The organism is Vibrio sp. TRT 17S01, from assembly GCF_050113695.1.
Taxonomy (GTDB): domain Bacteria; phylum Pseudomonadota; class Gammaproteobacteria; order Enterobacterales; family Vibrionaceae; genus Vibrio.
Genome location: NZ_JBNJOG010000007.1, coordinates 57,672 through 271,169, shown reverse-complemented (window position 1 = coordinate 271,169; position 213,498 = coordinate 57,672). Strand labels below are relative to the sequence as shown.

The following is a 213,498-nucleotide window of genomic DNA, read 5'->3' as shown; positions in this document are numbered from 1 at the left end:
GGAGCGACACACGAGGTTCGAACTCGTGACCTCAACCTTGGCAAGGTTGCGCTCTACCAACTGAGCTAGTGTCGCATCAACAACGTTTCCGTCGTTTAGGGCTGCGAATTATAAGAGCATTTTTTTGTGATGCAAGTCCTTCTAGCAAAAAAAATCTATTTTTTCTCTGATTGATGAAAAAGCACACAAAACCGTATATTTCCTAATCAACAAGACTTTACATCCTTTAAAGACATCGATTAATACCATTATGAACACGGTGATCTTACACCCAAAAATCTTTCTTTCTCATCAACTAAATGCGAGCAAAACGCACAAATCGCCGATCGCTCTGAGCTAGATTCTGGCTCACAGCGGCTCTTTTACGTTATAACAACCGTAGCATCATATTTTTTGACGTAATGAATAGGACATCTAAACAGCTATCATGGATCGATTTTTTAGCGCAATGACCCACTATTCTTTTTTGCTACTCACCTGCCTTGCCTTTTTGCTTAGCGGGTGTTCCTCTATTCCAAAACCGGTAAGAAACCTTGGTAAGAGTGATATCGACTTTGTCATGGATGTCCATGCAAAACAACAAAAAGAAATGATGGAGACCCTCACTCGAAAACTCTATGTTCGTAACCCCAATCAGCTAAAAAAGTCACCAGGAAAAACCATCGATGATCGCCTGTTACAAATTTTTGGCCCTGCCGAAGAACTTACTCTTCCTAAGCTGGTTTTCGATGAATTGAATGGTAAAACGGGTGTCGATGCCATTCTATTAGGATTTGATGAAACGTTTGAAGGCGATAGAGTGTTTGCCGTGATTGTAGGCTTAACCGAAATGTTGCGTCGCTCCTACAACCACCAGCAAGAGTTTTTTATTCTCGACTCACTCGATGAACAAGCCTTGTATAACAGCGCCAGAAACATCGAAATTTTTGTTTGGCGACTCTATAAACGCCGAGATAGCAATGGTGAGCTTTTTTTACTCAGTAACCGAATGAGCGAAACTGAATACGACACCAGCTTTGATCGCTTGTTTGCAAAAATGGTGATGGTGCAAGATATGATGGCATTGATCGTGGCAGACAGCACCAATCGAAGTATCACGAAAGTGGTCCATGGCGTGGCTCAGTTCGCCTTTTTACCCGTCCCATAACGAAAAAAGCCAGCACCGAATGGGCTAGCTTCAATCAACGTTAATACGCTTAAATCGAGAATATTGTCTGACGATAGTACTTCAGCTCGGCAATAGACTCTCGGATGTCATCTAATGCAAGGTGGCTCCCTTGCTTAGAGAACCCATCTAACACTTCTGGCTTCCAACGACGCGTCAACTCTTTAAGGGTACTGACATCAATGTAACGGTAATGGAAGTATTGCTCGAGTTCCGGCATGTGTTTGTATAGGAAGCGGCGATCTTGACCTACACTATTGCCACAGATTGGCGACTTTCCTTCAGGCACCCATTTCTTAAGGAATTCAATGGTCTCAGTGACAGCTTGCGCTTCTGTCACCTGACTTGCTCTCACACGTTCCACTAATCCACTGCCAGTATGAGTCGTCGTACACCACTCGTCCATTTTTGCCAGTTCTTCTTCTGGTTGATGGATAGCAAGTACTGGTCCCTCTGCAAGCACGTTCAGTTCGCTGTCTGTCACTATGGTCGCAATTTCAATTACTTTGTGGGTTTCCGGGTCCAACCCTGTCATCTCCAGATCAATCCAAATTAAGTTCTGATCACTAAAGGACATAAATCGTTGCCTATTTGTTTACTCATAAAAAAGGTACTATACCCAAATTCGAATACCCAAGATAGTTTTGCTGATGCGTAACGACTCGCACCATCACATCAGTGCAAACTATTGATTAGCGATAACTGCAAAGTAGAGAATTGTGGCAAAGAAGAAAAAGTTGACCAAAGGTCAAGTGCGACGTGTGCGCAGTAACCAAAAACGTAAACTCAAGCAAGAAGAGACCGTCCAATGGGATGAGTCCATGCTGGGTGGCAGCAAATCTGGCCTAGTCATCACACGTTTTGGTCAACACGCCGATATCGAAGATAGCGAAACCCAAGAAATTCATCGCTGTAACTTACGTCGAGGTATCGAGACGCTGGTTTCTGGTGATAAAGTCCTGTGGCGTCCTGGCCTTGAGTCTATGGCAGGGATCTCTGGCGTGGTTGAGGCGGTAGAGCCACGAACTTCCATATTAACGCGCCCCGATTACTATGACGGCTTAAAACCCGTCGCTGCAAACGTTGATCAAATGGTGATTGTTTCTTCCGTGCTTCCAGAGCTCTCTCTAAATATCATTGATCGCTATTTGGTTGCATCCGAAGTGCTTGGTATTGCACCGTTGATTGTTCTCAATAAAATCGACTTATTGGATCAAGAGCAGTTAGAGATGTATCAAGACTGGCTTAGCGATTATGAAGCGATCGGATACAAAGTGTTGTTGGTGAGTAAACAAACAGGCGAAGGCATTCCAGAGCTAGAAGCACAGCTGACCGACCGCATTAATATCTTTGTGGGTCAATCGGGGGTTGGAAAATCAAGCCTCGTCAATGCGCTGCTGCCTGAGCTGAACGTTGAAGAAGGTGAAGTATCGGAAAACTCCGGTTTAGGTCAGCACACAACAACAGCTTCACGTTTGTACCACATCCCTAGTGGTGGCGATCTTATCGATTCACCAGGCGTTCGAGAGTTTGGCTTGTGGCACCTTGAAGCAGAAGAAGTCACCAAGGCATTTGTTGAGTTCAAACCTTATTTAGGCGGCTGTAAGTTTAGAGACTGTAAACACTTAGATGATCCAGGCTGCGTATTGCGAGAAGCGGTAGAGAACGGTGAAATCAGTGAAATTCGTTTTGAAAACTACCACCGAATTTTAGAGAGCATGGTCGAAGTGAAAGCCAATCGCCAATACTCACGCAATAAGAAAGCAGATCTTTAAGTCTTAAGTAAAAGCTCTACGGTAAGTACTGACTTTTGCACAAAAGTTGAGTAGTATCTCGCGCCCAAAAGTAAGCATAACGTTAACATTGGAATTGTAACCATGGATAAGTTTAAAGTTGGACTGCAATATTGGCTCCCACAACACGGGCTAACCCGACTAGTGGGTAAATTGGCTTCTGCAAAAGCAGGCAGTCTGACCACCGCCATCATTCGCTGGTTCATCAAACAATACAACGTCAACATGGAAGAGGCCCAACATTCAGATCCGGCTTACTTCAAGACGTTCAACGAATTTTTCGTTCGCGAACTCAAAGACGGGGCGCGTCCTATCGCTGAAGGCGAGCAACTCATTACTCACCCAGCCGACGCATGTGTAAGCCAATTTGGCCCTATCCAAGACGGTAAGTTGATCCAAGCTAAAGGTCACGATTACACAGCGCTTGAGCTACTTGGTGGCGACAATAAACTTGCAGAAGAATTTGCAGATGGTGAATTTGCGACGCTTTATCTGTCGCCTCGTGATTACCACCGTGTACACATGCCTTGTGATGGTGTGCTACGTCAAATGATTTACATCCCGGGTGATCTGTTCTCTGTAAACCCACTGACGGCAGAAAATGTCCCAAATCTTTTTGCTCGCAATGAACGCGTCGTCTGTATTTTTGACACCAAATTTGGCCCTATGGCGCAAGTTTTGGTAGGTGCAACGATTGTAGGCAGTATCGAGCTTATTTGGGCAGGAACCGTAACGCCACCACGTGGTAATACGGTTTACCGTTGGGATTACCCAACTGATGGCAACAACGCAGTGGTGTTGAAGAAGGGTGAAGAAATGGGCCGCTTTAAACTCGGTTCAACCGTCATCAACCTATTTGCGAAAGGCAGTGTATGTTTCGACGACAGCATGCAGCTCAATCAAGCCACGGTGATGGGAACACCTTACGCCCACCAAACTGTCGAGCAACAAGACACCAGCACCGAACAAGCAGAATAACACGTAGACTGAACTTTAAAGGCCTTGCTAAGCAAGGCCTTTTTTATTGACGAAAAACAAACCATTAACAACAAATTTTATTATTTTTCAAAACTCTAACTCTCGTCGAGGAAGGCAAAATCCATCTCGATTAATCTAGCAATTATCTTCTCTTGTTCGGTGTTGCTTATGCCCAAAATCGATGCTGCCATACTGTTCAAACTCGCAATCTGCTTCGGGTTGCCTTTGCTGCTTCTCATGCTGCCCATCGATGCCATCCCTATCGACGATCTCACTTTAATTCAGCACCGATTGTTAGCGATTTTTCTTCTTGCAGCCTTGTTATGGGTACTTGAACCTGTCCCAGTTTTTGCTACATCTATCCTGATCATCGCACTGGAATTGGTGATGATTTCAGATAAAGGGTTGCATTGGTTTCGCACGCCACCCACAGGTCACGATTTAGGCGAGTTAATCAAATACACCGATATTTTTAGCGCCTTCTCCTCTCCCATCATTATCTTATTCATGGGTGGGTTTGCACTGGCTATAGCCGCTTCCAAATACCAACTCGACAACAACCTTGCTCGCGTATTACTGAAACCCTTTGGAACCCAACCCAAGTTCATCATGCTTGGATTAATGCTAATTACCGCCGTATTTTCTATGTTTATGTCCAATACAGCCACCACGGTCATGATGCTTGCACTACTCGGCCCGATTGTGGCTTCCGCGCCTAAAGGGGATTTAGGCATCAAAGCATTAGTGTTGTGTATCCCCATCGCAGCGAACACTGGCGGGATCGCAACCCCAATCGGTACGCCACCTAACGCGATTGCATTGCAATACCTTACTGGTGAAAACAGCATTGATTTCCTGAGCTGGATGATGATGGGCCTACCCTTTGTCACGGTACAGTTGGCCATAGCTTGGTTGCTGTTGCAGAAGCTGTTTCCATCCCAACAGCAACACATGGAGCTTAAACTGGACGGAAAGTTTCAGCGTAATTGGCGGGCTATCGTGGTTTATGCCACCTTTGCAGCCACGATTTTGCTTTGGATGACCACGAAACTACATGGAATGAATACTTATGTGGTTTCCATTATTCCGTTGGCCGTGTTCACGTTAACAGGCATTATGGGCAAGACAGAATTAAAGCAGATCAATTGGGATGTGCTCTGGTTAGTTGCGGGGGGGATTGCGATAGGGATTGCACTCGACAAAACGGGGCTTGCGGTCGCGCTTGCACATGCCATTGACTATGAATCACTTTCACCGGCAGCCGTCATTATCACGTTATCTATTGTATGTTGGTTAATGGCGAATTTTATGTCCAACACCGCGACCGCAAACTTGCTAATGCCCATTGCTGCCGCCATTGGTGCATCCATGCCTAGTCTCGTCGAGTTTGGTGGCTTACAGAGCTTGTTGGTGGTTGTCGCCTTCTCCGCGTCTCTCGGCATGATCTTACCCGTATCAACCCCACCGAATTCACTGGCCTACTCGACGGGTCTTATCGAAAGCAAAGACATGGCAAAAACCGGCATCATAATCGGTGTTATTGGGCTGCTGCTTGTTTACTTAGCCATATTTTTACTCCATTAACCGCACTTGATACCCTACCCAAAATTTGGGTAGGGCGTCACACTCCCATAATAAATATTAATAATCACCACCTTCCTAGACCAGTCAATTCGTTGAATGGATAAGCAGATCAAATAATTCCATAGTTTATTTTTATAGCATCCAGATAACCGTCGACTCAGGCGTATCATAACCACGCTTTTATATTGAGCACAGTTATACATCTAGTCTAATCAACTAGTAAAAAGTGCTTTTATAAACTGTATAGAACCAAGATAATAGAGGGATAAAGTCAAGATAATAGTGGATTGGCTAGGGATTAAGTGGGAGTCATAGGGAGTAAATGGGAGATAAATTGGGATTGGTATCCTAAATATTTTAACCATCAAAATTGATAAGCACCCTCACAAATGGTTGCCAGGGTGTCTCAAAACTAGAAGCCTAATCTGCAAGCTTTTTCTTCAAAAGTTGTAACTCGCTTTGGAGTTTCTTGACTTTCTCTACTTCTTTAAAATATTTCTCAGCCATTTTGTTCACCTTGCTTTCTCCATCTTTGAAAACAGGAATAAAACTTGCGGCCTGTTGAGCGATCGGAGCAGTTATTTTCAAATAGCTCCTTACGTCTATTTCCTTAACTTCAGTCAGGAATGCATCGGTGGTGTTATTTTCGAAGCCATCATTCACATCCCTCAACGCATCAGCAGTATCCAATAGCTTATCAGTAAGTGGAATATTGAGTTCAGTAAAAACGGTCATGTTCTCGCAAAGTTTTGCTAAGTCACTAAAGCCGATGGCCATTTCAAAAGCACCACCATCTTGGAAATCGAAACCAGTCGCCCAACCAACCTTACCTGCGGTATACGAAGGTATAGTTGGTTTCTCATCAAGTAAAAGAGCATCTGCCGTTACCCCTTCCGAAGAGTAGTTCTCTACTATTCTTTTCAAAACATCGATTGATGGCGTTAGCTCCCCTCTTTCATACCTACTCAGAGTGTCTTTACTTACACCAATTTGTTCTGCCATTTGTGATTGGTTGAGATTAAGTCTCGTACGGACGGACTTAAGTCTCGGCCCAAAAATAGATGCATTCGCCTTTTTATCTATTGACATGTAGATTCATCCGTCTATTATTTATGACTAGTTAGTCGGATTAGTCTAATTCAAACCGAAGGAGGTTTAAAGTGGAAAATGTAAAAACACCTTTATCCGTAGAACAATTTAACGCCATCAAAAGCGGATTTGTTAAGCAAGGAACATCTTTTAGTCGATGGTGCCAAGAGCATGGCTTGAATAGAGCGAATACTAAATCGGCGATTCTAGGAAGTTGGAATGGCCCCAAGGCTTGTGAACTTAGGACTAAAGCAGCAAAAGCATCTGGGTTATACGAAGAATTAAAGTGAGACAGATATGAGTACCCCAATAAAAACAGTAAAAGAGCGAAAAGCTTTCGAACAGGTAGTGAAAACTTTGTCATCGTTGAACATATATCAGGCCAAAAATGTATTGGACTTAGTATACAGGTCAATATCGTCAGGGAAGCTAGAGCTTGCGCCGAACCCAACTCGGTTCAAGAGCAAAATAGAGTTAGATCGAGAACTGCATGACTTTATTTTGAGTATGGACTTAGAGTTCATGACTCAAAAAGATGTTCGCGTAGCTTGTCTAAACAAGTTTGGGAAAGAAAGAACACCATCAAGAACGGCGTTGAATCGGGCGTGGTCTAAACTCCTCCACAAAAAAGAAATGGTGATTATCAATGAGTAAATATAAACACTCAGTCGCTGGCGGTCACCTAAAGCCTACACGACTAGCACTAGAGATTCTGGAAATACTTATTGATAACGGTGTCGAAGGGATGAGCCTCAATAGACTATCCGAACTTATGGAGATTCCCAGAACTAGTCTTCATCGATATCTGCAAATGTTGGTTGAAAGCGGGTGGGTAGAAACTGTGGGTGAGAAAAAAACCATGATGTGGAAGCCATCTAATCACTTTATAAAACTTGCGTTCAACTACCGAGATGCTGTTCGTGCTCAAATTCAAACCATTGAATCTGAGTTCAAGGATTTGACTGGAGAGGAGCTGTAATATGTCAAACGAACTAAAGACACTAGAAACTGCTCAGCAAGCGTTAAGTGACGCTAAGGAAATAAATGCGGCTGAAGCCCTAACTATCTCGCAATCAGAGGGGCAAAGGCTTGGTGAGGCGGTAGATTTTGGTGCGCTACTTGGGCGTGCTCAAATGGCCGATAAACTGTCAAAAATTACCGACGCCGTAAGTTTAAGTGCACTGAAGGAAATCAAAGAGTCTAAGAAATACAAGGCGTTGAAAGGGATTACCTTTGCAAAAAGCTCGACAGTCGGCAGTAATATGGTCGTACTTAAAGGGACATGGGAAGAGTTCTGTGAAATCTATGGTAGCTCAAAATCGACAATAGATGAACGCTTAAAAAATCTGGATGTTTTTGGTGAGCAGGCATTGGAATCAATGAGTGCTATCGGCATGACCACAAGAGATTTTCGTCGCTTACGCAAACTCCCTCAAGAAGACTTAACAGCCATCGTAGAGGGTGAAACCGTAAAGGTTCAAGACCGTGATGAAGCTCTTGAAATCATCGAAGAGTTATCGGCAAAGCACCGTCAAGAGAAACAAGCCCTTCAACAAGAAGTGAATAGCCTGACGCAAGAAAAGCAATCTCATGAGCGCTTACTTGCTGACAAAGACAAGAAAATTAATAGCTTATCGAAAAAGCTCGATACGCCGCTTTCACCAGCTCAAGCTCGTCAAAAGGAAGAGCAGTTGAATAGCCAGTTGCTAGAGCAACTGAATATAGCAGCCCTCGCGGTAGACAGCGGTATGGCTCGACTCTTTGATGCCATTCAAACGATTCAAGAGAATCAACACCCTACGGACATTGACCAAGCGTGTGAGGATACCTTGTTCCGTGTACTGGAGCGTTTCTTAAGCCTGTCTGGTGATATGGGGATAGCCGCTCACGTTATCGAACATCTAGAGCAATGGCATTCAGAAAGTGCGTTGCTAATGGATAGTGAGGGTTAAGTCTGTATGAATGCACTTGAGCTAGAACGCGCACAATACTTAAAGCACTTGATGGCGGAGCTAGATAGTGCAGGCCGTGGAGATAAAGGTTCGATTATTCAACGAGCTACTGATTATCTGTGCATTTCGAAGAACAAACTGTATCAAGAACTCGCGGCGTTGGGGTGGGATTCTGGGCGTAAGAAACGCAATGACTGTGGCGAGTTAGCAATCACTCGTACCGAAGCGGAACTGTTGGCTAACTTATTGCGTCAGAGTGAACGCGACAGCGGAAAACGGTTGATGACCATCCGTGATGCGATTGATGTTGCATTGGCAAACGGACAGCTTTCACAAGACGTTTCTGAGTCTACGGTATTAAGGGCTTTTAGGCGTTTTCGCGTACACCCAAATCAGTTGAACACGATGGAAACGACGACAAGTCAACGCTCACTTTACCCAAACCACGCTTGGCAATTCGACGTGTCTATCTGCGTACTGTATTACCTTAAGGGGGGTAAAGGGTTGCAAGTCATGGCAGAAGATGAGTTCTACAAGAACAAGCCGAAAAACCTTGACCGTATCGTCAATGAGCGCGTGTTACGTTACCTTGCAACCGACCATTACAGTGGTGCTTTCTTCTTGCGCTACTACGTGGCTCCTGGTGAGAACACCGAGACCATTACCAAGTTTTTGTTTGAGGCTTTTTGTGAGCGTAATACAGGGGAGCTTATGTATGGCGTCCCTCAGTTGCTGATATGGGACGCAGGCTCAGCCAACATTGCGCACCAAACTCGCCATATGCTGGACATGTTGGAAGTGAAGCATATCGCGCACACACCAGGCCGTCCTTGGGCCAAAGGTCAGGTAGAGTCCACACACAATATCGTTGAACGCCGTTTTGAGAGTCGTTTAGCGTTTATGGCAATCAGCTCAATTGAAGAATTGAATCAGTGTGCTGTGAAATGGTCGATAGGTTTTCAAGCGCTCAAGGCTCACTCTCGCCATAAAACAAGTCGCTTTGGCCTGTGGCAGACCATACGAACTGAGCAGCTTCGATTGATAAAAGACGTCGAGCTGGTGAAGAGCATGATGCAGCAAACGAAGCCAGAGGTCAGAAAGGTACGACCTAACGAACTCAGCATTAGCTTTGCGCCTAAAGGGTATACCTCACTCGATTATTCACTGGCTCATATTCCGCACATCATTGCGGGTGATGAAGTAAAGGTCTTCGTTAACCCTTACAAGGCTCCTGCTATTCGAGTGATGAGTGTGGATGACATGGGGCAAGAGCACACACATGAAGCGTTACCTATTGAGCGTGATGCCGCAGGTTTCAACCTACAAGCTCCTATCATCGGCGAGCAACACAAAGCGATACGTGAAACACAAACGGACATCAGCCGTAAGCGTCTCGATACCGCAGCGTGGGGGACAGATAACCCACGAGAGATTAAGAAGATTCGCAAAGGGCGTGTACCTGCTTTCAATGGTGACATTAATCCAATGGCAGATATTGAGCAGCAATCTGTCCCATTGTTCATGCCGCGACGTGGTACAGAAATGAGCGTGGAAGGCCAGCCATTAACAGAGCAGAAAATGACAATCATAGGTGCTTCAAACCGCTTTAAAAAGGCATTTAACCCTCATAAAAATGAGCTTTCAGCCTTTAAGAAATCATTAAAGGCTCAATACCCAGAAGGCATTTCGGAAACGGAACTCAACCTATTTATCGAACAATGGGAGCAAGGCGAACATGATTACGCTCAGAGCGCAGTTAGATAACGCAGGACTGACGGTACAAGCGCTAGCTGACTATCTAGAAATGAACTACAGCACAGTGCATCGAGCGGTAAGGTTAAATGAACCACCCAAACGAAGAGCACAAGAATTTACAGATAAAGTAGAGGCATTTTTTGCTTCTAACGGGCTAGAGGGAGTAAGCGGTTGGTCAAAGGCTGCCACCAATGACCAACCAGAACCCCAGCTAGACGAAATCAATCAGGACATCGAACTGGAGAATCAAATGTTAACACAAGCAGCAATGAAACACTTCAAGCTATTCAGAAACCCTTTCATTAACGACATTCGTGGTGTACGCGACATCTACTTAAATGAGGATAGTCGTTACGTCCTGGCGGCGATGAAAGACGTAGCACGCAATCAAGGTATTCTGGCAGTGGTTGGTGATTCTGGGGCGGGTAAAAGTGTGCTTCGTCGTCTACTCCTTGACGAGTTGCACAATGACGGTGACATCTCAGTCATTCAACCGAAAATCATCGATAAGACACGAGCAACGGCGGCTGGCATTTGCGATGCCATTATCAATGACATTAGCAGTGAAACACCAAAGCGCAGCATGGAGGCAAAAGCACGACAAGTTGAGCGCTTACTTATGACAGCGTTCAAAGGTGGTCAACGTCACGTTCTCATCATCGAAGAAGCGCATGACCTAACCATCCCAGTGATGAAGTACCTTAAGCGCTTTTGGGAGTTGGAAGACGGTTTCTCAAAGCTGCTTGGGATCTTGCTGGTTGGTCAGACAGAGCTATTTCACCGTCTTGATGAGCGTCGTCATTATGAACTGCGTGAGTTTATTCGTCGTTGCATGATTGTTGAGGTTCCGCCTTTAGATAACGACATTGAGTCATATTTGAAGCATAAATTTGAACGAGCGGGTTGTGACTACAACAAGATCATGGATCACACAGCAGTATCCGCCTTAAAAGAGCGTCTCCAAACACGCCGTAATCAATCGGGCAGTTTAGTCTATCCCCAGGTCATCAATAACTTGATCTCTCATGCGATGAACCTATGCGCTTCACTCGACGAACCCAAAATCACTGACGAAATCATTAAGGAGCTGTAATCATGAAAAACAAGAACTATGCATTAGCAAAAATTCAAATCGGCCAACTGGTTGACGCTGCTCCCCAAAATGCTTCTGACTTCGATACTGATAGCTATATCCCAAGCATTCAATTCCAAGGTAGACTCCATGAACGCTTGGGTAATGCAATGTCGAATATGAATAGTCTAGCCTCGCTTTATAATCGTTGGCAGTTGGGAGAAATGAAATGCAATTGGTCGGTTGTTAGTGAGCTGACCATGGTTTCTCGTTTAGTATCTAGAGAGCTAAAAACTATTTCAGAGATGTGTCAGCAAGATCGAAAAGGGATGCTTTACAACCCAATGCCAAACAGCTGTGGACGTAACTTAACATCAGGATTAACTTCATTAGAAGCGGATGAATTGAATACGTTGCTGAATGAACTGACACCAAGCGAGCTATTACAATTGTTGAGACATCGAAATGGAGTCTTGTCATGAATAACCTGTCTTTAACAGCATCAGAAAGTCACGAACTGGCTACTCGTGTTTCTGCATTGGGAGCCAAACAAGTACTAGTTCTACTTCGTCAACTACAGAATCAATCGTTAGCCTTGTCGCTAGAGAATAAAGAGAGTATCCATGAACGAACACTACGCCAGCAAACTGAAACAAGCGCAAAAAACAAAGCGAGCATTACCGTATTTAACTATTATGTTAGGCCCAACCATTGAGCCTTGCCCTGTTCATACCAAAAACAAAGGGCTAGTTTTGCCAGTTGATCATCCCTATTGGACAGACTACCCCATGAGGGAGACGGATGAATGTAAATGCAGTATTCGCCAAATCTCAGAGTACGAGTATGCAAAGATAAAAGTAAATGGGATTTTGGATCCGCTAGCACCACCAATACTTGATGAAAACGGTAAAAGAACAGGTCATAGGCAGAAAGTACTAATTCCTATAGCTGAAGAGCCTGTAAAGTAACGCCTACCTACTAGCGATAATGCCTTTTCCAACGAAAAGGCATTTTCTTTTCTAAAACGCCCTCAGCGCCGTTCTAAGCGTTTATTCGAACATTTCCTCTCTCAAAAAAGTTTAAACAAATCTGGTGCGATTTAAACAGGGTTTAAACATGGTTTCGCTGTGAAGTTTCGATGGATTAGCCATATACGGCATTTGGGTTAATCACAGTCAGGTTTTTCTAGTCGAGTCGTTAGTTACCAGTGCAATTCTCCAAACCACCATAAACACGGTTAATGTTATTGCGAGTGACAGGGAACAGCGGGAGTGGTTACCCGCAACAGGCCGCAAGTTTATTCCTCTTTATAACTTTGCAGCCGTCTACTGAGAGTGGCCCTGCTATGAAAAAGGGCCACTCCTCAGTTTTCCTTCAATGAATTAATAGCCAGCAAGTGAGTATGGTGAGGAGACAAATAAATGCATTTAAGTGTTGAGGAAAAAGAGCAGTTTTATCCTCTTCTAAGTCCGACTTCACAAACCTTGTTAAAGCTTTTTGAAGAAGCATTTGCACAAAAAGAACTCTGTCCCTGGGAGTTACTCATGAAAGTTTCGGGTGAGTTAGGCGGAACGTATGTCTACTTACCTCAGGAGCAAAAGATGAAGCGCAGGTTACGAGACATCAATATTAAGAAAAGTTTTGAGTCTGGTGTGACCGCCAACCAATTAGCCAAAGATCATCACTTAAGCATTCAGAAAATTTATCGAGTGCTTAACACACAACCCTCATCAGGAGATGAATAACCATGTCATTAATCGATTTGAAATCGGCGCTAGCGTCAGCAAAAAGCGCTTACCAGACTCTAGAGCAAGACATCCGTAATTATGGTCAAGAAAAGCTCACTCAGGAAGCGCGCCTACGCACTCTTAAAGTCAAAGTAGCAGCCAAGCAAAAAGAGCTGGGGCAAGCTCTAACGCAAGAAAGTTCAGAGTCCTTGACTGTTGAGCTGAATGAACTTAAGTCACAACAGCAAGCGTGTGAAACGTTGATCCAAAACATTTCCAATTACCTCAAAGATAAAGCCAGTAATGACAAAACGAAAGCATCTCGTCTCGTCGAAGGCGCGCAGAAAAATCTATTACTTTTTGTCCACCAAGAAATCAAAACCCAGTTGGACATTCTCACCGATGAACAAAAAGAGCTGTTAAAAGACTTCGTTGTCATCAACAAGATGATTTCGGGCGATCTCCCTGATTCGACTCGCTCAACCTATCACCTTGGTTGCGCTTTTGATTCGATCTATGGGGAGTTGAAGGGGAACGCCTTCACTGAGCATCAAAGCAAAATGTTGAAGAAATATACAGCGTAACCCATCAGTAACCGACATTAATACGTAAGGACATTATTGTGAGTACAACCCCTGAAACCATTTTGACAGCGTTAATGGCTGAGCTTAAATCCAGTTTTACTAAAGGCTTGAACGCTGCAAGCCCTCAATGGCAAGAGATCGCGACCAAGGTTCCTTCCTCTGGGGCTGCGAACTACTACGGTTGGATAAAGGACTTGCCAGGCATAAAAGAGTGGCTGGGTGAACGCCAGTTAGTGATTTTAGGCCGTTATGGTTATTCCATTGAAAACAAAACGTGGGAAAGTTCGATTTCCATCAAACGCGATGACGTGGAAGATGATCAGATTGGTCAATACAGCATCATTGCACAAAACTATGGTGATCAAGTCGCATTATTCCCCGACAGCCTGTGTTACCCCCTTCTAGTCGCAGGGTTTAATACCCCTTGTTTCGATGGGCAAAACTATTTCGATACTGACCATCCTCTCGATACTACCCCTGCGAGTGTCTATTCGAATGTGGTCGGTGATCCTACGGTGGATATTGATGAGCCGTGGTTCCTGATTGACGATACGAAGATCTTAAAGCCGATTGTATTCCAAGAACGTCGCCCTTTTGATTTTAAAGGGATGAACGAAACCGAAGAGTACACTTGGTTCAACAATCAGTTCGCCGCAGGCGTTGATGGGCGTTGTAACGTAGGATTCTCATTCCCGCAAATTGCCATTGGTTCAAAAGGGCCTTTAAGCGAAGCTACTTATGAAGAGGCCCGTACACGTTTAAAAACCATGAAAAAAGCCGATGGCACACCAATCAACACTCGCGCAACTAAGTTAGTTGTTGGGCCAGGTAATGAAGCAATCGCGAAAAAGCTCATTAATCGCCAGCTTGTCGATAATGGCACGGACAACATCTACTACAACGATGTGAAGATTGTGGTCAGCTCCTACATCGGGTTGTGAGGTGTGTCATGAACCATATATTTCAACTAGTTGATGGGGTTGTATTAAATGGCGAGCTACAAAAGCGAGTCACTGTTCAGCCTCTAGATGGTGAACAATACGCCATTATTGAAAAGCTTGTTAACGCGCAACTTTCTCAGTTAGAAGCACAGCCCAACTTTCATCTCGTTAACGAGAGTCACCGACTCGGATTAAAAGGTTACATGATGCTTCATGAGTGCGCTGCAACGTCGATCTCCCATATAGGGGATGTTGATGTTGACATGGTGTTTCACGATTGGTGTCAACTTAATGTAAGCGCTCAAGATTGGAGCATCATTCTCAGTGCAAACCTAGCCGTCTCTGAATTCTATGGTGACACCGAAGCAGGCTCGATGAGCGCGTAAATAAATCTGGAGGTTCTAGTGAATAATCCAAAAGAGAAGGAAGCCATTTTCGGTGTAGAAAACCCTTCAAAAGAGGATGTGAATTCTTTGACTGACGCTCAAGAGTTGGAGCGTTGGCCTGAAGCAGTTCGACAGATATATGACTTATTCAAGTTCGAGTTGAATAAAGCGGGGGTCGATGAGGCGCTTGCCATTACCCTCGTTTCTTCATTGTGCCATAGCTTTGGTGGGATGCAGTTTTATCTTGGGCGGGGTAAAGCACTAGAACGTCTCTTACGGGACATTAAAATCTGGAACGATTTCGATGGGAAAAACGTTCCGCATCTTATTGAAAAGTACAATGTGAGCTACTCGCAGGTCTATCGAGTGATTAGTCGAATGAGAGCACGAGCGGCAGAAAAGAAAGCGAATAATGCCCACTAAACTCATCCCCTTTCAAGATATAAGGAACATGAAAAATGGCTGTGCTGACATTTGAATTGAAGGATGGACTCAAAATTGGTGAGTCTGTTTATACCGAGGTCGGTTTAAGAGAACTAGACCCTGAAGACGTGTTCGAGGCACAACTGGCGGCTGAAAAAATCGGCATGATTAACAATCGTCCTTATGCCTACACTTCTGATGTTGTTATGGGAATGGAGCTATTGCGCCGTCAAGTTGAGTTTATCGGCAAAATTGGCGGGCCAGTAAGTATCAAAGAACTATTTATGCTGTCTCAAAAAGATTTTGCTCTCGTCCAGCAAAAGGCAAGTGAGTTAGATCAGACTTTGTTTGCTGATGACACGATGGAGGCAGTAGAAACTCGGGGGCGAGATTAAATCACTTGCAAGGGAGTTGGAGCTAATGCTAATGAACGTTGGCTCTCGCTATCCTGTAAGTGATTTTCGCAAGCAACCCATACGCCGCTTAATAAGAATGGTAAGCAGACTTCATAAGCAACAGGAAATGCCAAATGGCCAATAAACTCGAAACTGATATTACTCTTAATCTCAAAGGGGATCTGGTTCAAAAAGCTAACAGATACGGACGTGAGATGACCAAACTTGGCTCTCGTTCTGAGGCAGCCTTTAGCATGATTAGTAGTTCAGCCGCGGCAGCGAGTCGAGGTATAGACCGTTTTGGCAATCGGCTTATGGTATCTGCTGGCGTTGCTGCGGTAGCGTTCGAACGTACATTTATAAAAACAGCGGCAGAGTTTGAAAGATACCAGGTAATGCTGAATAAACTGCAAGGCTCTGAAGCTGAAGGTGCTAAGGCGTTAGAATGGATCGAGGAATTTACTCAGAATACGCCATTTGCGGTCAATGAAGTTACTCAATCATTCATTCGATTAAAAACGTATGGTCTCGATCCAATGGACGGAACTATGCAGGCCATTGTTGATAGTGCGGCAATGATGGGTGGAACAGCCGAAACAGTCGATGGATTGTCAACGGCGATTGGTCAAGCCATGTCAAAGGGAAAGTTGCAAGCTGAAGAAATGAACCAACTGCTTGAGCGTGGTATCCCTGTGTATGATTACCTGCAAAAAATCTCTAAAGACTTAGGTCATAACAACGGATTGGGTAAAACAGTCGAACAGATAAAAGCAGATGCCGAGGCTGGAATGCTAGGCAAGGAAACTATTGAACTCCTCATCAAGGAAATGGGTAGACAAGCTCAAGGTGCAGCAAAAGCTCAAATGGACACCTGGAACGGTATGATCTCCAACATGGGTGATCATTGGAAGCTGTTCCAAAAGGATGTCATGCAAAGTGGTACATTTGATCTCCTCAAAGATGAACTAGGCGAGTTTCTCGATATGCTCGATGAAATGAAGGAGTCGGGTGAATACGATGAATTTGTTGAGAAAGTTGGTAAAGACTTAGTTGATGGGTTCAAGGCTGCTGCTGAAGCTGCTCGTGAAATTAAGGCTGCGGGACAAGAGATTATCCCCGTGGTTAAAGAAATTGGATCGATGGCTAGCGCAATGGTAGATGTTGTGGGCGGTTACGGTAACTTGGCCAAAATCATGGCTTCGATTTATGCCATCAATAAAATGATTCGAGTCAGCTCTCCAATTCTGCAAGCAGGTCAAGCAGCAGGTGGTTTTGTTTTAGATAAATTGGCAAAAGGCGACAAAGGCGGCGCAATCGGTCAAGCCGCTTCTTCATTAGGTGCACAACGAGTTTTTGTCGTCAATATGCCTGCAAATGGTTTTGGAGGTGTTGACGTTGGGCCTGATGGAAAAACCAAGAGCAAAACAACGCCAAAAGGACGATGGTGGACTGGCGCAGCTCTTGCGGCAAACTCCGCTTTTGACCTTGCTTCACCTTATCTTAAAGCGGCGGGGCCAGCGGCCGCTCTGACGTTGCTTGGTAGTGCTAAAGATTATGATGCCAGTAACCCAATGTTTACGCCGATGGCATTTCCTGAACTACCAAAAGCTAAAAAAGCCCTTGATGAACAAATGAAAGCCTCTATGCATCAATTTAACCAAGCTCAAGCTCGTCCAAATACAACATGGGGAATGGCTGGACAACAAGGAAATATCAAGCTTCAAATCGATGTATCAGATGAACGAGTCAAAGTTACCCCTAAGTATGTCCCACCAGGTTTCTCAATCGACCCCGACACTGGAGCAAACTAATATGTCTAGACATCCGATGGTTATGGATATCGAATCGAGAGAAAGTGAGCTTTGTGACTACCCTAAAGTAATGCACGATATTTATGCTGCTTTAAAAGAAGCTTTAGGTGATTGCTCTAACCGTTCTACGATAGCTTTAGAGCAGTTGGAGCGCATATGCTCGATGTTTGGCGGAATACAAATTTATGTATCGTCTGATGCGACGACATTTAGAAACGTGAAAATCTGTGCACACTTTGATGGGCGTAATGTTTCTGAATTAGCACGCCAGTACCGAATCAGTACACAATCTGTCTATTCGATTTTAAAGAAGAGTCGATATAAGCTCCCCAAACTTGGAGTTTTATGTTCTGGTTCGGCAAACGATGTTGACATTTTTGAACAAAATCGCTCTTTCTTTCATTCTACGACTGTTGAGATTTATGATGTACTCACAGGAATTACAGATCCACATGGACTAGATCGACAAGTTGCCTACTCCCAGTTGATGAACATCATTGAGAAGTATGGTGGCAAGCAAATTTACGTACCTACGGGGCGATTGCTTCAGTCTAGGATGAAGAAGTTTGAAATATGGGACGACTACAATGGCAGTAATATAAAGGAACTGTCTGACAAGTATGGCATTAGTATGAACCATGTTTGGAGAGTCATTGCAGACATGCGAAAGACAATTGGGCTTTCAACATAAAAAGAGCTTCTCAATACCTCTCACTATGTGAGAGGTTTATTTCATTATACGGGATGGCGCGAAATCTGTTTATCTTGAAAAAAGCCGTGAATTATCTCGGCGCGCTACAATAAACGTTCTCTGTTGTTGTCTGTATGTAAAGGGAAGGCCATGAGAAGTACCATCAAATTTAAGATACAAATTGCTATCGCTATCATTATTGCCATTGTAAGCGGCGTTCAAGCATGGATTTCAGTTAGTCAATTAAAGCAAGAAACCACCTCCGCCTTAAGCGGTGAAGTCTCCAATGTCAGTCAAGCAACCACACGTTACATTAGTGACTGGTTAGCCATCCGTAGCCAGATGATGCTGAGCAATGAAGATATTATTCTCAATGCTGACAATGCCGATCGCGAGATGCTTTTGACCAAACGTTCTGGCCAGTTTCTTTCGGTGTATGCAGGCTTTTCCGACGGTTCCATCGCTTATGGTGATAAAACGGAAGACTGGCCTGCAGATTACGATCCTCGCACTCGTCCTTGGTACCAAGATGCGATGGAAAAACCTGGACTCATCATTACTGAGCCGTATCAAGATTTTGATGGCAGTATCGTAGTGAGCTTTGCTAAAGCATTCTCTGGTAACAAACAAGGGGTGTTGGCAGCAGACCTTCCCGTCACGAATATCATCAAAGAAGTGTTAAATGTCAGCCTTGATAATGATGGATTTGCTTTGTTGGTGGACGGTAACAATAATATCGTCGCTTATCAGGATGAGGCCGCCAGCCAAAAACCGCTAACATCAATCAACCAAGCATTGACACCTGAGCGAATGAAAGCGCTACAAAATCAACGCGACTTAGCAACCGTGACTTGGCCAGAGCAAGGCGACAAGCTTGTTTACGTTGCAAACGTGCCAGATACCGATTGGTCGCTGGCAATTGTGGTAGACAAAGAGTTGGCGTTTGCTTCTGTCTCAGAGCAAATCCAGTTCACTGCAATTGCGTCACTCATCCTCTATTTAGTGATTGCATCAGCCAGCACTTGGGTGATCACTCGCTTGTTACTTCCTCTTCAAACTCTGTCTGATGCATTGCGCACTTTATCCCAAGGTGAGGGGGATCTGACTCAACGCATCAAGATTGAACGGATGGATGAAATCGGCGAGCTCGCCAAGCACGTCAACCAATTCTTATCACAGATGCAAAGCATGCTCAAAAGCATCATAGAACACAGTAATCATCTCGCATCACAAGCCGAAAGCGCCAACCAACTCTCTGCACAAGCGTCACAAAAAGTAGAGGAGCAGCAGAACGACGTCAATCAGATCGCAACCGCTATCCATGAAATGTCGGCAACAGCAGCGGAAGTGGCTAGCCACGCAGAGCTAACGGCAAGCGCCTCACAAAGCTCCGCTTCTGCATGTGAAAATGGTCAAAGTGTTATTCAGGAAAACCGCTCCGCCATCGTCAAATTAGCAGAACAAGTTACCAATGCATCGAGCATCATTACAGAGCTAGAGAGCAACACACAAAGCATCAATCAAATCTTATCCACCATTCAAGAAATCGCAGAGCAAACTAACCTGTTGGCACTCAATGCTGCGATCGAGGCTGCTCGTGCGGGAGAACAAGGACGAGGGTTCGCCGTTGTGGCAGATGAAGTTCGCGTGTTAAGTCAGCGTACCCACGGCTCGACAGAAGAGATCCGCACCATGATAGAAACGCTGCAGAATAATACCAAGCAAGCCGTTTCAAGCATGCAGACCAGTACCCACCTTGCGGACAACAGTGTGGAATACGCTCAGCAAGCCTTTGAAAGCCTAGGAGAGATTACAAGTGCTATTAATGAAATCAATGATATGGCTTTACAAATCGCCAGCGCCGCAGAGGAGCAGCGCGCAGTAAGTGAAGACATCAGCCGCAATACACAAGGCATTAAAGATGCCTCTGATACCCTCGCGCTACAAGCTACCCAAAGCAGCAGCAGTGCGCAAGAGATGTATGACTCAGCGCATTCAATGCGCGAAGAAGTCGGCCGATTTAAGGTTTAGCGCTTTTTTTTACTAACTTAACGGGCCATAACGGCCCGTTATTTATTGGTATCTCTACTATTTTCAGGCATATTGATAGCTAGAATCATTTCGCTTTATCAAGGATGAACACATCATGGGTTATGAATGGCTTGCATTAGGCGCCGCCTTTCTTTGGGCCGTTGCAAGTTTACTTTCCGTCGTCCCAGCTCAGCACCTAGGTACCTTTGCATATAGCCGATGGCGCATGGGATGCACCTCAATTATTTTATCATTGATGGCACTGTATACCGGTGGCTGGAGCAATATTGAAGTCAGTGCAATTTCAGCCATGATGCTCTCTGGATTTATCGGGATCTTTGTCGGTGATACCGCACTCTTTGCTTGCCTTAACCGCATGGGGCCACGCCAAGCGGGGCTGCTATTTTCATGCCACGCTGTATTTTCCGCTGTTTTGGGTTACTTTCTGTTTAGTGAAAGCATGACTTCGATGGAACTACTTGGAGCCGCACTAGTCTTTTCTGGCGTTCTTACTGCAATCTTTTTTGGCCGAAAAGGACAAACAGAAAATAAACTGGAAACAATTAAAGGCCATGTATGGGTCGGTATTTCGTTAGGGCTGATCGCCGCCCTCTGCCAAGCCCTTGGTGGCATTATCGCTAAACCTGTAATGCAAACAGCCATTGACCCCGTGGCAGCATCCGCAATGCGTATGATCACCGCTTTTGCTGCACACTGCTTATTCTTATTCACAGGGGCGCGTCTCGCTAGAGCGACCCGACCAATGAATGTACGTATTTTTACCATTACGGCGATTAATGGCTTCCTTGCTATGGCAGTGGGGATGACATTAATCCTATACGCCTTACAACAAGGCAATGTGGGTATGGTGGCGTTACTGTCCTCCACTACCCCCATCATGTTGTTACCGATTCTCTGGATCTACACCAAAAAACGGCCAAATCGTTACGCTTGGCTCGGCGCAGTCGTTGCGGTGACTGGAACCGCGATTTTGGTTAGTTAGAGCAATTAATTTAATAGTTAATTCCGACTTTCATTGTGTTGTCACTTTGATAAGAATGAAGTTAACAAAGCAAATCATTGTCGGTAATGGCGCTAAACTAGGATTTATTGGCGTTTCAATATGAAAGATTGCAACAATAAATCGCAAACAATATTTGATCTTAACCTACAGTTTTGGTTAAAAAGTGTAGTAAAATTACGCTAGTTTTGTTTCAAGGTCGCTCAGACCGACAGTTACTTAAAAATTTGACGAGGTTATTACTATGTCAGCTAAGAAGCCTATGGCTCTAGTTATTCTTGACGGTTACGGTCACCGTGAAGATACAGCAAGCAACGCAATCGCGAACGCAAAAACTCCATTCCTTGATAGCCTGTTTGCTAACAAACCAAACACTCTAATCTCTGCTTCTGGCATGGATGTTGGCCTACCTGACGGTCAAATGGGTAACTCTGAAGTTGGCCATACAAACATCGGCGCTGGCCGTGTTGTATACCAAGACCTAACTCGTATCACTAAATCTATCGCTGACGGTGAGTTTGTAGAAACTCCAGCGCTAGTAGAAGCAATCGACGCTGCAGTGAAAGCAGAAAAAGCGGTACACATCATGGGTCTTATGTCTCCAGGTGGCGTACACTCTCACGAAGACCACATCTATGCAGCCGTTGAAATGGCGGCAGCTCGTGGTGCAGAGAAGATATACCTACACTGCTTCCTAGATGGCCGTGACACACCACCACGCAGCGCAGAGAACTCGCTAAAACGCTTCGACGAGCTATTCGCTAAACTAGGCAAAGGTCGTGTGGCTTCTCTAGTTGGCCGTTACTACGCAATGGACCGTGATAACAACTGGGATCGCGTTCAAGTTGCTTACGATCTTCTAACTCAAGCTAAAGCAGAATTCACATTCGACTCAGCAGTAGCAGGTCTAGAAGCAGCTTACGCTCGTGATGAAAACGATGAGTTTGTTAAAGCGACAGCAATTAAAGCTGAAGGTCAAGAAGATGCAGTCATCGCAGACGGCGATGCAGTGATCTTCATGAACTACCGTGCTGACCGTGCTCGTCAAATCACACGTACTTTCGTACCTGCATTCGACGGCTTCGAGCGCGCTGTATTCCCAGCAATCAACTTCGTGATGCTAACGCAATACGCGGCTGACATCCCACTAGCAATCGCATTCCCACCAGCATCGCTAGAGAACACATACGGTGAGTGGCTATCTAAGCAAGGCCAAACTCAGCTACGTATCTCTGAAACTGAGAAATACGCGCACGTAACTTTCTTCTTCAACGGTGGTGTTGAGAACGAATTTGAAGGCGAAGAGCGTCAACTTGTTGCTTCTCCAAAAGTAGCAACTTACGACCTACAGCCAGAGATGAGCTCTGAAGAGCTAACTGAGAAGATGGTTGCAGCGATCAAGTCAGGTAAGTACGACACGATCATCTGTAACTACCCTAACCCAGATATGGTTGGTCACACTGGCGTTTACGAAGCAGCAGAGCAAGCTATCGAAGCAATCGACGGCTGTGTAGCTAAAATCGTTGCGGCAATCGAAGAAGTGGGTGGTCAAATGCTGATCACGGCTGACCACGGTAACGCAGAGATGATGGTAGACCCAGAAACAGGCGGCACTCACACTGCGCACACTAACCTACCAGTACCGCTAATCTACGTTGGTGATAAAGACGTTGAGTTCAAAGAAGGCGGTAAACTGTCTGATCTAGCACCAACTATGCTGTCTCTAACTGGTCTAGAGATCCCAGCAGAAATGACAGGTGAAGTACTAGTTAAGTAATCGATTTATCGATTTATCGATTTATCGATTTTAAAACGCCCAAGCAGATGCTTGGGCGTTTTTGTTTCTCTCAAGCCTCAAGTTTTTACAATACTCTTTCTTCCACCGATTTTCTTTGGGTATACTGGCTGTCTCTCAATTAGTTAGGATAGATTTCCCACAATGGCACACCACAGAACCCCGCAGCGCTTAAAACGGCTTGTTACTACTTTTATTCTGCTTAGCGCCTGTTCTGTCATTCCATATAGCCATGCGGCCTCCCCAAATGAACTTAAAGGAGTGAAAGGTGAAATCTCTCGTCAAACTCAGTCACTCGGCACACAGCAAAAGAAGCTAGATGAGTTACAAAAGTCTCTACGTAAACATGAACTGAATATCAATGGAATTGAGAAAGACATTCGCGAGACTAAGGCCGATCTTGCCCGTACCAATGCCAACATCAACAAACTTTCTGGCAAGGTGCGTCAATTAGAAGAGCAGAAACAAACACAAAGTGACAACTTAGCCGAGCTATTAAAAACCTATTACGTCACCAAACGAGCGAAAGCACCGACACAGATGCTGAACAACGGCGTCGAAGATGATCGTATTAGCCAGTATTTTCAGCATCTTGCTAAGCAGCGTGCACAAGCTATTGATGAACTAGAAAATACCGTTAGAGAACTGGATAACAGCCGCAACCAACTGGAATTAGAGAAAGCACAAATCGATAAGCTGCTAACCCAGCAGACCACCAAACGTGATCAATTGGCCAAAACCCAGTCCCAGCGAAAACAAACCGTAGGTAAGATCAAGAAAAGCATCTCCAACGATAAAGTGTATCTGTCGGAGCTGCGCCGCAACGAAACGCGCCTAAAAGCTGAAATTGCTAAAGCTGCAAAAGCCGCAGCGGCAAAGCGCAATGCGGTACCGATGAATGGATTAGCACGCCACAAAGGCAAACTGCCTTGGCCAGTGAAAGGCCGTATTTTACATAGCTATGGCACACGTCAAACAGGTCAAATTAACTGGAAAGGTATCGTCATTAACGCCAACTACGGGCAGCCAATCAAGGCGGTCTATTCCGGGAAAGTGGTTTTTGCTGACTACCTCCGTGGTTATGGACTTGTTGTATTGCTGGATCACGGTAAAGGGGATATGACGCTGTATGGCTTTAACCAAAGCTTAACCAAAAAAGAAGGGGATAAAGTTGTCGCAGGCGAAACGATCGCTTTTGCTGGAGACACCGGTGGTCAAGCTCGACCTTCTTTGTATTTTGAAATCCGCCGCAATAGCCGGACTCAAAACCCTAAACAGTGGTTAACCCGCTAATTGAACACAACAAAAAAGGAGCCATGGGGCTCCTTTTTTAATACTTAAACTGCTTGTTATGCATATTATCCTGCTCTGGCACCGTTAGGCATTTCTGTTTCTGGACAAGCGAGACATGGCTGCAATTTATCTTCATAACCAATATCGAATAACATGCCTTGAGACACTTCACCCGCCATTTTTCTTTCGGGCAAATTGACTACAAACAAAGCTTGCTTGCCTTCAATTTCTTTGGGGTTTTCACGCTCTTGTTTTATACCAGCTAAAATAGAGCGCTGATGATCACCAAAGTCTACTGTCAGCTTCATAAGCTTGTCTGATTTTGCTACTTCAGAAACTTCAACGATTAGACCGACACGAATATCAACTTTTGAGAAATCATCAAACGTGATTTCCTCTTTGATTGGGGCATATTTCATACTTCTATCCTCAAATCGACCCAAAGCGCATAACGGTTTTATAAAGCACGTTGACGAACAGCTTCAAACAAGCAGATGCCAGAAGCAACCGACACATTTAAACTTGATACAGTACCAGCCATTGGGATCTTGATTAAATCATCGCAAGTTTCACGGGTTAAACGACGCATACCATCACCTTCTGCCCCCATCACAACCGCTAGCGGCCCTGTCAGTTTCGCTTGGTAAATGTCATGAGTTGCTTCACCAGCGGTTCCGACAAACCAAATGCCCTGCTCTTGCAATGCGCGCATCGTACGCGCTAGGTTGGTCACACGAACCAATGGTACAGTTTCCGCTGCACCGCACGCTACCTTACTCACGGTTGCATTCATCGCCGCCGATTTATCTTTCGGTACAATCACTGCCGCCACACCCGCTGCATCGGCATTACGTAAACAAGCACCAAGGTTATGCGGGTCAGTCACACCATCCAGCACCAGCAGTAGTGGTGTTTCATGTTGCGCTAGAATGTCATCCAGATCATTCTCATTCAGCTGTTTTGCTGGTTTCACACGTGCAATCACACCTTGATGATTGGCTCCGCGAGCTTTGTCATCCAGCGCCTTACGGCCCATCTGTTGGATTGAAACATCCACCATTTGCAGTTCATTCAGGATCGGCATCAAACGATCATCTTGACGGCCTTTCAATACAAACGCTTCAATAAAACGTTCTGGCTCTTTAGCCAAAACAGCTTTTACAGCATGGATGCCGTAAATAAATTCGTTACTCATGGTTATTCCACTTTATCGCTTTAGGCTTTCTTAGCGCGCGCTTTGCTTTTATTGCGTGGCTTTTTCTTTCGAGCCTTGTCTGATTTGTTCTTTTTACTGGCGCTAGGGTCACTTGAACCATCCGGTCGTTTGGTTGGCTCTACCATTGGCTTCGCCTTACCTTCCGAACGGCGCCCTTTTTCTGCCGTGCGCTTTTTCAATTTGGCTTTCTTCATTGCTTCAGCCGCGCGTTTCTTAGCAGTTTTTCCTTTGCCGCGTAGCTTACGACTTGTTTCGACTAATTCAAAGTCAATTTGCTTGTCGTTTAAGTTCACCGACAGCACTTTTACTTTGACCGCATCACCTAAGCGATAAATTGCGCCGAAGCTTTCACCGATAAGTCTTTGACCTATCGGATCAAATTGGTAATAGTCATTCGCAAGTGTTGAAATATGTACCAAACCATCAATATGCAGCTCACTTAAGCGGACGAAGAAGCCAAAGCTGGTGACATTGGCAATCACGCCATCAAGTACTTCACCAACGTGATCTTGCATGTATTCGCACTTGAGCCAATCCGCCACTTCGCGTGTTGCATCATCGGCACGACGCTCTGTCATCGAACATTGTTCACCATAAAAGTCCATATCATCAAACGAGTAATGATAGCCACCAGTCGGTGTCCAACGATCTTGATTGCGCCCTTCTTCTTTCGCAATTAAGTATTTAATCGCACGGTGCAACAGTAAGTCTGGGTAGCGACGGATCGGAGACGTAAAGTGTGCATAACGCTTTAGTGCTAGGCCAAAGTGGCCACAATTGTCTGCGTTATATACCGCTTGCTTCATCGAGCGCAGCAGCATTGTCTGAATTAGCTCTTTATCCTGACGCTCGGCAATTTGTTTTACTAAGTCGGCATAGTCGGTTGGTGAAGGCTCCAACCCGCCTTTTAGATCTAGGCCTAACTCGCCTAAAAAGTCACGGAAGCCCATTAAGCGCTCTTCACCCGGAGATTCGTGAATACGATATAACGCTGGCTCTTTGGCTTTTTCGACCAAGGATGCAGACGCAATGTTCGCCAGAATCATACATTCTTCAATGATCTTGTGTGCATCATTGCGGATCACAGGCTCAATACGGTCAATCTTACGCTCCGCATTGAAAATGAACTTCGTTTCAACGGTCTCAAACTCGATCGCTCCACGGTGATCGCGAGCGTGTTTGAGCACCTTGTACATGTTGTGCAGTTCTTCCAAGTGAGGGATTAACGGCTCATAACGATCACGTAGCTCTGCATCCCCTTCTAAAATCGCATTGACCTTGTTGTAGGTCAGGCGCGCATGAGAATTCATGACCGCTTCGTAGTGTTTATACCCTGAAAGCTTACCGCTATCAGAAATGGTCATTTCACATACCATACACAAGCGATCCACTTGTGGGTTGAGTGAACACAAACCATTGGAGAGCACTTCCGGTAGCATTGGAACGACTTGAGATGGGAAGTACACCGAGTTACCACGGTTAATGGCTTCTTTGTCTAACGCTGAATCAGGGCGTACATAGTAACTGACATCGGCGATCGCAACCCATAAACGCCAGCCGCCACTCTTCTTCGCTTCACAATAAACCGCGTCATCAAAATCTCGCGCATCTTCACCATCAATCGTCACCAAAGGTAACGCTCGCAGATCCACTCGGCCAACTTTCGCCTCTTCCGGAACCTCTTCACCCAGCCCGGAGATTTGTTGTTCAACCTCTTCAGGCCATTCGTGTGGGATCTGATGCGTGCGGATAGCAATTTGCGTTTCCATGCCCGGCGCCATGTTTTCACCGAGCACTTCAACCACTTTCCCCATCATGCCGCGCGAACGAGAACCACGATCAGTGATCTCTATAACAACAACGTTACCCATGCGAGCACCGGCACGCAGATCATTTGGGATCAAAATATCGTGTGCAATACGTGAGTCATCCGCAACCACGTACGAATAACCATATTCCATAAAGAACCGACCAACGATTTGAGTTTGACGTTCCTCCAATACGCGAACCAGACGCCCTTCCTTACGGCCACGTTTGGAGTTATCCGTTGGTTGAACCAAAACAAAATCACCATGAATGATGTTCTTCATTTGGTGGTGTGGTAGCACGATGTCATTATCTTTGCCGACACTTCCTTCAGGACGAACCCAGCCATGCCCATCTTTGTGACCAATCACATAGCCTTTGACCATCTCAAGTTTTTCAGGCAACGCGTAGCACTGACGACGAGTAAACACCAACTGACCATCACGCTCCATAGCTCTTAAGCGACGGCGTAATCCTTCATATTGATCTTCTCCCTTAAGCTGCAGCGCTTCAAACAAATCATTACGATTCATCGGCACACCCGCATGCTCCAAAAACTCAAGGATAAACTCCCGGCTTGGAATTGGGTTTTCGTAGTTCTGAGATTCGCGATCCGCAAATGGATCATTCGAGATATTGTCTGACATAGGCATGCCTACTTAGCAAAGAAGGGTTTAAAGCAAGTATATCCGACTCCCCTAAGAAGCTACAGCATCACAAGAGGAAATTCGCCATTTTGCTTTTTATTTTTCATAACTTAGCAAACGAAAGAGACTCTGTGTTGGATTAGGTAGAGATCACAATCTCAAACGAATGAGTTGGCAAACGTTTGCAAATTAACGTGCGATGCATAAGATTCGCCTTGATAAATCCTTTCCTGTTCTAAGGGTATTTTTATGAATACAAAACGTTCACTGCTTGCCTGTCTGCTTGCGGGTATCAGCGTATTTTCCTACGCAAGTCATGCTGCTAAACCTGTTGACCTCATCATTACTGATGCCACCATCCTAACCATGGACGCCAACAAAACCGTTTATGAGAGTGGGACAGTTGTGGTGAAAGGGAATAAAATCATCGCCGTCGGTGATGATTCTCTCACAACACAATATCGCGCAGATAAAGTTCTGGATGTTGATGGTGACATCGTGATGCCAGGACTTATTAATACACATACTCACGTTTCTATGACGGTATTTCGCTCTTTAGGCGATGATGTGCCAGACCGGCTTCATCGTTATATTTTCCCATTAGAATCAAAGCTCGTTTCCCGTGATATGGTGCGCATCGGTGCCAACCTTGGCAATGTTGAGATGGTTAAAGGGGGCGTCACCACTTATGCAGACATGTATTATTTTGAGGATGAAGTAGCAAAGACGGTCGATGAAATCGGTATGCGGGCCATATTAGGCGAAACGGTGATTAAATTCCCAGTAGCCGATGCTGCCAATGCTGACGAAGGTATCCAGTATGCACTGAAATTTATCGAGCAATATAAAGATCATCCACGTATTACCCCTGCTTTTGCTCCACATGCACCTTACACCAACACCACAGAAACATTGCAGAAAATCGCTAAGCTTTCGCAAGAGAAAGAAGTGCCCGTGATGATCCACCTTGCTGAATCAAAACGTGAGCAAGACAAAATTGCTGAGCGTTCAAATGGGTTATCCCCCGTTCAATACATGCATAGCATTGGAGCGCTGAATAAAAACTTACTGGGTGCCCATATGATCTTGGTCGATGATCAAGATATTGAATTGGTGAAAAAAGCGGATATGGGCGTCGCACATAATATGAGTGCGAACATTAAATCCGCTAAAGGGGTGTCACCTGCACTAAAAATGTATGACGAAAACGTACGCATCGGCTTAGGGACCGACGGCCCGATGTCAGGCAACACACTCAGCACCATCGATGAGTTTAACCAAGTGGCGAAAGTGCACAAACTGGTGAATCACGATCGCGCCGCCATGCCACCGTTAAAGGTCATCGATATGGCTACGATGGGCGCGGCAAAAGCACTGCATATGGAAGATAAGATTGGTTCTCTTGAAGCAGGGAAACTGGCGGATATTATTGTTATCGACACTAAAGCGCCTAACATGATCCCAGTCTATAACCCTTATTCTGCATTGGTTTATTCCGCAAACTCTGCCAACATACGCCACACCATTGTTGATGGAAAGATCTTAATGGAAGATCGCAACATGCTGACGATTAATGAAGAAAAAGTGCGCCAAGAAGCGCTAGCCTTTACTGACTTGGTAAGAAAAACCGTTCTCGAATCTGGAGAGAAGATTCAATAATCATAAAAAGCCCGGTCAAACCGGGCTTTTTTGTGTGAAAGAGTACTGTTTGTTGCTACCAGAATGTGTCGCGCTTTTTCGCTCTGGCGATGATGTTTTGTGGCATTCTACGCTCTAAACCTTGCCGTAGAATATTAATTCGTTTGTGAGTACGTTGATCGGCCGTCACTGAGTTATATAACCATCGATACGCATCTTCATAGTCTAATGGACTACCATGATCCCGCAGTAATAATTCCGCGAGGTGAATGCGAGCATTGAGGTTTCCCATCGCGGCAGCTTCACGCAAGTATGGAATCGCGCGCTCTTTATCTTGTTGTACTAAGGTACCTCGGGAGTAATAACGCCCAAGCTGCTCCAAAGCGGCAGGGAGACCTTGATGAGCCGCATTTTCCATGTAGTACAAGCCTAACTCGACGTCTTGCTCAACGCAGACGCCCCATGCCAGCATATCTCCATAGAGAAATTCATATGACGGCAGGCTAATGCGCGTTGCACGCGCAACGATATCTTCAACCAACTGACAGCTGTCGGCTTTGACTCGTTCTAAATGTTTGTTCTGATTAATTAATTTAATTAGCTCAGCTTCTGTATAGATGGGCACAGGCTCGCCAATTTCTGCCGCTTGGGCTTTGATAAATGGCGAGCTCAATACCAGACACAAAGAAGCGGCTATCGTCCTTAGCTTCATATCGGCACTCTTTCACATCGATAGCCCTAACAGTATAGCCACCATTGTGGCAATGGGCTTGATACCTATATCGGCAAACAGTGATAACACTTTAATCAAATTTGCCGCTTTATGGCAAAGACTTGCCACCTTCCCTGTGCATCAGATACAAAAAAACCGGCGATAAGCGCCGGTTTTCAAAATCTTACACGATCACATTAAGAGTTAAATGGATGAACCTTAATGATAGTCTCGTTACGATCTGGGCCTGTTGAGATGATATCAACTGGCACACCCGTTAGCTCTTCGATACGCTTGATGTAATCTAGAGCCGCTTGTGGCAGATCATCGATTGATTTCGCGCCGAATGTATTTTCAGACCAACCAGGCATTGTTTCATAGATAGGCGTTGCTTTCTCGAATGCTTCAGCAGCCATTGGCGAAACTTCTAGCGTAGAGCCATCTTCCATCTTGTAACCAGTACAGATTTTTAGCTCTTTTAGACCGTCTAGAACGTCTAGTTTAGTTAGACAGAAACCAGATACAGAGTTGATTTGGATAGCGCGGCGCATCGCCACTGCATCAAACCAACCTGTACGACGTAGACGACCTGTTGTCGCGCCAAACTCGTGACCAACTTCACCTAGGTGCTTACCGATTGGATCTTGCTTGTCTAGACCGTCGTATAGCTCTGTCGGGAATGGACCAGCACCAACACGAGTACAGTAAGCTTTCGCGATACCAAGGATGTAACCGATGTGACGAGGACCAAAACCAGAACCAGCAGCAACACCACCAGCCGTCGTGTTAGAAGACGTTACGTACGGGTAAGTACCGTGGTCGATATCAAGTAGCGTACCTTGTGCACCTTCGAACATGATCTTGTCGCCGCGCTTACGTGCTGCGTCTAGTTCATCAGTAACATCGATAACCATTGAAGTAAGTAGCTCAGCATAGCCTTTTGCTTGCTCAAGTACTTCTTCATAGCTTACAGGCTCAGCTTTGTAGAAGTGAACTAGTTGGAAGTTATGGAATTCCATCACTTCTTTTAGTTTCTCTGCAAAAGTTGCCATATCGAATAGGTCACCAACGCGTAGACCGCGACGAGCCACTTTATCTTCGTATGCTGGACCAATACCACGACCTGTTGTACCGATAGCTTTTTTACCGCGAGCGATTTCGCGAGCTTGGTCCATTGCAACGTGGTAAGGAAGAATTAGAGGACATGCTTCAGAAATGAAAAGACGTTCGCGTACTGGAATACCGCGCTCTTCAAGAGGCTTCATTTCTTTTAATAGAGCTTCAGGTGATAGAACTACACCGTTACCGATAACGCATTTTACGTTATCGCGAAGGATACCTGATGGAATTAAGTGAAGAACGGTTTTTTCACCGTCAATGACTAGAGTGTGGCCTGCATTGTGACCGCCTTGGTAGCGAACCACGTATTTTGCATCTTCAGTTAAAAGGTCTACGATTTTACCTTTACCTTCGTCACCCCATTGGGTGCCCAGAACGACTACGTTATTACCCATCTTTCCAAGTCTGATTGCTGATTAAAAATGGATTCTAGCACTGAATCACATTTCTTGCAGTCATTTTTTAAGCATAGAAATATAATACAGAAGTAACTCACTGAAGATGCTTTATAAAAAAACAAATATCTTATCGATTACTCATCAGCATAGATTTTTACGCTGAAATTTCCCAAATGATCCATGCCCGCACGGTACATACCCGAGCTATTCATAGCAAAATGGATCGTGCCCTTAGCATCCACAGCAATCAGTCCACCTTCACCGCCCATTTGTTTCAATTCGCCTTGAATGACGGTCTCACACGCAGTTTGAATGTCTTCATTGAGGTATCGCATTCGTGCGGCCACATCACCAGCAACCATTTTTCGGATGAAGAACTCCCCCATGCCAGTCGTCGAAACCGCCACGTTACCGTTTTCAGCAACCGTACCTGCACCAATCAACGCGGAGTCGCCAACACGACCGTATTTTTTATTTGTAACCCCACCAGTACTGGTGGCAGCCGCTAGATTGCCGTGTTGATCTAATGCTACCGCGCCGACAGTGCCATGTTTACGATCATCAGGATATTTGGCTTCTGACAGGGCGAATAGGCCTTTCTCTTTCATCGATTGTAGCTGTTCGTAGCGACGCTCGGTAAAGAAGTAATCTTGTTCGGTGTATTCATGCCCATGTTCGAAAGCAAACTCTTCTGCTCCTTCACCAATTAGCAAAACATGGTTACTGTTAAGCATCACATCTCGGGCCAGTGTTATCGGATTACGAATATGACGAACGCCAGCCACCGCGCCTGCATTCATGCCGTTGCCATGCATGACCGAAGCATCCATTTCAACCATTTCGCGGTTTGTCAGCACTGAGCCTTTACCTGCGTTGAAGTGGGGCGAGTCTTCCATCACTTTCACTGCCGCGACAACCGCATCAAGCGCATCCCCGCCTTGTGTTAAGACCTGGTGCCCCGCCTCAACAGAGCGAGTAAGATCATTAACAATGGCCTGTTTAAGTTCTTCACTCATTTGCTCACGTAAAATGGTGCCAGCACCACCATGAATAGCAATAGAAAATGGCTGAGACATATCGACTCCTGTGGACGCTCAGATAGTCATTGGAGTTTGCCAGCACCTACCCAAGAGTCAATCAAATTCCAGTTACAAAAAAGCGCTGAACAATGACTTGTTCAGCGCTTTGAGAGATTGTTGACTGACCTCAGTCAGTGTAAGCCGTTTTAGTGAGAGCCGCAGCTACCGCCACCGCAGCAACCGTCTTTTTTCTCTTCACCGTGATCATGACCTTCGCCACCACAGCAGCCGCCTTCATGATCGTGGTCGTGACCACAACCACCCGCTTGGTGCACATGACCGTGTTCGATCTCTTCTGCAGTCGCTTCACGAACTGCAACCACTTCCACATCGAAAGACAATGTCTGACCAGCAAGCATGTGGTTACCATCAACCACAACTTCGTCGCCATCAACTTCTGTTACTTCAACAGGAATCGGACCTTGGTCAGTATCAGCAAGGAAACGCATGCCGACTTCAATTTGATCAACACCTTGGAATACGTTCGCTGGTACACGTTGTACCAAAGCATCGTTGTGCTCACCGTATGCTTCTTCTGGAGCCACTGTTACAGAGAATTTGTCGCCAGCAACTTTACCTTCCAATTCTTTTTCAAGACCTGTGATCAGGTTGTTGTTACCGTGCAGGTAATCTAGAGGGGCATCCGCTGTTGATTGATCAACAACAACGCCGTCTTCCATTTTTACCTGGTACGCAAGACTAACGACTACGTTCTTTTCGATTTTCATAAGTGCTCCAAGGCGGTTTTAGCCCAGGTGACATACCTGAGGACAAACTAATTACCTAGGTATTATGGGGATCAATCTCGGAAACTCAATCAATCGGGTTTAAAAATTCCGATCATGTCTTGCTGAGCATGCCCTGTTTTCTCAACCGATTGGGGCTTACGTTGCTCGGCATAATCACACTCAACACACTCTACTAACTCAATATTATTCTCTATCCACCAGCGTAATGTGTCTTGGTGTTGACACTTAGGACAGCTGGCGCCTGCGATAAATCTTTTTTTCATTTCACGTCTCAGTCTAGCTTTGTCTTCCCAAGCAAATGCTAGGGTGATTCATTCCAAAAGTTTTTCGATTGTTGGTCACTTTCCATTTCACGACCAAAAATTTCTTCCAGCTCTTTACGAGCCTCTTTGGCTCTCAAGGCCAATTGTTTATCTTCAATATGTTGTGGCAACAGCTCTTTCAGCATCGCATTATCCAATTTACGGAAATGCGCTTCTGCTCGCTTGGCTTGATAAGGATGCATACCGAGTTCAACCAAGGCTTGACGGCCTAAATCTAACGCGCCGAGGAAGGTTTCACGTGAATAGCTTTCAACCCCATGACTTAGCAGCTGATAGGCTTCAACGCGGCTGCGCGCACGAGCCAATACTTTCATTTTAGGGAAGTGATGTTTACACAAGTCTACGATTTTCATGATCTCATCGGGTGAGTCGGTACAAAGCACTATCGCTTCCGCTTTTGCAGCCCCAGCGGCCCGTAATAGATCTAATTGAGTTGCATCACCATAAAAAACTTTATAGCCATACTTGCGCAATAACTGAATTTGGCTGGCATCGCTCTCTAATACGGTCACTTTCATTTTGTTGGCATACATTAAGCGTCCAACAATTTGTCCAAAACGCCCAAAACCCGCAATGATCACCCGTGGGCTTTTATCAACCACATCTGTTTTAATTGTGGTGCCTTCATCGAAATTCAGCTTTTTAGCAAACCACTGTTTTTGCAACATCAGCAACAAAGGCGTTGTCACCATCGAAAGGCTCACCACCACCAATAAGAATGCGGTTTGCTGCTGATCAAGTAACCCTTCTGCACTAGCAGCGGTAAAAATGACAAACGCAAATTCACCGCCTTGGCTTAAAATTGCGGCCATCTTGCTACGTGCTTTTGCTCGTGTCCCGGCGAGTTTAGCCAGAAAGTATAAAATCAGCCCTTTGATGACGATAAGACCAATTACTGCCCCTAAAACTTGCAGTGGTTGCAGTGCCAGTAGGCCCAAGTTCACAGCCATGCCCACCGCAATGAAGAACAATCCCAGCAATAGACCTTTAAACGGTTCAATGGCGATTTCCAGCTCATGGCGGTACTCACTCTCCGCCAGCAGAACACCCGCCAAAAATGTGCCCAATGCCATTGAGAGTCCGAGTTTTTTCATCAGCAGAGCAATACCAATAACCAACAGCAAAGCCGCTACGGTAAAGAGCTCACGAACACCACTGAGTACGATATAGCGAAATAATGGACGAAGTAAGAAATGCCCACCCACCATCAAGCCAGTGATCCCTGCTAACATCCAGATTGCATCCCACCAATTACCCGCGGTATTACCCGCTAACATGGGAAGGAAGGCCAGCATTGGGATCACGGCGATATCTTGAAACAGCAATACCGCAAAGCCTGACTGCCCCGTTTCAGAGCCACCCAAACCTTGCTCTTCAATGACTTTTAGCGCAATCGCTGTAGATGACAGCGCTAGCCCCATCCCAATCACTAAGCTAGTTTGCCAACCAATCCCAGCAAAGTGTGCAATCAGAGATAAAGCTAAAGTGGTCAATACTACTTGTGCCCCACCCAGCCCTAATATTGGGCCTTTCATCTGGAACAGTTTTTTCGGATTCAGTTCAAGACCAATCAGAAACAGCAGCAATACAACACCAAATTCAGCAAAGTGCAGAATGGCTTCAACATCGCTAATTAAACCCAGCCCCCATGGACCGATTGCTACGCCAGCCAGCAAATACCCCAAAACAGAGCCCAAACCTGCGCGCTGAGCTAAAGGAACAGCAATCACCGCTGCGGTAAGAAAAATAAAGCTGCTTTGCAGAAAATCAGATTCCATCGCCATCGCAGCCTCCTACAATCGAAAGTGGGTCTTGTAACCAGCGGCGGTATTGCTCGGCATGTTGGTAACGTTCGATATCGGTCACGTTACGTGACCAATACAGCACCAGTGGTTCGATCCAATGCATCTGACACAGCGCTGCCGTCAGCTCAAAAGGTTGTAAAATATCGGCCAGCGGGTACTTGTTATATCCCTTTTCACCAAAGGCTTCTTGCTTGCCTCCTGTGGTGATCACGCTACGCCAGTATTTTCCTTGCAGTGCGCTACCCGCCCCAAAGGCAAACCCCTTGCCTAGGACGCGGTCAATCCACTCTTTCAATAATGCTGGGCAGGAATACATAAATAGTGGATGTTGGAAAACGATAATGTCATGTTCAAGCAGTAACTGATGCTCCGCCGCGACATCAATAAAAAAGTCTGGGTAACAACCGTACAGATCGTGAAGTGTGACATGTTCCAGAGACTCAATTTTCTTAGTCATCACCTGATTGGCAATGGAGGCATTGGGCTCTGGGTGTGCAAAAATCACTAAAATTTTTGGCAGAGTTTGGCTAGTAGTCATCCTTTGGGCAGCATTCCTTTGTAACATTATGCAATCTTTTCGTTATCAGATCGTTATACGTGGTTGGCGCGCATAACGCAATGATCGACTTTTTATCCTAATCCCCCTACTATTCACCGCGACACGATTACAGACAAAGCGACAGACTATGATTACCTTTTCAGACATTCAGCTCCTACGTGGCGGCAAGCCATTATTGGATCAAACTTCCGCAACTATCCATCCCGGAGACAAGATTGGTCTGGTGGGTAAAAATGGCTGCGGTAAATCAACCCTGTTTGCTCTGATCAAAGACGAATTGTCTGTCGATGCTGGTAATTTTAGCAAACCTGCGCATTGGGAGATGGCTTGGGTTGCTCAGGAGACGCCTGCCCTTGAGCGTAGTGCGCTGGAATATGTGATCGACGGGGATCGTGAATACCGCTCTCTCGAGCAGAAACTGGCACAAGCAGAGCAAGCAGATAACGGCACTTTAGTAGCCGAAATCCACGGCCAAATCGAAACCATTGGCGGTTACAGCATCCGAGCGCGTGCCGCTGAATTACTTGATGGTCTGGGTTTTAGTCAAGCGCAGATGAGCTGGAGTCTGACCCAGTTTTCGGGGGGCTGGCGTATGCGCCTCAACCTTGCTCAAGCACTGCTGTGTCGCTCTGATTTACTTTTGCTCGATGAGCCAACCAACCACTTAGATTTGGATGCAGTCATGTGGTTAGAGCGCTGGTTACAGAATTACCCGGGGACGCTGGTTCTTATCTCACACGACCGCGATTTTCTTGACCCTATCGTAGGTCGCATCATCCACATCGAAAATCAAAGCCTCAACGAGTACACCGGCAACTACTCGTCATTTGAAGAGCAACGAGCGCAAAAACTGGTGTTGCAACAAGCGATGTTTGAAAAGCAACAAAAGCAGATGTCGCACATGCAGTCCTACATCGATCGCTTCCGTTATAAAGCCTCCAAAGCCCGTCAAGCGCAGAGCCGAATTAAAGCTCTGGAGCGCATGGAAAAAGTACTGCCTGCGCAGTTTGATAACCCATTCAGTTTCCAGTTCCGCGATCCGGATGCGCTACCAAACCCAATCATTATGATGGATGATGTCTCCGCCGGGTACGGTGACAACCTGATTCTGGAAAAAATCCGCCTTAACCTCGTTCCAGGCAGCCGCATTGGCCTACTTGGTCGCAATGGTGCCGGTAAATCGACTCTGATTAAACTGCTGTCAGGGGAGCTCAATACCCAGGGTGGCGAACTCACCTATTCTCAAGGTGTGAAAATTGGCTATTTCGCCCAGCATCAATTGGAAACACTGCATCCAGAAGAAACACCATTGCAGCACATGATGCAAATCGCACCACAAAAGACAGAATTAGAACTGCGTAACTATCTCGGTAGCTTTGGCTTCCAAGGCGACAAAGCGTTAGAAAAGGTTGCCCCTTTCTCTGGTGGTGAAAAAGCGCGCTTAGTTTTAGCTTTGATCGTCTGGCAGAAACCAAACCTATTGCTACTCGATGAGCCGACCAACCACCTTGATTTGGATATGCGTCAAGCGTTAACGCTGGCACTGCAGACCTTTGAAGGGGCAATGGTGATCGTCTCGCACGACCGTTATTTACTTCGTGCAACCACCGATGACTTGTATTTAGTCCATGATCGCCAAGTTGCACCTTTTGATGGTGATTTGAATGACTACTATAAGTGGCTAACGGATCAGCAAAAAGAACAACGTCGTGAAGCGCAAGCATCACAACCAGAGAAAAGCAGCACCAACAGTGCAGCAGCGAAGAAAGAGCAGAAACGCCGTGAAGCCGAGTTCCGTAAACAAACGGCCCCATTGCGTAAAACGCTCACCAAACTTGAAGAAAAGATGGACAAATTAGGCGCTGCGCTTGCTGAAGCCGAAGCGCAGTTAGCAGATAACAGCCTGTACGAAGCCGAAAACAAAGCCAAACTGAATCAGGTTCTTACTTTGCAGGCTGACAGCAAAGGCGAGTTAGAAGAAGTCGAGATGGAATGGATGTCATTGCAAGAAGAGCTTGAGCAGATGGAACAAGACTTCAACCAAGCCTAACGACAAAGAGCCACATTCGTGGCTCTTTTGCTTTCTCCCAACAGCAATTCGCACTGGGCTGACATTGTCATGTAGGAAACTAGCTACATTCTTTTACATAATACCAATCAGTCATATTGCACACTTTTCAAGCAATTCGCTGTAAGATAGGCCGAACAACGCTAAACTGGACCTTATCTATCCTAATCATCTACAACGGATAGCGGCCCAGAAATAACGTGAGCCAAAGCTGTGGGAGTTCAATGCTAATGAGTCAAGAGCAGGTACGTATATCACTAACACTGGAACGTTTATGGCAATTTAGCTTGCAGTATTACAGCATGCGAGAAGTTAAAGAAGCGTGCTTGAACTTGCAAAATAACTATGGTGGGAACGTCAACCTGTTGCTGTTGCTCAAATGGCTTGATGAACAAGCGGTGAGCTTCAATGAGCAAGACTGGCATTTAATTGAAGCGTGTTTAGGGCGCTCGGAAACACTATTACACAGCTATCGTGAACTAAGACGCAAACTCAAACTCCAGTTGCCGGATACCTTGTATCGTGAGGCATTACAATTTGAACTTCAACTGGAAAAGCAGCAACAAGCGGACTTGGTTGATTGCGTCAACCACCTAGCATTAAAGAATAATCAAGGGGACGCATTAACCTTAAAATATTGCCGTCAGCTCGGAGGCGAACACCTCGCCACTATTTTTGCTAAACCTGCCGAACCTCATCAACACTAGGCACACAAACCCATGACTCACTTCACCGCTGCTACAGGATTAACCAACCCTCACCTACAGACTCTGGCTCCAAGGTTTATTCGCAAGAAAGCCCTGTTTGAGCCTGTATGGCAAACACTCGATACACCGGATGGTGATTTTTTGGATCTCGCGTGGAGTGAAGATTGGCGTGCGCCGTCAGTCAGCAAGAAACCTCTATTTATCTTATTTCACGGGCTGGAAGGTTGCTTTTATAGCCCTTATGCCAATGGATTAATGGACGCATTTTCGAAGCAAGGTTGGCTCGCGGTAATGATGCATTTTCGCGGTTGCAGCGGCAAACCGAACAAACGAGCACGTGCTTACCATTCTGGAGAAACAGAAGACGCACGCCAATTTCTGCAGCATGTTCAACAACAGTTCCCTGACAATCCTAAAGTCGCGGTGGGCATTTCTCTCGGCGGAAATATGTTGGCGAATTACCTTGCCACATATGCCGACGAACCATTACTTAATGCCGCCACCATCGTTTCAGCACCCTTGGATCTGTCCGCCTGTTCTACTCGCATTGAGCAAGGCTTTTCCAAAGTATATCGACGCTACTTACTCGGCTCATTAAAGCGCAATGCACTACGCAAACACCACTTGCTCAAAGGTGAATTGGGTATCTCCTATCAACATATCCATCGGGTCACCCGTCTTTATGACTTTGATGATTTGATCACCGCACCACTACACGGTTTTAAAGATGCCGATGACTACTATCAACGCTGCTCTGGTATCCATCGCCTGAAAGAAATCCGCTTACCAACCCAAATCATTCATGCCAAGGACGACCCATTTATGACCGATGCCGTCATACCCAAGTTTGTCCTGCCAGAAAACATCGATTATCAATTGTATGACCAAGGCGGCCATGTCGGGTTTGTCAGCGGCTCGGTGCTTAAACCGAGATTTTGGCTTGAAGAGATGCTCCCCGCTTACTATGAAAGCCTGAAAACGGCATAATGACGCCTTCACACGAAGATCATAAACGAGTGAGGTATTTATGATTGTTCCTTGGCAACAAATCTCTGAAGATGCGCTGGACAACCTGATTAAAGAATTTGTCCTTCGTGAAGGGACTGACTACGGCACAGAAGAGGTTTCTCTTCAAGACAAAATTGACCAAGTTAAGGCCCAGCTCAAAACGGGTGAAGCCGTCGTTGTTTTCTCTGAATTACACGAAACGGTGGATATTCAATTACGCCAAAAGTTTTAATGATACCGTACAGCAGACGATGACAGCGCTATAATCCATGCTATAGTGGCAAACGATTCATCGTCCCGAGTGTACGATGAAATCCAACAGGTAAGTTAGTTAACGACAAGGGTTGTCATGTCAGCAAAACATCCGATTATCGCTGTAACAGGCTCATCCGGTGCAGGAACCACCACAACTTCGGAAGCTTTTCGTAAGATGTTCAATATGATGGACATTAAAGCTGCATGGGTAGAAGGTGATAGCTTTCACCGTTTCACTCGTCCTGAAATGGACGTCGAAATTCGTAAAGCTCGTGAGCAAGGCCGTCACATCAGTTATTTTGGTCCTCAGGCCAACGACTTTCCCGCCCTCGCCGAATTCTTCCGTAAATATGGCCATGAAGGTGCTGGCCAAGTACGCCGTTACCTACATACGTTTGATGAAGCCGTCCCTTATAACCAGATGCCCGGAACATTCACACCTTGGCAAGATCTGCCTGAAGGCAGTGATGTTTTGTTTTACGAAGGTTTACATGGTGGAGTCGTAGATGGTGACGTCAACGTGGCACAACATGTTGACCTTTTGATTGGCATGGTCCCGATTGTAAACTTAGAGTGGATCCAAAAATTTGTCCGCGATACGCGCGATCGCGGACACTCACGTGAAGCCGTGATGGACTCCATTGTCCGCTCGATGGACGACTACCTGAATTACATTACCCCGCAATTTTCCCGAACACACATTAACTTTCAACGCGTCCCAACGGTCGATACATCCAACCCTTTGAACGCAAAAGGCATACCAAGCTTGGATGAAAGTTTCGTTGTGATTCGTTTGCGTGGCATTAAAAATGTTGACTACCCTTACCTACTTGCCATGATTGATGGATCGTTTATGTCTCGACACAACACCATCGTTGTACCTGGTGGCAAGATGAGCTTTGCAATGGAGCTCATAGTAAGGCCGATACTACAACAGTTAATCGAAACAGGAAAAATTGGATAAAAAGTGCTAGTCGATTGCGATTACTTTTCATACCGTGATCATGTGCACATTTTTGCGTAAATTATCCGAGCTTCGACACGATTAAAATCAAGAAATCGTTTTCGAAAAAGGATACTATTTGTAGCCGAAACACAAGATAGCTTGCAGCACTGGTGAAGTGCTCTTATCCTAGTAAGCCTGATTCAAGGCTTCGCTAAAACATGGAAAGCGACAAGCGTACCCTGCAGAGGAAGTGAGATATTATGGTTCTAGGTAAACCTCAAACCGACCCAACACTAGAGTGGTTTCTTTCACATTGTCATATTCACAAGTACCCTTCTAAGAGCACGCTGATCCACGCGGGCGAGAAAGCGGAAACCTTGTACTACATCGTCAAAGGTTCTGTAGCGGTACTAATCAAGGATGAAGAAGGTAAGGAAATGATCCTTTCTTACCTAAACCAAGGTGACTTTATCGGTGAGCTTGGTCTGTTCGAAGAAGACCAAGAGCGTACTGCTTGGGTTCGTGCAAAATCTCCTTGTGAAGTTGCAGAAATCTCATTCAAGAAATTCCGTCAGCTTATCCAAGTAAACCCAGACATTCTAATGCGCCTGTCTGCTCAAATGGCTCGTCGCCTACAAGTGACTAGCCAGAAAGTAGGTGACCTAGCGTTCCTAGACGTAACTGGCCGTATTGCACAAACGCTACTAAACCTAGCGAAGCAACCAGATGCGATGACGCACCCAGACGGCATGCAAATCAAGATCACTCGTCAAGAGATTGGCCAAATCGTTGGTTGTTCTCGTGAAACAGTGGGTCGTATCCTGAAAATGCTTGAAGAGCAGAACCTAATTTCTGCACACGGTAAAACTATCGTGGTCTACGGTACTCGTTAAGCAAACGCTTGAAACGTTCTCAAAAACCCGGCTTCTTGCCGGGTTTTTTTATTGCTTTCCCCTGTGGCAGGGCTCAAACATTCACTTAAAGGTAAAGTTTCATCTCGGTGGAAGCTGTGAATAGAGACTGAACTTTTTTACTCTTCATACAACTCTTCATATTAAGTATGCCATTCGGTGTTAATTTGTAGCACGGACAATATGAAAAGGAAGTTCTATGAAGCGATTAAACATCTCGTCTATTCTCATCGCAAGTGGCCTTGCGACCAGTGCCATGGCCAACACGCCCTACACCTATAATGCGCTACAAACTGATACCCCTCCCGTCATTGATGGCGTGTTGGACGATGCGAGTTGGCACAATGCAAAAGCCACTTCGTTGTTTGTTTTGCATAATAATGGGCAATACATCGCGCTTTCTGATACATGGGCCAAAGTCACCTATGATGCAGACAATTTGTATATCGCGTATTGGGCGCAAGACCGCCACCTTTCTGCCAGCTACCAAAACCACGATGATCCGACCTACCAGAACGATGATACGGTTGAAGTATTTTTGGACCCCGATGGTGATGGGAAAAACTATTATGAACTGGGCATCTCACTCAATACGGCTTATGACGTGGTGATCCACCAACCGTCACCTTGGTCTGACGATTTAGCATGGAACATTGAAGGATTGGAGCATGCTGTTACTGTGCAAGGCACAGTGAATGATGACAGTGATGTGGATGAAGGCTACCGCGTCGAAGTTAAAATCCCACTAAAATCTCTCAACTATCTTGGTAATGGTAATGAAGAGTATCAGCACAAGCTATGGCGCTTTAATTTATTTAGAGCCAATTACAAAAGCTATGCCCCTGACTGGGAAGCTTATGCTTGGCTCTCTTGGAGTCCTGTTGGTTCTTTTGGCTTTCACCAACCTGACACATTTGCATTCTTAAATTTCTCGGATGTGCCACAGTGGCAAGCCAAAGCATATCAAGCAGGAGAGCAAGTGGCTTATCAGGGAGACATTTATCAAGCTGAGCACTACAGTGCGACCGCGGCTCCGGGCGAATCGACACTGGACAACTGGCGCATACTCAGTGACATCCCAACCCCTTACAATGCCAATCTGTATTACTTAGCGGGCGATCAGGTCAGTATGGATGATGTCATTTATCAGGCAAACTGGAAAACCAAAGGCCAGCACCCTGCGCACAGCGTTGATTGGACACGCCTCCCCTAATAAAAAAGCCGCACAATGCGGCTTTTTTGCTTTAAACGGCAACTTACTGGTTGGTACTTTCAAAGATTTTGTCTGCTGACGCCGCAACAAATCCAGGATACAGCTCCCCAGAATCCATAGGATAGCGCTTAGCAAATTCATAAAATCCGCCCGGGATCATCTCTGGCCCTTCAGAAAACTCCACCAAAACACGATCAGCCATGGTAGAGGATTGTTCCAACAGAACGTCCGGAGATCCTTTGACTTCACCACCAAACTCATTGATTGAGAAGCCAGCTTTACGCAAATGATCATTCACCTGTTTAACTTCTTCCATCGCATTGAGTTGATTCACGCTAACCGTAAAGTGGTTTGCGCCATAACCATGTGCGGCTAGCCAAGAAGCATACTCGCTCTCTTTTGCCAGCAACTCAAAATCACTGAGGCTCAAATTCCATAGACGTCCGCTATAGAGGAACGCTGGATCATTGAGTTTCGTTGCATCTACTTGCGCTACCAGCTTGTGGATGATCTGCTGCATCTCTAATGAGCATTCTTCCACTTTCAGTTCACTAATAAACACTTTAGGCTGCTTTGGATCAGGGTGTTCAAAATGTTTCGCAGCTAATTTTTTTGCCTCAAACTGGTATTCCCCTTTAGGTTGATAGCCTAAATCTAAAAATGGTTTAGCTAAGGTATCAATCCCTAACGGGGAAACATTAAACGTGCGCAGCGCAATGTGGTCATTAATCAGAGGTTCACCCTCTTCCAATAGGTAATGAACTTTTTCAGCAGAGGGACACAAGCGATGAATATAGTCATTCCATAACAACTGGAACAATGTATCTGGCGTCATAACGCCTCCTTGTTAAGGTGTTTTCGGTTATTGGAAATAATCGGCTACCCAAATAGATTGAGATAGCCTTCAACCTGTGACGTAGATATTAGAGTTATTTTTTGTTGTGATCCCTTTTGCAGCGACCACTTAACTGCGCAAAAGGAGATGGGCTGCAAGCAGCCCATTTTTTATAACGTGATTCCGGGACTGAGTGTTTCAGGAAGTAGCGTTGTTTCACCTTCCATCGATGCCATTGGATAAGCACAATAGTCCGCGGCATAATAAGCACTTGGCCTTAAGTTACCCGAGGCACCCGGTCCACCAAACGGCGCATCACCACTTGCCCCGGTCAGTTGTCGGTTACGATTGACGATGCCAGCGCGGATGTGGTCAACAAAGTAATCCCATTCACTGTCATCGGTAGAAACTAAACCTGCCGACAGACCAAAACGGGTGTCATTGGCCAACGCCACAGCCTGTTCAAGTCCCTGATATCGTACGACCTGCAAGAGTGGCCCAAAATACTCTTCATCCGGTAGATCCGCGATAGCAGTGACATCAATAATGCCCGGAGTGACAAAAGCAGCTTCGCCACCTTTAGCTTCGAGTAAACTCAGCCCACCAAGCTGTTGCAAGTTCGCTTGTGCCTGAAGAATAAACTGCGCCGCCGTTTTGGAAATTTGAGGCCCCATAAACGGTGCTGGTTGCGCGAATGGTTCATCAACGCGGATCTGCTGAGTCGCTTCCACTAAGCGGCTTACTAAGCGATCACCCTTTTCTCCCACTGGCACATACAAACGACGAGCACAGGTGCAGCGCTGACCCGCACTGATAAATGCCGATTGAATAATGGTATATACCGTCGCGTCTAACTCGCCATACTGCTCTGAAATAACCATCGGGTTGTTACCCCCCATTTCAAGAGCCAGCATTTTCTCAGGCTGACCCGCAAATTGACGGTGCAGTACATGGCCAGTGTTCGCACTCCCCGTAAACAGCACACCATCGATGCCCTTGGCATCCGCCAGTGCAATGCCAGTTTCTTTTGCCCCTTGGACAAGATTGATCACACCCGCAGGTAAGCCCGCTTTCTCCCACAGCTTCATCGCAAGTTCACCCGTCAGAGGGGTTTGTTCTGACGGTTTGAACACCACAGTGTTCCCAGCGAGCAAGGCCGGAACGATGTGTCCATTGGGCAAATGCCCGGGGAAATTGTAAGGCCCAAAGACCGCCATCACACCGAGTGGTCGATGACGCAGGACGATCTGATTGCCAGCCGCTTCACGTGTGGTTTCACCTGTACGGCTGTGATAGGCACGGATAGAAATCGCGATTTTACCCGCCATCGCCGCCGCTTCAGTGCGCGTTTCCCATAGCGGCTTTCCTGTTTCTTTAGCAATAGTTTCAGCAATCTCTTCTGCGTGGAGCTTCACAATCTCAGCGAACTTCACGACGACCGCTTCACGCGCTTCAAAGCTCAGTTTTTTCCAACTAAGAAATGCCTCGCGAGCCGCCTTAACCGCAGCTTCAACTTGAGCAGGCGTTGCACTATCACCTTGCCAAATCACTTCATTGTTGTAGGGTGCTAACGATGTCATCGCTTCACCTTGCCCAGCGACCCATTCGCCTGCAATCCAATGTGTCATAACCGTTTCCTTTTTACTGAGCCAACATACGAACGTAATCACCTTCTTGCACTTGCAGTGCTTGAGCGACCTCTGGTGATAAGATGGCGGTTTCGGTTGCCTGATCGTATCCCGCTTTCGCAGCCGCAGCGCGGAAGTGCTCAAATGAGGTATTGCACATCAGGTAATCTTGCGAACTGGTATGCTCTGCAATCGAGACTTTGGCTCGGAACGAGTGGCGCACCGACTCGATATTGCGCAAATCACATTCTACTGTCGGGCCTGCATCAAAAATATCGACATAGTTACGGCAGGTAAAACCTTCTTTCTCCAGCAGTCTTAACGCCGGTTTGGTGTTTTCATGCACCTTACCAACCACAGCCTGTGCTTCCTTGCTGAGCAAGTTAATGTAGATTGGCAGCTTCGGCATCAGATCCGCAATAAAGCCTTTTTTACCAATCCCAGTAAGATAATCAGCCATGGTGAAATCGATGGAGAAAAAATGCTCTTGCAACCATTGCCAGAATGGCGAGTTGCCTTCTTCATCTGAGACACCACGCATCTCTGCAAAAATGGTTTCAGAGAAACGATGTGGGTGCTCTGCCATCATCAAAAAACGGCATTTCGACATCAAACGTCCATTCAATCCACCACGAAAAGTGGGGCGTAAGAACAGCGTACAAATCTCACTGCACCCGGTGTAGTTATTACCAAAGGTCAGCAGCTTCACCACATTATTCACACCTAGTTTGGGCGATGAATGAACAATAGTACTGATGTGATATGAGTAAAACGGTACGTCCCAACCAATGGAAGCTTCAATACCCGTACAACCTGCAACCTCACCAGTTTCGCTATCAAAACCCACCATGAGGTAGCCCTCATCACCCGCTTGGGTAACGTCCGGTTTGGTAAAACTGTACTCTGAATGTTTAATACGATTGGTTAACAATTCTTCATTAACCGGTAATGATGTGAACCCGTGACCCGACTCGACCGCACATGTGTGCAGTGCTTCGTAATCCGACATTGCGATAGGGCGAACAACCAGCATCGATACTCCCTCCTGATGCTAAGAAGGGCCCGGGACGGGCCCTATGCTGTCTTAAACGAGTGAAGCGATAGCTTTATCCAGTTTCGCTAATCCTTCCTCGATTTCTTGTTGTGAAATGACCAGTGACGGTGTGAAACGTACCACGTTTGCTCCCGCAACCAGTATCATGAGTCCCTGCTGGCCAGCAGCCACCAAGACATCACGGGCACGGCCTTGCCATTCTTCATTCAATGCCGCTCCCAGTAGTAGACCTTTCCCGCGAACTTCGCTGAAGATCTGGTATTTATCATTAATTTTAGTCAAGCCTTCACGGAAAAGCGCTTCACGTGCTTTCACCCCTTCAAGGGTTTCTGGCTGGCTGACCAGATCCACCACCGCTTCTGCAACCGCACATGCCAATGGATTACCACCGTAAGTTGAACCATGAGTTCCAACTTTAAGGTGCTCTGCCAATTTTGCTGTGGTTAGCATTGCGCCAATTGGGAAGCCACCGCCAAGTGATTTAGCGGTGCTTAAAATATCTGGAGTGATCCCCAAGCCTTGATAGGCATAAAACTCACCAGTACGACCATTACCGGTTTGCACTTCATCAAAGATAAGTAGCGCATTGTGCTTGTCACACAACTCACGAACGGCTTGAACAAACTCAGCGGTTGGCGAAATAATGCCACCTTCACCTTGTAGCGGTTCCATCATGATTGCACAGGTTCGATCTGAGATATGCGCTTTGAGTGCTTCAACATCGTTGTAAGGCAGGTGGGTCACATCGCCTGGTTTCGGGCCAAAGCCATCAGAATATGCAGCTTGTCCCCCCACCGTCACGGTGAAGAAAGTGCGTCCATGGAATCCTTGTTTAAAGGCGATAATTTCTGATTTTTCCGGACCATGCACATCAGCTGCATAACGGCGTGCTAGCTTCAATGCCGCTTCATTGGCCTCCGCACCCGAGTTAGCAAAGAACACTTTTTCTGCAAAGCTGATTTCCGTTAGCTTTTTCGCAAGGCGCAATGCTGGCTCGTTGGTCATCACGTTACTTAAATGCCAAAGCTTATTACCTTGCTCTGTTAATGCGCTCACCATGGCTGGATGACAGTGCCCCAAGCAACTCACAGCAATACCACCAGCAAAGTCGATGTATTCATTGCCATCTTGATCCCAGACTCGTGAGCCTTCACCTTTTACCGGGATCATTTCCATTGGGTTATAACAAGGCACCATCACCTCATCGAATAAACCGCGCTCTACTTTATTTTCCACTGTCATTGCACATTCCCTCTTGATACCGCATGCATAACTGACGTTACGCAAACCAAACAAAATGATTTTGTCTGGCATTTACGCCAATGCGGCATTGTATTTACATTTAATTAACCTTTTCAATAGTGATTTATTCTTTTTAAACGTCACGAAACCGTGCGCTATACATCACCTATGATTATTTATGCACCAAGCTACTGCTTTTATGAAGCAATATTTACTTATGCCAAGTATAAGCAGAGATGAAGTGAGTCATCAAAAGGGGTCAATAGCAATGAGGAGAAGCAATCGAGAATAAACTTGCATGGAATTATGCAGAGTTAACAGCTGATAGAAATGTTAAAAAAAGTGATCAATGTCAGGTTAATTAGCTCACTAGCGACGTAAAAAGTTCGCCAAAAGCTGGTGTCCCTGCTCTGTTTTAATCGACTCAGGGTGAAACTGAACGGCATCAATCGGCAGAGTCTTGTGCTGATAACCCATAATTTCATCCATACTGCCATCAGCAAATTCTGTCCAAGCAGTGAGCTCAAAGCAATCTGGTAGGGAATCATTTTTCACGACTAATGAATGATAGCGAGTCACGGTTAAGGGGTTATTCAAATCTCGAAAAACACTTCGACCATTATGACGGATCGGAGAGGTCTTCCCATGCATAACCTGACGTGCACGCACGACTTCCCCACCAAATACTTGTGCAATGGCTTGGTGACCTAAGCAAACCCCTAAGATGGGTAGCTTACCAGCAAAATGTTGTATTGCTGCAAGCGAAATCCCTGCCTCATTGGGGGTACAAGGTCCGGGAGAGATAACAAGGTGAGAAGGGTTTAACGACTCGATGCCTGTAATATCGATCTCATCATTACGTACAACTCGAACCTCAGTGCCCAGCTCGCAAAAATACTGGTATAGGTTGTAAGTAAATGAATCGTAATTGTCGATGATTAACAGCATGGCTTACCCAAAACATCCTTATCAATACAGCTAGAGGCGGTATTGTGCAGTACCCAATGAGAAAGGCAAGTGGAAAGTCATGGCGATAGAAAATTGTAACTAAGATCAAAAAATGTCTAACCGATCAAAAGATATTAAATAAAAATAGTTCTTAGCTTAGTAATTGGCTTATTCGTTGATAGTTTACATAATGAAACTAACAACGAGCAGTAAATTAACAATGAAACTAAAATTATTACTCGCCCTTACCGCAGTGGCATTATCTGGTTGTCAAACAACTAGTGTTCATGAGTTACAAACAAACGCCTCTCCCCAAGTGATACGAGACGCACAGGAAATGCTCAATCCATACAAGCATCTAAATGTGACAGATAATGGTGTGATTGAATATGAAGAAGCAGTACCAAGCGGGTATGAATGGTCTCATGTACACATCAAAGAAATCAGTTATCGTTTAGCTTGTGAAGATTTAGCTGATTTTCTTAAACAAGGAATGATAGTTCGTATGAGCTTTAAAGGTCGTGGCGGTATGATCAACGATTATGATCAAACTCGTTGCGAGAATGAAGAAAGCCCAACTAAGCTCTATAAATCATAATACGAGTAGTCAGTATAAAAAGGCCAGCAAATGCTGGCCTTCGTTTATAGTCATTAAGCTTCGTTTTTCTCAATCATATGCAGATGCACATCTTGTTGAGGGAATGGAATAGAAATGCCTTCACGGTCAAAGCGCAGTTTCACTTCTTTAGTCACATCCCAGTAGACGTCCCAGTAATCATCAGTCTTTACCCAAGGGCGAACAATAAAGTCCACCGACGACGTATTTAATGTATGGACTTTGATCATTGGTTCTGGTGAACGTAAAACCGCTGGGTGCGTCGTCACAATGTCGTGCAGCACATTTTCTGCTTTCAATAGGTCATCACCGTAACCAATACCAAATACCATATCGACACGACGAATGCGTTCATGAGTAACGTTCTTAATCACATCACCCCAAATTTTGCTGTTTGGCACAATAATGATTTGGTTATCAAACGTGCGAATTGTGGTGTTTACAAGACTCATATGGCTTACCTTGCCATCAACGCCACCTGCGTAAACAAAATCACCCACATCAAACGGACGATAGATCAGTAGCATCATACCCGCAGCAAAGTTAGATAAGGTATCTTGCAATGCAAAACCGACAATCACACCAGCAATACCGAAACCAGTTAAGATAGGCGCAAGGTTCAGGCCGATTTGCGACAGACCAATCAAGATCCCCAGACACATCACCATCTTGCCAGACATCGAGATGAAGAAATCTTGCATCAGCACAGAAAACTTCAGGTTTTTCGAGGTAACCGTTTTTTTAACCACACTGCGTACTACATTAGCCAACGCACGAGCAACAAGTAAAATGGCAATAAAGATAAACAATTTGAAAACATGTTGCGGTGCATTGTCAGTAAACCATGCGATCGCTTTATCAGACCAGTCTGTAAGAATCGCAAAAATAACATGCGTATTCAGTAAGTCACTAGTGACACTACCTGTAACCTCAAAGATTAAGCGTTTGTATTCCGCTGTCGTCAGCCCCATGTCGTCAGCCGTTGACAATAAATCACCTAAGCTTTCTGTGGCAATATCAAGGCGCTTTTTCAGGATCAATTGGTTTAACTGCAAACCTGGCTTTTCTGACTCTGGAGCACTCAATATTTGAGTCGTGAGTAGTTCTTGTTGCTGACCAAAATACTCAATCGACGCCGAGAGTAATCGCAAACGTTTCGTCATACGATCTCGAAAAATTTCTTCCGTTTTCTTACTCTCTTTACCCAGATCGTTTAACCATTCTATATCTTGCCACATTGAGGTGTAAGCAAGCCCTAGGTAATGCTGCAACTCTTGAAATTTGTTGAGGATAACCAGCTTTTCTTCCGTTTTTGCATCATCGAGTTCAGTACTCAGTTTCTCCAACTTTCGCTCAATGTATACACGAGCATGTTCACTGTATTTCTGTTGCAAACGTACCTGCTCAACCAGCAACGTATTCGTTACCCCATCAGCACCAACCGCTTTTGCGATCTCTTCCCTTAGCTCTTCATTCTTTTGAAATAGCTGCAGCTGAATAGCATCTTTATCAACACCTTTTGCCGCGTTAAGGCTTTCCACCAGTTCACGTAGATCTTGGTTTACCTGTTCAATTCGTTGTTCGGCTGTCAACGGAATTTCAGGCTCCTCTTGTTTTTCCGCCCACGACGGCAAAGAAAACAAACAGATAAAAGTCAATAAGACGGGCAAGAACATAGCTCGCCCAGAAAAAAAGTGGCGACCAACCAACGCGTTCATAAAACCTCACAAGGGACATTATCGGAAACTAGGCTTGAATCTCTTTTCAGGCAACCTGATAGAGGCTTCAAGATATGGCGGCACATTCTACAACATGCAAAGTCATAGAAATAAGAAGCTGAGGTCAATAATTCAGCGAAAGGACAATTTATTAATGTTAAGGATAAAAGAAAGGCCTGCAATTGCAGACCTTTCTTTTCCGTTTAATCAGTAGAATTTTCTCTAGTAAACCAAGGCGATCGAGCATCTGTCATCCCGTACAAGCTGTAACGACGATTGAGCATCTGACCACCATCACGTTGCAATGGCAACCAAGACACACCAACTCGATTGGTGCTCGGTTTTACAGTCAATAAATCAATAGGAATCGAGATGTAGAAGCCTTTCGAGTAACTTCCTTCACCAAACTCTTCTGCTGACAGATCCGTCTTAGTCACAAAGGCACCGGCAATCACGCCACTATCAAATTGTTTAGAAAAGTCGATAGTCACACCCACATCTTCGGTCAAATAACGCCCTGCACTGACTTTTAACAAGGTATTATCTAGCATCGACCAGAATTGAGGCTGCCAATACATCGTCGCATGACCAGTCACGGCTCCGGTTTGAACCCGATAATCACGTTCGGTCTGTGGATCGTAATGCAGTTCTTGTTGATACAAGCCCAATATGGAGTCAGGATCGCGCTGTTTCACATAATTCACATCCAGCCCGAGCGCCCAGTTTGATGCCAATGGGCGATAAAGCAATTCAGTCCCCGCCCCGGCAAACATAGTTTCCAAGTACCCGGCATACGCTTGGGTATACCAACCCGAAGCCAACGCATCAAAGTACGTCAGCTGCAAATGGTCGATACGTACGGGATCTTCGTAATACTGACGATTCAAGGTACGAACGCGTTTGAGATCAGTACCATCAGGTGGCACCGTATAATTAAACTTGTCGTAGTTGTCGGTGATATTCGCATAGAGACTTCCCGAAGCCAGCCAATGGCGTCCTAGACGGTAACTAGCATTAGCACTAACACCGATGGCATAGAGATAGAAGTCTTCCGCACCACCAAAAGACTGCTGCAATACCGGAGCCACCCCGAAATCCCATGCGCTGCGGCTCTCTACACGCTTCTCTCCAGTCGGTGGTAAAGGGTCATGCTCACTACGCGCATCCTCGATTGACGCGCCGGGGTATTGATGTTGGGCCACTTTAGCAAATGCGGCTGAGTCAATTTGAGTTTCCGTTAACGCTTGGAATTGCGCTGTCTCGACAATCCGATACTGGCTGGCTTTCAATCCACTATTCGCAAGAAGAGTCACCGCACGTTTTTCTGCTTCTTTTCGGTCACGATATTTGGTTTGTTCTCCTTCGATATAAACCACACCATCACGATAATAAACGGCATTTTCTTCATAACCTGCGATCTGATTAAGATCTTGGCTCAGCTTGCGCCACTCTTCATCACTCAGATCCGTTCTCAAGGTTTTCGGTTTATAGGCTGGAGCTGGCGTATCCACCCATGTAGGTGCCATTTCGCCGATGTTGGTGCCCAACGTGAGTCCTGCGGTAAAGGTATTACCGCGCTCATAACTCAGGCGCAGATCGGCCCAATCGGCCAGTGCATATACAACACCGACGTTCCAAGGCGTTGATACTGGCATACTCACTTTGCCTTTCAGTACCGGTCTGTCACTTAAATAATCATTGGCATCGTATTCGAGTTTAAGGCGCAGCGGCTCAAACGGCGTTTGATACTCTACCCCACCAAATACGGAGCTACACCCTGTAAACATACGGCCGACTTCAATCACGCCACCATCATATGAACTATCTCGACCACAGTCATACGAGTTCGACTTATCTCCGGATAAGTTGCCACGGTTGGCTAAATATCCCCAGCCTATACCAAGGCTGAAATCTAATGGCCCGTACCGTTTGCTGGCAACGAGGTATTCGCCGTCAAATAAGCCAGTGCCACCGATATCGCGAAAACCGAGCGAGACTTGTGGTAACCAGTAGCTTTCTTGCCATAACCTTACCTTGGCATCGATGGATTTATCGGTGTATTTGGTATCGCCACTGAAGTCTTCATTGTTGTTGTACAACACATCTTGAACCTGCGTATAACGAATGGTGGTTTCCAGCCAAGGAAATAACTGCAAGGCGGCAGTGTAGTGAAGATATTCGTCAGTATAACTGGCGCTAAAATCGAGTTGGCCTTCTTCCATCATCCGCGCCGATGGCATTTGCATTAACCCAACGCCACCGAAATCAGATTGAGAATGCTTGAGCTGTGGCTGACTAAATTCATCTGCATGCGAAACGAAAGAGCTTAGTAAACTGCTAGCGATCAGCACGGCCAAGCAGTGACGCTTTGGTCGTGACGGGTTATGTCGTAGTGTATTCATAGAGGAAGTCGATTTCTCAAAAGTTCAACAATGGCAAGGGTGAGATCTTGGTTTAACGTCGGATTTGACGACTTAACTGCACGAGTTTTGATTGGCACATAAATCATGGCCCCTGGCGCGACTTCTTTAAATTGCTGATTCCAATAAGCAATGGCATGTTGCTCTGCATGGCCATCCGGCTGAATAACCCAGACATAGGAATGAGCATGACGTAGATTGTCTTCACCAATATACGCCAATGCACTATGGCGCTCTTGCCATGTCACAGGACCTGCATGTGCTACATCCCCAAGGATGGTGACTGTTGACGGCTGTCGGTTGAGCTGCAAACGGAGCTCGCCAGCAAGTACTGGGTTATCCTTTAGATATAAGCGCGTGGTATCGGGATCCAATGGTGTGAAAATCCGTTGAGCAAACTGATACGTTTTCAGACTGACCAATAGCTGCTGCCATGTTGCCTGATCAGCATCATTTGATTGGCGTTGTTGTTCAATCATGGCAAAAACGTGTTGCGGCAAGTCATAGGGTGCTTGCACGTCAAACAGCGCCGAATTGTGCCAGTCAATTTGAGCCATGTTTAGCTGTAAATGCTGTAGTGCAGCTTGCACCAATAGATCCGCGCGAGGTGCTTGTGAGAAAGTCAGCGTGGTTTGATGTTGCTGCTCAAATTTTGCAGTAAGTGTATTCACAACTTCAGCATGAGCGAACAAGGAAGCGCTGCCCAGCAAACCCAGCAAGCAACCGTGCTTTATCCATTTACGTTTCATGACTGACTCCCATAAGGCTTTGCGACACTCAGCGCTATCGGGGTGATACCCGGAGCAGGTGTTTGCACCGAGGCCACAACTTTGCCGTTGCTGGCATCTAACCAGTATTGGTTTTGCCAGTGCTGGTCAATTGCAGCAATACGAACTTCTTCCGTGACGTACAATAAAGCGCGTTCACCATTCGGTAGCACCTTATTTTGAATGCCATGCACATTGAACTGCGATTGAACTTGGTAGCCAAAATGGTACCCAGGTTGCCAGCTTAACGTATACGTCCACGCTTTCGGCGTGCTCGCCAAGTGCAACCCCAGCTTAAGTGGATCAGGAGACGTCGCCTGAACAGAGATCAAGTTGCTGTTTGGCAAGTTAACGGTTTTTGTAATTCGCCCCGCTTGAGTAACCAACATCTCTTCACTGGCCGAAAGCCACTTCAATGCCTGAGCCTGTTCTGGAAGCCCTGGCTCCGCCCACGCTAATACCAATAGCGCCAACGGACTTTCATCACCTTGGCGTGCGTAGATACTGGCATACGGCGATTGGTTCACCATCTCAGTGGTAATGGAATGATCCCCAACGCCAAACATGGCCAGCTCAAAAGAATCTGACAGATCACGCATGTTTTGCGTGCAGCCACTAAGAAGTACACTTGTTGCCACAAGTGTCGGATAGATAAAACGCATCATTGAAACTTAAATCCGCTGAAAATGAGCAAGGCAACCTGAGAGGTTGCCTTGATTTGAAAGGTTACTTAGCGGTCGTTACCGTTGTTGTCGTGCTTGAGTCTGAGTTACTCGCAACCACGACAACACCAGCTGCAGCCAATGCACCGATACCCACTGCTGTGTTAGATACCGTGCCGACAGCTGCCGTTGCAGCCGCTTTGTCACCTGCAGCAGCACCAAGGTGCTCACCGTCTGATGCTAAAGCCGCACCGCTAAACAACATAGTCGCAACAAGCGCGAGTGCTGTTTTTTTCATATTTACCTCCAATAGCAAATATAGCTGTTTCTATCTGTATCGATGCTTAAAAAGCATCGATACCCCCCGAAACCAGATATCTCACTCTATTGAATTTCGATTGGATCAAAACCCTTAATGAGATCATCTAGTTTTTTCACCTGAGATAAAAACATCTCAAGTTTCTCTAATGGAAACGCAGATGGACCATCACATTTTGCTTGTGTCGGTTCTGGATGCGCCTCCATGAAGAGTCCTGCGATGCCAGTCGCCATGCCTGACATTGCTAGTTCTACAGTCTGCTCACGACGACCACCCGAAGCCGCCCCCATTGCATCTCGACATTGCAGTGAATGGGTTACATCAAAGATGATTGGACTGCCTTGTGACGCTTTCTTCATCACCCCAAAACCAAGCATGTCCACCACTAAGTTGTCGTAACCGTGTACTGCGCCACGCTCACACAAGATCACTTGGTCGTTACCGCACTCAGCAAACTTCTCAACGATATTGCCAACCTGACTTGGGCTCATAAACTGAGGCTTCTTCACATTGATCACAGCACCTGTTTTGGCCATTGCTTCGACCAAATCAGTCTGGCGCGCGAGAAAAGCAGGTAACTGGATCACATCAACCACTTCTGCAACTGGCTTAGCCTGCGCTTCAGTGTGCACATCGGTAATGATGCTCACACCAAATGTCTGTTTTAGCTCTTGGAAGATCTTCATCCCTTCCTCAAGACCCGGGCCACGATAGGAATGCACTGAAGAACGGTTTGCCTTATCAAAAGACGCCTTAAACACATAAGGAATGCCCAGTTTGTCTGTGACCGTGACATAGTGTTCACAGATACGCATTGCCAAATCGCGTGACTCTAAAACGTTCATACCGCCAAACAACGTAAAGGGCTTATCGTTAGCGACATCAATCTCGCCAACACGAACAATTTTCTGTTTCATGGAATACCTTAGTGATTATGTTGAGATAAGTAGTGGCGAACACGCTCAAGATCATCCAGCGTATCAATGCCATGTTGAGGAGCCTGACAAGCCACATCAACCACAATGTCGATGCCGTGAGCCAATGGTCTTAACTGCTCAAGTTTTTCTGCGGCCTCTAGTGGATGCTCTGGTAACTGAGTAATGGTTTGCAGCGTACTCACGCGGTACGCATACAGGCCAAGGTGGCGATAAAACTCCCCTTGTGGCAGCTCAGTCATCGTGGCTTGGTATTCATCACGAGGGAATGGGATCGGCGCTCGACTAAAGTACACAGCACGTTTGTCCGCACCTGCAGCCACTTTTACCACGTTAGGGTTGAACCAATCTTCAACCGCGTGGATTGGCTGCATTAGTGTCGCCATACCAGCCTTAGGATGCTGCTCAAGTAACTGTGCTACCTGACTGAGCAACGCCGTTGGCATCAGAGGTTCATCCCCCTGCAAATTGACCACGATGTCTTGCTCGGCAAAACCCAACGTTTGCGCCGCTTCGGCTAAGCGATCGGTTCCCGAGTTGTGTGTATCAGAGGTCATTACCGCTTTTGCCCCTAGGGTTTCAACCAATTCAAAAATGGCTTGATGATCGGTAGCAACAAAGACGGAGTCTGTTATTTTAAGGGCCAGTTTCACCACATGGGCGATCACGGGTTCACCAGCGAGATCCAACATCAATTTGCCCGGCAGGCGGCTTGAGTTGAATCTGGCTGGGATAACGATATGAGTTTTTGACATACAGCTTCCATTAAAGAGGCTGAATGTCATTAAGAGAAGTTTATTTCTCTGCCCATTCAGCCAAGATTTGAGGTAATTCGGTAAGGTGATTCACGATGAAATCAGGGGCGTTTTCTGCCGTAGGTGTCACGTCAGGTTGACGTACCCAGACACTGGTAATCCCCATTTGGTTAGCCCCCACAATATCGCTACTGAGTGAGTCACCAACGTGAATCGCCTGCATGGCTTCACAGCCTGCAAGGGCGAGCGCTTTATTAAAAATACTTGCCGCTGGTTTTTCTTCGGGTTCTTCACCACCCACGATGATGTGGTCGACCCATTGCTCCATCGCTACAGCTGCCAACTTCGGGTGCTGTGAAAAGACCGGACCGTTGGTGATCACCACTAAGGTGTAGTGTTGGCGCAGTTCAGCCAGCAACGTTTTCACACCCGGATAGAAATCAAATGCCGCCATGCGTGCTTGGTCAAAGTAGTGCTGCACCTGTTGCGCTTGCGCTAACTCAACCACAATATCTTGCTCTGCCAGCAAGGTTTGAATTAGGCGACAACGAAACGCATGCTCATCGGGCAACAATGCAACCAACTCTGGGAACTCTGCATTGAGGTTTTTATACACACCTTGAAGATAACGCTCGGTAAATAACGCAACATCAAGACTTGGGTATTGCTCACCTAGCCACTGCTGCAACTTATCTCTGGCGACCACATCCGCTTGAGATGTCGCACACAAGGTTTCATCCATATCGAGGAAAATGGCTTTTTTCACACTGGGTATCCTTTTTGATGTTCATCTGCCAAGCAGATTACGCTTTACCCAGCGTTTTGTCCTCTTCAATGCCAATAATAATTGCAGTTTTTTGTCGCTAATTTGCTGACCACCATTTTTAAGCAAAGCCAAACGGCTCACCGCTTGTTCCACTGTACATGGCTGACGCGTCAACGGGTCAACATAGGTCGGGTAAGCAATTAACGCTTCATACACTAAACTTTCAAGGCTTAAACGATTGGTGCGACGTGGGCAATTCACTGTGTCATGTGTTAACCCCCAACCGGCATAAAATGGCAGACCATAAGTCACCACTTTTTTGCCGCGTAGTAACGCCTCAAAACCCGCCAATGAAGTCATGGTGTGCACTTCATCAACACAATATAGCAAGGAGGACATACTGGTCTGCTGCACAACACAATCAGCATATTGAAGAAATTCGCCTTGCCACTGACCATCGTCGCGTTGACCCGCCAATACATCAGGATGAGGTTTATAAACGATGTACGCATCCGGATGATTCAAACGCACTCGTTTTAACAGCTCAGCATTGCTTTTGACTTCTGGAGAACCAAACTCAATGGAAGCATCCCCTTCAACCTGACCAGGCACTAAAATAATAGTGGCGTTATCGGGCAGAGAAAGTGTGGTGTCGTCACCCACGTTATATTTGGTGAGGTGAGCAGCATTAAGCTTTTGAATCAGTCGTCGAGCACGTTGCAGCTGCCACGATGAATGTGATGCACCATTTAGAGCCAGCTCTAAATCACTGGGCTTGGTGGCATCAAAATAGATACCGCTGCCATCACGCACTAAAGAGATTGGGCGCTGGAAGTGCACACCAAGCCCAACAGAGCGCAAAAAACCGTCTTCAACACAAATGGTGCCTTCAGCTAACCCTTTTCGCCCCCAAGCCAGTGGAGTCGCATTTGTTCTGCGCCGCAAGTCAAAATGCCAAACTTTTAGAAAGTCCTTTAGCCAACACCGCTTCCACATGGTAATGCCTTGGTATTGCACCGCGATCTTAGGCCGAGACAAACGACGGCTTTCATCGATACAATAATTCATCACATTTTCAAGCTCACAGCGCTCGCCTAAGATAGGATCCACATAGCGGGCATAGCCAATGTAAGCGGCATGGAAAACTTGTCTTAGATTACGAGGCTGATTGCGTCGTTCACAATCCAAGTGATCGTGTGTCAGCCCCCAACCCGCATAAAATGGCAACCCAAAGCAGTGGACAGTACAACCTGCCAACAGGGCTTCAAACCCCATCAGGCTAGACACGGTGTAAACATGTTCAGCACTGTCTAAAAAGGCCCACGGATTGACGCTCTGGCTATACAACTTCAGCCGTGGATGTTCAAACGGCAACGGATAGAGAAAGCCTCGCTTTTTCCCAGCCACAACATCAGGATGCACTTTGACCCAAATCGCCTCTTCAGGATGAGCATCTAAGGCTTGCTTAAGCATCTCCACGAAACTGGTTTTGTCTGCCAAAGCACCGGAAACCGACGCATCGCCTAGGGTTTGATCAAGCACCACCACTTTAGGCAACGCTTTGGTCAGCTTTGGCTCGCAGGTTAACTGGTTATATTTTGACAGTCGATACTGGCGAAACGCATCAATACAACGCTGGCTACGCGCAAGTTGCTCGTTTGACAGTGCCTCGCTGGCGGCAATCAACTGCTCCAGTTTCGAAGGCTGGTGAGCATCGTAATAAATACCCACCTCATCCACGACTAAGCTAAGCGGCGGTACACCGGAAACACCCAGTCCAACAGAGCGAAGAAAACCATCTTCAAGTGCAATATAAGGCAGTTGATGTTTTGCTGCATAATTACGCGCTCTGCGGGCAGTGGGCTTGAATCCCCAACCAAGCACTTGTGTATTGTCAGAATCGTCTTCGGCAATAAATAAAGGCAAGTTGGGGATTTTTTTTATCCCTGATGAAAAAACAACAAAATTCGTTGAATTAAGAAGCACGTTTTACAAAGATCCGACGAATATTCACCGGAACTTTTTTGCGCCAGTGCTCTGGAATGGTCTTCACAAGATCATTGATCACCGTCTTCTTCGGCTGCGCTGGATTCTGCGTCGCACCAACCGTCGTCGCTGGTTGAGCAACAACAGCAACCGAAGTTGGCTTACTCTTCTGATCTTCTCGACGTTTTTTCTCTAAATCAATGATCTCCGAGAAATCCTGTCTGTCCATATCAAAGAAAGCGCGGATACCGCGGTGAGCAAGAACCTGCTCTTTATCCATCGTTCTAATTTCATCTAAGTTGATTTGAATTGATTTAAGCGCACTGACCAACTTTGATTTTTTCTCTTGTGAGCAGTAAAGCTTGTCACTGAGTAAGTCGCGTAACTCACTGTGGTCAAACTTTTCTGCGATCCCTTTGTTATCCAGAATGCTGTCACCACAGTAATAGATATTGCAATCATACTCTAACGCTTGTAACAACACGGTACTGTTAATGGCAATAACGCTCTTTGCCTTTTCAAGCAAGTCAGTGATGTTGTCTGTCACAACAGTCACATTTTTATATTCTTCAATATCAAAACCAAGTGGTGCTTTATCTAATGGATGAAGCTTGAGCAATACTCGCTCATTTTCATCAATTTGTCCTAACACATATTTGATGAACGAATCGCGACTCTTAAAGCGATTAGAGTTCACGATCAAGTTAGTATCGTTCTCTAATTGGGTCGCAACCAAGTGGTATTTACCACGCAGTTTTTTCGCTCTCTGGTTCACACTCTCTACTTCAGCTTCTTTCACCAGCTCACTAAAACTTAATTTGGCTAGCTGAGACTGCCCATTCACACCATCTTGATCGAAGTAAACATGGTTGTATTGAGGGAACCAACCCAATTCACTGTATATCACCGGAATACCAAGATTTTTGATCCGTTCCATGACCGACTTGTATACAGGGTGAGCACCGTTATGGAACAAAATAACGTTAGGCTTGTAACTTAAGATCTGAGTGATCAAACGCTCTGGGTTTTTAACCCAATCAAACACACAGTAGTATTTTTGGTTAAATTTCGGCTCTTGTTTTTTAAACACAGAATGGAAACCAACTGGTCGGCGAGAAACATAACGGTATTCGCAACCGAGCGCATCCACGATAGGCGCCCATAATTCTTCAACATGTTCATTGGAATAAGCAATCCCCATCACACGTTTCGGTTTATAACGTTCATCAAGCTGAACCACATCCGTACGTCGCACCGATGACAGGTTTTCAGCAGAATGATCAATCCCTTTATAGACTGGTGTTATTGAAGGTTGTTTGAAGAAGGACAATACGGAAACAATCCCTTCTTTGAAGTCACCATTTACCCCTTCAAGAGCGTCGATGAAATCGCTTCTAACAAATTTTTCTTGGCGCGCCATTGACACGATATTGTCCACAATTTCACTGATATCACCTTTCGTTACTGGGCGAACTACACCCTTATGTGGAATTTCTGCATTACCGCCAACATTCCAACATACAACAGGTGTACCAACTGACATTGCCTCTAAAATCACCATACTGCAGTTTTCAAATCGGCTTAATTGCATCAATACTTTCGAGTCGGCGATAAGTTTGAATTTCTCATCAGAAACGATCTGCTGACGAATATCCACTTTGCATTTGTAGTTCTTGCCAAGTTTTACTCGATGCGAGTTGTTACCAAACACCAGCACATTAAAGTCTTTAGGCAGTCTTTCTACGATTTTTCGGATGTAGTCGTACCCTTTTAAGTGCTGCATTCTTCCCATAAATACTAAATCGTACTTCTTGGTATTTACCGGCTTAATTAAATCAGGTCTCAATGTGATAGGGTTTTTATAAACAAAGACACGATCCGTATCGATCTCACTTTTTAGCTCTTCCAGCAACCCGTAAGATGGTGACGAGACCAACTTGGATTTATTGATCACACGAAGTTCATTGGAATATTCCACTTGGTTAACTACCTGTGAATCATACTTTTGTGCAATCGATAGTGGGCAATGAAGTCGAATATGAACATTGTATTCTTTTGGCAATAATAAGGTTGACGCTTTTGCCTCTGGAGCCTCAATAATCACATCGTTAAAACCGTATTTGGTTGTCACATGTTCGTAGATAAACTCTCGGAATTTCTGCGGATTGAGCTTCTTGGTGTTTGAAACCACCTCGAAGTCAATATCTAGTTCAGAAAGAACATTTCCAAGAAAATGAGTGTATGAGCTAATACCGCTCGCATTACCCAAAGGATCAATAATTAAATACTTCACTACGAAACCTCGCCAAAAACAGTGGATGCAATTTGTCTATATTTTTTAGGTGTAAAGTGATGAATATCGTTGGCGATAGTCAAATCGTGGCGGTAAACGCCAATAGGGTCGATCACACAGATACCCGGAATACTCAGTACTCGCTTATACATTTCAAGCGCTCTGTTTCGTAGAAACTCATTACTATTGAGGTTCACCGGGAAGTTGATAAACACCACTTCAGAAATAGGGTTGTGCTTTTTAAAGTCTTTGATCAGTATTTCTAAGCTCTCGACATACTTATCTATGGCAAGAAATTCATTTTCAAAAACAAAATTGTCATCGAAGTACTCAAAGTACTCTTTGTTGAGGAATAACTTCTGGTTATCTATTTGATTTTTATATACTTTAAAGTAGATATCCGGAAAGTTATCAATCAATAGTAGATCTATTTTTCCACTTTCAATGGCATCCCTGTGGTTTACCAAATCTGCATTGGCTAACTTTCCTGGCAACGAGCGACCAAATTTCATGTCAATAATTTGGTTCTCCACTAAGCCAGTATCTTTGTACTGCTCCTTGTACTGGAAGTGAAATTCATATGACTTAATTGGGTCTAGAATCTGCTTTATGTAAGTGTCTACATACACATCTGTTCGAACATGTTGTGTCGATGAAACACGTTTAAAGTTGAAACGCTCGACTAAACTATCTGCCACCTTGATCGACAAGCAGCTCCCATGAGTAACAATATTTTTTTTCATATACAGCCTAATGCAATTATTCCTGTGAGAGTTACACCCAACCAACGTGTTCTTTAACAATGCCAATACCAAGCAAACCGATAGCCCAAGCGATTAAGCAAGTAAAAAATACCGTTGCAATTTTCTTCATTCGATATGGCTCCGTTGCCTCATCAGGCAATGCCGGCGCAACAAATGTGGCTAAATAACGGTGCTTGCGAGCCGCTTCCACACGTGCAGCTTCCAGTGAAGCCAGTGCGGAGGTATAGGCTTTTTCGGCAAAAGTACGCTCAACAATCAGTGGTTCGTATTCCGCAAACATCCCTGCCAATGCAGGTTGTGTGCTGCTATCACCCGAGATGTTCTTTTTCTCGTTATGAATTTGGTTGGTTAAGGCATTAACCTGACGCTGAAGGTTTTGTACTGCTGGTGCATTTCGATCCATATAGCTGCGTAGCGCATTTAACTCAGCTTGTGCCTTGGCTAACTGCGCTTCAAGTTCACCAATGAGCATCATTTTGGCGCTAGCCGTTTGCGTTGGATCGAGATCTTGTGACTCATTGCGAAAATCATTCATTGCCAAACGAGCTTTTGTTACGCGTTCTTCCGCACGTGTAACTTCTGCAAGGGCAAACTCCAAATCATCATTCCGAGCACGTTCAGATAAGTCATTCACTAAAACTTCACTGCGATGCAAAATAGCTTCAGCCAATGCTTTCGCGTCATCAGCACTAAATGCACGTGTTTTTAATGTTGAAATTGTCGTCGTTGGGTCATAAGAAATACTGACGCGCTCACGCCAGTAATCGAGTAGCTTTTGTTGCGTTTGATCATGACCTAGAGCAGAGAACCAATCCGCATTCTGGCGATTAAAAATGGCATCTAAATCGATATCTTGACTTAGCGTTCTCAAGATTTCTGCCGAAGATATGTAATCTTGAAGAATATAAGAATCTGCAGCACTCCCCCCTTGTGCGGGAATTCCAGCTAGACCACTCAGCAGATCAACTTGCTGTAACTCATTGCCTTTGACTGAAAAACGACTTTCGACCACGTATAAGCCCGATGCAATAAAGGCGTAATATAGCGAAGCGATTAAAGTAGGCAGCAAAACCATAACGATAAAAGAGCGTTGTTTGGGTTTGCGGTTTTTCCAAAATTTATTCAGGAAAATCTTATGTTGTCTTTTTAATTTCATTTCGAGAGATTCATGTAAGTTTCTATAGCTTGATCAATGTCTTCGTAAAACTTGAGTTCACCATCAGAGAGGACGGCCCCCATATCACAGTGTTCTTTCAAGGTAGGCATGCTGTGCGACACCATGATTAGATTGGATTTTTCACTGCGCTCTTTGAATGCATCACGACATTTTTCTTGAAAACGGCGGTCACCAACACCAGTAATCTCATCCACCAAGTAACACTCAAAATCAATTGCCATTGAGAGGCTGAAAGCCAAGCGAGATTTCATTCCCGAGCTGTAACTGCGAATTGGCATGTCCAGATAATCCCCAAGTTCAGAGAAATCCTTTACGAAGTCAGTTACTTGTTTAATATCACAACCGTAAATCCGACTGACAAAACGCAAGTTCTCTGCCCCAGTTAAACTGCCGTTGAAGCCACCAGAAAAACCCAGAGGCCAAGACATTTTCACTTGTCGTTTAATTGACCCAGTAGTCGGTGATTCTGAACCCGCGATCATACGTAACAAGGTGGATTTCCCTGCCCCATTCACCCCTAACAAACCGATATTCCGACCGATAGGAAAATTCATAGAACAAGGCTTAAGAATATGTTTATGGCCTTTCGGTGTTTTGTATTTCTTAGATACGTTGATTAGCTCTATCATAAATTGCGCGCTTTATGCTTCGACATCTGAATCATGGCGAGTCCAAGGGCCAACACACTAAATGCCGCAGTAACAGCAAAACCCGACCAGATATAAGTATTTTGATAACTTGAGAAAAAGCCGGCACGAATCCATTCAACATATTGAAATATTGGATTCCACTGGAGCCACTCTCGGACTTCATGAGGCAAACTTGCAGCGGTAAAGAAAATGCCAGACACAAAATAAAGAGGTCGGTTTAGTGCCGAAAACACCTTGTCCCAACTATCAAAATAAATCCGAATCGCCGAGTTAATCAGCCCAACCCCCACACCGAATAAAATCAGTAATAACAACCCTACCAACACATTGAATAGGTCATAAATTGCCATGGCTTTTCCCATCAGTTGTAATGAGATCACTAAGACAACAAAAACGACCAGCATAGTGATGCCTTCCAACAAGGCTCGACCTAACAGTACATCCATTGGTGTCACATGTGGGTATGCCATCAGCGCTTGATTCGCTCCAAGAGCACCTGAGATTCGGTTGGCTAGATTGTTATAAATCATCCACGGGATGATCCCTGTAACAAAAAATACCGATAGATCACCACCGACCGGTGACTGACGGCCAAATGCCGTAAAGATCGAAATCAAAACCAGTGCTTGAAGTACTGGCTCTAACAGCGCCCACAAGTAACCAATCTTACTCTTGCCGTATTTTCCGAGTGCTTCGCGTAAAATCAGCGCATACAACACTCGTCCCTGAACTCGCAGGGCTTGACGTACTTCACTCATCAGGTATTAAAAATACGAATTAAACCAACAACTTTGTCTTCGTCGTTCAACACCACGAGTGTCGAAATCGCGTAACGGCGCATCTTCTGCTCCGCATCAGACAACATGTCAGACTGATAACAAGATTTAGGACGGAATGTCATTACATCCTTGGCTTTAATCTCACTAAACATCGCCATGTTGGTTAAGGTACGACGCAAGTCGCCATCGGTGATGATGCCAACTAAGTGGTCATTTTCAGTGACAATCGCTACCCCTTGGCGCCCTTCATTCATGCGCAGAACGACATCAGCCATCGGTGTGTCCACATCAACCAACGGAAGGTTCTTTTTCACCATCACGTTTTCGACTTTGGTTAACAGACGACGCCCTAAAGAGCCTCCCGGGTGGAAACGGGCGAAATCATTCGGTTCAAATTTACGCACTTGCATCAGTGCCACCGCTAACGCATCTCCTAAAGCAATGGTCAGCGTGGTCGATGTGGTTGGAGCAAGGTTATTTGGGCAAGACTCTTTCGCACTCACTAAAATTAGTGATGCATCAGAATTTTGACTTAACGTCGAAGTTTCATCCCCAGTAATGGAAATGACCTTATTGCCGAACGACTTGAGAGACGGGATAAGCTTCAAAACTTCATCCGTTTCACCGCTGTTGGAAATTAAGATCAGTACATCATCACGAGTGATCATACCGAGGTCACCATGAAACGCTTCGCTTGGGTGCAAGAAGAAACTCGGTGTTCCCGTCGACGCTAACGTTGCTGAGATTTTCTTACCCACATGACCAGATTTCCCCATACCACATACAATTACATGTCCTTTACATTTAAGCATGTAACCAATCGCACGTTGGTACTGCTCTGTATCCGCTTCTTTGGCCATCTTAGCCAACGCCTGAGACTGGTGAGTAAATGTCGTCATGATGGAGTCAATCGGTGAGATATCTCCTTCCGTTTGGGTGTAATACTTCTGAATGTCTAAGGTATTCATAGCGGTAAAGCCTTATTGTCGTGCGAACTAACGTCTTGAGAGAAAACAGGTGGATGCAAGAGCACATCCAATCTTTCCTGTAACACATGTTGGTCAAAAGAAAATCCAGCGCCAGAAACTAAGTAATGGTGCTTTAAGAAGGCGAGAAAGTGTTGACGGTTCGCGGTATCGGTACTGGCAGACATCGCATTCACTTCAGCATGAAGTTGAGATAGCGTGACTTTTTTCGCCACGCCGGGGTGAGCGTAAATAGACTCTCCCAACAAAAATAAAGGGGTATCCGTTTCAATCACACTGGTTGCGGCACTGGAGTTAACGGTAATCACAAACTGCGCAGGTTTGATCAGTTGGTTCAACTTGCCATCAACCCAGTAACTCTGTTCTCCAAGCTGATAGCTAGTCTCATCTAACGGATGACGTTTGATCGCCAAACGTATACCAAGCTTGTTCATTTCAGCTTCAACGTCGGCAATCAGGCGTTGATTGTTGGCAACCTCACTGTGCACCAAAATTTGTGAATCATTTTCTAACTGCAATAGCAGTAGTGCATCACCTTGGCAGGTCTCTAGTGCCGAGTGTCTAAAATCTCTAAGCAGTTTACTGGCAAGCTTTTTGGTGTATTTACCCAATCCGTAATCATTATGTAAATAACGGGCAATGGTTTTATTAAACAGAAGACGTTCGACAGAAAAGCCAAGTAGAAACACAGAAAAGTACAACATTGATAACACGCCATCGTGTTTAGTAAACGCGCTTCCTTTAGGTTTTCTGCGTTGTATTTGAACGTCTCTCTGGGGGTGATAAAACAGGCTACCATTCGCGTTAACACCCCGATTATCAATCACAGTGGTGTACGGACGAATCAAGCCTAGCTCTGTCACCAAGTATTGAATATTGAGCTCTTTGCACAACAAGATGGCAATGGCGTGGTACCACAAGGTATCGTTGTGGATCAGCAGTAAGTTAATCCCACGTTCAACAATGAACTGCTTTAACCCAAGATAGTAACGCGCCATATAATCAAGCTCATCGTCACTCATCGCCCGCTGCAACTTCTTACCCACGTAAGCATGGTAATAACTGTGGCTCGTACGGATCGTATCGAGTAACTCTGGATCGATAGTCACATCTTGCTGGGCTAGAACCAACTTAGAGACCAACGAACATTGAAAAGTAGGTAAGTAAATCCACTTTGACATGCAAGACGTCACGGCATACTTTTCTTTCGCTAATAGCTCCGCCATGTGTTCGTGAAGTAACGAATACATCGGGTCAAGCGAGAGTACCGTGAACGTCTTGTGCATGTGTTAGTTCACCGCCACATTCGCTGCAACAGCGATTTGGTACATGATTTGGGTGATGTCTTTCACCGCTTGCATGATCTTGGTGTCGACTTTCGGTAACACTAAGATCTGATCGCCTTTTTGGATCTTCGCACCATGAGCAAATTCAACCAGTCCATTAGCACGAACAATGGCAATGCGGCTGTCTTCCGCGCGATCGGTAAAGCCACCTGCCCAAGCAACGTAATCATCAATAGTTGCATCCGGGTTATACACCACAGCTTGCGGCATCAAGACTTCACCGTTCACTTGTACTAAATCCGTTTTATACGGAATGATGATTTTATCACCCTGTTCCAACAGTATGTTGGCGGTGTTCGCTCGGTCTGACACGATCACTTTACCCAGTGGCTGAACTTTGCGTGCGCGCTCGGTAAATTGCAGCACCATTTCGGCCTCTTTCGCTCGAATAGCGGCTTCACCATCTGATGAGGCGGGAGCGGTAAATACACTTCTTTCCAAACGATTCAGTGACTCTTCCAGCATCTCTTTTTGCTTTTCAGCCACACTCTTGCGCAAGATATAAATCGATTTGAAATCTGCCAGCTTAGGATCGACAGGGATATGCTCTAACAGTTCATGCAGACGTGTACTCTTATTTACTGCGAAATACGAGGGGCCAAGGTAACTACCCGACACTTGAATATCCATCACCTGTGCATGAAGATCGTCGTTAAAGATGACCTTATCACCATCTTGGAGATCAAATTGCTTAAACTCCGCATAAGGCATGTACTGAGAAAATGGCCCACTCGCACGATTGCCCATCACTGCCACGTGGCTCACTTTCGCTAATGGCCGTGCATATGCCATTAATTGATCGCCAAGTGTCTTCGCGTCCTTCATTTCAAAACGGAATGGATTACGCACAGCGCCCGATACCGTCACTGCTGATTTCTGCGGTTTGACCAACAAAACATCGCCATCTTTAAAACTGATCGATGGCATATGGCCACTGCGGATAAACTCATACAAGTCAATGGTTGCGATCACTTGCTGATTACGTAAGACATCGATTTCACGATAGCTGCCACGCTCAGGGTCAATCCCACCAGCACGTTTTAAGAAGTAAAGCACGCTGTCAGATGCCATACCGGCATATTGACCAGGACGGATCACGGGACCAGAGAGAAACACACTGATGGGCGTTGATGTCATCAGATTGACGTAAACATTCACGTTGTGCACATAGACCTGACGCACTTTCTCACTGACGTAATCATTGACTCGGCTCGCTCGAACGCCTTTAACAGAGATAGGACCGATGTCAGGAATAAAGATATTGCCCTGATTATCAACCGTTGCCACATTGGAATAGTTCACCGCGCCCCAAAGCCAGATATTGATCTTATCGCCCGCGGCAATCAGGTAGTTATCGTGTAATCCATCGGTTCTTTCACTCTCATAACCACCAGCAAACAAGTTGGCACCGTACGGCGGTGGCAAGGAGGCATCTTCACTGCTCGGCAAGAGATTTCTGACATCCGTTTCTCCTGGTAACAATAGCCCCTGACGTGCTGACTTTTTATATTGCTCCGTCTGTTCAACCTGAGGCACTTTTGAATGCTGCATCGCAGACAAGGTCGTCGCTGAAGCCGGATTCAATTGCAGAGAAGAAATATCGTGATTGTTGGCAAAGGCATGTCCGGACAAACTAAACAGCAACGAACATGGAAGAAGTAACTTTCGAGTCATAACCTGCTCTCTCATCGATAATTAAAGCTCTATCGATGCTTTTTCATTAATAACGTTATTCACCAGATACCAAGGACGACGCTTGTTTGGCTCGGAATGAGTTCGTGGTGCCGAACAGGCAACACGTGTTGTTGTCATGGTTTCAGAAGTGATCTTGACGTTTCGGCAGTAATTACCCAAGGCAGAGATGTACAACGGTGACGTTTCAATTTGATACAAATTGTGCGTTAGCTGAACTGTAGAAGGTTGGCTTAGTGCATCCCAATATTTCTCACTGATCAACTTCCCCGGAACGGTTAAAGAAGGTTGTACCAGTGGTGTCTCTGCGGTCACTTCTCTTGGCTGTGAAGAACAACCTGATAATGCTATGACTGACACGACGCCAATAAGGGCTCCGTATTTTTTAAATAATCTTTTCATTTAGGTACGCTACCGCCACACAGTATTTGCGTAATCTGTCACACGCATAAATTAATAATAAAAATCAGTGACACATATTAGTGAAACAAATACATCGCACTGATAAAACTTTTGTAAGGAAGAAATCGATTTATAGATAAATTGATAACTTTAAATATTGCTATTTTTAAATTATCACTTTTGAAATTAACGAGGAGATTAATTGCATATGCAACTCAAACATAAGACTAGAGAGGCAGAAATGAGAAAGAGAGATGAGTTAGTTTTGAGTCAAAAATAAATAACTTTAAAAATCAAAAAGATATGAACATTAAAGTATCTAACGAGTGAATAAGAAGAAAAATACCCAAACCATTTCATTAGTTATAGAATGAGGTATTGTTTATATAATTGTAGTTTCAAGATTATATTTTAAAGCATCCAAACATAATTTATCTTAAGGAAGCATCATCACAAGCTTAATATTGGTATAATTACAAAAATATCAAAATAAATAATACCAATAACAAATAATAACGTGAGAATATATATTTATTATTAGAAAGTTTAATCATGTAGGAAAAAGCAACCAGAAAATTCCGACAGGTTTAAATAAAAAGCCTGAGATTCAATTCATGATTCAGATATAGATAAAAGAGTCGGAGTTCCCTCTCCTTCTCTTTACGACAGATTATTGGGGTAGTCCTGTCATGTAGGGCGATAGCTTCGTACCAGCATGTGGAGCATAACCAGCACTCCCGATGAAGCTATCTAGGGGAGATTTAGTCTTTCAGTACTTTTACGGTGTAGCTGCCATCCTTCTGGCGGTAGAGACCATGAATATCGGTTTCAAAACCTGGATAGTGCGCGCCGATATCACACAACATTTGCAAGAAATCGAGTACTGGGCGCGAGCTGTCGGTAATCATCTCACCAGGTAGAACCAAAGGCACACCTGGAGGATATGGCAAGATCATATTCGCACTAACGCGGCCAACCATGTCATTAAGTTGGATCTCTTCCGTATTACCACGCAACTCTTGCTGCCACGCTGCATGAGGCGTCACTTTCATTTCAGGAAGCACATCAAACGCTTTGTACATCAGTTCTGGCAGTTGGTATTTCTTCGTCAGATCGTGAATTCCCTGAGCCAACTCTTGAATGCGCATACCTTCATAGAAGTGTGGATCTTCTTGGTACAGTGAAGGCAGCATATTGCGAATCGTTAAGTTCAAGTCGTAGCCACGTTTAAACTCTGTCAAACCACGTAACAACTGCATTGCTTTTGATTTATCAATACCAATTGAGAATAAGAACAACAGGTTGTAAGGGCCCGTTTTCTCTACCACAATACCGCGCTCATCAAGGTACTTCGCTACCAGTGATGCAGGAATACCTGATGTTTCCAACTCACCATCTTTACTCATCCCCGGCGTTAGCAAGGTGATTTTGATTGGGTCAAGGTACATGTGATCGTCATCCATGTTCTTGAAACCATGCCAGTTATCATTTGGCTCCAGTTTCCAACATTCAGTGGTATCGATGTTCTCAGGCTGCCAGACATCAAAGAACCAACCGTCACTTTCACCTTGCAGGCGTTTGATCTCTTTACGGAAACGAATTGCTCGATCAATGGAATCTTGCATCAACTTACGACCAGTATTACCACGCATCATTGCTGCTGCCGTTTCTGTTGATGCCACAATACCGTACTGAGGAGAAGTCGAGGTATGCATCATAAAGGCTTCATTGAATGACTCTTTATCAAAATCACCTTTAATATGGATCATTGAAGCTTGTGAGAACGCGGCCAACAGTTTGTGGGTTGACTGGGTTTCATAAAACACTTTACCCGGCATCGCGTCACCACTCATACCACACTTGCCTTCATAGATTTTGTTGAAGTTAGTGTAAGGCACCCAAGCACTATCAAAATGGATATGCTTACAATCGAGTGACTCTTTGATGTATTGCGTATTGTAGAGCAAACCATCGTAAGTCGAGTTCGTCACCACAGCGTAGCTTGGCGCCGTTGCACCCGGTGTTGTTGCGACTTTGTCGGCAATCACTTCACGACTAAATTCACTTTGTGGAATACCACCTAAAATGCCGTAGGCGTTACGTGTTGGACGGAAGTAAATTGGTGTCACATCGCTCATCATCATCAGGTGAGTCAGTGATTTATGACAGTTACGGTCAATTAGCACAGTGCTACCTGCGGGTGCAGAGAACATGCCGACAATTTTATTTGAGGTCGAAGTACCGTTGGTCACAATGTAAGAGCTATCTGCATTAAACGTGTGCGCAATGTATTCTTCCGCTTGCTTGTGCGGGCCAGAGTGATCAAGCAACGAACCTAATTCAGGCATGGAAATAGACACATCCGCTTTGAAGGTGTTCGGGCCGTAGAAATCATAGAAGATGCTACCCGCTGGGCTCTTCTGAAAAGCGGTGCCTCCCATATGCCCTGGTGTACAGAAGGTGTATTTACCTTCTTCAACATATTTGAACAACGCTTTAGTAAATGGAGGCATGATGGCATCTTTGTAAGCCTCTGTCGCTTGGTTGATCTTGATAGCAATATCATCGGCCATACCAAGTGCGTACTCAAAGAAGTTCACATTTAAGCGTAGATCCGTCAGTGAAATGTCCAGCGTGGATTGCTCGTTCGCAAAAGCATACACCGGCAATTTTTCATTAATGGTGCTGATACGCTCACACAGCTCTAACGAGTATTTATCCCAGTCAAATAGCACACCACAAATGCGTGGATTCATCTCAATCATCTTGATCAGATCTTTATCATCAACCGGGTAAACCACGTCATAACCAGCTTTCTCAAGTGCTGCATGTAACTGACGAACTGGTTCTTCTTTAAAGAACACACCCATGTGGTTCAAGATAGCGAAAATATTCATTTGGACATCTCCAAGGCGAAAAAAGGCGCTCTTCACCTGAGTCAGGTAATGAGTAAGACGAGCGCCGAGAGGTAAATCAGGGGCTGGCGCGCTATACGCCAGCGAGAATTGAGTAAGTGATTGGCTTAAGCCGTTGTTTCACTCTGTTGACGTTCCATGTACTGGGCTAGGCCAGCTTTTTTGCTGTAGAACATCAAAATAACCAGTGACATGATGAAGGTCGCTGTCAGTGTGGTGCCTTCCGCACCAGCGAGAGCGATCATGCAGAATAGGCAAGCGATACCAGAGAACAACATGACAAAGCCGTTACGAGTGGTCATCCCTTCAAAACGGATCAAGTTAATGCTTGAGTAGAAGTAAGGCAGCATAGTAAGTAGAACTGCATCAGTAGTTAGCTGGTTAAACAGATCGGCTGCGTGGGCAGTTTTAGAGCTGAACATCATCATCACACACATTAACGCTGTCATTTTGATTGAAGCCAGAACCAAGCCCTTCTTAGGCACACCATTTTTATCAGTTTCACCGTAGACTTTAGGGAAGTTGCCATCACTTGCTGCACGTTTACCTGCTTCGCCCACTAACATCATCCAAGAGCCCAGTGATGTGAAACACGCTAGCGCAGTGAATGCAGCAACGAATGGTGCAGTCCAACTGCCGAAGATTTCAGTGGTAGCCAAAGCAAATGGCGCACCGGATGCCGCCACTTCAGACGCAGGGAACATGCCGCTGATCATTTGAGTAGAAATAACATAGATAATGCCCGCTAAACCGGTACCTAACATTGTTGCCAGTGGTACTGTGCGTTTAGGATTCTCAACCATACCCGAAGAAACCGCTGCCGATTCCACACCGACGAATGACCATAGGCAAATTAGGACGGCGGTGATCACTGCATGGCTGTCACTACCTGCAGACACATTCCAGTTTTGTGAGTAGATTTCAGGGCTAAAGTGAGTCCAACCTACAAATGCGGTACCTAGTACTGGAACCAAGATAAGAACGAGACCAAGCGTACATAAACGGCTGACCCAGCTACCACCTAATAGGTTCACAAAAGTGAAAATCCAAACCGATGCAATCGTCGCGATACCTGCTGGAATTGGGTTGTTCAGGATTGGGAAAAACACCGATAGGTAAGAAACACCAGTAATGGCAATCGCAAGGTTACCAATCCAGTTCGCGTGGTAGTACAGCACGCCCGTTTGGAAACCAAACACCGGAGACACTTCACCTGCATAAGCGATAGGGCCACCTTCTTGTGGGTTTTTGGTTGCCAGACGAGCGAACACAAACGCCAAGCTTAGAGCGCCGATAATACAGATCAGCCAACTGTATAGAGAAATAGAGCCGACGGTTGCCAAGCTCGAAGGTAATAAGGCAATACCACTGCCCATCATGTTACCGGCGACCACACCTGTACAGGCAATCACACCGATTTTTTTTGTATTAGATGACATAACATCTCCAAATCAATTCTAAGCGAGCGAATCCGCTCAAGCTCAATTTGTTAGCGAAGATGTTGTGCCTCATCAGCGTTAACCCCTCGCTACATTTCGAAAGGCAGACTACGCCGAAAAGTCAGAAAAAAAATAAACTTACCGTTATCAATAAAATGATTAGCTAATCATCACCTTCTTGATATAAACATGATAAACAAAAGACAATAACCCCTTTAGTTTCAATGTAATAGATAAAAACCTAAAAACTCATCCACCTCGACATAAAAACATCAACCTAGCGCTAAACCACACTCAAGGTTGTCCTTTCATCTTAAGTTGATATCAACCAAGCGGGTTTACCTCCAAGAAAAGCGCCCTCTCCCTTCCTAACCCCTGCACGAATAGCGGTGAAACATAAAAAAAGCCAGCAGATGCTGGCTTTTAAATAAAATGATTTTCGCTGTTACTTACGACGTCGCCAAGCCGCAATGCCAAACAATGACATCAGTGCTGCAAAGCCAAATGAACCACCCATCTTCAGCTCTAACACCGCTGGGTCATGATCAGAAGAGCGGAAATGGTCGTTGTATTTCGGCATGTCTCCTTTGAACTCATCGTTGTAGTCAAACAAGGTCGACTCACCACCATTAATATGCCAGTCAGTCGCATCCACAACTTTGCCTTTTAAGCTCTTACTTACAAGTAAGTGGTCTAGTGCCCCCACTTCGTCATTGAATGAGTAGCTCCAGCTCGTTGGGTGTTTCATTGCCACTGCGTTGATGTAACCATAGTTATGGTTGATCACTGCACCTTCATCACCATATTGCTCCACACCATTGACGAAGGTATTACGTGCTGCCTTGATCGTTTTGCCGTATTTCTCTTGGGAGTAATCCGTCAGAACCAGCATCGGGTCTTCCATGCCGTACGAGTTCATGTCACCCAAAATCACTTTATGACCTTTGATTTGCTCCAGAGCATCACCCAATGCAACAGCGGCTGCAACACGGAAGTTTTCACAAGAACCTTGTTTATCCGCATCTTGCATGCCTTGGCCACCTTGTTCAACAGGAGCGGCATCTTCCCAACATTTCGAGCCTTTCGACTTAAAGTGGTTAATGGCAACGGTCAGTGGATCTTTCGCATGTTTTATCTTGAAGGTTGGTGCCAATGAATCACGCTGGTAGTTCTTACCGCTCTCAATCACCTTACCATTGTCATCAACCACTTCTGGCGCTTGCTGGCTTGGCATTGGAATAACACGGGATTGCTTCAGTTTCGCAACTTTCTTACGGTAAATAACTCCCGTAGTGATCACGTCAGTCCCGATAGAGTCCATTTCATCTGTGCGGCCATCATCATTCGAGTCGATAGCAACAAAAGTATAATGTTTCTTATGCGCGACTTTGTGAGCGTACATTTCGTCAATTCGATCATTCAGTGCGGTCACTAGCTGATTAATCGCTGAACCATCACCAAAACCGTTGTTTTCGATCTCCATTAAGCCAACAATGTCCGCATCCAAACGCACGATAGCATCCACAATTTTCGCTTGTTGAACCGCAAACTCTTCTGCGTTATCAGCGCCACGGTTACATTTCTCTAGGCTTTGATTACCACAATGCAGGTTTGCATCACCGCCGTATGGTGAATTGAAATAGTTCAGTACATTGAATGTAGCGATACGTAAGTCGCCTTCTTTTAACTCTGGCGCTGCAGTGCGAGGATCGTTGTGGACAAAGTTATCTGCCGTCAGCTGATTCGTCACTGTCAGACGGTAGTCGCCGTAGCTGTAGTGCAACACACCTTCAAGGCCAACAACCGTGTCATCAATGCGGATGTAATCTTCCGTTGAGCCATCTTGGTCAACATCAGTGCGACCAAACTCAGGGTAGTAAGGGATCTGACCATCCGATGCTTTTTGATCAGACTCTACGTACAAACGGCGCTGCGCATTTTCTTGCGTTAGCTGCTGCGCTTGTTCCGATCCAGCAGCAAACATTTGGTTTGGCTGCATGTTGATACGACCTTGAGCCAACACCATGTTGTTGCGACGTGCTGGGTAGTCGTAACCGAAGGTACGGGTAACACGCATATCCAGCGCTTCTGTGGTTTTCACCAGCATGCCTTCATAACGCTCAAGTGTGCGATCGAAGTTGTCATCTGTGGCTAAAATTTCAATCTCAGATGCTTCTGGTGCTGCTTGTTCTGATTGCTTCACCCAATTGTTGTTGTCAGCTTTCAGCTGCGTATGGCTGTAAAACTCTTGCACTTTACCCTTCACACACACCACATCGCCCGGCTTCAATTCAGAGCTGGATTGGTTGGTATGAACAAATAAGCCTTCCGAAGTATTTGGGTTGTAGTCATTTTCAAGTGCTTGTAAGAAGAAACCTTTAGTGAGTCCCGTAGTCACTGCACTCACGACCCCACGTACAAAGAACTCTTCATCAGTGATGTAAGGGTAACCATCAATAAATGGTGAAGTGTCGCCTTCACCTTGGATCGCTTGAATTGAGGTGAAATTAGGTTCACTGCCATTGTCGGTACACGCAAATGGCTGTGGTAGCTCACCCGCATCTAATGAACCCAACCCCTCAATGTTATCTTTTTCCAGCGCGCTCCACTGACTCGGTTGATAAGCTGCAGATGGTGTTAAGTCAGCACGTACTAACGTGGTGTCCTTACCCCAGTAGTCACTGCTCATGTGACCAATAACATCAACAGCCTCACCATCTTTACGTAGAGCGATAGGATCGTTGCCATTAAAACTGGTGATCGAGTTTTCAACAATGTCGCTCAATGCTTTGATTTCATCGCTTGCACGATTATTGGCAACTACAAGGACTTCTTTAGCTTGCAGCACTTTGCCATCGAGTGACAGTGGTGCCCCCCAATTGCCTCCATTTGCAGACTTCACTAGGTCGTAGCCATCTAAAGACACGGCTTTATCACCTGTGTTCGCAATCTCGATTGCCTTATTGTAGCTACCGCCTTCGACATATTGAGAGATCACTACATCAGCCATCGCAGGTGCAGCTAAGGTTGCGCCGATTGCTAGCGCAAGAACATTGCGAGTAAGTTTGGTATCCATTTCCCACCTCTTATCGCCCTTTCTGATATGTCGCTCATCCATCAGAAAAGGCACTCATCATCACGTTAATAGAATTTACCTTTGAATTTTGCGCGTACAGTGTTGGACTTTTCACTGCAAACTCAAACCATTCACACTTCATATCGAGAACAAAGTCTCATTAATAGAGTAAATACTTGAAGCCAGCGCAAGGTTTCAACACTCAAAGTAACAAACCGCTAGGCATTCGATATTACAAATTGATTTGTATGGGAATTTTCTAAAATTTAAGACAAAAAAGCCCCGCACAGTTTCCTGTGCGGGGCTTTTTATTAAGAGAGGAAATTATGGGCGAGCAACAAAACCGACGGCTTCGTACACCTTTTTCAATGTTTCCGCTGCACGAGCCGACGCTTTTTCAGCACCTTGCTTCATCACTTCATTCATGAATGTGCGATCTTCACGGATACGGCGGTATTCCGTTTGAATTGGCTCAAGCATCGCCACCAAAGCTTCACCCACATCTTTCTTGAATGGGCCGTACATTTCAACGCCTTGGTATTTCGCTTCAATTTCTTCAAAGCTCATTCCTGTCGCTGCAGAGTAAAGGCCCATTAGGTTTGAAATGCCTGCTTTGCTATCCCAATCGTGAGCGATACGCGGTGGTGTTTCTGTGTCAGTCTGCGCCTTGTTGATCTTCTTAATGATCGACTTCGGCTCTTCAAGCAAGGTGATCACGTTCTTACGGTTATCATCTGACTTCGACATCTTCTTCGTTGCGTCTTGAAGGCTCATTACGCGCGCGTTTACCGTTGGAATGTATGGCTCAGGCACTTGGAAGATTGGCTGCTCTGGCGAGTAGATGTTGTTAAAGCGATTTGCAATATCACGTGCTAGCTCTAGGTGTTGCTTCTGGTCGCTACCCACTGGCACTTGGTGTGCACCGTAAAGCAGGATGTCTGCGGCCATTAGCACTGGGTAGTCAAACAGACCCACGTTTACATCACCAAACTGGCTTGAGCTGTCATTTGAGTAACGTGCTGATTTGTCTTTAAACTGAGTCATACGACCCAATTCACCCATCTGGGTATAACAGTTAAGAAGCCAACCAAGTTGAGCATGTTCTGGTACATGTGACTGAACAAATAGCGTGCTCTTCTTTGGATCAACACCAACTGCGAGACAAATTGCCAGTGCGTCTAGCGTCGCTTCATGTAACGCTTTTGGATCTTGACGAACCGTAATTGCGTGAAGGTCTACCACACAGTATTGGCAATCATAGTCGTCTTGCATCTGTTGCCATTGACGTAGAGCACCCAGGTAGTTACCGATACTTAGTTCACCTGACGGTTGAACACCACTCAATACAATGGGTTTGCTCATGAGAATGATTCCTTTGACTTCTTAATCTAAAAATGAAAAAAACCGCACGCCTAATTGTGCGGTTTACTCAGTGTACTTATTAGCAACTATTTTGCTAGATGTAGCGATGAAGTTTTCACTGCTTTACGCAGAAACGAGCACCACATCGAGCAATTGTCCAATATTATCTGCGACAAAATCCGGTGAAGCAGCGGAGATCGGTTCACCGTGGTTGTAGCCGTAAGTCAAACCAAACGAGTGGCAGCCTGCGTTTTTCGCTGCTTTGATGTCGTTACTTGAATCACCAACCATCAACATCTCTTGTGGCTGGCAACCGTGTTTTTCTAACAGCCAATTCAAAGCCATCGGGTTTGGCTTCTTTTCAGGGAAGGTATCGCCGCCAATCACATCAACAAAATACTTATCAATGCCATGCTTGGCTAAAACTTCAGGGACAAACTTCGATGGCTTGTTAGTCACAAGCGCCATAGTAAAGCCAGCTCTATTGAGTTCAGCCAAGGTCTCTTTTACCGCAGGATAAAGATGGCTGAGCTTATGGCCACTCTTTTCGTAGTAGTCATCAAAAAGCTCTCGTGCTTTGGCATGTAACTCAGGGTCAAGATCGGGTGAGACTGTCAGGCTACCACTCAAAGCGCGGCCAATTAAAATATCAGCACCATTACCAACGTAATCACGCACTTGCTCTTCTGTGACGGCAGGATAACCCAAAGCTTGCACCGCTTGATCTGCCGCAACCGCCAAATCAGGTACGCTGTCTAAGAGCGTACCGTCTAAATCAAATGCGATTAGTTTAATTGTGCTCATCGAATTACTTAACCTTTGCTAGCTCAGCGCGCATTTGGTCAATCACTTCTTTGTAGTCTGGTTGATTAAAGATGGCAGAACCGGCGACAAACATATCTGCACCCGCTTCCGCGATCTCTTTAATGTTATCAACCTTTACCCCACCATCGATCTCTAAGCGGATATCACGGCCAGATTCATCAATCATCTTGCGTACCGCACGCAGCTTATCAAGCGTCTTAGGAATAAACGACTGACCACCGAAGCCTGGATTCACTGACATCAGTAGGATCAGGTCAACTTTATCCATGATGTACTCTAGGTGAGAGAGTGGCGTTGCTGGGTTGAGTACCACGCCCGCTTTACAGCCGTGCTCTTTGATCAGTTGCAGTGTACGGTCAACGTGCTCAGAAGCTTCAATATGGAATGTGATCATCGATGCACCCGCTTTTGCAAAATCAGGAACAATGCGATCAACAGGTTTCACCATTAGATGAACATCAATGGGTGCCGTAATGCCGTAGTCACGTAGCGCCTGACAGATTGGCGCACCAAAGGTTAGGTTGGGTACGTAATGGTTGTCCATTACGTCGAAATGAACCACATCAGCACCTGCTGCGAGTACTTTTTCTACGTCTTCGCCTAAGCGAGCCATATCTGCAGACAGAATCGATGGAGCGATAAGGAAATCTTTCATACCTGACCTCTAGGTTTAGTTGGGCATCATTGCACACTGAAGAAACTCTGCGCGCAATTCTACCTAAGCCTTAGGTCAGATCATAGAATTTGTATAAGAAATGTTATTCTGTCGGTTTGAATAGCGCGAGCAATTCATCGACTTTATTGCGTCCAGCCCCATTGCGGCTGATGGTACGCTTCACCTTCACCACATTCAGCTCTGCCCCATGGTATAAGCGTCGCGTTAGCGTTGTATCATGGTTAGAAATCAGTACGGGAATACCACGCTCATTCGCCGCTTTTTCAGCAACATCGGCGAGAGCCGCTTGATCATCCAGTGTAAAACCATTCCCCGCGTATGAGGTGAAGTTTGCTGTCGTGGAAAGCGGGGCATACGGCGGATCACAATAAACCACACTCCCTTTGCGCGCGCGCTTGAACGTTTCAGGATAGCCTTCGCAGACAAAAGTGGCTTTTTTAGCTTTCTCTGCAAAAAACTCCAGTTCAGCTTCTGGAAAGTATGGTTTTTTGTAAGAACCAAACGGCACATTAAAGCCGCCTTTCTTGTTGTAACGGCATAGACCATTAAAGCCAAAGCGGTTCATGTAGAGGAAAGCCACCGAACGATACATTACATCATCAGGTGTCGCGTTAAACTGGGCGCGAATATCTAAGTAGGCTTCTTTGCGGTTGTTTTCTGGGCAGAACCAACGCTTTGCTTCAGCAATGTATGCTTCCGGGCGTTCTTTGAGCAAGTTGTACAGGTTAATCAAGTCTGGATTGATGTCTGCCAACAGGTAGTGGTCGTAATCCGTATTAAGGAATACCGAACCAGCGCCAACGAACGGTTCCACCAGCTTACGTCCCTCAGGTAAGTAACGCTGGATATCTTCAACAAGTCCGTATTTTCCACCTGCCCATTTCAGGAAGGCACGCTGCTTCTTCATCAACTGCTCTATCTATCAACCACAAGTTAAGGGAGCGGAATGTAACATATTTTGCAACGAAGCTCAGCGTTATTTCGCACGATCAATCTCTCGATGAACCTGATTCATTGATTTCGCCCACGGATCCAGTTGTTGTAGTGATTTTGGTAGTGTTTCTACCGCATCCCTAGCGAGCTGAATCGTTGGGTAATTTTGATAGGTAACGATAAACCACTCCACCCCATTTCGAATGGTCGGGTACACATACACTTTATCTTTTAACTCATAGCGGTTAATAAAGGTTTGCACCTCGGCTAAGGTATTCACCGCTGCCAGCTGCAATGTGTAGCTACGTGCTGAAAATGCCTTCAATTCTTCACGGGCAAATGAAAACTCAATGGCGGTGTTGGCAATGGGAGGCGTTGCTTCTGCGGGCTGCTCATCAACAGAAGTATTTTGCTCCGCAGCTTCTTGAACAGTCGTCACCGCTTCTGTTTCCGGTACTTTTGATTGTTCAACGACGTCATCAATAGCACTCGTATCAACACTTTCTGGCTTGTCTTCCAACAACGCATCCACCACTTCAGAAGTGATCACAACACGTTGATTATCATCGCTGTCAGAACCCACACTCGCCGTTTCAGAGGTAACATCAGGTGGTAGTGCCGCTGAGTCATCTTCTGCATCAGCCAATAGCGGGTCAGTAACATCACTAGATTCAGCTGATTGAGGGTTTGAAGCATTCTGGCTTTCTGTTTCTGCCAATGTAGGAATCACTGTCTGCTCAACAGTTTGATTGATTTGTTCTGCTTTCTCATCTGGCGTAGGTTGGTTCATCAGCCACCAGTACCCTCCCCCGATGAGTAGTAGCAGTACTAGAATAACTAGCAGAATATTCATTGGAGAGCCGACAATAGAACGAATGATGATACGTTTTTCTGGCTTATGTTCACTCAGTGCCATGATCTCTCCTGGTAATCGGTTTACTTTACGATAAGCATGTCGAATACACTTTTCCATGTCATCTTCAATGTAACGCATGACCAATTGCTCGAAAAAACGGTCAGCTTCTTCTTTTGATAACGCATCAATTTCCAAATCAATGGGTTTATGCTCTTGGCCATAACCTAAGCGAGTGAGTAAAGGCCCCAAGCTGCTGGCCTGAGCAAATAACACAACGTTAATACTCCAAGCAGGGTTGGTTTGTGCTTCAAGCACCAACATCCATAGCTCAGAAATAAATGTTTCACTCAATAAGTGGCCATCATCCACCACAATAGCAATATCACACGACACGCCATCAAACAGGCGGCTAAAACTGTCCACTAAACTATCGGCAGGATTAAACAGAGGATCAGAGACGAGTTGGGTAAGGATGGTTGAGCGGCGCTGATCATCATCTTGGTTAGGGTGACACATCAACAACGATTGGTTTTTATCTTCCGCCCATACTTCAAGGTAACGTTGCGCTAACCACGACTTTCCAGCTCCATTTGCACCACCTACGGTGATCAAATTTGAACCGAAATTAGTCAAGAGCTGCAAGCGTTCAAGCAGCTCTGTTTGAGATTCCAGATCCAACACATGAGATGCATGCGTTAAACTCATTACGCCGTCCTACAGACAGTTAACTGTCAACAAAGATTGGATAACTAGTTATACCCAAGTAATCTCAAGGTGTAATGCGAAATGATTAAAAATGGGATCACTTGGGAATATTACGACAGAAATCAATCGCCTGTTCAATCACTGAGTCAGGCACACCTTTCACAACTTCTGCACTGCCAATACTGGTAGGAAGCACCAGTCTCAGCTCACCCGCCAACACTTTTTTGTCACGCATCATATGACGCATAAAGTCATCGAATGACATACTCTCTGGTGTGTGGACTGGCAATTTAGCTCTTTTGAGTATAGAAATAATTTGCTCAACCTGCTGCTCAGAAATCAGCCCTTGCAGCTGAGCCGTCTTTGCAGCCATAACCGTACCCGCAGAAACCGCTTCACCATGGAGCCAATTACCATAACCAAGCTCTGCTTCTATCGCATGACCAAAAGTATGACCCAAGTTTAGCAACGCACGAATACCAGCTTCTTTCTCATCTTGTGCAACGACTTCAGCCTTGATCTCACAGCAGCGAGCAATGGCATACGTCAGTGCCGCCTCATCTAGGGCATACAGCTTATCCAAATTAGCCTCAAGCCAATTATAGAATGGCGCATCATAAATGATGCCATATTTGATCACTTCAGCCATGCCAGCTGCAAACTCTCGCTCAGGGAGCGAAGCTAAGCAATCTATATCAATAATCACAGATTTAGGCTGATAGAATGCCCCTATCATGTTCTTGCCTAGCTTATGGTTTACCGCCGTTTTACCACCAACCGATGAATCGACTTGAGACAACAAGGTGGTTGGTATCTGAATAAAATCAACACCACGTTGATAGCAAGCTGCCGCAAAACCGACCAAATCACCAATAACACCGCCACCTAGCGCAATGATCACAACATCCCGACTGTAGTTTTTCTCCAGAAGGTAACTCATGATCGTATTGAAGGTATCGAGCGATTTATATTGCTCACCGTCTGGCAACGCTAATAAGTCACTTTCACAACCAATCTGAGCGAGCAGATCTAAGATCTTATCGCCATACAATGGGGCAACAGTGACATTAGAGATAACCAGAACTTTTTGTTTTGCAGATAGAGAAGAAAGGAGGGCCGGATCGTTAAACAATCCGGCACCAATTGAGATTGGATAGCTACGTTCACCTAAACTGACCGTTATCCGTTCCATGGGAGACTCCAAATACTAGAAATTAAAAACGCCTTAACGTTCTTCTAGCATTTTTACGATCTCGTTGGCTACCACTTTTGCACTTTGATCGTCAGTTCGTACGGTGTAGTCTGCAATTTCTTGATACAGAGGATTACGTTCTTCCGCTAGTGATTCCAATACATCACGTGGGTTATCAGTCTGAAGCAGAGGACGTTTTTTATCGCGGTTAGTACGTGCCAACTGTTTTTCGATGGTCGTTTCTAGATAAACAACAATACCGCGAGCAGAAAGTCGATTACGGTTATCTTTACTCTTAATTGAGCCGCCACCTGTCGCAAGTACGATACCTTGCTCTTCAGTCAGGTCGTTGATCACCTTTTCCTCACGGACGCGGAAACCTTCTTCACCTTCGACATCAAATACCCAAGCGATATCTGCGCCAGTGCGCTCTTCAATAACGGTATCGGAATCAACAAACTCCATATGAAGCTGTTGAGCCAGGTGTCTACCGATTGTGCTTTTGCCGGCTCCCATTGGGCCAACAAGGAAAATATTGCGTTTCTCAGCCATGTTTAGCAGTAATTTACAACGTTAATTCAATGACATCGCCACAAGACGTGCTGGTTTTCTACCAGCTCAGAAAATGCTTGTGGCACCTATTCCTCACAGATAATTCGTGATAAGACCCGAAATTATCTAGATATGGTGCCACTAATGCAAATTTATTTTTAACTCATTGCCGATATTACTGCACAACCACCTTCGGTGTGACAAAAATCAAGAGTTCACTTTTACCCATTTGCTGGTAACTACGACGGAATAATGCGCCTAATAGCGGCAGATCGCCCAATAGCGGCACTTTATCGACCGTATCCGTTATGCTGTGCTGGAAGATACCACCAAGCACAACCGTTTCACCATTGTTGACCAAGACTTGCGTCCCAATCCGCTGAGTATTGATGGCAACCGCTTCTCCGGTACCGGTTTTCACCACATCACCAGGCCTATCCTGAGTGACACTCAAATCAAGGACTAAACGGTTATCTGGCGTTATTTGTGGCGTTACTTTCAAACTTAGTACTGCTTTCTTGAAGCTTACACTGGTTGCTCCACTCGAAGAGGATTCTAAGTAAGGGATTTCGGTACCTTGTTCAATGTAAGCGGGCTTTTTATTAGTTGTGATCAGCCGCGGGCTGGAAATCACTTCCGCTTTCGACTCACGTTGCAACGCCGAGAGTTCCAGATCCAATAAGGTATCGGAACCAAGCTTAGCCACTTGGAAGGCGATAGAAGAAGCATTGGCCGCCGTCGCTGCTAGGTTCACGTTAAGGAAATCATCAATGGGTAGCGCACCATCACCTGACTCACCATCGCCACCATAAAGTCCAGCTTGCCACAGATTACCTTCAATGGAGCCCGCTACCGAATTGCTCCCATTGGTAGACATCACGCCCCAGCGAACGCCAAGTTCATCTAAGTCACCTTCATTGACGCTAACAATACGAGCCTCAATCTGCACCTGTTTAACCGGAATATCGAGTGAATCCACAATTTCACGGATCACATCAATATTTTCTTTTAAATCTCGGATTAACAATGAATTAGTGCGCTCATCGATGCTGATTGAACCTCGTTCAGACAACATGTTGACTGTGCCTTCCCCTCCAATCATTTCAGCAATTTCAGAGGCACTCGCGAACTTCACTTTGATGATTTCAGAGGTGAGATCGCCCAACTCTTCTTCCATACGCGCTTGCTCTAGTTTCTGTTTCTCACGTAAATCAAGTTCAGCTTTAGGCGCAACCAGCACCACATTACCATCAACACGCTTATCTAACCCTTTGACCTGCAGAATAATATCCAACACTTGTTGCCATGGCACACCATCCAAACGTAACGTCAAGTTGCCAGTTACCGAGTCTGAAACCACAAGGTTAAAATCGTTATAGTCCGCAATGAGCTGTAAGACATTTCGCACTGGAATATCTTGGAAGTTAATCGAGATTTTTTTCCCTTCTTTTTCCAAAATACTCTTTTGTTTAGGTACCGCATCGGCTTCAACTTTAGAAACGACAACCTCTAAGAACTTACCATTCAGTGTGTAATTGTAGGTGTAGTCACCTTTAACACTGGCAATCAGTAAAGCACTTGGTTCTTTGCGGAATACTTCAATGGACTCCACATGCGTCGCAAAATCCTTCACATCAAGTAGATAGAGTTTATCGTCCGGAACATGCGTGTTCAGTAACTCAATACTCAACCCTTCCTGCGCTTTTTGTAAGTCAACCGCTAAACGAGGACTTTCTAACTCAATAATAATTTTTGAGTTTTGCTTTCCATCTACTCTGAAATCAATATTTTTCAGGGTATTGGAAGGGTTATCTTCCGCTGCAACACTAACCGCTGACATCAGCATTGCTCCAACTAACCACATCATGCGACTGCGGTAAACTAGCCGATCTTTTAATCCTTTTACCATTTTTTCATCTCATCAATGACATCTATTTAAGCGCTAACTTGACGTTGCGTTTATTCCAACACCCTAACCCATCGGGTAAAGTTTCATTAATCTGTAAATATTGATTGGTGACGCGTGTGATTTTGCCGTTATTCAAACCGACATAATGACCTGCATTCACTTTGACAACGTTACCTCTTGGCGTCTGCACTAAGGCCGAGACTCGACCATTGCTACTCATCACACCTTTTAAACGCAATTTGCTTAGAGGAAAACGCTCTAGCTGTCCTGTTTTGCGTCGTGGTGCAGGCTGCCAACAGTCTTTTTTTACATTCGGCTGATTGAGCACCAATGCAGCTTGCGGCAAAACAAACGGTTCACGCATAGCGTGTTGTGAATACTCGGCGACTTTAAACTCTTTCAACGGCGTTAATGCCGACACATCTTTGCGTGCTTTCTGCTCAGTTTGACTGACAAAGTCACTAAGAGAATCTTGATTGGCTTTACATCCAGACAACAACATCAGTACACAAGGAAGAACCAATGACAGCTTAACCTTCATCTTTTACCTCCGGCTTAAACTGATAGGTATAAGCACGGACACGGAAGTGAAGCGTGCTGCTCTCTTGACTCACTCGCTGCCAATACACATCGTCAAAATGGATGATCCGTGGTAGCTCAGCAATCGCCTGAGAAAAATCACCAATATTGTGATAATCCCCCGTCAACTCGATGTTCAACGGCAAGCGATACAGGAATTCCTGATTCTGTTTTTCACCCCAATCAATTCGTGTAAACGTAAGTGAGTTTTTCAGTCCAAGTTCATTCACAGATGCCAACATGCTGGCTAATTCTTTCTGAACCGGAAGCTGACGTGAAAGAAAATCATATCGCTCCGAGAGTTCATCCAATTGCGCCTGTAACTTCGGTAGTGTGGCGACTTTATTGGCTTTGATGGTAAGCGTCGTCTTTAATGTTTGTTCTTTTTGAATTAACGATTCGAGCTGCTCTGCTTGAGGCTTGAGATAGAACCAATAACCAAACCCTTGCAGGATAATAACCAACACCGTAATGACGATAACCTGTGGCACTAAAGGCCATTCCGCGATTTCTTCAATATCAAGATCTTGATAACTAGCCATTACGTTTACCTCCATTCTCTGGAGTTTGCGGCAGCTCATCAGTCAGGAAATTAAATGAGACTTTGAAGGTTTGAAATTTCTTACCGAAACGAACCTTACCATGCACAATCGAGTGCATTTCGACCTCATTCAACTTACTCGATTTCTCAAGGTTATCGAGCATCGTAGCTAAGCGTGAAGTGGTATCACTGATCCCAGCAATCTCGATTTCATTACCACCCATTTTGATCTTATCGACATAGACACCTTCCGGGATCAAGCCTGGCATCAAGTTCATAAAGTCCGTGGTTTTATTGCGTTGTTTTTGTAGCTTCTCGACCACCGCTAGCCGAGTAAGCAATGCCGCATGATCTTGCTCAACTTGTTTAAGTGCAGCAATGCGGCGGTCAAGTTCAGCAATATAACTATTGAGATAAGACAAACGAGATTGCTGCTTTTCTGTCTCGTTGCTGATATACAACCCAATTCCCCATTGAATACCTATCCCCACTAGGATCCCGAGGATAAGTAACGATAAGAAACGCTTTTTATGACGCTCACGTAACTCTTCACGCCAAGGAAGTAAGTTAATACTATGCAGCATGAGATTGCTCCATCCAGTCAATGCCTCTTAATGCCAGCCCAACAGCGGTACTGAAGGCAAAACCATTTTCCATTTCTGCCGTATGTTTACTGCGTTTGCCTTTAAATAGGTGCAGGGGATTCAATACTTCGCATTCCACTTCTAATCGGCGCTGAATCTCTTCCACTAACATCGGGGTTGCTGCCCCTCCCCCTGTCAGCCAAATGCCTTTAATGGGCGTGCCGTGGACAGAGCCAAGGATCTGAATGTTGCGTTGTAGTTTTTCAATCAAGCCAAAAATGAAACGTTCGGTACTGCTGTGCATGAGATGCTCATACTCCCCTTTTGCATCAATTACTTGTGTACCTAATGCCAGCTCTTTATGAAAAGGGGCTTTATCTGCAAAATCGATGCACATCAAAGTCTGACTTAATCCAATATCAACCAATAACCAGTCTGACTTATTTTCTTGCTGTGACACTTTTTGCCACACATGAGTAAGGCTGTGTGCTTGCATCTCCATTAAAAAAGGCTGAAATCCCGCTTTTTCAGCCGCATTAACTCGACTTTCCACCAGATCTTTCTTTGTGGCATAGACTTGATAGCTTACCGTGGTCTGGCTAACCGATTTTTTCGGTAGTTCGATGTAATCCAAATGCAGTTCTTCAATTGGAAATGGGGATTGATGAGAAAAATTCTGAAAAATAGCGAACTCTCTTTCTCTATCATCGAGCTCACTATCTATTTGTAATACTTTGCTTATTACGGTGTTGTCTGGTACCGAAAGCGCGACTCTGCTGCTAAATAATGGTAAACCCTTCCTTAGCGCTTTGAGTTTCTTTACAATTTTCTGATAATTTAACATGTGGTTATCAGAGAAAATGTCTGCTTCAATTGGCAACTCTTTGTAACCAGCAAGTGTGAATGTGCCTTTAACTGGCTTTAACACCACTGCTTTTATACTGTGGTGACCAATGTCAATGCCAGTGACTAGTGATTTACCCATACAACTCAGCTCCGTGACTACTGCTTAGCTCTTATGCTTTAATTGGTGGTTTAACGAGCATACAAATGAAATCGAGCTAAATTTTTAGCTTAGAGTACAAGGGTTTGTATCTTTCAGGCCTTAACTAATCAGGGATTCTCCGGTGAAGTTCATAAAGCGATTGTTCATTTTTGCATTGATTTGCATGATTCTTGGAGTCGGTACAATTTTCGGCTTCTATTTGTACGTCAAGCCAGACCTACCCGATGTAGCAACTTTGCGTGACGTCAAACTGCAAACTCCAATGCAGGTCTTTAGTAAGGATGGGAAGTTAATTTCTCAATTCGGTGAAAAGCGCCGTATTCCAGTCCGTTACGATGAGATCCCTCAGCATCTAATTGATGCTCTGATCGCGACAGAAGACAGCCGCTTCTATGATCACCCAGGCATAGACCCAATCGGCATCACTCGTGCGGCCGTTGTTGTTGCCCTTTCTGGCTCAGCAAAGCAAGGGGCAAGTACCATTACTCAGCAGCTAGCACGTAACTTCTTCCTCTCCAATGAGAAGAAATTGATGCGTAAAGTGAAAGAGGTATTTATTGCGATTCACATTGAGCAGTTGTTAAGTAAACAAGAGATCATGGAGTTGTATGTTAACAAGATCTTCCTTGGCTACCGCTCATACGGTTTTGGTGCTGCGGCCCGTGTTTACTTCGGTAAAAATCTGAAAGACCTAACCTTAAGTGAAATTGCGACACTTGCCGGTATGCCAAAAGCACCTTCAACCATGAACCCAATCTATTCGGTTGAACGTGCAACACATCGACGTAATGTGGTCTTGATGCGTATGCTCGACGAAAAATACATCACGCAAGCAGAATACGATCAAGCCCGCTCTGAAGAGATTGTCTCTTATTACCATGGCGCTGAAATCGAATTGAGTGCTCCTTATGTAGCAGAGTTGGCGCGCGCATGGATGGTTAAACGCTATGGCGAAGATGCTTATACTTCAGGTATGAACGTCTACACCACCATTGATTCAAAGTTACAAAACGCAGCAAATAAGTCTGCCATCAACAATCTGCTCTCTTACGACGAGCGCCACGGTTATCGCGGTGCGGAAAAAGTTTTGTGGAAAGCAGAACAAACGCCGCTGAATCGTGATCAAATCGATGAGATTTTAGATGATGTCCCAACTTATGGCTCTCTTATTCCAGCCGTTGTTACACAAGTCAATGCTAAGTCAGCCGTTGTTGAAGTTAAGAATCAGGGTGAACAAACCATTGAATGGAACGGTATGAGTTGGGCACGTAAGTTCCGTACAGACAACCGTCAAGGTCCCGCACCAAGATCGGCTAAAGATATCCTGATCGCCGGAGAGCAAATTTGGGTCCGTCAGATCACCGGTGAACAACAAGATAAACAATCCACAAGTTGGGCTTTAAGTCAGGTACCAAATGCGAACACAGCGTTTGTGGCAATGGATCCAGAAAATGGCTCTATTTTGTCATTGGTTGGTGGTTTTAACTTCATTCACAACAAATTTAACCGAGCAACACAGTCCGTTCGCCAAGTAGGTTCAAGTATCAAACCATTTATCTATTCGGCAGCAATTGATAAAGGGATGACATTGGCGAGCTTGATTAACGATGCTCCTATTAATAAGTGGGATCGTGGTCAAGGTACGGCATGGCGTCCGAAGAACTCACCCCCAACCTATTCTGGTCCAACTCGTTTACGTATTGGCTTAGCACAATCGAAAAACGTAATGGCCGTTCGCGTGTTGCGCGAAGTTGGTCTCGATGAAACCCGTCAATACCTAACTCGTTTTGGTTTTGATATCGACCAACTGCCACGCTCTGAAACAATCGCCCTTGGTGCAGGTAGCTTAACACCGGTCAAAATGGCACAAGGATTCTCTGTTTTCGCAAACGGTGGCTACTACGTTGAGCCGTTCTACATCGAAAAACTTGAAGGACCATATGGTGATATTGAATTTGAAGCCACACCAAAAACCATTTGCGATCAAAATTGTCAGCCAACACTTATCAGCGATAACAAGTTTAATGAGCAAGATGTGACAACTACTGAGGAACAGCAATACGCACCAAAAGTAATCTCTGAGCAGACTGCGTTCCTCGTTCGAGAGATGATGTATAGCAACATTTGGGGTGGTGGTAACTGGCGCGATGGTACGGGCTGGAATGGCACGGGTTGGCGTGGTCAGAAGTTAGAACGTCGTGACATTGGCGGCAAGACCGGTACTACAAACGATTCTAAAGATGCGTGGTACAACGGTTACGGTCCAGGTATTGTCGCTGTCGCTTGGGTTGGTTTTGATAACCATAACCGCGCACTCGGTAAAACCACACCAAACGCGAATTTAGGCAATGGTCAGATCTCTGGTGCTGAAGCGGGTGCCAAAACTGCACAACCAGCTTGGGTTGACTTCATGCGAGCTGCGCTTGCTGACAAACCAGAGCACCAAAAACAGATCCCAGAGGGCGTGGTTCGCGTTCGTATCGACCGCGATACCGGCTTACTCACCAACAAGAACGATGGCAGTTCGATGTTTGAATACTTTACTGAAGGTACAGAACCAACCGAATATGCGGTGGATGAAATTACCGACAGTATCTATACCACATCAGAAAGTGAAGAATTGTTCTAATGCAAAAAAGGTTGACCTAATGGTCAACCTTTTTTTCAACTATCGAGCAGTCAATTGCTCAGAAATAGTCGAGGCCAGTTGCTCGAAACGCGCTCTTAACGGAGACCCCGGACGATACACCAGAACGATACTGCGTGATGGTTCAGGGTTAACGGCTCGAATATAACAAACGCCGTCTTTTTGCTTTTCTTTGGGTAAGGAAAGCTCAGGTAATAACGTAATGCCTGCACCTGCGGCGACCATATTACGCAAGGTTTCTAAGCTGGTTGCTTTAAAGCGTTCATCATCTTTTGCCCCAGCGGCAAAGCAAAAGCCCAACGCCTGATCACGTAAGCAGTGACCATCCCCTAAAGCCAGCACCGTCTTACCATTCAACTCAAGCATATCAATACTGTCTAGCGTCGCCCATTCATGATCGCACGGTACCGCAACGCTCAGAGGCTCACTGTATACCTCAATTTCTTTAAAAGATGACGTCTCTGCAACTGACGCTAACACCAAACAATCGAGCTTACCATCTTCTAATTGACGCACCAGTTGCTGCGTTTGCGCTTCATGCAAAAACAATTCAAGTTCAGGGAATTGTTCTTTTAAAGCAGGGACGATGCGAGGAAGGATATAAGGCCCAACGGTTGGAATAAAGCCAATGTGCATTGGACCAGACATCGCACCACTTTGGCCGCTTGCCATGTCTTTAAATGTTTTCACTTCATTCAGAATGCATCGAGCTTGATCAACAAGTTGTAACCCCGCATCCGTAAACAAAACCCGACGGCTGCTTCGCTCTAACAAAGCCGTGCCAAGCTCGTCTTCTAACTTACGGATCTGACCACTTAACGTTGGTTGGCTAACAAAACACGCTTCCGCGGCTTTGCGAAAGTGTTTGTGTTCAGCCAAAGCCACCAAGTATTCAAAATCGCGGATATTCATTTTTTACCTCGATAGAAAAAACCTATCGAAACCATAGCATCAAACGATTAGAGCTATCAAAGATTTTTTTCAATAATGAGTTCAACAAAACGAAACCGAGCCAGCAAAAAGATTAAGCTCTAAACGAATTTAAAATCAGAAGGAAAACACTATGTTCGCATCGAAAGAAGGTCAAAATGTTCCACATGTTACTTTCCCGACTCGCCAAGGTGATGCTTGGGTTAACGTAACAAGCGACGACCTATTCAAAAACAAAACGGTCATTGTCTTTAGCTTGCCGGGTGCATTTACACCAACTTGTTCTTCAAGCCACTTACCTCGTTATAACGAATTGTTCCCTGTATTCAAAGAGCACGGTGTCGACGAAATCCTTTGTGTTTCAGTTAACGATACATTTGTAATGAACGCTTGGAAAGCCGATCAGGAAGCTGAAAATATCACCTTTATCCCTGATGGTAACGGCGAGTTTACTGATGGCATGGGAATGCTGGTTGAGAAAAAAGATCTTGGTTTTGGTGATCGCTCATGGCGCTACAGCATGTTGGTAAAAGATGGTGTCGTTGAGAAAATGTTCATCGAACCAAACGAGCCGGGCGACCCGTTCAAAGTTTCAGATGCAGACACTATGTTGTCGTACATCGCACCAAACTTTAAAACACAGGAATCCATCACAGTATTTACAAAACCTGGCTGTCCTTTCTGTGCTAAGGCGAAACAAAATCTGATTGATCACGGTCTTCAGTATGAAGAAGTGATTCTGGGTAAAGATGCAACGACTGTTAGCCTACGTGCAGTCACTGGTCGCGCCACGGTACCTCAAGTGTTCATCGGTGGTAGACACATCGGTGGTAGTGAAGAGCTTGAAACTTACCTAGGCTAAATCTTTAAAGCGAAAACGCTCAGTCTCCCGATGCCTTCGTAGCTCGGGGGACACCTTAATCACATCTCTCCTAGTCTAGATAAGTCGTCGTCTCAGTGCAGTCCGACTACTTATCTAGATTAAACATTCAAATAAAATTCATGACCCCCAGTCAACGCCCCTAGCATGACATGGGAATAAAAAAGCGAGAATCCATGATGAAACAGTTAAATGTCGATGTTGCCGTTATTGGTGGTGGTACAGCAGGTTTAGGCGCCTATCGTGCGGCAAAAGCACATACTGATAGTGTTGTAATGATTGAAGGTGGCCCTTACGGCACAACTTGTGCTCGCGTTGGCTGTATGCCTTCAAAGCTATTGATTGCTGCAGCAGAAAGTGTCCATCAAATTGAAAAAGCGCCTGGCTTTGGTGTTCATCCTCAAGGTGAAATCGTCATTAACGGCCGAGAAGTAATGGACCGCGTGAAGCGTGAACGAGATCGTTTCGTCGGTTTCGTTTTAGAAGGTGTGGATGAGATCCCTGCAGAAGACAAAGTGGCAGGCTATGCAAAATTCATCGACAACACCACATTAATGGTTGACGATCATACGCAGATCACTGCAAAGCGCATTGTGATCGCAACGGGTTCTCGCCCAGCTTACCCTGCCGTATGGAATGAATTGGGTGATCGCCTGATCATTAATGATGACGTATTTAACTGGGATGATCTCCCTGAATCAGTGGCAGTATTCGGTCCTGGTGTTATCGGCCTTGAACTTGGACAAGCACTGCACCGCCTTGGTGTGAAAGTAAAACTCTTTGGCCTTGGCGGTCAAGTAGGGCCACTAACAGATCCAGAAGTTATGGCATACGCTGACCAAGCATTTAAACAAGAATTCTATCTCGACGCCGATGTAAAAGTTGAAAGTATGAAGCGCATCGAGGGGACAGATAAAGTCGAGATTCTGTTTATCAACCATGATGGCGAATTAGAAAGCTTTATTGTCGACTACGTGCTTGCGGCAACAGGGCGTCGTCCAAATGTGGACAACTTAAACTTAGAGAACACCACTCTTGAACTTGATGAACGCGGCGTGCCAACAGCAGAGCATTACACACTGCAAACGTCAGTAGAAAATATCTTCATCGCTGGTGATGCGAGTAATCAAATTCCGTTACTGCATGAAGCTGCGGATCAAGCACGTATTGCAGGTGACAATGCAGGCCGATTCCCAGATATTCGTGCTGGTCTGCGCCGTTCTCCAATTTCGGCAGTATTCTCAGATCCACAAATTGCGATGGTCGGAGAAACCTACAAACAATTATCAACGCGTTTGGGCAATTGTGGTTGCTTTGCAACTGGTGAAGTTTCATTTGAAAACCAAGGCCGCTCTCGCGTAATGTTGCGAAATAAAGGCATCTTGCATGTTTATGGTGAGCAAGGAACAGGTCGATTCCTCGGCGCCGAAATGATGGGTCCAAATGCAGAGCATCTCGCGCATCTACTTGCATGGGCACACCAAAACAAGATGACCGTATCAGAAATGCTCGATATGCCTTTCTATCACCCAGTGATTGAAGAAGGCGTGCGAACAGCATTACGAGACTTGAACGCAAAACTGCATCTTGGTCCTGAAATGATCAAACATTGTCTCGATTGCGGACCGGGTTGCTAAGCATCATATTGCTTGCCCTATAAACAACAAAAGCCTCGTCATCAACGAGGCTTTTACTTTACACCTTAATCGGTATCACATTGTCGTTATCATTGCATAGTGGCTGACCAAACCGATGGCCGTTGCACCAACAACGAAAAAAGTACCAGCGATCCCAAGAGCAAACTTAAGTTCTGTTGTCATTATTATATTCCTTTTGAGCCAAGCGCCACCATACAGCAATTACGTGCTACAAAATCAAGATGACGTTAAGTTTTCATTTTTACCATCAAAACATAATCTGCATGCTCTGCACGCAATGAAGATACGACGTGATTGCCCCACTGAACAGCACTTGAGTATAATTAAAGCGAACAAAATAATGGAGTAGATGACATGACATGTGAGACTTGTCGTGATCACTGGTTTTGGAAAAAGATTGGCCGATGCAAACGCTGCATGGATCAATTGACGGTATTATCGGTACTTTGCTGGATCATATGGTGGTGGTTATTTCGCAATACACCTGAGTCGATCGAGTCGATCGCCTTGCTCTTTGCTGGTTTCGCCTTCAATGGCTTATTGTTTCTTCATTTATGGATGCACTTTGTCATTTTGCCTTGGCGCAAGCGTAAAGAGAAAAGAGCTCAAAAACCTTAATCAAACATGGCTGGGGGTGGCGTGCAGATACAAAAAAGCCCCAAAACCAATATCTCGGTCTGGGGCCCTCTTAGATTCTTCTAAGAAAAAGCAGTGGTACTTTAATAGACCCTACTTTTCCAACTTTGTTCCCAAACAAATCGATCTTTTTTGATCTTTTTATCCTTAATTTTAAAACACTTTTCTTTTCAGAACGTTATGCGACATTTACTTTTGCAATCACCTGTTCTGCTAGATTTACTTCCAGCGCGACTTCATCGCATGCATGCTGACGAGGACATTGATCGCAATCCTTCAACACCTTTTCTGGTAATAGTGACTTCGACGTCGGTAAGAAATCCTGCTTCATAAAAAATTCTGGGGTACGAGTCAAAACAAAGACTTTCTTAATTGCCATTTGGCGGGCTTTATCAACCAGGTATTTTACGATAGCAGAACCTTGTCCTTGCCCTTGCCAACCTGCTTCAATCCCCAAAGAACGAATTTCAGCTAAACCTGAATCATAGACATACAGTGATGCACACCCTGTGACTTCGCCATGATGCTCTGCAATGGCAAATGAGCCGATATCACGGACTAGCTCATTACGTGAACGTGGTAAATTCTCACCCATGTTTGCCCAATAAGTCACCATGCCTTCCAATGCTTCAATGTCCGTCAAACGTGCTGGGCGAACTTTGACCGTGGATGTGTCACGTTGTGCCAAACGTTGATCTGCTTGTTCAACAGCGTACGCGACTTGTTGAGGCGACACCCCACCCAATGCACTTCGTTTCTCTAGGCACGATTCAATCGTCAGAATGTCATACACATCGTCTTCAATAACAGGTGAGAACTCTTTCAATTCCGCGATACTAAGCTCTTCTAATGCACAACTTTTCGCAATCGCGCCAACAACGGCTACGCCGACAATATGGTGCGCTTCACGGAAAGGAATCCCTTTAGCAACCAAATAATCCGCAAGCTCAGTTGCATTGGCATAGCCTTGTTTCGCCGCTTCAAGGGTACGCTCACCGTTGACTTTGATACCATCAAAGCAGAGCGCAGCCATTTCCATGCAATCATTCCACGTGTCCAGCGCGTCAAATAACCCTTCTTTGTCTTCTTGCATGTCTTTATTGTAAGCAAGAGGCAGTGCTTTCACAGTCATCATCATGCCAGCCAATGAGCCATAAACCCGACCGGTTTTACCCCGGATTAACTCCAAAGCGTCAGGGTTTTTCTTTTGTGGCATTAATGAAGAACCGGAAGTCACCGTATCAGCTAACTCAATAAAGTTAGACTCACCAGAATTGTAGAAGATCATATCTTCAGCAAGACGAGATAGGTGCAGCATAGAAATCGATGCAATCGACATGAGCTCCATTACATGGTCGCGATCGGACACTGAATCGAGTGAGTTTCTTGTTGCACGACGAAAGCCTAGATTGTGGGCCAGCTCTTCGCGATCAATAGGGTATGCTGTCCCTGCTAAGGCACCAGAGCCTAACGGACAGGTATCCAGTCTTTTAATTGCATCATTTAAACGCGAGTAGTCACGCTCAAACATCTCAACATAAGCTAGGCACCAGTGAGCGAAAGTAACAGGCTGCGCACGTTGTAAATGGGTGTATCCAGGTAATACGGTGGCTTGGTGCGCTTTGGCAACATCAACCATTTGTGACTGTAAACGATCTAAAGCCATCAGCAATTGCTGACCTTGTTGACGACACCAAAGTTTAAGGTCGGTTGCCACTTGATCATTCCGCGAGCGACCAGTGTGCAGCTTCTTACCTAGATCCCCTACTTTACCAATCAGTTGCTGCTCCACCCAAGAGTGGATATCTTCAGCGTCAGAGCGCAGTATTTGATGCGGATCTTCCATCACTTCAAGCTTGAGCTCATTCAGTGCTAATTCGAGCTTTTGCTGCTCTTCTTCCGTCAACACATCAACGGACAATAACGCTTTTGACCAAGCAATAGAGCCCACGATATCTTGTTCAGCCAATCGGTAATCAAAGCGAAGTGAATCATTGAAATCTTTGAACCTTGTGTCTGCCGCTTGGGTAAATCTTCCGCCCCATAATGCCATCGCGTCTCTCCTAATTGCTCGATATCACTGCTTGTGTTTTGACTGAATTCAGCGTCTTTTTTGATATGCTTCAACGTTACGGTAATTCCATTTAAAAATAAAGTAAAAATTCACTTATTTCACATAATTATTCAAGAATTTTATATAAATATATTTCCCGCCAGTTAATAAAAAAGCCCGCTGTCTATCCAGCGGGCTTTCAGTAACAATGAATGAGTGTTTATTGATTTTTCTTAGCTGCGTTGAGTGCTCGAATCCGGCTCGCCAGTGAGTATAAACGGATGAAACCACCAGCATGACTCTGGTCATACACTTCATCTTCACCAAATGTTGCAAACTCTTCAGAATACAAGCTGTTATCAGAACGTTTTTGAGTCACCGTCGCTTGGCCTTTGTATAGCTTCACGACCACTTCACCATTCACGTCTTGTGCAAGCTCTTCAGCTGCAACCATTATTGAGCTACATAACGGTGTAAACCAGCGGCCGTCGTACACCAAGTGAGAAGCTTTCACGCCTAGCTCTTCACGGAACTCAAATGAACTCTTATCCAATACCAATTGTTCAACAGCACGTAGTGCTTCCATCATGATAGTGCCCCCTGGCGTTTCATAACAACCACGAGACTTCATGCCAACCAAACGGTTTTCAACGATATCAATACGACCAACACCGTGCTTTGCGCCTTTTTCATTGAGATAAACCAACGCATTGTATGGTGTCATTTGCTCACCATCGACACCAACAACGGCACCTTTCTCTACTTTTAGCGTCACATATTCCGCTTCATTTGGTGCTTGTTCAGGATCCGCTGTCCATACCCAACAATCGTCATTTGGTGCATTCCAAGTATCTTCCAATACCCCACCTTCTGTGGAAATGTGCCATGCATTCGCATCACGCGAGTAGATCTTTGTGAGGGAAGCACTACATGGGATATTCCGTTCAGCCAAGTAATCAAGGCATTGCTCACGGCTGACTAAGTCCCATTCACGCCAAGGTGCGATAACGTGAAGATCTGGTGCAAGCGCAGCAAATGCACCTTCAAAACGCACCTGATCATTGCCTTTTCCGGTACAGCCGTGACATAGCGCATCGGCACCAACTTTACGAGCCACTTCTACTTGTGCTTTGGCGATAATCGGACGCGCCATCGAAGTACCTAACAGATATTTACCTTCATAATAAGCACCTGTTTTTAACGTTGGATAAATGTAATCGGCTACCATTTCTTCTTTTAGGTCAGCCACATAACACTCTGATGCTCCTGAAGCTTTGGCTTTTTCTTCAATACCTTCCAGTTCTTCAGCACCTTGGCCTACATCAGCAACAAACGCCACTACTTCACAATCGTAGTTTTCTTTTAACCAAGGGATGATCACCGAGGTATCTAGACCGCCAGAGTATGCGACAACCACTTTATTTACTTGTACTTTGCTCATTTTACTTCTCCATGATCCTGGCTCTGCGCTTGGCGGTCAGTGCTCAGGTTTCCATTCTTTTTAACTAAAATTCTGAATAATTATTGCGGTACAAATTGAGTACCAATGCTGTTGCCGGCAAACAGCTGTGCAAGTTTTTCTGGGTAGCGCCATGTGGCAACCTCAATCGGTCTGCCTAAGTCATTTGCCGCTTGCAATGCTGCTTTCACTTTGACGATCATACCGTCGGTGATCACTTTGCCTTCGATCAGCTTGTTGGCTTGAGCCGCATCTAAGCTGGTGAGCAAGTGTCCTTTTCCGTCAAGCACACCACTGACGTCCGATAGCAATACCAACTCGGCGTCTAATGCACCAGCAACAGCCACCGCGGCTTGGTCCGCATTGACGTTCATCATCTGGCCTTCTGCCGTTAAGCCAATTGAGCTAATGATCGGCAGCGCACCTTGTTCCAAAATAGCTTGCAGCACTTGAGATTGACCCGGAATTGCTTTCCCTACCGCTCCTAGCTCCGGATCCAATTCTTCCACTTGGCACAAACCACCATCAGCTAGGCTTAACCCCACAGCATTTAATCCATCTTTGATCGCTTGCCCCTGAAGCTGTTTATTGGCTGTACCAGCCAATGCACCAGCAATCAGCGGGATTTGGTCATAAGGCGTCACACGCAACCCTTCTTTTTTCACTGTTGGAAGTTGCAGTTTCGCCATAAGATCGTCCACCAGATAACCACCACCGTGAACGATCACGATTCGTCGCTGAGCTTGCTTTTGATAATCTGCAATGGCCGTAAAAACTTGGCTTAACGTATCGGTGCTTGAAAGTGCTGCACCGCCTAACTTGATCACCAATGGCATTTGTTTGTTATCTGTCATAACGTTTCCTTCCAGACCGCTTATAGCAGTGCCGTTAACTCAGAAAATCCGTAGTGGAGGTTTAAACATTGCATCGCTTGACTCGATGCGCCTTTTAATAAATTGTCGATCGCTGAGACCACGATGATGTGCTCTCCTTGAACCTTCCAGCCAATGTCACAAAAAGGGGTAAATTGAACATTTTGTAAGGTTGGAAAAGCGCCTTTAACTAAACGAACTGCGGGCTTGTTGGCATAAGCGTGCTCAAATACCTGTTCGATCTGCTCAGCAGAAACTCCTTCAGCCAACTTCATCGTTATCGTGGCTAAGATGCCACGTTTAAAGTTACCAAGGTGTGGCGTGAAAATGACATCGCAACCTAGGTGTGTCGCTATCTCCGGCTGATGACGATGATTAAATACACCGTATGGGTGTAAGCTCACTTCACAAAAACTATTGGCCATGCTCGCTTTACGCCCTGCACCGGAAACACCGCTGGTTGCATTAATCACTGGCCATTGCGATACATCCAACAAACCTGGCTCAAGCAATGGTTTGATAGCAAGTTGAGAAGCTGTTGGATAACAACCAGGCACCGCGACTAATTGGCTATTTTTTACCGCCTCACTATTCCATTCAGCCAAGCCATAAGCAGCTTTATCGAGCAAATCTTCATAGTTATGCGTGAAACCATAAAATTCATCGTAAAAGCCTTGGCTTTTAACCCGAAAGGCACCCGAGAGATCGAACACCTGACATCCTTGTTCAAGAAAGCGCTGTGCTAAGTCATGGCTGACTTCATGAGCCGTTGCTAAGAACACCACATCACACTGCTGTGCCGCTTTTGTCACATCAACCAAAGGTTGTATCGCCACATCAATGACGCCCGCTAACTTGCCATGCAGCGTAGAAATAGGTTTGCCCGCATCAGCACTGTTGGCGGAAACATATAAACCTGCTAGCGTGAGCTCTGGATGTTTATGCACCATCAAGGCAAGTTCTGCTCCGGTATATCCGCTCGCTCCAATAATGGTGGTTTTCAGCATTTCAAGACATCCATTTCAAAGAAAAACAACATAGCCACGATGACTATAAATTTACAAAATTAAGCTTTAATCGATTTTTTATTCATAAAAAATGATTTAATATGTGTTTTACCTTTTTGAAACTTTCATGTCAACAGGCAAAGCGAAGATAATATGCAGTTACCGAGTTTCCTCGAGGTCTATCAAGGCCTTATTTCAACCTCTTCCATAAGCTCTACCGATCCGAGCTGGGACGAGGGCAACGCAAACGTAATAGAAAAGTTGGCAACTTGGCTTAAAGATGTCGGCTTTGAAGTAGAAATAACCCAAGTTGAGCCCGGCAAGCACAACCTGATCGCCAAAAAAGGCCAAGGAGAAGGCGGTTTATTGTTGGCGGGTCACAGCGACACCGTGCCTTATGACGAGGGGCAATGGAACTTCAACCCTCATGCTTTAACGGAACACAACAACCGCTTTTATGGTTTAGGAACGGCAGACATGAAAGGGTTCTTTGCTTTTATCATTGAAGCGGTCAAGAACATGGATTGGAGTAAGCAAGCCAAGCCATTGTATATTCTTGCCACCTGTGATGAAGAAACGACCATGCTGGGTGCTCGTCATTTTACTGATAATGCGCCAATCAAACCCGATTATTGCATTATCGGAGAACCCACCAGTTTAGTGCCGATTCGAGGCCATAAGGGACACGTCGCTAATGCAGTGCGCGTTACCGGAAAATCGGGACACTCCTCCGATCCTGCACTGGGTGTCAACGCGATAGAAATCATGCATGAGGTACTTTTCGCGTTGATGCAGCTACGTGACAAGCTGATCAAAGAATATCACCACCCCGGCTTTGCGATTCCAAGTCCAACCTTAAACCTTGGCCACATTCATGGTGGGGATAGTGCCAACCGTATTTGTGGCTGTTGTGAACTTCACTATGATGTTCGCCCTCTTCCAGGGATCAGTTTGGACGGACTCGATAACATGCTGAGAAATGCGCTTAAAGAAGTGGAAGCAAAATGGCCGGACAGGATCAGCATTACCCCATTGCATGAACCCATTCCAGGTTATGAGTGTCAACATGATCACCCTTTTATCGCTGGTGTTGAAACCATCTGTGAAACTTCATCACAAACGGTCAATTACTGTACCGAAGCCCCATTTTTACAAACACTGTGTCCAACTTTAGTACTTGGTCCTGGCTCTATTGACCAAGCGCATCAACCCGATGAGTTCCTCGCATTTGATTTCATCGATCCTACGATCCAAATTCTGCAAAAATCGATTCGTCAGTATTGCTTCTAATATCACAAGGTGGCATCACCACCTTGTTTTACTTTTCATTGAAATTCTGTAATAAATTTTCAACATTTACGGTGAAAATGGGCATCTTATATTCGTTACATCTCTTTGCACAATATTTGCAAACTTAGCCTGCACCATTTGACTCGGGGCAATATTTTTCGCTAGATTGTTTACCTATTCAGGAACAATGGATGTAATTTTTTTACAAGGCAGGATGACAATGAACGAGAAATACTCTGCACTGAGAAGCAATGTAAGTATGCTGGGCCACTTGCTCGGTAACACCATTCGTGATGCGCATGGTGATGCGATTCTCGATAAAGTAGAAACTATTCGTAAACTCTCCAAATCCGCCCGAGCAGGCAATCAGGTAGATCGAGATAATCTGATCGAAGAAATTAAAAACCTGCCTAACGAGCAGCTTACCCCCGTTGCACGTGCATTTAACCAATTTCTCAACCTCACCAATATGGCAGAGCAATACCACACCATCTCACGTCATTGTGAGTCACATGTGTGTGAGCCGGATGCGATCAATACGCTGTTTTCTAAGCTCAGCCAAAGCAATGTCAGCAAACTCGATACAGCACAAGCCATTCGAGACTTAAACATTGAGCTGGTACTGACTGCACACCCGACAGAAATTACTCGCCGCACCATGATCAACAAATTGGTGAAGATCAATGAATGCCTATCAAAACTTGAGTTAAGTGATCTATCACCTAAAGAGCGCCATAAGACTGAGCGTCGTTTAGAACAATTGATCGCCCAAAGCTGGCACTCTGATGTTATTCGTCAACAGCGTCCAACGCCTCTAGATGAAGCGAAATGGGGCTTTGCTGTGGTTGAAAACTCACTTTGGCAAGCCGTTCCTGAATTCCTACGTGAAATGGATGAGCGCTTAGAAAACTACCTTGGTGAAGGTCTTCCGATTGATGCGCGACCTGTTCACTTTTCTTCGTGGATGGGTGGTGACCGAGATGGCAACCCATTTGTCACTCATACCGTCACTCGTGAAGTGTTACTGCTTTCACGCTGGAAAGCCGCTGATCTGTACCTGAACGACATCAATGAGTTGATCAGTGAACTGTCGATGACTAAGTGCAACGATGCGGTTCGAGAGCTTGCTGGTGATGATCAACATGAACCTTATCGTGGCATTTTAAAGCAACTACGTGCGCTACTTAACGACACGAAAGAGATCCTTGATGCAAAAATCAATGGTCAAAAACTGGCAGTGAAAGCGCCGTTACAGCAGGTTGAACAACTTTGGCAGCCGCTCTACGCTTGCTACCAGTCTCTGCATGAGTGCGGCATGGGTGTCATTGCTGATGGCTCACTACTGGATACACTACGTCGCGTTAAAGCGTTTGGTGTCCACCTTGTTCGTCTCGACATCCGTCAAGAAAGTACACGTCACTCAGATGTACTGTCTGAGCTGACTCGTTACCTGGGGATCGGCGACTACGATCAATGGAGCGAGCAAGATAAAGTCGCTTTCCTAACTAATGAACTAAGTTCGAAGCGTCCACTGCTTCCTCTCGACTGGGAACCATCAGAACCGGTTAAAGAAGTTTTAGATACCTGTAAGATCATTGCTAACCAATCACGTGAAGCCTTTGGAGCGTATGTGATTTCAATGGCCCGTACCGCCTCTGATGTTTTGGCTGTCCATTTGCTACTGCAAGAAGCAGGTTGCCCTTACCGTATGGATGTATGCCCTCTGTTTGAAACCCTTGATGACCTGAATAACGCAGAAGCGGTGATCAAACAGCTGATGAGCATCGACCTATATCGTGGCTTCATTCAGAATCATCAGATGGTCATGATCGGCTACTCGGATTCAGCGAAAGATGCCGGCGTTATGGCAGCTGGCTGGGCCCAATATCATGCGATGGAGTCATTGGTGAAAGTCGCAGAAGAGGAAGGGGTTGAACTCACCTTATTCCACGGCCGTGGCGGCACTGTTGGCCGAGGTGGTGCTCCAGCACATGCAGCATTATTATCTCAACCACCAAAAAGCTTGAAAGGCGGCTTACGCGTTACTGAGCAAGGGGAAATGATCCGCTTTAAGCTCGGTCTACCGGATGTTGCTGTTAATAGCTTTAACCTGTACGCCAGTGCGATTCTTGAAGCAAACTTATTGCCACCACCAGAACCAAAACAAGACTGGCGCGATCTTATGAACGTACTGTCTGAAGTCAGCTGTGAAGCTTACCGAAGCGTGGTTCGTGGTGAAGCGGATTTTGTTCCTTACTTCCGTCAAGCAACCCCTGAGCTTGAACTTGGCAAACTGCCATTGGGCTCACGCCCTGCTAAACGCAACCCAAATGGTGGTGTAGAAAGTTTGCGTGCGATCCCTTGGATTTTCTCTTGGAGTCAAAACCGCTTGGTTCTACCTGCATGGCTTGGCGCAGGTGAAGCGATCCAGTATTCGATTGATAAAGGCCACCAAGCACTACTGGAAGAAATGTGTCGTGAATGGCCATTCTTCTCAACTCGCCTTGGCATGCTAGAGATGGTGTACTCGAAGTGTAACATTGAGATCTCTCGCTACTATGACCAACGTCTCGCACAACCAGAACTGCTTCCATTAGGTGATCGCCTGCGTGAACAGTTGCAAAAAGACATTAAAGTTGTACTGAATGTAGAAAACAACGAGAACTTAATGCAAAGCGACCCATGGGGTAAAGAATCTATCCGTCTACGCAATATCTATGTTGAGCCACTCAACATGCTACAAGCAGAATTGTTATACCGGACACGTCAAACTGAAGAGCCTTCACCAGAGCTTGAAGAAGCCCTCATGGTGACAATCGCAGGTATCGCAGCAGGTATGCGCAATACCGGATAATCTGCTAGTAAATCAAAAAGGCTGGTGTTGTCACCAGCCTTTTTTCTATCCTGTAGCACATATCATCATAGCAGTATGCCATTCAATGGCTTATACATGTCAGAATATAATCCTACAAACGGTACAGACTAAACCACCCCTAAAAAACAAAATACCAAAAGTATTACTTACTGAGCTTTTTGTTAGTTTTTTGATTTATTCTGTTTTTCTATTCTACTTTGTGCTTATTATTTAGATATACTAATCCACTTCTGCGGAACATTATAAAATCAACAATCCGCATATCCTCGATAACGTCTAGATCGAGATTAGGTGATAAACGGCTTTAAGGTGACATGACCAACTTTGTTGGTATGCCCAGTGATAACTGATGATTAGTGCCTTTAGAAGCACAACAGACACTCAGGCAGTTGTTAAAGTTTATTGACCTTTTGGATTGAAGACATGTCATTACCACACGTTATTCTTACAGTTCTGAGCACACGCGATGCAACTGGATACGACATCACTAAAGAGTTTTCCGCAACAATCGGATACTTCTGGAAAGCAAGCCACCAGCAAGTTTACCGTGAATTGAATAAAATGGCTCAAAATAGCTTGGTCACTTGCGTTTTAGAGCCTCAAGAAGGAAAGCCGGATCGTAAAGTTTATTCCATCACCGACGCAGGCCGCATTGCCCTAGGTGAATGGTTTGATCAACCTACAGCGCACCCAACTATACGCGATGAGTTTTCAGCAAAGCTGATGGCTTGTTCGGTTCAAGATTCTGGACCATACCGCCTACAACTCGCAGACCTTGTTGAAGAGTCCCGTAAACTCGTTAATCACTATAAAGATATTGAACTAGCGTACTACTCAACACCTGCAACACTCGACAAGCAGCAACGCTTGGAGCGTTTGACCCTTCGCCGCAATCTCCTTGCACGCCAAGCATGGATTGCATGGGCAGAAGAAGTTCTTGAAGAGCTAGAAGCATTGTCTTAATAACAGGTGCCGCTCTGCCAAGATGCAGCAGACACAACAACAAGTTTAAACCGATACATTAGTATCGGTTTTTTTATTTTTAGCGCATACAAAAACGCCAATCACAAAGGTAATTGGCGTTCGTTTATTGATTTTTTGGTGTAAATCTATATTCCATCGCCACCAATAAAGCTCTGAGAGCGACCATTGAATTGCTGGTCCATATCCAAAGAAGGCTTATCTGTTTTCGGCCTTCCGACAATCTTAGCTGGGACACCCGCCACAGTAGTATGAGGAGGGACTGGCTGAAGTACGACCGAGCAAGAACCAATCTTTGCACCCTCTCCAACTTCGATATTGCCTAAGATTTTAGCGCCAGCTCCAATCATCACCCCTTCACGGATCTTAGGATGTCGATCGCCACACTCTTTACCTGTACCACCTAGGGTCACATCTTGCAGAATTGATACATCATTTTCGACAACAGCCGTTTCACCAATCACAATCCCAGTAGCATGGTCGAGCATGATCGCGCGCCCAATACGGGCAGCTGGATGGATGTCTACCTGACAGGCGACTGAGATCTGGTTTTGCAGGTAGGTAGCCAAGGCCATACGTCCCTGCTTCCACAGCCAGTTTGCAACCCGATAGCCCTGTAGCGCATGGTAGCCCTTTAGGTAAAGTAATGGCATTGAATACATCGCAACCGCCGGGTCTCGATTCACTGTGGCACAGATATCACAAGCCGCAGCTTCGGTAATAGAGGGGTCAGAGTTAAAGGCCTCTTCCACTACTTCACGTACTGCCATCGCTGGCATTGAGGCGGTATTCAGCTTGTTAGCAAGTATGTAGCTCAAGGCCGCGGCTAGGCTGTCATGCTTAATAATGGTGGCATGATAGAAGCTCGCTAGCATCGGCTCTTGCTCAGAAAGCTCACGAGCCTCCTTCACAATCGCTTGCCAGACTTTCTGTTTCTCACAATTATTCATGTGCAATTCCCTGGATACCTAGCGATTCACCTCGACACAGGCAACCGCTAAGCCGGTTAATTATCCTTCTGCTTTCTTATCACGGGCGAGCAAATCTTGCGCTGCCATGCGAGCATCTTTTCCTTGATACAATACTTGATAGATTTGATCAACTATTGGCATCTCTACACCCATACGTTCTGCCAGCAACCATACTTCTTTGGTATTGCGATAGCCTTCGACCACCTGACCAATTTCGTCTTGAGCCGTATCGACATCTTTCCCTTGCCCTAGAGCAAGGCCAAAGCGGCGGTTACGTGATTGATTATCGGTACATGTCAGCACTAAGTCACCTAAACCAGCCATACCCATAAAGGTTTCTGGTTGAGCGCCAAGAGCGCCGCCAAGGCGGCACATTTCAGCCAAACCGCGCGTGATAAGTGCTGTACGAGCATTTGCGCCAAAACCAATGCCATCAGACATCCCGGCTCCAATTGCAATCACGTTTTTCACTGCACCGCCCAATTGCATACCGGTAAAGTCACTATTGGCGTAAACGCGGAATGTTTTGCTGCAGTGGATTTTTTCTTGCAGATCTTTCACAAACTTATCGTCTGGCGAAGCGACGGAAATCGCCGTCGGCATACCAACTGCTAGTTCTTTTGCAAACGTTGGGCCTGACAATACGGCCAGTGAATAAGCATCTCCAATAATATCGTGTGCGACGTCTTTTAACAGGCGTCCCGTTTCCGGCTCTAATCCTTTTGTCGCCCAGCAAATTCGAGTGTCTTCACGCAGGTAAGGCTTGAGGTTATTCAGCACAATACCAAAAACGTGGCTAGGCACTACAACAAGCAGATCACGGCTTGCTTGAACTGCTTTCTCAAGGTCTGATTCAACAATCAGCGTTTCTGGGAAATCAATGCCCGGCAAAAATTCATGGTTAGCACGATCCGCTTGCAAACGCGCCATATGATCAGCTTCATGGCCCCAAATAACCACATTGGCACCATTACGAGCTAACGAGATCGCCAAAGACGTGCCGTATGAGCCCGCCCCGATCACTGTCATCGCAATCTCTTTTCCATAGGCATTATTGGTTTGAGAATCTGTCATAGTTCCGCCCGAATTTAATCATTGTTCTTGTATTGAACTCGTTAATAAAGCTCTGAGTTCTGCATCTTGAAATCACATGGGTATATAGCTAAAGCACCTACGCAAGATGAAGTAACTTAGCTATATATTAAACAAAAAATGCACAACGCATCGGTTATTGAAGATGCTTTGTGCATTTTTATCATTGTTTACCTAACCTCAATAAACTGAAGTCAGACCCACCTTCAGCTTACGCTTCAGGTTGGCTTTCACCTTGCTCAGCTTGTTGCTGTAGGTAGTTCATGAATAGCGCGTCAAAGTTAACTGGTGCTAGGTTTAGTTGTGGGAATGTACCCTTAACCACTAGGCTAGAAATCGTTTCACGTGCATATGGGAACAGGATGTTTGGACAGAATGCACCTAGGCAATGCGCTAGCTGACCCGCTTCCATTTTCTCTGCAGTAAAGATACCGCCTTGTTGAACTTCACATAGGAATGCAGTTTCTTCTGCATTTTTCACTGTCACTGTCAGGCGTAGGATCACTTCGTAAACACCGTCACCAAGCTCACGGCTTTGAGTGTCTAGATCCAGTTTCACATCTGGATTCCACTCTTTTTGGAACATTACTGGTGAGTTAGGAGCTTCGAAAGAAACGTCTTTCAGGAAGATGCGTTGAATTGCAAATTGTTGTGCTTCTTGTTGTGGTGCTGCTTCAGCCATTTTTGAATCCTTTATTCCGTAAAATACAGTCTGATGTGAGACTAACTGAGAGAGGCGGTGGAAACGAATAGTTCACTAATTTTCGTGCTCAGTTTCACAACTCATTGGACTTAAGCGCTGCTTTTTTACTCAGCGCCTAATCTCTCGCCTCATCAATGGTTATTTCTTACCACGAACAAGTGGCAGGTTCGCTTCGTTCCAAGCGATTAGACCATTTTTCAACAGGTTCACTTTTTCAAAACCCGCTTTTGCTAGCAGGTTAGCGCTTTCTTGAGCTGTTTGACCTGTTTTGCATACCACAATGATTGGGTCAGATTTACGGTTTTCAAGGGCACCAAAGCTACCTGCTTTGATATCCGAAGGTAAAATGTGAACTGCATCGGTAATATGTCCTTTGCGGAACTCATCTTTAGCGCGGATATCCACAACAACACCATTTTCACGGTTCATCAACTGAGTGGTTTCGGAAGCACCGATTTCTTTGTAAGCGGCAGTCGACGATTTGAAAATATTCATGATAAGGGCAACAAGTAGGCCAACCCATACCAAAGATAAAATCATGTTTTGTTGGAAAAACTCAATGTATTCTTGCATATCCTGTGCTCTTGCAGTGTTTGTCGTTAAAAATCGGACGATAAAATCAGTCAGGAAGTATAACGGGGATAGGCGGCAGAGGCTATAGCGTCAATGATAACTAGATGTAAATCTCGTGACCTAAGTAGCGTCTCGCTTCAGTTAATGCATTGATAGCCGTGACTTGTTTCGCTCTATGAGGCCAAACTAGCGATAAAACGCATCTAAGGTTGCAATAAAGGTACTCTTTTCAGATTGAGGTAACGCGTTGATCCCAGCAGCCGCTTTACGTCCTCCACCCGTTGCAAATTGGCTGCACACTTCATCGGCTCCAATGCGGTTATTTAACGGAGCACGAACACTCACGGTATAGTCAGCTTGACTTGGGTTTAGCGTCATCACTGCATGCGCCTGAGATGGCGATTGGTTAGCAAGTTCATTGCCATAAACACCACTGATGCGGCGTGCCCATGCTTCACACGGCAGCTCATAAACAGTTGCAGCCTGAGATTGATGAATGGGTTTTAACGCTGCCACTTGTTGGTAATCGTCTTGGTAGCCACGCTGAAGTTGATAAAACGGCGACTGTTGATCAGAGCGCAGAGCAAATGGGTCTGGGTAGTTCAATAGCTGAAGAAACAGCTCTGCAGGCGCAATGTGCAGATCATCCAGTGTGGCCCCATAACCATTGTAGTTAATCAATACACCTAGCTGCTGTAAAAACGCCGTATCAGCCTCACTTAGATGATGCTTTTGTGCCAATGTCTCTGCCACACGATTTAGGTTATCACCAAAAGCCGCGGCAATGGCCCAGTGGACATATTGGCTATTCAGTTTCTCGTTAATCAAGAGACTCGTACACACTTCTGCATCGAGGTTGATCAATGCTTCAAGCGAGTTAGAACTCGGCAGCTCACCACTACGGTGATGATCACAATAAAAAACAGGAACCGAGCCAGCAAGTAGCGTATCCAACGCCTCTCGGTTCTTTTCCATCGAAATATCAAGCACCGTCACTGAGGAGGCATCGCCCGCATCAACAACGTACTCAAGCAACTTAATATCACGCTTTACACCCGTGATCAGTTGACTCTCTCTCGGCTGTGCCAAGCGCAGTTGTAATAGCGCGATGATGCCATCAGCGTCTCCATTGAATACATCGTAATGCATGCTTATCCCTTGTTTTATGTTCCTATCGGTCACAATCCCTTGCCGATTGCATTACGCATCATATCGTTAAACCAAGTCACGAATTAGATCCCTATGGCATAAGCCATGGTAAAAAGATGTAACCCATGACAGACAACGCCTTTACTGATTTTTAACTAACAAATCATGCTCTTGGAAATGGAAACGCCGTGACTTGATCAATATGTTCACAACCTAATGCCAACATAATTAAACGATCAATACCTAGTGCGACGCCTGCACACTCAGGCAGCCCCGCCTCCAGAGCTGAAATTAAATGATGGTCAATCGGCTGAGGTTTTAAACCCATTTCGAGACGCTTGCTATTGTCTTGTTCAAAACGCATGAGCTGTTCTTGCGGATTGTCTAACTCATGGAAACCGTTAGCCAGTTCAATGCCTTTGAAATACACCTCAAAACGATCCGCTACGCGATGATCGTGCGGGTTGATTTTCGCGAGTGCCGCTTGTGATGCTGGAAAATCATAAACAAATGCCGGCACCTGCTGGCCTATCTTGCTTTCAACCCCCATGCTAAATAGCAACTGCAACAAGGTATCACGATCTTCTTCGGGCTCAGCGATATCACTCAGCCCGAGCTTGTCAGCAACAGATTTTAGCTCTTGCATTGACCCTTCTAACGGACACACACCGAGTACATCAATAAAAGCTTGTTGGTAAGTCATGCGCTGCGCTGCGCCACATTGCAGCACCAATTGCAGCAGTTCATCCATCTCATCCATCAATTTATGGTGGTCAAAACCCACTCGATACCACTCAAGCATGGTGAATTCCGGATTATGGTGACGACCATTCTCTTCATTGCGAAAAGCTTTGTTGATTTGGTAGATGCAACCACTGCCTGCGGCAAGCAAGCGCTTCATATGAAATTCAGGACTGGTCATTAAAAATAGCTTACTGCCACCAGCATAACCTGGGCCAACAAATTCCGTCTGAAAGGTATGCAGATGAATATCCGTCACGGTTGCATGGCTCATCGCTGGTGTGTCCACTTCCAACACATCACGCTCATGGAAAAATTGACGAATGGCGCGAAGTAAACCTGCGCGCTGTTTTAGCTGCTCAGTCGTTGCGGTCGGCTTCCAGTTCATATCAGGCATTTTGTTGCATCTTTATCATAGAGAAGAAGCGCACATTGTAGCGCTAGAAAAGGGAGAAACAATCCCAGCTCAAAAACACCAACTGGGTTGTTGAATTGTTACGCTTGATAAATCCAATGAGTGGTCATGACGCAAGCTATTGATTCGTTAAATTCCCTATAGATTCAGAGGGTAGACAACAGAATCATCTATTGTCGCAATGCCGTGACTGCAATCACATAACCTAGAAAATCTATGCTCTCGTTTGCATTTCCGCTGCAAAAACCTAAATACATCAATTTTTCCTAGAAGCAGCTCTTCTACACTAGTTCTACCACTTTTGGGGAGACTCCCCGACTAACTATAACAAGCGGATAATTCCGCACACTCACTGGAGGATAACTGTGCAAACTATCACCACAGATATCGCAGTCATCGGCGCAGGCGGCGCTGGTCTTCGTACTGCTATTGCAGCGGCTGAAGCAAACCCGGACTTAGAAGTAGCGCTTATTTCTAAAGTTTATCCAATGCGTTCTCACACGGTCGCAGCGGAAGGTGGCTCAGCAGCAGTTATCAAGGATGAAGATAGCTTAGACAATCACTTCAACGATACCGTTGGCGGTGGTGACTGGCTATGTGAACAGGATGTTGTTGAATATTTCGTTGAGAATGCAACTCGCGAAATGATCCAGATGGAACAATGGGGCTGCCCATGGAGCCGTAAAGAAAACGGTGAAGTCAACGTACGTCGCTTCGGCGGTATGAAAGTTGAGCGTACTTGGTTCGCTGCTGATAAAACTGGTTTCCACATGCTTCATACGTTGTTCCAAACTTCAATGAAGTACGACAACATCAAACGCTTTGATGAATATTTTGTGGTCGATCTGTTGGTTGATGAAGGCGAAGTTCAAGGCCTTATCGCTATCCATATGTCTGAAGGTGAGCTGGTAACCATCAAAGCGAAATCGGTTGTGCTAGCAACAGGTGGCGCAGGTCGTGTTTACCACTGTAACACCAACGGCGGTATCGTCACGGGCGACGGCATGGCGATGGCGTACCGTCACGGCGTTCCTCTACGTGATATGGAATTCGTTCAGTACCACCCAACGGGTCTTCCAGGTACAGGCATTCTGATGACCGAAGGTTGTCGTGGTGAAGGCGGTATCATCGTCAACAAAAATGGCTACCGTTACCTACAAGATTACGGTATGGGCCCTGAGACTCCAGTGGGTCAACCTAAGAACAAATACATGGAACTGGGTCCTCGTGACAAAGTTTCTCAAGCTTTCTGGCACGAGCAACAGAAAGGCAACACCATCAAACACCCTCTTGGTGACGTGGTGCATCTAGACCTTCGCCACCTAGGTGAAGAGTACCTACAAGAGCGTCTACCGTTCATCTGTGAGCTTGCGAAAGCATACGTGAACGTTGACCCAGCAAAAGAGCCAATTCCAATTCGTCCAACTGTTCACTACACCATGGGTGGTATTGAAACTAACGGCGAATGTGAAACTCGCATTAAAGGTCTGTTCGCAGTGGGCGAATGTGCCTCTGTTGGTCTTCACGGTGCAAACCGTCTTGGTTCTAACTCACTGGCTGAGTTCGTAGTATTCGGTCGCGTTGCCGGTGAACAAGCGGTGAAGCGCGCAGCAGAATTCAAAGGTTGGAACGAAGAGTCTATCGCGACTCAAGTGAAAGCCGTTGAAGAGCGCATTGCTGCTCTGATGAACCAAGAAGGTGAAGAAAACTGGGCTGATATCCGTACTGAAATGGGTCACACCATGGAAGCGGGTTGTGGTATCTACCGCCAGGAAGACTTGATGCAAGCAACCATCGAGAAAATCACTGAGCTGAAAGAGCGTTACAAGAAAATCAGCATCAAAGATAAAGGCAAAGTATTCAACACTGACCTTTTGTACGCGATCGAAGTCGGTTACGGCCTAGAAGTGGCAGAAGCAATGGTTCACTCTGCAATTCTACGTAAAGAATCTCGTGGTGCACACCAGCGTCTAGACGATGGTTGTACCGAACGTGACGACGTGAACTTCCTCAAACACTCTCTTGCTTTCTACCAGCCAGAAGCAGCGCCAAGCATTGACTACAGCGGTGTAACCATCACTAAGTCACAGCCAAAAGCACGTCTATATGGTGAAGCGGCAGAAAAAGCAGCAGCTGAAGAAGCGGCTAAAGCGGCGCAAGAGAATAACGCAGAGGAGCAAGCATAATGTCAGCAAACCGCATTCAGAAAGTGGAGATTCTGCGTTACGACCCAGAGCAAGACGCAGAACCACATTTTCAAACCTTTGAAGTACCGTTTGATGAAACCATGTCGACACTCGATGCGTTAGGCTACATCAAAGATAACCTTGATAAAGATCTGTCTTACCGCTGGTCTTGTCGTATGGCGATCTGTGGTTCTTGCGGCATTATGGTAAACGGCGTGCCTAAGCTTGCTTGTAAAAGCTTCCTACGTGATTACCCAAATGGTGTGAAGATCGAACCGTTAGCAAACTTCCCAATTGAGAAAGATTTGATTGTTGACATGACGCCATTCATTGAGCGCTTAGAAGCGATCAAGCCTTACATCATTGGTAATGACCGTAAACCAGAAGACGGCACCAACCTGCAAACGCCTGAGCAAATGGCGAAATACAAGCAGTTTGCTGGCTGTATCAACTGTGGCCTGTGCTACGCAGCATGTCCTCAGTTTGGTCTAAACCCAGAGTTCATCGGTCCTGCTGCGCTAACACTAGCACATCGTTACAACCTTGATAGCCGTGACAACGGTAAAGCTGAGCGTATGAACCTGATCAACGGTGAAAACGGCGCTTGGGGTTGTACCTTTGTGGGTTACTGCTCTGAAGTCTGTCCGAAAAACGTGGACCCTGCGGCTGCAGTTAACCAAGGCAAGATTGAGTCTTCAATGGACTTTGTTATCGCCATGCTTAAACCTGACGGCACACCAGCAAAAGAGGAGGCATAAGGATGAGTAACCGTAAACCTTACGTTCGTGAAGTAAAACGTACTTGGTGGAAAGATCATCCATTCTACCGCTTTTACATGCTGCGTGAAGCAACCGTGCTTCCATTGATCCTATTCACTATTTTCCTGACTTTCGGTTTAGGCTCGTTAGTGAAAGGTCCTGAAGCGTGGCAAGGTTGGTTAGACTTCATGGCTAACCCTATCGTGATCGCAATTAACATCGTCGCGTTAGCGGGCAGTTTGTTCCATGCTCAAACATTCTTCAGCATGATGCCTCAGGTAATGCCAATGCGCCTGAAAGGTAAACCAGTAGATAAGAAGCTTATCGTACTTGCTCAATGGGCAGCGGTTGCTTTTATTTCTCTGATTGTTCTTGTTGTTGTGTAAGGAGTTCGAACGATGAATACGAATTACAAAGTAGACCGAGCTCCTAAACGCTCTGATGAACCGGTATGGTGGGGTCTGTTTGGGGCTGGCGGTAGCTGGTTCGCTATGATCACACCAGTCACTATTTTGGTGCTTGGTATCTTAGTACCTATGGGTGTGATTGATGCTGAGGCGTTGAGCTACGAACGCGTCACTGATTTTGCTACGAGCATTATTGGCGCACTGTTTATCATTGGTACGCTCGCGCTACCAATGTGGCATGCGATGCACCGTGTACACCATGGCATGCACGATCTTAAGTTCCACACTGGTATTGCAGGTAAAATTGCGTGCTACGCATTTGCCGGCCTTATCTCTGCACTGGCTGTGATCTTTATCTTTATGATCTAAGCTCAAGTGCCACGCATAAAAAAAGTCCTCCCAATTGGGAGGACTTTTTTGTTCACGCCTACAATAAATTCTGTTTCTTTGCCATCTGATGAGCAACCTTAGGTGCCATCCACAATGACGGTAAAATAATGAAAGACGCAGGCACTGCCGTGATCACAATAAACGATTGAAGAGCAGAAATCCCACCCTCTCCCATCGAAATCAACACAATGGCAACCGCTCCCATTACAATTCCCCAGAATGAGCGAATCAGTGCATTTGGTCGGCTAGTACCGGTCATTACTACGCTGATGGTGTACGTCATCGAGTCACCAGTGGTGACAATAAAGGTCGTGGTTAAAATCAGAAATAGGATCGAAATCAACAGTGAAAATGGCAATTGCTGGGTAATAGCCAGTAACGCCCCTGGCAAGTTAAAACCTTCAAAACCAGCTTTAATGCTACCCGGGTTAGCTAACTCAAATGCTAGCCCACTGCCCCCAACAATGCTGAACCAAAAACAAGTGATCAATGGAGCTGCAATACTAATGGCTAAAATTAACTGTCGAATGGTTCGGCCTCGTGAAATTCTTGCAATAAAAATCGCCATCATCGGTGCATAACCAATGAACCATCCCCAGAAGAAAACAGTCCACCAGCCAAGCCATTCCGTATCACCACGATATAAAGACATCGGAACGAAATTATCAATCATACGCCCAACGCCTTGAATATAACCATCAACAATGAAATTAGTCGGTCCGGCTATCAGCATAAAGATCACCAAAGCCAATGACAGCATGATGTTATAGCGACTGACAATCTGGATGCCTTTACTCAAACCACTCAGCGCAGACAAGGTATAGATTGCCATTGCAAACAACACCACCACGATTTGGGTCGTTAGCTCATCCGGGATCCCGAACAACGCATTCAGAGCGTAGCTGATTTGTAAGCCAAGAAAGCCGATTGGTCCGATGGTTCCGGCAGCCACTGCGATAATGCTTAACGCATCCACCGCATTGCCGAGCCAACCATGCAGCGCACGTTGGCCAAATACAGGGTACAGTAAAGTTCGTGGCTTCAGAGGTAAGCCTTTCTCGTAATGAAGGTACATCAAGACGATGGAAGAAAGTGAGCCAAGGACCGCCCAAGCAAGAAATCCCCAATGCATAAACGACTGAGACAATGCATTAATCGCCATCTCACGAGGCGTATCATTACCATAAATTGGTGGTGCAGAGACATAGTGGGCGATCGGCTCAGCTGCTGCCCAAAAAACACCGCCTCCAGCCAGAAGCGTACAAAGCAGGATAGACAGCCACTTAAAGGTTTCCACCTCGGGAGTATCAAGCCCCCCAAGGCGCACGTAGCCCGTCTGCCCTAAAGCAATACATAATCCAAGAACAAAATTAACCAGCAGCAAGATCTGCCAGTAACCACCGAAATATTGAGTCGCATAGCCAAAGCCGCTATTCACGAGTGATGTCAGCAGCTCTGCATCAAACAGGGCAAGTAAAACAAAAAGAGAAAGAAAGCTACCACTGAGCCACAATACCGGATTAGAGAGCTCTAATTGCGAGCGGATATTTTTTTTCGTGGAAGGATCACAAGGAGTTGTCGAATTATCGACATCAGAAACGCAGGAAGTCCCTGCCGCCAAACTGGCTCTAGACATTAGAGTCTCGCTTTTCATGGCCCGAAAATCGGGTTAGGCGTATTTACCTCTCAAACCTATCAAGAATGTGAGGACGATCATAAAAGCGAGCCATCATACAGAGAAAAATGCTACTTGCACACAGCATTATCGATGTTTTTATATACAGATAGTTCTGATATAAGACAAAAAACCATTCACTCCTGCTCTAGCAAAACAAAATAAAAATAGTAAAAACAGCGTGTTATATCACAGCAATAAAAAAGCCCGCTCGATTGAGCGGGCTTTAAAAATTACATTGAACTCTAAAGAATAAAGCGGCTTAAATCTTCATCTTCAATCGTGTCACCAAGTTTCGCTTTCACGTACTCAGCATCAATCGTTAGCTTAGAACCCGCTTTATCCGTCGCTTCAAATGAGATCTCATCCATTAAGCGCTCCATCACCGTATGCAGACGACGCGCACCGATGTTTTCTGTCGTTTCATTAACGGTCCATGCAGCTTCCGCGATCTGAGTGATACCTTCTTCAGTAAATTCGATATCCACTTCTTCCGTCTTCATTAACGCAACATATTGCTCAGTCAGAGAGGCTTTTGGTTCAGTCAGAATGCGTTTAAAGTCATTGCTTGATAGCGCTTCAAGTTCAACACGAATTGGCAGGCGACCTTGCAGCTCAGGGATCAAGTCAGACGGTTTCGCCACTTGGAATGCACCAGATGCAACAAATAGGATGTGATCCGTTTTCACCATACCGTGCTTCGTTGATACCGTGCTGCCTTCAATTAACGGCAGTAAGTCACGTTGAACACCTTCACGAGAAACATCAGGACCCGAGCTTTCACCGCGCTTACAGATCTTATCGATTTCATCGATAAAGACGATACCGTTGTTTTCCACATTGAAAATCGCTTGCTCTTTCAGCTCTTCCTGATTCACTAGCTTCGCCGCTTCTTCCTCAGTCAAAGCCTTAAAGGCTTCTTTGATTTTCATTTTGCGCTTTTTCTTGGTATCGCCTGCAAGATTTTGGAACATACCTTGAAGCTGGTTGGTCATTTCTTCCATACCAGGAGGTGCCATGATCTCTACGCCCATTTGCGGCGCAGCAACATCGATTTCAATCTCTTTGTCGTCTAGCTTACCTTCACGTAGCTTCTTACGGAAAACCTGACGCGTGTTTGATGAGCTTTCATCTTGCTGTTCATTCTGACCCCAAGCATCGCGCGCTGGCGGCAGCAGTGCATCAAGAATGCGCTCTTCGGCTTGCTCTTCAGCGCGGAACTTCACTTTTTCCATCGCTTGTTGGTGCGTCATTTTAATAGCGACATCAGTTAGATCGCGGATGATGGTTTCTACTTCCTTACCCACATAACCGACTTCTGTAAACTTGGTCGCTTCCACTTTGATAAACGGAGCATTCGCCAGTTTAGCCAAACGACGAGCAATTTCTGTTTTACCCACACCCGTTGGACCAATCATTAGAATATTCTTTGGCGTAACTTCGACACGCAAGCTCTCTTCAAGCTGCATACGACGCCAGCGGTTACGCAGCGCGATCGCTACAGAACGCTTTGCATTTTCTTGACCAATGATATGGCGGTTAAGCTCGTGAACAATTTCGCGAGGAGTCATTTCAGACATAATTCAATTCCTTAAATTCTGTTAGCACTATCTTTGCTTTTTAGCCGTTACTTACTCTGCTTGAGCAGCCGGGATTTCTAGTTCTTCGATAGTGTGGTGATGGTTGGTGAATACACAGATATCACCCGCAATGGTCAGTGATTTCTCGGCGATCTCACGAGCGTCTAATTCTGTATTTTCAAGCAATGCAGTTGCTGCCGCTTGAGCGAAGTTGCCTCCTGAGCCGATTGCAATCAAATCATTTTCAGGCTGAACCACATCGCCATTACCAGTAATGATCAAAGATGCCGTTTCATCCGCTACAGCCAGTAGTGCTTCCAATTTACGCAGCGCACGATCACTACGCCAATCTTTGGCCAGTTCAACCGCCGCTTTAGTTAGGTGGCCTTGATGCATTTGTAGCTTGCTTTCAAACTTCTCAAACAGTGTGAAAGCGTCGGCGGTACCACCAGCAAAACCCGCTAGAACTTTATTGTTGTACAAGCGACGCACTTTACGCGCATTACCTTTCATCACCGTATTACCCAGCGATACTTGTCCATCACCTGCGATGACAACTTTGTTATTTCGACGTACAGATACAATAGTAGTCACGAGTCGACCTCTTAATTTGTTTTCACTTTGGAGTTAAAAACTATATGAGGATGACAGCGCAAAAAATCAAGGGGGAAGGATACGCAGCCTCTAGAGGAGTCATCTGGCATCGCGCAATAAGATGAATAAAAAAACGGACTCCGAAGAGTCCGTTTTGAATAGGAGATTACTGATCTTTCCAAATGGCACAAGGCTCAATCTTAGCGCGCTGAAGCTTGTGCTTATCTCGCTCGGCATCACGCTTAAATTTATATGGCCCAAGCACCACACGGTACCAGCTGCTGTCTTCTTTTTTACGAATGTGGCTCTTGATCCCTTGGAAGGCAATCAATGCTTTTCGCTCTTCAGCTTGCTGCTTATTCTTATAAGCACCACACTGCATGATATATGGGATATCTGAAACCACTTGCTCTTTCGCCTTCACCTCAACCTGACGATTTGGCAAGGTGTCGACGTAATCCCACTTCTCTTCTGGTGGAGGTGGGATCACTTTTTCTGGCTTCGGTTTCGGTTTTGAAACAGGCTCGGTTTCAGCAACAGGTGCTGGCGGCTCAGGATCCTGACTTAAGGTGTATAAACCATAACCAAACACACCGACCAAAGAGATCGCTAACAGACCGCTACGCCAAGGTTTGCGACGTGGGGCTTGTTTCTTTTTCTTCGCAGGCGGCTTGCTGTTACCGCGACCGCGCCTTACATAATCTTTATTTGCCACTAGTTTACGTCTGAGTAAAAAACACTGCTACACATGTTAATGCAGATTGCTCAGGGATTACAGAGCTGATATGGAAGCGGCGCATCAAAATGCGCCGCTGAATCTTTTTTGATTAAATCACACGAGGAGGTGCTGCACTTTCGCGCACCACTAAACTGGTTTCGAGCAAACGAGAGCCAGCACGAACGTCATGACCACGTAAAAGCTCCAACATCATCAGCATCGCCTGACGGCCAATTTCATAACGAGGTTGGGAAATAGTGGTTAGCGGTGGATCGCAATATTGCGCAAAATGAATATCATCAAAGCCAACCACTGAAAGATCTTGAGGCACGCGCAATCCTAACTTCTTCGCTTCTTGAATCGCACCAATGGCCATCGCGTCATTGTGACAGAAAATAGCCGTTGGCGGCTCTGGTAAAGCTAACAAGTGACGCACCGCTTTGGCACCGTCTTCAAAAGAGAAGTTACCGTAAGTGCAGTACGTTGGATTCATGGTAATACCAGCGCGGCGTAGCGCCTGCTGATAACCCTGATGACGGAATTGACATAGTACCGCTGACTCAGGGCCTGAAAGCTGAGCCACACGTTTATGGCCCAATTGAGTTAAGTAATTAACCGCTTCAAATGCTGATGTGAGATTATCAATATGGACGGTAGGCAGCTCCAGTTCAGGGGCAAATTCACATGCCATCACCATTGGTGGCAGGTTCTTTTGCTCTGGTTTGCTGACATCAAAAGGCAGATCAGTTCCCAGCAGCAGCATGCCATCAGCTTGTTTGGTAAAGACGAGGTTCACAAATGAACTTTCTCGTTTTTTTTGCTGACCGCTATCACCAAGTAACACAATGTAGCCGTGTTCCATGGCAGCATCTTCAATACCGCGAATAATTTCCGTGTAATAAGGATCACAAATATCAGGAATGATAGCGATGATCGTTTTTGATTCATTCCGGCGCAAGTTACGCGCCAAAGAGTTTGGTGAATAGCCAGCTTCTAACACAGCATCTTCTACTCGCTTTCTGGTAGCAGAAGAGACTTTTTCCGGATTCATCAGCGCTCTAGATACTGTCGCTGTTGAGACTCCTGCGAGCTGGGCAACATCCTTCATTGTCGCCATAAAAAAATAACCCTCTTAATTTCCCAATACGGCAGCACCTGCCACCCAAACTAATCAATGAAAAGTGATGAGTTCAAACCCACTCTAATTGTGTTCGATCACTAATAAGCAATCGTTTACTTTATCGAGATACCGTACATGTTTTGTACTAGCGCCCCTAGTTTATTCATTTCGAAACATAAAGTTACGGGGAGATTAACAAAAATTGCGTCGCAAGTGAGATATCAATCACAAATAAATGAAAAATGCCCGAAATCGAACCCTAGCGACTTTCATCACTTCATTAGCTCAAATCTTGCGGTTCAATATCTAATGACCAACGCACTTTCTTTGCATCCGGTAGCATCTGGATAACAGGCCTCGCACTGGTCAGTAATTTTTGCATCAACGAACGGTTTTGCGTTTGCAATAACAACTGCCAGCGGAATTTGCCTGCCCGTTTAGCGAGTGGTGCTGGCGTGGGCCCGAGTACCATACAGGCATCATCAAACAAAGGATGGGACTCTAAGGTATGGCGGACTTGACGTAGGAACGCTTCCACCAATGGCGACTGGTTCGCCTCGGCACGAAATAGCGTTAAGAAAGTATAAGGAGGTAACATGGCCAGTTGACGCTCTTGCAACGCCGTTTCAGCAAATGAACGGTAGCTTTTATTCAGCAATGCCTGCAATAAACTATGTTCTGGGTGATGCGTCTGCAATACCACTTCTCCCGGCTTACTGGCACGACCTGCTCGCCCCGCAACCTGAATAAACAATTGCGCTAACCGCTCCGATGCCCTGAAGTCACTGCTGTATAAGGAGCCATCTACATCCAACAGAACCACTAGCGTCACATTAGGGAAGTGATGCCCTTTTGCCAGCATCTGAGTGCCGATCAAAATTTGATACTCCCCTTTGCGTATCGCACTCAATGCACTTTCGAGGCTGCCTTTTCTACGGGTACTGTCACGATCGATTCGCACCGTTTTGTATTCTGGGAACAAGCTCTCTAGCTGATTCTCCAACTGTTCGGTTCCCACCCCAACCGTCACTAAATTGGTAGAACCACATCCCTGACACTGGTGAATAATGGGTTGCTGGGAACCACAATGATGGCAGCGGATTTCATTCGAGTATTGATGGTAGGTGTAATAAGCATCACAGCGTTTACATTCTGCAATCCAGCCACATTCATGACACATTAAAGCCGGAGAAAAGCCACGACGATTCAAAAACAGCATCACTTGATTGCCCGCACTCAAGTGGCGACGCATTTCTGCAATCAACGGCGCTGATAAGCCGCTTTCGAGATACATGCCTTTAACGTCTAAAACTTTATTCGTGGTTGGTACCGCGACACCGGCGCGCTGGGTTAAGTGCAGATGATGGTATTTGCCGCTCAAAGCATTGTGCAACGTTTCTAACGCAGGCGTGGCAGAGCCCAATACAATTGGGATTTGCTCTTTGTTTGCCCGCATCACGGCCACATCTCTGGCGTGATAGCGCAGACTGTCTTGCTGTTTATAAGAGGCATCATGCTCTTCATCAACAATGATAATACCTAAATCAGCAAAAGGGGTGAGCAAAGCAGAACGGGTACCAATCACGATGCCAGCTTGCCCATCACGAGCACATAACCAAGCATTCAAACGCTCGGTATCATTCAACCCGGAATGAATCACTTCCACGGGAACAGAAAAGCGGCTTCGAAAGCGGTTGATGGTTTGGGGCGTTAAGCCAATCTCTGGTACCAAAATAAGCGCTTGTCGCCCTTTCTCCAAAACTGGTTTGATTAAGTTGAGGTAGACTTCGGTTTTGCCCGATCCCGTCACCCCTTCCAACAAGTAACAACCAAAGCCATCTTGGCTATTTACACTGGCAATGGCGACTGCTTGTTCTTGGTTCAGCTTAGGCTTATCAACGTCAGCTTCCACTTGAGCAGACCAGCGTTGGCGAGTAGGCTTCTTGTCTACCGACTCGATCCAACCTTTTTCTTGCAAGGTTTTCAGTACACTTGTAGTAATTTCTTCATCAATAAAAGTTTGATGCGCGACAGGCCCATGTTCGAGAAGGTGCATCACTTTCGCTTGCTTTACCGCACGACCAAACCCTTGCATTAATTGATCGCGTCCCGTCGTCGTCAATTGCCACTCAACCAAGGTGGCAAAATCCGCAGGTTTCCCTTTCCGTAATGCTGCTGGCATCGCATTGCACAGCGTTTCCCCGAGTGGGTATTGGTAAAACAGACTGCACCATTGCAATAAACTGTATAGCTTGTCAGGCCAAAGTGGCGCATTATCCAGTACATGTTTGATTGGTTTAAGCTGTTCAACAGGAAAATCTGACTGATGAACCAGCGATACAACGATCCCAACTAAAGTCTGGCGACCAAAAGGCACTGATACACGTCCACCAATAATAGGAAATTGGGATGGCGGGATCAGGTAGTCGAATTGCTTATCTAAAGGGACAGGCAAGGCAACGCGAGCTATGGTTGGTCGCATAAGAATCGCTTAACTCATTACTATATTTACGAAAACACAGTCTAATGGATTGATGGCGCCGTGTGAAAATAAAATTTGGTGAAAAAAGTGGCGAAATAATTAGCAAATTGGTTGATCGAATCACCATGATTCATTACTATATCGCGCCTTAGTGATATGGCTTGCTGTTTTTTAAACCAGAAAGCGGTATCACGATGCTATTTTTTATTAACTACGTGTGGTGTCCGGCTGAGATTCGGATAGCGACACGGCCTGAATTTGAGGTTTTCCCATGAAAGTAGGTATTCACCCAGAATACAAAGCGGTTAACGCAACTTGTTCTTGCGGTAACTCTTTTGAGTTCAAATCAACTCTAGCTAAAGAGTCTATCCACCTAGACGTATGTGACAAATGTCACCCATTCTACACTGGTAAGCAACGTATCGTTGATACAGGCGGCCGTGTTGATCGCTTCAACAAGCGTTTCGGTGCTCTATCAAGCAAGAAATAATTTCTGCTTTATAGCTAAAATTGAAAAGGACGCTACGGCGTCCTTTTTTGATCCCTATATCACTCATTTCTTTCTCACTTTCCCCTCGCCCATCATCCAATCGCAATAAATCTGGTCTAATCTGTAGAGAGTCTGCGCATTTTGCTGATATGAGTCGCATTCTTACCTTTGCAGCTTGACTGGCTTCTACTAGAATGAACTCCCTTGTTAATCATAAAGTCAAACGAGTACCCACATCTATGTCCGATGACAACCACCAAGAACTGAGCCCAGAAGAACAATTCCGCCAACAGGCTCTGGATTACCATGCTTACCCAACCGCGGGTAAGATTGCCGTTGAACTGACCAAGCCTGCTGAAACAGCGAATGATCTGGCATTGGCGTACAGCCCAGGCGTTGCTGAGCCAGTGCGTGAAATCGCACAAAATGCAGATAACGTCTATAAGTACACGGCGAAAGGTAACATGGTAGCAGTGATCTCAAATGGTACTGCGATTCTTGGTCTCGGCAACCTTGGACCACTGGCATCAAAACCAGTGATGGAAGGCAAATCGCTATTATTTAAGCGCTTTGCAGGTCTAGACTCGATTGACATTGAAGTTAAGCACCGCACTATCGATGAGTTCGTCGATACCGTCGCTAACATTGCAGACACGTTTGGTGGCATTAACCTCGAAGACATCAAAGCACCAGATTGTTTTGAAATTGAAAAGCGTTTGATTGAACGCTGCGATGTCCCTGTTTTCCATGACGACCAGCACGGTACAGCGATCGTTACGGCAGCAGGTATGCTTAATGCAATTGAGCTTCAGGGTAAAAAGCTTGAAGAAGCAACGATCGTCTGTTTAGGTGCTGGTGCGGCAGCCGTGGCATGTATGGAGCTACTGATAAAATGTGGTGCAATGCGTGAAAAAATCTACATGCTTGACCGTAAAGGTGTTATCCACACTCGCCGCGATGACTTGAACGAATACAAGCAACTATTTGCGAACAACACAGACAAACGCACACTGGAAGATGTCATTGAAGGTGCCGATCTGTTCTTAGGCGTATCTGGTCCAAATCTGCTTCCAGCCGAAGCTTTGAAGCTGATGGCAGACAAACCAGTCGTCTTCGCCTGCTCAAACCCAGATCCAGAGATCAAACCAGAACTGGCACACGAAGTACGTGATGACTTGATTATGGGAACAGGCCGCTCAGACTATCCAAACCAAGTGAATAATGTATTGTGCTTCCCATTCATCTTCCGCGGTGCATTGGATGTTCGTGCCAGTGAAATTAATGATGAAATGAAACTCGCTGCAGTTGATGCGATCCGTGAGCTAGCGAAAGAAGCCGTTCCTGCTGATGTACTCAAAGCTGCTGGGGTTGATAAACTGGAATTTGGTCCGGGTTACATCATTCCAAAACCAATGGACCCACGCTTACTGCCACGTGTGGCTAAAGCCGTCGCACAAGCCGCGGTTGATTCAGGTGTGGCTCGAATTGAGATGCCAGAAAACTACATGGCATGAATTATCTCAATAAAAAACCGCTGATAGTCTCAGCGGTTTTTTATTGTTCTTATCGATAGACAAGACATCGGCTTCCAGCGAAAAACGGTGCGTATTGTTAGTTATTCTTCATCGAACGCTTCAAACTCAATGCCCATCTCGGTCATCAGTTTCTTCACTTCTGCCGGAATATCGTCTGGACGATCTTTACGTAAATCTTCATCCGTTGGCAGTGGCTGACCCGTGTAGGCATGTAAAAACGCTTCACATAACAACTCGCTGTTTGTCGCGTGGCGCAAATTATTGATCTGACGGCGAGTACGCTCATCAGTTAGCACCTTCAGCACTTTCAAAGGAATAGAAACAGTAATTTTTTTCACCTGTTCACTTTTCTTACCATGCTCCGCGTATGGGCTTATATATTCCCCATTCCAATCAGCCATTGCGCACCTTCATTATCATCAGTTATATAAAAATCACAAACCGAGATTTTAGCGGGATCTAAGGCTATAAGCAAAGACATATAGACGTCTAGAAGTGTTGACGTCTTCATTTTTGAGAAGTAAAGTTGTGAGATAAGGATTAAGAATACGTGATTTGCTGTTAACAGGTATAACCAAATTCAGCAAAGTTGCAATGTATTACTGTTTAAAAATCACCACAGTTCGAAAGGAAACATCTATGAGCACCCGCAAACCAGCCACTATCGCGGTACGTACTGGTATCGAGTCCGACACTCAACATCATGCCGTTGTGCCACCTATTTACCTCTCGACAAATTATGGATTTCCCGCCTTTGGTGAAGTGCCGACATACGATTACACCCGCTCGGGTAACCCCAATCGTGGCCTGTTAGAAACCGCTTTGTTTGAGCTGGAGTCAGGTAAAGGCGCCGTGGTAACCAATTGTGGAACCTCTGCCTTAAACTTGTGGGTCTCCGCCTTTCTTGGCCCTGACGATCTGATCGTCGCGCCTCACGACTGCTACGGTGGCACATACCGCCTGTTCAATACACGCTCACAAAAAGGTGACTTTAAGGTCTTGTTTGTTGATCAATCAGATGAACAAGCATTCGAAGCTGCTATCGCTCTTAAGCCTAAATTGATTTTACTTGAAACGCCTTCTAACCCTTTGGTGCGCGTTGTCGATATCGCGAAAGTATGCGAGCAAGCCAAACAAGTTGGCGCATTGGTTGCGGTCGATAATACCTTTTTGACTCCTGTATTCCAAAAGCCCCTCGAGCTAGGTGCTGATTTTGTTATTCATTCAACAACCAAGTACATCAATGGTCATTCCGATGTCATTGGTGGCGTGGTGATCACTAAAACCGAAGAACACGCAGAAGAGCTGGCTTGGTGGGGAAACTGCATTGGCGCCACCGGAACACCGTTTGATAGCTATATGACTCTGCGCGGTATACGCACATTAGGCGCACGTATGCGCGTTCACGAAGAAAGCTCTCGTGATATTCTTAATTACCTACAACAACAGGAACTCGTTGGCACCATCTACCACCCTAGCCTGCCAAATCATCCTGGCCACGAGATTGCAAAGAAACAGCAATCTGGTTTTGGCTCAATGTTAAGTTTCGAATTTGCAGGCAGCTTTGAGCAACTAACATTCTTTGTTAGCGAGCTGGAGCTCTTCTCTCTTGCAGAATCTTTAGGTGGCGTAGAAAGTTTGATTTGTCATCCAGCGTCCATGACACACCGCGCAATGGGTGAAGAGGCACTGGCCGAAGCGGGGGTTTCTCAACAATTGCTGCGCTTATCCGTTGGCCTAGAAGATGCGCAGGATCTAATCGATGATCTCCAACAAGCCTTTGCAAAAGCGAAGGAGTACCAGTAATGAGCCAGCCTCGTCAATTGCATAAATTTGGTGGTAGTAGCTTAGCAAACCCTGCATGCTACCGCCGAGTTGCTAATATCTTAAAAGAGTATTCGGACAGCGAAGATTTGATTGTGGTCTCGGCGGCTGGCAAAACCACCAATCGATTGATTGCATTTCTCGAAGCGCTCAATAAAGATGGCCGCTTAGCACATGAAGCGCTACAAGAGCTGCGCCATTTTCAGAGTGAATTGATTGAGTCGCTGATCACAACCAATACCCGTACTGAATTACTGTCACTATTGCATGATGAGTTCAGCACTTTAGGCGAGCTTACTGCACCATTGAGTGCAGCAGAGCAAGCCAATGTGCTTGGACATGGCGAAGTCTGGTCATCGCGCCTACTGGCAGCCCTATTAACTCAGAACGAGCTGCCCGCCGTCGCACAAGATGCACGCGCTTTTCTCAGAGCTGAGCCCGGTACACAGCCTGAGGTTGACCGCGGTGCTTCATACCCATTGTTGAAAGAAACCCTCGCCCAACATGTCCAACATCGCGTCGTGATCACCGGATTTATGGCACAAAGCGAGCGTGGTGATACCGTCTTGCTCGGCCGGAATGGCTCTGATTACTCCGCCACTGTTATTGGTGCATTGGCTGATGCAAGCAAGGTAACCATTTGGAGTGATGTGGCTGGGGTTTATAGCGCGGATCCACGATTAGTCAGCGATGCTTGTTTACTTCCTTTACTGCGCCTTGATGAAGCCAGCGAATTGGCTCGTCTTGCCGCCCCAGTGCTCCATAGCCGAACTTTACAGCCTGTTGCTCAAAGTACTATGGATTGTCACTTACGCTGCAGCTATGAGCCGGAATCCGGTTCAACTAGAATCGAACGCGTGTTGGCTTCTGGCCGCGGTGCAAAAATCATCTCTTCACTTGATGAAGTGATGCTGATCCGGCTGCATTTTGCTTCCGGCCATGACTTTATCCGCCAGCAACAGGAAGTTTTAGCAGGTCTAAAACGAGCACAGCTCGAACCACTTGCTTTTGAAACTCAAACGGATCAGCACACATTAAACCTTGCTTACACCTCTGAAATTGTGAATGGCGCACTCAGCCACCTACAAGATGTAGCAACCGAAGCAGAAATCAAACTGAAAGAAGGTTATTCGCTTGTGGCAGCCGTTGGGGCTGGCGTGACGAAAAACCCAAATCATTGCTATGGGTTTTATCAGCAGCTAAAGCACGCACCGGTTGAGTTTATCTCTGAGTCAGAGTCTGGACTCAGTCTGGTTGCTGTTCTACGCACTGTCGATACCAAACCCTTGGTTAAAGGTATCCACACACAGCTGTTTCAAGCTCAGAAACGCGTCGCTGTCGCACTGTGCGGCAAAGGAAATATAGGTTCCAGTTGGTTAACTCTTTTTGCGGAACAAAAGCGTGATTTAGAAAAGCGCCGTGGCATGAACTTTGAGTTAGTAGCCGTCATTGATAGCCAAACCTATTGGTATAACCCAAACGGTATCGATGCCAATTCGGTAGCAGCACGATTCGATGAAGAAGCCATCGAATATCAGAATTTTTCTTGGATTGAGCAATTAGGAGCGATTCAGGGTTATGACGATCTCGTGGTACTTGATGTGACCGCAAGCCAAGAGCTCGCTGAACGTTACCTAGATATTGCCCAACAAGGTATGCACCTAATATCAGCAAACAAAGTCGCTGGTTCGGCTTCTAGCCGCTATTACCATGACGTAAAAGATGCGTTTGCCAAGATCAACCGTCACTGGCTCTACAATGCAACCGTCGGCGCTGGATTACCTATTAACCATACGGTAAGAGACTTGCGCGAAAGTGGCGATGAAATCCTAGCACTCTCCGGGATCTTCTCCGGCACCTTGTCTTGGTTGTTCCAACAATACGATGGCAGTGTTCCATTCGCAGAGTTAGTCGATCTTGCTTGGCAACAAGGACTTACCGAACCGGATCCTCGCAGCGACTTAGATGGCTCCGATGTGATGCGAAAGTTGGTGATCCTCGCACGTGAGTCAGGATTAGATATCGAACCAGAAGCGGTCAAAGTAGAAAGCTTAGTTCCGCAAGAATTAGCCGGGTTATCACTGGATGACTTCCTTGATAAAAGCCAACTATTAAGTGAGCTACTCGCAGAGCGGTTAGAAAAAGCCCAGCGTGAAGATAAAGTGCTGCGTTACATTGCACGTTTAGAGAAAAACGGCACGGCAACCGTTGGAGTCGAAGCATTGAATAAAGAACATGCTTTGGCAAACCTCCTGCCATGCGACAACATCTTTGCGATTGAAAGTAAGTGGTATAAAGATAATCCACTGGTTATTCGAGGACCGGGCGCGGGGCGCGAAGTCACTGCAGGAGCAATCCAATCCGATCTCAACCTACTTTCTAGTTTGTTATAATCGATATGAAAGGCTTTGGCACTCGTCGAAGCCTTTTTCTTTTCCCTCGCATTTAGACGATTTTACTCAACATCTGCCCCGAACTTGAGTTACCTTAATTATCAACTTGAAAAAAATTCATAATCACATTATTGACATTAAAACGTATTCATTACATTCTTTGGACATATAGACGTCTAAACGTCAGTTTAAAGATTTGGAAGTTTGGGTAGTGGACGCTACCACAGGGAGAGTAAGATGGGATACACGCACGCCAGTCATATCGACGCACTAAACCAGAATATCGCGGAACTCGCTGATGATATCAACGTTTCTTTCGAGTTTTTTCCTCCAAGCAGCGAAAAAATGGAAGAAACACTCTGGAACTCTGTTCACCGCTTAAAAACACTGCAACCAAAATTTGTATCGGTTACCTACGGAGCAAACTCTGGTGAGCGTGATCGTACCCACTCCATCATTAAAGAAATCAAGTCAGAGACAGGGCTGGTAGCCGCTCCTCATCTAACTTGTATCGACGCTTCTCGTGAAGAATTGATTAAAATTGCTGACGATTACTGGGCAAATGGCATTGAAAGCATCGTTGCTCTGCGCGGTGATATTCCACCCGGTGGCGGCGCGCCTGATATGTACGCATCCGATCTTGTGGAACTGCTCAAATCTCGCCATGATTTTGATATATCCGTCGCAGCTTTTCCAGAAGTTCACCCTGAAGCCAAAAGCGCACAAGCCGATCTATTGAATCTAAAACGTAAAGTTGAAGCCGGTGCTAACCGCGCTATTACTCAGTTCTTTTTTGATGTAGAGAGCTATCTTCGATTTCGTGATCGCTGCGTTGCTGCGGGCATTGATGTTGAAATCGTACCGGGCATTCTGCCAGTTTCAAACTTCAAACAAGCATCTCGTTTCGCTGCTCAGAATAATGTCAAAGTTCCGGGCTGGATGGCAAAACAATTTGAAGGTCTGGATGATGACCCAACAACGCGCCAACTGGTTGGTGCAAGCCAAGCAATTGATATGGTGCGTGTGTTAAGCCGCGAAGGCGTAAAGGACTTCCACTTCTACACACTAAACCGAGCAGAAATGACCTATGCTCTGTGCCACACCCTAGGTGTACGACCAAAAGCTTAAGCTAAATTAACTCTCTCGAAAAACAAAAACGCCAGCATGACGCTGGCGTTTTTGTTGCAATAAAAGGCTTGCTGTTGATTACTCAACTTCATCCATTTTACCAAGTAGGTTACGGATACGATCTTGCCATGCTGCGTGCTCTTGCTGCATTTGCTGTGCTTTTTGCTCAAGCGCTTCACGGTTTGAACGTAGCTCATTCGCTTCGCTAGCTAGCTTTTCTTTTTCTTCTTTTAGCTCTTCTACTTCCATCTGAAGCAGTGCAATGGTGTCTACTGCTGTTTGGATTTTTGCTTCTAGTTGTTCTAGTACTTCAAAAGACATGTTCGCCTACCTTTCTTCAATTTGGTCGAGTTTAACCCATAGCCCCATTCTACTCAGCGTGGCTAAGATAAACACTCTCTATATTTGCTATTTTGAGCCATTCGGTCAAAAAAACGGCGCATATTGACATACTTCTGACTTATAAGCCTTCTGGCCTTGTCATACCGTCACTTTAACGCTCCCTATTGATCCAGTTCAATAGAGTTTGCAGTAAAAAAGCAAACGTTTCCTTTTTGATATGCTAGAATCGCGTCGATTTTTAGCCCTATTACCTATGTATTGGAGTCATCATGAAACGCGATTTGGCAATGGCATTTTCTCGAGTCACTGAAGGTGCAGCATTAGCTGGTTATAAATGGTTAGGTCGGGGCGATAAAAATGCCGCTGACGGTGCTGCGGTTGAAGTTATGCGCACACTACTGAACAAAACTGATATCAGCGGTGAAATTGTTATTGGCGAAGGGGAAATTGATGACGCACCAATGCTCTACATCGGTGAAAACGTCGGTATTGGCGGTGATGAAGTTGATATTGCTGTTGACCCTATAGAAGGGACTCGCATGACGGCAATGGGGCAATCCAATGCTCTAGCTGTACTCGCCGCGGGAGAAAAAGGCAGCTTCCTTAAAGCGCCTGACATGTACATGGAAAAGCTGGTGGTTGGTCCGGGCGCAAAAGGCTGTATCGACCTTAATAAACCATTGAAAGAAAACTTGGAAAATATCGCCAAAGCATTGAATAAATCACTCGATACGCTCGTAGTGATCACACTAGCTAAGCCTCGTCATGATGCAGTGATCGCGCAAATGCAAGCGATGGGGGTTCGCGTGTTTGCCGTGCCTGATGGCGATGTTGCTGCCTCTATTTTAACTTGCATGCCAGATAGCGAAGTGGATGCGATGTACTGTATTGGTGGCGCACCAGAAGGTGTAGTCTCCGCCGCTGTTATCCGTGCGCTAGATGGCGACATGCACGGCCGCTTACTTCCACGTCATGAAGTAAAAGGCGATAACGAAGAAAACCGCATCTACGGCGCTGCTGAGCTAAAACGCTGTGAAGAAATGGGCGTACAAGCCAATGTAGTACTAAAAATGGATGATATGGCTCGTAGTGATAATGTGGTTTTCTCTGCAACAGGGATCACCAAAGGCGACTTGCTGGACGGCATCAGCCGCCAAGGCAACATTGCTACAACAGAAACATTATTGATTCGTGGCCGCTGCCGTACGATTCGCCGCATTAAGTCGACGCACTACCTAGAGCGTAAAGATCCTGAAGTTCGCGACCTTATTCTTTAATCTCATTGAATGATTTATAAAGGCTTCCTAATGGAAGCCTTTTTCTTTTCTATAAATAACAAAAAAAACCAGAGCCAATAGACTCTGGTTTTGATTTAGGCTGAGTTGCAAACTCATAGCGTCAGGTTTAACCCCATCGCTAAAGATAAGCGGATTACATCATACCGCCCATGCCACCCATACCACCCATACCGCCCATATCAGGCATAGCTGGCGCATCCTTCTGTGGTAAGTCTGTTACCATCGCTTCAGTTGTGATCATCAGACCCGCTACTGATGCTGCAAATTGAAGTGCTGAGCGAGTTACTTTAGTTGGATCTAGAATACCCATCTCGATCATGTCACCGTATTCGCCAGTTGCCGCGTTGTAACCGTAGTTACCTTCGCCAGCACGTACGTTGTTAGCAACAACAGACTCTTCATCACCTGCGTTCTTAGTGATTTGACGGATTGGCGCTTCCATTGCACGTAGTGCTACACGGATACCAACATTTTGCTCTTCGTTGTCACCTTCAAGGTTAGCAACTTTAGATGCCGCGCGAATGAGTGCTACACCACCACCAGCAACTACACCTTCTTCAACCGCTGCGCGAGTTGCATGAAGTGCATCTTCAACGCGGTCTTTCTTCTCTTTCATTTCAACTTCAGTGGCTGCGCCAACTTTGATCACTGCAACACCGCCAGCCAGTTTAGCTACACGCTCTTGCAGTTTCTCTTTGTCGTAATCTGAAGTCGCTTCTTCGATTTGCTGACGGATTTGAGCAACACGACCTTGGATCATTGCTTCTTCACCCGCACCATCGATGATAGTTGAGTTTTCTTTAGTGATCGTCACGCGCTTAGCCTGACCTAGATCTTCAAGAGTTACTTTCTCTAGCTCTAGACCGATCTCTTCAGAAATCACAGTACCGCCAGTTAGGATAGCGATGTCTTGTAGCATTGCTTTACGACGGTCACCAAAACCAGGCGCTTTAACAGCCGCTACTTTCACGATGCCACGCATGTTGTTCACAACGAGAGTCGCTAGCGCTTCGCCTTCTACATCTTCAGCGATAATTAGAAGTGGACGAGATGCTTTCGCTACCGCTTCAAGAGTTGGAAGAAGTTCACGGATGTTCGATACTTTCTTATCGATTAGTAGGATGAATGGGCTTTCTAGATCAACAGAACCAGCTTCTTGGTTATTGATGAAGTAAGGAGATAAGTAACCACGGTCGAACTGCATGCCTTCTACTACGTCTAGCTCGTCTTGTAGAGCCTGACCTTCTTCAACTGTAATAACGCCGTCGCGGCCTACTTTTTCCATCGCTTCAGCAATGATGTTACCTACTGTCGAGTCAGAGTTTGCAGAGATAGTACCAACCTGTGCAATCGCTGTTGTATCAGCACATGGAACAGATAGCGCTTTTAGCTCTTCAACCGCTGCAACCACTGCTTTATCGATACCACGCTTAAGATCCATTGGGTTCATGCCTGCAGCGACTGCTTTAAGGCCTTCATTAACGATAGCCTGTGCAAGAACAGTTGCAGTTGTTGTGCCGTCACCCGCAGCGTCGTTTGCTTGAGACGCTACTTCTTTTACCATTTGCGCACCCATGTTTTGGAACTTATCTTCAAGTTCGATTTCGCGCGCTACAGATACACCATCTTTAGTAATTGTTGGTGCACCGAAAGATTTATCTAGAACTACGTTACGGCCTTTAGGACCTAGTGTTACTTTTACTGCGTCAGCTAGAACGTTTACACCTTCTAGCATTTTAATACGTGCATCGTTACCAAATTTAACGTCTTTAGCAGCCATCTTTAGTTTCCTTTTCTAAATTCTTTGTTTTTGATTAGCAGTTGAATCTGAGCAAAAATTACTCAATGATTGCTATTACTCTACGATTGCCAGAATGTCATTTTCAGACATTACTAACACTTCTTTACCGTCTACTTTTTCAGTTTTTGTGCCGTAGCCTTCAGCAAAGATAACCGTATCACCCACTTTTACATCTAGTGGCAAAACTGTACCGTTTTCCAGAATGCGGCCTTTACCTACAGCTAATACGACGCCACGCGTTGATTTCTCTGCGGCTGAACCCGTCAGCACAATGCCACCAGCAGACTTAGACTCTACTTCTTTACGCTCTACGATAACTCGGTCATGTAATGGACGAATGTTCATCGGTCGTCTCTCCTGAAAGTTTCCATGTTTGATTTGATAACAGCCAATAAGGCCTTGTGATACCTATATGAGGGGTAAAAAGGTTGATCCCAAGGGCAAAAGCATTTTTTTTTGTGAGGTGGATAACGAAAAAGTAGAATAAAAAAGGGCTCTGTAGAGAGCCCTTTAACTTGATATGTTTATATGCTTAATCTTCCTCACGTCGAAATGCAAAACGTACTAGCACGATTGCCACACCCAACATACCTCCAAGAAGTGTACCTAGGACGACAATAAGAGCGCGTTTAGGTTTGTCACGAGATATTGGCTGTTCGACATTTTCCAAGAAGCGGAAAGTTTGGAACTCAATTGAACGATCAACTTTCAAGTCGTTTAGCATATCAAGTTTGGCATCGATTTGTTGTAAACGAGGTTCAATAACACTCAAATTTTTCACTGACTCTAGCGCTTTTACTTTCGCTGCTAACGCTTTAGTTCCTAAATCAATCGAAAAAATTTCCTGAATGGAACTGGTTTGAATTGGTTGGTTCACTTCAGCTGCCTTAGCTATGTCTAATGCGTACTTCGAACGTTCCACTTCCACTGACAAACGATTTTTCGCCTGAGAGATTAAAATTCGTTTTTGTTGCACAAGCTCATTTTTCTTAGCAGTAATTATCGCTTCGAGGTTATTAAGAGCATCATTACGAGCTTTTGTTTGAATAATCTCAATATATTTGGAAAGCATAATGAAACTACTTTCTTTTGTTGTAGATTGAAAACTGACATTATATGGAGAACCAACAACTTTCTTATTTTCCACATTTGCAACGATTCTTTGGAACCATTCTGCATACAGCTTACGATTTGCTTCTTTCTCCACATCTTCCTTGCCTACAGTACTTTCTTTTAATTGGTGTTTAAATATTTGAAACTCTGAACTTGTATCCAAAAAAGACTTCTTATTATTACTTGAATTAAAACCATCAATAAAACGCTTAAACAACTCGTGTGTATTGGTTAAATCATTGAGTTCTTCACTTACTAATATCGTGCCATCTTCTTGATAAATATCGAATACTGGCTGAAACTGTTTCACTTGTTGCTGATAAGCAGCTATATCTTGTAGCTGAGGTTGAGTAATTTTTGCTTTTGAACTCCACCACTCTTGAGCTTGGAGTGCATAAATGACAGCCCCAATAGCAAAGATAAAGATTGACAATACAATGATCCATTTCCCTTTCCAAAGCTCAATAAATAACTCACGCAAATCAATTTCGTCACCTTGGTGGAAGTTTTGTGGCATTTCTGGGTAATTTTGATTGGTTACTTGCTGAGTAGAGTTGCTCACTTTTTATCCTTTAACATCACTAACCTTGGCTGACACCAAGTACTCAATTTCATTGCTCAACAGTTTAGCATAGTCAAAACTGACACTAGCGAAGATTTTTGCGAAAAAGTGTTATCAAAAGACGAAGTCAATTGATCAGCCATAAAGTTCAACATAGTAAATTCTTTGCTTTATAAACTTGTTCCGACATAATAACGACAATAAAAGAGGGAAGTGATGAAAACAGTCGATAGGATACTACAAACCATTAAACGCGATGGTGCCATTACCGCAAAACAGTTAGCGGAAGAGCTATCAATGACGACTATGGGGGCTCGTCAGCACCTGCAGGGCCTTGAAGACGATGGCATTCTCGCTTTTCATGATGTGAAAGTAAAAGTCGGCCGTCCAACCCGCCATTGGTCTTTAACCCAGAAAGGCCATGCTCAGTTTGCTGATCGTCATGGTGAGCTTACCATTCAAGTGATTGATGCCATCGAGTCTGTATTTGGCAAAGAAGGGGTTGCTAAGGTAACGGCAGAACGGGAAGCCCAAACTCTTGAACAATACCAAAAAGCGATCGCTGATAACCCTAACTTCGAAGATAAATTGCAAGTTTTAGTATCACTGCGAGAGCAAGAAGGTTATATGGCTGAGCTTGAAAAGACAGAGAATGGCTATCTGTTGATTGAAAATCACTGTCCCATTTGTAAAGCGGCAAAACGATGTCCAAGCCTATGCCAATCTGAGTTAAATGTTTTTCAAAAACTATTAGGTAAAGAATGCACTATCACCAGAACCGAACATATTATTGAAGGGGAGCGCCGTTGTAGCTACTCAATTTTGCTCCTCTAATCATTACCTCTCTGATTCTATTTAAGAAATCTAAAATAAGTAATTCGATCCCATTATTCCACACGCAAAATAGATTTCTCAAATTTGAGAAAGGTCATTTTCGTTCAAACTTTGCTCTATTTTATCTCTTATCCTTATAGTAGCTTGTTGATAAATTAATCACCCGGATGTAAGGAATCAGCTATGAGTGTGACACCATTAACTCAAACCCTGCCATCATTTGATGAACTAATGGAACTTGCTGAGCACAATCCCGCAGCCTTTGAGCAATTTAAAAAGGACATGTGTGAGGAGATGATTTTATCTGCATCTAAGGAAATGCAAGACAGGTTATGGGCCCAGCAAAGCCACATCGATAGAGTGGTTAGTCACTGTAAAAACCCTAACCACACCAATATTGTTTTAATGCAGGAGCTTTCCGCACAAATCGGCCGCTTTCGATGTGCTTTAGATGGTGATGTACTTCAGGAGGAGTGTGAAGCTGCTGACATTATTCCCTTTAAACCTAAAGAGCATCATTGGCGTTAGCCACCAAATAGAATCAGCTTTGGCGTAGTGAAATTTCACCACCGATATATGCCTCTACCCCAGTCTCTGTTTCTAATAACACGGCTCCTTGCTCATTGATCCCGCGCTCAATGCCAACAACTTCGCGTGTACCCATAATAAGCTTAACTTTTCTTCCTAGAAAATTATCAAGCCGATTCCAGCGCTCAACAAAACCAGACATTCCCTTGGCTTCATAATCTTCAAGAGCAATCTGAAGTGTATTAATCATTGAAATAGCAAGCTGATTGCGATCGAGTTCTTTTTCTTCAAGCACTTCACTGAGGCTAGCCCATGGTTGGGTGATCCCCGACGTATTCTGCTGCATCTTTAAATTCATCCCCATTCCGATGACTAAGTTTGCAGCTCCGCCAGCTTGACCAGACATTTCAACCAAAATCCCCGCTAACTTTCGATCTTGAAAATAGAGATCATTGGGCCACTTTAATTTTATGCCTTCGATGCCTTGTTGTTGCAACGCTTCTACAATCGCAACACCAACAACAAGGCTTAATCCCATTGCTGCTGCCATACCAGCATCTAAGCGCCAAAACATTGAGAGATATAAGTTCGAACCAAACGGCGACACCCATTCTCGGCCACGCCGTCCTCTCCCTTTAGCTTGGTATTCTGCTAGACAAACCGAGCCCGATTCAAGCTCATCCACTCTTTCCAACAAGTACTGATTTGTTGAGTCAATGATCGGTATAAGACTGAGTGGCTTATTAACACCATTTCGTAGAGTATATTCATCCAGTAACTGCAGGGGCTCAGCTAATTGATAACCTTTGCCCTGAACGCGAAAGACATCCACACCCCAAGCTTGTATTCCCTTGATATGTTTGCTAACTGCCGCCCGAGAAATGCCAAGCTCTGCCCCGAGATCTTCACCTGAGTGAAAGCCACCTTGGGAAAGAGCTTTGAGTAAGCTCAGCTTAGTCTTGTGATCTTTCATAGTAGCTTACCTAAAATGCGCTCTAAGCTTGTCTCATGTGTTGCCCCCATAAAGCGCACTTCATGTTCCAACTCCACACCGAATTTATCCAGTACTCGCTGTCTAACTAGAGCCGCTAGACTGACCACATCCTCTGCAATTGCTTGCGACTTATTGACAATGACCAATGCCTGCTTCGGGTGTACCTGCGCCCCACCACACATTTCTCCTTTTAAGCCACATTGATCTATCAACCAACCTGCTGCTAGCTTCGTGCCGTTTGCAACAGGATAGGCAACAATATCTGGATATTGTTGAGCAAGACGTTGATAGTGCGACTCTCCCACAATCGGGTTTTTAAAAAAGCTTCCGGCATTTCCGTTTACTGATGGATCTGGCAATTTGTCTTGGCGGATCTGGCAGACACGTTCAAACACCTCTCGCGCGGTCACCGTATTTTGCTTAAAAGACTTAAGCGGGCCATATTGGACACTCGCATTCCAGCTTTTGGATAAACTAAAACCAACAGCAACAATCACGGCTTTTTGATAGAGTCGATGCTTAAAAATTGAATCGCGATAGCCAAACTCACACTCTTCAGCATTCAATCGAATGATCTGATAAGACTCGAGGCACAATACATCCACATACTCACACACATCTTGTAATTCCACCCCATAAGCACCTATGTTTTGGATGGGTGCAGAACCGACACAGCCAGGAATTAGCGCCAAATTTTCTAAACCATTGTAACCTTTCTCAACACACCACTGAACGAAAGAAGGCCAATCTTCCCCAGCCGAAATATGCAGTTTCCAATGCGTTTCGGACTCTTCAACAGATTTACCCAACAGGCGATTTAGCAACACAACGCCTTCGAAGTGCTGGGTAAACAACATATTGCTCCCTTTTCCTAATACAAGCTTCGGAATAGTGAGCCATTCAGGGTTCTGAAATGCCGCTTTAAGTTCGTCAATAGAAGACACTTCCATCAAATAATCACAAGTTTGTTCGATAGAAAAAGTGTGGAAAGGTGCCAAACTGGCCTGAGTGAGAGTTTGCATCAGTTTTATCAAGTCATTTAAACTGGCTTCATTCTACAATAGATAGTCGCCCAATGAGAATGAGTAAGCTGACCTTTCAGACACTAGAGCCAATAAAACTTCCACTAGTCGCACGAGTTTATAAAACGCACTACCCTTCAGCAAAAGCGAAAAAAAATGAAGTGACTATTGTAGGGTATGAAAACAATATGATTGTTGCAGTGGTTCGGTTTCGTCCTCTAGAACAACTACAACTGTTAACTGGAATGCTCGTTGTGCCAACGCATCGAGGTACCGGTATTGGACATCTGCTCATGAACCATTGTCGCAACACTATTTTGAATGAGAGAACATACTGCTTTGCTTATGCTCACCTAGAGGCTTTTTATCAACAGCATGGATTTCATACGATTGATAGCGAGGCGCTACCACACCACCTCAAACAACTCTTTAATCGCTATATAAACGGTGGAAAAAGTCTCATTCCAATGCATTTTCAGCAGCAGAATCCCTGAAATTCACAGCTTTTCTGGTAAACGGCCGTTTAGATTTGCTAATATCCGATGTCCTCTTTTAGTTAAGGTAATTCACCCACCATGATCAGCAATAGGAACTTATTCGAACAACTTCCAACTCTAGCGCAAGATCCCGCGCAATTTGAGACGTTGTACGCTGCGTCAGATTTCAGAACTCGCTTAATACAAGCGATTCGAGAAGCCAGCAAACGAATTTACCTTGTTGCACTTTATCTTGAAGATGACGAAGCCGGTCGAGAAATATTGACCGAGCTTTACGAAGCTAAGCAGCGTAATCCTGGTTTAGATATTAATGTATGCGTTGATTGGCACCGCGCACAACGTGGCCTAATCGGTGTTGAGGCATCTAAAACAAACGCATCGATGTACAAAGAATTCTCTGAGCGCTACCAACATACAGTTCCTGTTTATGGGATTCCGGTTCGTGGTCGAGAAGTGTTTGGTGTGCTGCATTTAAAAGGCTTTATTATAGATGATCAGGTAATATACAGTGGTGCAAGCCTCAATAATATCTACCTGAACTACAAAGAAAAATACCGCTTTGATCGCTATCATTCGCTACGCAATGCCTCTTTAGCTAATAGCATGGTGCAATTTATTCAGGAGCAAATGGTTGCTCACCCAGCAGTAAATAACCTTGCCTGCCCAGCAAAGCCTGAAACCAAAGAAATTAAAGCGGATATTCGCCAGTTCCGTGCGGCGCTAGCAAAAGCGTCCTATCAGTTTACGTCAGAAAGCATCAGTCCAGATCAAGTCGCCGTTACTCCAATTGTTGGCCTAGGGCGAAAACGTAACCGATTAAACCAAGGCATCGCTCAGCTTATTGCATTGGCAAAAGATGAAGTCTTCATTTGTACTCCATATTTTAACTTCCCAAAACCAGTGGCAAAGGAAGTAAAAAAAGCGATAAAACGTGGTGTAAAAGTTACCATTGTTGTTGGTGATAAAACCGCGAATGACTTTTATATTTCTCCCGAAGAAGAATTTAAAACCATCGGCGGATTGCCGTACCTTTACGAACGCAACCTTCGCCAGTTTGCCAAAGTGAATGAAGCAAATATTGCTGCACGAAAGCTCTCTATCCATCTCTGGAAACACGATGAAAATAGCTTTCACTTAAAAGGGATTTGGGTAGATAAACGATACATGCTGATCACTGGCAATAATCTAAACCCACGTGCATGGAAACTTGATTTAGAGAACGCTATTCTCATTCAAGATCACTACCATCACCTAACTAAACAGTTCGAACAAGAAGTAGAGAATATTCTGCAACATACTCAACTCATCTGTACATACAAACAACTAGAAAAGGTGGAAGATTATCCTGAGGTGGTCCAAAAGCTGATGCGTAAGATCACGCGAGTGAAGGCAGATCGGGTTTTGAAACAAATTTTGTAATACAATTTACCAATTGCACTCCAAATATACTCCCAATAATAAAACAGCTAGGCTTGAACGTGTTAATTCCTTTTGTAGATTTATCTTTCTTATTCTTCTTTTCATTAGCTACAACTTTTACAATGCGGAAGGTAGCCAAAAAATTCGGTTTAGTAGATAGGCCAAATGAAAGAAAGCTTCACAATGGTGCGATTCCTTTGGTAGGTGGAATATCAATTTGTATATCAATTATTTACTTCCTATTTAATAATCCAAATATTCTACCAAATACACCTTTGTATGCTGCATGTATAATGGTTCTTGTTAGCATAGGAGCTCTGGATGACAAATATGATTTGAGCTTTAAACTAAGATTTGCAGTCCAAGCAGCTCTATCTGTTGCAATGATGATGTTGGGTGGAATTGAACTTAATACGATAGGCGATGTATTAGGAACTGGAGAAATTATCACATTAGGTTGGTTTGGGTACTTTGTTACCATATTAGCAGTTGTAGGAGCAATTAATGCCTTTAATATGGTTGATGGTATTGATGGACTGCTAGGAGGCTTATCCATTGTTACGTTTGGTGGACTAGGGATTATGTTAGCTTATGACGGGCAGTTTAATTTAGCATACGTTTGTTTAGTACTTATAGTAACAATAATTCCTTATATACTTCTAAATTTAGGTTTTTTTGGTAGAAAACGAAAAGTCTTTATGGGCGATGCTGGCAGCATGCTAATTGGTTTTAGCGTTATTTGGCTGTTACTACTTTCGAGTCAAAATGGAAGCAACCCACCATTACGACCAGTTACCGCACTCTGGCTAATTGCTGTCCCCCTAATGGATATGGCCGCGATAATGATTCGACGCATTCGTCGTGGGCATTCGCCTTTTAAACCAGATAGAGAACATCTACATCATATATTTCAGCGTATTGGATTAAGCTCCATACAAACACTAGTTTTTATCTGTGTAATAGCAACTATATTTGCTTCAATTGGCATATATTCAGAAATTTCTGGCATTTCAGAATATTATATGTTCTATGCTTTTTTAATCTTCTTCATAGTTTACTTTTTTATCCTGAGTAATATTTGGAAATTGACTTCATTATTAAAAAGAAAGCTATATTAATATACGTACCAATATAAATACTAATAGAATTAAAAATAATTTAATTAATATTATTGGCATCATAAAAGTCTAAAATTATATCTTTCATTAACGCTTCTGATTGGTTTAATTCAATAGGTTTAAAGACTATATTCCTATCAACCAGTTTTGCATTACCTGACGAATGGAAATCAATTAAATTTTCTAAATTCCTAATGCAGGTACAAACGTCTCCGCTTGACCAATATGATAATTCTCTGGTTAAAGAGATGTTCTTCAAGTTTAAGAAAATGGCTGAAATATCTCTAAAAGAACTATATTCAAAGAATTGACTACTTTGTTCTCCAATATATGTGTCACAATACTTAAAGTATGTACCATTTACTAAGGAATGAGAGTTAATATCTATATGAATATTATTACATTGATAAAATTCAGATATATCTCCAAGCATAGAGTATCTATCTATATTTATATGAGGAGCAAAAATAAGATTGATATCATCTCGAAGTTTAAATATTCGAAGTATTTCTAAACCATGAGAAAACCAACTTGCAAATGAAGACTTTGCATCCCAATGAGGATTATAGACGAATGTATGATTATCGTTTAGAAATCCCGAAAAATCATCAGAGTCTAGTGAAGATACAGCTTCAAATTTAAGATAATAACGATCAAAAATTTTTGAGTTCTCTTTAATATAATTTGTTTTAGCTAAATAATCATCAAGATTTTTTTGTGCGCAAACTAAAATATCTGGAGACCAATCTTTAGTTAATGAGTATTGATTAGCACACAACCCATGAAGCAACCAAACTAATTTCGGCTTTAGTAAAGTTTTTACCTCACTACAACCTTTCAATTCAGTGGTAAATATATAATCAAAGTCATTAAAGTATTTTAGGTTAGCTTTATAGAATCCATTATAAGATTCTAATTTTTTGACTTTAAAACGTCCATAAAGCTTTTGACTTAACACTGTAAGTTGTTTGAAATTAATACGCTTTAAAATAGTAAGTGCTCTTTTTTTAACTTCACTTTGAAATGAGTCTCTTAGAAAAATGACCTTTTCTGTTCCTAAATCTGACTGATAAAATGTCTTTGCAATTTCCTTATCAGTAGTATAAAACGAAACACAAAAATCTACGTCTTGAATTAGCGTTTTAGCAAGAGGTAAAAAATGATTATGTTGTGAATAATTATCAGATACTTCGAAAGCAACTTTTATCATAAGAAACCCATTAATTGTTGAATACTAGAACTTAATAAGTTGTTGTTTGCAATCCCAAACGTGAGTAAAGAAAGCTCATTTTTAATAATAAAGCTAAACGCTTTAATGACAAAAAATGAAATTAACACTATAGAAATCATTTTTATTATTATATGTACATGTTTAGAAAGTACTACTTTAAGATAAATAGGAGTAAGTAATGGCATATACATTAGATACAAGTAACCTACTCGTGTAGGTAGGGCGGGGATGTTTGATGTAAGAAAAAATAATGTAGCACTAAGTAAAAACAACATAACTATTTTGACATTAATCATTAATATATCATGCTTTCTGACTAAATAAAAAAGCAATGATATATTCATTAAAGCTACAATTTTATTTGTCAAGCTAATATATAATTCGGTTTTTTCTCTAGACATAGAGATATAATATTCTAACTTCCAAGCAGTCCCATAAAAAGATTTCAATAGTTCACCAACATAAATAATATTTTCTAGTCGCAACAAACTATATGAAACAAACATAACTAATAAGATAAGAAAATAATTTCTATAAACAAACCTCGTAGTGAGTGCTGGTAATATTGTAACATAAAAAAATGAGGTTAAGTGTATAGTTAGAGAAGGAATCAAATAATATATTTTCCTGCTCTTCATAAAAAACCATAAAACAAATAGAGTTGCCAAATTTTGACGTAATGCAAAAGGGGTCATCCTAATAACATCACCAAATATAACTAAAAGAAAAATAACAAGAAACCATCTTTTTCCCAATGAGTAGCATATATTCATCAAAAGAAAAAAAGATAACATTACTAAAGAAAAATAAGCTTGCTCAGAGGAAAAACCTAAACTATGTAAGATTTTTGCCCATGCTACAATAAAAAATTCTCCTTTATAATCGAATAATCCAAAATCTTCGACTATAAACTTACTAAATAATTCTTTATAGGCGACTATATCTGAATAATTATCTACAGAGAAAGAAATAAAAGATACGATTACAATAGTATAAGTTGAAATAACATAATTAATTATTGGTTTCTTATATAAAAGAAAAGAAACTATCAATGCGACAATAAAGTAAAAAGATAAATTGATAAATGGTGCCAATATAAAAATTGGCACTATAAAAAAAGAAATATTCTTATAAAAAAAAGACTCACTCATGATAATAAGTATTTTTTAAGTAGTTTTTTAAAAGAAAAAGTATCTAAAAACGAAAAATCTTGATATTTCAAAGTCAATATTATGGCTGAAAATGTTTTTTTTATTAAAACCGAATTTAATCTAAAGAATATTCTATATATATCTATATGATCTATTTCATTGATACAATCATATTCTCTTGATACAATATAATGTTTAGGTAAAACAGGGATAATAGACCACAATAACTTTTTATCTAATATATCCTTTGTTATTAGATGTCTATATTCATCCCAAAATAACAACATAGAATCATAATTTATACGTTGTGATTTTGGTCTATGTGACTCGAAATAATACGCACTACAAAATGTCATTCTTTGTATCTCAAAGCCAGAAATAATTACTTCGATAAGATATTGGTAGTCTTGATGACGCTTTAATTTTTCATCAAATCTAATAGTAGATGCTACGTTCCTTTTAAAAAAGAAAGTGTTTATAATAGGTGGCCTCAAAGCAACTAGATCAAACGGATTACCAAGAGAATTGATATTGGAAGGAAAATTCTGAGACAAAAACTCTCCATCATTAGATAATCTAATTGATGATGAATAAATAAAATCACACTCACCTATGGATGAAATACACTGTTTAAGATAAGATGTGTCCCAAAAATCATCCGCATCCAAGAAACAGCAATACTCTGAGTGTACCGACAAACTATCCAAAGCTCGATTTCGACTGAAAGCCCCATTCATATTTTGAGAGTTTCTGAGATAAGTAAATTTTATTGCTCCAAAATCGAGAGTATCAATAATATCTAACAAAACATCACTATCGTCAGAAAAATCATCCACTAAAATAATTTCTGAAGGCAAAAAGTCTTGTTCTAAGATGCTAGTTAGACACTTATGAATCCGAGGGGAGTCGTTGAAGTATGGAACAATAACACTAATCATATGGAAAGGTACAAACTACTAGATTTTTGGAAGTTATACTCAAGAAATTCAGAATGATTAACTGCTTGTATTATAACGTCAAAGGATTGAGATAAACTGTCTTCATCAACTAGAGCTACTGAATACTCATTCATAACCTCTGCTGCGTTTGCGTGAGGATCATAAACCGAGACATCAATACCATACGACTCAAATTCACTTACCAAATCCACAATTTTTGTATTTCGTATATCCGGGCAATCAGGTTTAAATGTAATACCTAAGACCAGTACTTTTGAATTTGAAACATCAATTTTGTTGAGAATCATTTTTTTGACAAATGAACTGGCTTTATAGGAAGCCATAGAGTCATTAATTTGACGCGCAGATTTCATTATATCAGGAATATGCCCAACTGACTCTGACTTATGAACTAAGTAATATGGGTCTACCCCTATACAATGACCACCAACTAAACCTGGAGTTAATTTTATGAAGTTCCATTTAGTTGAAGCCGCTTCGATGACTTCTTTGGTGTCTATACCCAATTTATCGAAAATCATAGAGAACTCATTCATTAATGCAATATTCACATCACGTTGGGTATTTTCAATAATTTTAGAAGCTTCCGCGATTTTGATAGATGAGGCTTTAAATGTGCCAGCTTTTATAATTGATGAATACAAATCATCTACAATAGCTGCTGTTTTAGCATCAGATCCTGATGTGACTTTTTTAATATTAATTAAGCGATTAACCTTATCTCCAGGATTTATTCTTTCAGGACTATATCCAACAAAAAAATCTTCGTTGAAAGAAAGGCCAGATATCTCTTCAATAACAGGGACACAAACCTCTTCAGTCGCCCCAGGATATACTGTCGATTCATATATTACAATATCACCTTTACAAATAACGCTTGAAATCATTTTTGACGCATTAATCAATGGGCTGAGATCAGGTTGTTTATGTTTATCAATTGGGGTAGGGACTGTTACTATATATATATTAGATTCAGCAAGATCTTTTAAGTCAGAAGTAAATGACAAATGTTTAGAGCTATTAATTTCATCGGTAGTACATTCTAAAGTATTATCAACCGACTCTTTTAATTCCGCTACTCTTAACTTATTGATATCAAATCCTATTGTGGAATACTCTTTCCCAAACTCAACGGCTAAAGGAAGTCCAACATAACCAAGCCCTATCACTGCAACTTTCTTATTATAAATACTTTCCATTATTTCACCAATTTGAAACTTTATATTTCTTTCTAAGAGCAATGCCAATATTTCTAATGTTAGCATTAATCGTCTTACTTCCAAATAACTTCTTTATCACCTTTCGGTTATTGACTCTTTCCGAGTTAGACATAGATCTAGGAAATACTTGTTCATTGATATCTAGAGTCTCAAAGACAACTACACCTTGATCTAATAAAAACGAATACAGTAAACTGTTACAGTTTAGATACACTTCCGCCCCCATCGATAACATAGTAACAACATTACCAGCGCCTTGTTGGCGTTTGTGATTCATTATGACATATCTACAACTTTTTAGTATAGTAAAGTATTCTTCCCTTGAGAGAAAATCTTCCAGGACAATGATATTTAGGTCAAAGTTAACTAACTCATTTATTAAACTTTTTTTGTATTTCTCATTACCATAGGACAAAGGAATATATATTTTTCCTTTAAATTTAATATCATTAAGTTTCTTAAGTGCCTCATAATGATTATTTGAAGGGTCCGCCGAATTACCTAATAATAAATCTGCTGCATTTTCGTTAATCCTATGAACCTCATCAATAAATCCCGCAGTTCCACCATAATTAAAAGTTAATCTTTTAAGGTGTTCAAATTCGTTTGATATGAGCTCAAACTCATTACTTAGGACTGGTGAAAAATAAGATATCTTTTCGATTGCACGCTTTTTTCTGTAAATACTATAACATTTGTAACCAAGCATAACTTTTAATCTTTCTGTATAGGTATCCAAGAAATTTTTGGAGTAACCTTCATACAAATCTATCGAAACAAGATCATAATAATCGAAACCCATTCCAATCCAAACAAAATTTAAATTTGGATTTCTATTAATAAAATTAACATGGACTTTTTTCAAAGAATGGATAAATATATATGAGTATTGCTCGAAATAATTCTTGTCTATATTTCTATTATTAAGGAAGGCAAGATTAATTTTTTTTATAATATCTTTACTTAGATAGGTACAATTAAAATCACTCTCAGCAAAGATTGCATAATGGCAATCAAACTCTTTATGAAAAGAAAAAAACTTGACGAGAGAATTAGTGAACTTGTCATCAACAATAATATGTAGTACCTTTAATCTTTCAGTCATAAACAGAGCCTTTTTTACTACTTAGAAAATTGCGAAGAATCGAGTATAAATCTCTATTAAAAATCAACACAACCATTATATAAATGGGAAGTGAAACAAAAAGAGTCGAAATTACAACGAAGACATCATCATTAGTGAACCATAACGAAAATTCTTTACCCAAAATAAAACTAAAAATCGAAGCTACCCAGATAGATGTAAGAGGCAACAGCTGTTCACGCAATGTCAAACTGCCGACGGACGCACTATAGTATATATTTATAAAGAGTGAAATATAGCTTTGTATCATCATTCCTAAACAAATCCCAAAAACCCCAAATCTAATTGTAATAATTAGTATTATTGTCATAATTATTTTTTTTATGATTTCAGCACGAAGTATTATGTCTGAACGCCCTTTAACCTTTAGATAGTTCAAATTAATAGCGTGAATTGGATATAACATCATACCTATGGAAATAATAGAAATCAGAGCACTTGACTCTTGCCAGACGTCTCCTAGCACTAACGATACTAGATTGTCGGAAAGAATGCTTAACCCAATTAAAGTTGGAAACACTAAGGAAGCAGTTAATTTAATAACAATAAAGTATAACTTATTCAGACCTTTATCATGTTGTAGTTTTGAAAAGTAAGGAAATGTTACTTTTTGCACAATCATTGTAAGTGCTACTGATGGCATTCGAGATATTTGATTAGATTGTGTGAAGATCCCTACACTTTTAGCATCAAAAACCTTACCAATTAACAACTGGTATATATTCTGGTATATCGCATTTATTAGATCAGCTAATAGTAACTTGTATCCAAACTTGAAAAGTCTACTAAAAGACTCCATGTTAAATTGAAACTTAGGCCTCCACGGGACTATACAATTAAGTATAAACATACTAAAAAAAGAGCTTGATATATTCTGGACAACTAGAGACCAGACTCCAAAACCATAGTTAGCGAATAGAATGCCCATGAAGCCACTAAGTGTCACTGAGATAAGAGAAACTTTTGCTTGTGTTCTAAAATCTAGTTCAATGCTTAGTTTAGCTTTATGCACAATTGTAACTGAATCAATGATAATCGTTATCGCTAAAACTTTTACTAGAGATTCAAGCTTGGGTTGTGAATAAAAATTGGATATTGGCTCTGCTGAAAAATATAAAATCAGATAGCAGACGATAGAAAATGTCAAGCTCGCATAAAATACTGTTGCATAATCGCTTTCACTTCTAGATTGCTCCCTAATTAAAGCAGAGCTCAGACCACTATCGACTAATACATTACTAACAACTATCAAAATTGATAACATACCAACCAAACCAAATGTTTCCGGTCCAAGTATGCGAGCCAACATGAGCATAACTAGTAGTTGTATTGATTGTGTCAAAAGTCGTTCTAAAGCACTCCACTTTAGTCCAACGAGTGCTTTTTTATTCAGTGTCCCCATCTATTCAGTAACCAAATTTTTTAAATAATGACCATAATCATTTTTGGAGAAATTCGATGCAATAGCCATAATATCATTTCTGTTTAACCAACCCCAATTCAAAGCAATTTCTTCTAAACATGCTATTTTGTAACCTTGACGTTTTTCGATAGTTTCAACAAATTGTGCGGCTTCTAACAGACTTTCATATGTACCTGTATCTAGCCAGGCAAATCCCCTGCCGAGCATTTCAACATTAAGCTTATTCGCTTTTAAATACATTTCATTAAGTTCTGTTATCTCTAATTCACCACGTTCTGAAGGTTTAACTTGTTTTGCCAAACTAACAACTTGATTGTCATAAAAATACAAACCAGTAACAGCAAAATTACTCTTAGGTATTACCGGCTTTTCTTCAATAGAAATCGCTTTACGATTTCTATCAAATTCTACAACTCCAAAACGCTCAGGATCTTTTACCTGATAACCAAAAACCGTAGCACCTTGTCCATTGTTAGCATTGTCTACCGCTTGCTTTAATTTTGGCGAAAAACCTTGACCATAAAAAATATTATCACCCAAAACCAAACAAACTGAATCATTACCGATAAATTCCTCACCAATAATAAACGCTTGAGCTAAGCCATCAGGACTAGGTTGTTCTTTATAAACTAAATTAATACCAAACTGACTTCCATCACCCAATAATCGCTCAAAACTTTCTTGATCATCAGGAGTAGTTATAACCAATATATCTCGAATACCTGCTAGCATTAGCACAGATAATGGATAATAAATCATAGGCTTATCATAAACAGGAAGAAGCTGCTTAGATACACCCATAGTAATTGGGTATAAACGGGTACCTGAACCGCCCGCTAAAATAATACCTTTCATGTACTGTTCCTATTTTTGGTTTGAAACCCCAAGGCGTTCACAATTATATGAACCATCAAGAACACGACTCCACCAAGTCTTATTCGATAAATACCACTCAACCGTTTTTCGAATACCGGTCTCAAATGATTCTGCTGGCTTCCAACCTAGCTCACGTTCAATTTTAGATGCATCAATAGCATAACGAACATCATGACCCGGTCGATCTGTAACATAAGTAATTAAATCAGCGTAGTGATTAACCCCTTCAGGCTTATTCGGTATTAACTCTTCAAGTAACGAACAAATGGTTTTAACAACATCAATATTCGCTTTCTCGTTATGACCACCGATATTATATGTTTCGCCAACAATACCCTCTGTCACAACTTTATATAAAGCACGAGCGTGATCCTCAACATACAACCAATCACGAATCTGTAAGCCGTTACCGTAAACAGGTAAAGCTTTACCATCTAATGCATTAAGGATAATCAGTGGAATTAATTTTTCAGGAAAGTGATAAGGACCATAATTATTAGAGCAATTGGTTACAATAGATGGTAACCCATAAGTTCTTTGCCAAGCTCTTACTAGATGATCACTTGATGCTTTGGATGCAGAGTAAGGGCTCGATGGCTCATATGATGTCTCTTCAGTGAAAAGATCATCAGTACCTTCTAAATCACCGTATACCTCATCCGTTGATATATGATGAAATCGAAACGCATTTTTTTTCGGTAAATCTAATGCATTCCAATACTGTCTAGCAGCTTCAAGCAAGGTGTATGTGCCAATAATATTTGTTTCTATAAACGCTGCAGGTCTATCGATAGAGCGATCAACATGAGACTCTGCTGCTAAATGCATTACAGCATCCGGCTTATATTCATTAAATATTCTATCCAGTTCTGCACGTTGACAAATATCTACATGCTCAAAAACATATCTAGAATCTGTATTAATCTCAGCTAATGACTCTAAATTTCCAGCATAAGTTAATTTGTCGACATTAATTACAGTATCTTTTGTATTATTAATGATATGGCGTATAACTGCAGAACCAATAAAGCCTGCACCACCAGTTACTAAAATCTTCACTGATTACTCCTGAAAAAACTTTTTCATATCAACGCTATTCTCCTGTGAAATACTATCATCATGTAATCCACATTCGCGCTTTAAACCATGAAATCTAGTATCTTCTGGTCTCATACCATCAGATAAAGGAATCGTTGTATGAACATCCCCCATGGATACATATCCTTTATAATATAAAGGGTGATAATCTAAATAATTCTCTTCAAGGTAATTTTTAATATCGTCATCAGACCAATCTAATATTGGTAAAAATTTAAATTGCTCTCCTTGAATAGATAAGAAATCAAGCTTCCTACGAGACTCAGCTTGCTCTCTTCGCAAACCAGAATGCCAGATAGATAAATCAAGTTCTTTCAAGGCTTGCGTCATAGGAATAACTTTATTTATTCGATTGTACTTTTTAATTCCATCTAGACCATTTTCCCATAATTTCCCATAAATACTTTCTTGCCATGCGGGAGAGATTGCTGAACGAAATATTTTTAAATTTAAATTTAAATCTCGCTGCATTTTCTCAATAAATTGATATGTTTCAGGAAATAAATAACCAGTATCAATTAAAATTACAGGTATATTAGGTTTAATTGACGTGTACATATGCAAACAAACAGCTGCTTGAATTCCAAAACTTGATGTTAAAGCTTGGTTACCTTTAATATTATTAAGAGCCCAAGTAACTCTTTCTGAAGCCGTTAAAGTCGATAAATACTGATTAACTTCGGACAACAACTCATGTTGTCGTTCAATGTTAAGGCGTCGAAATGAATTAATTTCAAGAACATTATACATATGTACACATAACCACATTAATATTTAGTTAAAATATCAGAAATTGTTTTAAAATTATCAACTTCTTCATCAGGAACAGCTCGGTCTGTTAGATTCTCTAACTCTAAAAATAAATTAAATAAATCTAAGCTATCTAACCCTAAATCTTCAAAAATGATATCTTGGTTTTCTTTTAAAGTTATATCACTATCAAGTGATATACCCGCTGCATCCATTGCATCAATTACAACATCAATATTAAGCATTTTTTATTCTCCTAAGTAGATTTGTTGCCCATGAAAGGCCGACACCGAATCCAGAAATAATAATATTCTCTTTAGTGGTATCATTAATAAACTTTTCTAATAACAGTGGAATTGATGAAGATACTGTATTACCAGTTTCTTTAATATCCATTGGAACTTTGTCTTTTGAAACTCTTAATTTTCTAACGATAACATCTATTATTGCCGCACTTCCTTGATGCAATAAAAACAAATCAACATCATCTATTGCCAATGTGTTTTTTTCTAGATATTTGCAAACATGATTAGGGACTTTAGTTGCTGCAAAGTTAAAAACTTGTCTTCCATTCATATACAAATAATCTTTTTTAACCAATGCTAATTCACCACTACCATCTGTACCAAGTAGAGGCCGCTCAATTAACAACTCACCTTTAGTTGCTAATAATGTAGCAGTTGCAGCATCACCGAATAATAATGAAGTTACTCTATCATTTTCATCTATTACTTTCGAATAAGGGTCTGCTGTCACTAATATTGCGTTATCAAACTCCATCTCAATCATATGAGATTTCAAAATACTTAAACCATATACATAACCAGAGCAACCAAGTGATATATCAAAACAAGAAATATCTTCTTTTAATCCTAGCTTCCCTTGAATTAAGGCTGAAGTATGAGGAAGTCCATCAAAATCACCATTTTGTGTAACAACAACAAGCGCATCTATATCTTGTTTATTTAGATCTGTTTTGTTCAATAATGATTCAACAGCTTTAACCGCCATATCTGATGTATTCATACCTTCAGGCATTCGAGATAATTTAGATGCTCCTATTTTTGAATCAATAAAATCCTTTGATTCTGAAAATCGTTCTGAGTTCTTATAATTATCAATATAATCATTAGGAATGTATGAGGCTATATCTCTTATATATATCATGCTTCACCTACAATAAACATAATCTTTGCTTTAAGCACTCCATTTAAATAAATCAAATTTTCACTAAATCTGGATGTTATTCTTTTATTTGATTCAATCTCTATAAGTCCATCAAAATTAATAAGATCATGCTCTGATTTATACTGACCAAATAACCATTTTCCTGAACTTGGTTTATCCAAAGCATTATTTAGTTTTTTTGTTAATGCGACAACATTCTCTATATAAGAAAAGTTATTATTTAAAATCATTGAAATTTTCTTATCCAAAACTTTAGCATTTTCAACTAAACCATCTTCATCAAAATCATATCTATCGTTTATTAACTCGTTCGATTCAAGTAGATAGTATGATTGCTTGGGAGTTTTAATAATAGCAACTGTATCATTTCCCTTTTCAGTTGATAAAACACATTGGTACTTAGTTGTTTTCCGAAAAGAAATATCTGAAATATACTCATCCTTCAATAAAGCACTAACAGAATTAAACATATCCGTTCCATGAAGATAGTTACGGTCAGCTTTAAATTTAAAATATATCATTTTCTTTTTGGAACTCCATTTAGCTTATTTTGCATTGGAATAGCTCTAGCTGGCATGCCAATATACGTAGCACCTTCATTCTCAATACTTTTTGATATAATAGCCCCAGCACCTATCGTAGTTTTATCAGCAATTTTTATTTGAGAAGCAAAAGTTGCACTTGCTCCTATAAAACATTCAGAACCAATAATAACATTTCCAGCTAAAGTACAATTATTAGCTATGTGTGTATGATGGTTGATTTTTACACCATGTCCAATCTGAGAACCATGAGAAATTAAGCAGTTATTATCAACAATCGTACTTTCATTCACTGAGCCTCGAACGATTGTCACATTAGAACCAATAAAAACTTCATTTCCGATTTCGACATAACCAATTTGAGGCTGAATAACTCTTTCACCAGTTGCTTCATCCCAAATCCACGCAACACCTTTAGCGCCAATTACCGAGTTGTCAGAAATAGTAACATTATCTCCAATAGTCACGTTGTCATGAATGACTACATTGGCACCAATAGAGACATTATTACCTATTGAACTTGCTCTAACGACTGCATTTTCATCAATATTAACATTTTCACCTAATCTTACCGACTCAGATATAACTGCTGATGATGCAACTCCCGAGTTTTTCTCAGGGTAAAATTCACGCATTAATTTGTAAAATGTCAGTTGTGGCTTTTCCAAAACAATATAACAATTATTTTTTGAATTTTTATTATGTTCGTCATTAACAATAACCATTGAATTATTGATCGATTCAGGAACATCACCTACTGAGTAATATAATTTATTATTTTCAATTTTTTTTATACTACCAAAGCCCGTTATATTAATAACATCACCGAGCACTTTATAATCAATATTTAAATCAACCAATTTTGAAAAAATCAAATCTACATTAATCATAATCAACTCTATAATTCATTATTTATAACATCACAAATTCGATCGATATCAGAACTCGTCAATGAATGGTATAAAGGAAGGCACAAAATTCGCTTCGAAATAGACTCTGAAATCGGCATATTTTGATATTTCACGATATGTGTTAAATTATTTAATGATGGAGAGAAATATCTTCTTGGGTATATTGATACTGCATTTAACACACTCTCTACCTTTATCATTGCATCTTCAGATTCAAAAATAATCGGCATATATGAGTAATTGCAACCTTCATTAATAATCTGAAAACGGATAGATTCAATCCCTTTAAGATTATTTACGTATAATTCGTAACTTTTCTTACGGTCATCCAACACATCATCATAATATTTTAAGTTAGCTAAACCCAAAGCAGCATGAATTTCTGTCACTTTACCATTGCAGCCATCTTCAACGACATCTTTATGATCATCATGACCAAAAAAGCGAATACGCTTTAGCTTCTCATGTAATTCAGTTGAATTAGCAATACATGCACCGCCTTCAGCAGTATTAAAGATCTTAGTTCCATGCAAGCTTATTGTCGAAATATCACCATAATCCAACACACTCTTTTCACCATAATTTGTACCCACGGCATGCGCTGCATCATAAATTACTTTCAAGTTATGTTTTTTTGCAATGCTCTCGATAGCTTCAACATCACAAGGATTACCAAATACATGCACAGGCATAATTGCAACAGTATCTTTTGTAATTAGATCTTCTATCTTGCTGACATCAATATTTAGTGTATTTTCATCAATATCACAAAAGATTGGTGTACAACCTTCCCATTTAATCGCACTGACTGTTGCAACCCAACTAAATGGAGTCGTAATAATTTCACCTTTTAATTCAAGGGCTTTTATCGCCATTTGAATTGCAACAGTACCATTGGTAACTAAAGATAAATTACTTGTGTGTAATTTGTTCTCTAACTCAGATTCAAGTTTCTGAACTAGAGGGCCGTTATGAGTTAAAACCCCTGTTTCCCAAACCTGTTCAAGATATTGAGTAAACTCGCTTAGAGGAGCTAATGATGGCTTAGTTACATAAATTGGGTTATTCGGCATGATGAACCTTTAAAATATTTGAGATCAGGTAAGCTTGATTAATATTTGATTTGTATTCAAACTCACGCTTTTCATTGCAATTTATTGATGAAGAAAAGTACGTCAGCATATTTTGAAAATGATTTGTTTTTTCAATTGAGATAGTACGGCTACCCGATTGGGTTTGTACTTCAACCTCAGCACAATAACCAGGAGGAGCAGTAAAAATTCGCCCAGCTTTAATCAAGCCTTTACTTCCCCATACTTCAAGTAAACATTGGTAATATTGTTCAAAACCAAATGATATATGACTAGAAATGGCACTGTTTTTTAAATTTAGTTGTGCATTTCCCCATAAATCAATATTCAGTTGCTCATCAATATGTAACGATGAAGAAACGACTTCAACATCAAAGCCTAAAATCTCTTGAGTTACTTTAATAGGATAAGCACCAGCATCAAGCAAAGCACCACCGCCTAAATCACTCTGGTATCGAATATTCGATTTATCTTCAAATGGAGGGAAACCAAATCTTGAATGAACTTGTCGAATATCACCAATTTCACCTGAAGCGATAATATTTTTAATGCATTCTAACTGCGGGTGAAATCTAAATTGAAAATTTTCAATTAAAGCTAATTTTCGTTCTCTGGCTATATTATTTAATTCAACAACATCCGATAACGTACAAGCTAATGATTTTTCAACAAGTACATGTTTGTTTTTCAATAACGCACTCTTAACCCACTCATAATGTAATGAATTTGGTAGTGGTATATAAACCGCATCTATCGCATCGTTATCAATTAACGCTTCATAATCATCAAAAGACAAACAATTGAATTGACTAGCGAATTCATCTGCATCTTTCTTATTACGGCTAGCAACACCAACTAATTCAAACAATGAATCTAGACTTTGAATTGCTGGTATAACAAAACGTTGAGCAATGCTTGCGCATCCAAGCACTCCAATCCTAATTTGTTTAACCATGAGCGAGAATACCTCTAATATGCGGGTTAATCCATGCGTCTTCTTTAAGCAGTTGCTTGATCTGATACAAGCTCAACCAAATAAAATTATCATTTGGCAATGAAATTGGAGTCGCTTCATCAAGTTCAATCAAAATGCCACGATTTCTTTTCAGATGCAGTCTTCCACCATCTTCGGCCAACCAAGCATCAAAAAGCACAGTTACATCATCAAGATTATCACGCTCCATAAACAAATCAGTAAAGTGTGGTTTTCGTCCACCATGAGCCTGATTAATATTAGCAAACGTAGCTTGAAGACTTGGACTAATTTGAACTTTTCCGTAATTGCCCGGCTCTTCCTTTGCTTCACATAAATAATGCGGGATATCATTAATTCTTTTGCGAATAATACCTAATAAGCCGCCATCGTAACCAACCTGTTCAAGAATTGGTTGGTCCCATGTCACCGCAACTTCACGGTTCTTTGATGTTACTCTTACACCATGAATAGTGAAAAAATCACCTGAATCGTGATAAATATTTCCTGAATCTTTATCAATATTCCAGCCAGCAACTTGGTTTAAAGGAATATCTTCAACCTCCAGAGTTGATTGCTTTCTCTTATTCACAAACCACTCTTTTACTTCTTCTAGAGAGTGAAAAGCAGACCAATCCTTTAAAGACTCAAACATAAACTCTGGAGTGTGAGAATAAATATCAGAAGATATAAAATCATCAATTCGAGTTAAAAAGTCTTTTAATTCATTTTGATAATTCATTTTATACATTCCCAATATCCTCACAGCCCCATTCAGGGAAATGCTTTCTTACATAAGCATTTAATTCTTTTTCAGCCGACGAATACACACGTTTGCTCTCATCTACACCAGAATGAACATGGTGAACCATTCCAGCACCAACCGTTACATTAGTGTATCTATCAATAACCACAAACGCCCCCGTTTGAGGCAACTTCTGGTATTCATCAATGACGACTTTATCTGTCAAACTGATTTCTGTTAAAGCAATTTCATTTAAGTCCAATGATTCACTATTTTCTGCGTGTTGTTTTAGCGTATTCACATCGATTTTATGTTGAATCATTGATATTTTTCCTGCACAAGACTTCGTAGCAAACTTAAAAACATACTCTTTATGAGCACGTAACGAATTCTCATCCATCCATACAATATGCGCATCTAACTTATTAGTCGTACTTGGTTCAACACCTTTATGAACAAGCATATCACCACGAGATACATCAATTTCATCTTCTAGAGTAATCGTAATTGCTTGTCCCGGTTGAGCGCTATTTAGCTCACCATCAAATGTATAGATTGATTTAACCTTCGATGACTTACCAGAAGGTAATACCGTTACTTCATCGCCAATTTGCACTAAGCCAGACGCCAATGTTCCACAAAAACCACGGAAATTTAGATTAGGTCGGTTAACATATTGAGTAGGGAAACGCATATGTTCCGTATTCTTATCTTGATCGATTTTTACCGTCTCAAGTAGCTTCATTAACGTTGCACCAGGATACCAATCCATCGCTTCACTTGAATGCACAACGTTATCACCATTAAGAGCCGAAATTGGAACAAAACGGATATCATCAATATTAAAGCTCTTAGCCATCTCACGGTAATCGGCTTTAATTTTTTGGTACACCTCTTGGCTATAATCCATTAAATCCATTTTGTTGATCGCAACAATAATGTGTTTAATACCAAGCAATGAACAAATATAACTATGACGACGAGTTTGTGTCTGAATACCACGGCGAGCATCAACCATCACAATAGCCAAATCACATGTAGAGGCCCCTGTTACCATATTACGGGTATATTGCTCATGTCCTGGAGTATCAGCAATAATGAACTTACGCTTATCAGTAGAGAAGTAACGGTAAGCAACGTCAATAGTAATACCTTGCTCACGTTCTGCTTGAAGGCCATCAACAAGAAGAGCTAAGTCAAATTCTTCATCGGTGGTGTTAAACTTCTGAGAATCTTTCTCGATCGCTGCCATTTGATCTTCATAGATCAGCTTTGAATCGTAAAGTAGGCGACCAATGAGTGTTGATTTACCATCATCCACATTACCACACGTTAGAAAACGTAATAGATCCTTGTTTTCATGCACTTTTAGATATGCTTCGATATCTTTAGCAATAAGGTCTGAAGAGTGTGACATGTCCTATTCCTACTTCTTATAAAATTGATTTAGAGCCTGAACGAAGTTCTCCACTTCAGACTTTGGTAATTGATTAATCCCGGCAGCCGCTTTACGCCCACCACCAGTTGCGAATTGGCTACACACTTCATCAGCACCCGTTCTGTTTTCTAAAGGTGCTCTTACACTGACGGTGTAATCTTCTCCGTTTGTATTCAGAATTAACACTGCATGCGCTTTACTCGGTGATTGATTGGCCAATTGGTTACCGAACACGCCGCTAATTCGCCTAGCCCAAGCTTCACAAGGCAATACATATACTTCTGTTGAAAAAGTAGTAAAGCTTGCTTCCAGCATTTCTAGATTGCCTGCATCACTTCCATACCCTTGTTTAAGCAAATAGTATGGAGAGCTCGTATCTGCTAACAGATCAAATGGTGACTCATACCGCATTAGTTCAACAAACAGCTCTGCAGGTTCAATGTGCAAATCAGACAAACTTGCACCGTAGCCATTGTAATTGATCAGCACGCCGAGTTCTTTCAAAAACTCAGTATGTTCAGCTTGTAGTTCACATTCTTGAGCTAGCCTTTCTGCCTGAGCATTTAGATTGTCTCCAAAAGCTCCTGCAATGGCCCAATATACAAAGCGTCCACCAATATGTTTATTGATCAATAAGCTTGTACAAATTTGCGCATCAAGATTGATCAAAGCAGTAAAATTATCAGCTTGAGGTACTTCCCCTGTACGGTGGTGATCACAATAGAAAACTGGTATTTTTCTATCTAGTAACTCATGCAAAGCATCAAGGTTTTTTTCCATCGAAATATCTAAAGCCGTCACACCGCTAACATTTTTCTCGGTAGTAACCTTTTGCAATAATTTGATATCTCGCTTAACCCCAGTGACTAGGGTAGAACTTTTGGGTTCATGTTTGCGTAACTGGATAAGAGATAAGATGCCATCAGCATCACCATTAAAAACATCGTAATGCATATTAAATATATTCTTTTTCGGTCAATGTATCGATAATTTGCTGTGCGCACTCTTCGATAGTTGCCTCAGCGGTTCTTACATGTATCTCTGCCAAGGTTGGCGCTTCATATTCGGAATCAATACCTGTAAAGTGTTTAATTTCACCAGCACGCGCCTTTTTATACAGGCCTTTTGGATCACGTTGTTCACAGATCTCTAATGGTGTGTCAATGAACACTTCCAAAAACTGCCCACCATCAAGTAGCTCACGCACCTGAGTTCGATCTGAACTAAATGGAGAGATAAATGCAGTCAACACAATCGCACCGGAATCAACGAAAAGCTTCACCACTTCACCAATGCGGCGAATATTCTCAACTCTATCTTTATCACTAAAACCTAGATCTTTATTCAGCCCATGACGTACGTTATCACCGTCAAGTAAATAACTGTGCTTCCCCAACGCCAGCAGTTTCTTTTCTACAGCATTTGCCACCGTTGACTTGCCAGATCCGCTCAAGCCAGTAAACCATAACACAACCGGTTTTTGCTGTTTTAAACTAGCACGCTCTTGTCGTGATACTATAGAATTGTGCCAAACAATATCATCACTGACCGACTCATTTTGCTTTTTGTTATATGGATTCATAATTCATTAAAACGGAAATATTAGTGGAATAACGATAAGTGATACTAGAATATAACTAAGTGAAACTTTCCAACCAAAACGAATAAAGTCTTTAAAGCTATAACCACCAGCATTCATTACCATCAAATTTGTTTGATAACCATAAGGGCTAATGAAACATGCACTTGCTGCATAGGCGACAGACATAATAAAAGGCATGCTATTAACTTGATATACGCCAGCTAATGAGACCCCAATGGGTAACATTATCGCGGCCGCTGCGGTATTAGTGATCACCTCAGTCATAACAACTGTAACTAAAAATAGTACGACTAAAGCCATATAAGGAGAAGCATCACCTATCGCATTATATAGCAATTCAGTAATACCATTCGCTAACCCCGAATCACTGAAAGACTGGGCAAGCGAAAGAGCACAAACTAAGATAAGCCATAGTTCAAAAGGGAAACGCCGTCGAATGGTTGTTCCGTCGATTACGTTAAGTGCGAGCATCACTAAAATATAGGCACTTACAGCTTCGAGTAAACTAATAGACGTCAATGCTGAGATAAAAATAACAGCGACAAAGCCTGCTATAGCGCTCCAATTTTGGAAAAACGTTAAGGTGTTATTAAGCTCAATTCCACTCAGTATAAAAAAGTTACGTGTAATATTTTGCCTTTTATTGAAATCTTGCCCAACAGCTAATACCAATTTATCACCCGTTTGTATGATTTGCTCACCTAGCTTACCTGACAAACGTTGACCTTCACGGTTAATTGCAACAACCGCAGCATCAAAACGAGAACGAAAGTCACTACTTTTAAGTGTTTTTCCAATCAAAATAGATTCAGGACTGACAATAACTTCTGTTAAGTTGCTATTCAATAGTTGGCTATTATCCGCGAATATTTCAACACCATCGAGTAATTTAATCTGTTTAATATTCTCGACATCTCCGGCAAAGACCAACTTGTCATTAGATTTAATGAGTGTCTCGGGAGTTACTGGGGAGATTAACTGCTGTCCCCTAACAATTTCAGCTAAGAATAAGCCATCTAGTGAACGGAGTTGGTTCTCTCGTACGGTTTTACCGACGAGCTTACTTGCCTCACTCACTTCTGCATCAATGAAATAGCCTAAATGTTTCTCAGCATTAACATTTTTGGAGCTCAGGCTACGACAATTTAAAGCAATGATAAAGCCAACAGAAATCAAAAGAATTAGCCCGACAGGTGCAAAATCAAAAAAGCTTAACCCTGGTAGATTCATGTCCACCAACAGTGCGTTCACCACTAAATTGGTTGCTGTACCAATTAATGTAACTGTGCCACCCAAGATCGCAAAATAGGATAAAGGGATGAGCAACCGATTTGGCGCATGCTCTTGATTCCTCTTTACTCCCCCCATTAATGTCGCAACAACGGCCGTATTATTGAGGAAAGCGGAGCTAAAAGCCGTTGACACTGCTAGGTTAAATAGAGTTTTTGAGTAGCTAGAGTGAAATATTTTGCTCGACAGCCACGTCAGCAAATGACTTCTCTCCAAAGCTAATGACGCTATCATCAAGCCAACCAAGGTAAGAACAGCACTATTAGTAATATTGGATAAGAGTTCGTCTTTACCTAGTTGGCCGAATAGGTAAAGTACTATTGTTGCTATAACAAAAAGAGACACTGCTCGATACTGAGTAAATATCAAGCAGAGTAATAATCCGACAATAGTAAGCGCTGTAACTAACATGAAGAGATATCTTAAAACGAAAAATGGCGTTACTTAGAAGTAACCTTCGCGTTTTTTCTTCTCCATAGAACCAGAACTATCGTGGTCAATTGCACGGCCTTGACGCTCTGATGTCGTTGTTAACAACATCTCCTGAATAATTTCAGGAAGCGTTGTGGCTTCAGATTCCACTGCACCGGTTAGTGGGTAACAGCCAAGTGTACGGAAGCGAACCATCTTCTCTTCAACCATTTCCCCCTCTCTAAGTTCCATTCTTGCATCATCAACCATAATTAGCATACCATCACGCTCAACCACAGGGCGTTTCTTCGCTAAGTAAAGACTTGGAATCTCGATGTTTTCTAGGTAGATATATTGCCAAATATCAAGCTCAGTCCAGTTCGACAAAGGGAATACACGGATACTTTCACCTTGGTTTACTCTACCATTGTAAATATTCCAAAGCTCAGGCCGTTGATTCTTTGGATCCCAGCGATGATGCTCATCACGGAAAGAATAAACACGCTCCTTAGCTCGAGATTTTTCTTCATCACGGCGCGCACCACCAAAAGCCGCATCAAAACCATGCTTGTCTAATGCTTGCTTTAAGCCTTGAGTCTTCATGATATCAGTATGCTTTGAGCTGCCGTGAATAAAGGGGTTAATGTTCATTTTCAGCCCTTCAGGGTTTTGATGAACAATTAGCTTCATACCAAGCTTTTTAGCCATATAATCTCTGAACTGAATCATTTCCTTGAACTTCCACGTTGTATCAACATGCATCAAAGGAAACGGCGGGACACCTGGTGCAAATGCTTTTTTTGCAAGATGGAGCATAACTGAAGAGTCTTTGCCGACAGAGTAAAGCATTACTGGGTTATCAAACTCGGCAGCGACTTCGCGCATAATATGGATAGACTCAGCTTCTAACTGTTTAAGATGGGTCATACGCTCTGGCTTGACTACCATAATTAAATTTCCTTAACTTTCTGGCTAATATAAGAATATTACCCCTTATTGGTGACAATCTTACTCAACCAGCAGAATTGTTTTTTCTTCGGTCAATTCTACCGAAAGAGAGACAATATAGCGAATGCTAAGCAAGTATTGCAAAACACTCTTTTCTCACTTCTGCTAACCTCAGCATTTAACCATTCCTTGATATTGCCTAAAACACATTAGCCTAGTTAACATAAGCCAATTTTTTGACGTAATAAGTAAATTTTATCCTATCAGAGCTCAAATTCTGGTAGGTAATAAGCATTGAATAAGAATCGAATCGGAGTTTATTTTGAAAATTGCAGTTGCAGGTACCGGGTACGTTGGTTTATCCAATGCAATGCTACTCGCGCAAAACCATGACGTAGTAGCCGTTGATATCATCGAAGAAAAAGTAAAGATGCTAAACGACCGCATCTCTCCGATCGTTGATGCTGAAATTGAAGACTTTCTAACAAACAAAACGCTGAGCTTTCAGGCTACGTTAGACAAAGAGCAAGCCTATAAAGATGCCGAGTATGTTGTAATCGCAACCCCAACGGATTACGACCCTCAAACCAACTACTTCAACACCTCTTCTGTTGAAGCTGTCATCAAAGATGTAATGGCAATTAACCCAAATGCAGTGATGGTAATCAAATCAACCATTCCTGTCGGTTACACAGATCGCATAAAACAAGAGCTCGGTTGTGATAACTTGATCTTCTCACCAGAGTTTTTACGTGAGGGCAAAGCACTATACGACAACTTGCACCCATCTCGCATTATCGTGGGTGAGCAAAGTGAGCGTGCGAAAGTGTTTGCCGATCTACTCGTGGAAGGTGCGGTAAAAGAAGACATTCCTGTTCTGTTCACTAACTCAACTGAAGCAGAAGCCGTTAAGCTATTCTCAAATACTTACTTAGCTATGCGTGTTGCTTACTTTAACGAGCTAGATTCTTACGCTGAAGCGCATGGTATGGATTCACGCCAAATCATCGAAGGGGTTGGTTTAGACCCACGTATCGGTAGCCATTACAACAACCCTTCATTTGGTTATGGCGGCTACTGCCTACCAAAAGATACCAAGCAGCTACTAGCTAACTACGAAACGGTACCAAATAACATCATCGCAGCGATTGTTGATGCAAACCGTACACGTAAAGATTTTATCGCTGAATCTATCTTAAAACGTGAGCCTAAAGTAGTCGGTATCTACCGTCTGATCATGAAGGCTGGTTCTGACAACTTCCGTGCTTCTTCGATTCAAGGCATCATGAAGCGTCTGAAGGCAAAAGGTATTGAAGTTATCGTTTATGAGCCAGTATTAAAAGAAGAACACTTCTTCCACTCACGTGTCATCACTGATTTTGATGCCTTTAAGCAAGAAGCCGATGTGATTGTTTCTAACCGCATGGTGACTGAGCTTGAAGATGTCGCAGACAAGGTTTACACCCGCGACTTATTTGGCAGTGACTAAGCCTAATTTCCAATGTAAAGAGACGCCTTAATGGCGTCTCTTTTTCTATCTCGGCTAGAGAGCTCTGGAGGGGGAAAACAACTGTGTTATACTCGCGAAAGAACCGCTTTATTATGAAGGAATGAGTATGATCATCGTAACTGGTGGTGCTGGCATGATCGGCAGCAACATTGTCAAAGCCCTAAATGAACAAGGCATTAACGATATTCTGGTTGTAGACAACCTGAAAAATGGCAAGAAATTCCAGAATCTGGTTGATTTGGATATTGCTGATTACATGGATCGTGATGATTTCTTAGTTCAAATCATGGCAGGTGAGAACTTTGGCCCCATCGACGCCATTTTCCATGAAGGTGCTTGTTCTGCGACGACTGAGTGGGATGGTAAGTATATGATGCTTAACAACTACGAGTATTCTAAAGAGCTACTGCATTACTGCCTCGATCGTGACATTCCATTCCTCTATGCTTCTTCGGCCGCTACCTACGGTGAAACTTCTGTATTTAAAGAAGAAAAACAATACGAAGGCGCACTAAACGTCTACGGTTACTCCAAACAACAATTTGATAATTATGTTCGCCGTGTGTGGGAAGACGCTGCCGCCCATGGTGAAAAACTGTCACAAGTCGTCGGTTTCCGTTATTTCAATGTGTATGGCCCACGTGAACAACATAAGGGCTCAATGGCTTCGGTAGCCTTCCACTTAAACAATCAGATGAATGCTGGCGAGAATCCAAAATTATTTGAAGGTAGCGAACACTTCAAGCGTGATTTTGTTTATGTGGGCGATGTAGCCGCCGTCAACCTATGGTTCATGCAAAGTGGAGTCTCTGGTATTTTTAACCTAGGTACTGGTAATGCTGAATCCTTTGAAGAGGTCGCAAAAGCAGTAATTAACTACCACGGCAAAGGAACAATGGAAACCATCCCATTCCCTGAGCATTTGAAAGGTGCGTACCAAGAGTTTACACAAGCCGATCTAACTAATCTCCGAACTGCTGGTTGTGACCACCAGTTTAAGACTGTGGCACAAGGTGTCGCTGAATACATGCAGCTTATTAACGCCTAAGCTGAAACAATTTACACCGGCTCACTCATCCGAGCCGGTTTTTACTAAATACCCTTACCCTATGTCTGAATCCAGAAACGATTACGACCCTAAAGCCTACAACCCTGAGTTTAAAGCCGAGTACTTGGCACCAAAACATTGGGGAACATGGATTGCTCTGTTGCTTGGAGCGCCGATTACCCTACTTCCAAATAGAGCTCGAGCAGCCATCGCACGCTTTGTTGCTAAAAAGATGACAAAAAAGCAGCGAGGATCAGTGCAAAAGGCGCGCATCAATTTGTCTTTGTGCTTTCCTGAAAAAAGTGACGCTGAACGCGAGCAGATTTTAGAAAGCTGTCTCGTCACGGCAGGAACCTTTCTACTTGGTTTCCCTGCTATTTCCTTGCGCAGTAAAAAATGGCTTGAGCGCCATTCCAAAATTATCGGACTAGAGCACTTACAAAAACTTCATGAAGAGAAGCAAAGTGCGATCTTACTGGTTCCACACTCTTGGGCCATTGATATCCCTGCGATTTTACTGGCGTCTCGTGGCCTACCTGTTTCCGCTATGGCAAACAGCCAGAAGAACCCGTTAACGGATTGGTTAATGCACAAACAACGTGTGCAATATGGTGGCCGTGTTTATGATCGCAGTGGTGGCATTAAACCATTTATCAAATCAGTCAAAGACGGCTATTTAGGCTACTACCTTCCCGATCAAGATCATGGCCCTGAACAAAGTGTTTTTGTAGATTTCTTCGCTACCGAGAAAGCAACACTCCCCGGTCTTGGTAAGCTCGCTAAAGTTAGCCGAGCGAAAATTGTTCCGACGTTTGCCAGTTACAATGTTGAAACGGGTCAATATGAAATAGAAATTAAGCCACCTATGGCAGATTTTAGTGGTGATGAACTAGAAGATGCGCGCGCAATGAATGTGGTGGTCGAAGAGTTTGTTACACCAAAGCCTGAACAATATATGTGGATTCTGAAATTGCTCAAAACCCGCCGTGATGGTAACGACCCATATGTGGGTTACTGATAATAAAGGGAGCCATATGGCTCCCTTTGTTTATGCTTTAGAATAAGGCAGTTTCTTATATTCTTTTAACACATCTCCAAGCGTTGGATTCAGTGCTGAACCATTAACTACCTGCTGATATTTAGCAAGGTAAGCTTTGGCCATAACATCTGCATTAAAACAATCTCGCGCGTATTCATGACAACGCTCCGCAGAAAACTGGCTTGATGCCCGAACCGCATCCACGAGCGCATTTTCATTCGCAGATAAAAAACCAACCTCTTCTGTGATTAGTTCTGGCAACGAGCCATAAGGCGTCGCAAAAACAGGACAACCAAAATACAAACTCTCTGTAATTGCCAGTCCGAACGGTTCATGCCAGGTCACAGGAAATATCAATCCCTTGGATTGCGTCATTATTTGTGACTTCGTGGTGTCATCCACCATGCCCAAGAAACGCACATGCCTGTCCAGTGTTAGCCTGAATCCCATTTTGATGTTAAGACGATGACCACCCAGTACATCCAGTGTCTCACCAGCTTTTTTGGTGATATCAATTGCCCCTTGAACGTTCTTCACCCGCCATGCTGCTTTACCGAGAAAATGAAAGCGCTCTCTACTGGCATTTAGCTGTGGTTTAAGGTAATTGTCCCAATTCAATCCGTTATGAACAAAGGCCTCTGCACCATGATTGATCGCATGCTGCTTAGAAACAAAAATGGTATTTTCGTCTATAGGCCCAGCGGAATTACCATGTTGTGTATAAACATAAGGGCAGTGAACTGGCTCTAGATCAGAGTGGAAATGCACGATATCAATATAGGCTGGGATTTGCTCTGAAACAGGACGTTCAGGGTGGTACTCAATCACCTCAGCCCATTCACATTGAGTGCCTTTACCAGCAAGTAATGTAACTTTATGACCCGCTAAATATAGCGCATAAACTAAATCCCAAATCACTCGCTCCGTTCCGCCATAGTTTTTAACGGGCAACGTCGCACATGTGTACATCAAAATATTCATGACTTAGCTTTCTTCACCTTTGTTTTTTCCAAAACGGCTTTGTGGACACATTCCGGTACAAACGTCGCGATATCACCACCATGAATTGCAACCTCACGCACCAAGGTTGAAGAAAGAAAGGCGTATTCTTCTGAAGGGGTTAGAAACAAGCTTTCTAATTCCGGTTTCAAACGACGATACATAGTCGTTAAACCAAACTCGTATTCAAAATCCATTGTGGTTCTCAGCCCGCGAATCAAAATAGTGGCGCTCTTTTTCGTTGCAAAGTCCACCAACAAACCGCTAAAGCCATCCACTGAAACGTTCGGTAAGGATTGGCAAGTTTCTCGTAATAACGCCACTCTTTCATCCAGCGTAAATAAGGTATTTTTACTCGGACTGGCTGCCACTCCAATGATCAACTGATCGAACATACTGGCAGCTCGCTTAATCAAGTCGTAATGACCATTAGTTACAGGATCAAAAGTGCCCGGATAAATTGCTATACGCATACGATTCCTTATCAATTATTCAGCTTGTAGCGACTCGTCTTCTAAAGATTCACGACTCATTTTTGATGATAAAAGGTGGTCTAATTGAGCAATCACATCTTCAACTTGAATTCTAGCCATCAAATCTTGCCCTTTAACTCGACTTCCCCACGCAAGTTCAGAAACAGGCTTACCATACTGCTCTTGCGCTATTTGATCATAAACCGAAGCCACCAGTTGCTGGCTATTATATGGCCCTGTTCGCCGCGGGTTACTGTGGGCATACAAGCCAATCACAGGTGTCCCTTGCGTTGTTGCCATATGAGCCGGTCCAGAGTCAGGGGCCAGTACCACTTCTGCATGTTTTAATACCCCAACCAACTGCTTCAATGAGGTTTTACCCACTAAATTGGTACATGGCACTGACATCGTTTGTTCGATCTGCGCTGCAAGTTTGTGCTCACGTTCAGTTGGTGCACCACACAATACAACACTTAAACCTTGTTGATGCGCATGATCCGCGACTTGAGCATATCGCTCAATCAACCAATTGCGTTCATCCTTGCTTGCTGCCGGGCTGATCACCATATATGGCTGAGAAAGGCTTTTCGCTAAAGCCATTTCTTCATCAGACAGCGGGATAGACCAACTTGGCTTTGTGACTGAACAACCAAGATAACGAGCAAATTCAGCAAAGTTATCCAGAACATGCCCAGCCTCAGTTGCGGGTAATTTTTTGTTGGTGAATAACCACTGACCTTCTTTTGCTCGTGACCAACTAAAGCCCAGTTTTACTTTGGCTTTGATTCCCCAAGAGAGCAGGCTCGCACGTAGCGCCACTTGCATGTGCAGCAAGTAATCAAATTTAATTCCTTTAAGCTGTTGCCAAACTGCTTTCATCCCTTTAAAGCCTTGCTTCTTGTCAAAAACAACGACCTCAATGTCTGGGAGATCGCCTAACAATTGCGCTTCAACCTTGCCCATAACCCAAGTAATACGGCATTGAGGATATGTTTTTTGGATCAACTGCACGGCAGACAGTGCATGACAAACATCGCCAATGGCTGACAGTCGCAAGACACAAATAGACGAAGGCGGCGTTATGTTTGTTGTACTCATTCCACCACCTTTAAAGGAATCGTTTCTGTGATGGCTTCAATCACACGTGCCGGCTTAATATCTTTAAGACAAGGAGAATACAAATCATCACTGATCTGACATTTGTTCTTATAACAAGGGACGCAATCTCGATTCGATTGCAATAAGGTAATGTTGCCTTGCTTCTGCTTAAGCGTTCCATTCGAATACAGGTTGTTTACCCTGTCGACTGGCATCTCATAAGGCCACGGCGACCACATACTGGCTGGTGCAACACTGATCAGAGAAACAATGGGGATTGGGTACCCTGACGCCATATGACCTGGCCCACTATCAGGACCAACAAAACCATCACTTTGTTTCAATAAAGTGGAGGTCTGTGCAAGAGAAAGCTGACCCATTACGCTAAATAGGTGCTCTGATGGTGGGAGCTTATCTAACAGCTCAGACACGATCGCTTGATCGCGCTCCAAAGCCGCACCTGATAACACCACATTATAGCCTTGTTCCAGCATCGCCGTGATCACGTCAATCCAGTAATCAACGGGCCACTGTTTAATTTCATTCGAAGATGGCGCATGCACAACGACGTAGTTTTTCGGCAAAGACTCGTTAACTATTTCAGGTAATTCTTCTTCGGGTGAGATGAGCTTAGGTACAACTTCCACGTTGATCTGATCAAGCATACGCGCCATACGGCTCATCTTGTGCTCAAAACGATTTTGCTCAAGAATATATTTGTTGAAGACGAGTTTCTTTAACCAAGCACCCTTCAAGCTGTCGTCTACAGCCCCTAAACGCTTCTTACCAAACACAAAGCTATAGATCGCCGTACGGTCATTGAGCATCTCGTTAATCACTAAATCATAACGTCCACGCTGTTTGAGAATGCGACGATAATCTTTTAACTTCGGCCGAGGTGAGATCTCAACCAAGCTATCCACATCGGGGTTGGTACCAAACACCATTTCACCACGTGCATTCACCAATACGTCAATTTTCGCACTAGGATAAGCTTTTCTTAAGCTACGAGTAAAAGTGGTGATAAGCAGGCTGTCACCGATACAGTGTGTGGCGATAACCAGAATTTTTTGATAGCTTTGCGGACAACTCATTAATCAATTGTTGGTTTGATATACTTTGCGCTTAGTATGCCATAAACCAACCCGACCAAGACAGTGATTCATGTTTACCCAAAAGCAAACCCAACAAACAACGTATTGGTATGATCCTTCTTTACTGAGTGAAGACGTTGAGCAAGCTTTCTCGATTGACTATTGGCAGAGCATTAATGCCATTACAGGTTCAGCACAAGGTCGTGGAACGACTTGGTTTGTTAAGGGGAAACAAGGTGAATTTGCTCTTCGACACTATCGCCGTGGCGGTCTATTTGGCAAACTGGTTGAGGACAGTTATTGGTTTACAGGGTTAAACAATACCCGAGCTTACCAAGAGCTAACCTTATTAAAAACACTGGTTGAACATCGCGTCAACGTGCCCGCTCCCGTTGCAGCCAGAGTCATCAAACACGGCCCTACATACAAAGCTGATATTTTGGTGCAAAAGCTTGCCAATGCACGCGATTTAGTCGCAATACTCTCTCAAGGCTCACTATCCAAAGAGCAATTTTTCCTCGTTGGCCAAGAAATACGCAAGATGCATAACATCAACGTCAATCACACTGATTTGAATATCCACAATATTCTGATCGATGACCACAACAAAGTCTGGATCATCGATTTTGACAAGTGCATGCAACAAGCAAATGGACAATGGCAAGAAGGAAACTTAGAGAGATTAAAACGCTCTTTTGACAAGGAGATAAAGCTGAGTAGAATTCAGCTCCCTGAATATGCATGGTCTAGCTTAAAACAAGGCTACTTCAAAAAAATAAACTAATCACATTATGACTTTTCGTTACGATATTAATGCCCTGAGAGCTATCGCCGTTGTTAGCGTAGTGATCTTCCATTTTTTCTCGGCATACTTACCCGGCGGCTATGTGGGTGTCGATATCTTCTTTGTGATATCCGGCTACCTAATGACTCGGATTATCACAAGCAAGTTAGATGAAGGGAACTTTTCGTTTGCTAGCTTCTATGCTGCTAGAGCAAAGCGTATTATTCCCGCCTTAGCAGTCATGTGTTTGACGGTACTTATTGTATGCCTTTTTTACCTGACACCGTGGGACCTGAGAAAACTTGGCAAGCACATACTAGTAAGCATTGGCTTCGTATCGAACTTCACCTATTTAAAAGAAAGCGGCTACTTTGACGTTGCTGCGCAAAGTAAGTGGCTACTCCACACTTGGTCGCTCTCCGTTGAATGGCAGTTTTACCTTGTTTATCCCGTTTTGCTGGTAAGTATAAAAAAGGCTCTACCTAAAGTGAGCCTAAACCTCGCATTGTGGTGTTTAACCATAACGAGCTTTTTGCTTTGTTTATACTATGTTCATACTAACCCAGACCAAGCCTACTACCTATTTCACACCAGAGCATGGGAATTGCTCATTGGCGGTGTGATTGCAACCCAGAAAGTTCCTCAGGCTTTTTCTCGCAATGTACAACTCAGTCTATCTATAGTTGGATTGATCGCCATAGTCAGTGCTCTATTTCTCTTTGATCACACGACCCCTTGGCCAGGATTTGGAGCACTACTACCCGTTTTAGGTACAGCCCTTGTCTTGTACGGCAACACGAATAACCCTAATCTTCAATCAATGTTTGATAATAAAGTAATAGCCAGCTTAGGGTTATGGTCGTACTCCATTTACCTATGGCATTGGCCTATTAATGTTTTCGTCAAATCGTTTACTAGCAGCACTCTACTTCTCAATACTTTAGGTGTCCTTCTATCAGTCGCTCTAGGCTGGCTGTCTTACTCAACAATTGAACAATACAAGCCTATTGTTAAGCATTCTAGAGTTAAGGGATTTTTTACTTTTCCACCCGTAGTCATTGTACTAATCACTACCATTATTGGACAGCTAATCTATGACAGTGACGGTTTACTTTGGAGGTTAAGCAAAAACGAACTAATCATCGCTGAGGCTATTCAAGATCGAAACCCAAGAAGTAAACAATGCCATGTAGAGTTTGGGGAAGTCCCTGGGTGCAAATATGGTGATGGAGAAGTGGGTGCCATTGTTCTAGGTGACAGTCACGCACAGTCTGTCGTAAGAAGTGTAGAGAAATCGACGCCAGAGAACGAGTCCACATTAGACTGGACCATGAGCTCATGCCCTACTATTTCTGGAGTCAAAAGAGTTCTATCCGATGGAACTATCTCTGAAGACTGCGGGAACTTTGTTCGTAGCAGCATTGAAAAGATCTCAGAGCAATATCAAGACGTTCCCGTATTTATCGTGAATAGAACTCCTTTATATCTGTGGGGAGCAAACGATGCTGATTGGAAAGGGGAAAGAGAAAAAGCCAACCTGATTATTGATGAAAAGAGATCATCAGTGGTAGACGATAACTACCGTACTAATTTTTTAGCACAGTTTGGATCTACGATATGTCAAATCAGTCAATACGCTCCAGTTGTCATACTAAAAACAACGCCTGAACTTATCAATGATGTTCCAAAAACTATGTTTAAGAGAGCAATACAAGGTAAAGATGACTTAAGGGTTAAGATCCCTGTGTCTGATTACCTATCGCGCTCAGAACAGGTAGATGCCTTTTATGCTGATATAGAAAGTCGATGCGATGTGACGATTATCGATCCGACCGATACTTTCTGCGACCAAGAATACTGTTATGGTGATGACGAAGGTAGACCACTATACTTCGATGATGACCACCTAAGTGAATATGGTGCGAGTAAGCTAATCCCACTATTCAAAAAAGTATGGGGACAATAGTCCCCATCTTTATTCTTCTTTCAATCCGAAAAGCTTACGCAGCTTTTTCTTCTTTTTGTATATATGACCTCGAATCACCTCTGAAAACGGGCGAGTAAAGCTAACATCTTTTGCTAATTTGATTTGCTCTTCAAAAGGCCTATTGCCATGCGAAGCAAAGAAACTTTCAAGCACTTTTCGTCCCCACTCCTTACGACCACTGGTCGAATAATGCTTTAGCCAGTCTTTACTTGGTACTAATGTCACTTCGCGGCTCAAGGCTTCAGACAGGGCAAACTGCTCCAATGTATGAGCTTTACAACCACCGTTACGTAGCACCTTGATAAGCTGGTCAGCATAATCAAATGCCTTCAATTGCGCACCTGTAATACCGATAACAGCCGAAGCCCACATTGTCGACTTGTCATTGACGCTATAAGTCGAGCCATCCTCAAGATCAAAGGTCTTGTTACGAATAACGGCGTATTCATTAGTTTCAGGTAAAGAGTTAATTGCCACTTCAGGAAAAAACATCAGTGACTGCTCTGTGGAGATGGAATCAAAGTAGATATTCGTCGACTGCTCAAAGTACGTATCAGTATCTAGGAAAAGTAACTTATCTTCTTCTTCTAATTCTAACTGTTCACCAATGTACTTTAAGCCTCGGTTTTTGATTCTAAAGTGATAAGTATTATTTAGGCTCCACTCTCTCTTTTGATCCGTATTAATTGGGAAAAGATGAATAGGTAATCCCGAAAAATGCTCCGTTTCCTCTGCCAGAACAACGACCTCTGGTCTAGAGCTCTCGTCTCCTTGCCAATTAGCTAAGAAAGACAAAATGCAGAAGCGAGCTCCCTGATAATAGGTCTTATCATTGCCATAAATGACAAAAGCTAAGTATTTCTGCGCTGTTCTAGTCATATTCAGTACTTCGTTACGTTTTCAAATAGAGCTTTTTGCTTTTTACTTAGATGGCTTCGAATATGTGTTCGATAGCTTTCTTTGAACCAACTTCTAACCGTTGCATATAAACCAGAGCTTCTACCACTCAATTCACTCTCAAAGATACCCGTCTTACTTCCTTGTCGTACAATTGGCGGGTGCGTCCAATAGATATTATATTCAAGCTCTTCTCTTACATTACCAATAAGCCCATCAATTGGAGCATCTGTGACTGTATTTTCTAAGTAGTTAACCATCTTTCTAGCAAATTCAAGGTCATAAACTAAACCTCCCGTTAGCTTGTTCGTCGCACATAAATATAAAGACTGGTCTTTATTACGGACGCTAAGAGGCACTAGGTTTGACGCCTCCTCAATATTAATCACGTAGCCAGCTTCACCCAAAGCTTCCGTAAGGAACTGTTCTAGTATGCTAATGAAGTTCTTATCTAACAACGCATCATCTTCAAGGACGAGCACTTGCGGTATTTGTTCATCAACAACCTTTTTCATGACAAGGTAGTGCTTATACAAACAAGACATTTGAGGAAGAGATAAACAACTAGAGAAAAAGTTAGATCGGATATCAGGCGTCAAATCATCGATGTCACCACGAAGCATATATTCATAATCACTGATACCATGTTTAGGTAAGTGACTATCAATGTGCTTACGACGTTCTTCATATCCTTTGCTGACATGAATAATGAATGTTTTGATCATTGGCTACTCTCAATAACAGAATCAATGGCGGCTAGAGTGCGCTTGAGCGCTCCTTGATTACGAAGCACTATATCACACCCAGCTTCACCACTCAGTTTTAAAGAATTCGGCGATGAAAAACGCTCTAATACCTTTTCAGAGAGCTGAACACTATCCTCTACAACTTCAAGTGCTCCAGCATTAATTAACTGCTCACCCAAATCGGCAAAATTGTAATAACTCGGACCAGTAATGCAGGCTTTAGATAATACCGCTGGTTCAATAAAATTATGCCCACCCACTTTTTGGCCAATCAGGCTTCCGCCCATAAACACCAAATCACTTGCAGCAAGTAATACCATCATTTCACCCATGGTATCACCTAAGTAGACATCAATAGTTTCCGCTAAATCGTCATACTGAATCAACGTTCTTCTCGCAACTGAAAGGTTTTGATTTTCAATCAATTCTGCAACAGAGTCGAAACGCTCAGGATGACGAGGAACCAAAACAAGCAGGAGTTCCGGAATGGATTGTTTCGCCATTTTGTAAGCTTGTAGTATCTGTTCATCTTCACCAAGATGTGTACTTGCCGCTATCCAGACTTTGCGCTTAAGCCCAAGAAAATTGCGTAATGTTTTACCAGACTCAAAAACACGGTTATTTACTGAAATATCATATTTTAGCGAGCCAGTGGTCGTCACCGATGTCTCTGATGCGCCTAACTTTAGGAAACGTTGCTTATCATCATCATGTACTGTCAAAAGCGTCGTTAATTGCTGCAATGCTGGGACGATTAGCAATCGCAGTTTTTGGTAATTATTAGCCGACTTCTCGGATAAGCGACCATTGACTAAAACTATCGGAACCTCAGATTTAGTCACTGTATGAATCGTGTTGGGCCAAATTTCTGTTTCTATTATTAACAATACTTCTGGTTGAACGACATTTAAAAAACGACGAACACACCAAGAAAAATCGATGGGCATATAGCGATGAATCACTCCATCACCTAATTTACTTGCTTGTTCTGCCCCGGTACTTGTTGTGGTAGTGATTAGAATGATTTTTGTTGGATAACGCTCTCTGAGCTGCAACACAAGCGGCTTACTTGCCAGCACTTCACCAACCGAAACCGCATGTACCCAGATCACCCCTTCTTTGATATCACCCAATTCGGGGGTAAAACCAAAGTGTTCTTTCCAACGGGAGCCAAAGCGAGGTTTATTAGGTTTAGAACGGTATAAGCCCCATAACAGGATGGGGCTTATCAGCATGAGTAGAAAGGTATAGCAATAACGCACTATAGTGCTCATCACTTACTCCTGTAAAATGACATCAAACTGGGAAATTGCATCAACAACTCGTTGAGGTTCTAATTCAACAAGACATTTCATGTGTTGCTTGGGACACGTGCGCTCAAAACATGGCCGACAATCGATATCGGTATTCAATATTGCGAGTTTGTCAGTAAGTGGTGGCGTATACTTAGGTGAACTCGAACCATACACCGCGACCACATTACAACCAACCGCAGCGGCAACGTGCATTAAACCAGAATCATTGCTGACAACGGTTTTACAAGCACCAATTAAATCCACCGCTTGGATTAAGCTCGTATTACCCGCTAGGTTAAAACAGAATTGTTGGCTATTTTGCTCTACTTGTTGAATGATTTTATCAGTGACTTCACGATCTTTCACCGAGCCAAACAACCAGACTTGATAGCCTTTTGCGATCATCGAACTGGCAACACTGGCAAAATGATTATCTGGCCAACGCTTCGCAGGCCCAAATTCCGCACCAGGACAAAGTCCAAGTATTGGCCTATCGGTATTTAAGCCAAATTGGTGTATCGCTTTGGCTTGAGGTTCACTTAACACCGTAAGTTGAGGGTAAGGTAATGAGGACAATTCCCCCAAACAACCTGATCCTGTCATTGCTGATTTCGGATGTGCTAGCGCAACATATCGCTCCAACATAAACTGAAATGATTTTTTGTTAGTACGGATGTCATTGAGAAGGCCATAACGCATCTCTCCCTTCCACCCAACACGTTTGGCTACCTTAGCAAAAAACGGAATCAACGCAGACTTTGCAGAATTAGGCAAAGTGTAAGCAATATCATATTGCTCTTCTCGAAGAGTTTTACCTAAGCGATAACGTGTTTTTAGATCAAACTGACCATGACCTAATGGCATTTCTAATGCTTTTCGAACCTGAGGCATACGCTCTAGAATAGGCTTACACCACGCCGGAGCTAAAACATCAATGTCAGCTTCAGGGTGTAATTTTTTTAGCTCGATATACAGGCCCTGTGACATCACCATGTCACCAACCCATGAAGGGCCAATTATCAGTATCTTCATCACTTCGTCTTGTTATATTGACCCGAAAGCTCAAAATAGCGTTCAAGTGTTTTAATGCAAATGAGCTGTTCCAACTCTTCGTTCAAAAATGGTTTAATATAGTCATGAGCGTTTCGGACTATTTGCTCAGCTTCGTCAGGATGTGCCAAATAGTAATTCACTTTCTCTTCAAAGTCCGAAAAATCATCTTTGACTTCAATGTAGTGCTTACCAGCTTCTAAGGTTCCTTCCATAAACCATGTCTCAAATTTCATTTTTGGTGTAATTACAACCGAGTTTGAGGACATCGCCCACTTTAGGTTTGACGCTACATCATTCCCTTCTAAACAAACCAAAAATTTGTATTTGAGTTGCTGTTCCACTGACATAAACGGCTTTTGCCATTCAGGATGTATCTCGCTGGTATTGGACTGGCCTGCATCGACCAATGGATGATCGAATAACTGGTCCATAAAGCGAATGCGATGAGGCTGTGTTACAGCTCCACGAAACACCGCCAGATTCTTCTTTTCTGCAAACGTCAATTTATCTTCAACAAAGCGAAAGTGGCGACGTTTATCCAGTTTAAAAAGAACCGAGTTTTGGTTCTCACCTTCAATAGGGCGTGCCTTAAACAAAGTCGGAACAGACTCTATATGAGTCTCATCGCCAAAGTAATAAGCAAGTTGAAATGAGTTTGGGAAGTAATGCAAAAATTCTTTTAGATCGAAATAGTAAGAAGTGTACCCTTTACGCTTATAATTACCGATTTGAACCGATGCTTCTGGCAGGCTAAAAGGTTGGCTAAGATTACAGTAATAATCCGTACGTTGAGCAATGTAGTCCTGTATCTCACGGTACTTAGTTTCTAGTTGTGATTTCCTGTGATGATAAAAAAGACTTGGAGCCACATTTAATAGTGCATGTTTGATGTAGTAAAATAGCTTCATACATTCTCCAATCTCTGCTCTTTTTCATTTTTCAGCATCATACTCACAGCACCAATGATAAACATATAGTAGATAGCGGCTTGTGCATTAATAAAAGGCGCATCAGTCAAATTACAAAGTATCATAAATAAAGCAGGTGCCCAAAGAAGAGCACTCCCTTCTTTTAGAGAGTATTGCCGAGAAAGGTATATGGGATAAAACAAGAAAGTCAGAAAAATCAAACCACCAGGAATACCATAGAGGACAAACTTATCTAGGTAACCATTATGGAAAGTCATAGATATAAGACGGTAAACTTTAGGTGTTATAATTTTTTTCTTTTCAAGTCGTGCAAATTCTCTCTTTATATTTTTTCCATATCCCAAAATAGGTTTTTGCTTCCAAAGTTCAAATGCAATATTTTGCATTTGAAATCGCATACCTATCGATGTATTAAGATTACCAACTCTTATCTTATTATATTCATCATACGTATTATCTAATCTTTGACTAATTAATGGAACTTTCGTTAAACAAAAACTTATAAAAATAAAAGAAAAAATAAAAACAACAGTGTGCTTTTTCTTTTTAACAAATAAAAACAAGAAAGTAATAACAAAAAAAATAATCATTACTGAAAGTAAAGGTCCCCTTGACTGACTTAAGATGATACCACCAAATGAAAATATCAGTGACATTAATGATATGAAATAATTATTCTTTTCATTTTTGGAAAATAAAGACACAAAAGAAATTATCGATATTAAGCCTGATATAGTAGCAAAAGGTATAGCATTAATAGGCCAAACGCCACGAGCACTATGATTTAAAACTTGGAAATAAAAACCATATAAAAAACAAGTTAAAGATGATATAAAAATAAAATATCGTATATTTTTTTTTGACAACAAATCAATTGGCATCGCCAGAAATAGAAACAAAACGACTAAAGTTGCCCTTAACTCTCTAGAATCAAACCCATAACATAAATAAGCTATTACACCAAAGCTAGAGTTAATTAAAATCAATTTTAACCAAAAATTATTTTTAAAGTTTTTCTTAATATTATCAATCTTTAAAAACAATAAAGATATCATTACGACTAATAACACTATAGGGACTAAACGCATATCTCCATCCCCGTCCCATAGCATTCCAGTTGCCATCCATAGAATGGGAATAGAAAAAAGAATAGAAATTAACTTATCTTTATTTATGGTGCTTGACATTTTCAAAAACTCTTAAAACACGCTTATTCACATGGCTCCAAACATACTGTTTATGGTAACACTTAAACCAGTACTTAACTTTATCGACAAATCTATCACCTTCTACATTGATCGTACTTGCAAAAGTACCATTTTTACTCCCTTGTTGGACTAAAGAAGGGTGAGACCAATAGATATTAAATCCTATTTTATCTCTCATTTCACTTTGATAAACATCTATTGGAAGATGAATAGGATTTAAATTAAGGTGATCATATATTTTTTTTGCTGCAACATAATCAATAATATAACCGCCTGTCATTTTAGTATAGTTAGCTAAATAAGTATATTGATAAGGTTTTCTATATTTATATGGCACACTTAAATATGCATTTTCAATATTTACGAGGTAATTAGATTTATCTGCTAATTCATTGACAATATTAGCCATTTTTAAGTTAAAATCTTTGACCAGATAAGCATCATCTTCAAGTATTAAAGCATAAGGAATTTTTTGCTCAACTATGGCTTTATAAACTAAATAATGTTTGTAAAAGCAAGACTGTTCAGCAGGACTTTGAACGCTACCTTTAAATAAGGTACCTAATACATCTTCAGTTAAGTCTTTAATATCACCATCAAGCATATACTCAAAATTAGTAAGGCCAGATTCTGGTAAATGTTTATCGATATGTTTGCGTCTGTCGTCATATCCTTCACTTACGTGAATCACAAAAACATGCTCAATGGGTTGCACCATTTAAGGCGTCTCCTACTACAATATGGCTTGAACAAAAAGAACTAATTATAGCCGTTGTCGGCTTATGTTTCACGAAATCTTACTTCGCAATTTGTTTAAGCATCTATTATGTTACTAACGGCACAAAATTATCACTTTTGGCAATTTGAACAAAAAAACGTGTTGCGTTGCCCTATTTTCATGGCTTCAAGCCTCTTAGCACAATGAGGACATGGTTCTCCTTCTTTACCATACACATTTAACTCTTGAGCAAAATATCCAGGTTTACCGTCTGCTTGAGCAAAATCTTTTAGTGTCGTGCCACCTTGGCTAATCGCGGTGTTCAACACTTGCTTAATCTCTGTAACCAAAGCTTGCCATTCTCCGGAAGATAAACTCCCAGCAGATCTTTTAGGATGGATTTTGGCAGCAAATAAAGACTCACACGCATAGATATTGCCAACACCAACAACAAACTTATTATCCATAATAAACTGCTTAACCGTCGAACGCTTACCTGATGCTTTCTCTAGCATATAGCTAGCATGAAATTCCGCTGTTAATGGTTCAGGGCCAAGGTTGCTTAATACTTGATGTTGTTCATTCAGTGCACACCATAACCAAGCACCAAATCGGCGGGGATCATTGTATCTCAGTACTTTTCCATTACTTAGCTTCAAATCAACATGATCATGTTTACCTGCACAGATTTCTGCATCAAGCACTCGCAACGACCCCGACATTCCTAAATGAACAATCGCACTACCTATATCGGTCTCAATCAGTAAATATTTAGCTCGGCGAGTAATATTTCGGATAACCTGACCTTCTAATTGTTTTAATTCCTGTGGAATATCCCAACGGAGTTTAGGGGTGCGAAAAATCAAAGACTGGATCGTTTGACCCACTAAATGAGGGGTGATCCCCATTTTACTAACTTCAACTTCTGGTAACTCAGGCATAAGAAACTCGGTAACTCTTCGTGCGACGCTCTAGGGTAAAGACTGAACAACTTAATGTCTACCGTCCTTTCATAACTTTGTCTTAAGGTTGCAAGTATCCTTTCTCAACAGAGATAGCGATCCATTTATCCTGCCAATTTTTTAACAGCCAAAATTGAGGAGTTTGATAAAAGGTGATCCTTTGAGGTTCTTCTTGATCGGCATACCATACCTCAATACTTTGAGGGTTAATCAATTGTGACTTCAAACTGTCAACCGTACCTTGCTCAACTTCTGTTCCAACTAATGCCAGCCAACGCTCGACCAACTCCTCTGGAGCAATTTCACTTGGAACACTTACTCGCCAGCGACCTTGGTTTTTTTCCAATGACCACTTGGCAAGATGAAGCGCCTGAAGTTCAGCCTCTGGGTTTAGTAAGTATGGGTATGGACTTGGCTGTTGATCGATCACATACGTTTTTAGAATACTAGGTAAGTTTAATAGAGCGATAAACGCGATAATGGCCAGAATAAGTATGTTATTCCAACGTCGACGACGTGCCGGGCTAACTCGCATACAACGGATCCTTTTCTTTGCTAGTACGCTGAAGTATATACGAATATATTAAATATACGTCGGACACCTTTAGGGAATTGAACAGTCATCATATTAGCGACTGAACAAATATGATGTGAGTAAATTGCAGGCAATAAAAAACCCAGCTAAAAGCTGGGTTTTCAACACTTCAAAAAAGCAGTCTCAATTACTTGATTTTCGCTTCTTTGTACATAACGTGCTGGCGAACTACTGGATCAAACTTTTTGATCTCAAATTTGCCTGGCATGTTACGCTTGTTCTTATCAGTTGTGTAGAAGTGGCCTGTACCTGCAGAAGATACTAGACGGATTTTCTCACGAACGCCTTTCTTTGCCATTGCCTATTTCCTCTTAAACGTTTTCGCCGTTTGCGCGAATGTCAGCAAGAACAGCATCGATGCCCTTCTTGTCGATGATACGCATACCTTTAGCAGATAGACGTAGTTTAACAAAACGTTTTTCGCTCTCTACCCAGAAACGATGAGTTTGTAGGTTCGGCAGAAAACGACGCTTAGTAGCATTGCGTGCGTGTGAACGGTTGTTACCCGTTACTGGACGCTTACCAGTTACTTGGCATACTCGTGACATGAATGTCTTCTCCAAAATCGTTTCAGCTCGATATCAACCTTGGTGGCCGAACCTCTCTATTTCTAAACAAGAAGTTAGAGGTGTTGTACCGTTATGGAAACCCATACAAGGCTATCAAAGGTCGCGCATTATACTAACTTGACTAGCATTGCTCAAGACCCGAACAGATCCTTTTTACAGGTTTTCGTGATCTTTTTTAGGCAGAGCTGATTTATGTGCTAAAAAATGTCGGGGGATTGTAGCAGAAATCAGCGAACTCACAACTAAAAATGTGATTTAAATCCAACCACGCTCTGCGAAGGAAACTATCTCGCCGTCTCCAACCACAAAATGGTCTAATAGTCGTATATCCACCAACGCCAGTGCATCTGATATTCTACGGGTGATCCTACGGTCAGCCTGACTAGGTTCTGCAATGCCTGAAGGATGGTTGTGAGCTAAGATTAATGCAGCAGCATTAAGGTGTAACGCTCGTTTCACGACCTCTCTCGGATACACAGACGCCGCATCAATCGTCCCTTCAAACATAACTTCATCTTTAATTACCCGATGCTGATTGTCGAGAAACAAAACATAGAAGGCCTCCCGTTGTCTGTCTCGCAATAACCCTGAAAGATACAACTTTGTTTGTTGTGGACTGGTTAATGCTTCCCCGCGAGACAATGCCTCGGCCAGATAGCGTTGTGTCATCTCCAATACGGCCTGAAGCTGAACAAACTTTGCCTCCCCCAATCCTTTATGACGACAGAACTCTTCTTTGCTTGCGGAGAAAAGTCCTCTTAATGTGGCAAAGTCCTTTATCAAAAAGTCTGCCAGCTCTAGAACATTCATTCCCGGCGTACCAGTACGAAGGAAAATTGCCAATAATTCGGCGTCAGTTAAAGCTTCTGGCCCATGGCTCAATAACTTCTCTCTTGGCATAGATTCTGTCGGGATAGACTTAATTGCCATACGATTCAACCCGTTAAATCATCGAAAACCAAAGAATAAGGCAGAAGAGAACAGCAGATAGAAACACCCATTCAAATTTGGGAAAGCCTAGCACTTTACTGCAACTGAGCTGTTTATTAACGCCGACAGCAACTAGCAGCAAAACTCGTTTTGCCGATTTATAAGGCTATTGATAGGAAGCAACCAAAGGCTAGAGTCTATTTGTCATGCTGTGATATCTTAACCGCAGAAAATTTGAGGGAAAAATCATGCAAACTCTGGCTGGAAAAAAGATCCTTTTGGGGATAAGCGGTAGCATTGCTGCTTATAAATGTGCCGACTTAACACGTCGCTTAATTGAGCGCGGAGCAAAAGTTCAAGTCGTGATGACCAAAGCGGCAAAAGAATTCATTACCCCGCTAACCATGCAAGCCGTATCGGGCCGCCCAGTATCTGACAGCTTGTTGGATCCAGCCGCTGAAGCCTCCATGGGCCATATTGAATTAGCAAAATGGGCCGATCTCGTGCTGCTAGCTCCTGCGACAGCTGATCTCATTGCCAGAATGGCCGCAGGTATGGGGAACGATCTCCTAAGCACCCTTGTACTGGCAACCGACGCTCCAATTGCTGTCTCCCCAGCCATGAACCAGCAAATGTATTTAAACCAAGCGACACAAGAAAACATCGCCACACTCAAACGGCGTGGTATGCAGATTTGGGGCCCGGCAGCCGGAGAACAAGCTTGTGGTGATATCGGCCCAGGTAGAATGCTTGAACCGATGCAATTAGTGGCATTGTGTGAGCAATTTTTTGGCCCTAAACCGCTAACCAACAAGTCTATTCTCATTTCAGCAGGTCCGACACGTGAAGCGATTGATCCTGTGCGCTATATCAGCAATCACAGCTCTGGAAAAATGGGCTATGCCCTTGCTGAGGCGGCTGTATCGTTAGGTGCGGACGTTACCCTTGTTAGTGGCCCTGTGTCATTGACGACACCAAACGGCGTCAACAGAATTAACGTCGATAGTGCTGATAACATGCACCAACAGGTGATGGATAACGCGACAAATAGCGATATTTTCATCAGTTGTGCCGCGGTAGCCGATTATCGCCCCCAAACAATTTCAGACCAAAAACTTAAGAAAACCGACGATAACGATCACATGACCATTACTATGGTGAAAAACCCAGATATCGTCGCCTCTGTTGCCGCCATGACCGAAAACAGACCCTTTACTGTTGGCTTTGCCGCAGAAACTCAAAATGTTGAAACCTATGCCCGTGGCAAACTAAAAAATAAAAAACTGGATATGATTTGTGCTAACGATGTCTCGATTACTGGGCAAGGCTTTAATAGCAACAACAATGCGATAACGGTATACTGGCACGATGGTGAGCAATCACTTACTTTGGCTTCCAAGCGTGATATCGCAGAACAAATACTTACACTTATCGCCCAAAAAGTGGACAGCCAATAGTTTCAATTTGAATGCATTTATTAAGTCTATTCATTAGCTTTAGCCGGGATCATTACGATTTGGGTTAGGCTAAGCAGTGGTAACAAAAGGAAGGGCCATGGCTGGTACACGTAAAACCAATCGCCGAGAAGAAATCTTACAAGCGCTGGCTGAAATGCTGGAATCCAATGATGGTGCATCACGGATCACCACCGCCAAGTTAGCCAAACAAGTTGGCGTATCAGAAGCCGCGCTTTACCGACATTTTCCAAGTAAAGCACGCATGTTTGAAGGTTTAATCGAGTTTATTGAAGAATCGTTGATGTCTCGTATTAACCGTATTTTAGACGAAGAAAAAGACACGCTAACACGCATCCGTCTAGTTTTGCAGCTAATCCTCGCCTTCTCAGAACGTAACCCTGGCCTGACTCGTATCTTATCAGGTCATGCTTTGATGTTTGAAAATGAGCGTCTACGTGAGCGCATCAACCAGCTTTTCGAGCGGATCGAAACATCACTGCGTCAGATCCTTCGTGAACGTAAACTGCGTGAAGGGAAGTCATTTCCTGTCGACGAAACCATCCTTGCCGCTCAGCTACTTGGGCAGGTTGAAGGCAGCTTAAACCGCTTCGTTCGTTCAGATTTCAAGTATCAACCGACTGCAAACTTTGATGAATACTGGGCGCTGCTCAGTGCACAAATTAACTGATTGCCATGACTAAAGATAAATACAGCCAACCTGAATTTTCACTCTCATTACTTCATCCCAAAAACTGGGGAGTATGGATAGGGTTTGGCCTGCTTGCATTGCTCGTTAATATTCTGCCATACACACTGTTATATAAAATAGGGCGCAGCTTAGGGGTGCTAGGCCAGAAGTACGGTAAAAAACGCGTTCATGCCGCAACCCGAAATCTTGAACTGGCTTTTCCAGAGAAAGAGAAGTCAGAGATCGACGCGATTGTTGAGGAAAACTTCAAGAATACGGGAATGGCACTGATTGAAACCGGCATTACTTGGTTTTGGCCGACGTGGCGCTTTAAACGTATTATCGAAGAAAAGAATATCGACGTATTGCGTCAACATGATGATGCGAATAAAGGTGTTCTATTGTGTTGCGTTCACGCATTAAACCTTGAGATCACCGCTCGTGCTTTCGGTGTGCTCGGTGTCGCGGGATACGGTGCTTTTCGCCCACACAACAACCCGGCTTACAACTACATTCAATATTGGGGTCGCACACACAACGGCAATAAGTTGATCGATCGGAAAGACGTCAAACAAATGATCCGTGTGCTGCGTCAAGGTGAAAGGTTGTTCTACTTGCCTGACCATGATTACGGCCGTAATAAATCCGTCTTTGTTCCTTTCTTTGCCGTTGAAGATGCTTGTACCACAACGGGAACCAGCATCCTTGCCTACACCAGCAAATGTGCCATTGTCCCCGGTTCAGGCTTTAGAAATGCAGACGGAAAATACGAGGTCATCGCAGATATTTCCGTTGAACAAGATTATCCAAAAAAGGATGAAGTGGCCGCCGCTGCTTACATGAATAAATACGTTGAGCAGCTCATTCTAAGAGCTCCAGAACAATGGATGTGGCTGCATAAACGCTTTAAAACTATGGCAGATCCTGAACAACCTAAAGGGATCCGTTACCAATAAAAAAGCCCCAGCATGATGCTGGGGCTTTCACTTTCCAATCTACTTTATTAGATGCCGTATTGCGCTCGGTACGCTTTCACAGCTTCCAGATGCTCAGGAGCTGTGCCTTTTTCCTCTAGGAACGTCACTAGATCAGTCAGACTAACAATTGAGATGATTGCACAACCAAAGTCACGCTCTACTTCTTGGATTGCAGACAGCTCACCTTTACCTTTCTCTTGGCGGTCAATCGCAACCAACACGCCAGCAAGGTCTGCGCCATTTGCTTGGATGATTTCCATTGACTCACGGATTGCTGTACCTGCTGTAATAACATCGTCCACCAGCATGATACGACCTTCAAGTGCGCTACCAACTAGGTTGCCACCTTCACCGTGATCTTTTGCTTCTTTACGGTTAAAACAGTAAGGCGTATCGATGTCGTGATGATCAGCCAGCGCTACAGCTGTTGTCGTCGCAATTGGAATGCCTTTGTATGCAGGGCCAAATAGTACGTCGAACTCAATGCCAGAATCCGCTAGCGCTGCTGCGTAAAAACGACCTAGACGCGCTAAGTCACGACCAGTATTGAAAAGACCAGCGTTAAAGAAGTACGGGCTCTTACGGCCAGATTTTAAAGTAAACTCGCCAAATTTTAGGACTTCTTTCTCTAGTGCAAACTCAATAAATTCACGCTGGTATGCTTTCATTACTTTCTCCGTCTATAAGTTTCTAGTTCCTAGCTTCTAGTCCCTAGAAAGATAACTAAAACTATAAGAGTGTTTTCAAAATAGATAGCTTTACAGCTAGGCAACGAGACTTTTCAGCTCCTGAGCATAGTGAGCTATGTAATGGAGTGAAAAATTGAAGCTAACAACGTTGTTAAGTTATCTATGAAGAAAACAAAAAAATAGCTTCCAATGGGAAGCTATTTAAAAAATCAATTTTCTAACGCCGCCTTCTGCGCCGCTACGATCTCGGTAATACCTTTGGTTGCCGACTCCAGCAACTTCATCAGCTCGGCATGGGTGAACGGTTCTCCCTCTGCCGTACCTTGAACTTCAATCATACGACCATCTTCGGTCATCACCACGTTCATGTCAGTGTCTGCTGCTGAATCTTCTGTGTACTCAAGATCACACAAGATATCTTCACCTAGAATGCCCACTGAAACGGCTGCTACGTGGCCTTTCATTGGGTTAGCTTTTAACTTGCCCTTTTCAACTAGATGTTGGAATGCATCTGCCATCGCAACGCTCGCACCAGAGATAGACGCAGTACGCGTACCGCCATCGGCTTGGATTACATCACAGTCTACTGTCACCATGATTTCGCCCATTGCTTCTAGATCAACGACTGCACGCAGGCTACGAGCAATCAGGCGTTGGATTTCCATCGTACGACCACCTTGCTTACCACTGGCCGCTTCACGACGCATACGTGAGTGGGTCGAACGCGGTAGCATGCCGTATTCTGCTGTTACCCAGCCTTTACCTTGGCCTTTTAACCAACGAGGCACGTTTTCTTCAACGGTCGCATTACAAAGCACTTTCGTATTGCCGAATTCAACCAACACCGAACCTTCTGCATAGGCTGTGTAGTTACGAGTAATTTTGATTGGGCGAACTTGGTCCGCCTTGCGATCGTTTGGACGCATGGGCATCTACCTTAGTTGTCTATCTGTGATAGGGGGAGACGATTTTGATTGGAGCAGGATTTTAACAGAAACCAAGATGACGGGAAAGCGCCCTTCTTCCCATGCTAGCATTTTAAATTTGTTGCTTTCTGCTACTATTGCCCTGCGTTATTTTCAAAGATGAATAAACAGGAAAATTCGATGATCTATAGTATGACCGCCTACGCTCGTAAAGAAGCAAAGGGTGATTGGGGTACCGCCGTATGGGAAATCCGTTCGGTGAATCAACGTTATTTGGAAACTTACTTCCGCCTACCGGAGCAATTTCGTGGGCTAGAACCTCTACTACGTGAGCGTTTTCGTAAGCGCCTTGCACGCGGCAAAGTAGAATGTGCGCTTCGCTTTGAAGCCAACCCTGCCGCCAAAGGCGAACTAACGATTAACGAAGACTTAGCGAAACAGGTCATTAATGCGGCTAACCAAGTCATGTCGCTTACTGGAGAAGAGAGCCGCCTTAACCCGTTCCAAATTATGCAGTGGCCGGGAGTGATGGAAACACCAGAGCAAGACATGGATGCGGTCAACAAAGATCTATTAGCAGCATTTGATGCCGCACTGGGTGAGTTTATTGAAGCACGTGGCCGCGAAGGCGACAACATGAAAGCGCTCATCGAGCAACGTCTTGAAGCCATTACCGCTGAAGTGGTGAAAGTACGTGCACGCATGCCAGAAATCCTAGAATGGCAACGTGAACGCTTATTCTCAAAATTTGAAGAAGCGAAAGTGGAACTCGACCCATCTCGTATCGAGCAAGAGCTGATCCTACTGGCGCAAAAATCTGACGTTGCAGAAGAGCTTGACCGTTTGGACTCTCACGTGAAAGAAACCACCAACATTATGAAGAAAGGTGGTGCGGTCGGCCGTCGTCTTGATTTCATGATGCAAGAATTCAACCGTGAATCGAACACACTCGCATCGAAGTCCATCAGCACCGACATCACCGCATCAGGTGTCGAGCTTAAGGTTCTGATTGAGCAAATGCGTGAACAAATTCAAAATATAGAATAGATTCCTCTCTACTCCACACACTTCCACAATGCCCTTAATTATAAGGGCTTTGTTATTTTTACCATCCATATACATCCATAAAATTCATCAACAGCCACGAATAAACGGGGAGTATCGTGGGTAGCACTTTACTATTTACTCCCCTGCGTAGTATAAACATCACAACATACTCCCCACTTCTGGAGAGTGATGTAATGATAACTTCGATTAGAACTATGAATTCAAGGAGGTAGAGATGGGTAATCTCACTGTCAACCAAGTTAAGGCGATAGTAAAAGACCAAAAAACAGGTCGTCATGCCGATGGTGATGGTTTCTATCTAATGATTCCTAGAGTAGGTCGACCATACTGGATGCTAAGGTACACCCTTTTTAAGAAAAGAAAGGAGGTGACTATTGGCAAGGTCAATGAGCTTTCTCTTGCAGATGCAAGGTTGAAAGCATCTGAGCTTCGAAAGCAAATAAGCGAAGGGATTAACCCTATTGCAGAAAGAAAACGGAGTAAGCAAGCCGATATACAAATAATCGATGACCTCTTCGAAGACTGGTACAAGGAGCTATCCAAAAGGCTCAAGCACCCCAATATACCTAAGCGTATCTATCAGAAAGAGATCTCTCCACAAATTGGTCAATACACGTTGAAACGTGTCACACCGTTAGATATCCGTAACATCATCCAAATAGTCGCTGACAGTGGCCGTCCAACCACAGCTAACGACACGCTAATGTATTGTAAGCAGCTTTTTAAACACGGTATGAAGATTGGCGTTATTGAGTCTAACCCTGCACTAGCATTTTCTAACTATGATGCCGGTGGTATTGAAGAGAGCCGAGATCGGGTCTTAGAGCTTGAAGAGATTAAACATGTTTTTTCCGTCTTCAACCAAAATATTTATAGCTTCAATCGAGACAATTACCTAGCTTGTGCTCTGCTTCTTTGTCTTGGCGTTCGCAAATCAGAGCTAACAGAAGCAAGATGGGCAGAGTTCGATCTTGAAAATGCTTTATGGCACCTGCCAGCGGAGCGAAGCAAATCTGGTACAGGTTTCACGATTCCGCTTCCGGGTCTGTGCATAGAGTGGTTTAAAGAACTGCATATGCGAGCTTGTGGTTCGGAATACGTCTTCCCTAACAGAAGAGAAAGCAAAGTACCGCACATGGGCAAAGATACACTGAACAGGGCTATTTCAAAGCTATTTGGTCGAGAGCCCGGTCGTAAGGTACAACCACCAAATAAAATGGGTGATATCAAGCACTTTGCGGTTCACGATCTACGCCGCACCTGTCGTAGCCTACTCGCTTCAGTCAAAGTGCCTAGCCATATCGCGGAGCGCTGTCTTAATCACAAGTTGAAAGGTGTTGAAGGTATCTATGATCGATATGACTACTTGGATGAGCGCAAAGAAGCTCTGGAAAAAGTCATAGCTCTGGTAAAGAACTGTATCGAATGATGAACTGATGGAATAAAAGGCTGCATCACTCTACTGTGTATTGTAAAGGTAGACTTAAATTGGAGACCTGTTTAGAGGTATGATTTCATACAAATAAAGAGGTTTACATGCCAAGAAGAATTACACCTGAGTTTAAACGTAAGTGTGCTGAATTAGTTATCATTCATGGTTACAGTCACAAAGATACGGCCGCAGCAATGAACATTGGCTTATCGTCGATTCAACGTTGGGTAACACAATATCGGCAAGAACTATCTGGAATTACGCCCAAGGCCACAGCTTTGACTCCCGATCAGCTTAGAATTCAAAAATTAGAAAAGCAGCTTAAACAACTTCAAAGTGACAATGAACTGTTAAAAAAAGCTTCGGCCTTCTTCGCAATCGAAATGAACAAAAACAGATAGTTGCGGTAAAACTAAAGAAGGTAGGCAACCCAGTAACACAGATTTGCCGTTGTTTAACACTTGCTGCCAGCTCGTATTATCATCGTTTGCAACCTATGGTAAGCGTCGGATGTTATCTAAACTAAAGCATATGGGATTTCACCGTTGGCCTTGAAAAGGTTCGGCGTTGGATGAAGAAACTTAACTTAGTGGCGAAACATCTGAAGCTACATCGATATCCATCTGGTGGTTTAGCGTCAGTTATCACGCCTAATAAACTTAATCGCCAATTTAACCCTGAGCAGCTCAACACGTATTGGTCGTGTAATTAGTTGGGCGTTCTCTGATAAACCAAACAGCGAGCTAACTACTCGACCATTGCGACTGGCGGTACAAAAACGAAGAGCTTGTCGTAATGTTGTTTTTCACTCCGATCAAGGGTGTCAGTACACGAGGGCTGCTTATCAAAGCTCAAGTTGGCGAGACTTACGCGATGATAAAAGCGCTGAACAAAATTACAGGGCTTTGTATACCTGAAACTCAGTATATTTTATAAGAATTGTTCAATTTCAGGCAATGTGATTTTCTGACCAAATTACACAACATATATGGACGCACCTCAGGATGCAATGACTGATTCAATGATACGGTCGCTAACATATATCCGACGTCTTTCTAGGTCTACTATGTGACCTGCGCCATGATGTAATCCGCTCCTCACTGTCTTTTCAAAGCCTCGGTTTCAATAACCTCGTTGCGTTATCAGAGTGTAGTAAGGATGGTTCACCGTTTATTCATCAGCTATTGCAAACTCAGTTGCTTCTTGAGGATATCTCCTTAGAACTTAGTATTTTTAGTCAAACAGGCTTAAATGCCTGATTAATATCGTATTCACTATTTTTCGCCAAGATGTGCCATGCTACCCGACCGAGCTTGTTTGCAAGAGCGACAATCGCTTTTGCTTTTCCTCGGCGTGCAATGAGTCCTCTCAACCATGCTCCCATAGCATCCGCTTTGTTAGCTCCGCACCGAACCACTGCGCGAGCACCGTGAATAAGTAATGCTCTCAATTCGCGATTGCCATTCTTTGATAGAGAGCCAAGACTACTTTTTCCGCCTGTACTATTTTGTTTTGGGACTAGGCCACACCATGCTGAGAACTGGCGACCATTTTGGAATTGGTTTCCAACACCTACCTCACTAATCAGCGCCGCTGTCAAAATCGGACCAAACCCAGGAATATTCCGAATAGCCTCATATTTTGGATTTTGCTGACTCAACATGGTGACACTTTGGGTCATTTCATCTATCTCTTTGCTAAGACTGACAAAGTCACAGTATAAAGTTTGCAGTAAGTTCCTCATTACTGGGGAAAGAGCATTCTCTGCGTCTTCAAGAGCTAGCGGTAAATGACTTCGTAAAGCTTTAATAGAGAGAGGAAATACTACCCCGTATTCAGCAGCCAATCCTCTGATCTGGTTCGCCAAGGCAGTTCTGTTTTCTACCAAACGTTTACGGACACTGCGTATCGCTTTAAGGTCTTGTTGTTCAACAGACTTAACAGGAACGAAGTGAAGATTAGGTCTAGAATAGGCTTCGCAAATGGCTCTTGCATCATTAGCATCGTTCTTTTGCCGCCCAACAAATGGTTTTACATGCTGAGCTGGAATAAGAGCCACTGTATATCCTAGCTCTTGAAATATTCTGCCCCAATGATGAGAAGTTGCACATGACTCCATTGCTAGAGCAGTTTGCTCTGGTAGTTGGCGGACAGTATCGAGAAGCTTATCTCGCTTTACCTTTCTGTTTGATAAAATTTGTCCATTTGTACCCAGAACACACACTTGGAAGAGATTTTTCGCTATATCAATACCGACAACTTTAATAGACATACTTGTTACTCCTGCTCTTAATGGTTGTACTATTAGTTTGGTACAACGACGCTAGAAGGGAGGTGCGTCCATCACATCAAAGCCACTCTAAACGTAAGCACAGCCACGCTGAGAATATGCCTCCACTGGTGTATGAAATGCTTGGAATTTACAACTAGGCGCCGGTCTACAAGAGGCTGGCCGATTCAGCCCTCCGTTTAAACCGAAGTGAGTGCTTGGAATGCTCCGAAGTACGCAGCTCACTTTCCAGAATTAACTGACTTTTCTTTAATGCTTGAATCATTTTAAAATAAGGACGATGGGCATGGGCGCATACCCTTACTACAAAGGAAAATAATTATCACTGTTCTTGCGAGACAGCGCCCCCCTACACAATGGGCTTATGATATTTGTAACTAAAGCCTTTGTTGATATTAACTTAAATCTCGTTCTCAAAACGACTTAATAAGAGAATAAATAGTGACATCTATCTTTAAAACTCGGTGTGCCTTAGTGATTAAAATTACATTGATAACAGCGATATCAATACTCTCTCTGACTTTATTTGGATGTAACAATGACTCCCCCTCGGTAGGCAATAATGATTCACCCTCAACAGACGACAATGGCTCAGACTCATCAATAATTAATGAGAGTACTTGCGATGAAGGCTTTGCATGGAATGATATTGCTCAACAGTGTAAGCCTGAATCAAATAGAACTTACCGTGATTACACAGCACCAGAGCTGGTTGCTGAGTACAATGAGGTTGTAAAAAGTATTTTCTCTAGCTGCTCTGTCTATACTGAATCTTTATTGCCCAACGGACTTACGATTAACTCAGGTAACAAAAGCTGGTTTAGTAAGCTCAGTTCAAATGATATATCTAATCACGAACCTGCTTTAATTGGTGAAAGTGGTAATGTCTACGCTTATAAAGGGAGTAGTGATCGCTCAAAATACTTCGTTTCTGGCATTAACTTATGGAGTGGCAATAACAGCTCAGTTATTAGAGACAACATTATTTTACAAGAGAATGTTATTAATGACTTACTGGACATCGAAGATTATAAAAATGAGTCGATTATCGTTTGGTCGGAAGATACCGCCTTTGATAGCCATCCAGTAGCAGCTAATGTCACTTTAGTTTCAAAAACTGAAAAATTACTCGGTATCGAACATGTTGACTTTGATCTGTTTATTGGTAAATCAACAACCAATGACACTATGAAGCGAGTAATCTCGAAAGGCGCACCAATCATAATTGCATATAACCATTACAACTGGGTTAATGGTATTACTGCAAGTATGTTTAACATTTCATATTCATCTGGCAAGGTAGAGAATTTAGTTACAGGAAAAGAGCCTTGCAATAAGCTAACTAAAATATATGACGATACCGCTATTATGTTGGATTACCTCGTTAATGACAAATATACGATTAGCTCTAGCACAATGCCTGTCGAAGCGGTTAATGGTGATAAGATCTATTTTGAAAAAATTATTGATCCCGCAACTAACCAAAACTTAGCAGAGATATTCTATAACCCTTTAAACAATCTTCGTAATTCAATTAATTCTCATGATAATAAAGCGATAAACATTTTGGAGCAAGATCATTTAAAGCACTTGCAAATTCCCTTATATATAGCAGACATCTTTCGAGATACTATTGAATATAGAGGTTATCGCTTCTACGCTGATATTTACGGTTCAGCAAATACGGTTGATTATAATCAATGGTTTAAAACCTACTTTACAGACCTCACTTCTCATTTTGCTAGACCAGATAATAAACGCAATGATGATCTGGGAGGGTTTTCACCAAGGGAGGCAGAAATACAGATATTGCCTACCTTTACTACTAATTTTGACTATGAGTTAACGACAACCCCGCACACTACCGCAACAGGTTTTTACGTTAAAGCGGGTCAAGAAACGGTTATAAGTCGTACTGATAACCACCCCGGGGATGTCACAATATTTGTCAACTTCCAACGAGACGGAGCAACTAAGCTTTTTAAAACAGGAAGCGGCCGTGCATATAATCGACCTGCTTATGATAGGAGTCATGGTATCACTCTCAGCGCTGGAAGAGAGATTTCAATTTCATCGCCTATAGGTGGAACCCTTTTCGTCAAAGTGCCTAGTAATAGTGAAGGAGATTCAATTAATCTGAAATTACAGAATGTACTGCAGAACCCTTCTATTTCAGGGGTTTCAGACATTGATATTAGTCGATTTGAAAGCGCCCTCAGTAACACGCCATTTAATTGGGTGACTGTTATCACTAAAGAAGTGCAAATTCACTCCATTACAGCTAAGTTTGAAGAAACTTTAAATAGTTATAACAACAATATCAACAAGTTCATGGAAGATATCGTCACTTATACATTGGGTAATTTTGGATATGCTGGGTATTTAAGTAATGTACTACCAGACCACTCTGATTCTATTAAACAGTTTTGTAGTGATGTAGGCATAATTGACTTATGTTCTGATCGTAGCTTACATGAATGGAACAATGTACAACATGTTTATGTGGACCGTCCAACATGCGCCAGCTTATGTTCTGGTAACCCTTATGATAGATCATCAGCCTATATTCCAGGTGACTGGGGGGACTCTCATGAAATCGGCCACAATCTACAGACGAACAAGTTAAAAATCTATGGTGGCCGAAGTGGTGAAGTTTCAAATAATATCTTTCCGGTAGAGTCTAACAGATTAAAGGCTATTGAAAATGGACATAGCACTTACCATGTTGGATCAAATTTCGCATCTACCTTCGAGTTGATGAAACAGGGCCTTGGTCATACAGCTAGCAGTGACCACCCTCTTTGGAACAAGACTGGAACCTATGACAATGCCTTTGAACGGTTAGGTTTTTATAATCAACTTAAGTTCGCCAGTGGAGACGTAGAGTTTTATACAAAAATGTACCTCTTACAGAGAATTGCAAATAATAGAGCTAAGAACGCAACAAATTGGTTCAGCTACAAAAACCAGCTAGGTTTTAGTAATTACACAAAAGATGAATTTAATGCAATGAATGGTAATGACTTTATGGCAATTAGTTCATCAATGTTAATTGGTAAAGATATGAGTCAGTTTTTTGAAGGGTTTGGAATTCGTGTATCTGATGATGCTAAAGCTCAAATTTTATCAGAGGGTTATACACAAAACTTAGGTATGGGTATCTACTTTGTCGATTACTCTGCCATTCCAGTTGACTTTATCACAACCGCTAAAGAGGAATACTTTATTGACCTGACATCCAGTGCACAATATGAAGACCCAACACCTTAAGGTTATTGTTATTACTACTTATATGGATACCTACTTGGAATAATAGGTAATCGATTACTGACCTTACTAATCAATATCTGTTCATGTAAGAGTCCGTGCTTTAAGAAGAGGATGCCGCTAGCATCCTCTTTTTATTACAATCTGATACTATCCACTTTACCTATCATGGCTTTAGCTGTGTACATCCTCATAAAAAGGCAATTCTTCATCACTTTAACTCCTATATTTTTAGTATCTACGATAATTGTAGCGATACGGTGAATTTTTAACCTGATTAAAGGTGTTAGAATGCACCTCGTACACAACACTCTAAACCTCAAACAAAAAATCTTCAGGTATATGTCATCACAATGAATCCCCATCGTTGAATCCGACAGGAGCCTGAAATGAATCCCAAAACTTCTGATTACAAAAAACAGCAACGCTATCAGGAAAATGAAATCCTAGAGCATGCGGCGGAAATACTGGCTACACGCTACGTGCGTGGAGATACGCTAACCATTCCTGATGCAACCAAAGAGTATGTACGCTGTAAGCTAGGCAGCTATGAGCGTGAAGTCTTTGCATTACTACTGCTCGATAACCAAAATCGACTGATTGAATTTAAAGAGCTGTTTCAAGGAACGGTAGATGCGGCCAGTGTCTATCCGCGAGAAGTGGTGAAAGCGGTGTTAGAAGTGAATGCCGCAGCGGTGATATTTGCCCATAACCATCCATCTGGTGATTCAACGCCGTCTCAAGCCGATAGACGCATAACCGAAAGACTCAAAGACGCTTTAGCGCTGGTGGATGTGCGAGTTCTCGACCATATCGTGACAGGCGATACCTGCACCTCATTTGCTGAAAGGGGATGGTTATGATTGAGCAACACTACGGTGAGCTTTCTATTGATGACGCTTTACATACGTCACTGGAAGCACTTTTGAATCGATACACTCTCCCAAAGAACGCAGAGCGACTCGTACTGAACTGCCGCCAAATGAGTTACTACCGACATAGACAAGGTTTACATCCCATTGAGGTACAGCTTAAACGTGAGTCACCCTCAAGTCCTTGGCTGGTGGTGTTCTTTGCCAGCTTCTCTTATCCCGATGACAACAGCACAACCGTTGAGCCTGAGTTGTACTTTCACCTTGCTAATCGCTGGTGCTATCAACCCGATGTGGGGAGCACGGATTTATCCCACCTTGAGGTACAAGAGCTGCTCTCGGTATGGATGAAAGCCTTTGCTCGTCATCTCTCCAGAAACGTCTTTGATGATGTGCAACTGACGATGGTCGGTACGTTCCAGTAATTCCACTCTCTCATTTCTTATTTTAATCCTGAAACAAGGAGGACTCACTATGTCCCAATTAACCTTTACTGCATCCACACTGCCTGTTTCTCGTACTCTGCATAAGCTGCTTGGTACGCTATTCACTACTCATTTACTTAACAATGAAGCTCTCGCCACCAGCCGTTATCTGGTGTTCAACTTTCGCGATAAAACTTACAGCGCGGATGACGGGGGTTTTCATCCGGTTGAGATTGCGATTTGCCACACCTCAACAGGAGAATGGAGCATTGAATACATCACCGACTTTGCTTATATGGGCAACCATTACCCTGAACTAGAGCGCAACTTAGATTTTGATTTTCGGGTTGGACAGTTCTTTGTGGCTTATCGTGGTTGGCTATCCATGCGAGGTAGTCGTGATGCCAAAGAGCTGTATCAGTTATGGGAGAGCAGCTTTCTTGCCTATGTTGATATGGACTCCTACAACGAGATAACCGTAACCCCACAATAGCTCATGACTTCCCTTCTCCTTAACACCATTAGGCTTGTCACTGCCCTCATCACGTTGTTCTCCTTTTCTCCGTTCTTCGGTGCCATTGGTACCCTATCCAATTTAGGGTTTCTGGTGGTGCTGTTGATTGGGTTGTTGGCAGCCATTGCCGAGCTCAGTGATAAGCATAAGCCTCGTTAATGTTAATCGGCTCACGCTTTTGTGATGCCGATTGATGCTGTTTTCACCGTTGGACATTATGTGTCTGACTCACCTCTACTCTCCCGACATTAAATGTCCACCTCCGGTCTTGGAGCTTTGATGTATTGAGAGCGTAGTCATGAGCAATAAAACCAGCATTGAAGGGTTATCCGCTTTGCTGCACACGCTAATGCTTGTTCCTCAACATCGTTGGATCACCGTTAGGGAGTTGCAGCAGCAGTTAGCCCAACTCGATATCCACCGCACCACTCGTAGCATTAAGCGTTACCTCGATGAAGTCATTGTGGACGTGTTTAATGTGGAGTGTGATTCGATGAGCATGCCTCATGTCTATCGGAAAACCTCTGAGCAATTACTGAAACTCAACAAACAGGAAATGCTCTATTGGCAACTGACCAACAAGTACTTACTACCGTTGATTCCTGATGAGCTGAATTATGGGCAAGGTCGTCCCTCGGAGAGAGACAAACCCTTTTCCCAAAAGGGTTCATCACATTCAAAAGAGCAAGTATGGTTAGCCAAAGTACATGCGGCATTACCCACTATTCACGAGTGGAGTGACGAGCAACGGGACGTGTTGAATGCGGTACATACGGCATTACTCAACAACCGTATGCTCAAAATATCGAGTCAAGTTTTGCAGCAAGAGAAGGCACTTATCGAACCACTGGGACTCTCGGTTCAATATGACGCGCTCTTGCTGCTTTTTCGATTATCCGGTCAAAACACGATACGTACCTTAGCTTTGCCTTTGATTGATGAGGCGAGTGTATCGACCTTTTCTTTTACCTATCCCACTGATTTCAATCTTGAGCGGTTCATGCGTGAACACGCTGAAATCAGCACACCTCAAATTTAACTCACTATAGAGAAACGACTATGAACAAATCATGCTTATTCATTATCACGGCGATTACCTTAACAACCACCACGGCTTTCGCTGGTGGAACGTTAGGTGGCAATCCATCCGCAGATTCAGGTGCAGTCAATGTAAGAATTGGCAAATGCACTCGATACAAAATGGATGTAAAAGCGGCGAAGCAGGCAGGTAAGGATGCATCGACCATCACAGTGCCTAAAGGCTGTGAAGCCATCAAAGAAAAGTAATACCACCAGCAGCGGTAAAAAATGACAATGGGGAGCGTGAGTGCTCCCCATTCTTTTTTTGTCTCAATGCACTGGTTTGAAGATATATGTTATCTGTTAAAAAGCGACTTAACTCTTAAAGCAAGGTAACCCCTGCGACAAGCGCCATTCTTTGACGATTCTAACAATATTCTCTGGCGTTCCATCTTCAGAATTCTCTGGGTAATAAATCAGATCAGACCCATCAGGATGTTCTGTTGTAGCGATAAAGTTTTCTAGTAACTCATCTTGGTATCCATCAGAACCTTCTGCACTGATAATAATGCTCAATAACTCCAAAAATTCGATTTCAGTGTAATCTGTTATACTTTTAACCTTCACATCTGTTGGTCTTTGAAACATGGTTGTCCTTTTTCGGTATACCAACGTTTCAACTCCGCAACCATTGCCTCTGGAGTATCTTCAATACCAATCATTTTTGGGTGTGTTAACAATGCAGATCCCTCAGGATGATCAGTAGTGTCAAGAAAACTAACCAACCTTTCAACGTCTTGATCACTTGCAGTGCCAGTATGAATATCCAGTATGAGTTTCAGAAACTCGCTCTCAGTATAATTTAGTAAGCAATTTTTCACTTATTGTCTCCATTTCGATGAATCTCGCCCCAATGCAGCCTTGGTGTCACTACACCTAGATTATCAATATTATAAACCTCACCGCCATGTTGAATCTGTTCTTTATGATGTAATACGTAACGGTCATGCTTTCCCCATTTATGTCTTGGAATTACAAATGGTGCATTACCTTTTAGAATTTCATTTTGGTTAGTTTTCGAGAATTGTTCTAATAAGTCAGGATGTTTAGATACTTCTTTCCAAACGGCAGTTTGCAGATCAGAAAATCTCTTAAACTGTCTCCCCTGCAAAGCATCCGCAATTTTTGTTGGAATGTACTGCCCTTGACCAGAATCACTAACTTTACCAAGCCAATAACCATCCTCCCATTTCACATCTTTACCTTGCCCTGTGACTGTTCCCGGCTGGTCTCTCGGACTCTCTTTATAAACCACATAAAGCGGTGCAATGCCTGAACTCTCTGGGAACACCAAAATCGCATCGCGCCAATCTTTCTCTTCTGGCATTGGAGTGACGGAGATTGTCGTTTCGTCAGAATGAATCGGCGTGACTCGTATATCTTCCAGCTCAAAACCATCATCCTGACTTGGTGTGTTCTGCCAACTTGGGTCGCCTCTGTCTGCTGGCGTCCAATAAATGATGGGGCCATCGTTTTCTAGCTGAACAGATAACTGGTTATTATCGCCTTCTGCAACGTACTTTACTGGAATGCGCGTATCATCAACATGGTAGGCGTTAACATGCGGATAGTACTCTCCTTCATTCGGCTCTGTAATGTGAACACGTAGTCGACTTTGTACCGTACTGAGCTGCCTTAATTCCTTATCACTATACTGCGTACCATCTCCTAACAAAGACTGCTGCATAGCAAATAACGCCCCAATGCCTTCAACTTTCCAACGATAACCGTCGACCAATTTATCTTTCAAGGTGCCAGCCAACTTTTGTAATTCGGTAGCGCTAGAACCTGAAGGGCTTGTTTCCGCTTGTCCAACCATAGCTGCACTTGTTCCCATCGCCATTTGAGCTTGTGTTGCTTGAATAGCTGGGATAACCATTGGATTGGCCTGCGCTTGCCCAAAAAAGAACGACCAGGGACCAAAGTTTTGAATCGATTCTTCTTGGGTGCCTACGTCAATGCAACCTTGTGGTAGTTGGCAAGATTTCGCAAAGACCTTACGAGGTGTCACCTCTTTTAGGTTGACGATTGGAATATCTTTTTCAATCAACTGTTCATGATTAATCGCTTTAATGTGAGTATCCGCAAGATAAGAGTCGCTGAATTCATAATACGCATTCAATGGCGGATTGATGATTTCTGGTTTCGCTGGTGGCTTTGCGTACACCTTGTGTTTTTCAGCCTGTGTTTCATTTGGCTGACTGACTCTTAATGAATGTCCTACCGAGAGTAACATTGGGTCAGCATTGTACTGAGGATTCAAGTCAAGAAGCTGTTTGGCTGACAAACCATATTGCTCAGCTATTGCTCCCCACGTCTCACGTTGATGGGTATCTAAATCTGTAGCAACAGTATGCGTCTCTGGTTTGCTCTCAGCTTTAGCCGTCTTAACAGGTTGAGTAGTCTGTCTTTCAGCAACAGGCTGCTGAGGTGCTGCAAGCAGCTCTTTGATGTCTAGCTTAATACCATGCTGAGCTAACCAATCGTCATTGAGGTTATCGAGTTCATCTCGGTTGATTTGCTTTTCTAAATACACCAAATGTTGGTTCTCAACTTCTTTCCCTGCGAGCTTCCAGTAAACCAAAATAGCACTTTGATAACGATTGTAGCCCTGCTCATCGTTTAGTCGCTCATGAATAGAAGATGTAGCATAGAACGACCATTTACCATCACCGAGCAACTTGTACTCTTGAACTAAACGGTTGTTGTAGAAATGGTAGTAGTAACCTTCGGTTGGCAGTCCTAAACGCTCTCCTAACTGCACAGAGGGTACGACAGGGATAAACGCCTCTCGAACTGCACCTGAGCCTATAGGCTTAAGCTTCACATTGTGAGGCACACTGATACCCATTGGGATAGCCGCTACTTTAGCCGTTAACCTTTTCGGTTCATCAACGGCAGAATAAGCGGTATATTTTGTGCCGTGTTCAGTGACCGCCGTCTGCCAGCGGCCTATCACGACTTCTTCTTTCGTTTTAGCCAGCTCAAACGAGCAGTCTACGCTTTTTCTAAATGTCTCATCAGAACAAGCGACTTCAAAACAATACTCATATTTCAGTTTCGGTGGAGCATCAGAGGTATCCGGCTTAACAGGCTCTGGGACATAAGTCTCTTCAATGTTGGGGGCATAACCTGCTGAGCTTCGATTTGGCGCTGCACCACCAGCCCCTCCACCAGACATCTTAGCTCTAGAGAGAAAGGCATTCTTTGCTTCCGGTGATAGTGCCTCTTGTCCTTCAGCAGACAAGCTCCACGATTTACTCATTCCGTCTCTGAGCAACACGGGCTTAGAAGGGGTATCCGTTAATAATGCCAGTTCCCCACTTTTAAGCTTATTCATAAAGCTAGCGAAGTTCACTCCACGAGGAAGTGCTGAGCCCAATGCCTTTTCCGTTAATCTTTCTATATCACCCTCGACTTGACCAAACTCATACGTCATCAGGTCAGTTAGCCGTACTACTCGATAACCCACAATCAACTCCACCCACTACTTTCAATGTGGCCTATTCTACCTAAGTGATGGGGATTGAAGCGTTTTTAACCATCAGTTCAAGGGACAAATTGTAGACATTGTGATTTTTATTCACTGGACTCCTTCGCTTTAATAACCACTTAATCATTAAGTGAATTTACTGCTCTGCAATACAGCAGATTTATTCCAAATAAAAAATAGAACACAGCTTGAGAGGTGCTATCTCCCAAACCGTGTCCTCTCGTTTTAGTCAGCTTCTGCCGCTTCGACAGCTAACAGGTCTGCCATGTCGTTTCCTTTATCACCTGAATGAGCTTTGACCTTAAACACCTCTACGTATTTCTTTGAACGCAGTTCGTCGATTTGTTGCCATAGGTGGCGGTTCTTTACTGGCTTCTTGTCTGACTTACGCCAACCTCTCCCTTTCCAGTTATCTAGCCAATCATTGTAGCCCTTTACACAGAAGTCACTGTCTGAGTAGATAACATCACCATCTTGGGCATACTCTAAACCTTCGATTAAAGCCATAAGCTCTAATTCGACATTGGTAGTATTACGCTTAATGGTGATGCTATCTTGATGCTCTAGTTCACCCTGTTCGTTAAAAGCTGCGATACCAATGCCACCTTGTGTGCATCCGTGTTGATTGTTTGGTGCTGCGCCGTCTACGTAAATTGAATAACTCATTTTTTATCTCTCTCTAATTGAAACAGGGCGCATGACTTTACTTAGCCAGCGCCCTGTTGATGGTGTGATTTGATGTTTGTGTTACTGAAAGGATTCTTGGTTGTCTCGCATGCTCAGACGCGATTCCATCCAGTCCTCGATTTCGCTTTCTACCCAAGCCACCGCTCGTCCACCGAGTGGCACACTCTTAGGGAAGTCGGTTTCATCAGCCATGAACTTGTAGATAGTTGAACGACCAAGTCCTGTTAGCGACATCACTTCTTTAAGTCGTAGAAATCTCATTGCCATCGGGAATCGTCTCCTGTGTATATACCCATGAGATAAGCCGCCACTGTAAAAAAATGCAGTCGGTCTACTCTGTACTAGAGCCAAAGAAGTAACGCTGCTCATTCCATGCTTCAGCAAGACTGCTCATGCGATGAAAGACAGTCCGTTTAATGTTCGTGTCTTTATTTCTACAGCGTGTCCCCAAACCATAGTTACCTCGGTCATAGAGAAACACCAATGAGCGCGCTTTGCCGCTGTAGTGCTTCTCTATCGCTTCTTGCCAAGCCTCTTTAAAGTGCTCAACCAATTCGTTGCGTTTTTCCCAGCAAATGGCGGGGCCAAAATGCTGGCTGTAGTCAGTAAACAGCATCACGCGGTAGTTGTGGGACGGTACCTTGTCCTCTCTCTTACGCCATACATAGAACACAGACTCCGTATCGAGCTTTTCTTTAAGCAGCTTAAAGTAATCGTTAATGATGCTGAGGTCGGTATCTTGATGGTCTTCTGGTAGAAACAAATCCAAGCGCGTAGCCAAGGCCGCGTCAAACGCCTCCGTTGCTTGTTCAAAGACTTCCGTCATTCTGGTTAAGGCCGATTCGTATAACCCCTTGTCACTGAAAAATACGGGGTAGTCGTTAAACGTTTTTGAATGGGTAATGTTGGGAAGGTAAGTATTGTTAGACATGAGTAATACCTCTGAGTCTGTGAATGACATAGGTATTACTCACGCTGTATTTTTTAAGGTGAGTCATGGCTGCAACCAAAATTCATGCTGCGGTTATCGGCGTGTTTGGTGTTAGGCTTCGCGAGACGACTCACCCGATAGAAGAGTTCATTTAACTGCAATGGGAACGCTTCATCCCCTTTTAGAAGTTCATACACGTCATCAGATGGAGAATACGCCAGTCCTGAACATCTTCTCCCATGGTCTTCTTCCACGGCTCGATCCCATGCTTTTCTGACTCTGGACAAGTAGCGACTCCTCCCGTCCCCGCTTTTGCCTAAACAATGATATAGCCGATTATCAAAAAATAAGACAAGGTGATACTGGCTGGTGGACTCATACGCCTTGAACCAAACATGGCGTATGACCGTTTGATGATATTGGTGAGGCCTACACCTGTACTTCATTAGGCACAACTCATTGGTTTCCAACTCCAAGGTACGAAAGAAACGACTGAATACTTCAAAATGGTTTCCATCAAAGTCACTTGGTAGACGTACATTAAAGTGAGCGACACAAAGCTTAGGGTATTGGCCGAGCGCTTCAGTCAGCACTCGGTCGATTCCCTCCAAGTACTCAAGGACAAGACCATCCTTGTGGTAGTAGAGCGGCTTTCCATTAAACGTTCTGTCATGGGTGATGGTGAGGTGGTTAGACGTGTGAGCTCTTTGAAGAGCCATTTTGAATTGATTTGACATGATGAGTTCCTGTAGTTTGTTGTTAATCCCACAGGAACTGTGACTGCCGTAATTTTTAAGCTATTTACGGCTATGGTCGAAGTTGTTCATTCGTTTGCCAAAATGCTTCGTTCTTCTCTTAGCTAGGTAGCTTAGTCGATAAAAGACAGATTGAAACACCGCCTCAAACTCCTCAGAGTTACGTAGCAAGTGATACTGCCCTTGTTTGGAGAAGTGTATGGCTGGTTTCTCTTTGCCTGAATAGATAGCATCCACAGAGCGCTTCCAAGCATTACGGATACGATTAGCCAAACTTTGCTGATATTCACCAAAATCCCCCAGAGAACGAAAGACGTTCCGGTCAAAGATAAGTGCAACGTGGTAGTGACTGCTCGTTGAGGTATCACATTCTTTAGCCCACACATAACGAATAGTGGTTTCACGATAGGGTTTGCCATTTAACCGAGCACTACGTCTTCGATATGCCGCTACCTGAGATTTCAGAGAACGGAAGAAACTAGTCATCACTGCTGAATCATCCCCTCTAAAGTCTGCTGGTAAGTTGAGGTCCACTCGAACGATAAAAAGTCTCGCATATTGCTCTAGAGCTTTCTCAAGGACTGATTCTATCCCTTCTAGGTATTCAACGACTAAACCCTCCTTGTCGATGTATACCTTGTTTCCGTTGAAAGTGGATTCGTGTGTGATGGTTAGATTCTTAGACATGATGGTGACCTATGTTTTGTTTCTGACATAGGTACTGAGAGTGACGTTATTTTCTAAGTCTCTCTTTGGGTAGGGGATGGGTTCCCCTACCGAGATATCGAGTGATGAGGTAGTTGGATGAGGTGTGGGATTAGGTTAGTAGATGGGTAGGTATATATATTATTAATTACCGATCCCCCTCGATTTACTCACCCTCTTTTTTTCGGTGATAACAGAGCTTTCACACCAACTAAATCCATCCAGCCAACCTTTTTTTTTATCAAAAATCATGATTCATGCATTTTTCCTTCTGGAGTTTACTCACATAAAAAGTGATGATGACATACACCTACATCCCGCCAAAAGCGTCGGATTACGGATAAAATTACATGCAACCAGGGTAAATGAATGACACTAACTGACAAAGACGAAGCCAATCGTTCAGAAGTACCGACCATACTGGAAACGCCAGCTATCAATCCTGACGCTGAGGTGAATATCATCAATTTGATTAACGATTTCGATACCAGAAGCAAATACTATTTCTACAACGAAAAGGAGAAAAAACTCATAGCAATGCCTCTACCATTTGGTGCCCAAAAGAGAACCAATTTCAATGAAGAGTTGCGTCGAGTTAAGACCATGGGACAATTTCGTGAGACCTATCTATGTAAGAAACACCCATCTCTAGCACGTCAAAAGTGGATTATTCTGCTACCGTACGCTCCCATTTCAAGAAGCCATATGCCGACAGAAACCTATTCCGAAAGAGACATTAATCAAACCAAAATTATCAATACATTTTGGAAAAGCGAGCTAAGCCTTCGCTATGAAGCTGCGGAAGCATCGATTCTGGTTTGCTCATTTTTAGCCAAGAATGTTGACCGTAATACCCTTGGATTAGGGATAAGCAAAACCAAGATGGCGGTCATTTTAGGGATGAGTGTTCGCCGTGTATCCGATACTTTAAAACGCCTCAAAGAACTCGGTTATGTTAAGCTGTACACAGAGGAAACTAAACGGGGTAATCTCAGTCTTGGCACTTATATACAGGTAACAGAGACTTTTTCGTCACAATTTTTTGTCCCCAAAAAGCCCGAGGGAGAGTCAGAGAAAAAGCAACAAAAGAGTTCTGAACCTCAACCGAAAGACACCCCTGAAAAGCGTTATTTTCAATTTTTGGAAATTTTGAGTGATCTACGTCTTGATCTAAAGAATTTCATCGTGGGAAACAAGGACCCAATACCACCAGCCGTTTTGCAGCAAATTTTTAAGGTTTTGGAATAAACATTTGCGGGAGGAACGCCGACTTTAATGGGGCTGAACAACTTCGCTTAGCTGTATAAAGGCATGTCCCATACACGTGATAGGACAGTCTTGATGACGTACCGATCTAGAACTAGATATATCAACAAGAAGTGGGGATGATGATTAAAACTCACGTTTCTCAAATACAGCTTAAGTACCCTGATGAAGCAGCGTTTAAAATAAAGACACTGTTGTTTACGTCAGAATTACATGACACTATATTTACCTCAGTATGCACATATACCTCTCACAGCTTAGTGTTTCGGTTGGTATAAATACCGGAATTAATAATGATAATAGTTATCAATACACAAATGGTAGAACTATTGTCAACGTAAGAAACATAGCGACTTAAACCAACTGGGTAGCATATTGGGTAGTAAAAACCTAAAACAGACAACACATTGACACTAAGCTTATGATTTTTAAATGATAAAAATAGTTACTCAACGAACAAATTCAGAATATCGAATAATTCACACACGACAGAGCCTCTTAAAATTGAGGCTCTATCATTGTTGGACAAGAATCACTGTCCTCTTGTTTCGATCCTCAGGATCATGCTACTCTTCGCCTCCATTTTTCTGACCTGTTTTTCACCAATGACACGTTCATTCAAGGTCAGTGCTATCTTTAAATAAGCCGATAATATCGACTTTCTTATCCAACCAAACGTGGAAGTGTACAGATGGGCAAAGGCACTCTATATATCGTTTCTGCACCAAGTGGTGCGGGCAAATCGAGCTTAATTTCAGCGATGTTGGAAACAAACCCAACCTACGCAATGAAAGTCTCTGTTTCACACACAACGCGTGGCATGCGCCCTGGCGAACAAGATGGTATACACTACCACTTTGTACAAAAAGAGAAGTTTGAAGAGCTGATCGAGCAAGGCGCATTTCTAGAATACGCAGAAGTGTTTGGTAATTACTACGGTACCTCCCGCATCTGGATCGAAGAAAACCTCGACAAAGGCATCGATGTCTTCCTCGATATTGACTGGCAAGGCGCTCGTCAGATCCGCAAACAGATGCCACAAGCACAAAGCATTTTCATTCTACCGCCTTCTAATGGTGAGTTAGAACGTCGTCTGAATGCTCGCGGTCAAGACAGTGATGCGGTGATAGCAAAACGTATGTCAGAAGCGAAATCTGAAATTTCTCACTATGGTGAGTACGATTACGTCATTATTAATGATGATTTCGATACGGCATTAATGGATTTTAAAGCAATCATTCGCGCAGAAAGATTGAAGCAAGATAAACAAGCTGCTAAATATAAAGGCATGCTTGACGCACTGCTGGCTGAATAAGCACACAGTACCTAATTGGAAGTCACCTAAGCGCTAGAATATAAAGGCGTTAGGCTGTATACTTTCTCGTCATTCAAAATTTTAGTTAACTAATTTGGAGTCCTCATGGCACGCGTAACTGTTCAAGACGCTGTTGAAAAAGTTGGCAACCGTTTCGACCTAGTTCTAATTGCGGCACGCCGCGCTCGTCAAATGCAAACTGGCGGTAAAGATTCACTGGTGCCAGAAGAGAACGATAAAGCAACGGTTATCGCTCTACGTGAGATCGAAGAAGGTCTGATCACTAAAGAAATCCTAGACGCTCGTGAGCGCCAGGAGCAACAAGAGCAAGAAGCGGCTGAGCTTGCTGCAGTAAGCAGCATCGCACGCGGCCATCGTTAATTCGATTCAACACACTCCCGGGCCTATAATTTGTATCTATTCGATAGTCTCAAAGACGTTGCCCAAGAATACCTTACAGAGCCTCAAATTGAGGCTCTGCGTCAATCTTATGTGGTAGCGGAAAACGCGCACGAGGGTCAAACCCGTTCTAGTGGTGAACCCTATATTATCCATCCCGTAGCCGTCGCTCGAATTCTGGCCGAAATGCGCCTTGATATCGAAACGCTACAAGCCGCCCTACTTCATGATGTCATTGAAGATACCGAAGTCACCAAAGAAGAGCTGGAAGACCAATTTGGTTCTACCGTTGCTGAATTGGTCGATGGTGTTTCCAAACTAGACAAACTGAAGTTCCGCGATCGTAAAGAAGCCCAAGCAGAAAACTTCCGCAAGATGGTCCTTGCCATGGTGCAAGACATTCGCGTTATCTTGATCAAACTGGCTGACCGTACGCACAATATGCGCACATTGGGTGCACTACGCCCCGACAAAAAACGTCGTATCGCCAGAGAAACGCTGGAAATCTACTCACCACTTGCACACCGCTTAGGTATTCACAACATCAAAACTGAGCTCGAAGAACTTGGTTTTGAAGCCCTATATCCAAATCGCTATCGCGTGTTGAAAGAGGTTGTTAGAGCCGCACGTGGTAACCGAAAAGAGATGATCCAGCGTATTCACGATGAAATCGAGGGCCGATTAGAAGAAGTTGGCCTGAAAGCACGTGTATTTGGTCGTGAGAAAAACCTGTATTCCATCTACAACAAGATGAAAACCAAAGAGCAGCGTTTCCATACCATTATGGACATCTATGCGTTTCGTGTTGTGGTTGAAGATGCAGACACCTGCTATCGCGTGCTTGGTCAAGTTCATAGCTTGTACAAACCACGTCCGGGCCGCATGAAAGACTACATTGCGGTACCGAAAGCAAATGGTTATCAATCGATTCACACCTCTATGGTTGGCCCTCACGGCGTACCTGTCGAAGTACAAATTCGTACCGAAGACATGGATCAAATGGCGGATAAAGGGGTGGCTGCTCACTGGTCTTACAAAGGCAACGGTGAACGCACTGGCACAACCGCTCAAGTGAAAGCTCAGCGCTGGATGCAGAGCCTGTTGGAATTGCAACAAAGTGCAGGTAACTCTTTTGAGTTTATCGAAAACGTAAAATCTGATCTGTTCCCAGATGAGATTTACGTCTTCACACCAAAAGGCCGCATCGTCGAGCTACCAGTTGGCGCGACTGCCGTAGATTTTGCCTATGCCGTACACACTGACGTAGGTAGTACCTGTGTTGGCGCTCGTGTTGATCGCAATCCGTACCCATTGAGTAAAGCACTGAAAAACGGTCAGACGATCGAAATTATCAGCGCACCAGGCGCGAGACCAAATGCAGCATGGCTGAACTATGTCGTGACCTCGCGTGCCCGTACCAAGATCCGTCAGGTTCTGAAAACGATGCGCCGCGAAGAATCGACTACGCTTGGCCGCCGCTTACTCAACCATGCACTCGGTGATCTCTCGCTGTCAGATATTAGCGAAGAGAACATTCAGCATGTACTGGCTGAGTTGAAAGTGGACAGTGTCGATGATCTACTCGCAGATATCGGCTTGGGCGAATTGATGAGCATCGTGATTGCTCGTCGTTTACTGGGCGATGTCGAAGAGCTAACCGAAGTGGTTTCTAATAATAGTAAGCCAAAGAAAAAGCTGCCAATCCGTGGTGCGGAAGGCATATTGCTGACTTTTGCTAACTGTTGTCATCCAATTCCAGACGATCACATCATCGCGCATGTCTCTCCTGGTCGAGGGTTAGTGGTTCACCGTGAAACCTGTCCAAATGTCCGTGGCTATCAAAAAGAGCCAGACAAATACATGGCGGTAGAATGGTCAGACGAATACGATCAAGAGTTCATCACTGAGCTTAAGATTGATGTCCAAAATCGTCAGGGGGCACTGGCTGAGCTCACCAATGTGATCTCAAAAACAGGCTCTAACATTCATGGTTTATCAACCGAAGAACGCGACGGACGTTTGTATACGGTAACCGTGTTGTTGACGACTAAAGACCGCGTCCATCTCGCTCGTATCATCCGTAAGATCAAAGCGATGCCTCAAACTCTGAGGGTACGACGCCGTAAGAACTAACCATTCAATGTTCATTCATGCCCTTGATAACCATCAAGGGCATTTTGTTTTATTCGATTTGTTATGAATTTAGAACGCTATAACCGTATTCAACAGGTGTTGAAAACACGCCAAACTGATTTAACACTGTGCCTTGAAGAAGTGCACAAGCCAAACAATGTTTCAGCCGTGATCCGCACAGCAGATGCGACTGGTTTGCACAAAGTTCATGCCGTCTGGCCGAACGAAATGCGTACTCTGAGCCACACGTCTGCAGGTGCTCGCAATTGGGTTGAAGTTGAAACCCATGACACCATTGAAACCGCAATCCACACTCTAAAAGAGCAAGGTATGCAGGTATTGGTGACTAATTTATCCGATAGCGCAGTCGACTTTCGTCAAATCGACTACACCAAGCCGACTGCCGTGATCCTTGGCAGTGAAAAAATTGGCGCATCTGAACAAGCGAAGAAACTCGCCGACCAAGACATCATCATCCCAATGATCGGTATGGTTCAATCCCTCAATGTTTCGGTAGCTAGTGCAGTGATCTTATATGAGGCACAGCGCCAACGCGAAGCTGCTGGTATGTATGATTGCGAAAAAAGTGCACTACCTGAAGCGGTGATCCATCGAACTCTATTTGAACGTGGTCATCCGGTACTGGCTAAAGTTGCCAAACGCAAAGGCTTGCCTTATCCACCATTGGATGAAAACGGGCAAATCGTCGCTGACGATGCGTGGTGGCAAGAGATGCAAAAAGCCTAATCACACCTTTGTGCCCAGTGCGATAAACTGGGCACCTCAACACAATTTCCCTACATTTAGCCCACGACTTTTTACTGTACAAAAACACAGCCAGATGGTTAACTATCTGACATCATTTGTCACCTAACGAGCCTCTTATGTCCCAGCTATTATCTGCGATCCCACTGACTTCACTTTCTGGTGTTGGCGCCAAGGTGGCGGAAAAGCTGGCAAAAGTGGGGCTCAATACGGTTCAAGATCTTCTGTTTCACTTACCACTACGATATGAAGATCGAACTCGCATCTATCCAATAGCTAAACTCCATGCTGGTCTTTGGGCAGCGGTCCAAGGCAAAGTGATGAGCGTAGATACCCTCTTTGGTAAGCGCAAAATGCTCACGGTTAAGCTCAGTGATGGAAATGGCACAATTACCCTACGCTTTTTCAATTTTACCGCAGCAATGAAGAACAATTTTGCCCAAGGGAAGTTAGTTCACGCTTACGGTGAAATTAAACGTGGAGGGATGGGTCTTGAGATCATCCACCCCGATTACAAGTTCTATGCTGCGCAGCAAAAGCCTGATGTCGAACAAAGCCTGACTCCTGTTTATCCTACGACCGATGGTTTGCGCCAAATTACACTGCGCAATTTAACCGATCAGGCATTGGACTTACTGGATAAATCCGCGGTACAAGAGCTGCTACCTGACGGGCTTTATCCCCATCAGCTGACATTATCGCAAGCTTTGCATATCATCCATCGACCTTCACCAGAGATTGACTTGGAAGCATTTGATGAAGGTAAGCATCCAGCACAAATTCGTTTGATCATGGAAGAGCTACTTGCACAAAACCTTTCGATGTTGGCTGTTCGCAGCAAAGGACAGCAAGATAACGCACTACCACTTGTCGCCGTTGATAGTTTTAAGCAGCAATTACTCGCGCAGCTTCCGTTTTCCCCAACCAATGCCCAAGCACGCGTTGTGCAAGAAATTGAAGCTGATTTAGAAAAGCCGCACCCAATGATGCGTCTGGTGCAAGGTGACGTCGGCTCTGGAAAAACACTTGTTGCGGCGCTGGCTGCCCTGCGAGCAATACAACACGGCTACCAAGTTGCTCTTATGGCCCCTACTGAGCTGTTAGCAGAGCAACACGCGATTAACTTTGCCGCATGGTTTGAAAGCATGGGTATACAAGTGGGT

Annotated in this window: 200 protein-coding genes, 1 tRNA gene and 2 pseudogenes (1 of these 203 cut by a window edge); 80 read left to right on the top strand and 123 right to left on the bottom strand. The window is 43.6% G+C overall.

From position 1 onward, the window contains the following. Positions 1-2 precede the first annotated feature (2 nt). Positions 3-75: transfer RNA gene (locus ACQEXS_RS13535), tRNA-Gly, on the bottom strand. 373 nt (positions 76-448) lie between these two features. Between ACQEXS_RS13535 and ACQEXS_RS13530 the strand changes: the two genes are divergently transcribed. After that, positions 449-1,147, top strand: coding sequence for a hypothetical protein (locus tag ACQEXS_RS13530; protein ID WP_367989129.1), 699 nt, complete (start codon positions 449-451; stop codon positions 1,145-1,147). 49 nt (positions 1,148-1,196) lie between these two features. On the opposite strand, the gene orn is transcribed toward ACQEXS_RS13530, so the two are convergent. Beyond that, on the bottom strand, positions 1,197-1,742 hold the full coding sequence (gene orn / locus ACQEXS_RS13525; RefSeq protein WP_427014177.1) for an oligoribonuclease: 546 nt from the start codon (positions 1,740-1,742) through the stop codon (positions 1,197-1,199). A 142-nt stretch (positions 1,743-1,884) separates the two neighbouring features. On the opposite strand from orn, the gene rsgA reads away from it, so the two are divergent. The 3 genes from rsgA to ACQEXS_RS13510 all read left to right on the top strand — a co-directional run bounded on the left by rsgA (position 1,885) and on the right by ACQEXS_RS13510 (position 5,520). Beyond that, entirely contained in the window at positions 1,885-2,940 is a 1,056-nt protein-coding gene (gene rsgA / locus ACQEXS_RS13520) for a small ribosomal subunit biogenesis GTPase RsgA (protein WP_367987998.1), read from the top strand. Between the two features lie 102 nt (positions 2,941-3,042). After that, positions 3,043-3,936 (top strand): archaetidylserine decarboxylase, encoded by an 894-nt coding sequence (asd, locus tag ACQEXS_RS13515; protein WP_427014176.1) that lies wholly within the window; start codon positions 3,043-3,045, stop codon positions 3,934-3,936. Between the two features lie 168 nt (positions 3,937-4,104). Further along, on the top strand, positions 4,105-5,520 hold the full coding sequence (locus tag ACQEXS_RS13510) for an SLC13 family permease (protein WP_427014175.1): 1,416 nt from the start codon (positions 4,105-4,107) through the stop codon (positions 5,518-5,520). Positions 5,521-5,940: 420 nt separating this feature from the next. Here the strand turns inward: ACQEXS_RS13510 and ACQEXS_RS13505 are convergent, their stop codons facing one another. Beyond that, the gene (locus tag ACQEXS_RS13505) at positions 5,941-6,609 is read right to left on the bottom strand and encodes a helix-turn-helix domain-containing protein (RefSeq protein WP_427014174.1); all 669 of its coding nucleotides are present in this window, start codon (positions 6,607-6,609) and stop codon (positions 5,941-5,943) included. Positions 6,610-6,680: 71 nt separating this feature from the next. Here ACQEXS_RS13505 and ACQEXS_RS13500 point away from each other — a divergent pair, with 71 nt between their 5' ends. The 20 genes and pseudogenes from ACQEXS_RS13500 to ACQEXS_RS13405 all read left to right on the top strand — a co-directional run bounded on the left by ACQEXS_RS13500 (position 6,681) and on the right by ACQEXS_RS13405 (position 24,486). Further along, a complete protein-coding gene (locus tag ACQEXS_RS13500) occupies positions 6,681-6,899 on the top strand; it encodes a hypothetical protein (protein WP_427014173.1) in 219 nt (72 codons plus the stop codon). A 7-nt stretch (positions 6,900-6,906) separates the two neighbouring features. Beyond that, positions 6,907-7,263 carry a primosomal protein gene (locus tag ACQEXS_RS13495; RefSeq protein ID WP_427014172.1) on the top strand — a complete coding sequence of 119 codons (357 nt, stop codon included), beginning with the start codon at positions 6,907-6,909 and terminating at the stop codon, positions 7,261-7,263. After that, the gene (locus ACQEXS_RS13490) at positions 7,256-7,588 is read left to right on the top strand and encodes a helix-turn-helix domain-containing protein (RefSeq protein ID WP_427014171.1); all 333 of its coding nucleotides are present in this window, start codon (positions 7,256-7,258) and stop codon (positions 7,586-7,588) included. Before ACQEXS_RS13495 ends, ACQEXS_RS13490 begins: the two co-directional genes overlap by 8 nt. A gap of 1 nt (position 7,589) precedes the next feature. Beyond that, positions 7,590-8,561, top strand: coding sequence for a MarR family transcriptional regulator (locus tag ACQEXS_RS13485; protein WP_427014170.1), 972 nt, complete (start codon positions 7,590-7,592; stop codon positions 8,559-8,561). Positions 8,562-8,567: 6 nt separating this feature from the next. After that, positions 8,568-10,325 carry a transposase gene (locus ACQEXS_RS13480; RefSeq protein ID WP_427014169.1) on the top strand — a complete coding sequence of 586 codons (1,758 nt, stop codon included), beginning with the start codon at positions 8,568-8,570 and terminating at the stop codon, positions 10,323-10,325. Next, entirely contained in the window at positions 10,297-11,409 is a 1,113-nt protein-coding gene (locus tag ACQEXS_RS13475; RefSeq protein WP_427014168.1) for an ExeA family protein, read from the top strand. Before ACQEXS_RS13480 ends, ACQEXS_RS13475 begins: the two co-directional genes overlap by 29 nt. Positions 11,410-11,411: 2 nt before the next feature. Beyond that, positions 11,412-11,870: a hypothetical protein gene (locus ACQEXS_RS13470; RefSeq protein ID WP_427014167.1), complete on the top strand. Its 459-nt coding sequence runs from the start codon at positions 11,412-11,414 to the stop codon at positions 11,868-11,870. After that, positions 11,867-12,103 (top strand): hypothetical protein, encoded by a 237-nt coding sequence (locus ACQEXS_RS13465; protein WP_427014166.1) that lies wholly within the window; start codon positions 11,867-11,869, stop codon positions 12,101-12,103. The genes ACQEXS_RS13470 and ACQEXS_RS13465 overlap by 4 nt, the downstream gene beginning before the upstream one ends. Positions 12,104-12,809: 706 nt before the next feature. Beyond that, positions 12,810-13,133, top strand: coding sequence for a Mor transcription activator family protein (locus ACQEXS_RS13460; protein ID WP_427014165.1), 324 nt, complete (start codon positions 12,810-12,812; stop codon positions 13,131-13,133). A gap of 2 nt (positions 13,134-13,135) precedes the next feature. Next, on the top strand, positions 13,136-13,699 hold the full coding sequence (locus ACQEXS_RS13455) for a glyoxalase (protein WP_427014164.1): 564 nt from the start codon (positions 13,136-13,138) through the stop codon (positions 13,697-13,699). A gap of 38 nt (positions 13,700-13,737) precedes the next feature. Beyond that, positions 13,738-14,640, top strand: coding sequence for a Mu-like prophage major head subunit gpT family protein (locus ACQEXS_RS13450; protein WP_427014163.1), 903 nt, complete (start codon positions 13,738-13,740; stop codon positions 14,638-14,640). Between the two features lie 8 nt (positions 14,641-14,648). Then, positions 14,649-15,026 (top strand): 6-phospho-beta-glucosidase, encoded by a 378-nt coding sequence (locus ACQEXS_RS13445; RefSeq protein ID WP_427014162.1) that lies wholly within the window; start codon positions 14,649-14,651, stop codon positions 15,024-15,026. A gap of 18 nt (positions 15,027-15,044) precedes the next feature. Then, entirely contained in the window at positions 15,045-15,449 is a 405-nt protein-coding gene (locus ACQEXS_RS13440; protein WP_427014161.1) for a Mor transcription activator family protein, read from the top strand. A 35-nt stretch (positions 15,450-15,484) separates the two neighbouring features. Next, entirely contained in the window at positions 15,485-15,844 is a 360-nt protein-coding gene (locus tag ACQEXS_RS13435; protein ID WP_427014160.1) for a phage tail assembly protein, read from the top strand. Between the two features lie 215 nt (positions 15,845-16,059). Continuing rightward, positions 16,060-17,010, top strand: a pseudogene (locus ACQEXS_RS13430) (tape measure protein); the annotation flags it as partial. Positions 17,011-17,656: 646 nt separating this feature from the next. Continuing rightward, positions 17,657-18,346, top strand: coding sequence for a Mor transcription activator family protein (locus ACQEXS_RS13425; RefSeq protein WP_427014159.1), 690 nt, complete (start codon positions 17,657-17,659; stop codon positions 18,344-18,346). Between the two features lie 150 nt (positions 18,347-18,496). Continuing rightward, positions 18,497-20,377, top strand: coding sequence for a methyl-accepting chemotaxis protein (locus ACQEXS_RS13420; protein WP_427014158.1), 1,881 nt, complete (start codon positions 18,497-18,499; stop codon positions 20,375-20,377). Positions 20,378-20,492: 115 nt separating this feature from the next. After that, complete coding sequence (locus ACQEXS_RS13415) at positions 20,493-21,380, top strand: DMT family transporter (RefSeq protein ID WP_427014157.1); 888 nt, start codon at positions 20,493-20,495, stop codon at positions 21,378-21,380. A 262-nt stretch (positions 21,381-21,642) separates the two neighbouring features. Continuing rightward, on the top strand, positions 21,643-23,175 hold the full coding sequence (gene gpmM / locus ACQEXS_RS13410) for a 2,3-bisphosphoglycerate-independent phosphoglycerate mutase (protein WP_367987993.1): 1,533 nt from the start codon (positions 21,643-21,645) through the stop codon (positions 23,173-23,175). Between the two features lie 162 nt (positions 23,176-23,337). Beyond that, complete coding sequence (locus ACQEXS_RS13405) at positions 23,338-24,486, top strand: murein hydrolase activator EnvC family protein (protein ID WP_427014156.1); 1,149 nt, start codon at positions 23,338-23,340, stop codon at positions 24,484-24,486. Between the two features lie 65 nt (positions 24,487-24,551). Here the strand turns inward: ACQEXS_RS13405 and ACQEXS_RS13400 are convergent, their stop codons facing one another. Genes ACQEXS_RS13400 through rnr form a run of 3 tightly spaced genes read right to left on the bottom strand, consistent with a single transcriptional unit; the run spans position 24,552 to position 28,155 of the window. Continuing rightward, positions 24,552-24,905: a tRNA-binding protein gene (locus ACQEXS_RS13400; protein ID WP_367987991.1), complete on the bottom strand. Its 354-nt coding sequence runs from the start codon at positions 24,903-24,905 to the stop codon at positions 24,552-24,554. Positions 24,906-24,943: 38 nt separating this feature from the next. Next, on the bottom strand, positions 24,944-25,681 hold the full coding sequence (gene rlmB / locus ACQEXS_RS13395; RefSeq protein ID WP_427014155.1) for a 23S rRNA (guanosine(2251)-2'-O)-methyltransferase RlmB: 738 nt from the start codon (positions 25,679-25,681) through the stop codon (positions 24,944-24,946). Positions 25,682-25,701: 20 nt separating this feature from the next. Further along, a complete protein-coding gene (rnr, locus tag ACQEXS_RS13390) occupies positions 25,702-28,155 on the bottom strand; it encodes a ribonuclease R (RefSeq protein ID WP_427014154.1) in 2,454 nt (817 codons plus the stop codon). 249 nt (positions 28,156-28,404) lie between these two features. Here rnr and ACQEXS_RS13385 point away from each other — a divergent pair, with 249 nt between their 5' ends. After that, positions 28,405-29,814, top strand: a complete 1,410-nt coding sequence (locus ACQEXS_RS13385) for an amidohydrolase (RefSeq protein ID WP_427014153.1) — start codon at positions 28,405-28,407, stop codon at positions 29,812-29,814. Between the two features lie 55 nt (positions 29,815-29,869). Here the strand turns inward: ACQEXS_RS13385 and motX are convergent, their stop codons facing one another. From motX to kefG, 7 genes are all read right to left on the bottom strand, one after another. Continuing rightward, the gene (gene motX / locus ACQEXS_RS13380) at positions 29,870-30,505 is read right to left on the bottom strand and encodes a flagellar protein MotX (protein ID WP_367987987.1); all 636 of its coding nucleotides are present in this window, start codon (positions 30,503-30,505) and stop codon (positions 29,870-29,872) included. A 197-nt stretch (positions 30,506-30,702) separates the two neighbouring features. Then, positions 30,703-32,019 (bottom strand): adenylosuccinate synthase, encoded by a 1,317-nt coding sequence (locus ACQEXS_RS13375; RefSeq protein WP_367987986.1) that lies wholly within the window; start codon positions 32,017-32,019, stop codon positions 30,703-30,705. Between the two features lie 137 nt (positions 32,020-32,156). After that, the gene (locus ACQEXS_RS13370) at positions 32,157-33,098 is read right to left on the bottom strand and encodes an isoaspartyl peptidase/L-asparaginase family protein (RefSeq protein WP_367987985.1); all 942 of its coding nucleotides are present in this window, start codon (positions 33,096-33,098) and stop codon (positions 32,157-32,159) included. Between the two features lie 149 nt (positions 33,099-33,247). Further along, positions 33,248-33,829 (bottom strand): peptidylprolyl isomerase, encoded by a 582-nt coding sequence (gene slyD, locus ACQEXS_RS13365; RefSeq protein ID WP_367987984.1) that lies wholly within the window; start codon positions 33,827-33,829, stop codon positions 33,248-33,250. Positions 33,830-33,918: 89 nt separating this feature from the next. Beyond that, the gene (locus ACQEXS_RS13360; protein WP_427011003.1) at positions 33,919-34,113 is read right to left on the bottom strand and encodes a YheV family putative zinc ribbon protein; all 195 of its coding nucleotides are present in this window, start codon (positions 34,111-34,113) and stop codon (positions 33,919-33,921) included. A gap of 38 nt (positions 34,114-34,151) precedes the next feature. After that, a complete protein-coding gene (gene kefB, locus ACQEXS_RS13355) occupies positions 34,152-35,957 on the bottom strand; it encodes a glutathione-regulated potassium-efflux system protein KefB (protein ID WP_367987982.1) in 1,806 nt (601 codons plus the stop codon). Further along, positions 35,941-36,516, bottom strand: a complete 576-nt coding sequence (kefG, locus tag ACQEXS_RS13350; protein WP_367987981.1) for a glutathione-regulated potassium-efflux system ancillary protein KefG — start codon at positions 36,514-36,516, stop codon at positions 35,941-35,943. The genes kefB and kefG overlap by 17 nt, the downstream gene beginning before the upstream one ends. Positions 36,517-36,664: 148 nt before the next feature. Here kefG and ACQEXS_RS13345 point away from each other — a divergent pair, with 148 nt between their 5' ends. The 7 genes from ACQEXS_RS13345 (at position 36,665) to ACQEXS_RS13315 (ending at position 43,645) form a co-directional block, all read left to right on the top strand. Then, the gene (locus ACQEXS_RS13345) at positions 36,665-38,587 is read left to right on the top strand and encodes an ABC transporter ATP-binding protein (RefSeq protein WP_427014152.1); all 1,923 of its coding nucleotides are present in this window, start codon (positions 36,665-36,667) and stop codon (positions 38,585-38,587) included. A 248-nt stretch (positions 38,588-38,835) separates the two neighbouring features. Further along, a complete protein-coding gene (locus ACQEXS_RS13340) occupies positions 38,836-39,312 on the top strand; it encodes a TIGR02444 family protein (protein ID WP_427014151.1) in 477 nt (158 codons plus the stop codon). A 12-nt stretch (positions 39,313-39,324) separates the two neighbouring features. Next, positions 39,325-40,299 (top strand): hydrolase, encoded by a 975-nt coding sequence (locus ACQEXS_RS13335; RefSeq protein ID WP_427014150.1) that lies wholly within the window; start codon positions 39,325-39,327, stop codon positions 40,297-40,299. Positions 40,300-40,339: 40 nt separating this feature from the next. Beyond that, positions 40,340-40,552: a YheU family protein gene (locus ACQEXS_RS13330; protein WP_367987977.1), complete on the top strand. Its 213-nt coding sequence runs from the start codon at positions 40,340-40,342 to the stop codon at positions 40,550-40,552. Between the two features lie 117 nt (positions 40,553-40,669). Continuing rightward, positions 40,670-41,539 carry a phosphoribulokinase gene (locus ACQEXS_RS13325; protein ID WP_367987976.1) on the top strand — a complete coding sequence of 290 codons (870 nt, stop codon included), beginning with the start codon at positions 40,670-40,672 and terminating at the stop codon, positions 41,537-41,539. A gap of 242 nt (positions 41,540-41,781) precedes the next feature. After that, the gene (gene crp / locus ACQEXS_RS13320; protein WP_005381432.1) at positions 41,782-42,414 is read left to right on the top strand and encodes a cAMP-activated global transcriptional regulator CRP; all 633 of its coding nucleotides are present in this window, start codon (positions 41,782-41,784) and stop codon (positions 42,412-42,414) included. 217 nt (positions 42,415-42,631) lie between these two features. Continuing rightward, positions 42,632-43,645 (top strand): sugar-binding protein, encoded by a 1,014-nt coding sequence (locus tag ACQEXS_RS13315; RefSeq protein WP_427014149.1) that lies wholly within the window; start codon positions 42,632-42,634, stop codon positions 43,643-43,645. A gap of 43 nt (positions 43,646-43,688) precedes the next feature. Here ACQEXS_RS13315 and ACQEXS_RS13310 read toward each other — a convergent pair whose 3' ends face one another. The 5 genes from ACQEXS_RS13310 to ACQEXS_RS13290 all read right to left on the bottom strand — a co-directional run bounded on the left by ACQEXS_RS13310 (position 43,689) and on the right by ACQEXS_RS13290 (position 49,352). Beyond that, positions 43,689-44,480 carry a DUF1338 domain-containing protein gene (locus ACQEXS_RS13310; RefSeq protein WP_427014148.1) on the bottom strand — a complete coding sequence of 264 codons (792 nt, stop codon included), beginning with the start codon at positions 44,478-44,480 and terminating at the stop codon, positions 43,689-43,691. A gap of 170 nt (positions 44,481-44,650) precedes the next feature. Next, a complete protein-coding gene (gene astD / locus ACQEXS_RS13305) occupies positions 44,651-46,108 on the bottom strand; it encodes a succinylglutamate-semialdehyde dehydrogenase (RefSeq protein WP_427014147.1) in 1,458 nt (485 codons plus the stop codon). Positions 46,109-46,121: 13 nt separating this feature from the next. After that, complete coding sequence (gene astA / locus ACQEXS_RS13300; protein WP_427011010.1) at positions 46,122-47,141, bottom strand: arginine N-succinyltransferase; 1,020 nt, start codon at positions 47,139-47,141, stop codon at positions 46,122-46,124. A 51-nt stretch (positions 47,142-47,192) separates the two neighbouring features. Then, entirely contained in the window at positions 47,193-48,404 is a 1,212-nt protein-coding gene (locus ACQEXS_RS13295) for an aspartate aminotransferase family protein (RefSeq protein WP_427011011.1), read from the bottom strand. Between the two features lie 369 nt (positions 48,405-48,773). Next, entirely contained in the window at positions 48,774-49,352 is a 579-nt protein-coding gene (locus tag ACQEXS_RS13290; protein WP_427014146.1) for an aminodeoxychorismate/anthranilate synthase component II, read from the bottom strand. A 220-nt stretch (positions 49,353-49,572) separates the two neighbouring features. Between ACQEXS_RS13290 and ACQEXS_RS13285 the strand changes: the two genes are divergently transcribed. Further along, on the top strand, positions 49,573-49,950 hold the full coding sequence (locus tag ACQEXS_RS13285; RefSeq protein ID WP_427014145.1) for a hypothetical protein: 378 nt from the start codon (positions 49,573-49,575) through the stop codon (positions 49,948-49,950). A gap of 53 nt (positions 49,951-50,003) precedes the next feature. On the opposite strand, the gene ACQEXS_RS13280 is transcribed toward ACQEXS_RS13285, so the two are convergent. From ACQEXS_RS13280 to pilM, 33 genes are all read right to left on the bottom strand, one after another. Further along, entirely contained in the window at positions 50,004-51,686 is a 1,683-nt protein-coding gene (locus tag ACQEXS_RS13280) for a mechanosensitive ion channel family protein (RefSeq protein WP_427014144.1), read from the bottom strand. Positions 51,687-51,889: 203 nt separating this feature from the next. After that, the gene (locus tag ACQEXS_RS13275; protein ID WP_427014143.1) at positions 51,890-54,088 is read right to left on the bottom strand and encodes a YjbH domain-containing protein; all 2,199 of its coding nucleotides are present in this window, start codon (positions 54,086-54,088) and stop codon (positions 51,890-51,892) included. After that, a complete protein-coding gene (locus ACQEXS_RS13270) occupies positions 54,085-54,855 on the bottom strand; it encodes a capsule biosynthesis GfcC family protein (RefSeq protein WP_427014142.1) in 771 nt (256 codons plus the stop codon). The genes ACQEXS_RS13275 and ACQEXS_RS13270 overlap by 4 nt, the downstream gene beginning before the upstream one ends. Then, entirely contained in the window at positions 54,852-55,538 is a 687-nt protein-coding gene (locus ACQEXS_RS13265) for a YjbF family lipoprotein (protein ID WP_427014141.1), read from the bottom strand. Before ACQEXS_RS13265 ends, ACQEXS_RS13270 begins: the two co-directional genes overlap by 4 nt. A gap of 61 nt (positions 55,539-55,599) precedes the next feature. Continuing rightward, positions 55,600-55,833, bottom strand: coding sequence for a hypothetical protein (locus tag ACQEXS_RS13260; protein WP_427014140.1), 234 nt, complete (start codon positions 55,831-55,833; stop codon positions 55,600-55,602). A gap of 86 nt (positions 55,834-55,919) precedes the next feature. Continuing rightward, positions 55,920-56,771, bottom strand: a complete 852-nt coding sequence (kdsA, locus tag ACQEXS_RS13255; protein ID WP_427014139.1) for a 3-deoxy-8-phosphooctulonate synthase — start codon at positions 56,769-56,771, stop codon at positions 55,920-55,922. An 8-nt stretch (positions 56,772-56,779) separates the two neighbouring features. After that, positions 56,780-57,544: a 3-deoxy-manno-octulosonate cytidylyltransferase gene (gene kdsB, locus ACQEXS_RS13250; RefSeq protein ID WP_427014138.1), complete on the bottom strand. Its 765-nt coding sequence runs from the start codon at positions 57,542-57,544 to the stop codon at positions 56,780-56,782. A gap of 40 nt (positions 57,545-57,584) precedes the next feature. Then, positions 57,585-58,310 carry an HAD family hydrolase gene (locus ACQEXS_RS13245; protein WP_427014137.1) on the bottom strand — a complete coding sequence of 242 codons (726 nt, stop codon included), beginning with the start codon at positions 58,308-58,310 and terminating at the stop codon, positions 57,585-57,587. A gap of 21 nt (positions 58,311-58,331) precedes the next feature. Next, the gene (locus ACQEXS_RS13240) at positions 58,332-60,236 is read right to left on the bottom strand and encodes a capsular polysaccharide biosynthesis protein (RefSeq protein ID WP_427014136.1); all 1,905 of its coding nucleotides are present in this window, start codon (positions 60,234-60,236) and stop codon (positions 58,332-58,334) included. 49 nt (positions 60,237-60,285) lie between these two features. Next, positions 60,286-62,589, bottom strand: coding sequence for a glycosyltransferase (locus ACQEXS_RS13235; protein WP_427014135.1), 2,304 nt, complete (start codon positions 62,587-62,589; stop codon positions 60,286-60,288). After that, positions 62,589-63,332 carry a hypothetical protein gene (locus tag ACQEXS_RS13230; RefSeq protein ID WP_427014134.1) on the bottom strand — a complete coding sequence of 248 codons (744 nt, stop codon included), beginning with the start codon at positions 63,330-63,332 and terminating at the stop codon, positions 62,589-62,591. The genes ACQEXS_RS13235 and ACQEXS_RS13230 overlap by 1 nt, the downstream gene beginning before the upstream one ends. A 31-nt stretch (positions 63,333-63,363) precedes the next feature. Further along, positions 63,364-64,509, bottom strand: a complete 1,146-nt coding sequence (locus ACQEXS_RS13225; RefSeq protein WP_427011024.1) for a capsule biosynthesis protein — start codon at positions 64,507-64,509, stop codon at positions 63,364-63,366. Continuing rightward, positions 64,506-65,159: an ABC transporter ATP-binding protein gene (locus ACQEXS_RS13220; protein ID WP_427011025.1), complete on the bottom strand. Its 654-nt coding sequence runs from the start codon at positions 65,157-65,159 to the stop codon at positions 64,506-64,508. Before ACQEXS_RS13220 ends, ACQEXS_RS13225 begins: the two co-directional genes overlap by 4 nt. Then, entirely contained in the window at positions 65,156-65,938 is a 783-nt protein-coding gene (locus ACQEXS_RS13215; RefSeq protein ID WP_427011026.1) for an ABC transporter permease, read from the bottom strand. The genes ACQEXS_RS13220 and ACQEXS_RS13215 overlap by 4 nt, the downstream gene beginning before the upstream one ends. Then, positions 65,938-66,927, bottom strand: a complete 990-nt coding sequence (locus ACQEXS_RS13210; protein WP_427011027.1) for a KpsF/GutQ family sugar-phosphate isomerase — start codon at positions 66,925-66,927, stop codon at positions 65,938-65,940. Before ACQEXS_RS13210 ends, ACQEXS_RS13215 begins: the two co-directional genes overlap by 1 nt. Then, the gene (locus tag ACQEXS_RS13205; RefSeq protein WP_427014133.1) at positions 66,924-68,231 is read right to left on the bottom strand and encodes a phosphoribosylamine--glycine ligase; all 1,308 of its coding nucleotides are present in this window, start codon (positions 68,229-68,231) and stop codon (positions 66,924-66,926) included. Before ACQEXS_RS13205 ends, ACQEXS_RS13210 begins: the two co-directional genes overlap by 4 nt. A gap of 3 nt (positions 68,232-68,234) precedes the next feature. Further along, complete coding sequence (locus tag ACQEXS_RS13200) at positions 68,235-69,965, bottom strand: polysaccharide biosynthesis/export family protein (RefSeq protein ID WP_427014132.1); 1,731 nt, start codon at positions 69,963-69,965, stop codon at positions 68,235-68,237. Between the two features lie 21 nt (positions 69,966-69,986). Then, a complete protein-coding gene (locus ACQEXS_RS13195; protein WP_427014131.1) occupies positions 69,987-70,385 on the bottom strand; it encodes a hypothetical protein in 399 nt (132 codons plus the stop codon). A 761-nt stretch (positions 70,386-71,146) separates the two neighbouring features. After that, complete coding sequence (locus ACQEXS_RS13190) at positions 71,147-73,282, bottom strand: lysine decarboxylase CadA (protein ID WP_427014130.1); 2,136 nt, start codon at positions 73,280-73,282, stop codon at positions 71,147-71,149. Between the two features lie 125 nt (positions 73,283-73,407). Beyond that, entirely contained in the window at positions 73,408-74,739 is a 1,332-nt protein-coding gene (cadB, locus tag ACQEXS_RS13185) for a cadaverine/lysine antiporter (RefSeq protein WP_367987949.1), read from the bottom strand. A 445-nt stretch (positions 74,740-75,184) separates the two neighbouring features. Beyond that, the gene (locus ACQEXS_RS13180; protein ID WP_427014129.1) at positions 75,185-77,815 is read right to left on the bottom strand and encodes an ExeM/NucH family extracellular endonuclease; all 2,631 of its coding nucleotides are present in this window, start codon (positions 77,813-77,815) and stop codon (positions 75,185-75,187) included. A gap of 324 nt (positions 77,816-78,139) precedes the next feature. Continuing rightward, positions 78,140-79,177: a tryptophan--tRNA ligase gene (gene trpS, locus ACQEXS_RS13175; RefSeq protein WP_427014128.1), complete on the bottom strand. Its 1,038-nt coding sequence runs from the start codon at positions 79,175-79,177 to the stop codon at positions 78,140-78,142. 123 nt (positions 79,178-79,300) lie between these two features. After that, a complete protein-coding gene (locus ACQEXS_RS13170; protein ID WP_427014127.1) occupies positions 79,301-79,981 on the bottom strand; it encodes a phosphoglycolate phosphatase in 681 nt (226 codons plus the stop codon). A gap of 4 nt (positions 79,982-79,985) precedes the next feature. Beyond that, positions 79,986-80,657 (bottom strand): ribulose-phosphate 3-epimerase, encoded by a 672-nt coding sequence (gene rpe / locus ACQEXS_RS13165; RefSeq protein WP_367987945.1) that lies wholly within the window; start codon positions 80,655-80,657, stop codon positions 79,986-79,988. Positions 80,658-80,760: 103 nt separating this feature from the next. Then, entirely contained in the window at positions 80,761-81,585 is an 825-nt protein-coding gene (locus ACQEXS_RS13160; RefSeq protein ID WP_367987944.1) for a Dam family site-specific DNA-(adenine-N6)-methyltransferase, read from the bottom strand. Positions 81,586-81,654: 69 nt separating this feature from the next. Then, positions 81,655-83,172 (bottom strand): SPOR domain-containing protein, encoded by a 1,518-nt coding sequence (locus ACQEXS_RS13155; RefSeq protein ID WP_427014126.1) that lies wholly within the window; start codon positions 83,170-83,172, stop codon positions 81,655-81,657. A gap of 97 nt (positions 83,173-83,269) precedes the next feature. Then, positions 83,270-84,364, bottom strand: coding sequence for a 3-dehydroquinate synthase (gene aroB / locus ACQEXS_RS13150; RefSeq protein ID WP_427014125.1), 1,095 nt, complete (start codon positions 84,362-84,364; stop codon positions 83,270-83,272). Between the two features lie 33 nt (positions 84,365-84,397). Next, on the bottom strand, positions 84,398-84,916 hold the full coding sequence (aroK, locus tag ACQEXS_RS13145) for a shikimate kinase AroK (protein ID WP_367987941.1): 519 nt from the start codon (positions 84,914-84,916) through the stop codon (positions 84,398-84,400). Between the two features lie 175 nt (positions 84,917-85,091). Continuing rightward, positions 85,092-86,762, bottom strand: coding sequence for a type IV pilus secretin PilQ (locus ACQEXS_RS13140; protein ID WP_427014184.1), 1,671 nt, complete (start codon positions 86,760-86,762; stop codon positions 85,092-85,094). 85 nt (positions 86,763-86,847) lie between these two features. Beyond that, entirely contained in the window at positions 86,848-87,366 is a 519-nt protein-coding gene (locus ACQEXS_RS13135) for a pilus assembly protein PilP (protein WP_367987939.1), read from the bottom strand. Beyond that, positions 87,356-87,946 carry a type 4a pilus biogenesis protein PilO gene (locus ACQEXS_RS13130; RefSeq protein WP_367987938.1) on the bottom strand — a complete coding sequence of 197 codons (591 nt, stop codon included), beginning with the start codon at positions 87,944-87,946 and terminating at the stop codon, positions 87,356-87,358. Before ACQEXS_RS13130 ends, ACQEXS_RS13135 begins: the two co-directional genes overlap by 11 nt. Beyond that, positions 87,939-88,529, bottom strand: coding sequence for a PilN domain-containing protein (locus ACQEXS_RS13125; protein WP_427014124.1), 591 nt, complete (start codon positions 88,527-88,529; stop codon positions 87,939-87,941). The genes ACQEXS_RS13130 and ACQEXS_RS13125 overlap by 8 nt, the downstream gene beginning before the upstream one ends. Next, the gene (pilM, locus tag ACQEXS_RS13120) at positions 88,519-89,514 is read right to left on the bottom strand and encodes a type IV pilus assembly protein PilM (RefSeq protein ID WP_427011038.1); all 996 of its coding nucleotides are present in this window, start codon (positions 89,512-89,514) and stop codon (positions 88,519-88,521) included. Before pilM ends, ACQEXS_RS13125 begins: the two co-directional genes overlap by 11 nt. A 142-nt stretch (positions 89,515-89,656) precedes the next feature. Here pilM and ACQEXS_RS13115 point away from each other — a divergent pair, with 142 nt between their 5' ends. Next, positions 89,657-92,164: a penicillin-binding protein 1A gene (locus ACQEXS_RS13115; RefSeq protein ID WP_427014123.1), complete on the top strand. Its 2,508-nt coding sequence runs from the start codon at positions 89,657-89,659 to the stop codon at positions 92,162-92,164. A 39-nt stretch (positions 92,165-92,203) separates the two neighbouring features. Here the strand turns inward: ACQEXS_RS13115 and oxyR are convergent, their stop codons facing one another. Then, positions 92,204-93,094, bottom strand: a complete 891-nt coding sequence (oxyR, locus tag ACQEXS_RS13110; RefSeq protein ID WP_427014122.1) for a DNA-binding transcriptional regulator OxyR — start codon at positions 93,092-93,094, stop codon at positions 92,204-92,206. Positions 93,095-93,245: 151 nt separating this feature from the next. Here oxyR and ACQEXS_RS13105 point away from each other — a divergent pair, with 151 nt between their 5' ends. The 3 genes from ACQEXS_RS13105 to ACQEXS_RS13095 all read left to right on the top strand — a co-directional run bounded on the left by ACQEXS_RS13105 (position 93,246) and on the right by ACQEXS_RS13095 (position 96,268). Next, entirely contained in the window at positions 93,246-93,974 is a 729-nt protein-coding gene (locus ACQEXS_RS13105; RefSeq protein WP_427014121.1) for a glutathione peroxidase, read from the top strand. Positions 93,975-94,171: 197 nt separating this feature from the next. Continuing rightward, positions 94,172-95,629, top strand: a complete 1,458-nt coding sequence (locus tag ACQEXS_RS13100; protein ID WP_427014183.1) for a dihydrolipoyl dehydrogenase — start codon at positions 94,172-94,174, stop codon at positions 95,627-95,629. A gap of 375 nt (positions 95,630-96,004) precedes the next feature. Next, a complete protein-coding gene (locus ACQEXS_RS13095) occupies positions 96,005-96,268 on the top strand; it encodes a DUF3624 domain-containing protein (protein ID WP_427011040.1) in 264 nt (87 codons plus the stop codon). 196 nt (positions 96,269-96,464) lie between these two features. On the opposite strand, the gene argH is transcribed toward ACQEXS_RS13095, so the two are convergent. The 4 genes from argH to argC form a co-directional block, all read right to left on the bottom strand. Then, on the bottom strand, positions 96,465-98,339 hold the full coding sequence (gene argH, locus ACQEXS_RS13090) for an argininosuccinate lyase (RefSeq protein ID WP_367987931.1): 1,875 nt from the start codon (positions 98,337-98,339) through the stop codon (positions 96,465-96,467). A 220-nt stretch (positions 98,340-98,559) separates the two neighbouring features. Then, on the bottom strand, positions 98,560-99,780 hold the full coding sequence (locus ACQEXS_RS13085; RefSeq protein WP_367987930.1) for an argininosuccinate synthase: 1,221 nt from the start codon (positions 99,778-99,780) through the stop codon (positions 98,560-98,562). 80 nt (positions 99,781-99,860) lie between these two features. Then, positions 99,861-100,652: an acetylglutamate kinase gene (gene argB, locus ACQEXS_RS13080; protein WP_427014120.1), complete on the bottom strand. Its 792-nt coding sequence runs from the start codon at positions 100,650-100,652 to the stop codon at positions 99,861-99,863. Between the two features lie 20 nt (positions 100,653-100,672). Further along, positions 100,673-101,677, bottom strand: a complete 1,005-nt coding sequence (argC, locus tag ACQEXS_RS13075; RefSeq protein WP_427014119.1) for an N-acetyl-gamma-glutamyl-phosphate reductase — start codon at positions 101,675-101,677, stop codon at positions 100,673-100,675. A 153-nt stretch (positions 101,678-101,830) separates the two neighbouring features. Here argC and argE point away from each other — a divergent pair, with 153 nt between their 5' ends. From argE to ACQEXS_RS13060, 3 genes are all read left to right on the top strand, one after another. Continuing rightward, positions 101,831-102,967: an acetylornithine deacetylase gene (argE, locus tag ACQEXS_RS13070; protein WP_427014118.1), complete on the top strand. Its 1,137-nt coding sequence runs from the start codon at positions 101,831-101,833 to the stop codon at positions 102,965-102,967. A 220-nt stretch (positions 102,968-103,187) separates the two neighbouring features. Further along, complete coding sequence (gene ppc / locus ACQEXS_RS13065; protein WP_427014117.1) at positions 103,188-105,821, top strand: phosphoenolpyruvate carboxylase; 2,634 nt, start codon at positions 103,188-103,190, stop codon at positions 105,819-105,821. Positions 105,822-106,265: 444 nt separating this feature from the next. After that, a complete protein-coding gene (locus ACQEXS_RS13060; protein ID WP_367987925.1) occupies positions 106,266-106,805 on the top strand; it encodes a PadR family transcriptional regulator in 540 nt (179 codons plus the stop codon). Between the two features lie 146 nt (positions 106,806-106,951). On the opposite strand, the gene cysE is transcribed toward ACQEXS_RS13060, so the two are convergent. The 6 genes from cysE to epmA all read right to left on the bottom strand — a co-directional run bounded on the left by cysE (position 106,952) and on the right by epmA (position 112,440). Next, complete coding sequence (gene cysE, locus ACQEXS_RS13055) at positions 106,952-107,773, bottom strand: serine O-acetyltransferase (RefSeq protein ID WP_367987924.1); 822 nt, start codon at positions 107,771-107,773, stop codon at positions 106,952-106,954. A 60-nt stretch (positions 107,774-107,833) separates the two neighbouring features. Further along, positions 107,834-108,868 (bottom strand): NAD(P)H-dependent glycerol-3-phosphate dehydrogenase, encoded by a 1,035-nt coding sequence (gpsA, locus tag ACQEXS_RS13050; RefSeq protein WP_427014116.1) that lies wholly within the window; start codon positions 108,866-108,868, stop codon positions 107,834-107,836. Positions 108,869-109,097: 229 nt separating this feature from the next. Next, positions 109,098-109,568, bottom strand: a complete 471-nt coding sequence (gene secB, locus ACQEXS_RS13045) for a protein-export chaperone SecB (RefSeq protein WP_367987922.1) — start codon at positions 109,566-109,568, stop codon at positions 109,098-109,100. A 159-nt stretch (positions 109,569-109,727) separates the two neighbouring features. After that, positions 109,728-110,162, bottom strand: a complete 435-nt coding sequence (locus ACQEXS_RS13040) for a rhodanese-like domain-containing protein (RefSeq protein ID WP_367987921.1) — start codon at positions 110,160-110,162, stop codon at positions 109,728-109,730. 186 nt (positions 110,163-110,348) lie between these two features. Next, positions 110,349-111,311 (bottom strand): DHH family phosphoesterase, encoded by a 963-nt coding sequence (locus ACQEXS_RS13035; protein WP_427014115.1) that lies wholly within the window; start codon positions 111,309-111,311, stop codon positions 110,349-110,351. A 163-nt stretch (positions 111,312-111,474) separates the two neighbouring features. After that, positions 111,475-112,440 (bottom strand): elongation factor P--(R)-beta-lysine ligase, encoded by a 966-nt coding sequence (gene epmA / locus ACQEXS_RS13030; RefSeq protein ID WP_427014182.1) that lies wholly within the window; start codon positions 112,438-112,440, stop codon positions 111,475-111,477. Between the two features lie 392 nt (positions 112,441-112,832). Between epmA and frdA the strand changes: the two genes are divergently transcribed. From frdA to frdD, 4 genes are read left to right on the top strand one after another with little or no spacing between them, the layout of a single operon-like run. Beyond that, positions 112,833-114,653 (top strand): fumarate reductase (quinol) flavoprotein subunit, encoded by a 1,821-nt coding sequence (gene frdA / locus ACQEXS_RS13025; protein ID WP_367987918.1) that lies wholly within the window; start codon positions 112,833-112,835, stop codon positions 114,651-114,653. Further along, entirely contained in the window at positions 114,653-115,411 is a 759-nt protein-coding gene (locus ACQEXS_RS13020; RefSeq protein ID WP_367987917.1) for a succinate dehydrogenase/fumarate reductase iron-sulfur subunit, read from the top strand. The genes frdA and ACQEXS_RS13020 overlap by 1 nt, the downstream gene beginning before the upstream one ends. Before the next feature lie 2 nt (positions 115,412-115,413). After that, a complete protein-coding gene (gene frdC / locus ACQEXS_RS13015) occupies positions 115,414-115,797 on the top strand; it encodes a fumarate reductase subunit FrdC (RefSeq protein WP_367987916.1) in 384 nt (127 codons plus the stop codon). A 12-nt stretch (positions 115,798-115,809) separates the two neighbouring features. Then, entirely contained in the window at positions 115,810-116,187 is a 378-nt protein-coding gene (gene frdD, locus ACQEXS_RS13010) for a fumarate reductase subunit FrdD (protein ID WP_367987915.1), read from the top strand. A 58-nt stretch (positions 116,188-116,245) separates the two neighbouring features. On the opposite strand, the gene ACQEXS_RS13005 is transcribed toward frdD, so the two are convergent. From ACQEXS_RS13005 to priA, 6 genes are all read right to left on the bottom strand, one after another. Next, entirely contained in the window at positions 116,246-117,844 is a 1,599-nt protein-coding gene (locus ACQEXS_RS13005) for a BCCT family transporter (protein WP_427014114.1), read from the bottom strand. A 284-nt stretch (positions 117,845-118,128) separates the two neighbouring features. After that, a complete protein-coding gene (gene hslU, locus ACQEXS_RS13000) occupies positions 118,129-119,463 on the bottom strand; it encodes an HslU--HslV peptidase ATPase subunit (RefSeq protein ID WP_367987912.1) in 1,335 nt (444 codons plus the stop codon). Positions 119,464-119,514: 51 nt separating this feature from the next. After that, positions 119,515-120,057 carry an ATP-dependent protease subunit HslV gene (gene hslV, locus ACQEXS_RS12995; protein ID WP_004415984.1) on the bottom strand — a complete coding sequence of 181 codons (543 nt, stop codon included), beginning with the start codon at positions 120,055-120,057 and terminating at the stop codon, positions 119,515-119,517. A 166-nt stretch (positions 120,058-120,223) separates the two neighbouring features. Beyond that, positions 120,224-120,772: a cell division protein FtsN gene (ftsN, locus tag ACQEXS_RS12990; RefSeq protein WP_367987911.1), complete on the bottom strand. Its 549-nt coding sequence runs from the start codon at positions 120,770-120,772 to the stop codon at positions 120,224-120,226. 112 nt (positions 120,773-120,884) lie between these two features. Further along, entirely contained in the window at positions 120,885-121,892 is a 1,008-nt protein-coding gene (cytR, locus tag ACQEXS_RS12985) for a DNA-binding transcriptional regulator CytR (protein WP_427011051.1), read from the bottom strand. Between the two features lie 283 nt (positions 121,893-122,175). Further along, positions 122,176-124,377 (bottom strand): primosomal protein N', encoded by a 2,202-nt coding sequence (priA, locus tag ACQEXS_RS12980; RefSeq protein ID WP_427014113.1) that lies wholly within the window; start codon positions 124,375-124,377, stop codon positions 122,176-122,178. A 271-nt stretch (positions 124,378-124,648) separates the two neighbouring features. Between priA and rpmE the strand changes: the two genes are divergently transcribed. Together rpmE and ACQEXS_RS12970 are read left to right on the top strand one after the other, a co-directional pair. Next, the gene (rpmE, locus tag ACQEXS_RS12975; RefSeq protein WP_367987908.1) at positions 124,649-124,867 is read left to right on the top strand and encodes a 50S ribosomal protein L31; all 219 of its coding nucleotides are present in this window, start codon (positions 124,649-124,651) and stop codon (positions 124,865-124,867) included. Between the two features lie 239 nt (positions 124,868-125,106). Then, positions 125,107-126,381, top strand: a complete 1,275-nt coding sequence (locus ACQEXS_RS12970) for a malic enzyme-like NAD(P)-binding protein (RefSeq protein ID WP_427011053.1) — start codon at positions 125,107-125,109, stop codon at positions 126,379-126,381. A gap of 101 nt (positions 126,382-126,482) precedes the next feature. Here the strand turns inward: ACQEXS_RS12970 and metJ are convergent, their stop codons facing one another. After that, positions 126,483-126,803 carry a met regulon transcriptional regulator MetJ gene (gene metJ, locus ACQEXS_RS12965; RefSeq protein ID WP_004415993.1) on the bottom strand — a complete coding sequence of 107 codons (321 nt, stop codon included), beginning with the start codon at positions 126,801-126,803 and terminating at the stop codon, positions 126,483-126,485. Positions 126,804-127,041: 238 nt separating this feature from the next. On the opposite strand from metJ, the gene ACQEXS_RS12960 reads away from it, so the two are divergent. The 3 genes from ACQEXS_RS12960 (at position 127,042) to metF (ending at position 131,747) form a co-directional block, all read left to right on the top strand. Next, positions 127,042-128,208 carry an O-succinylhomoserine (thiol)-lyase gene (locus tag ACQEXS_RS12960; protein ID WP_427014112.1) on the top strand — a complete coding sequence of 389 codons (1,167 nt, stop codon included), beginning with the start codon at positions 127,042-127,044 and terminating at the stop codon, positions 128,206-128,208. Beyond that, entirely contained in the window at positions 128,208-130,619 is a 2,412-nt protein-coding gene (locus ACQEXS_RS12955; RefSeq protein ID WP_427014111.1) for a bifunctional aspartate kinase/homoserine dehydrogenase II, read from the top strand. The genes ACQEXS_RS12960 and ACQEXS_RS12955 overlap by 1 nt, the downstream gene beginning before the upstream one ends. A gap of 237 nt (positions 130,620-130,856) precedes the next feature. Continuing rightward, positions 130,857-131,747 (top strand): methylenetetrahydrofolate reductase, encoded by an 891-nt coding sequence (gene metF / locus ACQEXS_RS12950; protein WP_427014110.1) that lies wholly within the window; start codon positions 130,857-130,859, stop codon positions 131,745-131,747. Between the two features lie 78 nt (positions 131,748-131,825). Here the strand turns inward: metF and zapB are convergent, their stop codons facing one another. Next, on the bottom strand, positions 131,826-132,068 hold the full coding sequence (gene zapB / locus ACQEXS_RS12945) for a cell division protein ZapB (RefSeq protein ID WP_367987904.1): 243 nt from the start codon (positions 132,066-132,068) through the stop codon (positions 131,826-131,828). Positions 132,069-132,358: 290 nt separating this feature from the next. Here zapB and glpX point away from each other — a divergent pair, with 290 nt between their 5' ends. Then, positions 132,359-133,366 carry a class II fructose-bisphosphatase gene (gene glpX / locus ACQEXS_RS12940; RefSeq protein WP_367987903.1) on the top strand — a complete coding sequence of 336 codons (1,008 nt, stop codon included), beginning with the start codon at positions 132,359-132,361 and terminating at the stop codon, positions 133,364-133,366. Positions 133,367-133,520: 154 nt separating this feature from the next. Here the strand turns inward: glpX and groL are convergent, their stop codons facing one another. The 3 genes from groL to ACQEXS_RS12925 all read right to left on the bottom strand — a co-directional run bounded on the left by groL (position 133,521) and on the right by ACQEXS_RS12925 (position 136,863). Further along, a complete protein-coding gene (gene groL, locus ACQEXS_RS12935) occupies positions 133,521-135,167 on the bottom strand; it encodes a chaperonin GroEL (RefSeq protein WP_427011055.1) in 1,647 nt (548 codons plus the stop codon). Positions 135,168-135,242: 75 nt separating this feature from the next. Then, complete coding sequence (locus ACQEXS_RS12930) at positions 135,243-135,533, bottom strand: co-chaperone GroES (RefSeq protein ID WP_367987899.1); 291 nt, start codon at positions 135,531-135,533, stop codon at positions 135,243-135,245. 187 nt (positions 135,534-135,720) lie between these two features. Next, positions 135,721-136,863: an LPS O-antigen chain length determinant protein WzzB gene (locus tag ACQEXS_RS12925; protein WP_427014109.1), complete on the bottom strand. Its 1,143-nt coding sequence runs from the start codon at positions 136,861-136,863 to the stop codon at positions 135,721-135,723. A 216-nt stretch (positions 136,864-137,079) separates the two neighbouring features. Here ACQEXS_RS12925 and ACQEXS_RS12920 point away from each other — a divergent pair, with 216 nt between their 5' ends. Next, on the top strand, positions 137,080-137,697 hold the full coding sequence (locus ACQEXS_RS12920) for a helix-turn-helix transcriptional regulator (RefSeq protein WP_427014108.1): 618 nt from the start codon (positions 137,080-137,082) through the stop codon (positions 137,695-137,697). Between the two features lie 183 nt (positions 137,698-137,880). Further along, a complete protein-coding gene (locus tag ACQEXS_RS12915; RefSeq protein WP_427014107.1) occupies positions 137,881-138,225 on the top strand; it encodes a DUF3135 domain-containing protein in 345 nt (114 codons plus the stop codon). A 13-nt stretch (positions 138,226-138,238) separates the two neighbouring features. Here the strand turns inward: ACQEXS_RS12915 and birA are convergent, their stop codons facing one another. Next, positions 138,239-139,198: a bifunctional biotin--[acetyl-CoA-carboxylase] ligase/biotin operon repressor BirA gene (gene birA, locus ACQEXS_RS12910; protein ID WP_427014106.1), complete on the bottom strand. Its 960-nt coding sequence runs from the start codon at positions 139,196-139,198 to the stop codon at positions 138,239-138,241. After that, the gene (murB, locus tag ACQEXS_RS12905; protein ID WP_427014105.1) at positions 139,195-140,241 is read right to left on the bottom strand and encodes a UDP-N-acetylmuramate dehydrogenase; all 1,047 of its coding nucleotides are present in this window, start codon (positions 140,239-140,241) and stop codon (positions 139,195-139,197) included. Before murB ends, birA begins: the two co-directional genes overlap by 4 nt. A gap of 59 nt (positions 140,242-140,300) precedes the next feature. Between murB and ACQEXS_RS12900 the strand changes: the two genes are divergently transcribed. From ACQEXS_RS12900 to wecA, 3 genes are all read left to right on the top strand, one after another. Continuing rightward, on the top strand, positions 140,301-140,735 hold the full coding sequence (locus ACQEXS_RS12900; protein WP_427014104.1) for a GNAT family N-acetyltransferase: 435 nt from the start codon (positions 140,301-140,303) through the stop codon (positions 140,733-140,735). An 81-nt stretch (positions 140,736-140,816) separates the two neighbouring features. Next, on the top strand, positions 140,817-142,157 hold the full coding sequence (gene pssA, locus ACQEXS_RS12895) for a CDP-diacylglycerol--serine O-phosphatidyltransferase (RefSeq protein WP_427014103.1): 1,341 nt from the start codon (positions 140,817-140,819) through the stop codon (positions 142,155-142,157). Between the two features lie 59 nt (positions 142,158-142,216). Then, the gene (gene wecA / locus ACQEXS_RS12890) at positions 142,217-143,275 is read left to right on the top strand and encodes a UDP-N-acetylglucosamine--undecaprenyl-phosphate N-acetylglucosaminephosphotransferase (RefSeq protein ID WP_427014102.1); all 1,059 of its coding nucleotides are present in this window, start codon (positions 142,217-142,219) and stop codon (positions 143,273-143,275) included. A 40-nt stretch (positions 143,276-143,315) separates the two neighbouring features. On the opposite strand, the gene ACQEXS_RS12885 is transcribed toward wecA, so the two are convergent. Genes ACQEXS_RS12885 through cysD form a run of 21 tightly spaced genes read right to left on the bottom strand, consistent with a single transcriptional unit; the run spans position 143,316 to position 164,267 of the window. Then, complete coding sequence (locus ACQEXS_RS12885; RefSeq protein WP_427014101.1) at positions 143,316-144,485, bottom strand: hypothetical protein; 1,170 nt, start codon at positions 144,483-144,485, stop codon at positions 143,316-143,318. Further along, entirely contained in the window at positions 144,482-145,657 is a 1,176-nt protein-coding gene (locus ACQEXS_RS12880; RefSeq protein ID WP_427014100.1) for a hypothetical protein, read from the bottom strand. Before ACQEXS_RS12880 ends, ACQEXS_RS12885 begins: the two co-directional genes overlap by 4 nt. Then, the gene (locus ACQEXS_RS12875) at positions 145,654-146,595 is read right to left on the bottom strand and encodes a glycosyltransferase family 2 protein (protein WP_427014099.1); all 942 of its coding nucleotides are present in this window, start codon (positions 146,593-146,595) and stop codon (positions 145,654-145,656) included. Before ACQEXS_RS12875 ends, ACQEXS_RS12880 begins: the two co-directional genes overlap by 4 nt. After that, a complete protein-coding gene (locus ACQEXS_RS12870) occupies positions 146,592-147,881 on the bottom strand; it encodes a nucleotide sugar dehydrogenase (protein WP_427014098.1) in 1,290 nt (429 codons plus the stop codon). Before ACQEXS_RS12870 ends, ACQEXS_RS12875 begins: the two co-directional genes overlap by 4 nt. Further along, positions 147,820-148,941, bottom strand: coding sequence for a TDP-N-acetylfucosamine:lipid II N-acetylfucosaminyltransferase (locus ACQEXS_RS12865; RefSeq protein ID WP_427014097.1), 1,122 nt, complete (start codon positions 148,939-148,941; stop codon positions 147,820-147,822). Before ACQEXS_RS12865 ends, ACQEXS_RS12870 begins: the two co-directional genes overlap by 62 nt. Continuing rightward, positions 148,934-150,382 carry a lipopolysaccharide biosynthesis protein gene (locus tag ACQEXS_RS12860; protein WP_427014096.1) on the bottom strand — a complete coding sequence of 483 codons (1,449 nt, stop codon included), beginning with the start codon at positions 150,380-150,382 and terminating at the stop codon, positions 148,934-148,936. Before ACQEXS_RS12860 ends, ACQEXS_RS12865 begins: the two co-directional genes overlap by 8 nt. Next, a complete protein-coding gene (rfbA, locus tag ACQEXS_RS12855) occupies positions 150,383-151,258 on the bottom strand; it encodes a glucose-1-phosphate thymidylyltransferase RfbA (RefSeq protein ID WP_427014095.1) in 876 nt (291 codons plus the stop codon). Positions 151,259-151,267: 9 nt separating this feature from the next. Next, positions 151,268-152,338 (bottom strand): dTDP-glucose 4,6-dehydratase, encoded by a 1,071-nt coding sequence (gene rfbB, locus ACQEXS_RS12850; RefSeq protein ID WP_427014094.1) that lies wholly within the window; start codon positions 152,336-152,338, stop codon positions 151,268-151,270. A gap of 3 nt (positions 152,339-152,341) precedes the next feature. Continuing rightward, on the bottom strand, positions 152,342-153,127 hold the full coding sequence (locus ACQEXS_RS12845; protein WP_427014093.1) for a phosphoadenylyl-sulfate reductase: 786 nt from the start codon (positions 153,125-153,127) through the stop codon (positions 152,342-152,344). Between the two features lie 17 nt (positions 153,128-153,144). After that, positions 153,145-153,372 (bottom strand): acyl carrier protein, encoded by a 228-nt coding sequence (locus ACQEXS_RS12840; RefSeq protein WP_427014092.1) that lies wholly within the window; start codon positions 153,370-153,372, stop codon positions 153,145-153,147. After that, entirely contained in the window at positions 153,365-154,294 is a 930-nt protein-coding gene (locus ACQEXS_RS12835; RefSeq protein ID WP_427014091.1) for a ketoacyl-ACP synthase III, read from the bottom strand. The genes ACQEXS_RS12840 and ACQEXS_RS12835 overlap by 8 nt, the downstream gene beginning before the upstream one ends. After that, on the bottom strand, positions 154,291-154,785 hold the full coding sequence (locus ACQEXS_RS12830) for a hypothetical protein (RefSeq protein ID WP_427014090.1): 495 nt from the start codon (positions 154,783-154,785) through the stop codon (positions 154,291-154,293). The genes ACQEXS_RS12835 and ACQEXS_RS12830 overlap by 4 nt, the downstream gene beginning before the upstream one ends. Positions 154,786-154,832: 47 nt before the next feature. Next, positions 154,833-155,747, bottom strand: coding sequence for a DapH/DapD/GlmU-related protein (locus ACQEXS_RS12825; protein ID WP_427014089.1), 915 nt, complete (start codon positions 155,745-155,747; stop codon positions 154,833-154,835). An 8-nt stretch (positions 155,748-155,755) separates the two neighbouring features. Beyond that, positions 155,756-156,841, bottom strand: coding sequence for a DegT/DnrJ/EryC1/StrS family aminotransferase (locus ACQEXS_RS12820; protein WP_427014088.1), 1,086 nt, complete (start codon positions 156,839-156,841; stop codon positions 155,756-155,758). Then, a complete protein-coding gene (locus ACQEXS_RS12815) occupies positions 156,831-157,814 on the bottom strand; it encodes a Gfo/Idh/MocA family protein (protein WP_427014087.1) in 984 nt (327 codons plus the stop codon). The genes ACQEXS_RS12820 and ACQEXS_RS12815 overlap by 11 nt, the downstream gene beginning before the upstream one ends. Next, the gene (locus ACQEXS_RS12810) at positions 157,807-158,583 is read right to left on the bottom strand and encodes an NDP-hexose 2,3-dehydratase family protein (RefSeq protein ID WP_427014086.1); all 777 of its coding nucleotides are present in this window, start codon (positions 158,581-158,583) and stop codon (positions 157,807-157,809) included. The genes ACQEXS_RS12815 and ACQEXS_RS12810 overlap by 8 nt, the downstream gene beginning before the upstream one ends. Then, the gene (gene cysN / locus ACQEXS_RS12805; protein WP_427014085.1) at positions 158,576-159,994 is read right to left on the bottom strand and encodes a sulfate adenylyltransferase subunit CysN; all 1,419 of its coding nucleotides are present in this window, start codon (positions 159,992-159,994) and stop codon (positions 158,576-158,578) included. The genes ACQEXS_RS12810 and cysN overlap by 8 nt, the downstream gene beginning before the upstream one ends. 9 nt (positions 159,995-160,003) lie before the next feature. Beyond that, entirely contained in the window at positions 160,004-160,969 is a 966-nt protein-coding gene (locus tag ACQEXS_RS12800; RefSeq protein WP_427014084.1) for a DHH family phosphoesterase, read from the bottom strand. 1 nt (position 160,970) lies between these two features. After that, complete coding sequence (cysC, locus tag ACQEXS_RS12795) at positions 160,971-161,600, bottom strand: adenylyl-sulfate kinase (RefSeq protein ID WP_427014181.1); 630 nt, start codon at positions 161,598-161,600, stop codon at positions 160,971-160,973. A gap of 3 nt (positions 161,601-161,603) precedes the next feature. Continuing rightward, positions 161,604-163,319 carry an SLC13 family permease gene (locus tag ACQEXS_RS12790; protein ID WP_427014083.1) on the bottom strand — a complete coding sequence of 572 codons (1,716 nt, stop codon included), beginning with the start codon at positions 163,317-163,319 and terminating at the stop codon, positions 161,604-161,606. A 33-nt stretch (positions 163,320-163,352) separates the two neighbouring features. Further along, complete coding sequence (gene cysD, locus ACQEXS_RS12785) at positions 163,353-164,267, bottom strand: sulfate adenylyltransferase subunit CysD (RefSeq protein ID WP_427014082.1); 915 nt, start codon at positions 164,265-164,267, stop codon at positions 163,353-163,355. 322 nt (positions 164,268-164,589) lie between these two features. On the opposite strand from cysD, the gene ACQEXS_RS12780 reads away from it, so the two are divergent. From ACQEXS_RS12780 to lpxM, 3 genes are all read left to right on the top strand, one after another. Then, positions 164,590-165,756 (top strand): nucleotide sugar dehydrogenase, encoded by a 1,167-nt coding sequence (locus ACQEXS_RS12780; RefSeq protein ID WP_427014081.1) that lies wholly within the window; start codon positions 164,590-164,592, stop codon positions 165,754-165,756. Between the two features lie 127 nt (positions 165,757-165,883). After that, positions 165,884-166,825 carry an ADP-glyceromanno-heptose 6-epimerase gene (rfaD, locus tag ACQEXS_RS12775; RefSeq protein ID WP_427014080.1) on the top strand — a complete coding sequence of 314 codons (942 nt, stop codon included), beginning with the start codon at positions 165,884-165,886 and terminating at the stop codon, positions 166,823-166,825. Between the two features lie 61 nt (positions 166,826-166,886). After that, positions 166,887-167,843: a lauroyl-Kdo(2)-lipid IV(A) myristoyltransferase gene (lpxM, locus tag ACQEXS_RS12770; RefSeq protein WP_427014180.1), complete on the top strand. Its 957-nt coding sequence runs from the start codon at positions 166,887-166,889 to the stop codon at positions 167,841-167,843. 30 nt (positions 167,844-167,873) lie between these two features. Here the strand turns inward: lpxM and ACQEXS_RS12765 are convergent, their stop codons facing one another. From ACQEXS_RS12765 to ACQEXS_RS12750, 4 genes are read right to left on the bottom strand one after another with little or no spacing between them, the layout of a single operon-like run. Further along, positions 167,874-168,833, bottom strand: a complete 960-nt coding sequence (locus ACQEXS_RS12765; RefSeq protein ID WP_427014179.1) for a glycosyltransferase — start codon at positions 168,831-168,833, stop codon at positions 167,874-167,876. Between the two features lie 8 nt (positions 168,834-168,841). Continuing rightward, positions 168,842-169,336 carry a pantetheine-phosphate adenylyltransferase gene (gene coaD / locus ACQEXS_RS12760; protein ID WP_367987876.1) on the bottom strand — a complete coding sequence of 165 codons (495 nt, stop codon included), beginning with the start codon at positions 169,334-169,336 and terminating at the stop codon, positions 168,842-168,844. A gap of 15 nt (positions 169,337-169,351) precedes the next feature. Then, positions 169,352-170,434, bottom strand: coding sequence for a glycosyltransferase family 9 protein (locus tag ACQEXS_RS12755; protein WP_427014079.1), 1,083 nt, complete (start codon positions 170,432-170,434; stop codon positions 169,352-169,354). Next, positions 170,431-171,528 carry a glycosyltransferase family 9 protein gene (locus ACQEXS_RS12750; RefSeq protein ID WP_427014078.1) on the bottom strand — a complete coding sequence of 366 codons (1,098 nt, stop codon included), beginning with the start codon at positions 171,526-171,528 and terminating at the stop codon, positions 170,431-170,433. The genes ACQEXS_RS12755 and ACQEXS_RS12750 overlap by 4 nt, the downstream gene beginning before the upstream one ends. Before the next feature lie 70 nt (positions 171,529-171,598). Here ACQEXS_RS12750 and ACQEXS_RS12745 point away from each other — a divergent pair, with 70 nt between their 5' ends. Together ACQEXS_RS12745 and ACQEXS_RS12740 are read left to right on the top strand one after the other, a co-directional pair. Beyond that, positions 171,599-172,312, top strand: a complete 714-nt coding sequence (locus tag ACQEXS_RS12745) for a 3-deoxy-D-manno-octulosonic acid kinase (protein ID WP_427014077.1) — start codon at positions 171,599-171,601, stop codon at positions 172,310-172,312. 7 nt (positions 172,313-172,319) lie between these two features. Then, positions 172,320-174,278: an acyltransferase family protein gene (locus tag ACQEXS_RS12740; protein ID WP_427014076.1), complete on the top strand. Its 1,959-nt coding sequence runs from the start codon at positions 172,320-172,322 to the stop codon at positions 174,276-174,278. Between the two features lie 9 nt (positions 174,279-174,287). On the opposite strand, the gene ACQEXS_RS12735 is transcribed toward ACQEXS_RS12740, so the two are convergent. The 11 genes from ACQEXS_RS12735 to rpmB all read right to left on the bottom strand — a co-directional run bounded on the left by ACQEXS_RS12735 (position 174,288) and on the right by rpmB (position 183,250). Further along, positions 174,288-175,178, bottom strand: a complete 891-nt coding sequence (locus ACQEXS_RS12735) for a hypothetical protein (protein ID WP_427014075.1) — start codon at positions 175,176-175,178, stop codon at positions 174,288-174,290. A gap of 2 nt (positions 175,179-175,180) precedes the next feature. Further along, positions 175,181-175,921, bottom strand: a complete 741-nt coding sequence (locus tag ACQEXS_RS12730) for a glycosyltransferase family 25 protein (RefSeq protein ID WP_427014074.1) — start codon at positions 175,919-175,921, stop codon at positions 175,181-175,183. Then, positions 175,918-177,216 carry a lipid IV(A) 3-deoxy-D-manno-octulosonic acid transferase gene (gene waaA, locus ACQEXS_RS12725; protein ID WP_427014073.1) on the bottom strand — a complete coding sequence of 433 codons (1,299 nt, stop codon included), beginning with the start codon at positions 177,214-177,216 and terminating at the stop codon, positions 175,918-175,920. The genes ACQEXS_RS12730 and waaA overlap by 4 nt, the downstream gene beginning before the upstream one ends. Before the next feature lie 3 nt (positions 177,217-177,219). Continuing rightward, a complete protein-coding gene (gene waaF / locus ACQEXS_RS12720) occupies positions 177,220-178,269 on the bottom strand; it encodes a lipopolysaccharide heptosyltransferase II (protein ID WP_427014072.1) in 1,050 nt (349 codons plus the stop codon). Beyond that, the gene (locus ACQEXS_RS12715) at positions 178,269-179,198 is read right to left on the bottom strand and encodes a glycosyl transferase family 90 (protein WP_427014071.1); all 930 of its coding nucleotides are present in this window, start codon (positions 179,196-179,198) and stop codon (positions 178,269-178,271) included. The genes waaF and ACQEXS_RS12715 overlap by 1 nt, the downstream gene beginning before the upstream one ends. Beyond that, a complete protein-coding gene (locus ACQEXS_RS12710) occupies positions 179,195-180,406 on the bottom strand; it encodes an O-antigen ligase family protein (protein ID WP_427014070.1) in 1,212 nt (403 codons plus the stop codon). Before ACQEXS_RS12710 ends, ACQEXS_RS12715 begins: the two co-directional genes overlap by 4 nt. After that, positions 180,387-181,145 (bottom strand): glycosyltransferase family 25 protein, encoded by a 759-nt coding sequence (locus tag ACQEXS_RS12705; RefSeq protein WP_427014069.1) that lies wholly within the window; start codon positions 181,143-181,145, stop codon positions 180,387-180,389. The genes ACQEXS_RS12710 and ACQEXS_RS12705 overlap by 20 nt, the downstream gene beginning before the upstream one ends. A 131-nt stretch (positions 181,146-181,276) precedes the next feature. After that, a complete protein-coding gene (gene mutM / locus ACQEXS_RS12700; RefSeq protein ID WP_427014068.1) occupies positions 181,277-182,086 on the bottom strand; it encodes a bifunctional DNA-formamidopyrimidine glycosylase/DNA-(apurinic or apyrimidinic site) lyase in 810 nt (269 codons plus the stop codon). Positions 182,087-182,168: 82 nt separating this feature from the next. Next, positions 182,169-182,642 (bottom strand): hypothetical protein, encoded by a 474-nt coding sequence (locus ACQEXS_RS12695; RefSeq protein WP_427014067.1) that lies wholly within the window; start codon positions 182,640-182,642, stop codon positions 182,169-182,171. A 187-nt stretch (positions 182,643-182,829) separates the two neighbouring features. After that, positions 182,830-183,000, bottom strand: a complete 171-nt coding sequence (gene rpmG / locus ACQEXS_RS12690) for a 50S ribosomal protein L33 (RefSeq protein WP_004410866.1) — start codon at positions 182,998-183,000, stop codon at positions 182,830-182,832. 13 nt (positions 183,001-183,013) lie between these two features. Continuing rightward, the gene (gene rpmB / locus ACQEXS_RS12685) at positions 183,014-183,250 is read right to left on the bottom strand and encodes a 50S ribosomal protein L28 (RefSeq protein WP_006881432.1); all 237 of its coding nucleotides are present in this window, start codon (positions 183,248-183,250) and stop codon (positions 183,014-183,016) included. Between the two features lie 2 nt (positions 183,251-183,252). On the opposite strand from rpmB, the pseudogene ACQEXS_RS12680 reads away from it, so the two are divergent. Beyond that, positions 183,253-183,387: pseudogene (locus tag ACQEXS_RS12680) on the top strand (hypothetical protein). 139 nt (positions 183,388-183,526) lie between these two features. On the opposite strand, the gene radC (ACQEXS_RS12675) reads toward ACQEXS_RS12680, so the two are convergent. After that, positions 183,527-184,201, bottom strand: a complete 675-nt coding sequence (gene radC / locus ACQEXS_RS12675; protein ID WP_427014066.1) for a RadC family protein — start codon at positions 184,199-184,201, stop codon at positions 183,527-183,529. 248 nt (positions 184,202-184,449) lie between these two features. On the opposite strand from radC (ACQEXS_RS12675), the gene coaBC reads away from it, so the two are divergent. From coaBC to ACQEXS_RS12660, 3 genes are all read left to right on the top strand, one after another. Then, positions 184,450-185,658 (top strand): bifunctional phosphopantothenoylcysteine decarboxylase/phosphopantothenate--cysteine ligase CoaBC, encoded by a 1,209-nt coding sequence (coaBC, locus tag ACQEXS_RS12670; RefSeq protein ID WP_427014065.1) that lies wholly within the window; start codon positions 184,450-184,452, stop codon positions 185,656-185,658. A 97-nt stretch (positions 185,659-185,755) separates the two neighbouring features. Continuing rightward, entirely contained in the window at positions 185,756-186,346 is a 591-nt protein-coding gene (gene slmA / locus ACQEXS_RS12665) for a nucleoid occlusion factor SlmA (RefSeq protein ID WP_427011102.1), read from the top strand. Between the two features lie 5 nt (positions 186,347-186,351). After that, entirely contained in the window at positions 186,352-187,302 is a 951-nt protein-coding gene (locus ACQEXS_RS12660; protein WP_427014064.1) for a Kdo(2)-lipid IV(A) acyltransferase, read from the top strand. A 47-nt stretch (positions 187,303-187,349) separates the two neighbouring features. Here ACQEXS_RS12660 and pyrE read toward each other — a convergent pair whose 3' ends face one another. Both pyrE and rph read right to left on the bottom strand, forming a co-directional pair. Then, the gene (gene pyrE / locus ACQEXS_RS12655; RefSeq protein ID WP_427011104.1) at positions 187,350-187,991 is read right to left on the bottom strand and encodes an orotate phosphoribosyltransferase; all 642 of its coding nucleotides are present in this window, start codon (positions 187,989-187,991) and stop codon (positions 187,350-187,352) included. A gap of 230 nt (positions 187,992-188,221) precedes the next feature. Beyond that, on the bottom strand, positions 188,222-188,938 hold the full coding sequence (rph, locus tag ACQEXS_RS12650) for a ribonuclease PH (protein WP_004410877.1): 717 nt from the start codon (positions 188,936-188,938) through the stop codon (positions 188,222-188,224). Positions 188,939-189,118: 180 nt separating this feature from the next. Here rph and ACQEXS_RS12645 point away from each other — a divergent pair, with 180 nt between their 5' ends. From ACQEXS_RS12645 to ACQEXS_RS12635, 3 genes are all read left to right on the top strand, one after another. After that, complete coding sequence (locus ACQEXS_RS12645; RefSeq protein WP_427014063.1) at positions 189,119-189,985, top strand: YicC/YloC family endoribonuclease; 867 nt, start codon at positions 189,119-189,121, stop codon at positions 189,983-189,985. A 235-nt stretch (positions 189,986-190,220) separates the two neighbouring features. Continuing rightward, positions 190,221-191,435: a tyrosine-type recombinase/integrase gene (locus ACQEXS_RS12640; RefSeq protein ID WP_427014062.1), complete on the top strand. Its 1,215-nt coding sequence runs from the start codon at positions 190,221-190,223 to the stop codon at positions 191,433-191,435. Between the two features lie 107 nt (positions 191,436-191,542). Beyond that, a complete protein-coding gene (locus ACQEXS_RS12635) occupies positions 191,543-191,839 on the top strand; it encodes a transposase (protein WP_427014061.1) in 297 nt (98 codons plus the stop codon). A gap of 836 nt (positions 191,840-192,675) precedes the next feature. Here the strand turns inward: ACQEXS_RS12635 and ACQEXS_RS12630 are convergent. Then, positions 192,676-193,710, bottom strand: coding sequence for an IS110 family transposase (locus ACQEXS_RS12630; RefSeq protein WP_427014060.1), 1,035 nt, complete (start codon positions 193,708-193,710; stop codon positions 192,676-192,678). Positions 193,711-194,202: 492 nt separating this feature from the next. On the opposite strand from ACQEXS_RS12630, the gene ACQEXS_RS12625 reads away from it, so the two are divergent. The 7 genes from ACQEXS_RS12625 (at position 194,203) to ACQEXS_RS12595 (ending at position 200,093) form a co-directional block, all read left to right on the top strand. Continuing rightward, positions 194,203-196,998, top strand: a complete 2,796-nt coding sequence (locus ACQEXS_RS12625; RefSeq protein WP_427014059.1) for an ImpA family metalloprotease — start codon at positions 194,203-194,205, stop codon at positions 196,996-196,998. Between the two features lie 386 nt (positions 196,999-197,384). Then, positions 197,385-197,858, top strand: coding sequence for a RadC family protein (gene radC, locus ACQEXS_RS12620; RefSeq protein ID WP_427014058.1), 474 nt, complete (start codon positions 197,385-197,387; stop codon positions 197,856-197,858). After that, positions 197,855-198,292: a DUF2787 domain-containing protein gene (locus ACQEXS_RS12615; protein ID WP_427014057.1), complete on the top strand. Its 438-nt coding sequence runs from the start codon at positions 197,855-197,857 to the stop codon at positions 198,290-198,292. Before radC (ACQEXS_RS12620) ends, ACQEXS_RS12615 begins: the two co-directional genes overlap by 4 nt. Before the next feature lie 49 nt (positions 198,293-198,341). Further along, positions 198,342-198,785: a DUF2787 domain-containing protein gene (locus ACQEXS_RS12610; RefSeq protein WP_427014056.1), complete on the top strand. Its 444-nt coding sequence runs from the start codon at positions 198,342-198,344 to the stop codon at positions 198,783-198,785. Positions 198,786-198,788: 3 nt separating this feature from the next. Then, positions 198,789-198,965 carry a hypothetical protein gene (locus ACQEXS_RS12605; RefSeq protein WP_427014055.1) on the top strand — a complete coding sequence of 59 codons (177 nt, stop codon included), beginning with the start codon at positions 198,789-198,791 and terminating at the stop codon, positions 198,963-198,965. Between the two features lie 139 nt (positions 198,966-199,104). Continuing rightward, positions 199,105-199,845, top strand: coding sequence for a WYL domain-containing protein (locus tag ACQEXS_RS12600; RefSeq protein ID WP_427014054.1), 741 nt, complete (start codon positions 199,105-199,107; stop codon positions 199,843-199,845). A gap of 20 nt (positions 199,846-199,865) precedes the next feature. Continuing rightward, a complete protein-coding gene (locus ACQEXS_RS12595; RefSeq protein ID WP_427014053.1) occupies positions 199,866-200,093 on the top strand; it encodes a hypothetical protein in 228 nt (75 codons plus the stop codon). Between the two features lie 108 nt (positions 200,094-200,201). On the opposite strand, the gene ACQEXS_RS12590 is transcribed toward ACQEXS_RS12595, so the two are convergent. The 8 genes from ACQEXS_RS12590 to ACQEXS_RS12555 all read right to left on the bottom strand — a co-directional run bounded on the left by ACQEXS_RS12590 (position 200,202) and on the right by ACQEXS_RS12555 (position 206,439). Then, positions 200,202-200,474 (bottom strand): bacteriocin immunity protein, encoded by a 273-nt coding sequence (locus ACQEXS_RS12590; RefSeq protein ID WP_207218186.1) that lies wholly within the window; start codon positions 200,472-200,474, stop codon positions 200,202-200,204. Beyond that, positions 200,450-200,707, bottom strand: coding sequence for a bacteriocin immunity protein (locus tag ACQEXS_RS12585; RefSeq protein WP_140063097.1), 258 nt, complete (start codon positions 200,705-200,707; stop codon positions 200,450-200,452). The genes ACQEXS_RS12590 and ACQEXS_RS12585 overlap by 25 nt, the downstream gene beginning before the upstream one ends. Further along, positions 200,704-203,370 carry a T6SS effector antibacterial DNase gene (locus ACQEXS_RS12580; RefSeq protein WP_427014052.1) on the bottom strand — a complete coding sequence of 889 codons (2,667 nt, stop codon included), beginning with the start codon at positions 203,368-203,370 and terminating at the stop codon, positions 200,704-200,706. The genes ACQEXS_RS12585 and ACQEXS_RS12580 overlap by 4 nt, the downstream gene beginning before the upstream one ends. A gap of 234 nt (positions 203,371-203,604) precedes the next feature. Then, on the bottom strand, positions 203,605-204,045 hold the full coding sequence (locus ACQEXS_RS12575; RefSeq protein ID WP_427014051.1) for a ribonuclease HI: 441 nt from the start codon (positions 204,043-204,045) through the stop codon (positions 203,605-203,607). Between the two features lie 81 nt (positions 204,046-204,126). Then, positions 204,127-204,327 (bottom strand): AlpA family transcriptional regulator, encoded by a 201-nt coding sequence (locus ACQEXS_RS12570; protein WP_427014178.1) that lies wholly within the window; start codon positions 204,325-204,327, stop codon positions 204,127-204,129. Between the two features lie 70 nt (positions 204,328-204,397). Beyond that, a complete protein-coding gene (locus ACQEXS_RS12565) occupies positions 204,398-204,997 on the bottom strand; it encodes a YagK/YfjJ domain-containing protein (protein WP_427014050.1) in 600 nt (199 codons plus the stop codon). 53 nt (positions 204,998-205,050) lie between these two features. Then, complete coding sequence (locus tag ACQEXS_RS12560; protein ID WP_427014049.1) at positions 205,051-205,734, bottom strand: inovirus Gp2 family protein; 684 nt, start codon at positions 205,732-205,734, stop codon at positions 205,051-205,053. 60 nt (positions 205,735-205,794) lie between these two features. After that, positions 205,795-206,439: an inovirus Gp2 family protein gene (locus ACQEXS_RS12555; RefSeq protein WP_427014048.1), complete on the bottom strand. Its 645-nt coding sequence runs from the start codon at positions 206,437-206,439 to the stop codon at positions 205,795-205,797. A 387-nt stretch (positions 206,440-206,826) separates the two neighbouring features. Here ACQEXS_RS12555 and ACQEXS_RS12550 point away from each other — a divergent pair, with 387 nt between their 5' ends. From ACQEXS_RS12550 to recG, 6 genes are all read left to right on the top strand, one after another. Beyond that, positions 206,827-207,705: a hypothetical protein gene (locus ACQEXS_RS12550; protein ID WP_427014047.1), complete on the top strand. Its 879-nt coding sequence runs from the start codon at positions 206,827-206,829 to the stop codon at positions 207,703-207,705. A gap of 709 nt (positions 207,706-208,414) precedes the next feature. Further along, complete coding sequence (gene gmk, locus ACQEXS_RS12545; protein ID WP_367987809.1) at positions 208,415-209,038, top strand: guanylate kinase; 624 nt, start codon at positions 208,415-208,417, stop codon at positions 209,036-209,038. 105 nt (positions 209,039-209,143) lie between these two features. After that, positions 209,144-209,419, top strand: a complete 276-nt coding sequence (rpoZ, locus tag ACQEXS_RS12540; protein WP_367987808.1) for a DNA-directed RNA polymerase subunit omega — start codon at positions 209,144-209,146, stop codon at positions 209,417-209,419. 30 nt (positions 209,420-209,449) lie between these two features. Next, positions 209,450-211,570 carry a bifunctional GTP diphosphokinase/guanosine-3',5'-bis pyrophosphate 3'-pyrophosphohydrolase gene (gene spoT / locus ACQEXS_RS12535; RefSeq protein ID WP_367987807.1) on the top strand — a complete coding sequence of 707 codons (2,121 nt, stop codon included), beginning with the start codon at positions 209,450-209,452 and terminating at the stop codon, positions 211,568-211,570. Between the two features lie 63 nt (positions 211,571-211,633). Next, complete coding sequence (gene trmH, locus ACQEXS_RS12530) at positions 211,634-212,317, top strand: tRNA (guanosine(18)-2'-O)-methyltransferase TrmH (protein WP_427014046.1); 684 nt, start codon at positions 211,634-211,636, stop codon at positions 212,315-212,317. Between the two features lie 137 nt (positions 212,318-212,454). Continuing rightward, positions 212,455-213,498: the 5' portion of an ATP-dependent DNA helicase RecG gene (gene recG, locus ACQEXS_RS12525; RefSeq protein WP_427014045.1), read on the top strand. 1,035 nt of this gene lie beyond the right edge of the window; the window shows 1,044 of its 2,079 coding nt (coding positions 1-1,044); the start codon lies at positions 212,455-212,457; the stop codon falls past the right edge of the window.

What these genes read in the sequence shown, in the direction of transcription:
- ACQEXS_RS12560 (WP_427014049.1), bottom strand. Translation starts at nt 205,734, where the DNA reads ATGTCAAATCAATTCAAAATGGCTCTTCAAAGAGCTCACACGTCTAAC.
- ACQEXS_RS13205 (WP_427014133.1), bottom strand. Translation starts at nt 68,231, where the DNA reads ATGCACAAGACGTTCACGGTACTCTCGCTTGACCCGATGTATTCGTTA.
- waaA (WP_427014073.1), bottom strand. Translation starts at nt 177,216, where the DNA reads ATGAGCACTATAGTGCGTTATTGCTATACCTTTCTACTCATGCTGATA.
- ACQEXS_RS13140 (WP_427014184.1), bottom strand. Translation starts at nt 86,762, where the DNA reads ATGCTGATGTCAGCGGTTAGTGTTGCAGCGGAAGATAACCCTTCCAAT.
- ACQEXS_RS12645 (WP_427014063.1), top strand. Translation starts at nt 189,119, where the DNA reads ATGATCTATAGTATGACCGCCTACGCTCGTAAAGAAGCAAAGGGTGAT.
- pyrE (WP_427011104.1), bottom strand. Translation starts at nt 187,991, where the DNA reads ATGAAAGCATACCAGCGTGAATTTATTGAGTTTGCACTAGAGAAAGAA.
- radC (WP_427014058.1), top strand. Translation starts at nt 197,385, where the DNA reads ATGAATCCCAAAACTTCTGATTACAAAAAACAGCAACGCTATCAGGAA.
- slmA (WP_427011102.1), top strand. Translation starts at nt 185,756, where the DNA reads ATGGCTGGTACACGTAAAACCAATCGCCGAGAAGAAATCTTACAAGCG.
- ACQEXS_RS12955 (WP_427014111.1), top strand. Translation starts at nt 128,208, where the DNA reads ATGAGCCAGCCTCGTCAATTGCATAAATTTGGTGGTAGTAGCTTAGCA.
- birA (WP_427014106.1), bottom strand. Translation starts at nt 139,198, where the DNA reads ATGAAAGATCACAAGACTAAGCTGAGCTTACTCAAAGCTCTTTCCCAA.
- rpmE (WP_367987908.1), top strand. Translation starts at nt 124,649, where the DNA reads ATGAAAGTAGGTATTCACCCAGAATACAAAGCGGTTAACGCAACTTGT.
- rpmG (WP_004410866.1), bottom strand. Translation starts at nt 183,000, where the DNA reads ATGGCAAAGAAAGGCGTTCGTGAGAAAATCCGTCTAGTATCTTCTGCA.
- ACQEXS_RS13335 (WP_427014150.1), top strand. Translation starts at nt 39,325, where the DNA reads ATGACTCACTTCACCGCTGCTACAGGATTAACCAACCCTCACCTACAG.
- ACQEXS_RS12885 (WP_427014101.1), bottom strand. Translation starts at nt 144,485, where the DNA reads ATGATAAAAGTTGCTTTCGAAGTATCTGATAATTATTCACAACATAAT.
- ACQEXS_RS12630 (WP_427014060.1), bottom strand. Translation starts at nt 193,710, where the DNA reads ATGTCTATTAAAGTTGTCGGTATTGATATAGCGAAAAATCTCTTCCAA.
- rph (WP_004410877.1), bottom strand. Translation starts at nt 188,938, where the DNA reads ATGCGTCCAAACGATCGCAAGGCGGACCAAGTTCGCCCAATCAAAATT.
- ACQEXS_RS13285 (WP_427014145.1), top strand. Translation starts at nt 49,573, where the DNA reads ATGAAACTAAAATTATTACTCGCCCTTACCGCAGTGGCATTATCTGGT.
- oxyR (WP_427014122.1), bottom strand. Translation starts at nt 93,094, where the DNA reads ATGAATATCCGCGATTTTGAATACTTGGTGGCTTTGGCTGAACACAAA.
- ACQEXS_RS12755 (WP_427014079.1), bottom strand. Translation starts at nt 170,434, where the DNA reads ATGAGTACAACAAACATAACGCCGCCTTCGTCTATTTGTGTCTTGCGA.
- ACQEXS_RS13195 (WP_427014131.1), bottom strand. Translation starts at nt 70,385, where the DNA reads ATGAAAAGATTATTTAAAAAATACGGAGCCCTTATTGGCGTCGTGTCA.
- ACQEXS_RS12915 (WP_427014107.1), top strand. Translation starts at nt 137,881, where the DNA reads ATGAGTGTGACACCATTAACTCAAACCCTGCCATCATTTGATGAACTA.
- metJ (WP_004415993.1), bottom strand. Translation starts at nt 126,803, where the DNA reads ATGGCTGATTGGAATGGGGAATATATAAGCCCATACGCGGAGCATGGT.
- ACQEXS_RS12840 (WP_427014092.1), bottom strand. Translation starts at nt 153,372, where the DNA reads ATGCTTAATATTGATGTTGTAATTGATGCAATGGATGCAGCGGGTATA.
- ACQEXS_RS12790 (WP_427014083.1), bottom strand. Translation starts at nt 163,319, where the DNA reads ATGTTAGTTACAGCGCTTACTATTGTCGGATTATTACTCTGCTTGATA.
- zapB (WP_367987904.1), bottom strand. Translation starts at nt 132,068, where the DNA reads ATGTCTTTTGAAGTACTAGAACAACTAGAAGCAAAAATCCAAACAGCA.
- ACQEXS_RS13385 (WP_427014153.1), top strand. Translation starts at nt 28,405, where the DNA reads ATGAATACAAAACGTTCACTGCTTGCCTGTCTGCTTGCGGGTATCAGC.
- ACQEXS_RS13280 (WP_427014144.1), bottom strand. Translation starts at nt 51,686, where the DNA reads ATGAACGCGTTGGTTGGTCGCCACTTTTTTTCTGGGCGAGCTATGTTC.
- ACQEXS_RS13060 (WP_367987925.1), top strand. Translation starts at nt 106,266, where the DNA reads ATGTCATTACCACACGTTATTCTTACAGTTCTGAGCACACGCGATGCA.
- ACQEXS_RS12750 (WP_427014078.1), bottom strand. Translation starts at nt 171,528, where the DNA reads ATGAGTTGTCCGCAAAGCTATCAAAAAATTCTGGTTATCGCCACACAC.
- cadB (WP_367987949.1), bottom strand. Translation starts at nt 74,739, where the DNA reads ATGTCATCTAATACAAAAAAAATCGGTGTGATTGCCTGTACAGGTGTG.
- ACQEXS_RS13290 (WP_427014146.1), bottom strand. Translation starts at nt 49,352, where the DNA reads ATGCTGTTAATCATCGACAATTACGATTCATTTACTTACAACCTATAC.
- ACQEXS_RS12870 (WP_427014098.1), bottom strand. Translation starts at nt 147,881, where the DNA reads ATGCTAACATTAGAAATATTGGCATTGCTCTTAGAAAGAAATATAAAG.
- ACQEXS_RS13210 (WP_427011027.1), bottom strand. Translation starts at nt 66,927, where the DNA reads ATGAATACCTTAGACATTCAGAAGTATTACACCCAAACGGAAGGAGAT.
- ACQEXS_RS13420 (WP_427014158.1), top strand. Translation starts at nt 18,497, where the DNA reads ATGAGAAGTACCATCAAATTTAAGATACAAATTGCTATCGCTATCATT.
- ACQEXS_RS12710 (WP_427014070.1), bottom strand. Translation starts at nt 180,406, where the DNA reads ATGTCAAGCACCATAAATAAAGATAAGTTAATTTCTATTCTTTTTTCT.
- ACQEXS_RS13190 (WP_427014130.1), bottom strand. Translation starts at nt 73,282, where the DNA reads ATGAATATTTTCGCTATCTTGAACCACATGGGTGTGTTCTTTAAAGAA.
- ACQEXS_RS12590 (WP_207218186.1), bottom strand. Translation starts at nt 200,474, where the DNA reads ATGTTTCAAAGACCAACAGATGTGAAGGTTAAAAGTATAACAGATTAC.
- ACQEXS_RS12880 (WP_427014100.1), bottom strand. Translation starts at nt 145,657, where the DNA reads ATGAGTGAGTCTTTTTTTTATAAGAATATTTCTTTTTTTATAGTGCCA.
- ACQEXS_RS13490 (WP_427014171.1), top strand. Translation starts at nt 7,256, where the DNA reads ATGAGTAAATATAAACACTCAGTCGCTGGCGGTCACCTAAAGCCTACA.
- slyD (WP_367987984.1), bottom strand. Translation starts at nt 33,829, where the DNA reads ATGAAAATCGAAAAGAACGTAGTCGTTAGTCTTGCGTACCAGGTAAAA.
- rfaD (WP_427014080.1), top strand. Translation starts at nt 165,884, where the DNA reads ATGATCATCGTAACTGGTGGTGCTGGCATGATCGGCAGCAACATTGTC.
- astD (WP_427014147.1), bottom strand. Translation starts at nt 46,108, where the DNA reads ATGACACATTGGATTGCAGGCGAATGGGTCGCTGGGCAAGGTGAAGCG.
- ACQEXS_RS13485 (WP_427014170.1), top strand. Translation starts at nt 7,590, where the DNA reads ATGTCAAACGAACTAAAGACACTAGAAACTGCTCAGCAAGCGTTAAGT.
- asd (WP_427014176.1), top strand. Translation starts at nt 3,043, where the DNA reads ATGGATAAGTTTAAAGTTGGACTGCAATATTGGCTCCCACAACACGGG.
- ppc (WP_427014117.1), top strand. Translation starts at nt 103,188, where the DNA reads ATGAACGAGAAATACTCTGCACTGAGAAGCAATGTAAGTATGCTGGGC.
- ACQEXS_RS12800 (WP_427014084.1), bottom strand. Translation starts at nt 160,969, where the DNA reads ATGCATTACGATGTTTTTAATGGTGATGCTGATGGCATCTTATCTCTT.
- pilM (WP_427011038.1), bottom strand. Translation starts at nt 89,514, where the DNA reads ATGGGTAAATCACTAGTCACTGGCATTGACATTGGTCACCACAGTATA.
- ACQEXS_RS13530 (WP_367989129.1), top strand. Translation starts at nt 449, where the DNA reads ATGACCCACTATTCTTTTTTGCTACTCACCTGCCTTGCCTTTTTGCTT.
- ACQEXS_RS12640 (WP_427014062.1), top strand. Translation starts at nt 190,221, where the DNA reads ATGGGTAATCTCACTGTCAACCAAGTTAAGGCGATAGTAAAAGACCAA.
- ACQEXS_RS13125 (WP_427014124.1), bottom strand. Translation starts at nt 88,529, where the DNA reads ATGCTGCATAGTATTAACTTACTTCCTTGGCGTGAAGAGTTACGTGAG.
- ACQEXS_RS12865 (WP_427014097.1), bottom strand. Translation starts at nt 148,941, where the DNA reads ATGACTGAAAGATTAAAGGTACTACATATTATTGTTGATGACAAGTTC.
- ACQEXS_RS13225 (WP_427011024.1), bottom strand. Translation starts at nt 64,509, where the DNA reads ATGAAATTAAAAAGACAACATAAGATTTTCCTGAATAAATTTTGGAAA.
- ACQEXS_RS13155 (WP_427014126.1), bottom strand. Translation starts at nt 83,172, where the DNA reads ATGAGTTTAACGCATGCATCTCATGTGTTGGATCTGGAATCTCAAACA.
- ACQEXS_RS13170 (WP_427014127.1), bottom strand. Translation starts at nt 79,981, where the DNA reads ATGAGCACAATTAAACTAATCGCATTTGATTTAGACGGTACGCTCTTA.
- murB (WP_427014105.1), bottom strand. Translation starts at nt 140,241, where the DNA reads ATGCAAACTCTCACTCAGGCCAGTTTGGCACCTTTCCACACTTTTTCT.
- ACQEXS_RS13435 (WP_427014160.1), top strand. Translation starts at nt 15,485, where the DNA reads ATGGCTGTGCTGACATTTGAATTGAAGGATGGACTCAAAATTGGTGAG.
- trpS (WP_427014128.1), bottom strand. Translation starts at nt 79,177, where the DNA reads ATGAGCAAACCCATTGTATTGAGTGGTGTTCAACCGTCAGGTGAACTA.
- frdC (WP_367987916.1), top strand. Translation starts at nt 115,414, where the DNA reads ATGAGTAACCGTAAACCTTACGTTCGTGAAGTAAAACGTACTTGGTGG.
- ACQEXS_RS12960 (WP_427014112.1), top strand. Translation starts at nt 127,042, where the DNA reads ATGAGCACCCGCAAACCAGCCACTATCGCGGTACGTACTGGTATCGAG.
- ACQEXS_RS13315 (WP_427014149.1), top strand. Translation starts at nt 42,632, where the DNA reads ATGAAGCGATTAAACATCTCGTCTATTCTCATCGCAAGTGGCCTTGCG.
- gpsA (WP_427014116.1), bottom strand. Translation starts at nt 108,868, where the DNA reads ATGACAGATTCTCAAACCAATAATGCCTATGGAAAAGAGATTGCGATG.
- ACQEXS_RS13415 (WP_427014157.1), top strand. Translation starts at nt 20,493, where the DNA reads ATGGGTTATGAATGGCTTGCATTAGGCGCCGCCTTTCTTTGGGCCGTT.
- ACQEXS_RS13160 (WP_367987944.1), bottom strand. Translation starts at nt 81,585, where the DNA reads ATGAAGAAGCAGCGTGCCTTCCTGAAATGGGCAGGTGGAAAATACGGA.
- ACQEXS_RS13505 (WP_427014174.1), bottom strand. Translation starts at nt 6,609, where the DNA reads ATGTCAATAGATAAAAAGGCGAATGCATCTATTTTTGGGCCGAGACTT.
- ACQEXS_RS13325 (WP_367987976.1), top strand. Translation starts at nt 40,670, where the DNA reads ATGTCAGCAAAACATCCGATTATCGCTGTAACAGGCTCATCCGGTGCA.
- ACQEXS_RS13345 (WP_427014152.1), top strand. Translation starts at nt 36,665, where the DNA reads ATGATTACCTTTTCAGACATTCAGCTCCTACGTGGCGGCAAGCCATTA.
- ACQEXS_RS13100 (WP_427014183.1), top strand. Translation starts at nt 94,172, where the DNA reads ATGAAACAGTTAAATGTCGATGTTGCCGTTATTGGTGGTGGTACAGCA.
- ACQEXS_RS13265 (WP_427014141.1), bottom strand. Translation starts at nt 55,538, where the DNA reads ATGATGCGTTTTATCTATCCGACACTTGTGGCAACAAGTGTACTTCTT.
- argC (WP_427014119.1), bottom strand. Translation starts at nt 101,677, where the DNA reads ATGCTGAAAACCACCATTATTGGAGCGAGCGGATATACCGGAGCAGAA.
- ACQEXS_RS13130 (WP_367987938.1), bottom strand. Translation starts at nt 87,946, where the DNA reads ATGGCTAGTTATCAAGATCTTGATATTGAAGAAATCGCGGAATGGCCT.
- ACQEXS_RS13085 (WP_367987930.1), bottom strand. Translation starts at nt 99,780, where the DNA reads ATGAGCAAAGTACAAGTAAATAAAGTGGTTGTCGCATACTCTGGCGGT.
- ACQEXS_RS12860 (WP_427014096.1), bottom strand. Translation starts at nt 150,382, where the DNA reads ATGGGGACACTGAATAAAAAAGCACTCGTTGGACTAAAGTGGAGTGCT.
- ACQEXS_RS13445 (WP_427014162.1), top strand. Translation starts at nt 14,649, where the DNA reads ATGAACCATATATTTCAACTAGTTGATGGGGTTGTATTAAATGGCGAG.
- ACQEXS_RS12575 (WP_427014051.1), bottom strand. Translation starts at nt 204,045, where the DNA reads ATGAGTTATTCAATTTACGTAGACGGCGCAGCACCAAACAATCAACAC.
- crp (WP_005381432.1), top strand. Translation starts at nt 41,782, where the DNA reads ATGGTTCTAGGTAAACCTCAAACCGACCCAACACTAGAGTGGTTTCTT.
- ACQEXS_RS13425 (WP_427014159.1), top strand. Translation starts at nt 17,657, where the DNA reads ATGTCTAGACATCCGATGGTTATGGATATCGAATCGAGAGAAAGTGAG.
- glpX (WP_367987903.1), top strand. Translation starts at nt 132,359, where the DNA reads ATGAAACGCGATTTGGCAATGGCATTTTCTCGAGTCACTGAAGGTGCA.
- ACQEXS_RS12615 (WP_427014057.1), top strand. Translation starts at nt 197,855, where the DNA reads ATGATTGAGCAACACTACGGTGAGCTTTCTATTGATGACGCTTTACAT.
- ACQEXS_RS12600 (WP_427014054.1), top strand. Translation starts at nt 199,105, where the DNA reads ATGAGCAATAAAACCAGCATTGAAGGGTTATCCGCTTTGCTGCACACG.
- ACQEXS_RS12595 (WP_427014053.1), top strand. Translation starts at nt 199,866, where the DNA reads ATGAACAAATCATGCTTATTCATTATCACGGCGATTACCTTAACAACC.
- hslU (WP_367987912.1), bottom strand. Translation starts at nt 119,463, where the DNA reads ATGTCTGAAATGACTCCTCGCGAAATTGTTCACGAGCTTAACCGCCAT.
- cysD (WP_427014082.1), bottom strand. Translation starts at nt 164,267, where the DNA reads ATGGTAGTCAAGCCAGAGCGTATGACCCATCTTAAACAGTTAGAAGCT.
- ACQEXS_RS13310 (WP_427014148.1), bottom strand. Translation starts at nt 44,480, where the DNA reads ATGACGCCAGATACATTGTTCCAGTTGTTATGGAATGACTATATTCAT.
- ACQEXS_RS12765 (WP_427014179.1), bottom strand. Translation starts at nt 168,833, where the DNA reads ATGTACACATGTGCGACGTTGCCCGTTAAAAACTATGGCGGAACGGAG.
- ACQEXS_RS12745 (WP_427014077.1), top strand. Translation starts at nt 171,599, where the DNA reads ATGTTTACCCAAAAGCAAACCCAACAAACAACGTATTGGTATGATCCT.
- aroK (WP_367987941.1), bottom strand. Translation starts at nt 84,916, where the DNA reads ATGGCTGAGAAACGCAATATTTTCCTTGTTGGCCCAATGGGAGCCGGC.
- ACQEXS_RS13510 (WP_427014175.1), top strand. Translation starts at nt 4,105, where the DNA reads ATGCCCAAAATCGATGCTGCCATACTGTTCAAACTCGCAATCTGCTTC.
- kefB (WP_367987982.1), bottom strand. Translation starts at nt 35,957, where the DNA reads ATGGCGATGGAATCTGATTTTCTGCAAAGCAGCTTTATTTTTCTTACC.
- ACQEXS_RS12715 (WP_427014071.1), bottom strand. Translation starts at nt 179,198, where the DNA reads ATGAAGCTATTTTACTACATCAAACATGCACTATTAAATGTGGCTCCA.
- ACQEXS_RS12820 (WP_427014088.1), bottom strand. Translation starts at nt 156,841, where the DNA reads ATGCCGAATAACCCAATTTATGTAACTAAGCCATCATTAGCTCCTCTA.
- trmH (WP_427014046.1), top strand. Translation starts at nt 211,634, where the DNA reads ATGAATTTAGAACGCTATAACCGTATTCAACAGGTGTTGAAAACACGC.
- cytR (WP_427011051.1), bottom strand. Translation starts at nt 121,892, where the DNA reads ATGGCGACAATGAAGGATGTTGCCCAGCTCGCAGGAGTCTCAACAGCG.
- rpmB (WP_006881432.1), bottom strand. Translation starts at nt 183,250, where the DNA reads ATGTCACGAGTATGCCAAGTAACTGGTAAGCGTCCAGTAACGGGTAAC.
- ACQEXS_RS13460 (WP_427014165.1), top strand. Translation starts at nt 12,810, where the DNA reads ATGCATTTAAGTGTTGAGGAAAAAGAGCAGTTTTATCCTCTTCTAAGT.
- waaF (WP_427014072.1), bottom strand. Translation starts at nt 178,269, where the DNA reads ATGAAGATACTGATAATTGGCCCTTCATGGGTTGGTGACATGGTGATG.
- ACQEXS_RS13230 (WP_427014134.1), bottom strand. Translation starts at nt 63,332, where the DNA reads ATGAAAAAAAATATTGTTACTCATGGGAGCTGCTTGTCGATCAAGGTG.
- mutM (WP_427014068.1), bottom strand. Translation starts at nt 182,086, where the DNA reads ATGCCTGAGTTACCAGAAGTTGAAGTTAGTAAAATGGGGATCACCCCT.
- kdsA (WP_427014139.1), bottom strand. Translation starts at nt 56,771, where the DNA reads ATGAAACAGAAAATTGTTCGTGTTGGCGAGATTGATGTCGCTAACGAT.
- cysE (WP_367987924.1), bottom strand. Translation starts at nt 107,773, where the DNA reads ATGAATAATTGTGAGAAACAGAAAGTCTGGCAAGCGATTGTGAAGGAG.
- ACQEXS_RS13180 (WP_427014129.1), bottom strand. Translation starts at nt 77,815, where the DNA reads ATGGATACCAAACTTACTCGCAATGTTCTTGCGCTAGCAATCGGCGCA.
- ACQEXS_RS13330 (WP_367987977.1), top strand. Translation starts at nt 40,340, where the DNA reads ATGATTGTTCCTTGGCAACAAATCTCTGAAGATGCGCTGGACAACCTG.
- kdsB (WP_427014138.1), bottom strand. Translation starts at nt 57,544, where the DNA reads ATGTCAAAAACTCATATCGTTATCCCAGCCAGATTCAACTCAAGCCGC.
- ACQEXS_RS13260 (WP_427014140.1), bottom strand. Translation starts at nt 55,833, where the DNA reads ATGAAAAAAACAGCACTCGCGCTTGTTGCGACTATGTTGTTTAGCGGT.
- radC (WP_427014066.1), bottom strand. Translation starts at nt 184,201, where the DNA reads ATGGCAATTAAGTCTATCCCGACAGAATCTATGCCAAGAGAGAAGTTA.
- ACQEXS_RS13220 (WP_427011025.1), bottom strand. Translation starts at nt 65,159, where the DNA reads ATGATAGAGCTAATCAACGTATCTAAGAAATACAAAACACCGAAAGGC.
- ACQEXS_RS13495 (WP_427014172.1), top strand. Translation starts at nt 6,907, where the DNA reads ATGAGTACCCCAATAAAAACAGTAAAAGAGCGAAAAGCTTTCGAACAG.
- ACQEXS_RS13105 (WP_427014121.1), top strand. Translation starts at nt 93,246, where the DNA reads ATGTTCGCATCGAAAGAAGGTCAAAATGTTCCACATGTTACTTTCCCG.
- rnr (WP_427014154.1), bottom strand. Translation starts at nt 28,155, where the DNA reads ATGTCAGACAATATCTCGAATGATCCATTTGCGGATCGCGAATCTCAG.
- epmA (WP_427014182.1), bottom strand. Translation starts at nt 112,440, where the DNA reads ATGAACTGGAAGCCGACCGCAACGACTGAGCAGCTAAAACAGCGCGCA.
- motX (WP_367987987.1), bottom strand. Translation starts at nt 30,505, where the DNA reads ATGAAGCTAAGGACGATAGCCGCTTCTTTGTGTCTGGTATTGAGCTCG.
- ACQEXS_RS12830 (WP_427014090.1), bottom strand. Translation starts at nt 154,785, where the DNA reads ATGTTTAATTCTGTTAGTGCTTTATTGAAGGATGAGTATATTTCAGAT.
- ACQEXS_RS12705 (WP_427014069.1), bottom strand. Translation starts at nt 181,145, where the DNA reads ATGGTGCAACCCATTGAGCATGTTTTTGTGATTCACGTAAGTGAAGGA.
- rpoZ (WP_367987808.1), top strand. Translation starts at nt 209,144, where the DNA reads ATGGCACGCGTAACTGTTCAAGACGCTGTTGAAAAAGTTGGCAACCGT.
- ACQEXS_RS12835 (WP_427014091.1), bottom strand. Translation starts at nt 154,294, where the DNA reads ATGATATATATAAGAGATATAGCCTCATACATTCCTAATGATTATATT.
- ACQEXS_RS12970 (WP_427011053.1), top strand. Translation starts at nt 125,107, where the DNA reads ATGTCCGATGACAACCACCAAGAACTGAGCCCAGAAGAACAATTCCGC.
- coaD (WP_367987876.1), bottom strand. Translation starts at nt 169,336, where the DNA reads ATGCGTATAGCAATTTATCCGGGCACTTTTGATCCTGTAACTAATGGT.
- ACQEXS_RS13270 (WP_427014142.1), bottom strand. Translation starts at nt 54,855, where the DNA reads ATGAAACGTAAATGGATAAAGCACGGTTGCTTGCTGGGTTTGCTGGGC.
- rpe (WP_367987945.1), bottom strand. Translation starts at nt 80,657, where the DNA reads ATGAAAGATTTCCTTATCGCTCCATCGATTCTGTCTGCAGATATGGCT.
- gpmM (WP_367987993.1), top strand. Translation starts at nt 21,643, where the DNA reads ATGTCAGCTAAGAAGCCTATGGCTCTAGTTATTCTTGACGGTTACGGT.
- argB (WP_427014120.1), bottom strand. Translation starts at nt 100,652, where the DNA reads ATGACAGATAACAAACAAATGCCATTGGTGATCAAGTTAGGCGGTGCA.
- argE (WP_427014118.1), top strand. Translation starts at nt 101,831, where the DNA reads ATGCAGTTACCGAGTTTCCTCGAGGTCTATCAAGGCCTTATTTCAACC.
- ACQEXS_RS13340 (WP_427014151.1), top strand. Translation starts at nt 38,836, where the DNA reads ATGAGTCAAGAGCAGGTACGTATATCACTAACACTGGAACGTTTATGG.
- ACQEXS_RS13480 (WP_427014169.1), top strand. Translation starts at nt 8,568, where the DNA reads ATGAATGCACTTGAGCTAGAACGCGCACAATACTTAAAGCACTTGATG.
- gmk (WP_367987809.1), top strand. Translation starts at nt 208,415, where the DNA reads ATGGGCAAAGGCACTCTATATATCGTTTCTGCACCAAGTGGTGCGGGC.
- ACQEXS_RS13215 (WP_427011026.1), bottom strand. Translation starts at nt 65,938, where the DNA reads ATGAGTGAAGTACGTCAAGCCCTGCGAGTTCAGGGACGAGTGTTGTAT.
- ACQEXS_RS12695 (WP_427014067.1), bottom strand. Translation starts at nt 182,642, where the DNA reads ATGCGAGTTAGCCCGGCACGTCGTCGACGTTGGAATAACATACTTATT.
- ACQEXS_RS12825 (WP_427014089.1), bottom strand. Translation starts at nt 155,747, where the DNA reads ATGATTAATGTAGATTTGATTTTTTCAAAATTGGTTGATTTAAATATT.
- ACQEXS_RS12610 (WP_427014056.1), top strand. Translation starts at nt 198,342, where the DNA reads ATGTCCCAATTAACCTTTACTGCATCCACACTGCCTGTTTCTCGTACT.
- ACQEXS_RS13405 (WP_427014156.1), top strand. Translation starts at nt 23,338, where the DNA reads ATGGCACACCACAGAACCCCGCAGCGCTTAAAACGGCTTGTTACTACT.
- ACQEXS_RS12730 (WP_427014074.1), bottom strand. Translation starts at nt 175,921, where the DNA reads ATGATCAAAACATTCATTATTCATGTCAGCAAAGGATATGAAGAACGT.
- ACQEXS_RS12565 (WP_427014050.1), bottom strand. Translation starts at nt 204,997, where the DNA reads ATGTCTAACAATACTTACCTTCCCAACATTACCCATTCAAAAACGTTT.
- cysN (WP_427014085.1), bottom strand. Translation starts at nt 159,994, where the DNA reads ATGTCACACTCTTCAGACCTTATTGCTAAAGATATCGAAGCATATCTA.
- ACQEXS_RS12605 (WP_427014055.1), top strand. Translation starts at nt 198,789, where the DNA reads ATGACTTCCCTTCTCCTTAACACCATTAGGCTTGTCACTGCCCTCATC.
- ACQEXS_RS13455 (WP_427014164.1), top strand. Translation starts at nt 13,136, where the DNA reads ATGTCATTAATCGATTTGAAATCGGCGCTAGCGTCAGCAAAAAGCGCT.
- ACQEXS_RS12810 (WP_427014086.1), bottom strand. Translation starts at nt 158,583, where the DNA reads ATGTATAAAATGAATTATCAAAATGAATTAAAAGACTTTTTAACTCGA.
- astA (WP_427011010.1), bottom strand. Translation starts at nt 47,141, where the DNA reads ATGCTGGTTGTTCGCCCTATCGCAATGTCGGATTACGAAGCACTGCAC.
- coaBC (WP_427014065.1), top strand. Translation starts at nt 184,450, where the DNA reads ATGCAAACTCTGGCTGGAAAAAAGATCCTTTTGGGGATAAGCGGTAGC.
- ACQEXS_RS12740 (WP_427014076.1), top strand. Translation starts at nt 172,320, where the DNA reads ATGACTTTTCGTTACGATATTAATGCCCTGAGAGCTATCGCCGTTGTT.
- ACQEXS_RS13095 (WP_427011040.1), top strand. Translation starts at nt 96,005, where the DNA reads ATGACATGTGAGACTTGTCGTGATCACTGGTTTTGGAAAAAGATTGGC.
- ACQEXS_RS13020 (WP_367987917.1), top strand. Translation starts at nt 114,653, where the DNA reads ATGTCAGCAAACCGCATTCAGAAAGTGGAGATTCTGCGTTACGACCCA.
- groL (WP_427011055.1), bottom strand. Translation starts at nt 135,167, where the DNA reads ATGGCTGCTAAAGACGTTAAATTTGGTAACGATGCACGTATTAAAATG.
- rfbA (WP_427014095.1), bottom strand. Translation starts at nt 151,258, where the DNA reads ATGAAAGGTATTATTTTAGCGGGCGGTTCAGGTACCCGTTTATACCCA.
- ACQEXS_RS12815 (WP_427014087.1), bottom strand. Translation starts at nt 157,814, where the DNA reads ATGGTTAAACAAATTAGGATTGGAGTGCTTGGATGCGCAAGCATTGCT.
- argH (WP_367987931.1), bottom strand. Translation starts at nt 98,339, where the DNA reads ATGGCATTATGGGGCGGAAGATTTACCCAAGCGGCAGACACAAGGTTC.
- orn (WP_427014177.1), bottom strand. Translation starts at nt 1,742, where the DNA reads ATGTCCTTTAGTGATCAGAACTTAATTTGGATTGATCTGGAGATGACA.
- ACQEXS_RS13475 (WP_427014168.1), top strand. Translation starts at nt 10,297, where the DNA reads ATGATTACGCTCAGAGCGCAGTTAGATAACGCAGGACTGACGGTACAA.
- ACQEXS_RS13135 (WP_367987939.1), bottom strand. Translation starts at nt 87,366, where the DNA reads ATGAAGGTTAAGCTGTCATTGGTTCTTCCTTGTGTACTGATGTTGTTG.
- ACQEXS_RS13200 (WP_427014132.1), bottom strand. Translation starts at nt 69,965, where the DNA reads ATGACTCGAAAGTTACTTCTTCCATGTTCGTTGCTGTTTAGTTTGTCC.
- ACQEXS_RS12875 (WP_427014099.1), bottom strand. Translation starts at nt 146,595, where the DNA reads ATGATTAGTGTTATTGTTCCATACTTCAACGACTCCCCTCGGATTCAT.
- ACQEXS_RS13360 (WP_427011003.1), bottom strand. Translation starts at nt 34,113, where the DNA reads ATGAAAAAAAGATTTATCGCAGGCGCCAGCTGTCCTAAGTGTCAACAC.
- ACQEXS_RS12555 (WP_427014048.1), bottom strand. Translation starts at nt 206,439, where the DNA reads ATGTCTAAGAATCTAACCATCACACACGAATCCACTTTCAACGGAAAC.
- ACQEXS_RS13370 (WP_367987985.1), bottom strand. Translation starts at nt 33,098, where the DNA reads ATGTCTCAGCCATTTTCTATTGCTATTCATGGTGGTGCTGGCACCATT.
- frdD (WP_367987915.1), top strand. Translation starts at nt 115,810, where the DNA reads ATGAATACGAATTACAAAGTAGACCGAGCTCCTAAACGCTCTGATGAA.
- kefG (WP_367987981.1), bottom strand. Translation starts at nt 36,516, where the DNA reads ATGACTACTAGCCAAACTCTGCCAAAAATTTTAGTGATTTTTGCACAC.
- priA (WP_427014113.1), bottom strand. Translation starts at nt 124,377, where the DNA reads ATGCGACCAACCATAGCTCGCGTTGCCTTGCCTGTCCCTTTAGATAAG.
- lpxM (WP_427014180.1), top strand. Translation starts at nt 166,887, where the DNA reads ATGTCTGAATCCAGAAACGATTACGACCCTAAAGCCTACAACCCTGAG.
- ACQEXS_RS13295 (WP_427011011.1), bottom strand. Translation starts at nt 48,404, where the DNA reads ATGACAGTGGAAAATAAAGTAGAGCGCGGTTTATTCGATGAGGTGATG.
- ACQEXS_RS12900 (WP_427014104.1), top strand. Translation starts at nt 140,301, where the DNA reads ATGAGTAAGCTGACCTTTCAGACACTAGAGCCAATAAAACTTCCACTA.
- pssA (WP_427014103.1), top strand. Translation starts at nt 140,817, where the DNA reads ATGATCAGCAATAGGAACTTATTCGAACAACTTCCAACTCTAGCGCAA.
- ACQEXS_RS13375 (WP_367987986.1), bottom strand. Translation starts at nt 32,019, where the DNA reads ATGGGTAATAACGTAGTCGTTCTGGGCACCCAATGGGGTGACGAAGGT.
- ACQEXS_RS13465 (WP_427014166.1), top strand. Translation starts at nt 11,867, where the DNA reads ATGAATAACCTGTCTTTAACAGCATCAGAAAGTCACGAACTGGCTACT.
- rlmB (WP_427014155.1), bottom strand. Translation starts at nt 25,681, where the DNA reads ATGAGTAACGAATTTATTTACGGCATCCATGCTGTAAAAGCTGTTTTG.
- ACQEXS_RS12570 (WP_427014178.1), bottom strand. Translation starts at nt 204,327, where the DNA reads ATGAGATTTCTACGACTTAAAGAAGTGATGTCGCTAACAGGACTTGGT.
- ACQEXS_RS13005 (WP_427014114.1), bottom strand. Translation starts at nt 117,844, where the DNA reads ATGTCTAGAGCCAGTTTGGCGGCAGGGACTTCCTGCGTTTCTGATGTC.
- ACQEXS_RS12845 (WP_427014093.1), bottom strand. Translation starts at nt 153,127, where the DNA reads ATGTATAATGTTCTTGAAATTAATTCATTTCGACGCCTTAACATTGAA.
- ACQEXS_RS13470 (WP_427014167.1), top strand. Translation starts at nt 11,412, where the DNA reads ATGAAAAACAAGAACTATGCATTAGCAAAAATTCAAATCGGCCAACTG.
- ACQEXS_RS12660 (WP_427014064.1), top strand. Translation starts at nt 186,352, where the DNA reads ATGACTAAAGATAAATACAGCCAACCTGAATTTTCACTCTCATTACTT.
- ACQEXS_RS12920 (WP_427014108.1), top strand. Translation starts at nt 137,080, where the DNA reads ATGAAAACAGTCGATAGGATACTACAAACCATTAAACGCGATGGTGCC.
- secB (WP_367987922.1), bottom strand. Translation starts at nt 109,568, where the DNA reads ATGGCTGAAGCAGCACCACAACAAGAAGCACAACAATTTGCAATTCAA.
- ACQEXS_RS12735 (WP_427014075.1), bottom strand. Translation starts at nt 175,178, where the DNA reads ATGACTAGAACAGCGCAGAAATACTTAGCTTTTGTCATTTATGGCAAT.
- aroB (WP_427014125.1), bottom strand. Translation starts at nt 84,364, where the DNA reads ATGGAACGGATAACGGTCAGTTTAGGTGAACGTAGCTATCCAATCTCA.
- ACQEXS_RS12930 (WP_367987899.1), bottom strand. Translation starts at nt 135,533, where the DNA reads ATGAACATTCGTCCATTACATGACCGAGTTATCGTAGAGCGTAAAGAA.
- ACQEXS_RS12550 (WP_427014047.1), top strand. Translation starts at nt 206,827, where the DNA reads ATGACACTAACTGACAAAGACGAAGCCAATCGTTCAGAAGTACCGACC.
- ACQEXS_RS13035 (WP_427014115.1), bottom strand. Translation starts at nt 111,311, where the DNA reads ATGCATTACGATGTATTCAATGGAGACGCTGATGGCATCATCGCGCTA.
- ACQEXS_RS12635 (WP_427014061.1), top strand. Translation starts at nt 191,543, where the DNA reads ATGCCAAGAAGAATTACACCTGAGTTTAAACGTAAGTGTGCTGAATTA.
- ACQEXS_RS13400 (WP_367987991.1), bottom strand. Translation starts at nt 24,905, where the DNA reads ATGAAATATGCCCCAATCAAAGAGGAAATCACGTTTGATGATTTCTCA.
- ACQEXS_RS13040 (WP_367987921.1), bottom strand. Translation starts at nt 110,162, where the DNA reads ATGCAAGAATACATTGAGTTTTTCCAACAAAACATGATTTTATCTTTG.
- metF (WP_427014110.1), top strand. Translation starts at nt 130,857, where the DNA reads ATGGGATACACGCACGCCAGTCATATCGACGCACTAAACCAGAATATC.
- ACQEXS_RS13275 (WP_427014143.1), bottom strand. Translation starts at nt 54,088, where the DNA reads ATGAATACACTACGACATAACCCGTCACGACCAAAGCGTCACTGCTTG.